Origin of the sequence: Bacillus sp. FSL R5-0434, assembly GCF_038004745.1 — a bacterium.
GTDB classification, from domain to species: domain Bacteria; phylum Bacillota; class Bacilli; order Bacillales; family Bacillaceae; genus Bacillus; species Bacillus halotolerans.
Window position 1 is genome coordinate 2,308,583 of the sequence record NZ_JBBORV010000001.1, and the last position, 227,897, is coordinate 2,536,479.

At 43.1% G+C, this 227,897-nt stretch carries 251 protein-coding genes, 1 tRNA gene, 12 pseudogenes, 1 riboswitch and 1 other annotated feature (1 of these 266 cut by a window edge); of the genes and pseudogenes, 62 read left to right on the forward strand and 202 right to left on the reverse strand.

Going from position 1 to position 227,897, the window contains the following annotated elements:
• The 9 genes from xerD to ansA all read right to left on the reverse strand — a co-directional run.
• On the reverse strand, positions 1-587 hold the 5' portion of the coding sequence (gene xerD, locus NYE43_RS11720) for a site-specific tyrosine recombinase XerD (protein ID WP_095713215.1). 304 nt of this gene lie to the left of the window's left edge; the window shows 587 of its 891 coding nt (coding positions 1-587); the start codon lies at positions 585-587; its stop codon lies off the left edge, out of view.
• A gap of 7 nt (positions 588-594) precedes the next feature.
• On the reverse strand, positions 595-822 hold the full coding sequence (locus NYE43_RS11725) for a YqzK family protein (RefSeq protein WP_010334808.1): 228 nt from the start codon (positions 820-822) through the stop codon (positions 595-597).
• 124 nt (positions 823-946) lie between these two features.
• Positions 947-1,396, reverse strand: coding sequence for a ferric iron uptake transcriptional regulator (gene fur / locus NYE43_RS11730; RefSeq protein WP_024121932.1), 450 nt, complete (start codon positions 1,394-1,396; stop codon positions 947-949).
• A 112-nt stretch (positions 1,397-1,508) separates the two neighbouring features.
• Positions 1,509-2,153 (reverse strand): stage II sporulation protein M, encoded by a 645-nt coding sequence (gene spoIIM, locus NYE43_RS11735; RefSeq protein WP_024121933.1) that lies wholly within the window; start codon positions 2,151-2,153, stop codon positions 1,509-1,511.
• A gap of 97 nt (positions 2,154-2,250) precedes the next feature.
• Positions 2,251-2,472, reverse strand: coding sequence for a hypothetical protein (locus NYE43_RS11740; RefSeq protein WP_268496625.1), 222 nt, complete (start codon positions 2,470-2,472; stop codon positions 2,251-2,253).
• A 113-nt stretch (positions 2,473-2,585) separates the two neighbouring features.
• Positions 2,586-3,908 (reverse strand): NAD-dependent malic enzyme, encoded by a 1,323-nt coding sequence (locus tag NYE43_RS11745; RefSeq protein ID WP_095713217.1) that lies wholly within the window; start codon positions 3,906-3,908, stop codon positions 2,586-2,588.
• A 15-nt stretch (positions 3,909-3,923) separates the two neighbouring features.
• Positions 3,924-5,330, reverse strand: a complete 1,407-nt coding sequence (gene mleN, locus NYE43_RS11750) for a malate-H+/Na+-lactate antiporter MleN (protein WP_024121936.1) — start codon at positions 5,328-5,330, stop codon at positions 3,924-3,926.
• A gap of 140 nt (positions 5,331-5,470) precedes the next feature.
• Complete coding sequence (gene aspA, locus NYE43_RS11755; protein WP_010334814.1) at positions 5,471-6,898, reverse strand: aspartate ammonia-lyase; 1,428 nt, start codon at positions 6,896-6,898, stop codon at positions 5,471-5,473.
• Positions 6,899-6,943: 45 nt separating this feature from the next.
• The gene (gene ansA / locus NYE43_RS11760; RefSeq protein WP_024121938.1) at positions 6,944-7,933 is read right to left on the reverse strand and encodes an asparaginase; all 990 of its coding nucleotides are present in this window, start codon (positions 7,931-7,933) and stop codon (positions 6,944-6,946) included.
• 182 nt (positions 7,934-8,115) lie between these two features.
• Here ansA and NYE43_RS11765 point away from each other — a divergent pair, with 182 nt between their 5' ends.
• Positions 8,116-8,466 carry a helix-turn-helix domain-containing protein gene (locus NYE43_RS11765; RefSeq protein WP_024121939.1) on the forward strand — a complete coding sequence of 117 codons (351 nt, stop codon included), beginning with the start codon at positions 8,116-8,118 and terminating at the stop codon, positions 8,464-8,466.
• Positions 8,467-8,473: 7 nt separating this feature from the next.
• Here NYE43_RS11765 and NYE43_RS11770 read toward each other — a convergent pair whose 3' ends face one another.
• Together NYE43_RS11770 and nudF are read right to left on the reverse strand one after the other, a co-directional pair.
• Positions 8,474-9,637, reverse strand: coding sequence for a TIGR00375 family protein (locus NYE43_RS11770; protein ID WP_255003375.1), 1,164 nt, complete (start codon positions 9,635-9,637; stop codon positions 8,474-8,476).
• Between the two features lie 2 nt (positions 9,638-9,639).
• On the reverse strand, positions 9,640-10,191 hold the full coding sequence (gene nudF, locus NYE43_RS11775) for an ADP-ribose pyrophosphatase (RefSeq protein ID WP_188323115.1): 552 nt from the start codon (positions 10,189-10,191) through the stop codon (positions 9,640-9,642).
• Between the two features lie 73 nt (positions 10,192-10,264).
• Here nudF and mciZ point away from each other — a divergent pair, with 73 nt between their 5' ends.
• Together mciZ and NYE43_RS11785 are read left to right on the forward strand one after the other, a co-directional pair.
• Positions 10,265-10,387 carry a Z-ring formation inhibitor MciZ gene (gene mciZ / locus NYE43_RS11780; protein ID WP_010334819.1) on the forward strand — a complete coding sequence of 41 codons (123 nt, stop codon included), beginning with the start codon at positions 10,265-10,267 and terminating at the stop codon, positions 10,385-10,387.
• Between the two features lie 62 nt (positions 10,388-10,449).
• Positions 10,450-11,370: an aldo/keto reductase gene (locus NYE43_RS11785; protein ID WP_216394041.1), complete on the forward strand. Its 921-nt coding sequence runs from the start codon at positions 10,450-10,452 to the stop codon at positions 11,368-11,370.
• 29 nt (positions 11,371-11,399) lie between these two features.
• Here NYE43_RS11785 and NYE43_RS11790 read toward each other — a convergent pair whose 3' ends face one another.
• Positions 11,400-11,624, reverse strand: coding sequence for a YqkE family protein (locus tag NYE43_RS11790; RefSeq protein ID WP_101860570.1), 225 nt, complete (start codon positions 11,622-11,624; stop codon positions 11,400-11,402).
• A 170-nt stretch (positions 11,625-11,794) separates the two neighbouring features.
• Here NYE43_RS11790 and NYE43_RS11795 point away from each other — a divergent pair, with 170 nt between their 5' ends.
• Complete coding sequence (locus NYE43_RS11795) at positions 11,795-12,700, forward strand: alpha/beta hydrolase (protein WP_151175122.1); 906 nt, start codon at positions 11,795-11,797, stop codon at positions 12,698-12,700.
• Between the two features lie 36 nt (positions 12,701-12,736).
• Here the strand turns inward: NYE43_RS11795 and NYE43_RS11800 are convergent, their stop codons facing one another.
• The 7 genes and pseudogenes from NYE43_RS11800 to NYE43_RS11830 form a co-directional block, all read right to left on the reverse strand.
• Entirely contained in the window at positions 12,737-12,976 is a 240-nt protein-coding gene (locus tag NYE43_RS11800; protein ID WP_024121944.1) for a DUF2552 family protein, read from the reverse strand.
• Positions 12,977-12,989: 13 nt separating this feature from the next.
• Positions 12,990-13,313 (reverse strand): iron-sulfur cluster biosynthesis family protein, encoded by a 324-nt coding sequence (locus tag NYE43_RS11805; protein ID WP_024121945.1) that lies wholly within the window; start codon positions 13,311-13,313, stop codon positions 12,990-12,992.
• Positions 13,310-14,341, reverse strand: coding sequence for a bifunctional GNAT family N-acetyltransferase/GrpB family protein (locus tag NYE43_RS11810; RefSeq protein WP_095713223.1), 1,032 nt, complete (start codon positions 14,339-14,341; stop codon positions 13,310-13,312). Before NYE43_RS11810 ends, NYE43_RS11805 begins: the two co-directional genes overlap by 4 nt.
• A pseudogene (locus tag NYE43_RS11815) lies at positions 14,319-14,676 on the reverse strand (antibiotic biosynthesis monooxygenase family protein). The gene NYE43_RS11810 and the pseudogene NYE43_RS11815 overlap by 23 nt, the downstream one beginning before the upstream one ends.
• A 12-nt stretch (positions 14,677-14,688) precedes the next feature.
• Complete coding sequence (locus tag NYE43_RS11820; RefSeq protein WP_095713224.1) at positions 14,689-15,159, reverse strand: GNAT family N-acetyltransferase; 471 nt, start codon at positions 15,157-15,159, stop codon at positions 14,689-14,691.
• Between the two features lie 183 nt (positions 15,160-15,342).
• On the reverse strand, positions 15,343-15,681 hold the full coding sequence (locus NYE43_RS11825) for a YolD-like family protein (protein WP_095713225.1): 339 nt from the start codon (positions 15,679-15,681) through the stop codon (positions 15,343-15,345).
• Positions 15,678-16,916, reverse strand: a complete 1,239-nt coding sequence (locus NYE43_RS11830; protein WP_095713226.1) for a DNA polymerase IV — start codon at positions 16,914-16,916, stop codon at positions 15,678-15,680. The genes NYE43_RS11825 and NYE43_RS11830 overlap by 4 nt, the downstream gene beginning before the upstream one ends.
• Positions 16,917-17,083: 167 nt before the next feature.
• On the opposite strand from NYE43_RS11830, the gene NYE43_RS11835 reads away from it, so the two are divergent.
• Positions 17,084-17,290, forward strand: coding sequence for a YqzH family protein (locus NYE43_RS11835; RefSeq protein WP_010334838.1), 207 nt, complete (start codon positions 17,084-17,086; stop codon positions 17,288-17,290).
• Between the two features lie 12 nt (positions 17,291-17,302).
• On the opposite strand, the gene NYE43_RS11840 is transcribed toward NYE43_RS11835, so the two are convergent.
• Positions 17,303-17,677: a hypothetical protein gene (locus NYE43_RS11840; RefSeq protein WP_095713227.1), complete on the reverse strand. Its 375-nt coding sequence runs from the start codon at positions 17,675-17,677 to the stop codon at positions 17,303-17,305.
• Positions 17,678-17,813: 136 nt separating this feature from the next.
• Between NYE43_RS11840 and NYE43_RS11845 the strand changes: the two genes are divergently transcribed.
• On the forward strand, positions 17,814-19,043 hold the full coding sequence (locus NYE43_RS11845) for an MDR family MFS transporter (protein WP_216394036.1): 1,230 nt from the start codon (positions 17,814-17,816) through the stop codon (positions 19,041-19,043).
• Positions 19,044-19,096: 53 nt separating this feature from the next.
• On the forward strand, positions 19,097-19,258 hold the full coding sequence (locus NYE43_RS11850; protein ID WP_024121954.1) for a hypothetical protein: 162 nt from the start codon (positions 19,097-19,099) through the stop codon (positions 19,256-19,258).
• On the opposite strand, the gene NYE43_RS11855 is transcribed toward NYE43_RS11850, so the two are convergent.
• From NYE43_RS11855 to NYE43_RS11875, 5 genes are all read right to left on the reverse strand, one after another.
• Positions 19,255-19,641: a VOC family protein gene (locus NYE43_RS11855; RefSeq protein WP_216394035.1), complete on the reverse strand. Its 387-nt coding sequence runs from the start codon at positions 19,639-19,641 to the stop codon at positions 19,255-19,257. The genes NYE43_RS11850 and NYE43_RS11855 overlap by 4 nt on opposite strands.
• A gap of 5 nt (positions 19,642-19,646) precedes the next feature.
• Positions 19,647-20,606 carry a type I pantothenate kinase gene (coaA, locus tag NYE43_RS11860; RefSeq protein ID WP_024121956.1) on the reverse strand — a complete coding sequence of 320 codons (960 nt, stop codon included), beginning with the start codon at positions 20,604-20,606 and terminating at the stop codon, positions 19,647-19,649.
• Positions 20,607-20,681: 75 nt separating this feature from the next.
• Positions 20,682-22,040: a D-serine ammonia-lyase gene (gene dsdA / locus NYE43_RS11865; RefSeq protein ID WP_341062001.1), complete on the reverse strand. Its 1,359-nt coding sequence runs from the start codon at positions 22,038-22,040 to the stop codon at positions 20,682-20,684.
• A 92-nt stretch (positions 22,041-22,132) separates the two neighbouring features.
• On the reverse strand, positions 22,133-22,912 hold the full coding sequence (locus NYE43_RS11870) for an SDR family NAD(P)-dependent oxidoreductase (protein WP_059336663.1): 780 nt from the start codon (positions 22,910-22,912) through the stop codon (positions 22,133-22,135).
• A gap of 5 nt (positions 22,913-22,917) precedes the next feature.
• Entirely contained in the window at positions 22,918-23,877 is a 960-nt protein-coding gene (locus NYE43_RS11875; protein WP_024121959.1) for an MBL fold metallo-hydrolase, read from the reverse strand.
• Positions 23,878-24,279: 402 nt separating this feature from the next.
• On the opposite strand from NYE43_RS11875, the gene proC reads away from it, so the two are divergent.
• The gene (gene proC, locus NYE43_RS11880) at positions 24,280-25,116 is read left to right on the forward strand and encodes a pyrroline-5-carboxylate reductase (protein WP_339233290.1); all 837 of its coding nucleotides are present in this window, start codon (positions 24,280-24,282) and stop codon (positions 25,114-25,116) included.
• Positions 25,117-25,163: 47 nt separating this feature from the next.
• Here the strand turns inward: proC and NYE43_RS11885 are convergent, their stop codons facing one another.
• Positions 25,164-26,795 (reverse strand): M20/M25/M40 family metallo-hydrolase, encoded by a 1,632-nt coding sequence (locus tag NYE43_RS11885; RefSeq protein WP_326366165.1) that lies wholly within the window; start codon positions 26,793-26,795, stop codon positions 25,164-25,166.
• Between the two features lie 170 nt (positions 26,796-26,965).
• On the opposite strand from NYE43_RS11885, the gene namA reads away from it, so the two are divergent.
• The 3 genes from namA to NYE43_RS11900 all read left to right on the forward strand — a co-directional run bounded on the left by namA (position 26,966) and on the right by NYE43_RS11900 (position 30,137).
• Positions 26,966-27,982: an NADPH dehydrogenase NamA gene (namA, locus tag NYE43_RS11890; protein WP_024121962.1), complete on the forward strand. Its 1,017-nt coding sequence runs from the start codon at positions 26,966-26,968 to the stop codon at positions 27,980-27,982.
• Between the two features lie 117 nt (positions 27,983-28,099).
• Entirely contained in the window at positions 28,100-28,870 is a 771-nt protein-coding gene (locus tag NYE43_RS11895; protein WP_024121963.1) for an alpha/beta fold hydrolase, read from the forward strand.
• 116 nt (positions 28,871-28,986) lie between these two features.
• Positions 28,987-30,137, forward strand: a protein-coding gene (locus tag NYE43_RS11900; protein ID WP_341062007.1) for an IS3 family transposase whose coding sequence is annotated in 2 segments (ribosomal slippage) — positions 28,987-29,260 and positions 29,260-30,137 — 1,152 coding nt in all. Because the reading frame shifts where the segments join, the coding sequence is not laid out codon by codon here.
• A gap of 58 nt (positions 30,138-30,195) precedes the next feature.
• On the opposite strand, the gene rpmG (NYE43_RS11905) is transcribed toward NYE43_RS11900, so the two are convergent.
• Both rpmG (NYE43_RS11905) and rnz read right to left on the reverse strand, forming a co-directional pair.
• Entirely contained in the window at positions 30,196-30,345 is a 150-nt protein-coding gene (gene rpmG / locus NYE43_RS11905; RefSeq protein ID WP_003226511.1) for a 50S ribosomal protein L33, read from the reverse strand.
• Positions 30,346-30,424: 79 nt separating this feature from the next.
• Positions 30,425-31,348, reverse strand: coding sequence for a ribonuclease Z (gene rnz / locus NYE43_RS11910; protein WP_101861000.1), 924 nt, complete (start codon positions 31,346-31,348; stop codon positions 30,425-30,427).
• A 223-nt stretch (positions 31,349-31,571) separates the two neighbouring features.
• Between rnz and zwf the strand changes: the two genes are divergently transcribed.
• Positions 31,572-33,041 (forward strand): glucose-6-phosphate dehydrogenase, encoded by a 1,470-nt coding sequence (zwf, locus tag NYE43_RS11915; RefSeq protein WP_010334843.1) that lies wholly within the window; start codon positions 31,572-31,574, stop codon positions 33,039-33,041.
• A 40-nt stretch (positions 33,042-33,081) separates the two neighbouring features.
• On the opposite strand, the gene NYE43_RS11920 is transcribed toward zwf, so the two are convergent.
• The 3 genes from NYE43_RS11920 to NYE43_RS11930 all read right to left on the reverse strand — a co-directional run bounded on the left by NYE43_RS11920 (position 33,082) and on the right by NYE43_RS11930 (position 36,575).
• Positions 33,082-33,744 carry a DUF3885 domain-containing protein gene (locus NYE43_RS11920; protein WP_341062013.1) on the reverse strand — a complete coding sequence of 221 codons (663 nt, stop codon included), beginning with the start codon at positions 33,742-33,744 and terminating at the stop codon, positions 33,082-33,084.
• A 67-nt stretch (positions 33,745-33,811) separates the two neighbouring features.
• Positions 33,812-35,221, reverse strand: a complete 1,410-nt coding sequence (gndA, locus tag NYE43_RS11925; RefSeq protein ID WP_024121966.1) for an NADP-dependent phosphogluconate dehydrogenase — start codon at positions 35,219-35,221, stop codon at positions 33,812-33,814.
• Between the two features lie 109 nt (positions 35,222-35,330).
• The gene (locus NYE43_RS11930; protein ID WP_024121967.1) at positions 35,331-36,575 is read right to left on the reverse strand and encodes a DNA polymerase IV; all 1,245 of its coding nucleotides are present in this window, start codon (positions 36,573-36,575) and stop codon (positions 35,331-35,333) included.
• Positions 36,576-36,647: 72 nt separating this feature from the next.
• On the opposite strand from NYE43_RS11930, the gene mifM reads away from it, so the two are divergent.
• The 3 genes from mifM (at position 36,648) to NYE43_RS11945 (ending at position 38,648) form a co-directional block, all read left to right on the forward strand.
• Complete coding sequence (gene mifM, locus NYE43_RS11935; RefSeq protein WP_081638334.1) at positions 36,648-36,935, forward strand: membrane protein insertion/folding monitor MifM; 288 nt, start codon at positions 36,648-36,650, stop codon at positions 36,933-36,935.
• A 29-nt stretch (positions 36,936-36,964) separates the two neighbouring features.
• Complete coding sequence (locus tag NYE43_RS11940) at positions 36,965-37,792, forward strand: membrane protein insertase YidC (RefSeq protein WP_024121969.1); 828 nt, start codon at positions 36,965-36,967, stop codon at positions 37,790-37,792.
• Positions 37,793-37,919: 127 nt separating this feature from the next.
• On the forward strand, positions 37,920-38,648 hold the full coding sequence (locus NYE43_RS11945) for a YqjF family protein (protein WP_024121971.1): 729 nt from the start codon (positions 37,920-37,922) through the stop codon (positions 38,646-38,648).
• 48 nt (positions 38,649-38,696) lie between these two features.
• On the opposite strand, the gene NYE43_RS11950 is transcribed toward NYE43_RS11945, so the two are convergent.
• The 3 genes from NYE43_RS11950 to mce are packed head-to-tail and all read right to left on the reverse strand — an operon-like array spanning position 38,697 to position 41,769.
• Entirely contained in the window at positions 38,697-39,812 is a 1,116-nt protein-coding gene (locus tag NYE43_RS11950) for a tripeptidase T (protein ID WP_024121972.1), read from the reverse strand.
• An 18-nt stretch (positions 39,813-39,830) separates the two neighbouring features.
• Positions 39,831-41,354, reverse strand: coding sequence for an acyl-CoA carboxylase subunit beta (locus NYE43_RS11955; protein ID WP_103672294.1), 1,524 nt, complete (start codon positions 41,352-41,354; stop codon positions 39,831-39,833).
• Positions 41,347-41,769 carry a methylmalonyl-CoA epimerase gene (gene mce, locus NYE43_RS11960; RefSeq protein WP_105955620.1) on the reverse strand — a complete coding sequence of 141 codons (423 nt, stop codon included), beginning with the start codon at positions 41,767-41,769 and terminating at the stop codon, positions 41,347-41,349. The genes NYE43_RS11955 and mce overlap by 8 nt, the downstream gene beginning before the upstream one ends.
• 89 nt (positions 41,770-41,858) lie before the next feature.
• Between mce and prli42 the strand changes: the two genes are divergently transcribed.
• Positions 41,859-41,951 carry a stressosome-associated protein Prli42 gene (gene prli42, locus NYE43_RS11965; protein ID WP_003226489.1) on the forward strand — a complete coding sequence of 31 codons (93 nt, stop codon included), beginning with the start codon at positions 41,859-41,861 and terminating at the stop codon, positions 41,949-41,951.
• A gap of 20 nt (positions 41,952-41,971) precedes the next feature.
• Here the strand turns inward: prli42 and NYE43_RS11970 are convergent, their stop codons facing one another.
• The 6 genes from NYE43_RS11970 to brxB form a co-directional block, all read right to left on the reverse strand.
• Entirely contained in the window at positions 41,972-42,502 is a 531-nt protein-coding gene (locus NYE43_RS11970) for a L,D-transpeptidase (protein WP_024121974.1), read from the reverse strand.
• Positions 42,503-42,553: 51 nt separating this feature from the next.
• Positions 42,554-43,522, reverse strand: a complete 969-nt coding sequence (locus NYE43_RS11975) for an aromatic acid exporter family protein (RefSeq protein WP_024121975.1) — start codon at positions 43,520-43,522, stop codon at positions 42,554-42,556.
• Between the two features lie 71 nt (positions 43,523-43,593).
• The gene (gene artR, locus NYE43_RS11980) at positions 43,594-44,316 is read right to left on the reverse strand and encodes an arginine ABC transporter ATP-binding protein ArtR (RefSeq protein ID WP_024121976.1); all 723 of its coding nucleotides are present in this window, start codon (positions 44,314-44,316) and stop codon (positions 43,594-43,596) included.
• Positions 44,309-44,968, reverse strand: a complete 660-nt coding sequence (gene artQ, locus NYE43_RS11985) for an arginine ABC transporter permease ArtQ (RefSeq protein ID WP_014664528.1) — start codon at positions 44,966-44,968, stop codon at positions 44,309-44,311. Before artQ ends, artR begins: the two co-directional genes overlap by 8 nt.
• Before the next feature lie 80 nt (positions 44,969-45,048).
• A complete protein-coding gene (gene artP, locus NYE43_RS11990) occupies positions 45,049-45,816 on the reverse strand; it encodes an arginine ABC transporter substrate-binding protein ArtP (protein ID WP_095713240.1) in 768 nt (255 codons plus the stop codon).
• Between the two features lie 266 nt (positions 45,817-46,082).
• Entirely contained in the window at positions 46,083-46,520 is a 438-nt protein-coding gene (gene brxB, locus NYE43_RS11995) for a bacilliredoxin BrxB (RefSeq protein ID WP_024121978.1), read from the reverse strand.
• A 161-nt stretch (positions 46,521-46,681) separates the two neighbouring features.
• On the opposite strand from brxB, the gene NYE43_RS12000 reads away from it, so the two are divergent.
• The 3 genes from NYE43_RS12000 to NYE43_RS12010 all read left to right on the forward strand — a co-directional run bounded on the left by NYE43_RS12000 (position 46,682) and on the right by NYE43_RS12010 (position 49,776).
• Positions 46,682-47,575, forward strand: a complete 894-nt coding sequence (locus NYE43_RS12000; RefSeq protein WP_341062022.1) for a YegS/Rv2252/BmrU family lipid kinase — start codon at positions 46,682-46,684, stop codon at positions 47,573-47,575.
• Positions 47,576-47,698: 123 nt separating this feature from the next.
• Positions 47,699-48,868, forward strand: coding sequence for a multidrug efflux MFS transporter Bmr (bmr, locus tag NYE43_RS12005; RefSeq protein ID WP_024121980.1), 1,170 nt, complete (start codon positions 47,699-47,701; stop codon positions 48,866-48,868).
• A 71-nt stretch (positions 48,869-48,939) separates the two neighbouring features.
• Positions 48,940-49,776: a MerR family transcriptional regulator gene (locus NYE43_RS12010; RefSeq protein ID WP_024121981.1), complete on the forward strand. Its 837-nt coding sequence runs from the start codon at positions 48,940-48,942 to the stop codon at positions 49,774-49,776.
• A gap of 61 nt (positions 49,777-49,837) precedes the next feature.
• On the opposite strand, the gene NYE43_RS12015 is transcribed toward NYE43_RS12010, so the two are convergent.
• The 8 genes from NYE43_RS12015 to NYE43_RS12050 form a co-directional block, all read right to left on the reverse strand.
• Positions 49,838-51,103, reverse strand: coding sequence for a dihydrolipoamide acetyltransferase family protein (locus tag NYE43_RS12015; protein ID WP_341062023.1), 1,266 nt, complete (start codon positions 51,101-51,103; stop codon positions 49,838-49,840).
• Positions 51,104-51,124: 21 nt separating this feature from the next.
• Complete coding sequence (gene bfmBAB, locus NYE43_RS12020; protein ID WP_024121983.1) at positions 51,125-52,108, reverse strand: 3-methyl-2-oxobutanoate dehydrogenase subunit beta; 984 nt, start codon at positions 52,106-52,108, stop codon at positions 51,125-51,127.
• A 13-nt stretch (positions 52,109-52,121) separates the two neighbouring features.
• On the reverse strand, positions 52,122-53,114 hold the full coding sequence (gene bfmBAA / locus NYE43_RS12025; RefSeq protein ID WP_024121984.1) for a 3-methyl-2-oxobutanoate dehydrogenase subunit alpha: 993 nt from the start codon (positions 53,112-53,114) through the stop codon (positions 52,122-52,124).
• Positions 53,115-53,135: 21 nt separating this feature from the next.
• Positions 53,136-54,560, reverse strand: coding sequence for a dihydrolipoyl dehydrogenase (gene lpdA / locus NYE43_RS12030; protein WP_103672250.1), 1,425 nt, complete (start codon positions 54,558-54,560; stop codon positions 53,136-53,138).
• A 19-nt stretch (positions 54,561-54,579) separates the two neighbouring features.
• The gene (buk, locus tag NYE43_RS12035; protein WP_024121986.1) at positions 54,580-55,665 is read right to left on the reverse strand and encodes a butyrate kinase; all 1,086 of its coding nucleotides are present in this window, start codon (positions 55,663-55,665) and stop codon (positions 54,580-54,582) included.
• A gap of 23 nt (positions 55,666-55,688) precedes the next feature.
• Complete coding sequence (gene bcd / locus NYE43_RS12040; RefSeq protein ID WP_024121987.1) at positions 55,689-56,783, reverse strand: branched-chain amino acid dehydrogenase; 1,095 nt, start codon at positions 56,781-56,783, stop codon at positions 55,689-55,691.
• A gap of 11 nt (positions 56,784-56,794) precedes the next feature.
• Positions 56,795-57,694, reverse strand: a complete 900-nt coding sequence (yqiS, locus tag NYE43_RS12045; RefSeq protein ID WP_341062025.1) for a phosphate butyryltransferase — start codon at positions 57,692-57,694, stop codon at positions 56,795-56,797.
• Positions 57,695-57,818: 124 nt separating this feature from the next.
• Entirely contained in the window at positions 57,819-59,897 is a 2,079-nt protein-coding gene (locus NYE43_RS12050) for a sigma-54 interaction domain-containing protein (protein ID WP_185848843.1), read from the reverse strand.
• 151 nt (positions 59,898-60,048) lie between these two features.
• Here NYE43_RS12050 and NYE43_RS12055 point away from each other — a divergent pair, with 151 nt between their 5' ends.
• On the forward strand, positions 60,049-60,291 hold the full coding sequence (locus NYE43_RS12055; RefSeq protein WP_024121990.1) for a DUF2627 domain-containing protein: 243 nt from the start codon (positions 60,049-60,051) through the stop codon (positions 60,289-60,291).
• A 35-nt stretch (positions 60,292-60,326) separates the two neighbouring features.
• Here NYE43_RS12055 and prpB read toward each other — a convergent pair whose 3' ends face one another.
• The 9 genes from prpB to NYE43_RS12100 form a co-directional block, all read right to left on the reverse strand.
• Positions 60,327-61,232 (reverse strand): methylisocitrate lyase, encoded by a 906-nt coding sequence (gene prpB, locus NYE43_RS12060; protein WP_326323946.1) that lies wholly within the window; start codon positions 61,230-61,232, stop codon positions 60,327-60,329.
• A 16-nt stretch (positions 61,233-61,248) separates the two neighbouring features.
• Positions 61,249-62,667 carry a bifunctional 2-methylcitrate dehydratase/aconitate hydratase gene (locus tag NYE43_RS12065; protein WP_216394026.1) on the reverse strand — a complete coding sequence of 473 codons (1,419 nt, stop codon included), beginning with the start codon at positions 62,665-62,667 and terminating at the stop codon, positions 61,249-61,251.
• 14 nt (positions 62,668-62,681) lie between these two features.
• Positions 62,682-63,806 carry a citrate synthase gene (gene mmgD / locus NYE43_RS12070; protein WP_216394025.1) on the reverse strand — a complete coding sequence of 375 codons (1,125 nt, stop codon included), beginning with the start codon at positions 63,804-63,806 and terminating at the stop codon, positions 62,682-62,684.
• A gap of 31 nt (positions 63,807-63,837) precedes the next feature.
• A complete protein-coding gene (locus NYE43_RS12075) occupies positions 63,838-64,977 on the reverse strand; it encodes an acyl-CoA dehydrogenase (RefSeq protein ID WP_024121994.1) in 1,140 nt (379 codons plus the stop codon).
• Positions 64,978-65,005: 28 nt separating this feature from the next.
• Complete coding sequence (locus NYE43_RS12080) at positions 65,006-65,872, reverse strand: 3-hydroxybutyryl-CoA dehydrogenase (RefSeq protein ID WP_216394024.1); 867 nt, start codon at positions 65,870-65,872, stop codon at positions 65,006-65,008.
• Positions 65,873-65,897: 25 nt separating this feature from the next.
• A complete protein-coding gene (locus NYE43_RS12085; protein WP_216394023.1) occupies positions 65,898-67,079 on the reverse strand; it encodes an acetyl-CoA C-acetyltransferase in 1,182 nt (393 codons plus the stop codon).
• A gap of 123 nt (positions 67,080-67,202) precedes the next feature.
• A complete protein-coding gene (locus NYE43_RS12090) occupies positions 67,203-67,946 on the reverse strand; it encodes a glycerophosphodiester phosphodiesterase (RefSeq protein WP_216394022.1) in 744 nt (247 codons plus the stop codon).
• Positions 67,947-68,035: 89 nt separating this feature from the next.
• The gene (locus tag NYE43_RS12095) at positions 68,036-68,656 is read right to left on the reverse strand and encodes an N-acetylmuramoyl-L-alanine amidase family protein (RefSeq protein WP_024121998.1); all 621 of its coding nucleotides are present in this window, start codon (positions 68,654-68,656) and stop codon (positions 68,036-68,038) included.
• A gap of 22 nt (positions 68,657-68,678) precedes the next feature.
• Positions 68,679-68,969: a hypothetical protein gene (locus tag NYE43_RS12100; protein ID WP_024121999.1), complete on the reverse strand. Its 291-nt coding sequence runs from the start codon at positions 68,967-68,969 to the stop codon at positions 68,679-68,681.
• Positions 68,970-69,297: 328 nt separating this feature from the next.
• On the opposite strand from NYE43_RS12100, the gene NYE43_RS12105 reads away from it, so the two are divergent.
• Together NYE43_RS12105 and NYE43_RS12110 are read left to right on the forward strand one after the other, a co-directional pair.
• Positions 69,298-69,432, forward strand: coding sequence for a hypothetical protein (locus NYE43_RS12105; protein WP_024122000.1), 135 nt, complete (start codon positions 69,298-69,300; stop codon positions 69,430-69,432).
• Positions 69,433-69,504: 72 nt separating this feature from the next.
• Positions 69,505-70,623 carry an NADH-dependent flavin oxidoreductase gene (locus NYE43_RS12110; protein ID WP_103672295.1) on the forward strand — a complete coding sequence of 373 codons (1,119 nt, stop codon included), beginning with the start codon at positions 69,505-69,507 and terminating at the stop codon, positions 70,621-70,623.
• Positions 70,624-71,186: 563 nt separating this feature from the next.
• Here NYE43_RS12110 and spo0A read toward each other — a convergent pair.
• From spo0A to NYE43_RS12245, 27 genes are all read right to left on the reverse strand, one after another.
• A complete protein-coding gene (gene spo0A, locus NYE43_RS12115) occupies positions 71,187-71,990 on the reverse strand; it encodes a sporulation transcription factor Spo0A (RefSeq protein ID WP_010334880.1) in 804 nt (267 codons plus the stop codon).
• 275 nt (positions 71,991-72,265) lie between these two features.
• Positions 72,266-73,543, reverse strand: coding sequence for a SpoIVB peptidase (spoIVB, locus tag NYE43_RS12120; protein WP_341062032.1), 1,278 nt, complete (start codon positions 73,541-73,543; stop codon positions 72,266-72,268).
• Positions 73,544-73,717: 174 nt separating this feature from the next.
• Positions 73,718-75,448, reverse strand: coding sequence for a DNA repair protein RecN (recN, locus tag NYE43_RS12125; RefSeq protein ID WP_101861022.1), 1,731 nt, complete (start codon positions 75,446-75,448; stop codon positions 73,718-73,720).
• Between the two features lie 35 nt (positions 75,449-75,483).
• A complete protein-coding gene (gene argR, locus NYE43_RS12130; RefSeq protein ID WP_010334883.1) occupies positions 75,484-75,933 on the reverse strand; it encodes an arginine repressor ArgR in 450 nt (149 codons plus the stop codon).
• A gap of 96 nt (positions 75,934-76,029) precedes the next feature.
• Positions 76,030-76,875 (reverse strand): TlyA family RNA methyltransferase, encoded by an 846-nt coding sequence (locus NYE43_RS12135; protein ID WP_024122006.1) that lies wholly within the window; start codon positions 76,873-76,875, stop codon positions 76,030-76,032.
• Positions 76,872-78,773, reverse strand: a complete 1,902-nt coding sequence (gene dxs, locus NYE43_RS12140; RefSeq protein ID WP_227597729.1) for a 1-deoxy-D-xylulose-5-phosphate synthase — start codon at positions 78,771-78,773, stop codon at positions 76,872-76,874. Before dxs ends, NYE43_RS12135 begins: the two co-directional genes overlap by 4 nt.
• 177 nt (positions 78,774-78,950) lie before the next feature.
• Positions 78,951-79,841 (reverse strand): polyprenyl synthetase family protein, encoded by an 891-nt coding sequence (locus tag NYE43_RS12145; RefSeq protein WP_095713259.1) that lies wholly within the window; start codon positions 79,839-79,841, stop codon positions 78,951-78,953.
• Positions 79,831-80,085, reverse strand: coding sequence for an exodeoxyribonuclease VII small subunit (locus NYE43_RS12150; protein WP_213417730.1), 255 nt, complete (start codon positions 80,083-80,085; stop codon positions 79,831-79,833). Before NYE43_RS12150 ends, NYE43_RS12145 begins: the two co-directional genes overlap by 11 nt.
• Positions 80,082-81,428 carry an exodeoxyribonuclease VII large subunit gene (gene xseA, locus NYE43_RS12155; protein WP_341062039.1) on the reverse strand — a complete coding sequence of 449 codons (1,347 nt, stop codon included), beginning with the start codon at positions 81,426-81,428 and terminating at the stop codon, positions 80,082-80,084. Before xseA ends, NYE43_RS12150 begins: the two co-directional genes overlap by 4 nt.
• 138 nt (positions 81,429-81,566) lie before the next feature.
• On the reverse strand, positions 81,567-82,418 hold the full coding sequence (gene folD / locus NYE43_RS12160) for a bifunctional methylenetetrahydrofolate dehydrogenase/methenyltetrahydrofolate cyclohydrolase FolD (protein WP_024122012.1): 852 nt from the start codon (positions 82,416-82,418) through the stop codon (positions 81,567-81,569).
• A gap of 11 nt (positions 82,419-82,429) precedes the next feature.
• Positions 82,430-82,825: a transcription antitermination factor NusB gene (gene nusB, locus NYE43_RS12165; RefSeq protein ID WP_024122013.1), complete on the reverse strand. Its 396-nt coding sequence runs from the start codon at positions 82,823-82,825 to the stop codon at positions 82,430-82,432.
• A gap of 264 nt (positions 82,826-83,089) precedes the next feature.
• The gene (yqhY, locus tag NYE43_RS12170) at positions 83,090-83,497 is read right to left on the reverse strand and encodes a fatty acid biosynthesis protein YqhY (protein ID WP_024122014.1); all 408 of its coding nucleotides are present in this window, start codon (positions 83,495-83,497) and stop codon (positions 83,090-83,092) included.
• A 20-nt stretch (positions 83,498-83,517) separates the two neighbouring features.
• A complete protein-coding gene (gene accC / locus NYE43_RS12175; protein ID WP_044154640.1) occupies positions 83,518-84,870 on the reverse strand; it encodes an acetyl-CoA carboxylase biotin carboxylase subunit in 1,353 nt (450 codons plus the stop codon).
• Positions 84,871-84,881: 11 nt separating this feature from the next.
• Positions 84,882-85,364, reverse strand: a complete 483-nt coding sequence (gene accB / locus NYE43_RS12180) for an acetyl-CoA carboxylase biotin carboxyl carrier protein (RefSeq protein WP_024122015.1) — start codon at positions 85,362-85,364, stop codon at positions 84,882-84,884.
• 152 nt (positions 85,365-85,516) lie between these two features.
• On the reverse strand, positions 85,517-86,167 hold the full coding sequence (spoIIIAH, locus tag NYE43_RS12185; protein ID WP_024122016.1) for a stage III sporulation ratchet engulfment protein SpoIIIAH: 651 nt from the start codon (positions 86,165-86,167) through the stop codon (positions 85,517-85,519).
• Positions 86,168-86,857, reverse strand: coding sequence for a stage III sporulation protein AG (spoIIIAG, locus tag NYE43_RS12190; protein ID WP_010334895.1), 690 nt, complete (start codon positions 86,855-86,857; stop codon positions 86,168-86,170).
• Entirely contained in the window at positions 86,850-87,470 is a 621-nt protein-coding gene (gene spoIIIAF / locus NYE43_RS12195) for a stage III sporulation protein AF (protein ID WP_268496696.1), read from the reverse strand. Before spoIIIAF ends, spoIIIAG begins: the two co-directional genes overlap by 8 nt.
• A gap of 13 nt (positions 87,471-87,483) precedes the next feature.
• Positions 87,484-88,683 (reverse strand): stage III sporulation protein AE, encoded by a 1,200-nt coding sequence (spoIIIAE, locus tag NYE43_RS12200; RefSeq protein ID WP_069487194.1) that lies wholly within the window; start codon positions 88,681-88,683, stop codon positions 87,484-87,486.
• An 18-nt stretch (positions 88,684-88,701) separates the two neighbouring features.
• Positions 88,702-89,097, reverse strand: coding sequence for a stage III sporulation protein AD (spoIIIAD, locus tag NYE43_RS12205; protein ID WP_081638335.1), 396 nt, complete (start codon positions 89,095-89,097; stop codon positions 88,702-88,704).
• Between the two features lie 12 nt (positions 89,098-89,109).
• Complete coding sequence (gene spoIIIAC, locus NYE43_RS12210; protein ID WP_003153142.1) at positions 89,110-89,316, reverse strand: stage III sporulation protein AC; 207 nt, start codon at positions 89,314-89,316, stop codon at positions 89,110-89,112.
• 22 nt (positions 89,317-89,338) lie between these two features.
• The gene (gene spoIIIAB / locus NYE43_RS12215; protein ID WP_024122020.1) at positions 89,339-89,854 is read right to left on the reverse strand and encodes a stage III sporulation protein SpoIIIAB; all 516 of its coding nucleotides are present in this window, start codon (positions 89,852-89,854) and stop codon (positions 89,339-89,341) included.
• A complete protein-coding gene (spoIIIAA, locus tag NYE43_RS12220) occupies positions 89,848-90,771 on the reverse strand; it encodes a stage III sporulation protein AA (protein ID WP_044154635.1) in 924 nt (307 codons plus the stop codon). The genes spoIIIAB and spoIIIAA overlap by 7 nt, the downstream gene beginning before the upstream one ends.
• 75 nt (positions 90,772-90,846) lie before the next feature.
• On the reverse strand, positions 90,847-91,128 hold the full coding sequence (locus NYE43_RS12225; RefSeq protein WP_010334901.1) for a YqhV family protein: 282 nt from the start codon (positions 91,126-91,128) through the stop codon (positions 90,847-90,849).
• A 143-nt stretch (positions 91,129-91,271) separates the two neighbouring features.
• Entirely contained in the window at positions 91,272-91,829 is a 558-nt protein-coding gene (gene efp, locus NYE43_RS12230) for an elongation factor P (protein WP_024122022.1), read from the reverse strand.
• 24 nt (positions 91,830-91,853) lie between these two features.
• On the reverse strand, positions 91,854-92,915 hold the full coding sequence (gene papA, locus NYE43_RS12235; protein WP_151175138.1) for an aminopeptidase PapA: 1,062 nt from the start codon (positions 92,913-92,915) through the stop codon (positions 91,854-91,856).
• A 2-nt stretch (positions 92,916-92,917) separates the two neighbouring features.
• A complete protein-coding gene (gene aroQ, locus NYE43_RS12240; RefSeq protein WP_341062049.1) occupies positions 92,918-93,358 on the reverse strand; it encodes a type II 3-dehydroquinate dehydratase in 441 nt (146 codons plus the stop codon).
• 87 nt (positions 93,359-93,445) lie between these two features.
• Positions 93,446-93,979: a YqhR family membrane protein gene (locus NYE43_RS12245; protein ID WP_024122025.1), complete on the reverse strand. Its 534-nt coding sequence runs from the start codon at positions 93,977-93,979 to the stop codon at positions 93,446-93,448.
• 231 nt (positions 93,980-94,210) lie between these two features.
• Between NYE43_RS12245 and NYE43_RS12250 the strand changes: the two genes are divergently transcribed.
• A complete protein-coding gene (locus NYE43_RS12250; protein WP_095713264.1) occupies positions 94,211-95,164 on the forward strand; it encodes a DUF1385 domain-containing protein in 954 nt (317 codons plus the stop codon).
• 39 nt (positions 95,165-95,203) lie between these two features.
• On the forward strand, positions 95,204-95,599 hold the full coding sequence (locus NYE43_RS12255; protein ID WP_044154629.1) for an SA1362 family protein: 396 nt from the start codon (positions 95,204-95,206) through the stop codon (positions 95,597-95,599).
• Here the strand turns inward: NYE43_RS12255 and NYE43_RS12260 are convergent.
• The 3 genes from NYE43_RS12260 to lipM form a co-directional block, all read right to left on the reverse strand.
• Entirely contained in the window at positions 95,596-96,471 is an 876-nt protein-coding gene (locus tag NYE43_RS12260; protein WP_024122028.1) for a patatin-like phospholipase family protein, read from the reverse strand. The two genes, NYE43_RS12255 and NYE43_RS12260, sit on opposite strands and share 4 nt — an antisense overlap.
• Positions 96,472-96,597: 126 nt before the next feature.
• Positions 96,598-97,026: a transcriptional regulator MntR gene (mntR, locus tag NYE43_RS12265; protein WP_010334908.1), complete on the reverse strand. Its 429-nt coding sequence runs from the start codon at positions 97,024-97,026 to the stop codon at positions 96,598-96,600.
• Positions 97,027-97,126: 100 nt separating this feature from the next.
• Positions 97,127-97,963 carry an octanoyltransferase LipM gene (lipM, locus tag NYE43_RS12270; protein WP_059335404.1) on the reverse strand — a complete coding sequence of 279 codons (837 nt, stop codon included), beginning with the start codon at positions 97,961-97,963 and terminating at the stop codon, positions 97,127-97,129.
• 190 nt (positions 97,964-98,153) lie between these two features.
• Between lipM and NYE43_RS12275 the strand changes: the two genes are divergently transcribed.
• Positions 98,154-98,534 (forward strand): rhodanese-like domain-containing protein, encoded by a 381-nt coding sequence (locus tag NYE43_RS12275; protein ID WP_095713265.1) that lies wholly within the window; start codon positions 98,154-98,156, stop codon positions 98,532-98,534.
• Positions 98,535-98,568: 34 nt separating this feature from the next.
• On the opposite strand, the gene gcvPB is transcribed toward NYE43_RS12275, so the two are convergent.
• The 3 genes from gcvPB to gcvT are packed head-to-tail and all read right to left on the reverse strand — an operon-like array spanning position 98,569 to position 102,506.
• Positions 98,569-100,050 carry an aminomethyl-transferring glycine dehydrogenase subunit GcvPB gene (gene gcvPB, locus NYE43_RS12280; RefSeq protein ID WP_095713266.1) on the reverse strand — a complete coding sequence of 494 codons (1,482 nt, stop codon included), beginning with the start codon at positions 100,048-100,050 and terminating at the stop codon, positions 98,569-98,571.
• Positions 100,043-101,389 carry an aminomethyl-transferring glycine dehydrogenase subunit GcvPA gene (gene gcvPA / locus NYE43_RS12285; RefSeq protein ID WP_095713267.1) on the reverse strand — a complete coding sequence of 449 codons (1,347 nt, stop codon included), beginning with the start codon at positions 101,387-101,389 and terminating at the stop codon, positions 100,043-100,045. Before gcvPA ends, gcvPB begins: the two co-directional genes overlap by 8 nt.
• Positions 101,390-101,417: 28 nt before the next feature.
• Positions 101,418-102,506, reverse strand: coding sequence for a glycine cleavage system aminomethyltransferase GcvT (gene gcvT, locus NYE43_RS12290; protein WP_326374311.1), 1,089 nt, complete (start codon positions 102,504-102,506; stop codon positions 101,418-101,420).
• 173 nt (positions 102,507-102,679) lie between these two features.
• A riboswitch (glycine riboswitch) is annotated at positions 102,680-102,781 on the reverse strand.
• A 168-nt stretch (positions 102,782-102,949) separates the two neighbouring features.
• Between gcvT and NYE43_RS12295 the strand changes: the two genes are divergently transcribed.
• The 4 genes from NYE43_RS12295 (at position 102,950) to sinR (ending at position 106,163) form a co-directional block, all read left to right on the forward strand.
• Entirely contained in the window at positions 102,950-104,623 is a 1,674-nt protein-coding gene (locus NYE43_RS12295) for a DEAD/DEAH box helicase (RefSeq protein WP_341062058.1), read from the forward strand.
• Between the two features lie 19 nt (positions 104,624-104,642).
• On the forward strand, positions 104,643-105,437 hold the full coding sequence (locus NYE43_RS12300) for a YqhG family protein (RefSeq protein WP_101861032.1): 795 nt from the start codon (positions 104,643-104,645) through the stop codon (positions 105,435-105,437).
• A 183-nt stretch (positions 105,438-105,620) separates the two neighbouring features.
• The gene (sinI, locus tag NYE43_RS12305) at positions 105,621-105,794 is read left to right on the forward strand and encodes an anti-repressor SinI (protein WP_024122036.1); all 174 of its coding nucleotides are present in this window, start codon (positions 105,621-105,623) and stop codon (positions 105,792-105,794) included.
• Between the two features lie 33 nt (positions 105,795-105,827).
• The gene (sinR, locus tag NYE43_RS12310) at positions 105,828-106,163 is read left to right on the forward strand and encodes a transcriptional regulator SinR (protein WP_003226345.1); all 336 of its coding nucleotides are present in this window, start codon (positions 105,828-105,830) and stop codon (positions 106,161-106,163) included.
• A gap of 86 nt (positions 106,164-106,249) precedes the next feature.
• On the opposite strand, the gene tasA is transcribed toward sinR, so the two are convergent.
• The 3 genes from tasA to tapA form a co-directional block, all read right to left on the reverse strand.
• Positions 106,250-107,035: a biofilm matrix protein TasA gene (gene tasA, locus NYE43_RS12315; protein WP_024122037.1), complete on the reverse strand. Its 786-nt coding sequence runs from the start codon at positions 107,033-107,035 to the stop codon at positions 106,250-106,252.
• A 64-nt stretch (positions 107,036-107,099) separates the two neighbouring features.
• Positions 107,100-107,684, reverse strand: a complete 585-nt coding sequence (gene sipW, locus NYE43_RS12320) for a signal peptidase I SipW (RefSeq protein ID WP_024122038.1) — start codon at positions 107,682-107,684, stop codon at positions 107,100-107,102.
• Positions 107,656-108,417 carry an amyloid fiber anchoring/assembly protein TapA gene (tapA, locus tag NYE43_RS12325; RefSeq protein ID WP_216394014.1) on the reverse strand — a complete coding sequence of 254 codons (762 nt, stop codon included), beginning with the start codon at positions 108,415-108,417 and terminating at the stop codon, positions 107,656-107,658. Before tapA ends, sipW begins: the two co-directional genes overlap by 29 nt.
• Before the next feature lie 276 nt (positions 108,418-108,693).
• On the opposite strand from tapA, the gene NYE43_RS12330 reads away from it, so the two are divergent.
• Complete coding sequence (locus NYE43_RS12330) at positions 108,694-109,017, forward strand: YqzG/YhdC family protein (protein WP_024122040.1); 324 nt, start codon at positions 108,694-108,696, stop codon at positions 109,015-109,017.
• 42 nt (positions 109,018-109,059) lie between these two features.
• Here NYE43_RS12330 and NYE43_RS12335 read toward each other — a convergent pair whose 3' ends face one another.
• The 10 genes from NYE43_RS12335 to NYE43_RS12380 form a co-directional block, all read right to left on the reverse strand.
• Positions 109,060-109,239: a YqzE family protein gene (locus NYE43_RS12335; RefSeq protein WP_003236949.1), complete on the reverse strand. Its 180-nt coding sequence runs from the start codon at positions 109,237-109,239 to the stop codon at positions 109,060-109,062.
• A 71-nt stretch (positions 109,240-109,310) separates the two neighbouring features.
• Positions 109,311-109,685, reverse strand: a complete 375-nt coding sequence (comGG, locus tag NYE43_RS12340) for a competence type IV pilus minor pilin ComGG (protein ID WP_106020094.1) — start codon at positions 109,683-109,685, stop codon at positions 109,311-109,313.
• On the reverse strand, positions 109,686-110,069 hold the full coding sequence (comGF, locus tag NYE43_RS12345; RefSeq protein WP_038954226.1) for a competence type IV pilus minor pilin ComGF: 384 nt from the start codon (positions 110,067-110,069) through the stop codon (positions 109,686-109,688).
• A 25-nt stretch (positions 110,070-110,094) separates the two neighbouring features.
• Positions 110,095-110,442 carry a competence type IV pilus minor pilin ComGE gene (comGE, locus tag NYE43_RS12350; protein ID WP_103672267.1) on the reverse strand — a complete coding sequence of 116 codons (348 nt, stop codon included), beginning with the start codon at positions 110,440-110,442 and terminating at the stop codon, positions 110,095-110,097.
• Complete coding sequence (gene comGD / locus NYE43_RS12355) at positions 110,426-110,857, reverse strand: competence type IV pilus minor pilin ComGD (RefSeq protein ID WP_341062064.1); 432 nt, start codon at positions 110,855-110,857, stop codon at positions 110,426-110,428. Before comGD ends, comGE begins: the two co-directional genes overlap by 17 nt.
• Positions 110,847-111,143 carry a competence type IV pilus major pilin ComGC gene (gene comGC / locus NYE43_RS12360; RefSeq protein ID WP_010334925.1) on the reverse strand — a complete coding sequence of 99 codons (297 nt, stop codon included), beginning with the start codon at positions 111,141-111,143 and terminating at the stop codon, positions 110,847-110,849. Before comGC ends, comGD begins: the two co-directional genes overlap by 11 nt.
• Positions 111,144-111,156: 13 nt before the next feature.
• Positions 111,157-112,194, reverse strand: coding sequence for a competence type IV pilus assembly protein ComGB (comGB, locus tag NYE43_RS12365; RefSeq protein ID WP_216394012.1), 1,038 nt, complete (start codon positions 112,192-112,194; stop codon positions 111,157-111,159).
• Complete coding sequence (comGA, locus tag NYE43_RS12370) at positions 112,181-113,251, reverse strand: competence protein ComGA (RefSeq protein ID WP_095713275.1); 1,071 nt, start codon at positions 113,249-113,251, stop codon at positions 112,181-112,183. The genes comGB and comGA overlap by 14 nt, the downstream gene beginning before the upstream one ends.
• A 321-nt stretch (positions 113,252-113,572) precedes the next feature.
• Positions 113,573-113,983 (reverse strand): CBS domain-containing protein, encoded by a 411-nt coding sequence (locus tag NYE43_RS12375; RefSeq protein ID WP_185848827.1) that lies wholly within the window; start codon positions 113,981-113,983, stop codon positions 113,573-113,575.
• Positions 113,984-114,045: 62 nt separating this feature from the next.
• On the reverse strand, positions 114,046-114,999 hold the full coding sequence (locus NYE43_RS12380) for a magnesium transporter CorA family protein (RefSeq protein ID WP_095713277.1): 954 nt from the start codon (positions 114,997-114,999) through the stop codon (positions 114,046-114,048).
• A gap of 143 nt (positions 115,000-115,142) precedes the next feature.
• On the opposite strand from NYE43_RS12380, the pseudogene NYE43_RS12385 reads away from it, so the two are divergent.
• A pseudogene (locus NYE43_RS12385) lies at positions 115,143-116,472 on the forward strand (hemolysin family protein).
• Between the two features lie 79 nt (positions 116,473-116,551).
• On the opposite strand, the gene NYE43_RS12390 reads toward NYE43_RS12385, so the two are convergent.
• Positions 116,552-117,391: an STAS domain-containing protein gene (locus tag NYE43_RS12390; RefSeq protein ID WP_024122051.1), complete on the reverse strand. Its 840-nt coding sequence runs from the start codon at positions 117,389-117,391 to the stop codon at positions 116,552-116,554.
• A 96-nt stretch (positions 117,392-117,487) separates the two neighbouring features.
• Here NYE43_RS12390 and NYE43_RS12395 point away from each other — a divergent pair.
• Positions 117,488-117,558: transfer RNA gene (locus NYE43_RS12395), tRNA-Gln, on the forward strand.
• Between the two features lie 65 nt (positions 117,559-117,623).
• On the opposite strand, the gene mgsR is transcribed toward NYE43_RS12395, so the two are convergent.
• Positions 117,624-118,004, reverse strand: coding sequence for a transcriptional regulator MgsR (gene mgsR / locus NYE43_RS12400; protein ID WP_026014741.1), 381 nt, complete (start codon positions 118,002-118,004; stop codon positions 117,624-117,626).
• 233 nt (positions 118,005-118,237) lie between these two features.
• On the opposite strand from mgsR, the gene NYE43_RS12405 reads away from it, so the two are divergent.
• Positions 118,238-118,483 carry a DUF2626 domain-containing protein gene (locus tag NYE43_RS12405; protein WP_003226300.1) on the forward strand — a complete coding sequence of 82 codons (246 nt, stop codon included), beginning with the start codon at positions 118,238-118,240 and terminating at the stop codon, positions 118,481-118,483.
• A 39-nt stretch (positions 118,484-118,522) separates the two neighbouring features.
• Here the strand turns inward: NYE43_RS12405 and NYE43_RS12410 are convergent, their stop codons facing one another.
• Positions 118,523-119,158 carry an MBL fold metallo-hydrolase gene (locus NYE43_RS12410; protein WP_024122052.1) on the reverse strand — a complete coding sequence of 212 codons (636 nt, stop codon included), beginning with the start codon at positions 119,156-119,158 and terminating at the stop codon, positions 118,523-118,525.
• A gap of 156 nt (positions 119,159-119,314) precedes the next feature.
• Between NYE43_RS12410 and NYE43_RS12415 the strand changes: the two genes are divergently transcribed.
• On the forward strand, positions 119,315-119,488 hold the full coding sequence (locus NYE43_RS12415; RefSeq protein ID WP_010334935.1) for a DUF2759 domain-containing protein: 174 nt from the start codon (positions 119,315-119,317) through the stop codon (positions 119,486-119,488).
• 32 nt (positions 119,489-119,520) lie between these two features.
• Here the strand turns inward: NYE43_RS12415 and NYE43_RS12420 are convergent, their stop codons facing one another.
• From NYE43_RS12420 to NYE43_RS12475, 12 genes and pseudogenes are all read right to left on the reverse strand, one after another.
• Positions 119,521-119,835: an MTH1187 family thiamine-binding protein gene (locus tag NYE43_RS12420; RefSeq protein ID WP_010334936.1), complete on the reverse strand. Its 315-nt coding sequence runs from the start codon at positions 119,833-119,835 to the stop codon at positions 119,521-119,523.
• 3 nt (positions 119,836-119,838) lie between these two features.
• Positions 119,839-120,897, reverse strand: a complete 1,059-nt coding sequence (locus NYE43_RS12425) for a YqgU-like beta propeller domain-containing protein (RefSeq protein ID WP_341062071.1) — start codon at positions 120,895-120,897, stop codon at positions 119,839-119,841.
• Between the two features lie 67 nt (positions 120,898-120,964).
• Positions 120,965-122,095, reverse strand: coding sequence for a M14 family metallopeptidase (locus tag NYE43_RS12430; protein WP_213418749.1), 1,131 nt, complete (start codon positions 122,093-122,095; stop codon positions 120,965-120,967).
• 81 nt (positions 122,096-122,176) lie between these two features.
• Positions 122,177-124,093, reverse strand: a complete 1,917-nt coding sequence (locus NYE43_RS12435; protein ID WP_341062072.1) for an LTA synthase family protein — start codon at positions 124,091-124,093, stop codon at positions 122,177-122,179.
• Positions 124,094-124,210: 117 nt separating this feature from the next.
• Positions 124,211-125,176 (reverse strand): glucose kinase GlcK, encoded by a 966-nt coding sequence (glcK, locus tag NYE43_RS12440; RefSeq protein ID WP_044154564.1) that lies wholly within the window; start codon positions 125,174-125,176, stop codon positions 124,211-124,213.
• 10 nt (positions 125,177-125,186) lie between these two features.
• Positions 125,187-125,403 (reverse strand): annotated as a pseudogene (locus tag NYE43_RS12445) (YqgQ family protein).
• A gap of 126 nt (positions 125,404-125,529) precedes the next feature.
• Positions 125,530-127,053 carry a rhomboid protease YqgP gene (gene yqgP, locus NYE43_RS12450; protein ID WP_341062075.1) on the reverse strand — a complete coding sequence of 508 codons (1,524 nt, stop codon included), beginning with the start codon at positions 127,051-127,053 and terminating at the stop codon, positions 125,530-125,532.
• An 88-nt stretch (positions 127,054-127,141) separates the two neighbouring features.
• Positions 127,142-127,315 carry a hypothetical protein gene (locus NYE43_RS12455; RefSeq protein WP_024122059.1) on the reverse strand — a complete coding sequence of 58 codons (174 nt, stop codon included), beginning with the start codon at positions 127,313-127,315 and terminating at the stop codon, positions 127,142-127,144.
• A 66-nt stretch (positions 127,316-127,381) separates the two neighbouring features.
• Complete coding sequence (locus NYE43_RS12460) at positions 127,382-127,945, reverse strand: 5-formyltetrahydrofolate cyclo-ligase (RefSeq protein WP_341062076.1); 564 nt, start codon at positions 127,943-127,945, stop codon at positions 127,382-127,384.
• Between the two features lie 82 nt (positions 127,946-128,027).
• Positions 128,028-128,177 carry a 50S ribosomal protein L33 gene (gene rpmG / locus NYE43_RS12465; protein WP_003153056.1) on the reverse strand — a complete coding sequence of 50 codons (150 nt, stop codon included), beginning with the start codon at positions 128,175-128,177 and terminating at the stop codon, positions 128,028-128,030.
• Between the two features lie 84 nt (positions 128,178-128,261).
• Positions 128,262-129,347: a glycosyltransferase family 4 protein gene (locus NYE43_RS12470; protein ID WP_106020103.1), complete on the reverse strand. Its 1,086-nt coding sequence runs from the start codon at positions 129,345-129,347 to the stop codon at positions 128,262-128,264.
• On the reverse strand, positions 129,344-129,814 hold the full coding sequence (locus NYE43_RS12475; RefSeq protein WP_341062080.1) for a hypothetical protein: 471 nt from the start codon (positions 129,812-129,814) through the stop codon (positions 129,344-129,346). Before NYE43_RS12475 ends, NYE43_RS12470 begins: the two co-directional genes overlap by 4 nt.
• Before the next feature lie 179 nt (positions 129,815-129,993).
• On the opposite strand from NYE43_RS12475, the gene NYE43_RS12480 reads away from it, so the two are divergent.
• On the forward strand, positions 129,994-130,347 hold the full coding sequence (locus tag NYE43_RS12480; RefSeq protein WP_255003496.1) for a hypothetical protein: 354 nt from the start codon (positions 129,994-129,996) through the stop codon (positions 130,345-130,347).
• Positions 130,344-130,805 carry an endolytic transglycosylase MltG gene (locus NYE43_RS12485; RefSeq protein WP_024122063.1) on the forward strand — a complete coding sequence of 154 codons (462 nt, stop codon included), beginning with the start codon at positions 130,344-130,346 and terminating at the stop codon, positions 130,803-130,805. Before NYE43_RS12480 ends, NYE43_RS12485 begins: the two co-directional genes overlap by 4 nt.
• 31 nt (positions 130,806-130,836) lie before the next feature.
• Here NYE43_RS12485 and pstB (NYE43_RS12490) read toward each other — a convergent pair whose 3' ends face one another.
• The 9 genes from pstB (NYE43_RS12490) to NYE43_RS12530 form a co-directional block, all read right to left on the reverse strand.
• Positions 130,837-131,619 (reverse strand): phosphate ABC transporter ATP-binding protein PstB, encoded by a 783-nt coding sequence (gene pstB, locus NYE43_RS12490; RefSeq protein WP_024122064.1) that lies wholly within the window; start codon positions 131,617-131,619, stop codon positions 130,837-130,839.
• Positions 131,620-131,629: 10 nt separating this feature from the next.
• Entirely contained in the window at positions 131,630-132,439 is an 810-nt protein-coding gene (gene pstB, locus NYE43_RS12495; protein ID WP_341062084.1) for a phosphate ABC transporter ATP-binding protein PstB, read from the reverse strand.
• Between the two features lie 20 nt (positions 132,440-132,459).
• The gene (gene pstA, locus NYE43_RS12500) at positions 132,460-133,344 is read right to left on the reverse strand and encodes a phosphate ABC transporter permease PstA (protein WP_024122066.1); all 885 of its coding nucleotides are present in this window, start codon (positions 133,342-133,344) and stop codon (positions 132,460-132,462) included.
• The gene (pstC, locus tag NYE43_RS12505; protein WP_024122067.1) at positions 133,344-134,273 is read right to left on the reverse strand and encodes a phosphate ABC transporter permease subunit PstC; all 930 of its coding nucleotides are present in this window, start codon (positions 134,271-134,273) and stop codon (positions 133,344-133,346) included. The genes pstA and pstC overlap by 1 nt, the downstream gene beginning before the upstream one ends.
• A 68-nt stretch (positions 134,274-134,341) precedes the next feature.
• Entirely contained in the window at positions 134,342-135,244 is a 903-nt protein-coding gene (locus NYE43_RS12510; RefSeq protein WP_103672279.1) for a phosphate ABC transporter substrate-binding protein, read from the reverse strand.
• A 153-nt stretch (positions 135,245-135,397) separates the two neighbouring features.
• Complete coding sequence (gene pbpA / locus NYE43_RS12515; protein ID WP_339233359.1) at positions 135,398-137,548, reverse strand: penicillin-binding protein 2A; 2,151 nt, start codon at positions 137,546-137,548, stop codon at positions 135,398-135,400.
• 113 nt (positions 137,549-137,661) lie between these two features.
• The gene (locus NYE43_RS12520; protein ID WP_024122070.1) at positions 137,662-138,954 is read right to left on the reverse strand and encodes an MFS transporter; all 1,293 of its coding nucleotides are present in this window, start codon (positions 138,952-138,954) and stop codon (positions 137,662-137,664) included.
• Positions 138,955-139,061: 107 nt separating this feature from the next.
• Positions 139,062-139,670 (reverse strand): superoxide dismutase SodA, encoded by a 609-nt coding sequence (gene sodA, locus NYE43_RS12525; protein ID WP_024122071.1) that lies wholly within the window; start codon positions 139,668-139,670, stop codon positions 139,062-139,064.
• Between the two features lie 177 nt (positions 139,671-139,847).
• Entirely contained in the window at positions 139,848-140,330 is a 483-nt protein-coding gene (locus NYE43_RS12530; RefSeq protein WP_010334953.1) for a DUF456 domain-containing protein, read from the reverse strand.
• 129 nt (positions 140,331-140,459) lie between these two features.
• Between NYE43_RS12530 and NYE43_RS12535 the strand changes: the two genes are divergently transcribed.
• The 3 genes from NYE43_RS12535 to ispG all read left to right on the forward strand — a co-directional run bounded on the left by NYE43_RS12535 (position 140,460) and on the right by ispG (position 142,874).
• Positions 140,460-141,221: a DUF1189 domain-containing protein gene (locus NYE43_RS12535; RefSeq protein ID WP_024122072.1), complete on the forward strand. Its 762-nt coding sequence runs from the start codon at positions 140,460-140,462 to the stop codon at positions 141,219-141,221.
• Between the two features lie 97 nt (positions 141,222-141,318).
• Positions 141,319-141,618, forward strand: a complete 300-nt coding sequence (locus NYE43_RS12540; protein ID WP_024122073.1) for a LysM peptidoglycan-binding domain-containing protein — start codon at positions 141,319-141,321, stop codon at positions 141,616-141,618.
• 137 nt (positions 141,619-141,755) lie between these two features.
• Complete coding sequence (gene ispG / locus NYE43_RS12545; protein WP_173400513.1) at positions 141,756-142,874, forward strand: flavodoxin-dependent (E)-4-hydroxy-3-methylbut-2-enyl-diphosphate synthase; 1,119 nt, start codon at positions 141,756-141,758, stop codon at positions 142,872-142,874.
• A gap of 25 nt (positions 142,875-142,899) precedes the next feature.
• Here ispG and NYE43_RS12550 read toward each other — a convergent pair whose 3' ends face one another.
• On the reverse strand, positions 142,900-143,289 hold the full coding sequence (locus tag NYE43_RS12550) for a DUF308 domain-containing protein (RefSeq protein WP_082687864.1): 390 nt from the start codon (positions 143,287-143,289) through the stop codon (positions 142,900-142,902).
• A gap of 132 nt (positions 143,290-143,421) precedes the next feature.
• Between NYE43_RS12550 and NYE43_RS12555 the strand changes: the two genes are divergently transcribed.
• Positions 143,422-144,003, forward strand: coding sequence for a nucleotidase (locus NYE43_RS12555; protein WP_024122075.1), 582 nt, complete (start codon positions 143,422-143,424; stop codon positions 144,001-144,003).
• Between the two features lie 42 nt (positions 144,004-144,045).
• On the opposite strand, the gene NYE43_RS12560 is transcribed toward NYE43_RS12555, so the two are convergent.
• Positions 144,046-144,483, reverse strand: a complete 438-nt coding sequence (locus NYE43_RS12560) for a Fur family transcriptional regulator (RefSeq protein ID WP_010334964.1) — start codon at positions 144,481-144,483, stop codon at positions 144,046-144,048.
• A 141-nt stretch (positions 144,484-144,624) separates the two neighbouring features.
• Entirely contained in the window at positions 144,625-145,506 is an 882-nt protein-coding gene (locus tag NYE43_RS12565) for a YitT family protein (RefSeq protein WP_010334965.1), read from the reverse strand.
• Positions 145,507-145,622: 116 nt separating this feature from the next.
• Between NYE43_RS12565 and NYE43_RS12570 the strand changes: the two genes are divergently transcribed.
• A complete protein-coding gene (locus tag NYE43_RS12570; protein ID WP_024122076.1) occupies positions 145,623-145,877 on the forward strand; it encodes a DUF2624 domain-containing protein in 255 nt (84 codons plus the stop codon).
• Positions 145,878-145,910: 33 nt separating this feature from the next.
• On the opposite strand, the gene NYE43_RS12575 is transcribed toward NYE43_RS12570, so the two are convergent.
• A complete protein-coding gene (locus NYE43_RS12575) occupies positions 145,911-146,804 on the reverse strand; it encodes a deoxyribonuclease IV (protein ID WP_024122077.1) in 894 nt (297 codons plus the stop codon).
• 9 nt (positions 146,805-146,813) lie between these two features.
• The gene (gene cshB, locus NYE43_RS12580; RefSeq protein WP_341062091.1) at positions 146,814-148,130 is read right to left on the reverse strand and encodes a DEAD-box ATP-dependent RNA helicase CshB; all 1,317 of its coding nucleotides are present in this window, start codon (positions 148,128-148,130) and stop codon (positions 146,814-146,816) included.
• 168 nt (positions 148,131-148,298) lie between these two features.
• On the opposite strand from cshB, the gene vrrA reads away from it, so the two are divergent.
• Positions 148,299-149,006, forward strand: a complete 708-nt coding sequence (vrrA, locus tag NYE43_RS12585) for a VrrA/YqfQ family protein (RefSeq protein ID WP_326366128.1) — start codon at positions 148,299-148,301, stop codon at positions 149,004-149,006.
• Positions 149,007-149,129: 123 nt separating this feature from the next.
• Positions 149,130-150,074, forward strand: a complete 945-nt coding sequence (locus NYE43_RS12590; protein ID WP_101864539.1) for a 4-hydroxy-3-methylbut-2-enyl diphosphate reductase — start codon at positions 149,130-149,132, stop codon at positions 150,072-150,074.
• Between the two features lie 23 nt (positions 150,075-150,097).
• Here NYE43_RS12590 and NYE43_RS12595 read toward each other — a convergent pair whose 3' ends face one another.
• From NYE43_RS12595 to rpsU, 25 genes are all read right to left on the reverse strand, one after another.
• The gene (locus NYE43_RS12595; protein WP_341062095.1) at positions 150,098-151,219 is read right to left on the reverse strand and encodes a Nif3-like dinuclear metal center hexameric protein; all 1,122 of its coding nucleotides are present in this window, start codon (positions 151,217-151,219) and stop codon (positions 150,098-150,100) included.
• Positions 151,212-151,880, reverse strand: a complete 669-nt coding sequence (trmK, locus tag NYE43_RS12600) for a tRNA (adenine(22)-N(1))-methyltransferase TrmK (protein ID WP_340928147.1) — start codon at positions 151,878-151,880, stop codon at positions 151,212-151,214. Before trmK ends, NYE43_RS12595 begins: the two co-directional genes overlap by 8 nt.
• A gap of 226 nt (positions 151,881-152,106) precedes the next feature.
• Complete coding sequence (gene cccA / locus NYE43_RS12605) at positions 152,107-152,469, reverse strand: cytochrome c550 (protein ID WP_003237051.1); 363 nt, start codon at positions 152,467-152,469, stop codon at positions 152,107-152,109.
• 328 nt (positions 152,470-152,797) lie between these two features.
• Positions 152,798-153,913 carry an RNA polymerase sigma factor RpoD gene (rpoD, locus tag NYE43_RS12610; RefSeq protein ID WP_003226225.1) on the reverse strand — a complete coding sequence of 372 codons (1,116 nt, stop codon included), beginning with the start codon at positions 153,911-153,913 and terminating at the stop codon, positions 152,798-152,800.
• Between the two features lie 199 nt (positions 153,914-154,112).
• Complete coding sequence (gene dnaG / locus NYE43_RS12615; protein ID WP_198098335.1) at positions 154,113-155,924, reverse strand: DNA primase; 1,812 nt, start codon at positions 155,922-155,924, stop codon at positions 154,113-154,115.
• A 33-nt stretch (positions 155,925-155,957) separates the two neighbouring features.
• Positions 155,958-156,452, reverse strand: coding sequence for a YaiI/YqxD family protein (locus NYE43_RS12620; RefSeq protein ID WP_103672283.1), 495 nt, complete (start codon positions 156,450-156,452; stop codon positions 155,958-155,960).
• Between the two features lie 253 nt (positions 156,453-156,705).
• A complete protein-coding gene (locus NYE43_RS12625) occupies positions 156,706-157,518 on the reverse strand; it encodes a pyruvate, water dikinase regulatory protein (RefSeq protein WP_003237056.1) in 813 nt (270 codons plus the stop codon).
• Positions 157,519-157,543: 25 nt separating this feature from the next.
• Positions 157,544-158,182 (reverse strand): transcriptional regulator CcpN, encoded by a 639-nt coding sequence (ccpN, locus tag NYE43_RS12630; protein ID WP_341062100.1) that lies wholly within the window; start codon positions 158,180-158,182, stop codon positions 157,544-157,546.
• Between the two features lie 133 nt (positions 158,183-158,315).
• Positions 158,316-160,355 carry a glycine--tRNA ligase subunit beta gene (gene glyS, locus NYE43_RS12635; protein WP_341062103.1) on the reverse strand — a complete coding sequence of 680 codons (2,040 nt, stop codon included), beginning with the start codon at positions 160,353-160,355 and terminating at the stop codon, positions 158,316-158,318.
• Positions 160,348-161,235 carry a glycine--tRNA ligase subunit alpha gene (gene glyQ, locus NYE43_RS12640; protein ID WP_103672297.1) on the reverse strand — a complete coding sequence of 296 codons (888 nt, stop codon included), beginning with the start codon at positions 161,233-161,235 and terminating at the stop codon, positions 160,348-160,350. The genes glyS and glyQ overlap by 8 nt, the downstream gene beginning before the upstream one ends.
• A gap of 82 nt (positions 161,236-161,317) precedes the next feature.
• Positions 161,318-161,492: a binding site (T-box leader), on the reverse strand.
• A gap of 39 nt (positions 161,493-161,531) precedes the next feature.
• Positions 161,532-162,299: a DNA repair protein RecO gene (recO, locus tag NYE43_RS12645; RefSeq protein WP_024122086.1), complete on the reverse strand. Its 768-nt coding sequence runs from the start codon at positions 162,297-162,299 to the stop codon at positions 161,532-161,534.
• A gap of 36 nt (positions 162,300-162,335) precedes the next feature.
• The gene (locus NYE43_RS12650; RefSeq protein ID WP_024122087.1) at positions 162,336-162,479 is read right to left on the reverse strand and encodes a YqzL family protein; all 144 of its coding nucleotides are present in this window, start codon (positions 162,477-162,479) and stop codon (positions 162,336-162,338) included.
• Between the two features lie 143 nt (positions 162,480-162,622).
• A complete protein-coding gene (gene era, locus NYE43_RS12655; RefSeq protein ID WP_010334979.1) occupies positions 162,623-163,528 on the reverse strand; it encodes a GTPase Era in 906 nt (301 codons plus the stop codon).
• Positions 163,509-163,919, reverse strand: a complete 411-nt coding sequence (gene cdd / locus NYE43_RS12660; protein ID WP_024122088.1) for a cytidine deaminase — start codon at positions 163,917-163,919, stop codon at positions 163,509-163,511. Before cdd ends, era begins: the two co-directional genes overlap by 20 nt.
• A 113-nt stretch (positions 163,920-164,032) precedes the next feature.
• Positions 164,033-164,410, reverse strand: coding sequence for a diacylglycerol kinase family protein (locus NYE43_RS12665; RefSeq protein WP_024122089.1), 378 nt, complete (start codon positions 164,408-164,410; stop codon positions 164,033-164,035).
• Positions 164,391-164,864 carry an rRNA maturation RNase YbeY gene (gene ybeY, locus NYE43_RS12670; RefSeq protein ID WP_010334982.1) on the reverse strand — a complete coding sequence of 158 codons (474 nt, stop codon included), beginning with the start codon at positions 164,862-164,864 and terminating at the stop codon, positions 164,391-164,393. Before ybeY ends, NYE43_RS12665 begins: the two co-directional genes overlap by 20 nt.
• Positions 164,865-167,000 (reverse strand): cyclic-di-AMP phosphodiesterase PgpH, encoded by a 2,136-nt coding sequence (gene pgpH / locus NYE43_RS12675; protein WP_081638339.1) that lies wholly within the window; start codon positions 166,998-167,000, stop codon positions 164,865-164,867.
• Positions 167,001-167,071: 71 nt separating this feature from the next.
• Positions 167,072-168,031 (reverse strand): PhoH family protein, encoded by a 960-nt coding sequence (locus NYE43_RS12680; protein WP_095713296.1) that lies wholly within the window; start codon positions 168,029-168,031, stop codon positions 167,072-167,074.
• Positions 168,028-169,221, reverse strand: a complete 1,194-nt coding sequence (yqfD, locus tag NYE43_RS12685; RefSeq protein ID WP_185848814.1) for a sporulation protein YqfD — start codon at positions 169,219-169,221, stop codon at positions 168,028-168,030. Before yqfD ends, NYE43_RS12680 begins: the two co-directional genes overlap by 4 nt.
• An 18-nt stretch (positions 169,222-169,239) precedes the next feature.
• Positions 169,240-169,521, reverse strand: a complete 282-nt coding sequence (yqfC, locus tag NYE43_RS12690; RefSeq protein ID WP_024122093.1) for a sporulation protein YqfC — start codon at positions 169,519-169,521, stop codon at positions 169,240-169,242.
• A gap of 55 nt (positions 169,522-169,576) precedes the next feature.
• Positions 169,577-170,002 (reverse strand): hypothetical protein, encoded by a 426-nt coding sequence (locus tag NYE43_RS12695; RefSeq protein WP_185848813.1) that lies wholly within the window; start codon positions 170,000-170,002, stop codon positions 169,577-169,579.
• 27 nt (positions 170,003-170,029) lie between these two features.
• Positions 170,030-171,025 (reverse strand): flotillin-like protein FloA, encoded by a 996-nt coding sequence (gene floA, locus NYE43_RS12700; protein ID WP_024122095.1) that lies wholly within the window; start codon positions 171,023-171,025, stop codon positions 170,030-170,032.
• 21 nt (positions 171,026-171,046) lie between these two features.
• Positions 171,047-172,360, reverse strand: coding sequence for an NfeD family protein (locus tag NYE43_RS12705; RefSeq protein WP_341062107.1), 1,314 nt, complete (start codon positions 172,358-172,360; stop codon positions 171,047-171,049).
• A 130-nt stretch (positions 172,361-172,490) separates the two neighbouring features.
• Positions 172,491-172,937 (reverse strand): GatB/YqeY domain-containing protein, encoded by a 447-nt coding sequence (locus tag NYE43_RS12710; RefSeq protein WP_010334989.1) that lies wholly within the window; start codon positions 172,935-172,937, stop codon positions 172,491-172,493.
• A 14-nt stretch (positions 172,938-172,951) separates the two neighbouring features.
• Positions 172,952-173,125 carry a 30S ribosomal protein S21 gene (gene rpsU, locus NYE43_RS12715; RefSeq protein WP_003152957.1) on the reverse strand — a complete coding sequence of 58 codons (174 nt, stop codon included), beginning with the start codon at positions 173,123-173,125 and terminating at the stop codon, positions 172,952-172,954.
• A 172-nt stretch (positions 173,126-173,297) separates the two neighbouring features.
• On the opposite strand from rpsU, the gene NYE43_RS12720 reads away from it, so the two are divergent.
• Positions 173,298-174,224, forward strand: coding sequence for a Na/Pi symporter (locus tag NYE43_RS12720; protein ID WP_024122097.1), 927 nt, complete (start codon positions 173,298-173,300; stop codon positions 174,222-174,224).
• A gap of 41 nt (positions 174,225-174,265) precedes the next feature.
• Here NYE43_RS12720 and mtaB read toward each other — a convergent pair whose 3' ends face one another.
• From mtaB to gpr, 12 genes are all read right to left on the reverse strand, one after another.
• The gene (gene mtaB / locus NYE43_RS12725) at positions 174,266-175,621 is read right to left on the reverse strand and encodes a tRNA (N(6)-L-threonylcarbamoyladenosine(37)-C(2))-methylthiotransferase MtaB (RefSeq protein WP_024122098.1); all 1,356 of its coding nucleotides are present in this window, start codon (positions 175,619-175,621) and stop codon (positions 174,266-174,268) included.
• Positions 175,621-176,391: a 16S rRNA (uracil(1498)-N(3))-methyltransferase gene (locus NYE43_RS12730; protein ID WP_103672287.1), complete on the reverse strand. Its 771-nt coding sequence runs from the start codon at positions 176,389-176,391 to the stop codon at positions 175,621-175,623. Before NYE43_RS12730 ends, mtaB begins: the two co-directional genes overlap by 1 nt.
• Before the next feature lie 22 nt (positions 176,392-176,413).
• Entirely contained in the window at positions 176,414-177,349 is a 936-nt protein-coding gene (prmA, locus tag NYE43_RS12735) for a 50S ribosomal protein L11 methyltransferase (RefSeq protein ID WP_101861060.1), read from the reverse strand.
• Positions 177,350-177,373: 24 nt separating this feature from the next.
• Complete coding sequence (dnaJ, locus tag NYE43_RS12740; protein ID WP_024122101.1) at positions 177,374-178,501, reverse strand: molecular chaperone DnaJ; 1,128 nt, start codon at positions 178,499-178,501, stop codon at positions 177,374-177,376.
• A 196-nt stretch (positions 178,502-178,697) separates the two neighbouring features.
• Positions 178,698-180,533, reverse strand: coding sequence for a molecular chaperone DnaK (dnaK, locus tag NYE43_RS12745; protein ID WP_024122102.1), 1,836 nt, complete (start codon positions 180,531-180,533; stop codon positions 178,698-178,700).
• Positions 180,534-180,556: 23 nt separating this feature from the next.
• Entirely contained in the window at positions 180,557-181,120 is a 564-nt protein-coding gene (grpE, locus tag NYE43_RS12750; protein ID WP_185848811.1) for a nucleotide exchange factor GrpE, read from the reverse strand.
• Positions 181,121-181,192: 72 nt separating this feature from the next.
• Complete coding sequence (gene hrcA, locus NYE43_RS12755; RefSeq protein WP_095713313.1) at positions 181,193-182,224, reverse strand: heat-inducible transcriptional repressor HrcA; 1,032 nt, start codon at positions 182,222-182,224, stop codon at positions 181,193-181,195.
• Between the two features lie 80 nt (positions 182,225-182,304).
• Complete coding sequence (hemW, locus tag NYE43_RS12760; RefSeq protein WP_185848810.1) at positions 182,305-183,444, reverse strand: radical SAM family heme chaperone HemW; 1,140 nt, start codon at positions 183,442-183,444, stop codon at positions 182,305-182,307.
• A gap of 55 nt (positions 183,445-183,499) precedes the next feature.
• Positions 183,500-185,335: a translation elongation factor 4 gene (lepA, locus tag NYE43_RS12765; protein ID WP_044154493.1), complete on the reverse strand. Its 1,836-nt coding sequence runs from the start codon at positions 185,333-185,335 to the stop codon at positions 183,500-183,502.
• Between the two features lie 133 nt (positions 185,336-185,468).
• Positions 185,469-185,807, reverse strand: a complete 339-nt coding sequence (locus tag NYE43_RS12770) for a YqxA family protein (RefSeq protein WP_024122107.1) — start codon at positions 185,805-185,807, stop codon at positions 185,469-185,471.
• Positions 185,808-185,823: 16 nt separating this feature from the next.
• Positions 185,824-187,029 carry a spore autolysin SpoIIP gene (gene spoIIP / locus NYE43_RS12775; RefSeq protein ID WP_095713315.1) on the reverse strand — a complete coding sequence of 402 codons (1,206 nt, stop codon included), beginning with the start codon at positions 187,027-187,029 and terminating at the stop codon, positions 185,824-185,826.
• Between the two features lie 62 nt (positions 187,030-187,091).
• Positions 187,092-188,198, reverse strand: coding sequence for a GPR endopeptidase (gene gpr, locus NYE43_RS12780; protein WP_044154490.1), 1,107 nt, complete (start codon positions 188,196-188,198; stop codon positions 187,092-187,094).
• 203 nt (positions 188,199-188,401) lie between these two features.
• On the opposite strand from gpr, the gene rpsT reads away from it, so the two are divergent.
• Entirely contained in the window at positions 188,402-188,668 is a 267-nt protein-coding gene (gene rpsT / locus NYE43_RS12785; protein WP_010335003.1) for a 30S ribosomal protein S20, read from the forward strand.
• Between the two features lie 14 nt (positions 188,669-188,682).
• Here rpsT and holA read toward each other — a convergent pair whose 3' ends face one another.
• Together holA and NYE43_RS12795 are read right to left on the reverse strand one after the other, a co-directional pair.
• Positions 188,683-189,726: a DNA polymerase III subunit delta gene (holA, locus tag NYE43_RS12790; RefSeq protein WP_024122110.1), complete on the reverse strand. Its 1,044-nt coding sequence runs from the start codon at positions 189,724-189,726 to the stop codon at positions 188,683-188,685.
• 39 nt (positions 189,727-189,765) lie between these two features.
• Entirely contained in the window at positions 189,766-189,915 is a 150-nt protein-coding gene (locus NYE43_RS12795) for a hypothetical protein (protein WP_003229985.1), read from the reverse strand.
• Positions 189,916-189,955: 40 nt separating this feature from the next.
• Here NYE43_RS12795 and NYE43_RS12800 point away from each other — a divergent pair, with 40 nt between their 5' ends.
• Entirely contained in the window at positions 189,956-190,090 is a 135-nt protein-coding gene (locus NYE43_RS12800) for a YqzM family protein (RefSeq protein ID WP_010335005.1), read from the forward strand.
• 38 nt (positions 190,091-190,128) lie between these two features.
• On the opposite strand, the gene NYE43_RS12805 is transcribed toward NYE43_RS12800, so the two are convergent.
• From NYE43_RS12805 to NYE43_RS12815, 3 genes are all read right to left on the reverse strand, one after another.
• Positions 190,129-192,459: a DNA internalization-related competence protein ComEC/Rec2 gene (locus tag NYE43_RS12805; RefSeq protein WP_341062735.1), complete on the reverse strand. Its 2,331-nt coding sequence runs from the start codon at positions 192,457-192,459 to the stop codon at positions 190,129-190,131.
• Positions 192,460-192,462: 3 nt separating this feature from the next.
• Positions 192,463-193,032, reverse strand: coding sequence for a ComE operon protein 2 (locus NYE43_RS12810; protein ID WP_010335007.1), 570 nt, complete (start codon positions 193,030-193,032; stop codon positions 192,463-192,465).
• A 66-nt stretch (positions 193,033-193,098) separates the two neighbouring features.
• A complete protein-coding gene (locus NYE43_RS12815) occupies positions 193,099-193,716 on the reverse strand; it encodes a helix-hairpin-helix domain-containing protein (protein ID WP_127696752.1) in 618 nt (205 codons plus the stop codon).
• 83 nt (positions 193,717-193,799) lie between these two features.
• Here NYE43_RS12815 and comER point away from each other — a divergent pair, with 83 nt between their 5' ends.
• Complete coding sequence (gene comER / locus NYE43_RS12820; protein ID WP_024122113.1) at positions 193,800-194,621, forward strand: late competence protein ComER; 822 nt, start codon at positions 193,800-193,802, stop codon at positions 194,619-194,621.
• 64 nt (positions 194,622-194,685) lie between these two features.
• Here the strand turns inward: comER and NYE43_RS12825 are convergent, their stop codons facing one another.
• The 8 genes from NYE43_RS12825 to NYE43_RS12860 are packed head-to-tail and all read right to left on the reverse strand — an operon-like array spanning position 194,686 to position 199,696.
• Positions 194,686-195,429 (reverse strand): class I SAM-dependent DNA methyltransferase, encoded by a 744-nt coding sequence (locus NYE43_RS12825; protein WP_024122114.1) that lies wholly within the window; start codon positions 195,427-195,429, stop codon positions 194,686-194,688.
• Positions 195,426-195,782, reverse strand: coding sequence for a ribosome silencing factor (gene rsfS / locus NYE43_RS12830; protein WP_044154484.1), 357 nt, complete (start codon positions 195,780-195,782; stop codon positions 195,426-195,428). The genes NYE43_RS12825 and rsfS overlap by 4 nt, the downstream gene beginning before the upstream one ends.
• Before the next feature lie 17 nt (positions 195,783-195,799).
• Positions 195,800-196,360 (reverse strand): bis(5'-nucleosyl)-tetraphosphatase (symmetrical) YqeK, encoded by a 561-nt coding sequence (yqeK, locus tag NYE43_RS12835; protein WP_185848808.1) that lies wholly within the window; start codon positions 196,358-196,360, stop codon positions 195,800-195,802.
• Positions 196,350-196,919 (reverse strand): nicotinate-nucleotide adenylyltransferase, encoded by a 570-nt coding sequence (locus tag NYE43_RS12840; protein WP_010335014.1) that lies wholly within the window; start codon positions 196,917-196,919, stop codon positions 196,350-196,352. Before NYE43_RS12840 ends, yqeK begins: the two co-directional genes overlap by 11 nt.
• A gap of 10 nt (positions 196,920-196,929) precedes the next feature.
• Positions 196,930-197,220 carry a ribosome assembly RNA-binding protein YhbY gene (yhbY, locus tag NYE43_RS12845; protein ID WP_024122118.1) on the reverse strand — a complete coding sequence of 97 codons (291 nt, stop codon included), beginning with the start codon at positions 197,218-197,220 and terminating at the stop codon, positions 196,930-196,932.
• Positions 197,220-198,056, reverse strand: coding sequence for a shikimate dehydrogenase (gene aroE / locus NYE43_RS12850; RefSeq protein ID WP_038954228.1), 837 nt, complete (start codon positions 198,054-198,056; stop codon positions 197,220-197,222). The genes yhbY and aroE overlap by 1 nt, the downstream gene beginning before the upstream one ends.
• Before the next feature lie 18 nt (positions 198,057-198,074).
• A complete protein-coding gene (yqeH, locus tag NYE43_RS12855) occupies positions 198,075-199,175 on the reverse strand; it encodes a ribosome biogenesis GTPase YqeH (RefSeq protein WP_185848807.1) in 1,101 nt (366 codons plus the stop codon).
• A 2-nt stretch (positions 199,176-199,177) separates the two neighbouring features.
• On the reverse strand, positions 199,178-199,696 hold the full coding sequence (locus NYE43_RS12860) for a YqeG family HAD IIIA-type phosphatase (RefSeq protein ID WP_003226126.1): 519 nt from the start codon (positions 199,694-199,696) through the stop codon (positions 199,178-199,180).
• 361 nt (positions 199,697-200,057) lie between these two features.
• On the opposite strand from NYE43_RS12860, the gene NYE43_RS12865 reads away from it, so the two are divergent.
• Positions 200,058-200,198, forward strand: a complete 141-nt coding sequence (locus tag NYE43_RS12865; protein ID WP_003226124.1) for a sporulation histidine kinase inhibitor Sda — start codon at positions 200,058-200,060, stop codon at positions 200,196-200,198.
• 137 nt (positions 200,199-200,335) lie between these two features.
• On the opposite strand, the gene NYE43_RS12870 is transcribed toward NYE43_RS12865, so the two are convergent.
• The 3 genes from NYE43_RS12870 to NYE43_RS12880 form a co-directional block, all read right to left on the reverse strand.
• The gene (locus NYE43_RS12870; RefSeq protein WP_010335019.1) at positions 200,336-200,470 is read right to left on the reverse strand and encodes a hypothetical protein; all 135 of its coding nucleotides are present in this window, start codon (positions 200,468-200,470) and stop codon (positions 200,336-200,338) included.
• 77 nt (positions 200,471-200,547) lie between these two features.
• Entirely contained in the window at positions 200,548-201,279 is a 732-nt protein-coding gene (locus NYE43_RS12875) for an SGNH/GDSL hydrolase family protein (protein WP_024122120.1), read from the reverse strand.
• A gap of 246 nt (positions 201,280-201,525) precedes the next feature.
• Positions 201,526-202,278 (reverse strand): peptidoglycan recognition protein family protein, encoded by a 753-nt coding sequence (locus tag NYE43_RS12880; protein ID WP_185848806.1) that lies wholly within the window; start codon positions 202,276-202,278, stop codon positions 201,526-201,528.
• A gap of 194 nt (positions 202,279-202,472) precedes the next feature.
• Here NYE43_RS12880 and NYE43_RS12885 point away from each other — a divergent pair, with 194 nt between their 5' ends.
• Positions 202,473-203,099 carry a TVP38/TMEM64 family protein gene (locus NYE43_RS12885; protein ID WP_024122122.1) on the forward strand — a complete coding sequence of 209 codons (627 nt, stop codon included), beginning with the start codon at positions 202,473-202,475 and terminating at the stop codon, positions 203,097-203,099.
• A 21-nt stretch (positions 203,100-203,120) separates the two neighbouring features.
• Here the strand turns inward: NYE43_RS12885 and gnd are convergent, their stop codons facing one another.
• The gene (gnd, locus tag NYE43_RS12890) at positions 203,121-204,014 is read right to left on the reverse strand and encodes a phosphogluconate dehydrogenase (NAD(+)-dependent, decarboxylating) (RefSeq protein ID WP_101861066.1); all 894 of its coding nucleotides are present in this window, start codon (positions 204,012-204,014) and stop codon (positions 203,121-203,123) included.
• 320 nt (positions 204,015-204,334) lie between these two features.
• Between gnd and NYE43_RS12895 the strand changes: the two genes are divergently transcribed.
• Complete coding sequence (locus tag NYE43_RS12895; protein ID WP_185848805.1) at positions 204,335-205,063, forward strand: YqeB family protein; 729 nt, start codon at positions 204,335-204,337, stop codon at positions 205,061-205,063.
• Between the two features lie 33 nt (positions 205,064-205,096).
• Here NYE43_RS12895 and NYE43_RS12900 read toward each other — a convergent pair whose 3' ends face one another.
• Positions 205,097-205,522, reverse strand: a complete 426-nt coding sequence (locus NYE43_RS12900; RefSeq protein ID WP_101861068.1) for a NucA/NucB deoxyribonuclease domain-containing protein — start codon at positions 205,520-205,522, stop codon at positions 205,097-205,099.
• 176 nt (positions 205,523-205,698) lie between these two features.
• On the opposite strand from NYE43_RS12900, the gene sigK reads away from it, so the two are divergent.
• Complete coding sequence (gene sigK, locus NYE43_RS12905; protein WP_174754429.1) at positions 205,699-206,427, forward strand: RNA polymerase sporulation sigma factor SigK; 729 nt, start codon at positions 205,699-205,701, stop codon at positions 206,425-206,427.
• A gap of 242 nt (positions 206,428-206,669) precedes the next feature.
• On the opposite strand, the pseudogene NYE43_RS21730 reads toward sigK, so the two are convergent.
• Both NYE43_RS21730 and NYE43_RS12920 read right to left on the reverse strand, forming a co-directional pair.
• Positions 206,670-206,829 (reverse strand): annotated as a pseudogene (locus NYE43_RS21730) (recombinase family protein); the annotation flags it as partial.
• A 624-nt stretch (positions 206,830-207,453) separates the two neighbouring features.
• A complete protein-coding gene (locus tag NYE43_RS12920) occupies positions 207,454-208,011 on the reverse strand; it encodes a helix-turn-helix domain-containing protein (RefSeq protein ID WP_101861070.1) in 558 nt (185 codons plus the stop codon).
• A 143-nt stretch (positions 208,012-208,154) separates the two neighbouring features.
• Between NYE43_RS12920 and NYE43_RS12925 the strand changes: the two genes are divergently transcribed.
• Positions 208,155-209,372, forward strand: a complete 1,218-nt coding sequence (locus NYE43_RS12925) for an MFS transporter (protein ID WP_106020130.1) — start codon at positions 208,155-208,157, stop codon at positions 209,370-209,372.
• 142 nt (positions 209,373-209,514) lie between these two features.
• On the opposite strand, the pseudogene NYE43_RS12930 reads toward NYE43_RS12925, so the two are convergent.
• Positions 209,515-209,687: pseudogene (locus tag NYE43_RS12930) on the reverse strand (recombinase family protein); the annotation flags it as partial.
• 40 nt (positions 209,688-209,727) lie between these two features.
• Positions 209,728-211,110 (reverse strand): MocR-like pyridoxine biosynthesis transcription factor PdxR, encoded by a 1,383-nt coding sequence (gene pdxR / locus NYE43_RS12935; RefSeq protein WP_024122193.1) that lies wholly within the window; start codon positions 211,108-211,110, stop codon positions 209,728-209,730.
• Between the two features lie 348 nt (positions 211,111-211,458).
• On the opposite strand from pdxR, the gene NYE43_RS12940 reads away from it, so the two are divergent.
• Positions 211,459-212,157, forward strand: coding sequence for a GNAT family N-acetyltransferase (locus tag NYE43_RS12940; protein ID WP_219620031.1), 699 nt, complete (start codon positions 211,459-211,461; stop codon positions 212,155-212,157).
• A 99-nt stretch (positions 212,158-212,256) separates the two neighbouring features.
• A pseudogene (locus NYE43_RS12945) lies at positions 212,257-212,601 on the forward strand (GNAT family N-acetyltransferase); the annotation flags it as partial.
• Between the two features lie 250 nt (positions 212,602-212,851).
• On the opposite strand, the gene NYE43_RS12950 reads toward NYE43_RS12945, so the two are convergent.
• The 4 genes from NYE43_RS12950 to czcD form a co-directional block, all read right to left on the reverse strand.
• On the reverse strand, positions 212,852-214,021 hold the full coding sequence (locus NYE43_RS12950) for an MFS transporter (protein ID WP_127696745.1): 1,170 nt from the start codon (positions 214,019-214,021) through the stop codon (positions 212,852-212,854).
• Between the two features lie 723 nt (positions 214,022-214,744).
• The gene (locus NYE43_RS12955; RefSeq protein ID WP_185848804.1) at positions 214,745-215,872 is read right to left on the reverse strand and encodes a Rap family tetratricopeptide repeat protein; all 1,128 of its coding nucleotides are present in this window, start codon (positions 215,870-215,872) and stop codon (positions 214,745-214,747) included.
• A gap of 293 nt (positions 215,873-216,165) precedes the next feature.
• Positions 216,166-217,203: a flavin-containing monooxygenase gene (locus NYE43_RS12960; protein ID WP_185848803.1), complete on the reverse strand. Its 1,038-nt coding sequence runs from the start codon at positions 217,201-217,203 to the stop codon at positions 216,166-216,168.
• Positions 217,204-217,271: 68 nt separating this feature from the next.
• Positions 217,272-218,207, reverse strand: coding sequence for a CDF family zinc transporter CzcD (gene czcD / locus NYE43_RS12965; RefSeq protein ID WP_101861076.1), 936 nt, complete (start codon positions 218,205-218,207; stop codon positions 217,272-217,274).
• Positions 218,208-218,685: 478 nt separating this feature from the next.
• Here czcD and rapE point away from each other — a divergent pair.
• From rapE to NYE43_RS12995, 6 genes and pseudogenes are all read left to right on the forward strand, one after another.
• A pseudogene (gene rapE, locus NYE43_RS12970) lies at positions 218,686-219,813 on the forward strand (response regulator aspartate phosphatase RapE).
• Positions 219,803-219,937, forward strand: a complete 135-nt coding sequence (gene phrE / locus NYE43_RS12975; protein ID WP_341062109.1) for a phosphatase RapE inhibitor PhrE — start codon at positions 219,803-219,805, stop codon at positions 219,935-219,937. Before rapE ends, phrE begins: the two are co-directional and overlap by 11 nt.
• A 111-nt stretch (positions 219,938-220,048) precedes the next feature.
• A complete protein-coding gene (locus NYE43_RS21735) occupies positions 220,049-220,462 on the forward strand; it encodes a CDI toxin immunity protein (RefSeq protein ID WP_024122201.1) in 414 nt (137 codons plus the stop codon).
• 114 nt (positions 220,463-220,576) lie between these two features.
• Positions 220,577-222,457 carry a ribonuclease YeeF family protein gene (locus tag NYE43_RS12985; RefSeq protein WP_341062110.1) on the forward strand — a complete coding sequence of 627 codons (1,881 nt, stop codon included), beginning with the start codon at positions 220,577-220,579 and terminating at the stop codon, positions 222,455-222,457.
• An 18-nt stretch (positions 222,458-222,475) separates the two neighbouring features.
• A complete protein-coding gene (locus tag NYE43_RS12990) occupies positions 222,476-222,766 on the forward strand; it encodes a contact-dependent growth inhibition system immunity protein (RefSeq protein ID WP_024122203.1) in 291 nt (96 codons plus the stop codon).
• A gap of 10 nt (positions 222,767-222,776) precedes the next feature.
• Entirely contained in the window at positions 222,777-223,076 is a 300-nt protein-coding gene (locus tag NYE43_RS12995) for a contact-dependent growth inhibition system immunity protein (protein WP_103672601.1), read from the forward strand.
• Positions 223,077-223,116: 40 nt separating this feature from the next.
• On the opposite strand, the pseudogene NYE43_RS21740 reads toward NYE43_RS12995, so the two are convergent.
• A pseudogene (locus NYE43_RS21740) lies at positions 223,117-223,373 on the reverse strand (peptidoglycan-binding domain-containing protein); the annotation flags it as partial.
• 162 nt (positions 223,374-223,535) lie between these two features.
• Between NYE43_RS21740 and NYE43_RS13005 the strand changes: the two are divergent.
• Both NYE43_RS13005 and NYE43_RS13010 read left to right on the forward strand, forming a co-directional pair.
• A pseudogene (locus NYE43_RS13005) lies at positions 223,536-223,746 on the forward strand (hypothetical protein); the annotation flags it as partial.
• Positions 223,744-223,920 (forward strand): annotated as a pseudogene (locus NYE43_RS13010) (IS3 family transposase); the annotation flags it as partial. The pseudogenes NYE43_RS13005 and NYE43_RS13010, both read left to right, overlap by 3 nt.
• A gap of 71 nt (positions 223,921-223,991) precedes the next feature.
• On the opposite strand, the pseudogene NYE43_RS13015 reads toward NYE43_RS13010, so the two are convergent.
• From NYE43_RS13015 to NYE43_RS13040, 6 genes and pseudogenes are all read right to left on the reverse strand, one after another.
• Positions 223,992-224,546 (reverse strand): annotated as a pseudogene (locus NYE43_RS13015) (MFS transporter); the annotation flags it as partial.
• Between the two features lie 80 nt (positions 224,547-224,626).
• Positions 224,627-225,403 (reverse strand): sulfite exporter TauE/SafE family protein, encoded by a 777-nt coding sequence (locus NYE43_RS13020; RefSeq protein WP_151175163.1) that lies wholly within the window; start codon positions 225,401-225,403, stop codon positions 224,627-224,629.
• Positions 225,404-225,464: 61 nt separating this feature from the next.
• Complete coding sequence (locus tag NYE43_RS13025) at positions 225,465-225,692, reverse strand: sulfurtransferase TusA family protein (protein ID WP_151175164.1); 228 nt, start codon at positions 225,690-225,692, stop codon at positions 225,465-225,467.
• Positions 225,693-225,729: 37 nt separating this feature from the next.
• Positions 225,730-226,864: pseudogene (locus NYE43_RS13030) on the reverse strand (MBL fold metallo-hydrolase).
• A 33-nt stretch (positions 226,865-226,897) separates the two neighbouring features.
• Positions 226,898-227,293, reverse strand: a complete 396-nt coding sequence (locus NYE43_RS13035) for a DsrE/DsrF/DrsH-like family protein (RefSeq protein WP_216394288.1) — start codon at positions 227,291-227,293, stop codon at positions 226,898-226,900.
• A 20-nt stretch (positions 227,294-227,313) separates the two neighbouring features.
• On the reverse strand, positions 227,314-227,871 hold the full coding sequence (locus NYE43_RS13040; RefSeq protein ID WP_185848798.1) for a sulfurtransferase TusA family protein: 558 nt from the start codon (positions 227,869-227,871) through the stop codon (positions 227,314-227,316).
• Between the last annotated feature and the right edge of the window lie 26 nt (positions 227,872-227,897).

Here is a 227,897-nt window from a genome sequence, read left to right on the forward strand (position 1 = left end):
CTGGCTTTCATCATATATTCTTCAATAGCAGAAGCAGCGGTTTCACCGATCGGCACAATCCGCTCTTTCCTTCCTTTTCCGAAGCAGCGGACAAATCCCATTGACAAATGGACATCTGTCGTTTTCAATTCAATCATTTCACTGACTCGGATACCTGTGGCATAGAGCAGCTCCAGCATCGCTTTATCCCGATAGCCAAAAGGACTCGTAAGCTTAGGCGTGTCCAACAGCCGCTCAACCTCGTTCAGCGCCAGCACCTTCGGAAGCGTCCGTTCTGTTTTTTGTGTTTCGATATGTACGGAAGGGTCTTTGTCCGTCACCTTTTCCCTAAGCAGAAATTGATGAAAAGAGCGAATCGATGCCAAATGCCGCGCTGATGTCTTTCCGGATTTCCCCGAGTCCTTCAAGTGCTTCAAATATTGGATAATATGTATACGGGTCACATCGTTCCAATTGTTGATATGAAGGGTTTCTGTTAAATAAAGAGAATAGCTTTTCAAGTCACGCTCATAGGAGACCACCGTATTTTGAGAAAGCCCTCTCTCTACCATGACGTAGTGGATGAAATCCTTTATTTGATCTTTCACTCTAGATCTACTCCCCATTTTGGTAAAAAAAGATTAACCGGTCAAACCATCCGCCTTTTTCTTCCGCATCCATTTCAACAACTTTTACGGCAGAGCCTTCCGGTTTATCGTACCGATGATAGTTTTCATACTCTTGATTTACCCATATCATAGCATAATAGAAGAGAGCGGTAAAACCTGTGAACAGAATAAAAACCTTCAATGTATCAACAGCCGTTTTCAGGAATCTTCCCATGTCCCAATCGATCCTTTCTCTATGGTTCCAGTTATTTAAACCATATGCCAAATCAGAAAGGAATTATACGTCGAAACAGCAAAAAACCCTTTCCCCAAGAGAAAAGGTTCGAGCCCGGCATCGTCTATTCAGTTTCTTTTCCGTTACAGCGGTGGCAAATGCCGTGAAACGTCAATCTATGATCTTTGATCTTAAATTTCCAATCACGTTCAATGACTTCTTCTACGTCTTCAAGCAAATCTTCTTCAATTTCATCAACGGCTCCGCACTCCATGCACACCAAGTGGTGATGAAAGTGAGCTGCCCCCTCCTTACGAAGATCGTAACGGGACACGCCGTCTCCAAAGTTAATTTTATCAACGACTTTTAATTCAGTTAGTAATTCAAGCGTACGGTATACTGTTGCGAGACCGATCTCAGGAGATTTCTCTTTTACGAGGAGGTATACATCTTCTGCGCTTAAATGGTCTTCTTCGTTTTCAAGCAGCACTCTTACTGTCGCTTCACGCTGAGGCGTAAGTTTGTAGCTGGATGAGTGCAGCTGTTTCTTAATTCGATCAATACGGTTTTCCATGTCTTTCCCTCCTACGCCGCATTCCATGACTCATTATAACAAAATAAGCGCGGAGTTCCAACTATAATTATTATAAACTGATAAATAAAATGATTTTCTTTTAATAATATTTTTAAAAAAGTCGCGATGTCAGCTTTTCCATCAAAACAGGCGACATGTATGCTTCAAAGAGAGACGAGATCAGCGCTAAAAATAAAATGATCAGGAGAACAACAGCATATCGCCCGAACCACTGGATCGGCGCATCATGCAGACTTCGTTTGACGAACAGCTGCCTGATCAGCTTTAAAGAAAATGCAATCGCACACGTGCCCATAATGAGGTAAGCCGGAATAAGCAGCACATTTTGCGGCAAAACCGAGACAAAGGATAAGAAAAAACCGCTGATTCCCATCTGGTTGACGAGAAATCCCACAGTAAATCCGACGACAATTCCTTTTAGAAAGATCATAATAAAAATGATCGGCATACCAATCACAGAAATGCCTAAAATCCACATCAGTCCTAAATACTTTACATTATGAAAAATGCTTTGCCAAAACATATCGGATGAGCTGGCCTGCTTTCCGTCTGATAGCTGTCCGAAAAATTGGCTTAAATAATAATATAAATCTTCTTTCTGACTGATCGTCATGCTGTTGACAATAATAGCGCCAAAAATCACACCCATGAAAAACAGGACAGACACAAATATATAAAGAGAGAGATGATCCTTTACATGCCCGAGAAACATGTCCTTATAAGAAATTTTCCGCATATCGTTTCCTCCCGCCCGCTCTATTGATTTGATTTAATAGATTGTATGAAAGAAACGAAAAAACATGCTCTTTTTCAAAAAGAAACGATAGAGATTGCTAGGCGGCTGTTTCGGGCATAAAAAAATCCCTATCATCAAAGGCATTATGATCATAAGGATTTTTGTGTTTATGCTTTCTTTTATTCAATATGTCTTTTTTGCTTTTTGTCATTCTTTCATGGGTGCTGAAGGATGGAGAAGTGCCTCTTGATAATAAGGCGTCCCGTCCGCTGTTTCTAAGCAGATGCTCCCGTTTTCTTTTCGCTCGGCTTTTTGCCATGCTGATCACTCCCTGTTTCATTTTGGTTCATGATAGCAAATGGAACTTGTTATTAAAATGTTTTGAACCCGTCAGAAAAACCAGCACCTGTCGTGCCAGGTGCTAGTTTCATTTTAATGTTTGACCGCTGTAAGAGCTGCGCGTTCAACGGCGGCTGTCACTTCGTGATGGACCTTTGAATCCAGCGGCTGCGGAACCACATCGCCTGGCTTTGTGCAGGCTGCAATGGCCTCTGCTGCCGCCACAAGCATATCGTGATTGATCTCCTTGCTTTTGGCATTCAGTGCTCCTCTGAATATACCCGGGAAGCCAAGCACATTATTCACAGACCGCCCGTCAGCTGCATACGCTGCGCCGGCCTGCAAAGCAGCCTCAGGCTCAATTTCCGGCTTCGGATTGGATAATGCCAATATGACCTGGCCAGATCGTACGAATTCAGGTTTAATTAAACCAGGAACTCCTGTTGTGGCAATGACAATATCACATGTTCCCATTAACTCTTCGATGCTGTCAGCTGTCTGTCCGCCGTATTGCTCAAGACGACTCATCGCCGCCTCTGATTTGTCTGTACCGCATACAGCTTTGACGCCGTAAGCCATAAACATCCGGCAGATGGCTACGCCCGCTGCGCCGAGGCCGATCTGCCCCACTTTTGCTTCTTTCAAGTCAACGCCCGCGCTTTCACATGCCGAAATGGCAGCTGCCAGCGTGACGACAGCTGTCCCATGCTGATCATCGTGCATGACAGGGATATTGAGCTCCTCTTTTAGGCGATCTTCAATTTCGAAGCAATGCGGTGACCCGATATCCTCAAGCAGGATGCCGTTAAATCCTGGTGAAATATGTTTTACTGTATTGATGATTTCTTCAGGATCACTTGTATCCAGCAAAATCGGGATACCGCTAATCCCTGCCAGCTGATCAAACAACGCTGCCTTTCCTTCCATAACAGGCATTCCCGCCACAGAGCCGATGTTACCAAGGCCGAGAATCGCTGTTCCATCGGTTACAATTGCGACCGAGTTGCTGATTGTTGTGTAGATATCAGCCTTCTGAGGTTCTTTCTCGATCAGTCTGCAGACGTCTGCTACACCTGGCGTATAGACACGCCCGAGCTCTGCCAGCGAACGGATTGGCATTTTGCTTTTCATTTGGATTTTTCCGCCTTCATGAGCAGACAGGACTTCATCAGATACCGTGTGAAGCCTGATCCCTTCGCCAAGAGCCTGAACAGCCATGATCACTTCCTGAAGCTGTTCTTCATTTTCCACTTGTACAGTAATATTGCGCATCGTGTAATTGGGTCCGACTTTTACCGTCTCCACATCACCAATGTCTCCGCCCAGAAGGCCGATTGCTGTAGCCACTCTTCCGAGATTTCCGGGAACCGAAGGCGTTTCTATCATCAGTGTCCGAATCATGTGTTTCGCTATCATTCAGTGATCCTCCCCTTAGCCTAGTTTTTCAGCTTGAGCTGTATCGTTTTTCGTATACCATATACATTTTCCTGTATAACCATAGATAATGGCAAGACCTATTGCGACAAAACTGAGCCACATAAATGGCAGATAAGAGAAGGTAGAAACTCCTAAAATCCCGGCCATGTAAATGCCGTTATCAGACCAAGGGACCATACCTGAAGTCAAAGTTCCCCCGACCTCTGAATTACGGGATAGAACTCTTCTGTCCAGATGCAAACGGTCATAGCTGTCTTCCATAATCTTCGGTGTCAAAATAAGAGATACATACATAGCACACCCGAAGATGTTCGCCAAAAATGCTACAATCAGCGTAGATAATGTCACATTGCCTGCTGATGTTAATTTCTTTTCAAAAGTAGAGACAATCACTTTTAATACACCGAGTTTTTCAAGCAATCCGCCAAAGCCGAGACCAAAGATAATCACGACGAGAGAGTCAAGCATACCGACGATGCCTCCGCGGTTTAAGAGGCCGTTTAAAAACTCAACATCTGTTTTAATAGAGAATCCGTTGTACGCAGTTGCAATCGCATCGGCAATATTCATGCCTTGGAAAATAGCAGCCCAAGCAGCCCCAAGCAATGCACCAATTACGATAACCGGCATAGACGGCTTTTTCATCGCTAATAAGACGATTACGACAACAGCCGGAATCAGCATCCAAATATGAATGTCAAATGTATTCTGCAATGAAGATTTCAAAAATTCAACTTTGTCGAGATCAATATTTTTCCCGCCGTACATAAATCCAACAGCTGTAAAGAGAATAGCCGTAATCACATATGCTGGTATTGATAAATAAAGCATCGCTCTGACGTGAGCCAATACATCCACTTTTGATAATGAAGAAGCCAGGACTGTACTGTCAGACAGAGGAGACAGCTTGTCCCCGAAGTAAGCTCCGGAAAGAATGGCTCCAGCTACAAGAGGAAGCGGGATTCCGAGGCCTTCACCAATTGCGATCATGGCAATGCCGGCTGTTCCTACTGTTCCCCATGATGTTCCTGTCGCCACAGACATAATAGAACAAATAATTAACGTTGCGAGTAAAAAGATACTAGGATGAATAAATTCTAATCCATAATAAATCAAGGTCGGCACGACGCCTCCGGCAATCCATGTTCCAATGAGCGCTCCGACTGAAACGAGAATCAGAACAGCTTCAAGACCATTAGATATCCCATGAACAATCGCGTTTTGCAGATCTTTATATGAATAACCCAGTCTGATTCCGAGAATCATTGCAATAAACCAAGAAACAAAAAGCGCTAGCTGTATTGGCAAGTCTAAAAAGACTGTAAACGACAGAACAAGTGCTAAAAATGCTCCTAGTACGATAATAATTTCAAATAGTGTTGGCAATCTTACATCCTTCAAAAGAAGTCCCCCTTAATGAAAAAGCTAAAACGCTTTCAATAAATAGTGCAACACGTATACTATACTTCCTCATCCCTATGCTTGTAAACAGCTTATTCACCGGCTATTCAGAGGTGAATAAGCTGCATTTTGTTTAAATTTTATTTTTCTAATAGCTCTTTTCCGGCAATCCCTGGCTTTGTCATCTCGTATGGATTTAAAATGATATCCAATTCTTCTTCTGTCAGCACATCATGCTGAAGGCAAAGATCACGGACGGATTGGCCTGTCATAATCGCTTCCCTGGCGATTCGGGCAGCCGCTTCATAGCCAAGATGCGGATTCACAGCGGTAATAACGCCAGCGCTTTTTTCTACGTATTGTTTCAAGCGTTTTTCATTAGCTTCGATGCCTTTTAAGCAATAGTCAGTGAAGGAACGGAAACCATTGTTCATAATGCTGATTGATTGCAGCAGATTAAAGACGAGCACTGGCTCCATAACGTTTAACTCAAGCTGACCTGCTTCTGAAGCTAGGCAGATGGTATTATCGTTTCCAATCACCTGGAACGCAATTTGGTTAATGAGCTCCGCCATAACCGGATTGACTTTACCCGGCATGATGGAAGATCCCGGCTGGCGGGCAGGCAGAGAAATCTCCGCAAGTCCGGCGCGCGGTCCCGATGCCATTAAACGAAGGTCGTTTGCGATCTTCGACATGTTCATCATGCAGACTTTTAATGATGCAGAAACTTCTGTGTAAGCGTCTGTATTTTGCGTTGCATCGACAAGATGGTCAGCGCCGACAAGAGGCAGTCCGCTAATATCAGCAAGGTGTTTAACGACTTGTTTGATATATTCCGGATCGGCGTTCAGGCCAGTGCCGACTGCTGTAGCGCCCATGTTGACTTCATACAGGTGCTGCCGGGATTGTTTAATGCGTTTAATGTCACGCTCAAGAACACGGCTGTATGCTTCAAATTCCTGGCCGAGACGAATCGGAACAGCGTCTTGAAGGTGAGTCCGTCCCATTTTAATGACAGAATCAAATTCCTGTGCTTTTTGTTTAAACACACCATGCATGTCTTCCATCGTCTTAAGCAGTTTTTCCAGCAGATTCAGTGTGGAAATATGAATGGCTGTCGGAAATACATCGTTTGTTGACTGAGACATATTAACGTGTGTGTTAGGACTTAAGTGGATGTATTCTCCCTTTTTATGACCCATGATTTCGAGCGCGCGGTTTCCGATGACCTCGTTCGCATTCATGTTCATGGATGTACCAGCGCCGCCTTGAATCGGATCGACGATAAACTGGTCGTGCCACTTGCCTTCCAGAATCTCGTCAGCGGCTTGTACGATAGCTTGGCCAATTCCTTCATACAGCCGTTTTACATCCATGTTTGCAAGAGCGGCAGCTTTTTTTACAATCGCCAGCGCGTTAATCATTTCTTCATGGATTTTATATCCCGTAATCGGAAAGTTTTCTGAAGCACGCAGCGTTTGGATGCCGTAATAGACATCTGCTTCAATTTGTTTTTCTCCAAGGAAATCTTTTTCCACGCGGTATTCTTTTTGGCCGTTTAACATAATCTTTAACCTACTTTCTCTATAATGGTTATAGTTTTAGCTTTTTTACAGGACAACGTCATCGGCAATCGGTGTTTCCATAATTCTTTTTACGACCGGCAGATCTGAGGATTGGCCGAGTGCCCACATTAATTTAGGAACGATTGCTTCAGTGTTCATGTTTCTTGAGCGGATAATCAAGTCCTGATTGACTCTGCGGCCGACTTCGTAAATACTCATATCTTCGCCTTCTTCCAAGCATTGAGTCGTAATGACGACAACGATGCCGCTTTCAATCAGCTCATTTACTTTGGACAAAATGTCTCTGCCTTCAAACGGAACGCCTCCGCTGCCATAACTTTCGATGACAATTCCTTTGTACATGCTTTTCAGAGCGTCCAGCATTTCCGGCTTTAAACCCGGATGCAGCTTAAGCAGACAAACATCTGTGCATAGTGACGTGTCAACCGTGAAGGAGTCGTTCTCAGGTTCCGTTACTTGTTTGTTGTATTCAATCCCGTCTTCTGTAATAAAAGCGATATATGGATAATTGATGCTTTCAAACGCGTCATAGCTTTTCGTTCTTAACTTGATCGCACGTGTTCCTTGAATGACTCTGCCGTCAAACACAACATAAACCCCACCTACGCCTTCACAGGCAAAGCGAATGGCATCTGTAATATTTTTTTTGGCATCTGTCTTTTGAAAGGTAATCGGAATTTGCGAGCCTGTAATCACAATCGGCTTTTTAGCATGCTGCAGCATATAAGATAATGCGGCAGATGTATAGGCCATTGTATCTGTACCATGGGTAATAACAAACCCGTCATAGGCATCATAATTTTCCTTAACGGCTTCCGCTATCTCTACCCAGTATTCAGGCTGCATATTGGTGCTGTCTATATTCATAAGCGATTGGGTTTCCATCGTGTAATCGTTATCAAGTTTTGATACGTAACTTAACAACTCGTCAGCCTTCACCCCCGGGGCAAGCCCGTTTTCCCCTTCAACTGAAGCGATCGTTCCCCCAGTTGTCAACATCAATAATTTTTTCATACCATACACCTCTTCACTATATCTAAAGATGGGTTTGCGAGAAGGCATTCGCTTTTCGCATACTTTTAATGCAATTATAGACACGGAAAATAAAATACGCAAGACATTATTATTCAATTCGCGTACACTTCCGAATACCTATATGATATAATCAGCTCAAGTTGAAAAAGGAGCGGAAGTCCATGAATTTAGATCGTTTAACTGAATTGAGAAAAAAGAAAAATTGGTCGCTTCAATATACGGCTGACCTCCTGGGCATTGCAAAAAGCACATACGCGGGATACGAGTCCGGCTACCGCCGCCCTTCACTTGAGGCGCTGGCAATGCTGGCAGACCTTTTTGACACAACCTGCGATGACCTCTTAGGCCGCCCAAAGCAAAAGCAGACTGCTCCTCAGACCATTGAATTGACCACGTGGAGCAGCCTTGACATTGATATTGCTGTTGACGGCAAGCCGCTGTCTGAAGACGAAATTATACAGCTGATCACCTTTATCCGGACAAAGAGAAAAGTCCAGGAGGAACTGAGTTAATTTTCACTCACGACTTAACTTTCCCGTAGGTTCCTCCTCCTCCGGCTTTCAGTTCAAGCTTTCCTGACCTCGCTTTCACAATAAGAGCGGCGGTTTTCGGCGGAACAACCCGAGCCAGATCCTCCTCTGAAGTCTCATGGAGAACAGCCATTTCTGTGCCAAAGGCAGTCTTCAGCTTGTCCAAGGTTTTCGGTCCGACACCCGGAACAAATTGCAGCGGTATCTGATGGACATATCTAGGACGCGTTATGCTTTTTCCAGACTGATCACTCAGTTCGCGCAGTCTTTCGCTGACACCCTTTGTCAATCTGGCACTTCCGCATTCCGCGCACGCCGTTGCCCCGCTCACTGTACGCTCCCCGCATACTTCACAAGCCGTTTGATAATACTTCCCCAACAGCGGATCTAATCCGTAATTTGCAGTAATTTTCCTGTTGTCCTGCCCCTTTAATGCAAGAGCAAACTCAGAAAAATCAGCTGACTGCACATATAATTCATTATATTCTCTGCCGATCTTCCCTAAGGAATGCGCATCAGAATTTGTTAAAAATGAATATTTATTCAATTCGGATACCCGTGAAGCCATAGGTGTGTCACAGCTTAAACCAAGCTCGACCGCATCTATCATAGAAGGATCAAAAACCTCAGTTAAACTTGACTTAACCCCTTTTCCGTACAAGCTTTTGTGGGGCGTGAAAATATGGGCGGGGATAAACAATCCGCCCATTTCCTTTACTTTTTTTTGAAGGTTCAAGCCTGTTTCGTATATCCGCTGCGAGCTTAAGTGAATATTTTTCATCCGCGCTGAAAGCCAGGCTGAAAATTGTTTCATATTAGCGAGTGTCGGCATAAAAGCGAGCACATGAATCGGCCCGCTGCAGGCTTCATCGTAAATCTCCAGCTCGCTTCCCAATAAAAGAGTTGTGCTGCGATAACGGATTCCGCCGCCCTCAAGCTCGTGATACCTGCCTGAAGCAATGCCTTCCTCAAGCTCTATTATGACTTCCGGGGAATGGCAGTCAATAATCCCGAGAAGTTCAATCCCTTTATATTCACTGGCCTCAACCAAAATCCGGTCCAGCGTCAGGGTTTTTGCACCTGTTATTTTGACAGCCCTTCCTGTATAGGTCCGGCCGATATGAATGTGTAAATCCGCGTAAATCTTTTTCATTTTTATGCTTGCAGCGCTTCTTTCAGCTGAAGATATTGAATCGCATAGGCTGTCTTTGCGTCGTATACCTCACGCGACTCAACCAGCTTCAGTGCGTCTTCAAGCGCCACCTCCATCACTTCAACAAACTCGTCCTCATCAAGCTCCCGTTTTTCTTCAAGCACAGACAGCTCTTCCGCAAGAAAAACGTGAACAATTTCATCGGCAAAACCGGGCGATGTATAGAATGCTGTGATTTTAGTCAGCTTTTTCGCTGTGTATCCTGTTTCTTCTTCCAGCTCCCGAAGCGCCGTATACTCCGGCTCTTCTCCTTTTTCCAGCTTTCCGGCCGGTATTTCAACGATCGTCCGCTCCAGCGGCTTCCGGAATTGTTTCACCATTATGATTTTCCCTTCGTCTGTGACAGCCAGCACCGCTACCGCACCCGGGTGTTTTACAATTTCGCGTTTACTAGTTTTTCCGTTTGGGAGCTCGACGTCCTCTACATAAAGATCAATAACTTTACCCGAAAAAATCTGTTCTTTAGCAATTGTTTTTTCTTCTAAGTGTTTCATTTCTTCATCTCCCGTTCTGTCTCTATATCATGCCCCATACATTTTATCATACTAGAGAAAAGGGGGCTTCTTTATGAAAGTGTACCGTATGCAAAAGGGCGTCGTTTTAGTGGGAAAAGCGTGGGAGGTGCGGGCGAAGCTCAAGGAATACGGGCGCACATTCCGGTATGTGAAAGATTGGATTTCCGAGCCGTAAAAGTTGAAAACTCCGCTCCTTTATATTACGGTCATTACAAAGCCTAAAAAAGGAGTGTGCACATGAAAAAGCGCAAACTAGGTTCATCTGATATAGAAATAAGCGAAGTCGGACTTGGCTGTATGTCCCTTGGAACCGAAAAAAATAAAGCGCTGTCGATCCTTGATGAAGCCATTGAGCTTGGCATCAACTATCTGGACACAGCTGATTTGTATGACCGCGGCCGCAATGAAGAAATCGTCGGCGAAGCGATTCAAAACAGACGCCAGGATATCATTTTGGCCACAAAAGCCGGAAACCGCTGGAGTGACGAAAGTGAAGGCTGGTATTGGGACCCTTCAAAAGCTTACATAAAAGAAGCTGTGAAAAAGAGCTTGTCACGTCTGAAAACGGATTATATCGACCTGTATCAGCTTCACGGCGGCACAATAGAAGACAACATTGACGAAACGATTGAAGCATTTGAAGAATTAAAACAAGAAGGTGTCATTCGTTATTATGGAATTTCTTCTATTCGCCCGAACGTCATTAAAGAATATGTGAAAAAGTCAAACATCGTCAGCATTATGATGCAATTCAGCCTGTTTGACAGACGGCCGGAGGAATGGCTCCCTCTTTTAGAGGAACATCAGATCAGTGTCGTTGCCAGGGGCCCGGTCGCTAAAGGGCTGCTGACTGAGAAACCGCTTGAACAAGCGGCTGACAGTATCAAACAAAACGGGTACTTATCCTATTCGTTCGAGACACTGACAAATGCCCGCAAAGCGATGGAGAATGTCGCGTCAGATCTCTCCATGACAGAAAAGTCGCTGCAGTATCTGTTAGCACAGCCTGCTGTCGCCTCAGTGATTACAGGCGCCAGTAAGATTGAGCAGTTACGGGAAAACGTTCATGCTGCAAACGCACGGCGTTTAAGTGAAGAGGAAATCAAAGCGCTCCAATCTCATACGAAACAAGACGTTTACGAAGCGCACCGTTCATAAAGAAAACCAGCACCTGACCGGGTGCTGGTTTATTTGTATTGATGCCAATCAAGCTGGCTTTCATCGAGGAGCTGTTCAAAGCTTTTGTTTTTTTCGATCTCCTTTTTCTTTCTGATCTGTTCTGCTTTTTCTCTTTTCTGTCTCTCCTGATCCTCTTCCTTCAATTGGCTTTTCATCTGCATCAGCTTTTCTTTTATATCGGATTGAAGATCGTCTTTTAACTGGTGTTTGTCAGCGGATTTTTGTTTTTTCATGCTCGCTTCCCCCGTGTTTTGTTTTGAAGCCAGTTTATCATGGAGATTCAGGCTGAACAAGCAGACTCTCTTCGGAAAAACGCTGTCATATTTTTCTGCCGGCTCAGCAGCGTTTAGGTATAATGGTTTTAGAAGGTTATCCATAATAGAGTTGAAAGGTGCTGTGTCTTTTGAAAAGATTCCTTTTAGCCGTCGGCGCTGTCTTGGCAGCTGTAGCTGCTATCGGTATTTGTTTCACAAATATCATTATGTTCATAAAGAAAAAAACCGACGAAGAGATTATGAAAAGAGAAACAGATGACGGGCATGATGTATTTGAATCGTTTGAACGCATGGAGAAAACGGCTTTTGTGATTCCATCGGCTTACGGATATGATATAAAAGGCTACTATGTTGCACCACACGATACATCAAATACAATGGTCATCTGCCACGGTGTGACCGTGAATGTATTGAATTCTGTCAAATATATGGATTTATTTCTTGATCTCGGCTGGAATGTGCTGATTTACGATCATCGCCGGCACGGACAAAGCGGCGGAAAGACTACAAGCTATGGTTTTTATGAAAAGGATGATTTAAACGAGGTCGTCAAATGGGTCAAAGACAAAACCTGTAACCGCGGATTGGTCGGAATTCATGGTGAATCAATGGGAGCAGTGACTGCTCTGCTGTATGCAGGCGCACATCCTGACGATGGCGCTGATTTTTATATTGCCGATTGCCCGTTTGCAAGCTTCGAGGAACAGCTTGCGTATCGTCTGAAAGCGGAATACCGGCTGCCTTCCTGGCCGATTCTTCCCATTGCCGACTCCTTTTTGCGGTTCAGGGACGGCTACCGCGCACGCGATGTATCTCCGCTTGCCGTCATCGAAACGATCGAAAAGCCGGTCCTCTTTATTCACAGCAGGCACGATGATTATATTCCTGTTTCTGCAACCGAGCGGCTTTATAAAAAAAAGCCCGGTCCAAAGGAACTCTATATTGCTGAAGCTGGAGAACACGCCATGTCGTATACAAAAAATCGGGACACGTATCGAAAAACCGTGCAAGCCTTTTTAGACAAAATAACGTAAAAAGCGAAAGGCCCCTTTCGGCCTTTCGCTTTTCCATCATAAAACGTCGGTGATGCCATCCATATTTTCACTGATCCATTCAATCGCAAGGTCTATCGTAGTAAACTCCTGCGCTTCAAATGTCATTTCATCCTGCAAAAGCCAAACATCCTTCTCGACGGATTGCGCTCCTCCGATTGACCAATGCAGCAGGGTGTAGGGATGGTTTTTGTTCAGAAAGGATACCCACGTTTTATTCTGTGCTGTATTCTTAATTGACTTCAGCTTTTGTTCCACGTTTCGTGTCTCCCTACTTTACTAATATGCTCATTCTTGGACTGAGCATTTGAGCCGGACTTTTCAGCGCCAGCGTTTTGGCTTTTTCATTGTAATCGATTGTCATTTGATCGTCAAAAAACACTTTTTGCGACGACTGGATATATAGCGGAATGCCGTTCGTTTCCAGCTGCTCACACTGTCCCGCTAATTCCTCTGTCACCCAGATGGTCGGTACACCGCTTACTGCGCAGCCGCATCCTTCAGCGTCATAACGGAGCTGTGCCTTTTTTCCCGGGTTGGCGTCAAGCGCCTGCTGCAGTGCCTGTTTTGCTGCATCTGTCACATGAATGTTCATAAGGTGAAACCCCCGTTTTTTTCATTTTCGCTATTGTAGCACACCACGCGTCCGTTCGCATTGTTTCTGCCTTTTTTCCACCGCTTCGCTTTTTCTTCTGCAGCCTTGATCCAATCGGTTTTTCCCTGTATGTACGGCTTGATATTGTCCGGGTACTGGGCCGCCAGCTGTTTTTTGAGCGCGGCGTATTCATTCGCTATTTCCGGATGAGCTGTGAGATAATCTCTGAACACCAAATGCCTTTCAATAGCAGGATGCCCTCCCTCATAAATATGGACATGATGGGTACGCTTATTTCCGCCCTTTTGAAAATAGCGTCTGCCAATCATGCCGTTTTCTCCTTTCGGCATATAGCCGAGCTCCGCCATTTTCGAATCATATTGGTTCACGGCCGCGATATCCTTTACTGCAATCAGGATATCAATGACCGGCTTTGCCGCCATATTTGGTATCGATGTGCTTCCGACATGATGCACGTCAATGATCTCCGGGCCGAGCACAAGCTTCAGACGATCTTTTTCCTCACTGAACAGCCTTACCCATTCTTCATTGTAGTGAACGACTTCAACCTTTCTTTTCGGATAGAGATGAAAGACTGACAGCAAAAGCCCCTCTGACGCTTTGACGGTTTTCGTCTTTACAAATCCTGCCTGCGTATACAGCGATACGGCAGGGTTGTTTTTCTCGGCTGTTACTACCTCGATTTTCTCAGCGTCTTCGTTCTGATCAATAACAAATTGCACGAGTGCTCGTCCGATGCCTTTTCTGAAACCGTCGGGATGCACAACAAGCCTGCAAATGGTCAGCTCATGCATAAACTTCTCGTATGAAATGACACCGAGCAGTTTCCCGTCTTCCCGGTATCCCGCAAATCGCTCCTGAGAGGCTCTGATATCCTCAGCTTTTTCGTGTAAAGCAGGGATTCCGTCAAAACCGATAAGCTCCGCTTCTTTTACATAAGCTGGCTTTTGAACGTCAATAATCTCACGCGATACATCCTCTTCCTTATGCTGAAGAAATGCAATCATTTGTTTTCTCCTGAAAACAGCCGCTGCTTCTCGACTTTGGCGACGCGGACCGCATACGATTCATACCATACGCTTTTTCCTTTTTCTTTCGCTGCCTGGTGTTCGGTGTGATGCTTCCAATGATTGATTGCGTTCATACTCTCCCAATAGGAAACTGTGATGCCAGTTCCATCCGCTTCGCGAACGCTTTCCACACCTAAAAATCCGGGCTGGCTCGCCGCAAGCGAAACCATCCGCTCTGCTGTTTCTCCATATGCTTCGTCATTTTCACTTTTGACAGAAGAAAAGATAACAGCATAATAAGGAGGCTCAGGTGTTTTTGACAAAAAATCCATAGCGGTTCCTCCTCATATGTTTTTCACAAAAAGAACCCTGTCCTGGCCCGTTCCATCGTAATTTGCAAATACTGAGATGCCATTCACTGTTTTGCTGCCTTTTTCAATTTCAAAACCCAGTCTTGTATGATACGCGATTGACACCTTATTTACCGGGGACGTGACGCACTTTACCCGGGTGCATCCCCTCTTCTTAACTGCTTCAATAAACACATCGTATAATTGTTTTCCAATTTGCATTTTTCTGAAATCCGGATGCACACCGGAAAAATGGATGTATGCCGTTACAGGATCTGATTGCGATTGAAATCCGATTAAAAATCCAGTCATGCTGTTATGTTCATGTGTGATAAAGCTGGTGTCCTGAAAATGTTCAAAAAATAATCGCGGGAGCTTTTCTTTCAGCTGCCTGCCGCCCCACCATTCATTCATTACAGACGTTACCATTTCATAATCTGAAGACGTGATTGTTCGAATATCCATTACGATTTGATCTCCCTCCGTCTGGCAAAACGAATGTCTCTTTTTTCTCACAATATAAAAATTATATTTTGCCTGACTGGAATTGTAAATGCCTTCTTTTCTGTATCATACGTTTCCAGACTGCTGACGGAACAATGTTTGCTATTTTCACATCTAGTTCTCCCCCTCCAGGAGGGGGAACATTTACAGAAAAATATCAAGCACCTGATCAAGTCTCAGCTTACAGAGCTTGCCGGCGTCCCCTTTTATCCACACTGTTTTTTCAAATTCTTCATAGCGGCAGATTTTCCCGCTGCAGGTGACAATTTCGCCATCTTGAAAGCAGCTGACAGTAATATCCTGAGCAAATTCCATTGCCATGCAAAACGTTTGGTTCATCTCCTCCAGCTTATCCGAATCAAGGATTGGCCTTTGCAGCTTCTGTTTATGGTGTTTTCTCTCAAGCAGGCTTTGTTTATGTTCAGGCAGAAACATTCGGCTTCCTTCCCACAGCAGATTGCCTCTTTTTAAATGCTCATTCATTTATAATGCCCTCCTATTTTAGCCGCTCGTTCAAACGCCTGGCCTGCCGCTGTCAGTGAGGCCGCCCTGATGATCGCCGTGTCGCCGAACCGGTTTTTAATCCCGTCCATCACATAGCCGAGGCTCATCTTCTTTGCATAATCCTGAAATAAATTAAGCTGCCATACTTCATCAGATGAGAGCTGAGAGAGATTGACCCCGAGGCGGCGGACAGGCTTCCCGTCCCAAAACTTGAGAAACAGTCTGCATACAGCCTGGTACACATCCTGCGTAGAATTGGTCGGTTCCGCCAGCTTCACTTGCCGGTTGAAGCCGGTCGGCAAATCAAAGTCAGCCCCCCTGCAGCTCACCGAAACCGTCTGCCCCATCATCCCGGCGTTTCGGCTTCGCCTGCATACCTCTTCACTCAGCTCCAGCAGAACGACCTTTATTTCTTTGTCAAAGTGTTCATAGTCTTTCGGGAGTGTCATTCCGTGGCCAATCGCTTTTTGTCCGTCCAGCGATGCCGTTGACACAGGAGAATAGTCGATTCCGTTCGCCGTCATCCACAGCACGTGTCCGTTAATGCCCCATTTCTTTTTTAAAAGCTCGAGCGGAAAAACCGCAAGCCCGCCGATCGTGCTGATGCCCATTCGATTTAAATGATGTTTCATCCGGCTCCCGACGCCAAACATACTCCCCACCGGAAGCGGCCACATCTCGGTTTTCATATTTTCTTTCGTTAACGTGAAAATACCGTTCTTATTCTTTTTGGCAAAATTGTCACACGCAATTTTGGCAAGCGCTTTATTAGGGCCGATTCCGACCCGGGCATAAATGCCGACCTCCCGCATGATTCTGTCCTGAATGCTTTTAGCAATCTCCTCGGGCGCCCCAAACAGCTTCTGGCTGCCTGTGATATCCATGAACTGCTCGTCAATGGAATAGGGTTCCACAAGATCTGTATATTCCTCTAAAATGGCGGTGATTTGCAGCGATACATCAATATACCGCTGCATACGAGGCCGGAGCACAACAGCTTCAGGGCACTTTTCCTGCGCTTCCCACAGGCGTGAGGCATTGGCTACCCCTTTTCGTTTCGCCAGCGGGCATGCAGCCAATACGACTCCGCCCCGCCTTTCCGGATCACCCGAAACAATCACCGGCTGATTTTTTAAATGTGGATTTTCCGCTTTCTCTACAGATGCATAAAACGATTGCATGTCAACGAGAAAAATCACTTTTTCTTTCATCATACACACCTCTAAAAAGAACTTATGTTCGCTTTCACTATTATATGCGAAAATAAGTTCGATTTATACTGGTAAATGATTCTTGTCTGACAGAAAATATGATGCAAGGGTTTGAGAGAAGGAAAACATTTAGTAGAATGAAAGCGAACCATAAAGATAGGAGAGTCAAAATGGAGAAATTTGTCGAAAAAATGCTGGGACAGGCATTGCGCCAATACGGCCGAAATGTTGCCATTGATCCGTTAAGCCCGTATGAAAAACAAAGCCTGAAAGCTGCTTTAGAGGAAAGACAAAATGAAGATCCAGACGAGGACCTGCATGCGCATATAGAGGATATCATTTATGACTACGTCACAAACCAAGGGCTGTTTTCTTAGTGACATGCACCTTCATTGTTGGAGAAATTTCGTATATCTGTTTTCGTATGGCCAGAAGGGACGCGGCTGATATCGACGGGAAGCGCCCCTTCTCATATACGGGCGCTCAAGCCCGTCAGCATAAACTTTAATCTGATGCCCGGTCTCACTCAGCATTTCAGGAACCCCGCCGATATGATCTACAGCCTGATGGGTCAACGTCTTCGAACGGAAATCCGTTTGCTTCTCCCGCCTTCCTAATGTCTTTAAACTGACCGGGCATTTCCTGCTCAATGAGAATTGCACTTTCATGATATAAGCGCCGAACAAAAATCCGTGTACTTCACCCTCCACTTCAACGGCGTAAACGCCATCGTCAACGTGAAACATGAACCATTCAAAAAACAAAGGTCATCCTGCGCACACATAGTGTAATACAATCCCATATAAACCAGTAAGTAAAAAAATTTAATCCCCCGTTGGATAAGGAAATTTTTTCATGTATGATAGAAAAAGATCTTACTAACAGGAGAGAACAATAAACATGAAGACATGGAAAGATATCCACCCAATCAGCTGGACAATTATTATCGGAACCATTTTTGGCAGGATGGCAACATCGATGAGCATTCCGTTTTTAGCGATTTATTTAACAGCTGTCCAAGGCGCTTCAGCGTCCTATGCGGGGCTTGTCATTGCGGCGAGCTCATCAGTCGGTATCATTGCAAGCTTTTATGGCGGATATATCTCGGACAAATTCGGCAGAAAGAACATGATGCTTGTATCCATTTTCGGCTGGATGCTGGTGTTTGCAGGGTTTGCGGCCGCTTCTCACCTCTGGGTATTTTTTGTGGTAAATGCGTTAAACGGACTTTGTAAATCACTGTTTGAACCTGCTTCAAAAGCTTTGCTGTCAGATATGACAGAAGAAAAAACAAGATTGCTGGTTTTTAATTTACGGTATGCAGCCATTAATATCGGCGTTGTCTTCGGCCCTGTGCTCGGTCTGTACTTTGGTTCATCACAATCTACCGCTCCTTTTTTGGTGCCCGCGGTGATTTATGGGATGTACGGTGTCATCCTTGCTATCCAATTTAAAAAGCATCCACCCGCGACATTAGAACAATCCAGAAATCTGAACGTTCGGGAAGCGTTTATGGTAACGCAAAAGGATCGTCTTTTTACAGTTGCTCTTATCGGCATTACACTATGCAGCTTCGGCTATTCGCAGTTCAGCTCTACATTTCCGCAATATATGGCGCAAAATCCCTTTATCGAAAATGGGACAAAATTGTACGGCTTGATGCTGACATTAAACGCAATTGTTGTTTTGGCAACACAGTTTCCCATCGTCCACCTTGGTAAACGGTTTTCGCCGCTTTGCTCCCTGATGCTCGGCAATATCATGATCAGCGCCAGCATGATGATCCTTACCATGTCACACGGGGTTTCTTCACTTGTTCTCATTGTGGTTGCATTTACAATTGGAGAAGTGCTCTTATTCTGTATGATGGATTTGTTTGTAGACCAGATTGCAAAACCCGGATTAAAAGGAACGTATTTCGGAGCGATCGGCTTTTCGCAGTTTGGGAATGTGATTGGCCCTTGGGCCGGCGGCTTATGTATAGATGCATTTGGTGCCGGGCATCCAAGTTCCATTTTTTCTGTCCTTAGCGGCATCACCCTGCTTGGCCTGCCGTTTTTAGTGTTTGCCTATCGGAGGATGAAAGCGGAAATCACTGAGCAGCAACCCGGACTGGGGAAGCCGCTTTAACACAAGAAGAGGGGAGAGAATCGCTCTCTCCCGCAAAAACGAGGTGATGAAATATGAATATAGGTGATATCATGTTTCAGCTGATCGTATTTTTTATGTTTGCCGCTGTTATCTCGGCGGCTGTGATCGGCTCTACATATGCGAAAAACCGTAAAGCACAGCTGGACCGAATCGAAAAAAAGCTTAACAGCATGTCCGAAGACCAAAACGATTAACCGCTTGGGGCAACGAGCTCTACCTTGATCCGGTCAGGGTCCTCACAATAGACTGCATAATGCCAGTCTCCTCCGGCAAAAGGATGCCGGTCTCGGTACAGCACACGATAGCCTTTCGCCATCAATTTTTCAGTCATCAGGTCGACTTGAAGCTTGGATTCAGCATGAAACGCGAGATGGTTCAGCCCGACACGGCACCTGTGATATTTCGGCTCTAGACATTCTTCTTTTGCCTGAACAATCACAAGGTAAAAGTGATCTTTCTTCCAGCTGATGCCGGAACTCCATTTTTGAAACTCATTATAGCCAATCTCTGCTAAAAACCATCCCCAAAACCGCTTAGACGCTTTCAAATCGGAGACATACAGTTCAATATGATGCATAATGGTCACACCCTTCGCACTAACACTTCTTCTACCTTATGCCGGTCTCCCTTTCGCAATATTAAATCTGACCTGAATTTAGTCGGCAAAATATTTTCATATAAATTAGGGCGGTTGACACTCTCCCAAATCGAGGTTGCCATCTCGTCAGCCTCCTGGTCAGACAGGTCTTTAAATTTATGAAAATACGAGTCCGGATTTTGAAAGGCTGTTTCCCGAAGAAGTCGGAAACGCTCTAAATACCAGGTAAGAATCCGGCTTTCGTCCGCATCTACGTAAATTGAAAAATCAAAGAAATCGGAAACAAAGATGCGGGGATTTTCCCGGTCATCCTCCAAGGTCGGCGATTGAAGAACATTAATCCCTTCGATGATCACGATATCAGCCTGTTCTACAACCTCGAACACACCTTCCTCGCGGTCATAGGTTAAATGAGAATATACAGGGGCCTTCACTCTTTCTTTTCCTGACTTTACGTCATTCAAAAATTCAAGGAGCGCTTTCACATCATAGCTTTCAGGAAATCCTTTTCTTGACAGCAAGTTTTTCTTCTTCAGCTCAGCTGTAGGAAATAAAAAGCCGTCTGTCGTGATCAGGCTGACCTTGGGGCGATCCGGCAAACGCGAAAGCAGCTTCTGCAAAATCCGCGCTGTCGTGCTTTTCCCGACTGCGACACTGCCGGCAATGCCGATGATAAACGGAATTTTGGCTGAATGAGGATGCTTCAAAAAAACATTCACATGCTTATTTCGTTCGGCAGCGGACTTGACATGCAAATGAAGCAGGCGAACAAGCGGAATATAGATCGTCTCCACTTCCTCTACGGATAGATGATCATTCAGCCCTTCAACAGCTTTTGCCTCTTCTTCAGAAACAGCAATCGACAAATGGCCCCCGAATCCTGACCAAGACTGCCGGCTGTGCTGTGTATATAAAGTATGTAAATTAAGCTCTTTATTTTTCACTGTTTACACCTGACTCTCTGTAGCTTTAAACAAACGCTTACAAAGATTGTAACGGAAAACATTCCTACTGTCTGCTTATTTTTTCAATTTACCTTTTAACAAGTCAGCACCGATTCGGTTATATGCAGCCATTTCTTCTTTCGGAACCATACTGCCTCCCGTTCCCCAGACAACATGTACGGCATTTTTCATGCTGTGACGCAGATCATTTTCAGACATGTCGTGTTTCCCGGTATCCGATAAAAACAGCTGAACAGGCCCGAACATGCCGGCAAGCGCAGACGGCTCTAAATGCTTATTTTCAGATAAAGCCAGCAAATGAAGCAAGGTATACAGCGTTTCGTCTTCAATTGTATAACAGCCGCTCAGCAAAGGTTCTATCAGATTGCCGACAAATCCTGACGGACGCCCTACGGCAAGCCCGTCAGCAGCCGTTACATTATCCAAGCCGATATCCTGCACAGAGATCTGGTCATGCAGGCCGGAATATAGACCTAAGAGCATAGACGGTGAATGGGTAGGCTCCCCGAAAAATACATGGACATGGTTTCCGTACAATAGCTTCAGTCCAAATGCCACACCGCCCGGCCCTCCGCCGACTCCGCAAGGCAAATACACAAACAGCGGTGTTTCAGGACCAGGCTCGATATCCATAAAGCTGAGCTGTGTTTTTAAACGACTGGCCGCTACCGCATATCCTAGGAACAGCTGGCGGGAATGTTCATCATCAATAAAATAACAGAATGGATCTTGTTCCGCCTGCCGCCGTCCTTCTTTAACCGCTTCACTGTAATCTGATTCGTACTCGATTACGGTGACACCCTTTTTGCGAAGTAAATCCTTCTTCCACTGTTTAGCGTCGGAGGACATATGCACCGTCACTCGAAAACCTAGTTTGGCGCCAATGATGCCGATACTTAAACCAAGATTGCCTGTTGAGCCGACAGCAATGGAATAGCGTGAAAAAAATGAAGTGAACCGCTCTTCGTGCAAGATGCTGTAATGATCTGTTTCCTTAAGCATTCCTTCTTGAAGCGCAAGCTCCTCCGCATGTTTCAGCACTTCATAAATACCGCCGCGTGCTTTAATCGATCCCGAAATCGGAAGCTCATGATCGCACTTTAAAAGCCATCTCCCCGGAAACGTTTCGCCATACACTTCCTCCAGCTTCTTTTTCATATGGCATATTTCAAAAAGCGGCGATTCAATCATCCCTTCGGCAGCTTTTGTTTCCGGAAACGCCTCGGCAATATAAGGAGCAAACCGCCGAAGTCTTTTGTCCGCCTCGGCTATCTCGCTTTCCCACTCAGCCGCTTGTAATACCATCCCCTCTTTCTTGCCGGGATTAGCCCAGAATACCGGTCGTGCATCAATCAATTTCTGAATAAATGGATCTTTTATCAGATTACGCAAAGTTTCTTGATTTATCGACATCAGCCATTTCTCCTTCCTTTAACAAATGTATATCTTTATAAAAAACTGCCTGCAAACACACCAAAAGGCGCCTCACACAGGCAGTTCCATGCTTATTTTTTCATGAACACCCGTCCAGCCAGCTTTTCCACAAGGGCTGGAAACAGCTGATATAGCTTTGTGCCGGCATTCATCAAACGAGGAAGGTTGATTTCACGTTTGTTCGTCATAATGGCAGACGCGATTTGTGCTGCCACATCATCTGGGTCAAGCATCCAGCGTTCGACATTTTTGGCATAGTCTCCGCCTTTATCAGCAATAGAAAAAAAGTCAGTCTGAATCGGCCCTGGATTGACTGTCGTCACATAGACGCCTGTGCCCGCCAGCTCCATACGCAAAGCGTTTGAATAGCCGAGCACAGCGTGTTTTGTCGCTGAATAAAGGCTGGATTTCGGTGTGGCAATTTTCCCTGCTTGAGAGGCAATATTGATGATATGGCCGCTTTTTTGCTCAAGCATATGCGGAAGAACAGCTTTTGTACAGGCAATCAGACCGAAAACATTGACATCAAACATTGATTTCATCTCATCAAGTGTAGAGTCTAAAACCGTTTCAAAAATACCGAAACCTGCATTATTGATCAGCACATCAACCGGACCGATCTGATCACGGACGAGGGTGATATCTTCAAGACGGGAGACATCCAGAGGGAAAATATCACATTGTCCGCTCCATTCCTCGGTCATTTTTCTTTTGATTTCCTTCAAACGATCCTCACGTCTTGCCGACAGCAAAACATGGGCTCCTTCAGCCGCACATAAATAAGCGATTCTTTCACCAAGCCCTCCTGAAGCACCTGTAATCCAAATACGCTTGCCAGCTATATTTTTCAACCTGTTCACCTCTCTATTGCTCTAAAGTATGCGGTATTTCCATCCCAATATGACGTGATGCCTGCTTCGGCTGCCAATATATCAAGATGCCCAACCGTTTCTGACATCGTTAAAAACAACTCTTTTTCATAAACGGCAGGAAAGAGCTGCTGACAGACCTGAAAAGCGGTAAGCGGTTTTTCCGACAGCATATGACGCACATCCTCGGTTCGGCTGCTCTGCTTGTCAAACCGCTTCTTGATCAGTGCTCGTACATTGCCAATCGTCTCGCCATGACCGGGAAACACTGTGTTCGGGGCAAGTTCAGACAGCCTCCGCAACGACCGCTGATAATCCAGTAAAGGCTCCGATCTTTTTTCTCCCGTTTTTGGCGCTTCAAGAATCGGGTTAGACGAGCTGTTCGCCAGCAGCAAATCACCGCCAAGCATTCTTCCGGTCTTTTCATGAAAGAGAACAATATGCGACTCTGCATGTCCGGGCATTTCCAGAACAGTCCAGTCACCCATCCCGTCAATTTTCATCCCTTCCGTAACCGTTTGGGTCAAGGATCTTGTACAGGAAAATGCGTACGCCGACCGGATGAGCCTTTCTGCTTTCACATCATCAAATGGAACGCCTAACTCAGGCAGCAGCTTTTGAAAAAAATGTTTTTGCCACTCCATAAATGCCTTGTCTCTGCTGATATATGGTTCGTTAAACGGATGTCCAATCACTTTAATATCATCAGAAAAAACATCAAGCAACCCCGCATGATCCGCGTGATGGTGAGTCAGCACGATCTGCTCAATATCTGACATTTCTATATGTATACTAGCAAGCTGCTCTTTTAGGACTTCAGCTGCTTCTTTAGTGTTCGGTCCGGCATCGATCAGTGTCAGCGCGTCACCTTTCACTAAGTAAACGATGACATCACCGACGGCAAACGGTGTCGGGACGCGAATCGGAATGATATCTGCAGTTGTCATTCTTTTGCTCCTTGTCTTCATTCATTACTCATATTTTAGCTTTTTCTCGGTCCTGTGTCATTATTGCCGTATGAGAATGTCCCTTTTTGAAAAAGCTATTGACATTAGCTTATCCCCCATTGCATAATGAACAACAACTAAAATGAGAACCATTGGAACGCTATGACGAGGAATAGTATACAGGCAATGGCCAGAGAGAGCGATATCCCCAGGCTGAAAGGTATCGCGGCCCGCTTGTTTGTAGAACCTGCCCTCAAGTCGCGGTTAGGAAAACCTAAACGTTTCCCGCGTTACGGGATTTGAGCTGAGCACAAGTTGTGCTAATGAGGGTGGTACCGCGAACCTTTTCGTCCTTTACGTGATGAAAAGGTTTTTTGTTGTTCTGATAGAAGGAGGATATCCATGAAAAAGATAGGATTTGTCGGCGCCGGGTCCATGGCTGAAGCAATGATCAACGGCTTTTTGCAAAGCGGCATTACAAAACCTGAAAATATTTATATCACAAACAGGTCAAACGAAGAGAGACTCAATGAATTAAAGGAAATGTACGGCGTGCGTCCATGCAGGGATAAGAGCGAGTTTTTCACACAAACAGATATCGTCGTTCTCGCTTTTAAGCCTAAGGATGCGGCAGAGAGCATTGACAGCATTCGTTCTTACATGAAGGATCAGCTTGTCATTTCTGTGCTTGCAGGCCTTACCATCGAAACCATTCAGCATTATTTCGGCAGAAAGCTTGCTGTCATACGGGTGATGCCGAATACTTCAGCTGCCATCAGAAAATCAGCAACCGGATTTTCCGTAAGCGCTGAAGCAAGCCAAGACGATATCACGGCGGCTACAGCATTGCTAGAAACAATCGGTGACGCCACATTGGTTGAGGAGCAGCACCTTGATGCCGTTACCGCGATAGCAGGCAGCGGTCCCGCTTACCTGTATCGCTATATCGAAGCGATGGAAAAAGCGGCGCAAACGGTCGGTTTAGAGGAGGAAACGGCTCAAAAATTGATCCTGCAGACAATGGCAGGCGCAACAGACATGCTTCGTCAAAGCGGAAAACAGCCCGCACAGCTGCGCAGGGAGATTACGAGCCCAGGGGGAACAACAGAGGCAGGCCTTCGCGCTTTAACGGAAGCCCGCTTTGAAGAAGCGATCATTCATTGTATTGAAGAAACAGCCAAACGAAGCGCTGAAATCAAAGAGCAATTTGCCGGAGCCGCCTTAGAGAAGCATTTATAGAAAAAAACACAAGACAGAAGGCAAAGCGCTTTCTGTCTTCTTTTATCTTAAGGCTGGCTGGCAGCTTCTGATTGTTTTAATAATGCAGAGATTGTAAAGGACAGCAAGTCGGGAAGCACCTCAAAGGAATAAGGCACATACAGTCTTTCTGTCCATTTGTGCGGGTCTTTTCCAGCCGGGCCGACATTTAATACCGGGACATACAGCGCCTTGTCTTTACTGCTGGGAAGTGAATATCCTCTGTTAAAGAGCGGCATATTGCTTGTGTATGCACCAACCTCCTGTTTTTCCAGCTGAAGATAGCTCAAATCCGAGAGTCCTGGGAAATACTGAACCTCCCGTAAAGCAATGCCGTACCTGTCAGCTGCATATTGAATGAGCTTGCCAGCAGTATTCTTGATTACCTGATCGTTCTTTGATGACACTGCCGGATAAAATGGAGGGCTGTAAAAGAGAACAATGAGCGGCGCATCTTCCTTACACAGCGCTGCGAGCTCAGATACAATTCTAGTCGAAAAATCCCTGTCTCCAAGATCTCCCCTGTTTGCATAAGTGAAATTCAGCACCCGTTCTGTTTCTGAGCTTCCGACACGCCTTTTCGCACGTGCAAGCAGCTCATCAAATGTAAAAACAGAGACAGTTCGTTCAATTGGATGAAATGGCTCAAACTTCTGGAAATCACGTGTTTTTTGCTGAATATGGTTTGAAATCTTCTCTGCCGCCTGCTCTGCGGTTCTCCGCAGCATGTTATGCAGCTCACTCGCAGAGCGCTTCATTGTCAGTACATTAAATAACGTAACGGCCGTATGCGGTGTTTGGACGGAATATGCCTCCTTCAAGTCCTTTTGCATTAAGTTTACCGGTGGCGGGGTGACTTCCCCGTCAGCCATTTCGCAGTAATTCACGTTCAGCTCCAGCAGACGATTGATCTCGGAAACCATTAAATTTGCATTTAAACCGGAAAACGGCTCTCCGACATGCGTCTCTATCCCTTTGCAGAAAAACCCTGCGAGAACCTTGCCGATGCTTCCTGAATACACATATTGCCGCTGGTCGCCCGGAAACTTTTCAAACATCGGTTCGCTATTCAAACAAGCAGTGTATGTAAGATGATATTTTTTCTCCATTTCTTTCAGCGCAGGAACGGCTTCGATCATTCCCCTTGAATTCACTTCCTCGTCAGGAACCGTAATCAAAAGCACATTCCCATCAAAATGACCATTCATTGCCCGCTCAAGCATCGACAGCTGAACAGCCAGCCCCGCTTTCATATCCATCGTGCCTCTCCCGAACAGCCAGTCGCCGCTTTCCGCGTCTGTTCTCACACGTTCAGGAAGCAACTCTTTTTTCTCTAAAAAGGAGTTCAAAAGCTCAGCCGGCTTACAAGCCATATGTTTGAATTCTCCGTAGTCCTCTATGTCCACGACGTCAAAATGGCTCAGCAAGAGCACCGTCTGTTTGACATCTTTCTTTTTGACAAGCGCTGTCAAAAACGTTCTGCCGTCTTCCATCGGATGGAGTGTTACATGATCAGGGTTATTTTGAAAATAAGGCTTGTCCTTTAAAAGATAATAAAGATATTCCGCAAGTGCGGCCTCCCCTTTTGAACCGGTGACACTTTCATACTGGACAAGAGAAGTTAAAAGGGTAAGCAAATCATCCTTAGTCTGCCAATTCATCATTTCCGCCCTCCTATGTATAAAAACGATTTGATCCTAAAAAATAAAATGATTCCCTGTCTATTATACAGAAATGTTTGACAAATTCGGATCGTTTGAGCAGTTTATATGACGTGAAAGAAATGACTTGTTATAATCAATCTCTAAAAACCTTACGGGAGGCGAAAGAAATGGCCAGAAAATTATTCACACCTATTACGATTAAAGATGTAACGTTAAAAAACCGCATTGTGATGTCACCAATGTGCATGTACTCTTCTCACGAAAAGGACGGAAAATTACAGCCGTTCCACATGGCTCACTACATAACGCGCGCAGTCGGCCAGGTCGGATTGATTATTGTGGAAGCATCAGCGGTAAATCCTCAAGGACGAATCACAGACCAAGATTTAGGGATATGGAGCGACGAGCATATCGAAGGTTTCGCAAAGCTGACTGAGCAGGTAAAAGCGCAAGGCTCAAAAATCGGAATTCAGCTTGCCCACGCAGGACGTAAAGCAGAGCTTGAAGGAGATATTTTCGCTCCGTCTGCGATCGCGTTTGACGAGCAATCAAGCACGCCGGTTGAAATGACAACTGAAAAAGTGAAAGAAACCGTGCAGGAGTTCAAACAAGCGGCTGCCCGTGCAAAAGAAGCAGGTTTTGATGTGATTGAGATTCATGCAGCACACGGTTACTTAATTCATGAATTTTTATCTCCGCTTTCTAACCATCGCACAGATGAATACGGCGGCTCACCAGAAAACCGCTACCGTTTCTTAAGAGAAATCATTGATGAAGTCAAACAAGTGTGGGACGGTCCATTATTTGTCCGTGTATCGGCTTCTGACTATACAGACAAAGGCTTAGATATCGCTGATCATATCGGTTTTGCAAAATGGATGAAGGAGCAGGGCGTTGACTTAATTGACTGCAGCTCAGGTGCCCTTGTTCAGGCAGACATTAACGTATTCCCTGGCTATCAGGTCAGCTTCGCCGAGAAAATCCGCGAACAGGCTGACATGGCGACTGGAGCTGTCGGGATGATTACAAATGGTTCAATGGCTGAAGAAATTCTTCAAAATAACCGTGCAGACCTCATCTTTATCGGCAGAGAGCTATTACGCGATCCTTACTTTGCAAGAACTGCTGCAAAACAGCTGAATACAGACATTCAAGCCCCTGTTCAATACGAAAGAGGCTGGTAATCTTGATCCGAGATATCCGCGGCTCCGCCGCCGGATATCTCTTTTTTTATTTTTGGAGAAACGATCAGCTGACGTTCTCCGTCTCCCTAGTAGAACCAATTAGAGGAGATGACTCCAATGAATGCAGCATGGATCGAAAGGACCTATACGGTTGACGGTTGTGAATTTCATACAAAACACCGAAAAGGATTTAGCGGTGTAACCATTGTCTTTGAAGCCGGCTATGGCACTTCTTCAGAGACGTGGAAACCACTAACAGCGGACATTGATGACGAATTTGGCATATTCACATATGATAGAGCGGGCATTGGGAAAAGCGGACAAAGCAAGGCAGAACGAACAGCCGACCAAAAGGTGAGAGAATTAGAAAGCTTGCTTAAGGCAGCAGGTATAAGACCGCCTTATCTGGCTGTTTCACATTCATACGGATCGGTTATCAGCAGTTTATGGGCCTGTAAAAACCGACAGGATATTATCGGCATGGTGCTCCTTGATCCCGCTTTAGGAGATTACGGCAATGGCGGCTTTACATTTATTCCTGAAGAAATGCATACAGCATACAGAAAGCAGATGATGCTCGAGGAGACACATGCAGACTTTTCGAAAAGTCTGCGGCAGTTCAAACAGCAGCAAGTCCATTTAGGGAACATGCCGCTTATTGTCCTGTCATCAGGTGAACGCACTGAGAAATTCGCCTCCGGTGAAGAGGACTGGAGAAACCTGCATAGCAGCATTTTGTCTCTATCCGATCAAAGCGGCTGGATACAAGCTAAAAACAGCTCACATAACATTCATCATGATGAACCTCATATCGTCCATCTGGCGATTTATGATGTTTGGTGCGCGGCCTGCAAGCAGGCCGCCCCGATATACCAGGCAGTCAATTAAACAAAAACCCCGGCTAAAGCAGGGACTGACCCCATAAGATGAGACAAATAAAAAACACCTTCAAGTTTGAAAACGGATAGTTGTTATCCGAAATAAGACTTGGAGGTGTTTTTTGTATGGGAACAAGAATGAGTTATCCGATTGAAGTCAAACAGAAGGCTGTAGAAATGAGATTGGCAGGCGTGCCTATGAAAGAGATCATGCAGGAATTGAATATCAAGAATAAGACGCAGGTTCAGACATGGGCTAGATGGCATAAGGCTGGGGATACACATCGATTTGAACAGCCTGTTGGTAAGCAATACACTTACGGAAAAGGTCCGGAGTATTCTTCCGAATTAGAGAAACTGCAGGCAGAGAACCGTTATCTGAGACAACAAAATGAAGTTTTAAAAAAGTACAACGAATTGGAAAGGAAGTTGATAGCCAAACGTCAGTCGAACTTGTAGAAGTATTGCACGGCACAATGACCGTACAGAATATCTGTGTTCATTTAGGTATCTCACGAGCGTCTTATTATCGTTGGAAGAAGAACCTGATGAAAGATCATCCCAAGTGCCATTTGGAAAAACAAATCGGCACGTTGTGCCGAGAGCACAAGTATCGATATGGATATCGAAAAATTACAGCTATATTAAAAAAGGGAATGCGTATTAACCATAAAACGGTTCAGCGTATCATGCAGAAAAATCAGTGGCAGTGCCGGGTTAAGGTGAAAAAACGCAAGAAGAATGGGCAGCCATATGCCGTGGCCGATAATGTGTTGGATCAGAACTTTCAGTCTGATCGCCCTCTTGAAAAACTAGTAACGGACATCACATATTTGCCTTATGGACAGAAACAATTGTACCTTTCCAGTATATTGGATGTATACAATGGAGAAGTGATTGCTTTCACGATTGGAGATAAGCAGGACACAGACTTTGTCTTAAACACACTTGATCAGCTGCCAACACTGCCTCAGAACTGCGTGTTACATAGTGACCAAGGATCTGTGTATACATCTTATGAGTATCAGAAAGCTGTTAAAACAAAAGGCATTACCATGAGCATGTCCCGCAAAGGGACGCCCGCTGATAATGCCTCCATCGAATCGTTTCATTCCTCACTAAAGTCTGAAACGTTCTATCTTAACAGCATTGATCGAACCACGACCGCCATCGTAGAACGCACTGTCAAAGAATACATTTATTATTATAACAACATTCGTATTCAAACCAAACTAAACAGCCAATCACCGATAAGCTATCGGCAATTGGCTGTATAAAAGGTGTTTTGATCCCTGTCTCAAAAACAGGGGTCAGTCCCAGCAGCCGGGGGTTTTATTATTTTGTTTCGCGATGAAGGGTATATTTCTTTAACCGCGGTGAGTATTTTTTCAGCTCTAAACGATCAGGATTTGTGCGTTTATTTTTGGTTGTGATGTAGTTTCTGTCCCCTGTTTCAGTGCAAGCCAAAGTAACATTTACTCTCATGTTAACATCTCCTTATAAAACGTAATGGTTACGTTTTATTATACAGCTTAACAACAGATTGTCAAACACCATCTCTTTCTCAGCCTCTCGGAACTTGAACCTCTAAGAAATCATACGCTGTGATGCTGTTTGGAAAAACGGCTGCCGCTTCTTTTTGGAGCTCTAAAGAAGCCTCTCCCTGATATCTCGCGCTGATATGAGTTAAAATGAGCTGCTTTGCCCCAGCTTCTTTGGCAGTAATAGCTGCTTGTTCTGTTGTACTGTGAAAATAATCAAATGCAAGCTTCACATCATCCTTAGCAAAGGTGGCTTCATGCACAAGCACATCACAGTCCTGCGCAAGCTCTTTTATCTTATCGCTCATTCTCGTATCCCCGGAAAACACGACAGCTCTTCCCTTTTTAGGAGGCTCCAGAAAATCCTCCCCATTTATGGTGCGTCCGTCTTCAAGCGTCACGATTTCACCTTTTTTTATTTTCGAATATACAGGTCCAGGCGGAATATTCATTCCCTTTAATAACGCCGCCTTTAAAGAACCAGGCACATCTTTTTCCTGTACGCGGTACCCGAAGGCCTCTACACCATGAATCGCGGATACAGCTGTGACGATAAACTGGTCGTCCTCAAATACGGCTCCCTCTTCAATCTCTTGTATCACAAGCGGATATGTTAGGTGGGTTTTCGTGACGGCAAGACTTGTTTCAATAAACGCCTTGATGCCTTTCGGTCCGTAGACCGTCAGCTCGTCCTCACCGCCCTGAAAAGAACGGCTGCCAAGAAGCCCTGGAAGACCGTATACATGATCGCCGTGCATGTGAGTAATGAAGATTTTTTCTATTTTTCGAGGTTTAATCGATGTATGTAAAATTTGATGCTGTGTGGCTTCCCCGCAGTCAAACAGCCATACAGATCGCCTTTCTTCAAGCAGCTTTAATGCGATCGACGTCACGTTTCTCGACTTAGCGGGAATTCCGGCTCCCGTCCCTAAAAAAAGTAATTCCACATTTCCTTCCTCCTACTAGAACTAGTTACCTACAAGAATACAGGATCATGCGTAAAATGTGAATCTTGCCTCTGATTCGGGCAATCCTTTCGTTCTAGAAATATTTTTGCGCCATTCTGCAAAAAAAGGTCTTAAATGTTTGCTTTCGTTGAATTTTAGATTTAAAATGAAGGAAATATGCGGGGTACTAAAATAAAGCTTCGAATAAAGTGAGGTACTTTTAGTGAAAACAAACCAACAACCAAAAGCAGTAATTGTCATATTCGGTGCAACGGGAGATTTAGCAAAACGAAAACTCTATCCGTCCATTCACCGTTTATATAAAAACGGGCAAATCGGAGAAGAGTTTGCAGTTGTAGGAGTCGGAAGAAGACCTTGGTCCAATGAGGATCTTCGCCAAACCGTCAAAACATCTATTTCCTCAGCTGCTGATAAACATATAGATGATTTCACGTCTCATTTCTATTATCACCCGTTTGACGTGACAAACCCTGGTTCTTATCAAGAGCTTAACGTACTGCTCAACCAGCTGGAAGATACATATCAAATCCCGAACAACAGAATGTTCTACTTGGCAATGGCCCCAGAATTCTTTGGGACAATTGCAAAGACATTAAAATCAGAAGGTGTTACAGCAACTACAGGCTGGTCCCGCCTTGTGATTGAAAAGCCGTTCGGCCATGACTTGCCGAGCGCGCAAGCATTAAATCAAGAAATTCGCGAAGCATTTACAGAAGATCAAATTTACAGAATCGATCACTATTTAGGAAAACAAATGGTGCAGAATATTGAGGTCATTCGATTTGCCAATGCGATTTTCGAACCGCTATGGACAAACCGCTACATCTCAAATATCCAGATCACATCAAGCGAATCACTTGGTGTTGAAGACCGTGCTAGATATTACGAAAAATCAGGCGCCCTTCGCGACATGGTGCAAAACCATATTATGCAAATGGTTGCGCTTCTCGCAATGGAGCCGCCGATTAAACTGAACACAGAAGAAATCCGCAGCGAAAAAGTGAAGGTGCTGAGAGCCCTCCGCCCTATTGCAAAAGACGAAGTGGATGAGTATTTTGTGCGCGGACAATATCAAGCCGGTGAAATTGACGGTTTGCCAGTCCCTGCTTATACAGATGAAGATAACGTCGCTCCTGACTCAAATACAGAAACCTTTGTTTCTGGAAAGCTTCTGATCGACAACTTCAGATGGGCTGGTGTTCCATTCTACATTCGTACCGGAAAACGAATGAAAGAAAAGTCTACAAAAATTGTCGTTCAATTTAAGGACATTCCGATGAACCTGTACTACGGCAATGAAAACAACATGAATCCGAACTTACTCGTCATTCATATTCAGCCTGACGAAGGCATTACACTTTACTTAAACGCTAAAAAACTCGGAGGAGCAGCACACGCGCAGCCAATCAAACTGGATTACTGCAGCAATTGCAATGACGAGCTGAACACTCCTGAAGCATATGAAAAATTGATTCACGACTGTCTTCTCGGCGATGCGACGAACTTCGCACACTGGGATGAAGTTGCCCTTTCTTGGAGCTTTGTCGATTCCATTTCTGAAACATGGGCAGCCAACAAAACCCTATCGCCAAACTACGAAGCAGGTTCTATGGGTCCAAAAGAATCAGATGATCTTTTGGCGAAAGACGGCTTGCATTGGTGGAATATATAAAGAAAAAGGCTGAAAGTGCTTATAAAGCATTTTCAGCCTTTTATTTATGTTGTATATCAAGCTTTCTGCCTCTAAGCGGCTCAAAAAGACGATTGATTCTCTCTCTGTCGTAATCTAATATCCAACTGTTATATGTTTCATACATATCCTGTATTGTTTCAGCTGCAGCAGCTAAAATATCGCAGCCTCGATCATCATAAAGATAAAAAATGGTTCTCTTTTTTATATTGATAAAGTGAATTTTTTGAGAAATGCTTGGTTTTATCCCCATATCTTGATTACATATTGCTCTCAGCATTGGGATATATCTTATATCACCAGCTTTGCATCTAAGAAAAAATCTATGCGTTTTATCATCATAATCATCAGAACAAGTATAAGGAACAGCAATGTGCTGCAGTTTTTTCAACACAGCTTTTTCTCGAATGTACCGTGAGAAAATATGCAATTTGCTCTTATATCTCCTTCCCCCTTCAGCTATAACAAATATATCATCATCATCGGCATGTAAAGACTTAAATAAAGTGACAGCTCTCTTGTATGCGTTATCTATATAAGGGCTGTGTAGATAAGCAGCATTCACATTATATCCTACGCCTATTTCAAACCGGATGCCGATCTGCCAGTTATAAAACAAAGGAGGTGTAAGTCGTAAACCAGGAAAATTTTCAAGTACATACTCATTTACAGGCAAAACATACATCCTTTCGTTCCCCGCACTCTATTTCAAAAAAATCCCGCAGCTGTCAGGCTGCGGGATTTCCACATCATTATTTCATCCATTCAGTATGGAAGACACCGTCTTTGTCTGTGCGCTCATAAGTATGGGCGCCGAAGTAGTCACGCTGCGCTTGGATCAAGTTTGCAGGCAGCACGGCTGTGCGATAGCTGTCATAATAAGCTAGTGCGCTTGAGAATGAAGGTACCGGCACACCTTGGGCAACTGCAAGTGAAATCACTTGGCGAAGCGCTCCTTGGTAGCTTTCTGCAATGTTCTTGAAGTGGCTGTCAAGCAGTAGGTTATCAAGCTCAGGATCACGGTCGTAAGCTTCTTTGATTTTCTGCAGGAATGCCGCACGGATGATGCAGCCGCCGCGGAAGATCATAGCGATTTCACCGTAATTGAGATCCCAGTTGTATTCTTCAGAAGCTGCTTTCATTTGGGCAAATCCTTGGGCGTAAGAACAGATTTTGCTCATGAACAGCGCTTTTCTGACTGCTTCGATCAGCTCTTCTTTATTTTCTGTAACAGGCTTCACTTCAGGCCCTGAAAGAAGGCCGCTTGCTTTCACACGCTCATCCTTCATCGCTGAAATAAAACGTGCGAATACAGATTCAGTGATAATCGGAAGCGGAACACCTAAGTCAAGTGCACTTTGGCTTGTCCATTTTCCTGTTCCTTTTTGACCCGCTTTATCAAGAATTACATCAACAAGCGGTTTACCTGTTTCTTCATCTTTTTTCGTGAAGATATCAGCAGTAATCTCGATCAGATAGCTGTCAAGCTCGCCTTTATTCCATTCAGCAAATACTTCATGAAGCTCATCAGCTGAAAGACCGAGTACCTGCTTCAGGATGAAATAAGATTCAGAGATCAGCTGCATATCCCCGTATTCAATACCGTTGTGCACCATTTTTACATAATGGCCGGCACCGTCCGGACCGATATATGTCGTACACGCTTCACCGTCAACTTTTGCAGAAATTGCTTCAAGAATTGGCTTCACAAGTTCATGAGCTTCTTTTTGTCCGCCAGGCATGATAGAAGGCCCTTTAAGCGCTCCTTCTTCTCCGCCTGAAACGCCTGTGCCGATAAAATGAATGCCGCTTTCAGCAAGCTCTTTGTTTCGGCGCTGTGTATCTTTATAATATGTATTTCCGCCGTCAATTAAAATATCGTCCTTCTCTAAGTGAGGAAGAAGAGATTGAATTGTCGCATCTGTAGCAGTTCCCGCTTTAACCATTAACAAAATTTTGCGCGGTGTTTCCAAGGATTGAACAAATTCTTCAATGCTGTAGGTGCCGACAACGTTTTTGCCTTCAGCCTCCTGCAAAAATTCCTCGGTTTTGCTGCTTGATCTGTTGTAAACAGAAACAGAAAATCCTCGGCTTTCAATATTTAAAGCCAGATTTTTACCCATTACCGCAAGTCCGATAACTCCGATTTGTTGTTTTGACATATTCTAACGTCCCTTCTGAAAACGTTTAACCATTTTAAAATTTACATTAAAATAAAATGATATTTATACTATTGAAATTACCATACTTCACCCCCTTATTTCAAGACATTCAGCTTTTCTTTTCATCTTGAAAAAAATCTTTATTAAAGCTTGTCCCGCTTGTTTTGCTCTCGTCTTTTTTAACCTTTGCACCTTTTCTGATCAGCTTGGAGCCGTACTTTTCATTCAGTTTTTCCATCATCTGCTGAATCGGTTCATCCTTCGCATCCTCTGTAAAGCTGAACAAATCGAGCTGCTTATAGGCCTGCTCTTTTTCTACCAAATCCGTTCCGGTAATGCCGAGCAGCCTGATGGGGTTTTTGTTCCAATGCTTAAAGAAGAGATGTTCTGCTTCATTATATATTTCGTTTTTTTGATCTATCGGATTCTTCAGTGTGATGCTTCTCGTAATGGTTTTCCAGTCCGCATATCTGATCATAATAAACAGCTTTGAAGCCATTACTTCCTTACGCTGCAAACGGTCGCTAACTGATGCGGACAGTTTGCGAAAAACAGCTAACAGCTCATCCTCATCGGCAGAATCATGAGAAAGTGTGGATGAATTACCTACGCTTTTAAATTCATAAATGCGCTCCGGATCAACAGGAGCATGGTGAATGCCGTTCGCTTTATTTTTTAGACGGGGCCCGTTGATGCCGAGCAGCCGTTTTAGCGAGTGTTCGTCAGCTGCTGCTAAATCTCCAATCGTATCAATACTGAGCCCGTTCAGTTTTTCCGCCGTCTTTTTACCTACGCCATGCATTTCTCCAACTGGGAGAGGCCAAAGGATATCAGGCACTTCTCTTTTTCTCAGGATGGTGATCCCAAGCGGTTTTTTCATATCGGATGCCATTTTAGCGAGAAATTTATTAGGGGCAATTCCGATGCTTGACGGAAGCAGCAGCTCTTTCTGCAGTCTGCTTTGTATTTCTTTTGCCGTCTCATAGGCATTGCGGCTGTATGGTGTATCCGTCATATCCATATAGCCTTCGTCGATGGATACAGGCTCCACCAAATCTGTATATTCACGGAGGATGCTAAACATCGCTCTTGAAGAGCTTCTGTAGCGGTCGAAGTTCGGCGGAAGGACGATGAGCTCAGGACAGTTACGCTTTGCTTCCCAAACCGGCATGGTTGTTTTCACGCCGTGCGCCCTTGCTTCGTAGCTGCATGTGACAACGATGCCTTTGCGTTCTTTGACGTTTCCGGCAACTGCAACCGGCTTTCCTCGGAGAGCCGGGTCATATGCCATTTCCACCGATGCATAGAAACTGTTCATATCAATATGGAAAATAATTCGGCCCTTCCCCGGCATAAACATATCTCCTTTCCGTTCATTAGACAACGGCTTGTACATATAGTAAAATGAAGGTATTGAATGGATGTGATTACAATGTTTGTGGAATCGATAAATGACGTTTTATTCTTAGTCGATTTTTTCACAATTATTCTTCCGGCTCTGACCGCCATCGGGATTGCTTTTCTCTTGCGAGAGTGCCGTGCCGGCGAGCAGTGGAAATCAAAACGAACAGATGAACATCAGACGGTCTTTCGAATAAACCGAACAGACTTTCTTATTATTATATATCATCGCATTACAACTTGGATACGTAAAGTCTTCCGCATGAATTCACCTGTGAATGATGATGAAGACGTCAGTTCCCTTCTTTTATAAACCGCATTTATAAAAAGGAGGAGAACAAATTGTTAAAAACATATCAGAAACTTTTGGCTTTAGGGGCCTTTTTGATCGTATTATGCTCGGGCAACGCAGCTTTTGCTGCAACAAATCAGGTGGGAGGTCTCGGTAACGTCGGTTTTTTCCACGACTATTTAATTGAGCCTTTTTCCTCGCTGCTGAAAGGCGTTGCCGGACTGTTTCACGGAGAGTACGGGTTGTCTATCATTCTTGTAACCGTTATTGTGCGCGTTGTGGTACTGCCTTTGTTTGTCAATCAGTTTAAAAAACAGCGTGTGTTCCAAGAGAAAATGGCAGTCATTAAACCGCAAGTAGACAGCATTCAAGCCAAAATCAAAAAGACAAAGGACCCGGAAAAGCAGAAAGAACTTCAAATGGAAATGATGAAGCTGTATCAGGAGCATAATATCAACCCGCTTGCGATGGGCTGTCTTCCAATGCTGATTCAGTTTCCGATTATGATTGGGTTTTATTACGCAATTCGTTCAACACCTGAAATTGCGTCGCACTCGTTTCTATGGTTCAGTTTAGGACAATCTGATATTCTCGTGTCCCTTAGTGCAGGGATTATGTATTTTGTCCAAGCCTATGTCGCTCAAAAGCTGAGTGCGAAATATTCCGCTGTCCCGCAAAATCCGGCAGCGCAGCAATCTGCAAAGCTAATGGTGTTTATCTTCCCTGTGATGATGACGATTTTCTCGCTTAATGTACCTGCGGCCCTTCCGCTGTACTGGTTCACCAGCGGCCTGTTCTTGACAGTGCAAAACGTCGTACTTCAGATGACACACCATAAACATAAAAAAACAGCCGCTCTTACAGAGCCGGTGAAATAAAAAAACAACTCCGACTTTTGTTCGGAGTTGTTTTTTTATTTCCATCACTTTTTAGAACCTGCATCCGTTTAAAAAGAAGAAAATCGGGAATACCTTTACTCACATCCAAAGGAAAGGAGCTGGTGTCGTGACGGAACAGTCTCAACAAAAAAATATTTCTGTGCCTGAGGGAATTTGGATCATGAAACAAACATGGAATGATGTCTTATTTGCTCATTGGCCGGTTAATTACTCTACCCTTCGAGCTAAGATTCCGCCGCTATTGGACATAGATACATATAACGGACAAGCTTGGGTCAGCGTGCTTCCCTTTATGCTCACAAACCTTCGCGCGCGTTTTCTCCCTCCTATTCCCGGAGCCCAGTCCTTTCCAGAGCTTAACCTGCGCACTTATGTCACCTATAAAGGCAAGCCGGGCATTTATTTCTTCAGCTTAGATGCTGATCATCGGCTGGCAGTTCAAGGTGCACGGACTTTCTTTCATTTGCCTTATTTTTACGCCGATATGAAAGCCGAAAAAAATGGGGCTGATATGGAATATAGAAGCAAACGGAGAGACGCCGGAAAAGCAGAATTCGGCGCCAAGTACCGGCCACTCTCTGCGCCTTTTACAGCGCAAGAGGATTCGCTTGATTACTGGCTGACGGAGCGCTACAGACTCTACACCGCCCATCATGACAAGCTCTATTATGAGGACATTCACCATCATCCTTGGCTTCTTCAAAGAGCCGAGGCCCAGTTTTCAATCAATACAGTGGCTGATGCTCACGAAATCACTTTACCAGACTCAGAACCGCTGCTTCATTTTGCCAAAAGACAAGACGTGTTATTTTGGCCGCTTCGACAATGGCACTGACTGTCAGAAAAAACCCGAATGCCAGATCCGCACTCGGGTTTTTCTTCATTATTTTGCTGCTTCTTCAATAATGGCAACAACCATTTCTGCTGTTTTCACCAGCTCTTCAATCGGCATTTTTTCGTTCTTCGTATGAATTTGCTCATACCCGACAGCAAGATTGACCGTTGGGATGCCATGGCCTGCGATTACGTTTGCGTCGCTTCCGCCGCCGCTCGTTTGCAGCTCGCTTGTGCGTCCGATTTTCGCAGCTGCTTTTTTCGCGATTTCAACGACTTGGTCGCCATCTTGATATTTAAACCCTGGATACATGACTTCGATTTCGACTTCTGCACGTCCGCCCATATCAGCCGCTGCCTCTTCAAAAGCAGCTTTCATTTTTTGAACCTGCGCTTCCATTTTTTCTGGAACTAAAGAACGGGCTTCAGCGAGAATGTGAACTTCGTCGCACACAATGTTTGTTTGTGTGCCGCCTTCAAATCGGCCGATGTTTGCTGTTGTTTCTTCATCGATGCGGCCCAAAGGCATTTTTGAAATGGCCTTGCTTGCGATTGTAATCGCTGATATACCTTTTTCTGGTTCAACTCCAGCGTGTGCAGTTTTACCATAAATCGCCGCTCTTACCTTCGCCTGAGTCGGTGCCGCAACAATGATATTGCCGACTTTTCCGTCTGAATCAAGAGCATAACCGTAGGATGCTGTTATCATGGAACGGTCCAGCGCCTTTGCCCCGATAAGACCTGATTCTTCACCTACTGTGATGATGAATTCAATCGTGCCGTGCTCAATGTTTTCTTCTTTGAGCACTTTAATTGCTTCAAACATGGCAGCCAATCCCGCTTTGTCATCGGCGCCTAAAATTGTTGTGCCGTCTGTTTTAACATACCCGTCCTCAACAACCGGTTTTACGCCGTTTCCGGGTACGACTGTGTCCATATGAGATGTAAAATAAATTGTATCTGTCTTTTTCGTTCCTTTTAATGTGCAGATTAGGTTTCCTGCTCCGTGGCCAGTGATACCCATCGTATCGTCTTCTTTTACATCTACACCTAAATCAGAAAATTTTTGTTTCAGCACTTTGCAGATTTCAGCTTCGTGCTTCGTTTCTGAATCGATTTGAACAAGCTCTAAAAATTCTTCCAGCAGGCGTTTTTCATTCACCATTTGTAAGTCCCCTCCATGTTAAAGCGGTATGTTACCGTGCTTTTTTTTCGGTCTCTCTTCTGTCTTATGTGCAAGCATGTGAAAAGCTTGGATGAGTCTTTTCCTTGATTCTTCCGGCAAAATGATGTCATCGACCATTCCGCATGCCGCCGCTTTGTAAGGGCTGGCGTTTTGTTTTTTGTATTCAGCTGTTTTTTCGCGTTTTGTCTTTTGCGGGTCAGCTGACGCTTCAATATCCTTATCATACAAAATAGATGCCGCACCTTCAGCACCCATCACTGCGATTTCGGCATTTGGCCAAGCAAACACGAGATCCGCTCCGATGGATTTGCTGTTCATGGCGACATACGACCCGCCATACGCTTTTCTTATAATGAGCGTTACTTTTGGGACCGTCGCTTCTGCATAAGCAAACAGCAATTTGGCTCCGTGTCTGATAATGCCGTTATGCTCCTGCTGAATGCCGGGCAAAAACCCCGGAACATCTTCGACAGTTAACAGCGGGATGTCAAAGGCGTCACAAAACCGGATAAATCTCGCTGCTTTATCAGCCGCGTCAATCGTCAGGCTTCCTGCTAAATGTTTCGGCTGGTTTGCCACAATTCCGATCGTTTTTTGGCCAAGCTTTGCAAATCCAATGACTATATTTTTCGCAAAATACGGCTGAATCTCAAAAAAAGACTGCGGATCAGCCAATTCCTGAATCACCGCCCGAACATCATACGGCTTTGTGCTGTCAGCCGGCACGAGGCGGTTTATTAACGAGCTGGAGGCCTCATCCACAGATGAAGGTAGTGATATCTGTTTGTCGAGCGGCAAATAAGACAGCAGCTTCTTCACTCCTGCCAGAACCTCCTCTTCCGTTTTTCCGGAAAAGTGGGCATTTCCGCTGACGGCATTATGTATTCCCGCTCCTCCTAAGCTCTCCGCATCAACCTGTTCTCCTGTTACTTTTTCAATGACCTTCGGACCGGTAATAAACATTCGGCCCGTCTGTTCTGCCATAAAGATAAAATCAGTAAGTGCCGGAGAGTACACAGCGCCTCCAGCGCACGGTCCTAATATAACCGAGATTTGCGGAATGACTCCGGAATATAAGACGTTTCGGTAAAATATGTGACCGTATCCATCTAATGATACCACACCCTCTTGAATTCTCGCACCACCTGAGTCGTTCAGCCCGATAATCGGGGCTTTATTTTTTGCTGCAAGATCCATAAGAGAGGTAATCTTTTTCGCATGGGTTTCGCCAAGCGCCCCGCCGAATACGGTAAAATCCTGCGCAAACACATATACAGAGCGGCCGTCAATCGTACCGTAACCCGTCACGACTCCATCTCCCAATATACGCTGCTCCCTCGTTAAGCTTCGGCTCTCCATGAAAGGATATAATTCGATAAAACTATCCTCATCCAGGAGATAGGCGATCCTTTCCCGCGCTGTGAGCTTTCCCTTTTTCCGCTGTTCAGCCTGCTTTGCATGTCCCCCGCCTTCTTCCGCCTGCCTGCGCCTGTTGTATAGATGACCGATATGTTCATTCATGTTCAATGTCTTGATCTCCTTTCGGTTCACAGAGCTCGACAAGCACGCCATTTGTTTCCCGCGGAGAAATAAACGCGATCTGTTTCCCGTTTGCTCCCTGTCTCGGCTGCCTGTTTATTACATCAATTTGCCGGTTTGATAATGCTTGAAGCTGATCTGTTAAGCCGCTACATAAAAACGCAACATGGTGCAGCCCCTCTCCTTTTTTATCTAAAAATGTACGGACAGGGCTGTCAGGCGTTAACGGCTCGATCAGCTCCAAATAAACGCCTCCCGCTTGGAACAGAGCAATGATCACCTTTTGCTCTTCAACCGTTTCTTGATGAAGAAACGTTAATCCCAATACATCTTCATAAAAAGCTCTGGCCTTTTTTATGGAATAAACGGCAATCCCAATATGGTCAAGTCCGGTCATTTTCATCCCTGCTTTCCGGCAATATATATCGCTTGTCCGCCCATACAAAACACGTTAAAATATAATCAGATTGTCTAAGGAGTGAAACCATGTCTCAAAAACTGATGAAAAGCGTTTTAATCGTGATTTTGGGAGTTTTTATTCTTTCAACAGTACTCTCAGGAATCGTTATGTTTTTATAATGATAAAAAAGCAGGCGGCCTTATTGAACGGGAACATCCTGCTTTTTTATCAGGGCTTTATGCTCAATGGCAATCTCCTCAAAAGCCCGGGAGTCTTTCGTGATCAGCACTCTCGTCCCCACCGGAATCTCTTGAAACAGATGGACAACTTCATCGTTATGCATACGTATACAGCCGTTAGATACAAATTGACCGATAGATTCTTCCCGGTTTGTCCCGTGAATTCCGTAGATCCGGCCGTCTGTCCCTCTCGCATCAAACCCAATCCATCTTGCCCCAAGCGGATTCTCAGAAGCTCCGCCTTCAATATTTTTCTTTCTGTAATAAGGATTCGCCGCTTTTACTGTAATCGAAAATTCTCCCTCAGGCGTCAGATCATCCGACTTTCCGGTTGCCACACGATAAACGCCTTCAATTTTGTTGTCGATGATGACAGCAAGCTCATTTGTTTTCTTGTTGACAATAACATACGGGTCACCTGGAAGCGGATTTTCGCCAAGAGGCCATATCGGAGAAATAATCATCAATATTGAACATAAGAAAAAACGCATAAGCTCCTCCTTTTCCATTAGGTTGACCAATGGAGGATGAGCTCATGCGAGTTAAGCGAGCGATTTTTCTGCTTTGATTCCTTTGAAATAACTTTTGATCACTAAATATTGCTCCATTTCCCCAAGAAGATGAAAGAGTGCGGCTCTCGCTTCAAATTCTTCTCTTGTCGCAGGAAGCGGCATCTCTTCGAATTCTTTTCTCATGTCAGCAAGTCTTTTCAAAAATTTGTAGGCTGTATTCCCCGGGTGAATTGCTTCCCGCAGATCGCGAAGAAACTCAGCAATCATTTTACCTTGGTCCACCGTAATGGAGATGGATGTCACTTTAGGAAGAAGGCGCTCGATGATTTCAAATTGTTTTTCTCTCATTTTAAAATAATGATAGTGCTGATTTTCGTGGCGAAGAATGTGATTTTGTACATCTCGGTACGCCAGGTTTTTGGCTTCAGTGATTAACTGGTGTGTTTCCGGAATTTCTTTTCCTGTCCAATCTTGCTCACCAGTTAACAAATACCGTTCGATTTCTGCGAAAATGACAGCAAAATTGTCCTCTATCTTTTTTCGATAGGCGATCAGCTTCCGGTCAAGGCTCGGCATATACAGATTCATTAAAAGAGCAACGCCGATTCCGACCGTAATTAACTGGACTTCATTCCAGATGAATTGCGGCGTAATGCCGCCGGACATATACAGATGAAGGATAATAACAGAGCTGGTGACGATACCTTCGTTGATTTTTAATACAACTGTTGTCGGGATGAAAATCAGCAAAAGCAATCCAATGACAAACGGATGATAACCAATCAGTTCGAAAAAGAGATAGGAAAAGAGAATTGCCAGACAGCATGCTGCAAATCGGGCCCATGACGCTTGAAGCGACCGTTTTTGTGTGATTTGTATGCACAAAATGGTGATGATTCCTGCTGATGCGAAGTTTTGCAAATGCAATAGCTGGCTTATATAAATAGCCAGAGCTGTTCCAAGTGCGGTCTTTATTGTGCGGTAACCAATTTTAAACATGTCGGACTCCATTCTATTTGTTTCTTCAACAAAAAAGAAGAAGCACAAGCCTTCTCCTTTTTCCCTATATTCTATAATATTTTTTCTAAAAAGTCCTGCGCTCTTTTGGATTTTGGCGAAAGAAAAAATTCTTTCGGGTTGCCGTCCTCGACAATCATTCCTTCATCCATAAATAACACGCGGTCGGCCACTTCTTTTGCAAAGCCCATTTCGTGTGTAACGATTACCATGGTCATACCGGTTTCGACCAGTTCTTTCATGACCTGGAGCACTTCTTTGACCATTTCAGGGTCAAGCGCGGATGTCGGCTCGTCGAACAGCATGATTTCAGGATTCATTGCCAAAGCACGAGCGATGGCGACACGCTGCTTTTGTCCGCCTGATAAACGGTTTGGATAGTCATTTCGCTTTTCAAACAATCCGACTTTGCGCAGCAGCTCTTCGGCTTTTCCCTGTGCAGTCTGCTTGGATTCTTTTTTGACATTTACAGGTGCGTACATGATATTTTCGAGAACCGTTTTGTGCGGAAAAAGATGAAAATGCTGAAATACCATTCCGATGTTTTCCCGTACCTTTAATGTATTGGTTTTCGGCTGCGTAATCTCTTTGTCTTTAATTGTGATGGTTCCGCCGTTAGGTTTCTCCAAGAGATTCAAACAGCGAAGAAATGTTGATTTGCCTGAGCCTGAAGGGCCGATGACGGCAACAACCTCACCTTCAGCGATGTTTGTTGAAATGTTTTTTAATACTTCATGTTTCCCAAATGATTTTGACAGCTTTTCAACCTTAATCATTGGATTTCAGCTTCCTTTCTACAGCCTTGCCGATAAACGTTAAAATAAGGACAAGCACATAATAAATCAATCCGGCGATAATCAGCGGCTCAAGGTAATTGTAAGTGGCGGCGCCAGCTTGATACGCGCGTCTCATAACATCGCCAAGACCAATAACTGTAACGATCGCTGATTCTTTTGTTAACGTAATTAATTCATTTACAATGGCAGGTGATATATTTTTGAAGGCCTGCGGCAAAAGCAGATCCTTCATCATTTTGCCGTACGGAACACCCAGTGCGACAGCAGCCTCTTTTTGCCCTTTATCAATTGCGTTGATTCCCGCTCTGATAATTTCCGATACATAAGCAGCGGAATTCAGTGACAATGCGACAACCGCCGCCCAAAACTGGTCAATTTGAAAGCCGAGCAGCTGCGGGAGCCCGAAATAAACAATCATAAGCTGCAGCACTAAAGGCGTGCCGCGAAATACTGATGTGTAAAAATCAGCAATCCAGATCAGCGGGCGGAATGTGCTGATCTTGCATAAGCTTAGCACAATCCCTAATATAAGTCCGATAATAGCAGATACAACAACAATTTTTAATGTGATTGCTAAGCCTTCTAATATAAAAGGAATTTGGGGGATCGTTGCTGAAAAATCCAAATTCATAGCCTTTGTCTCCTTTTCTTACAGGAAAAAAGATTTCCTATTCAATAAAAAGGCTCAACGAAAAAGTTGAGCCGCTTTTTTTACTTCTCGCCAGTGAACCATTTTTTCTTCAATTTATCGAGCTCTCCGTTATCTTGCATTTCTTTGAGCGCTTTATTGAATTTGTCCGTCAGTTCACTGTCTTTTCTGAAAGCAATCGCAGAACCGGCTTCTTCCGCTTTCGCATCAGGAATCACGAAGCCCTGCAGGTCATCATTTGATTTGAAATACCCTTCTGCCACCATGTCTTCAATAATCGCAGCATCAAAGCGGTCAGATTTGATTTCCTGCACCAAATCAGAAATTCTGTTGCGGTCTTCTGTTTTAAAATCATATTCCGGAGAAAGCTCTTTCCCCTTCTCTTCCTGAATGGAGCCAAGCTGAACGCCGACTGTTTTTCCTTTGAGATCTTTTAAAGACTTAATGCCGCTGTCTTTTTTGCTGACAATCATATGATTCGCTGTGTAATATACATCGGAAAAATCAACTTGTTTTTTACGATCAGGCGTCGGTGTCATTCCTGACAAAACCAAATCAACTTGTTTTGATTTCAGTGCTGTAATTAAGCTGTTAAAGTCCATATCCTGCACTTCAATTTCGTAGCCGGTTTTCTTCGCAAGGGCCTTTGCCAAATCTACATCAAAACCGACAATGTTATCGCCATCTTTATATTCAAACGGTTTGTAATCCGCCGAAGTTCCCATAACTAATTTTTTCTTGCCGCTTTCTGAACCTGAACTGCTTGAGCCGCAAGCAGATAATGCAAAGGTGATGCACGCAGCTATCAGTAATAAGAGCCATTTTTTCATGATCCATTTCCCCCATATTCATTACTTTTATCACATTTGAATATTTATTCGTTAATTTGTATTTTAAACACTTTCTTATTTTTATGCAATACTATTTTTAAAAATTATCTCAAAGCTTATTTTTCCAGCAATCTCTTTTCATATTACTAGATAAAAGGACATCTTCTGTAGCGTAGCCATTGAATAAACTCTAATATTTATTCATTATAACTTGGAATTTTATGCACAAAAAAACCCCGTGCCGCTCGGGCTTCCGGGGTTTTATCTTATACTTCTTCGCAATATTCTTCGAAGGCTTCCTGCAGTTTTGAGACAACTGCCATCGGCTCATGGCCTTCAATTTCATGACGCTCCACCATTTTCATGATTTTCCCGTCTTTTAGAATAGCAAATGACGGAGAAGATGGCGGGTATCCTTCGAAATATTCGCGTGCTCTTGCCGTCGCTTCTTTATCCTGTCCCGCAAACACAGTCACGAGCTGGTCAGGTCTTTTGTCATAATGAACGGAATGGTATGCAGCCGGTCTTGCGATCCCGCCCGCGCATCCGCAGACAGAGTTGACCATGACAAGCGTCGTTCCTTTTTTCGTAAGTGCCTCGTCCACCTCTTCAGCTGTTTTCAGTTCGGTATATCCGGCAGCTGTAATTTCTTGTCTCGCTTGGCGGACAACATCATTCATAAATAAATTAAAGTCCATGTTCAATGAAGACCTCTCCTTTTTCATCATCTGTTCTTATGATAGCAAGGAAACCGCCTTATCGGCAAATGCTACCGCTTATATCGGAGGATTTTTTGCTTTCCGTTTACTCCTTACAAGATAAGGGAATTATATAATCAGATGTATAAATAAAGGAGCAGTTTTGTATGAGCCACCGGAAAGCTTTACTTATTCATAACGGAAACGCCGGCAACAAAAATATAGAAAAAGCATTAGGAGCTGTTGTGCCGGTTTTATCACAATCGTTAGATGAGGTGATCATTAAACAGACAAAGAAAAAAGACGATGCCTATCATTTTTGCCGTTCAATAGATGATTCTATCGAGACTGTCTTTATTCTCGGCGGCGACGGTACAGTCCATCAATGCATCAATGGCATCAGTACTTTAGAAAGAAGGCCAGCTGTCGGTATTTTGCCCGGCGGAACGTGCAATGACTTTTCAAGAGTGCTGGGCATTCCTCAACATCTTGCAAAGGCAGCCGAAGCACTCGTGTCAGGAAAAAAATCCAAGGTTGATGTATGCCAGATGAACGATCGTTATTTTTTGAATTTCTGGGGGATCGGCCTGATCGCAGAAACATCGAATCAAATCAACGAAACGGAAAAAGCGTTATTAGGAAAAATCAGCTATTTTACAAGCGCGTTACGTACCGTCTCATCCGCTGAGTCCTTTCCTATTTCATTGACAATCGATGGGCAAGAGATAAAAGATGAAGCCGTTATGCTGCTTGTCATGAACGGACAATACATTGGAACGAATCGAATTCCCCTGCCAGATGCCAGTATAAGTGACGGATTACTTGATATCCTCATTTGCCGCAGCACCAATCTCTCCGCTTTGCGCGAGCTGATGAATATGGAACAGGGCACAATAGAGCGGTTCACCGGTGAGCTGTCCTATGTTCAGGCCTCTCGCGTCGAAATTGAAACGGATACCGTCAAAAAGGCTGATACAGATGGAGAAGTGTACACACATACACCCGCTGTGATTCAAGTCCTTCCGCAGCACATTGACATGCTTATTCCCCGCAATGAATAACTGTCCGCTGGTAAAGGACGTTTATAAAGAGCGAACAGCTTCATAGAAAGAAATCCGTTGACTCTCCCCTAAGAGGAGGTCTTACAGTATAAGGGATACACTTTCGTAAAAAGGGGAAGTCACATGAAGAAACAGAACATCACATTAGCTATATTATTAACCAATTTATTCATTGCTTTTTTAGGGATCGGGCTTGTGATTCCGGTAACGCCCGCGATTATGAATGAATTGCATTTATCCGGTACCGCGGTCGGCTATATGGTTGCATGCTTCGCTGTTACGCAGCTTATTGTGTCACCAATCGCCGGACGCTGGGTTGACCGCTTCGGACGCAAAATTATGATCGTGATTGGCCTGTTGTTTTTTAGTGTTTCAGAGTTTTTATTCGGCATCGGAAAAACAGTTGACATTTTATTTATATCCCGTATGCTTGGCGGCATCAGTGCTGCTTTCATTATGCCCGGGGTCACGGCTTTTATCGCCGATATCACTACTGTTAAAACACGGCCGAAAGCGCTCGGCTATATGTCAGCCGCTATTTCAACAGGTTTTATTATCGGTCCCGGCATTGGCGGATTTTTAGCGGAAATCCATTCCCGTCTGCCTTTCTTCTTTGCGGCAGCCTTTGCGTTAATAGCAGCCATTTTATCGATGCTAACGCTTCGGGAACCGGAGCGAAATCCTGAGAATGAGAAAATAGAGGGCCAAAAGACAGGATTCAAGCGGATTTTTGCACCTATGTATTTCATTGCTTTTCTCATCATTTTAATATCGTCTTTTGGATTAGCATCGTTTGAATCTTTATTTGCGTTATTCGTTGATCATAAATTCGGATTTACGGCCAGTGACATTGCCATTTTGATAACTGGGGGAGCAATTGTCGGAGCCATCACGCAAGTCGTCTTATTCGACCGCTTCACAAGGTGGTTTGGGGAAATCCGTTTAATCCGCTACAGCTTAATTCTCTCAACAAGTCTTGTGTTTTTGCTGACCATCGTAAATTCATATGCTGCGATTTTATTAGTTACCTTCACCGTATTTGTCGGATTCGATCTTATGCGGCCGGCCGTAACAACCTATCTGTCAAAAATTGCGGGAAATGAACAGGGGTTTGCCGGCGGGATGAATTCAATGTTTACGAGTATCGGCAATGTGTTCGGCCCTATTATCGGGGGAATGCTATTCGATATTGACTTAAACTATCCATTCTATTTTGCAACAGTAGCTTTAGCCATAGGCATTGCGCTGACTATTGCCTGGAAAGCCCCTGCCCATATAAAAGCCAGCATGTAAAAAAAGCGTATTCTTTGTGTACTGCAAAGGATGCGCTTTTTTATTATACTGATCTTAAGGGGGGTGATGGCATGAAGGACTCGTTTTACTCAATTGGACAAGTTTCAAAACTGGCAAATGTGTCGATTAAAGCGCTTCGTTACTACGATAAGATTGATTTATTCAAACCCGCCTACGTCGACCCGGATACGAACTACCGCTATTATACTGACTCCCAGCTCTATCATCTTGATTTGATCAAATCATTAAAATATATTGGCACACCTTTAGAAGAGATGAAAAAGGCACAGGAATTAGAGATGGAGGAACTGTTTGCTTTTTATACAGAGCAGGAAAAGCAAATCAGGGAGAAATTAGATTTTTTATCAACATTGGAGCAGACCATTTCTCTGGTGAAAAAGCGAATGAAACGGCAGATGGAATATCCTGCGCTCGGTGAGGTGTTTGTTCTAGATGAAGCAGAAATACGGATTATACAGACAGAGGCAGAGGGAATCGGGCCTGAAAACGTGCTCAACGCCTCATACAGCAAACTAAAAACATTTATCGAATCAGCTGATGGTTTTTCGAACAATAGCTACGGTGCTACTTTCTCGTTTCAGCCGTACAACAACATTGATGAAATGACTTACCGTCATATTTTTACGCCTGTCTTAACGAATAAACAAATTTCTGCGATTACGCCGGATATGGAAATCACAACAATACCAAAAGGCAAATATGTTTGTATCGCTTATAATTTCTCGCCAGAGCATTATTTTCTCAACTTACAAAAGCTGATCAAGTATATCACGGACCGTCAATTAACGGTTATCAGTGATGTTTACGAGTTAATCATACCGATTCATTATTCTCCGAAAAAACAAGAAGAATATCGGGTTGAAATGAAAATCCGAATCGCAGAATAATGGTACATAGAAAAAGAGCATTTTTTGAAGTTATCGTTCAAAAAATGCTCTTTCTGTTTGTTTAGTAGACAGAGGTCTTCTCATCTATCGATTCTAAAATTTCTTTGACACGTGCCAGGAATCTTCCGCACACGAGGCCATCAAGCACTCTGTGATCTAAAGACAGGCACAGATTGACCATATCTCTGACCGCAATCATGCCATGATCCATGACAACCGGGCGTTTGACGATCGATTCCACTTGAAGAATCGCAGCCTGAGGATAATTGATGATTCCCATCGACTGAACAGATCCGAATGAACCTGTATTGTTGACGGTAAACGTTCCTCCCTGCATATCGTCTGCTGACAGTTTTCCGTCTCTTACCTTTTTGGCAAGGTCGGTAATTTCTCTCGCAATGCCTTTAATCGTTTTTTCATCAGCGTTTTTGATCACCGGAACAAATAAAGAATCTTCCGTGGCAACCGCGATTGAAATGTTGATATCTTTTTTCTGAATGATTTTGTCCCCCGCCCACATGCTGTTCATTTGCGGGAATTCCTTTAACGCCTGAGCGACCGCTTTTACGAAAAAGGCGAAAAAAGTTAAATTAAAGCCTTCTGTTTTCTTGAAGGAATCTTTTATACTGTTTCGGTATGCCACCATGTTTGTGACATCGACTTCCATCATCGTCCAAGCGTGAGGAATTTCTGTTTTGCTTCGTTTCATATTTGAAGCGATTGCTTTTCTAACAGCTGTGACAGGAATTTCTTTATCCCCGGCTGCTGAAGCAGGATGAGAAACGTTTTCTTTCGTCTCCTGTTTTTGCGCTGGTGCAGGAGCTGCTGCTTTTGGCTCTTCAGTCTGTTCTGAAACGCCGCCTGAATCAATGATACGCTGAATATCTTTTCTCGTGATCCTTCCGCCGGCGCCCGTTCCTTTCACTTGCTCAAGGTCAATGCCATGCTCTCCGGCCAAACGAAGTACGGCTGGAGAAAAACGTTTCTTATTGGCCTGACTGGCTGCTTCAGTGCGGCTTTCAGGAGCAGCTTGCCCGGCAGTTGGCGCTTCCGCCTGATCTTGTTTTTGTTCAGCCGGCTTTGCGCCTTCTGTTTCGATTTTGCAAATCACTTCTCCGACTTGCAGGGTCTGGCTTTCTTCTCCCACAAGCTCTGTTATTGTACCGGTAAAAGAGGACGGAACCTCCGCGTTTACCTTATCTGTCATGACTTCCGCAATCGGATCGTATTTGTTCACCTTATCTCCAGGGGCGACAAGCCATTTGCTGATCGTGCCCTCTGTTACGCTTTCGCCAAGCTGCGGCATCGTCATTTGTTCTATTGCCATGATCGTATCCTCCTTACGTCTTTAAAACTCCGCTAATTCTCTCATCGCCGCTTCTACTTTATCAGGGTTGAGCATAAAGTATTTTTCCATTGTCGGCGCATAAGGCATAGCCGGAATATCAGGACCTGCAAGCCGTTTGATCGGCGCGTCTAAGTCGAACAGACAATGCTCGGATATAATGGCAGCCACCTCACTCATGATACTGCCCTCTTTTGTATCTTCTGTGACCAAAAGGACCTTTCCGGTTTTGGATGCCGCTTCGATGATCGCTTCTTGATCAAGCGGGTATACCGTTCTTAAATCCACCACATGTACAGAAATGCCGTCTTTTTCGAGACGTTCTGCAGCCTGTAAAGCAAAGTGGACACAAAGCCCGTATGTGATCACCGTGATGTCATCGCCTTCCCTTTTTACATCAGCCTTGCCGATAGGAAGTACATAATCATCTGCCGGAACCTCTCCTTTGATCAGACGATACGCGCGCTTGTGCTCAAAAAACAGCACCGGGTCTTCATCACGAACTGCGGCTTTTAAGAGTCCTTTCGCGTCATATGGCGTTGAAGGCATCACAATTTTCAGTCCGGGCTGATTGGCGAAAATCGCTTCGACTGATTGAGAATGATAAAGCGCTCCGTGCACGCCGCCACCGTACGGCGCTCTGACAACGATCGGGCAGCTCCAGTCATTGTTGCTGCGGTAGCGGATTTTAGCAGCCTCGGAAATAATCTGGTTTACCGCCGGCATAATAAAATCAGCAAACTGCATTTCGGCAATCGGCCTCATGCCGTACATAGCCGCTCCGATACCGACTCCGGCGATCGCTGATTCAGCAAGCGGCGTATCCATGACACGCTCTTCTCCAAATTGTTCGTACAGACCGGCTGTGGCTTTAAATACCCCGCCTTTTTTTCCTACATCTTCCCCAAGAACGAAGACACGTGAATCTCGTTCCATTTCTTCTTTCATTGCCAAATTGATCGCATCAATATATGACATTACTGACATTTGTACTTCCTCCCTACTTCGCATACACATAATCGAGCGCTGACTCAGGAGCTGCATAAGGAGCGTTCTCCGCTTCATCTGTCGCCTCGTTTATGATTGCCATGATTTCGTCCAGCATGGTTTGTTCTATCTCTTCGGTCAGCAGGCCTATTTCCTTTAAGTAGGCTTGATAAGTAAATAGGGGATCACTTTTTTTCGCTTCCTCTACTTCTTCACGGCCTCTGTAGCTGCTGTCGTCGTCATCGCTGGAATGCGGTGTCAGGCGGTAAGAAATCGTCTCAATTAAGGTAGGGCCTTCTCCTCTTCGCGCCCGTTCACGCGCTTCTTTCACCGCTTGATAAACTTCGAGCGGATCGTTTCCATTCACCGTTACGCCAGGCATTCCATAGCCTACGGCACGATCTGAAATATTTTCACATGCTACTTGCTTATCGTAAGGGACCGAAATCGCGTATTTGTTGTTTTCACACATAAAAATAACCGGAAGCTTATGAACAGCGGCAAAGTTTGCCCCTTCATGGAAATCGCCTTGGTTTGAAGATCCTTCTCCAAATGTGACAAAAGCCGCAATGTCTTTTTTCTCCATTCGTCCAGCCAGCGCAATGCCGACCGCATGCGGCACTTGCGTTGTTACCGGAGAAGACCCCGTCACGATCCGGTTTTCCTTTTGACCGAAATGCCCCGGCATTTGGCGGCCTCCTGAGTTTGGATCTGCTGCTTTGGCAAACCCGGACATCATTAAGTCCTTCGCAGTCATGCCAAACGCAAGCACGACACCCATGTCTCTATAGTAAGGCAGCACATAATCCGTTTCACGGTCAAGGGCGAAAGCTGCTCCTACTTGTGCTGCTTCCTGTCCTTGACAAGAGATAACAAACGGGATTTTACCAGAGCGGTTTAACAGCCACATTCTTTCATCGATTTTTCTAGCTAACAGCATCGTTCTATACATATCAACGGCTTCCTGATCAGTCAGCCCTAATGCTTGATGTCGGTTTGTACTCATTCGAGCGCCTCCTTTATGCTTTTAAAAATGAATGGCTTTGCCATCTGCAGCAAGCGCTGCTTCTCCAATCGCTTCAGACAGCGTCGGGTGCGGGTGGATCGTTTGTCCGATCTCCCATGGCGTCGCATCCAGCACTTTTGCAAGACCTGCCTCTGATATCATGTCAGTGACATGCGGGCCTATCATATGCACGCCGAGAATATCATCCGTTTCACGGTCCGCCACGATTTTTACAAATCCGTCGCTTTCTCCATATACAAGCGCTTTTCCAATTGCCATAAATGGGAACTTGCCGATCTTGACATTATGCCCATTCGCTTTTGCCTCATCTTCTGTTAAGCCGACACTGGCAGCTTCAGGGCTTGAGTAAATGCACTTCGGTACAAGTGTCGGATCAAGCGGATGCGGATTGAGACCCGCAAAATGCTCAACGGCAATGATTCCTTCATGCGATGCAACATGAGCTAACTGAAGGCCACCGATTACGTCTCCGATTGCATAAATATGAGATTCCTTCGTTTGGCAGCTTTCATTTACTGAAATGACGCCGTTTTCAGTGACGATATCGGTGTTTTCTATACCGATTCCTTCGATATTTGCCTGTCTGCCGATGGAAACGAGCATTTTTTCCGATGTATAAGTGACGGTTTCTCCGTCTTTTTCCGCCTGTATACTGATTTCGCCTGATGATTTTTTTAACGTATCAGGCAGCACTTTAGCTCCTGTGACAAACTGAATTCCTTTTTTCGTAAGAAGGCTTTGCATTTCTTTTGAAATGTCCTGGTCTTCAGTCGGCAATATCCGGTCCGCATATTCGATAACCGTTACGTTTACGCCAAAGTCATGAAGCATGGATGCCCATTCGATTCCAATGACCCCTCCGCCGACGATGATCATTGATTTTGGAAGCTCCTCCATTTGGAGCGCTTCATCCGAGGTCAAAACAAACTCTCCGTCCGCTTCCAGACCCGGAAGCATTCTCGGCCTTGAACCTGTAGCTATAATGACCTGCTTCGGGATCAGCATATCATTTTCTTCGCCATTTCCCCGTTCAACAGAAATCGTTCCCGGCAGCGGAGAAAAAATAGACGGTCCGAGGATGCGCCCATATCCGTCATACACGTCAATTTTTCCTTTTTTCATTAAATGATTGACGCCTGCTGCAAGCTTATCGACAACAGCCTGCTTACGGTGCTGTACCTTTTCAAAGTTGAGGGAAACGCCGGACGTTTCGACTCCGAATTGATCGGCTTCACGGGCTGTCCGGTACACTTCCGCGCTTCTCAGCAGCGCTTTACTCGGAATACAGCCTTTATGCAGGCATGTTCCGCCGAGCTTTTCTTTTTCTACAACGGCTGTTTTTAAGCCGAGCTGCGCCGCTCTGATCGCCGCGACATAACCGCCTGTACCGCCGCCCAGAATGACTACATCATACTCAGTTGCCATCTGACTCACTCCTGTCTGTCTATTCAATGCGATATTGTTTGGATTGCTCTTCGCCCTGCAATACCCTGAGCGCCCCTTGGGCCAGAGATTGCAGTTCGTTTTCTCCCGGATATACTAAAACGTCCGAAATCCAATCTATGTATGATCTGATGCTGGAAACAAAGCTTTTGCCGTAAGCCAGACCTCCTGTCAGAACAATGGCCTCGACTTCGCCTTTTAAAACGGCGCTTGCTGCTCCGATTTCTTTCGCTACCTGATACGCCATGGCGTCAAAAATTAAGCGGGCTTTTTCATCGCCCTCCTGAATCATTTGTTCTACTTTCACAGCGTCATTTGTACCTAGATAACCGGAGAGCCCGCCGGTTCCCACCAGTTTTTTCATCATTTCTTCTTTTGTATATTCTCCTGAAAAGCATAAATCGACGAGATCCCCCGCAGGCACTGTTCCTGCGCGTTCAGGACTGAACGGTCCCTCTCCGTGAAGGCCGTTGTTGACGTCCACCACCCGGCCCCGGTCATGTACACCTATTGTAATGCCGCCGCCCAAATGAGTAATGATCATTTTCATATTCTCATATCGTTTGCCAAGAGAGTCTGCCGCCTTACGGGCGACAGCTTTTTGGTTTAAAGCATGAAAAATGCTTTTCCGTTCAATTTCCGGCATGCCTGATATTTTAGCGAGCTCTGACATTTCGTCAACTACAACAGGGTCTACAATATAAGATGGAATGTTGAGGCCGTCAGCAATTTCTCTTGCGATAATGCCTCCTAAATTGGAGGCATGCTGTCCTGCATAACCGCTTTTCAAGTCCTCAATCATATCGTCATTCACTTCATATGTCCCGCCTTCTATCGGACGGAGAAGACCCCCTCTGGCACAGACAGCATCAAATTTTGAAATATTGATGCCCTGTTCATGAAGCGATTCGAGGATATGCTTTTTTCGAAACTCATACTGGTCAATAATATGGTCGAACTGCTGCAGCTCTTCTATGTCGTGTCTCAGTGTTTTTTCAAAAATACTGCGTTCATTATGAAAAACACCGATTTTCGTTGAAGTTGAGCCTGGATTAATGGTGAGAATGCGTTTTTCATCATGTAGCATTTCAAAACCTCCAGATCAATTTCTTAGCGTCTGCTTAATATATGGTGGCCGTTTTGCAAAAACTGGCTTCTTGAGCGGCGATTGCGTTCAATTCGTTCTTCAGCCAAGCGGTCAGCCGCTAAATACGTCGGAATGCCGTCACGCTGGGAAATGTCAAGGACACGTTCAATGTTAGCGTAAATGCCCTCAACCTTTTTCAGTGCACGTTCCGCATTATAGCCATAAAGCTCATCCGCAACGTTGATAACGCCACCCGCGTTGATGACGTAGTCCGGTGCGTAAACAATGCCCATTTCGTGAATTTGATCGCCGTGGCGAGTTTCTTTCAGCTGATTGTTAGCCGCGCCTGCAATCACTTTAGCTTTCAGCTGCTTAATAGTATCATCATTGATGGTTGCACCAAGAGCACACGGCGCATAAATATCGCAGTTTTGTGAATAAATATCTTCTGGATCAACCGCACGAGCGCCAAAATCTTGTACCGCACGTTCAACTGATTGCTTGTTGATATCCGTAACGATTAAGCTTGCTCCTTCTTCATGAAGGTGGCGGCATAGATTGTAAGCCACGTTGCCAACACCCTGTACAGCGATGGTTTTTCCTTCAAGAGAGTCCGTGCCGAATGCAGCTTTAGCGGCAGCCTTCATGCCTTTATACACCCCGTAAGCAGTAACAGGAGACGGATTTCCTGAAGAGCCGAATGCTGGGGAAATACCTGTGACAAAATCTGTTTCATCATGAATGATATCCATATCCTCAACCGTTGTGCCGACATCCTCAGCCGTAATATATCTGCCGTTAAGCCCTTGAATATAACGGCCGAACGCGCGGAACATTTCTTCATTTTTATCCTTGCGCGGATCGCCGATGATAACCGTTTTTCCGCCACCCAGGTTTAAGCCTGCCGCCGCGTTTTTATAGGTCATGCCTCTTGCAAGTCTCAGTGCGTCTTCAATCGCAGCTTCTTCATTTTCATACGTCCACATTCTCGTTCCGCCGAGCGCTGGTCCCAGCGTTGTATCATGAATTGCGATAATTGCCTTTAATCCTGATTGTTCGTCTTGGCAGAAAACCAATTGCTCATAATCGTATTGCTCCATATATTTAAAAAGTTCCATATCAGTTCCTCCTAAAGTGTGTATTCTTCAGATGCGCATAATGCCAGCGCGATCGAATACAGTTTGTTTTCAGCGGAATCCGCTCTGCTCGTTAATGCAATCGGCGCTTTGGCCCCCGTAATGACAGCCGCCACGTGTGCTTTCGCAAAATAAATCAGTGATTTATATAAAATATTTCCCGCTTCAATCGAAGGGACAAGAAGGATATCGGCGCTGCCCGCTACGTCTCCCGAAATCTTTTTCTGAGCCGCGGCGATTTGCGATACTGCGTTATCCAAGGCAAGCGGTCCATCTACAATGCACCCTTTAATCTGCCCTCTTTTACACATTTGGGCGAGAGCAGCTGCATTGACCGTCGCTTCCATCTTCGGATTTACCGTTTCTACCGCTGCAAGGGCAGCCGCTTTTGGCATATTGTTCCCTACTGCACGCGCGACATGAACAGCATTTTGAAGAATCTGCTGAAGCTCCTCCAGCGAAGGGGCAATATTCATAGCCGAATCTGTCACAAACATCAGTCTCTCAAAGTCAGGAATATCAAACACGGCCACATGAGAAAGGACACGGGATTTCCGCAGCCCTTCCTGTTTGTTTAATACCGCTTTAAGCAAAACAGAAGTCGGCACATTCCCTTTCATTAAGACGTCTGCTTTTTTTTGATGAACTGCGCGAACCGCTAGCTTCGCCGATTCCTCCGGCGTATTGGCATGAATGATTTCCACTTGATTCCCTTGCATGGAGGATGTCAGGTCGTTCAGTTTTTTGCTGTCGCCCACTAATAAAAAACGGACGGACAAATGCTCGGCTGCCAGTTTCACAGCCCGGATCACTTCCTCATCCTCAGCATGAGCAACCGCAATGGTCTTGTTTTTGTACATCGACGCTTTGCCGATCAAATCTTTCAGCTTCATCAGTTACCACCTTTCTTGTCTCGACTCCGCTTTTTATTATGCAAGTTCTATGCCAGCTCGGTGCGATGCTGTCATGATGGATGCGAAGAAAGATTCGTGCAGACGTTTGCGCTTATTCTGCAAATTATTGCATGCCTTCATTTGCAAGGCCGTATTTATCCATTTTGTAATATAAATTTCGAATGCTGACGCCGAGGGCTTTCGCTGTTTTCGTACGGTTAAAATGATGCTTTTCCAGCGTTTGCTGAATCAAGTGCGCTTCAAATTTTTCAACGGCCTTAGACAGCTTTTCGCCTTCGATGTCAGGAAAGTCAAACCCGGCTCCCTGTTCTGCGCTGCTTTCTTTTTGTTCTATTTCAAATACAGGCAAATGCTCTTTTTCAATCCATTCCATGTGCGGCTTCAGAAAAATCATTGCTCGTCCAAGGACATTTTCCAGCTCGCGGACATTTCCCGGCCAATGGTAAGCCGACAATGCCCGCAAAGCCTGCTGGGTCAGTCCCTTTACATTCCGGCCGTAATCGCGGTTAATTTTTTGAATGAGCCTTTCACTGAGCGCTTCAATGTCTTCAATCCGCTGACGCAAAGGAGGGATAGAGATGGGATAGCGATTGATGCGGTAATACAGATCTTCACGGAACGTCCCATCCGCCATTGCTTTTTCGATATTTACATTTGTGGCTGCAATAATTCTCACATTAACAGGGATTGCCTTCGTGCCTCCCACTCTGACGATCTCTTTTTCTTGAAGGACGCGCAGCAGTTTCGCCTGCATATTTTGCGTCAGCTCGCCGATTTCGTCTAAGAAAATGCTGCCGTTATTGGCTTCTTCAAATAAGCCCTTCTTGCCGCCGCGCTTCGCTCCCGAAAACGCGCCTTCCTCGTAGCCAAACAGTTCTGATTCCAGAAGATTTTCTGAAAGAGCGGCGCAATTTACGCGGATGAATTTATTGTATTTCCTGTCGCTTTCGTTATGGATGGCATGGGCAAACAGCTCTTTGCCCGTGCCCGATTCTCCGCGCAGCAAAATCGTTGCCGGCGTTTTCGCTCCAAGCTTCGCCTGCTCAAGCGCAACCAGCATTTGCTCACTTTTGCCGATAATATCGTCAAAGGTATATTTCGCTTCGAGCGTGCGGATAATCTGCCTGGCCCTGTTAAGCTCCGCGGTCAGCATTTTAATTTCTGACACGTCATGGATCACGCCGACACTGCCTTTTAAAATGCCATCCACAATCACCGGCGCTACATTGACGATGACCTCTTTTTCATTCGGGCCGACCTTCATTCTGACGCCGCGCACTGGGCGTCTTGTCTCAAGCACCTTTAAATGCATGCTTTCCCCTTCAGAAATATCAGTGCTCGCCGGCTTGCCGATGACTTCTTTTTCAGAAAGCCCAGTCATTTTTGTGTATGCTTTATTGATCAACAGGCCAATGCCGTTTTCATCAACGACAGAAATCGCCTCGTCGGAGGATTGTATAATCGCCTCCAGCATCGTGCGCACCTGTTTTAAATTTGTCACTTCCTCCGCCAGCTCGACCGCATCTGTAATATCCTTAAATACACTGAGTGCTCCGAGCAGACGTCCGCCTTCATCAATGATTGGCAGCCTTGTTGTTACAATTTGCAAATTTTCTCCCAAGAGCTGTTTTTGATTGTATTCAGGCTCTCTCGTTTTTAAAATCCGAGGCATCTTTGTGCTCGGGATGACTTCTTTGATCGGGCGTCCAATGACTTCCTCACGTTGTTTTCCCACCATATTTTCAGCCATATGATTAAACAGAATGATCTCTTCATTGATATCAATAAAAATCATTCCGTCGTGGGTGGAATTAAAGATTCGGTCATGTTTGTATGTTTGTTCTTTTAGCATTTGAATCAGCTGCTGTTTTTCTTCCATAAGCTGAAACACAATGTAAGCCATCTTTCCCGGCATAACAATGGTCTGCTCATGTTTTTCCTGAAGGAGTTCGTCAAGTACAGCTTGATCACCCGTTGTATGAATGACGATATCCGGCTTTTGTTGTATGTATGGTTTCCAATCAGATGAAACGGCAATTCCATAATGTTTTGCTTCTTTTAATCCCGGCGCTTCGGGGTTTTTGTCAACCACGGCAATAATGTCTATGATGGCTGTTTTAATGAGAATTTGTAATAACGCCGTTCCCCTTTTACCGGCACCTACGATCAGTACCTTCTGCATCCCGATACCCCTTTGTATGAAAAAATTTGCATACCTGTTTTTTTCGTTGCAATAATTTGCACAACCCTATGTTACCACGTTTTCTTCTCTTGACAAAATATTTTTTCCGCTGGACAATAAAGGAAATGAAAAATAAAGGGGTTTTCTGAACATGAGCCGACTTCTTGCGCTTTTGATTTTAGTGCTCCCCGGCGCCATTTCTGCTTTAGGCATTAAACTGATGAGAGATATGCTTTTCGGCCATACGGTAAAGCCATTTTCTTCTCTTTGGCTCCAAGGTTTATCAGGATTAATCTTTTTCGTTTTCGGCCTGTATGTGCTGGCCGGGTTCATCTTGTACAGAGACAGAAAACGCAATCAAGTCAGTCCGCGATTCAGAAAACAAAAGATGTAAAAAAGCCGGAGAATGCTCCGGCTTTTTTGTTCGCATTATTTATCAGGCAAGACGGTCTTGGCAATCGTTTTGTCCAGCGCTTCATAATCATAATAAGAAATCGTTTCATACAGCTCCTTACGCGTCTGCATATCATCAAGCCCTTCTTTTTGCGATCCGCGCTCCCTTATCAAGCTAAACATCCGTTCATAAGCCTTTGCCGCAGCTCTGAGCGAGGTGACCGGATAGATCACCATCTGAAACCCCATAGCAGCAAATTCATCTGCATGATAATACGGGGTTTTCCCAAACTCAGTCATATTGGCAAGAAGCGGGACAGGGATCTGTTCAGCAAACTGGCGAAATTCGTTTTCCGTTTGAAGCGCTTCAGGGAAAATTGCGTCCGCTCCCGCCTCAATGTATGCCAAAGCGCGTTTTATTGCGGATTCAAGTCCTTCTTGCGCTCTTGCATCTGTACGGCCGACAATCACAAGTGATGGTGCCGCTTGTTTAATGGCTTTTATTTTTTGCGCCAATTCCTGAGCCGGGACAAGCTGTTTGCCATTCAAATGCCCGCATTTTTTCGGAAGCTGCTGGTCCTCTATTTGCACAGCTGCCACCCTTGCTTCCAGCATCTCGCGGGCGGTGCGGGCAGCGTTTAATACCCCGCCAAAACCCGTATCGATATCAACAAGCAAAGGCATGTCTGCTGCGCGGACAAGATCTTTTGCCCGTTCGGCCATTTCTGCCGACGTAACAATTCCGAGATCAGGCAGCCCCCTGCTGGCCGTATAAGCCGCACCCGATAAGTATAAGGCAGAAAAACCGGCCTCCTGCGCAAGCAAGGCGGCCATCCCGTCATGAACGCCGGGAATTTGCAATATTTCCGGCGCACACATCAGCTTGCGGAAGCGTTCAGCAAGCTCTTCTTGTGACGATTGCTTATTGACGATCCAAGACATGATACAAATCCTCCTTTTACATACAGAACATATCGACAAAATCGTTTACACGCATCGTTTGTAATGTTTCAGAGCTGGTGCAGCGCTTGTAAATATGTTTTTGCTGCTTCTCAGAAAAATGGGTTTTGAGATTCGCAGAAAACTTTTCTAACAATTTTGGCACAGCCTCGCCTCTTCGAAAACGATGGCCCAGCGGAAATTCACATTCAACCATCTCTGTACTCGTTCCGTCTTTAAAATGAATCTGAACGGCATTTGAAATGGAGCGTTTATCTGGTTTGAGATAATCTTCCGTATATGCTTTGTTTTCAGTCACTTCCATTTTTTCTCGAAGTTTATCTATTCTTGGATCACTTGCCGTATCAGCCTCATAATGCTGTGCAGTGATATCACCGAATATTAAACCAATCGCTGTGATGTATTGCAGACAATGATCGCGATCCGCGGGATTATGCAGCGGACCTTTTTTATCAATGATGCGGATAGCTGATTCATGCGTTCTGATAACAACACGGTCAATTTCATCGATACGGTCTTTGACATGCGGATGAAGAATGACGGCACACTCTGCCGCTGTCTGGGCGTGGAATTCCGCAGGATAAGAGACTTTGAACAACACATTTTCCATGACATACGCGTCAAGCGGGCGGGCGAGCTTGATCTCTTTCTTGTTGAATAATACGTCTTGAAACCCCCAGCCCGGAGCTGTCAAAGCTGTCGGGTAACCCATTTCCCCTTTTAATGCCATCAGTGCGAGATGAACACCCCTGCTGGTCGCATCTCCTGCGGCCCACGATTTGCGCGAGCCTGTATTAGGTGCATGCCGGTATGTCCTCAAGGCTGCATTGTCAATCCAAGCATTCGAAAGCGCATGATTGATTTCTTCCCTTCCGCCGCCCAGCAGCTTTGCGGCTACAGCCGTCGTTGCCACCTTGACAAACAACACATGATCAAGCCCGACTCGGTTTAAGCTGTTTTCTAAAGCCAGCACACCTTGAATTTCGTGAGCCTTGATCATCGCTTCAAGGACGTCGCGAACCGTTAATGGCTCTTTTCCTTCAGACAGCCTCACTCTTGATACATAATCAGCCGCCGCAAGAATGCCCCCCAAGTTATCTGACGGATGCCCCCACTCCGCCGCAAGCCATGTATCGTTGTAATCAAGCCAGCGGATCATACACCCTATGTTAAATGCTGCCCGTACAGGATCAAGAACATATGACGTTCCCGGCACTCTGCTTCCGTTTGGCACACTGGTTCCTGGCACAATCGGGCCGAGCAGCTTGGTGCATTCGGGATAGCGGAGCGCTAAAATCCCGCAGCCGAGTGTATCCAGCAAAACGTGACCTGCCGTTGTAAACGCTTCTGAACTCGTAATCTCTTTCTCAAGCACATAGTCTGTTATTTCTTCAATGACATGATCCGTTTTCAGCATTCGACCCATTCCTTTCATGATTTGAATTTGTTCTCATATCGCGGGCCGGTATAGCGGACACGCGGGCGGAACAAGCGGTTATTGGTATGCTGTTCAATCACATGTGCGCATAAGCCTGCCGTTCTCGCACTGAAAAAGACAGGTGTATACAACGGAATTGGTATGCCAAGCATCCAATACACCGGGGCGGCGTAATAATCCAAATTCGGATAAAGCCCTTTTTCCCGCTCCATCAGCTGCTCCCCTGCTTCACACATTTCGTATAAACGGTGATCTCCGGCTCGATCGCATAATTGCTGAAGCGCTTCTTTCATCATTAGCGCTCTCGGGTCCATTTTTTTCATGTACACTCGGTGGCCGAAGCCCATGATTTTTTCTTTTTTTCTCAGTTTTGATAACAGGATTTGTTCAAAATCAGGCTTTGTTTTAGCCTCCAAAAGCATATACATGACCGCTTCGTTTGCGCCTCCATGAAGATTCCCCTTCAAAGAAGCTACAGCTCCTGTCAATGCGCCATAAAGATCCGATTGTGTTGAAGCAATCACCCTGGCCGTAAAGGTTGAATTCGGCATCTCATGCTCACTGTACAGAATGAGTGAACGGTCAAAGATCCGCTCTTCCAATGCGGACGGTATTTTCCCTGTCATCATGTATAAGAAATTCGCGCTGTAGGAAAGGTGCTGAAGCGGGGGAATCGGTTTTCCTTTATTTATCTTTCTATAGCTGCTTGCTGTGAGCGCAGGCATTTTCCCTAAAAGCTGATAGGCGCGCTCCTTGTTTGCAGAAGGCGACCGATCGTCAATTTGGCGGTCGTAGCCGGCAAGAGCCGATACCCCGGTTCGCAGACAATCCATCGGATGAGTATATTCAGGCAGCAGCTCAAGAAGACGGACAATGTCAGCAGGCAGGTTTGAAGCGCTGTTGACCTTCCTTTTGACCGTTTCCGTTTCATTTTCATCCGGCAGCCTCCCCTCCAGCAATAGATGCACCAGTTCTAGATAGCTTTTGGTTTTTGAAAGATCAATTAAATCATAGCCTCGAATCAATATCTGGCTGTACTGTGTGTCAAGATAAGAAATATCCGTTTCTGCCGCGACGACCCCGTCCAGACCTGGAGAAAAATGCTGTTTACCATCCATATTCTCAACCTCCGCTTTGCGTTATTATCTGTCAGATTGCGCCAAGCAGGTGCTTGGAAATAATGAGTCTTTGAATTTCATTTGTACCTTCATAAATTTGTGTTACCTTTGCATCCCTAAGCAGCCGTTCGACCGGGTAATCCTTCATATAACCATATCCTCCATAAATCTGGACTGCCTCAAGGGCAGCCTTCACCGCTGAATCGGAAGCAAATTGTTTAGCCATGGACGCTTCCTTTCCGCAGGCCAGGCCGCGGTTATGGAGATCTGCCGCATGATAGACAAGGTGCCTTGCCGCCTCTGCTCTTGTCGCCATATCGGCGAGCTTAAACGATATGCCTTGATTGGCTGCGATAGGCCTGTTGAATTGGACACGCTGTTTCGCGTAAGCAACCGCATATTCTAGGGCAGCCTCTGCGATTCCCAGCGCTTGTGCTGCAATGCCGATGCGCCCCACATTCAGATTCGCCATCGCAATTTTAAATCCATCGCCCTCTTCGCCCAGCAAATTCTCTTCCGGCACTTCCGCATTTTCAAATATCAGCTCTGTTGTATTGGACCCGTGAAGCCCCAGCTTTCTTTCTTTTTTGCCGACTGTAAAACCCGGTGTGTTCTTTTCAACGATAAAAGCCGAAATCCCGCTCCTGTTTTGGCCTGGAGCAGTTAAAGCAAACGTAATATAGAGGTCAGCGGCACCGCCGTTTGTTATGAAAATTTTCGATCCGTTTAAAATATATTTGCCGTTCTTTTTGATTGCTGTGGTGCGAAGGCTCCCGGCATCCGATCCAGAGTAAGGCTCAGTCAGCGCAAATGCACCCAAGTAGTTGCCTGAGGCGAGTTTCGGTATATATTTCACTTTTTGCTCTTCGTTTCCGAAGTACAAAATCGGATTTGTGCCCACTGAGGAATGAACCGAAAGAATGACACCGACCGCCGCGCTGATTTTAGAAATCTCATGAATGGCCAAAATATAAGAAACAACGTCCGCTCCAGCGCCGCCATACTGTTCCGGCACTGGTATTCCCATCAAGCCGTGTTCACCCATTTTCTTCATTAGCTGAAATGGAAATTCATCTGTTTTCTCCATGACCTCCGCAGCAGGAGCAATTTCTTTTCGGGCAAAATCACGCACCATCTTTCGCATCATGACTTGCTCTTGGGTTAAATGCAACTCGGCCACCCCCGGATTGGAATTGACTTCAGGTATTCTTCTCCTCGCCGTAATGATAAAAGCCGCGTCCGCTCTTTTTGCCGAGCCACCCTGCTTTGACGTACTTACGAAGCAGCGGGCAAGGACGGTACTTGGAGTCTCCAAGCCCGGAGTGAAGGACTTCCATTATCGACAAACACGTGTCCAGTCCGATAAAATCAGCTAATTTAAGCGGACCCATCGGGTGATTCATGCCAAGTTTCATAACCTGGTCTATTGCGTTTGGCTCAGCTACCCCCTCATAAAGACAATAGATGGCTTCATTAATCATTGGGAGAAGCACACGGTTGGAGACAAATCCGGGAAAATCATTGACTTCGACCGGTGTTTTCCCCATTTTTTCCGCTAATGCCGTAATGGTTAATGCCGTTTCATCTGATGTCGCCAGGCCGCGAATGACTTCAACCAGTTTCATAACAGGGACGGGGTTCATAAAATGCATGCCAATGACATGTTCTGGACGATTTGTGACAGCCGCAATTTCTGTTATAGGCAAGGAAGATGTATTGCTGGCCAAAAGCGTATGAGCCGGGCAAATATGATCAAGGTTTTTGAACAATTTAGTTTTTGCCGTCATGCTTTCTGCAATTGCTTCAATCACAACATCCGCATGCTGCGCCTCCTCCAGCGCGGTGGAAAGCGAAATACGGCTGATAACAGCCTTCACTTCAGCTTCCGTCTTTTTTCCTTTTTCAGCAGCGCGGTTCAAATGCTTTTTTATGTGCTGAAACCCAGTTTCCACTGCCTCCGGATTCAAATCATACAGCCGCACATAAAAGCCGACTTCAGCCGCTGTTTGGGCAATTCCGCTTCCCATCTGTCCGGCGCCGGCTACCATGATATGTTTGATTTCCATTCAAATCCCCTTCTCCGTCAATGTTTTAATGAACTTGAACCAAGACAGCGTCTCCCTGAGCCGCCCCGCTGCAAATAGCAGCAATACCCAGTCCGCCTCCCCGGCGCTTTAATTCGTACACAAGTGTCATCAAAATTCTCGCACCGCTAGCGCCGATCGGGTGGCCCAGCGCAATCGCTCCGCCATTCACGTTTACTTTTTCAAGATCAAACCCGACGATTTTTTCACCTGTTAATACAACAGATGCAAATGCTTCATTGACTTCAAAAAGATCAATATCCTGTAATGTAAAACCGGTCTTTTTCAGCAGCTTGTTTATTGCATATCCCGGAGCAGCCGCAAGCTCATGCGCTTGCATTCCGGCTGTTGAAAAACCAAGAATGGTTGCAAGAGGAGGCTTTCCAAGTTCAGCGGCTCTTTCCTCAGACATTAATACAAATGCACCCGCTCCGTCGTTGACTCCCGGCGCATTGCCGGCTGTAATGGATCCGTCACTCGAATAAATCGGGGAAAGTTTCGCAAGCTGATCGAGAGTGGTATCGCGGCGAATCGCTTCATCTTTGTCAACAATGTTTGTTTTTCCTTTCCGGCCAAGCCAGCTGACAGGAACAATTTCTTCATCAAACTTTCCTTCATCGGCCGCCTCGGCCGACCGCTTGTGGCTTCGAAGGGCCCATTCATCCTGCTCTTTACGTGAAATTCCATATTCCTTGGCCGCCGTATTTCCGTGAACGGCCATGTGCACTTCATCAAAAGCGCACATTAATCCGTCATAAACCATTAAATCCCTTAGCTCACCGTTACCCATCCGCGCGCCCCAGCGGCCAGCGGGAACAGCATACGGAATATTGCTCATGCTCTCCATGCCTCCGGCAACAAGAATGTCCGCATCATGCGCCCGAATCATTTGGTCACATAGAGTGACAGCGCGGAGGCCGGAGGCGCAAACTTTATTCAGCGTTTCCGATGGCACACTCCAAGGCAATCCGGCTATACGGGCAGCTTGCCGGGAAGGTATCTGGCCCGCACCGGCTTGGACAACCATACCCATGACCGCGCCTTCCGCCTGATCTCCAGAGACTCCGGCACGTTTTAACGCCTCTTTCATAGCAGCGCCCCCGAGTTCAGCAGCTTTTACTTCTTTTAATGCCCCGCCAAATTTACCAAACGGGGTTCTCGCAGCACTTACAATAACTGTTTTCCTCATAGTGTCACCTCAAATCAGAAGATAGACAGCGCTTACATTTCTTGATGTCTTCTATGAATGTATGCTTTGAAACAGGTATGAATGAATGAAAAAAGAAGGCTGCTCCGGCAGCCTTCTTGAAAACTAATTTCTTCTATTCAATTTCTTAGCGATGGCAGCAGCCCGCTCAGGAAAATCTGTGAAAAGGCCGTCTGCTCCCATTTTCATCAAATGCTCCATATCGTCTGGCCGATTGACTGTAAAAGGCCTTACCTTAATCGAACTGTTCCGCATTTGCTCCAGCATTTCATCCGTTACCGCCGGACTATGCAGCTTTGGGTGGTAGCCGGCTGCCGGAATAGATTTTACATATTGATCAGCCTGATAAAGCACATCTGAGGTTAGTACCGCCCGCTCAATATGGGGTGCCAGCCGGCCGCATAACGCTAAGCTTTCATGATTAAATGCGGACAGAATCGTTCTTTCTTCTATTTTAAATCGCTTTACTGCCTCAAGCACTTTTTCTTCCATTCCTTCATAGCGGATCACGCTATTTTTCAATTCAATGTTAATCAGAAAATCCTTTTTTTCAGCCCACGAGAGCACGTCTTCAAGCAGCGGCACCCTTACATCGCCGACTGTTTGATGATGACCGGCAGCCGCATCCGCGGATTTCAAGACATCGTACACCGTGTCCTTTACGAAACCTTTTAAGGATGTCGTCCGGTCGAGCCTTTCATCATGAATAACGGCAATACGTCCGTCTTTTGTCAGCTGAACATCAAGCTCTATTCCGTCTGCTCCGTCTTCAATCCCTTTTTCAAATGCAATCATTGTATTTTCGGGATAATGACCTGATGCCCCCCGATGGGCAAAAATCTTTGTCATTGTTTCACCTCAAGCCTAAAGTTGCCCGTTTTCTTCATTATACTGATTTTGGCCTTGTCACTCTAGAATTAAGGTTTCTTGTACTCAGACTATTGTGCGTAATAAGAATCGATCCCCGCGACAATCGCGTCTGCAGCTTTTTCCTGATATTCTTCACTCCCAAGCTTGTCTGCATCAGAGCTGTTTGTAATAAATCCAAGCTCAGCCAGCACGCTCGGCATTTGTGAATATGTAATGACATAAAAATCTGATTCTTTCACACCCCTGTCTCTTGTTTGCAAGGATGATACCAGCTCTGACTGAATATCCGATGCCAGCCGCTGACTGTTTTCCGCTTCATAATCAGACTGAAAGTACGTTTCCGTGCCTGAAGCGGAGGAAACGCCCGAATTCACATGAATGCTGACAAAAAGATCGGCATGGTTTGCACTTGCTTTTGCCACTCTTTCCTCCAAGGTCAGAAAATGATCATCTGTCCTTGTAGCGATAGGATTCGCTCCTTCCGCTTTCAGCTTGTCCACAACATGACGGGAGACAGCCAAATTAATATTTTTCTCTAAGAGCCCGTTTCCGACTGCCCCGCTGTCTTTGCCGCCATGGCCGGCATCAATATATACCGTCTTCCCTGCTACCGGCTCTGCCGCTTGCGCACAGGGTGCGAGCATAAAAGCCAATCCGCATATCGCTAAACTCCTCCATAACATTCTCAACGTTTCTCCCTCCGGTCTGTCATTACGAATTCTTTTGCTGAATATCTTCCAGCTGTAAGGTTCCGTTCTCTTTTTTTATATATTTCACCTGGACATTTGTGTGATCTGGCAGATCCTCACAATCATCGCGCTTGTCTCTTGGAACTTGTATCATGGTTTCTTCTCCGTTAAGGGAAACAGCGATTGTATGAGGATCGGCCGAGCCGATGTATTTGCCCTCTTCTGTAAACCTCGGGGCTGATTCATCCGCGCTTGCAATACTGCATCCGGAAAGCAGCAGTACAGTAAACAGAAATAGACCAGCTTGTTTCACATGATCACCTCTTCCTGATGTTTGGCTTTTATCTTTGACCAGAATGGCGGATTTGTAAAGCTTGCACAAAAGCCGGCACAACATTTCCATGATTTTCAAAAGGGCTATCTGACCTGCTGATTTCCTGTTGTTAGAAAGAAAGCAAGCGGATCTGTCTATGAGGATGTCTCTAAAAGAGCAGCATTTTAGAAAAAATTAGCTGAAAGAAGCAACTTTATATTCATTTTTAAAAAAATTGATGAATACGATGAGCAGATGGTTTGACGGAAGGGTTGGGCAGGCGTAAGCTTTTAAAGAATATTTACTTTACAGAAAGAAGTTACAGCTCATGAAAAAATTCGTTCTGCTGCTAGCCGCGGCGGTCATCACTTGCTCCATTGGCCATCAAATCAAAGGCGGCTACAAAAGCCCCGAAAAAGAGCGAAGAAAACCACATTCGGCACTCAAGATATTCAGCCGGTGAAGCAGATTGATTGCATCAAATTTTACATATAGGCTAGAATATGTGCGAATCCAAACGAAAGAAGATGATCTTATGAATCCAAAGTACAAACCGCTCTTTGAATCATTTACATTTCGAAGCGGCGTTACGATTGACAACCGGATCGCGGTTGCTCCAATGACCCATTATTCTTCCAATGAGGATGGCACGATTTCTGAAGCGGAGCTGGACTATATCATCCCCCGTTCAAAAGAAATGGGAATGGTGATTACAGCATGCGCAAACGTCACGCCTGATGGAAAAGCGTTTTCCGGACAGCCGGCCATCCATGACGATTCAAATATTGCCGGGCTAAAAAGATTAGCCCAAGCCATTCAAGCACAAGGGTCAAAAGCGATTGTGCAAATTCATCACGGCGGAATTGAATGCCCTGCTGAGCTCGTTCCGAATCAGGACGTTGTCGCGCCAAGTGACGTGTCTGATAACGGCAAACAAATGGCCCGCGCCTTGACAGAAGCAGAGGTTGAAAACATTGTGAAGGCTTTTGGAGAAGCGACAAGACGCGCTATTGAAGCCGGCTTTGACGGTGTCGAAATTCACGGTGCAAACGGCTACTTAATTCAGCAGTTTTATTCCCCAAAAACAAATCAGCGCACAGACCGCTGGGGAGGAAGCGATGAGAAACGATTAGCCTTCCCGCTTGCTATTGTGGATGAGGTGAAACAAGCAATTGCCGATCACGCGAAAGATGAATTTTTAGTCGGCTACCGCCTGTCTCCGGAAGAGCCAGATACACCGGGACTGACAATGACAGAAACCTTCACGCTTGTTGATGCCTTAGTAGAAAAAGAACTGGATTACCTCCATATTTCATTGATGGACGTCAACTCCAAAGCGCGCCGCGGGGCAGACCCGACACGTACGCGCATGGACTTATTGAATGAACGTGTCGGACACAAGGTGCCTCTGATTGCTGTTGGTTCCATCCATTCTGCTGATGACGCGCTTGCTGTGATTGAAAACGGTATTCCGCTAGTGGCGATGGGGCGTGAAATTTTAGTTGATCCTGATTGGGCTGTAAAAGTAAAAGAAGGACGCGAAAAACAAATTGAAACTGTGATAAAAGGGACAGACAAAGAAAAATATCACTTGCCTGAGCCGCTATGGCAAGCGATTGTGAACACACCTGGATGGGTTCCTTATAAAGATTAATTTGATGTGACTGCCGAAATGTTTCGGCAGTCTTTTTTATAAAAAAAGACCCTTAGGAAAGGGCCTTTTCGTCAATCGAATAGTTTGTGCACATATTTAAGTGGCAAAATGAGAAGCTGACCAATTCCTTCGGTTAGAAAATCGAACAGCAGTCCGTCACGTTTTCTCTTTTTCATGATATGTCTTCTTTATACCTCAATTGCTCTTTTTGCTACGAACATACAGCGGAAAAGGTTTCAATCCGTTTTTGACTTTCTGTTTCTCATGGTCCAACCAACGAATATACATACGACCATTGCAGCAAATGAAATGAAGTCAATCAGCATACCTATTTTGTGTGACTCCACGATGATGTTTGAATTGACACAAAGCGAAAGGATAAATATAGCCATCAGCAGCCCGTACTTTTCACACATTTTCGATCACTCCAAGCGTATAAACAAATATTCACCCATCTACCGCATTCATTATAACAGATTTATCCAAAAACAAAACGCCTCCTATTTATCAGCGGAAACCAATAAATAAAAGACGTTTGATTTAAGTGCTTTTGCTGATCATGCTTAAGAAGCCTTATGCTCTAATCTCAGCTTATCTGCAACCATCGCAATGAACTCTGAATTTGTAGGTTTTGCCTTCGTCATGCTGACTGTATAGCCGAACAATGAGGAAATGGAATCAATATTCCCTCTGCTCCATGCCACTTCAATCGCGTGGCGGATCGCTCTTTCTACACGGCTAGCGGTTGTGTTGAATTTTTTGGCGATGTCCGGATAGAGGACTTTTGTAATACTGCCGAGCAGTTCGATGTCGTTGTACACCATTGAGATCGCTTCACGCAGATAGAGATAGCCTTTAATATGTGCAGGGACGCCGATTTCATGGATAATGCTTGTGATGCTCGCGTCGAGATTTTTCCTTTTTGGTTCAGGCTGGCTGCTGCGTATAATGCTGCTTTGTGATGACGGCGCGCGATGCGTCACACTGCTGGCATTTCCGCTGACCTGGCGAATATGGCCGACAAGGTTTTCCATATCAAACGGTTTGAGAATAAAGTAGGACGCTCCTAAATCGACGGCCTTTTTCGTGACATCTTCCTGCCCGAAGGCTGTCAGCATGATGACGTTTGGCTGTTTTTTCAGATCGGATTCTCTCAGTCGCTCTAAAACAGCAAGTCCGTCCAAATGAGGCATAATAATATCCAAGACGAGCACATCAGGATCTTTTTCTTTAAATAGCGACAGGCATTCCTGTCCGTTATACGCAACTCCGATGACTTCCATGTCTTCCTGTCCTTCTATATATTCACTCAACAGGCTTACCAGCTCTCGATTATCGTCAGCAACACAAACTTTAATTTTCTCCACGTTTCTTCCTCCCCAAATGTAGTTAACAGGATTCCACCTTGCTACATGTTTACATTCGACAAAACCGCTATATACCCTCTAAAAAAAATCATAACTAACAATAATAGTGGCATATCTTCGTTATTCTATGTTTTTCTCTATTTTTCGACTAAAAATGAAATTTGACAAATAAGGAAACGTGAATTTGTCGAAAAATCTTCTTTTGTTCATTTTAACGTATGTATGATGAGAAGTGAAGAGGGAGAAAAGCAAAAAAACTGCCGGAGATCCGGCAGTCAGCTTGCTTTTTCTTTTCCGTAAATATCGATTCCTGCTTCAGACAGCATCCATTCAATATGCACACCGTAACCGCTTGTCGGGTCGTTGACAAACACATGGGTGACAGCGCCGACGACCTTTCCATTTTGAATGATTGGGCTCCCGCTCATGCCTTGTACAATGCCGCCTGTTTCCTTCAGCAGTCTCGGATCGGTAATTTTTAAGACCATTCCTTTTGTAGCCGGAAATTTTTGCGGTGTCGTGCTGACGATTTCGATATCAAATTTTTCTACTTTATCATCATCAATGACCGTTAAGATTTCCGCAGGCCCTTTTTTCACTTCATTTGAAAAGGCAACCGGCAGCGCCTTATCTGATATTTTGTTTTTAATCGGCTGATGTAACGTGCCGAAGATTCCAAATGGGCTGTTTCTGTTAATGTTCCCGATCGTTTTGCGTTCAGAGGAAAATCGCGCCAGTTTTTCTCCAGGATTTCCGCCTGTCCCTTTTTCAATTGATGTCACAGTCGATTTGACAATTTCTCCATCTTCCACGACGATTGGTTTTTTCGTATCCATATCGGAGATCACGTGGCCAAGCGCTCCGTATTTTTTTGTTTTCGGCTCATAAAAAGTCATCGTGCCGATGCCCGCGGCAGAATCCCTGATATATAAACCGATTCGGTATTTGCCTTCAGCTTCATCCTTTTGAGGAATCAGCTTTGTTTTGATCTTCTGTTTATCACGTTTGATCAGCAAATCAAGTGACTCTCCGGTGTTTCCCGCCTTTTGAATAAACGGGGCAACATCATTCATTTTTTCAATTTTCTGCCCATTCATCTCGATAATAATGTCGCCTGCTGTAATACCTGCCGATTCACCAGGGGATTTTTTCCCTTCGCTTGTGTTAACTTGATGAAATCCGACGACAAGGACTCCCACGGAATGAAGTTTGACACCGATGGATTGCCCGCCCGGTATGACTTTTAAATCCGGAAGAACTTGCACTTTTGTTTTTTTGATTGGAAATCCGGCAAGATCATATACTAATTCTGACTGGCCTGATTTTTTGCCTGTGACTTTGATTTCATGCGGGTCTTTCTCAACTGTAAACGCTTCTGATGATTTTTCCTGGGCGTTTACCGATAAACTCGTTTCAATGGCTTGTGTTTGGGTTTCAAATACTCTCATTTGCGTTGGAATCAGTAAATACTCTTTTAATGGTTTGCATAAACCTACACTTAATAACGAAACAAGGAGAATTAAACCTATTGCTTTTCTGATGTTATCCGGCATTCACTACTTCACTCTCCTCGCTCCTACCCCACACCTTCTTTATGAATTGCTGCTACATCATTACTTTTGCCTTCTCAGCCCTTATTTATAACTGTCTTATAAAGAAAAACATTGGATATACTGATGAACGAATGGATGTGTATACAAAAAAATAGGCTGCGCATATCGCGCAGCTTACCCAGTTGTTTTGACTTGATCCGCTTGTTTTAACAGCTCTTTCGCATGGCGTTTCGTCAAGTCTGTGACTTCGACTCCTGCTATCATGCGTCCGATTTCCGTCACCTTCTCTTGTTTAGTCAGCGGCTTTACACGCGTCGTCGTTCTTCCGTCTTTTAATTCTTTCGCAATGTAAAGATGGGTATCGGCCATGGCTGCTACCTGAGGCAGGTGCGTAATGCATAGCACTTGTGATCCCATCGATACTTTGTGAATCTTTTCAGCAATAGCCTGAGCGACCCTGCCGCTTACACCTGTATCTACCTCGTCAAATATAATCGAGGTAACGTCCTGCTGTGAGGAAAAGATGCTTTTAATGGCAAGCATGACCCTCGACAGCTCTCCGCCGGAAGCAACTTTAGAAAGAGATTTCAGCGGCTCGCCCGTATTGGTGGAAATTAAAAACTTCACCAGATCAATCCCTTGTTCAGTGAGCTGAACAGGCTGTCCGTTTACGACCGGTGCTTCCTCATCGCGGGTCGCCGTTCTGACCTTAAACTCCGTATCGAAAGTCGACTTTTCCATATATAAGCTTTTCAGTTCACGATGGATTTCCTCAGCCAGCTTTTTCGCCCACGTTTTTCGGATTCGGGAAACGTTTGCCGCTTCTACTGCAACATCTTTACCAACCGAATCCAGCTCCTGCTTCAGGCTTTGCAGATGGCTGTCTCTGTTTTCAATTTGATCAATCTCTTCTTCAATTTTAGAAGCATATTCTAAAATATCCTCAACGGTTGCCCCGTATTTCCGCTTCAGCTGCTTGATCTCATTAAGACGCGTCTCAATAAAATTCAAGCGCTCGGGGTCATATTCAAGCTCATCCAGCATATTTCTCATCTGAAATGTAGCGTCCTCTAAAAGGTAGTAGGAGTTCGAAACACTCTCAGAAAGTTTTTGCAGCGGTTCGTTAATATCGGATAAATCTTCAAGCTGAGACGAGGCCATTCCGACCCAGTCCAGACCGCCCTGCTCGCTGCGCAGCGCGTTATAAGCATTTTGCAGTGATTCAAATATTTTCTCGAAATTTGAAATTTGCTGGCGCTCTTCTTGCAGCTGCTCATCTTCGTTCAGTTCAAGCTTTGCTGATTCGATTTCTTCCAGCTGAAATTGAATCAGATCAAGCCGGTGTGCCATTTCCTGCTCACTTTCAGAAAGCTGCTTCAACTTTTTAAGCAGCTTCATATATCGCTGATAGCCTTCCTGATACGCTTGAAGTGCGCTTTCCACTTCGGCTCCCGCAAACTTGTCCAAAAGCTGAAGATGGTTTTCGTCCTCCATTAACAGCTGGTTATCGTGCTGCCCGTGAATATCTAATAAAAGCCTGCCGATTTCTCTAAGCGACGCAATCGTTACAAGTTTGCCATTAACCCGGCATACGCTTTTTCCGTTCGTGCTGATATCCCTTCTCATGACGATCATTTCATCTGAAACGTCAATCCCCTGTTCAGCACAAACGTCAAAAACGGGATGGCCGCTATCTAACAGAAACAGCCCTTCAAGCTCGGCTTTTGTTTCTCCATATCTGACAAATTCAGATGAACCGCGGCCACCGACCAAAAGTGAAATGGCATCTATGATGATGGATTTGCCGGCTCCGGTTTCTCCTGTTAAAACCGTAAGCCCGCGTTCAAAAGAAACCGTCAGTTCCTCAATAATGGCAAAGTTTTTAATCGATAATTCAGCTAACAAACAGCATTACACCTCTTATCTTTGTTAGATTTCCTTTACAGCAGCTCTAGGAGCCGGCTTTTTACGCCATCGGTATCTTCAGGAGTCCGGCAAATAATTAAAATGGTGTCATCTCCGCAAATGGTCCCCATAATTTCGTCCCAATCCAGATTGTCCATAAGCGCTCCGATTGCCTGGGCATTGCCCGGCATGGTTTTCAGCACAATCATATGGCTTGCTGAGTCTATTTTCACAAAAGCATCCATCAGTGACCGTTTCAGCTTAGACAGCGGATTGAAACGCTGGTCCGCCGGTAGGCTGTATTTATATGAGCCGTTATTTGTCGGCACCTTCACAAGGTGAAGCTCTTTAATATCACGTGAAACCGTGGCTTGTGTCACCTTGTATCCATCCTGCTTCAGCATGTCGACCAATTCATCTTGGGTTTCGATTTCATTGCTTGTAATGATTTCTCTGATTTTGATATGCCTCTGGCCTTTGTTCATGTAAGCACCTCTATTTCCAGCTTATCTGTTCTTATATGGTATATGATTCTCCGCAAAAAGTACATGAATGCAGAAAAAAGGAATAATAGCGCCCTATTATTCCGGTACATCTGCTTTTTTTTCTTTTAACGTCTTATGTGCTTCTTCCACTATACGGCTGATTTCCTCCTCAGGCAAACCTGCACCTTCTTGACCTTCTCCCAGCCAGTGCAAATGAAGGAGAAATTCAATATTTCCGTCTCCTCCCGTAATTGGAGAAAATGACAGGCCTTTGCAGATATAGCCCTCGCCAGCCGAAAAACTGATCATACGCCGCAGAACATCCGCATGCACCTTCGGATCTCTGACAATGCCTTTTTTGCCGACAGATTCCCGGCCTGCTTCAAACTGAGGCTTGACAAGCGCAATACAATCGCTGCCCGGTACAAGCAATGTTTTTAAAACGGGCAGGATCAGCCGAAGTGAAATAAAGGATACATCAATCGTAGCAAACTCCGGCATGCCTTTTGTGAAGTCTGCCGGAGTCGCATAACGGAAATTCGTGCGTTCCATCACGACGACGCGTTCGTCCTGTCTTAGCTTCCACGCAAGCTGATTATAGCCTACATCCACCGCGTACGACTGTTTTGCACCGTTTTGCAGAGCACAGTCTGTAAAGCCGCCGGTGGAGGAACCGATATCAATCATAATTTTGTCCTGAACAGAGACAGGAAATTCTTTCAGCGCTTTTTCAAGCTTTAAGCCGCCTCTGCTCACATATTTCAGCGGGTTTCCTTTGATCGTCAACGGAAGCTCGCGGTCAATTTTTTCTCCAGGCTTGTCCAAGCGGTTTTCATTCGAATACACGATCCCTGCCATAATGGCCCGTTTCGCTTTTTCCCGCGTTTCCGCAAGCCCTCTTTCCACTAGTAATACATCTAATCGTTCTTTCTTAGCCGTCATGATCCAATTCCTTTATGTGTCTTCGGCGGTGCCAGCAATCGAATTCGGTCTGCCACCTGCTGTTTCGTTAATCCTATTTCTTCAAGAAGCGCCGTTACGCTACCATGTTCTATAAATCGATCCGGTATGCCCATTCTGTCGATCGGCGTATGATACATTCCCTGATCATGAGCGAATTCTAAAACCGCGCTTCCGAATCCGCCTTCTAAGACCGCTTCTTCAATCGTTAGAATCGGCAAGCCTTCATTTAGTATATCCTTCATCATCTTTTCATCAATCGGCTTAATGAATCGCGCGTTGACGACGCGTACGGAAAGGCCTTCTTTTTGCAGCTCTTCAGCAGCTTCAAGCGCCATTTCAATTGTTGTTCCAAATGTTAAGATGACCGCGTCGCTACCCGGACGCAGCACCTCCCACGTGCCGATTGGGATCGTTTTAAGCTGTTCATCCATTTTGACGCCGAGGCCGTTTCCGCGCGGAAAACGCATGGCGATTGGACCGTCGTCATAGCTGAGCGCTGTATGAACCATATGCTGCCCTTCATTTTCATCCTTTGGCATCATTAAGACCACATTTGGAATGTGGCGCATAAACGCGATATCAAATACGCCTTGATGCGTCTCGCCATCTGCACCGACTAATCCGGCACGGTCAATTCCGATAAACACATTGGCGTTTTGACGGCAGATGTCATGAACAACCTGGTCATATGCACGCTGCAGGAACGTTGAATAGATAGCCAGAAACGGCTTCATCCCTTGTAATGCCATAGCGGCGGCCATTGTAGCGGCATGCTGCTCTGCAATTCCGACATCGAACATTCGGTCAGGAAATTCCTGCGCAAAGCCTTCAAGCTTCGAACCGACAGGCATTGCCGGTGTTATCGCCACGATTCGCCCGTCCTCACGTGCCATTCGCTGTACTGTGCCGCTGACAAGGCTGCTCCATGCAGGCGCTGCGGCTTTTGGTTTTACAAAGTCACCTGTATTAATTTTATATGGGCCGGTTCCGTGCCACGTACCGGTCGTATCGGTTTCAGCAGGTTTGTACCCTTTTCCTTTTTTGGTGATCACATGCAGAAGGACAGGGCCTTTTGTTTTTTTAGCGTATTGAAGATTCTCAATCAGCTCATGATAAGAGTGTCCGTCCACAGGGCCTAAATAAGTAAATCCGAGTTCCTCGAAAAACATGCCTGAGACAAGCATATACTTCAGGCTGTCTTTGACACGTTCTGCCGTGGCGGCAAGCTTGCCCCCAACAGCCGGAATCTTCTTAAACAGGTATTCAAGCTCATCTTTAACCCATTGGTATTTCCCGGCTGTTCGCAGCCGTCCGAGCATGGAATGAATAGCACCGACATTCGGAGCGATACTCATTTCATTATCATTGAGGATAACAATCATGTCTTTTTTCTCGTCACCGATATGGTTCAGCGCTTCAAGCGCCATTCCGCCGGTCAGCGCACCATCACCGATAATCGGAATGATAAACTCATCCGTTCCTTTAATATCGCGAGCGGCCGCCATCCCCATCGCACCTGACAAGGAAGTTGAGCTGTGACCGGTTTCCCATACGTCATGTTCGCTTTCGCTCCGCTTCGGGAATCCGCAAAGCCCTTTATACTGACGAAGGGTCTCAAATTCTTTTCCCCGGCCCGTCAGCAGCTTATGGACATAAGACTGATGGCCTACATCCCACAAAAACTTGTCTTTCGGGCTGTTAAATTCCTTATGCAATGCAACGGTAAGCTCAACGACACCCAAATTAGGGCCAATGTGACCGCCAGAAGCCGATAAAGTCGTAATCAGAAACTGACGGATTTCATCACTTAATTTCTCTAATTCATCAATGGACATGTTTTTTAAAAACGACGGGTCCTGTATTGATAAAAGATCCAAAGCGGATCAACTCACTTTCAGCATGAATTTCTGCATTGATATATGTCTTAAATGCCGAGCTGAACTCAGATCATTTCTCAGGCATAAAAAAAGACAAACGCGCTCTTCCTTTTGATTTTCATCGAAACTGCTTACATTTTACCATATGTCGTGCAGCCGCTTCAAATAAGGATCGTTTTAGTGGTCTCTAGCCGCAATTAAATCACAAAGCTCATGCAAAAGGTCTTTTTGAAGGGAGAGCCCGTCGATCAAGCGCTTTGCTTCTTTTATGTGACCGTCCAATTTCTTTTTGGCCCCTTCCAGTGACAGAAGTGACGGATAAGTCGATTTGTCGTTCGTTGTATCCGAGCCGACACGTTTGCCGATTTTCTCTTCACTGCCTTCTACATCTAAAATGTCGTCTCTGATTTGAAAACCGATTCCAATGTGGCTGCTGAAGACGCGCAATGTTTCAATTTCTTCCTCAGGCGCATCCGCCAAAATAGCGCCGGCGATGACGCCAAAACCGAGCAGTTTGGCTGTTTTTCGTTCATGAATGGATTCAAGTTCTTCAAGCGTGACCTGACGGTTTTCTGCTTCCATATCGGCGATCTGCCCCCCGACCATGCCCTCGGTTCCCGCTGCTGAAATCAGTTCATTCACAAGACGAAGCCGCTTTTCTGCGGATACTTCGTCTGACACATGGGATGTAATCAGCTTAAAGCTTTCCGTAAGCAGCCCGTCTCCCGCTAAAACAGCCGTGGCTTCACCAAATACTTTATGGTTTGTCGGCTTTCCGCGGCGCAGATCATCATCATCCATGCAAGGCAGATCATCATGAATTAATGAATACGTGTGAATCATTTCAACAGCGCACCCGACTGGGATACCGTCTTTTTCACTTTTTCCGTACGCATTCAAAACCGCCAGCACGATGAGAGGCCGCAGCCGTTTCCCTCCGGCCTCAAGGGAATACAGCATAGATTTTTTTAATGAATCCGGGATATTAAGGTTTTCTGTATATACAAAGAGCTGTTTTTCAACCGCTTTTTTACGCTCCGCCAGAAAGCTAGCTAATTTATTTGTCACCTTCGTCTTCCTCCTGAACACTAAAAGGTGCCAGTTCGCCGTCTTCTTTTAAAATGAAGTCCATTTGCTTTTCTACTTTTTGAAGCTTTTCATGGCACATTTTTGAAAGAGCCATTCCTTCTTGAAAGTAGTTAATTGCTTGCTCCAGAGGCACATCGCCTTCTTCAAGCTTTGATACAATGCTTTCTAAGCCTTTCATCGCTTCTTCAAACGTCATGCTTTCATTTTTTTTCGTGTCTGTCATTTTTCTTCCCCTCTCTTATTTAATACTTCACAGGTCAGCACGCCATCCTTCAGATTTACCTCAAGCTGGTCTTTCTCTTCTATCTGACTGACGCTTTTTATGAGTTCATCTTCTTTATAAGCCAAGCTGTATCCTCTTTCCATAATTTGAAGGGGACTTAGCGCGTTCAGCTTGCCAAGAACGGTTTGAAACTGAGAATGCAGCTGCTTCATTTGGATATTCATATTTTTTTTCAGCTGATTCGTCTGATCCTCATACCGTTTTCTCGCCTGTTTCAGCTGTTCATGGGGATGCAGCGCCTCTAATCTGTATGTTTCGCGCTCAAGCTGTCTGCTTTTCCGGTCCAACAGCGCGGTAAGCTGAGCTTGAAACTGCTGGTATGCAAGGTCAAACTGCTGCTCTTTTTGCTCAAACAGCCGCTTAGGAAAGCGAAATGCATATGAGGATTGAAGTGTTTGAACCCGTTCTTTTTTTTGGATGAGATGCTGCTGCATCGCTCTTGTCATTCTGACTTCCGCCGTTTTCGTCCGTTCAATTAAATCAGTGGTATGGGGCACTGCAATCTCAGCTGCTCCTGTAGGTGTCGCCGCTCTGATATCCGCAACAAAATCACTGATGGTAAAATCCGTCTCATGCCCGACTGCCGAAATGATCGGTATGTTGGAAGCAAAGATCGCACGCGCTACGATTTCTTCGTTAAACGCCCACAGTTCCTCAATCGATCCGCCGCCTCTTCCGACAATTAATACGTCGCACGCCTGTTTTTCATTCGCCTCTTCAATGCGCCTAACGATTGATCTGCTCGCATTTTCACCCTGAACGAGCGCTGGAAGAACAATGACTTTTACAAGGGGATATCTTCTTTTTAGAGTTGTAATGACATCTCTGACAGCAGCACCTGTGGGTGATGTCACAACCCCGATTGTGGCTGGAAATGCGGGGATTTGTTTTTTGTAGCGTTCGTCAAATAAACCTTCTCCGGCTAGCTTCTTTTTTAATTCTTCATACGCTAAATAAAGCGCTCCGACCCCGTCAGGCTGCATTTCTTTTGCATATAATTGATAGTTTCCGCTCGGTTCGTATACGGAAATTCCGCCTCTCACCAGCACTTTCATACCGTTTTCAGGTTTAAAAGGAAGACGCTCGCTCTGTCTGGCGAACATGACCGACTGCATCCGGGCGTTTTCGTCTTTTAACGTGAAGTAAATATGGCCTCTCGTGTGTATCTTTACATTCGATAATTCGCCTTTAATCCAAATATTTTCAAGGTGAGGATCTACATCGAATTTTCGTTTTATATACTTTGTCAGCGCTGAGACAGTAACATACGCTGTTTCACCCATGTCTCAAACTCCTCTCGTAAGCATTCCTGCACCATAACTAAAGAAAACCCGCTCTGGCTTAAGGAGCCTGAAGAAGCGGGTATCGTGCTCATTATCCAGAGGCAGGGTTTTAGCCTGTCTCTGAATATCTCCAAAGATCTATGATAACGTACGTTTCGCAGATTTAACAGTATTATGCGCAAGCATCGTGATGGTCATAGGACCGACTCCGCCCGGAACAGGTGTAATAAAGGATGCTTTTTCCTTCGCACCTTCAAACTCAACGTCTCCGCAAAGCTTTCCGCTTTCCAAACGGTTAACGCCGACGTCAATAACGATGGCGCCTTCTTTCATCTGGTCAGCAGTGATGAAGTTGGCTTTACCGACCGCCACCACCAGGATGTCCGCTTTTTTCGTATGTTCAGATATATCTTTTGTTCTTGAATGACAGTATGTCACTGTCGCGTTTTCATTTAATAAAAGCTGGCCGACAGGTTTACCGACAATATTGCTTCGGCCGACTACAACAACCTCTTTACCGGAAAGGTCAATATTGGTTTTCTTCAAAAGCTCAACAATTCCGTGCGGCGTGCAAGGAAGAAATGTATCTTCGCCTAGCAGCATTTTCCCTACATTTAACGGATGAAAACCGTCTACATCCTTATCAGGAGAAATACGTTCAATCACCGCTTTTTCAGAAATATGGTCTGGAAGCGGAAGCTGAACGAGAATTCCGTGAAACTCAGGGTCTTCATTGTATTTGTCAATAATCGAAAGCAGTTCAGCTTCTGTGAGGCTGCTGTCGAATTGATCAAGCTTAAAATTCATGCCCATTGTTTCTGCTGCTTTTTTCTTTCCCCGCACGTAAGAATGAGAAGCTGGGTCATCTCCAATCAAAATAACCGCCAGGCCGGGAGTGACGCCTTGCTTTTTAAGCTCTTCTACCTCTTTTGCCAATTGTTCGCGTTTTTCTTTTGCCGTTTCTTTTCCGTCGATGATTGTTGCAGTCATTTTCTTTCCTCCTATGATTGTTCAATATCAGATTTAATGTTAGAAAGAACCCCGTTTACAAATTTTGTCGCTTTGTCATCACCAAACCGTTTCGCCAGCTCAATCGCTTCGTTCATGGAGACATTTACCGGAATGTCTTCGGCATATGCCATTTCGTATGCTGCCAGACGCAAAATAGCACGGTCAACATTGGCAATCCGGTCAAGCTTCCAATTCACCAGATGTTTCGAAATCATTTCATCCAGCTGAACCTGGTGTTCAAGTACACCGTATACAAGCTTTTCAAAGAAAGGATCTGTCTTTTCTTCATCTAATGCGTGTTCAATGGCTTCATTCACTGCAATATCGCTGACATCAATTTGAAATAGTGCCTGCAAAGCTTTTTCTCTTGCTGTTCTTCTTTTCATTTTCTTTCTCCTTTGATCCTCTTTATCCGCTTGTCGTTAAGCCATAAAGAGATCATAACATATTTTTTTCGTATCCGCATATTGAAATCAAGGTTTTTCGACCCTATTACCGAATATTTTTACACACCTACATATGATCATTCGGATTTCACGATCATGAAGAAACTCGGCTGCCTCGAGCCGGCTTTCTTCATGCTTTGAAATAAAGGGTAACGTGTAAAAAAACCAAAGGGCCGCCCTCCCCTTGGTTTTCTGTTAAGCCATTTACATTTCTTCGTCGATTTCGACTTCCTGGGCTTTTGTGTCAAATTGAATGCCGACGATGTGAATATTGATCTCGTTAATTGAAAGAGACGTCATATTTAATAAGGTTTGACGAATGTTTTCCTGAACGGCCGCTGCGACTTTCGGAATGGAAACGCCGAATGCGACAACACAGTAGACATCAATCGTAATTCCGTCATCCGCCAAGTCGACTTTTACGCCTTTGCCGTGGTTTACTTTGCCGAAGCGCTCGACGACGCCTGTCGCAAAGTTCCCGCGCATTTCAGCAATGCCGTCAACTTCTGAAGCTGCGATACCGGCAATCACCTCAATGACTTCCGGTGCGATCTCAACCTTACCTAAATGCGTGTCTTCATGATCCATTTTAAGCAAGCTGTTGTCTTTCATTCAATTCACCTCCGTAAAAATTATGAGCCCATTACATCATATGTTTCTAAAAACTTCGTATTAAACTCTCCGCTGACAAATGTTTCGTGTTCAAGCAGTTTGATGTGGAACGGGATTGTTGTTTCTATGCCTTCGATGACGAATTCGCTTAATGCGCGCTTCATGCGGGCAACCGCTTCATCTCTCGTTTTTCCGTATGTGATTACTTTCGCAATCATGCTGTCGTAGTACGGAGGGATGGTATAGCCCGGATACGCGGCTGAATCTACACGGACACCTAAACCGCCCGGCGGCAGATACATTTTTATTTCACCAGGTGACGGCATGAAATTTTTGCTTGGGTTTTCCGCATTAATTCGGCATTCGATGGCCCAGCCTTCAAATAGAACATCTTCTTGTTTGAGGCTGAGTTCCATTCCTGATGCGACTCTGATTTGTTCCTTAATCAGGTCTGTTCCTGTCACCATTTCTGTGACTGGGTGCTCTACTTGAATTCTTGTGTTCATTTCCATGAAGTAGTAGCGCTGTTCTCTGTAGTCATAAATAAATTCAACTGTGCCCGCGCCTGTGTAGCCAACTGCTTTTGCAGCCTTAACCGCTGCTTCACCCATCTGCTCTCTGATTTCTGAATCAAGCGCAGGAGATGGTGATTCTTCCAAAAGCTTTTGAAGGCGTCTTTGAATCGAGCAGTCGCGTTCGCCCAAATGAATGGTATTTCCATAATTATCGGCAAGCACTTGGATCTCAACATGACGAAAATCCTCTATGTATTTTTCGATGTAAACTCCAGGATTTCCAAATGCAGTTGCAGCTTCCTGCTGAGTAATCTTAATGCCGTTAATCAATTCCTCTTCGGTGCGCGCAACCCTGATTCCTTTTCCGCCTCCGCCTGCGGTGGCTTTTATAATTACAGGATACCCAATTTCATTAGCCAGCGAAACCGCTTCTTCCACATTTTCTATAATTCCTTGTGAACCTGGAACGATCGGCACGCCCGCCTGTTTCATCGTCTCCCGCGCAACGTCTTTTGTTCCCATTTTTGAAATGGCCTCAGCGCTAGGTCCGACAAACGTGACATTCACTTCTTCACATAATTCCGCGAAGTCGGCGTTTTCAGCTAAAAATCCGTATCCCGGATGGATAGCATCTGTGCCGGTAAGCTTGGCGACACTTACGATATTTGTAACGTTTAGATAGCTGTCTTTTGATGCTTTCGGTCCGATACAAAAAGCCTCATCAGCCATTTGCACATGCAGGGCATCTTTATCAGCTTCTGAATAAACAGCGACAGTCTCAATGCCGAGCTCTTTGCAGGCTCTGATGATTCTGACAGCAATTTCTCCTCTGTTGGCGATCAATAGCTTTTTTATCATGTTAAGTCTCCTTACTCTGCTTTTACAAGAAATAGAGGTTGTCCATACTCAACCAGCTGGCCGTTTTCAACTAATACTTCAACGATTTCGCCTTTTACTTCCGCTTCGATTTCGTTGAATAGCTTCATTGCTTCCACAATGCAGACAACTGTGTTTTCATTTACTTTAGAGCCTGCAGTTACATAAGGACCGGCTTCCGGTGATGAAGAAGCATAAAATGTTCCCACCATCGGCGATTTGATTTGATGCAGGTTTTCATCTTGTTTCGGCGCCTCTTGTGCAGGTGCCGGCGCTGCTTGCTGCGCTTGAGGCTGTGCCGTTTGCGGAGCCGCTGCTTGTACAGGTGCTGCCGGTGCTTGCTGCATCACTTGCACAGTACCCGCTTCGTGTTTTTTCAGTTTTAGGGAAACACCTTCATTTTCATATACGAATTCATCAATTGAAGATTCGTCAATTGTTTTAATCAGCTCATGGATTTCTTTAATGTTTAACATTCCATCGCACTCCTATGTATTGAAATTTCTTTTTTATAGGTTACTACTAAAAGTACATACTATGTTTATCTTACAGGAGCGGACTTTTGAATTCAACTCTAATATGATTGGCATGCAAAAAGCCCGCGTTTCGGCGGGCGGTTGTTCATTAACTATTTGGAAGGCTCAAATGTGACAGCAACGTCTTTCATCGTTTTAATTTCTTTGGCAACAAGGTCTATGATGGCTGTAGCTTTAGATTTGGAGTGTTTGTCAGACTTGACCGTGATGTTGATTTTGTCTCCTTCCGCATTTACGAGGGCATCTTCATAGCCTTGTGTTTTAATCAGTGTTTCAAGCTGTTTTTCTGTTCCTTCCGCTTCACTGAGGGCTGTCATTTTATCATATGCTTCGCTCTTTTCCTTTGCTGTTGCATCGTCGCTGGATACGATCGCATTCAGTTCTTCCCTTTCCTTGCTTCTGGCATCCTCTAAATCAAGGCGGTACGTTGTGAAGAGATCATCATCGGCGGTTTCGGTCACAACTGTTCCTTTTTCACTCGCTTCAGCGGAAGTTTCTTTGTCTGATGAAGAATCTTTCGTACCCTTTGTTCCGTCTTCTTTCTCTGTTTCAGCACCGTTTTTTTCCTTTGTGTCTTCCTTGGCAGGTGTTTTTTCAGTTGCTACCTCACCGCTGTCTGACGGGCTTTTTTCACTTTGCATCTGCACCGCGTTTTTACTTTCCGGTGACATGATATAATAAACACTTAACACCACAACAAGACTGAGCATTGTTAACAGCCAAACGGTTTGTTTTTTGAGCATTTATGAATCCTCCTTTATTTTTTTAGGGGCAACCGCAACCCGGTGGCTTGGAACATCCAGGACCCGTGTCACCGCTTCAATAATGGTTTGTTTTATTTGAACGTTGTCCACTCCTTGAGCAACAACGAGTACACCGCGTATATCAGGTTTTTTCGTTTGAACGACAACAGGGGTTTCTTTATCCCCATTCCTGATCATGACGATTTCTTCCTCTGATGTTTGATCCGTCACACTTCTAGTTCCGCCTTCTTTGTCTGTTTCCTCAGTTGTTGTATTTTTGCTTGATTTGTTTTTTTCATAAACCTTCAGTGACGTTGCGTCTACATTGACCACAACCGAGACATCCTCCACGCCGATAATGGTTTCAAGAATTTCCTTCAGCTGGTTTTCATATTCTTTTTCATAATCGCCAATAGAGTTTTTAGGATCATCAGATTTAGAGGCTTTAAACACTTCAGCTGTTTTCTCTTTGCTGTCCGCCGAATCAGCTGATGCCGGTGCTGTTATGGTCTGGGCGTTTTCCGTTTTCTCCGGTGAAGAAAAGAGCTGGCTGACAAGCATAAAGGAGACGCCGAGAACAAAAACGAACAGAAAGTAATGATATTTGGTCAGCTTCGGTTTTTCGCCGTCCTTCGATTGCCCCGGAAGAAACTGCTTTTTCAATACGTTCCATAATCCGTTTTTATTCATTGCCGATCCTCTCCCCGCCTTCCATATGAACCGTAATTTTCTCACTGCCGATTTCCCAAATGTCCGCAAGCTTTGTCTCAATCTGTTTAGCTTCTTTTTGTTCCGCTTTTTCTTTCGTGACGTATACATGATCCGTATTAATGTCGATCGGCGCGACCGTTTGGACCGTTTTTTCAGAAGACGGGGCCATATACACGCTGATTGTTTTGATATCCTCTTCTGAATCTACTTTTTCTCCTGCCGTGATCTTGATTTGGTCTACTTTATATTCGTCATGACTGAACATCTCCTCCGCTTTCTTTTTTAGTTGGACAGCCATTTCTTCTAAAATATATGCGCGCTGGGAAGCTTGTATTTCTATTTTTTTTGAATTGATCTGATTTTTTATTTCGGCAGATTCCGATTGCCCGTTTTTTGTGAGGTATTCAAAGATGACTTCGGGGTCTGTTTTGAAAAGCTTAAAGATTGGAGTAAGCATGACGACGATCAGCAGCAGGCTGACTACCATTTTTGCGTACTTTTGCATGCTGGAGCTCGGCAGCAGCATATCAATAACGATTGCAAATAGGATAAATAAGACGATGCTGGTAAGCCATTCAGTTAAAAAACTCATCCGTCAGCCTCCTTTATTTCATCATCATCGTGAGGTTTCCGGCAGTAATAATGACGGTAAGGCTTAAAAAAAACATGAGAGACACAATAGCGAGAGCCGCAAAAATATAAATGACGCTTTTGCTGATGACATCGAGACAGGTAATGACCGGACCGCCGCCGAGCGGCTGGAGAATCGCGGCTGCCAGCTTGTAAATAAAAGCGAGAGAAAGCACTTTGATTGCCGGGAAAGCCGCAATACAAATCAAAATGGCGACACCTAGGATTCCTACCGTATTTTTCAGCAATAAGGAAGCGCTGATCACCGTATCCGTTGCGTCAGTAAACATTCTTCCAAGAACAGGAATGAAGTTGCCGGTAATAAACTTAGCCGTCCTGAGCGTAATGCCGTCTGTCACTGCCGCCGAGGCACCCTGCACAGAAATGACGCCGAGAAACACAGTGAGAAAGACTGCCAGCGCTCCGATGGCAATATTTCTGAGAAGATTGGACAGCTGCGTTACTTTGTATTGTTCAGTCATTGTACTGACGATGCTCAGAATTGCTGATAAGAAAATCAGCGGCATGACGATATTTTGAATCAGCAGACCGCTCGTATTCATTAGAAAAAGAATAACAGGATGAAAGAAGGCCGCAGATACAGCTCCTCCAGAGGAAGCCAAAAGCGCCAGCAGGAGAGGAATGAGAGCCAAAATAAAACTGGTCATCGTCTGAATCGCCTCTGTCGCATAATTGATCGCTACATGAAAGCTGTTCAGTGCAAGGATAATCAGCACCATATAAACAATTGCGTAGGCAACCTTGCTGACTGTGCTTTGCTGAAATGCATTTTGCAGAAGCTGAAGAATGACGCAAAAAATCGTTAGCAAAATCAACGTGCCGAGAAGCTTTCCATTGGCAAGCACTTCATGAAACAAATAAGAAAAGAGAGCCTTCAGCCATTCTTGCGGTGAAAAAGATTTATCGCCGTTTATAAACTCAAGCAAACTTCCTTTTTGACTTTCCGGCAGAAGCCCGCCGTACTCCGTCATTATGTCATTCCAAAATTCACCGATCTTGTCTGTTTCAAGCGACTCTGCCGTTTTTTCAGCCAATTGCTCCGGTGTTTCGGTATGTTCTTCTGTTTGGACCGAGTCGTCTGCTGCTTGTACAATTTCTGTGCAGCCGAATACGAGCAGCACCGCAAGAACTAACGCCCATCGAAAACGCTTCAATCTGCCGCCTCCTTTCGGTTATGACATGGAAGGTATAAGTCCGAGAATCGTTTCAATAATCACGGTTAAAATAGGAACAGCCATAACGAGAATCAGAATTTTCCCCGCCAATTCTATTTTCGAGGCGATGGCCCCTTGACCGGCATCCTTGGTGAGCTGCGCCCCGAATTCAGCAATATAGGCGATTCCGATAATCTTTAAAATCGTTTCAACATATACCATGTTGACATTGGCGTTAACGGCTATTTTTTCAATCATTCTGATAATGTCGTAGATTTGATCTACCAAATAGAGAAAAATAACACATCCGGCAAATACGACAATTAAAAAGGCAAATGTCGGCTTTTGTTCTTTTACGATCAAAGAAAGGAAGGTGGCGATCAGCCCTAAACCTACAATTTGAACAATGTCAATCTGTAAGCCCCCCTATCCTTGAAATAAAAACACAGCTTTTATCTTTTTAAAGAGGTCATCCACAATGGTGGCGACCATAAATAAAATATAGATAAAACCTAACAGCGTCACCCACTGGGCGTATTCTTTTTTTCCCATCTGATCCAAAATCGTGTGTAAAAAAGCGACCACGATTCCCACTCCGGCGATTTGAAAAATGACATTAACGTCTACTCCCATTTTATTTTTGCTCCCCTCACGTTTACATCAATAGAAGAATGAGTAACAAGCCCGCTAAAAAGCCTAAACTTTTTATCATCTTTTCATTTTTCGCTTGTGCCTGCTCAGCATCCGCTTCCGATGCCTCTAAGTGTGTAAGTGCCAGCTTGATATGTTTTTGCTGTGAGATTCGATCGTGAATCCCAAGCGTCTCGCCGAACTGCTTCAGCACATCATATTCGGCTTTTTTCAGTGACATGTTGTCCCACACTTTTTTTAAGCTTTGCTCCCATGCCGTTTTAGCGGAATCACTGCCTTTCTCCAGCTGTTCGCTAAAACTGAGAAACAGAGCCGAAACAGGCTGTGCAAGCTGTTTTGCGATCTGCTGCGAAGCGGTGTGAAGCGGTGTATGGCCGTACATAATTTCTGCCTCAAGGGATTGGAGCGCCGCGCGCAGCTGACGAATTTGCCTTGGCCGTTCTGTATAAATTTTCGCCGTCTCGAAACCTGTCCATGTTGTCGCAGCTACAATGAATACAGCGCCTAACAGCTTCAGCATGTTTTCACGTCCCTCGTTCCAGAAAGCACGTTTCCGTCTTTGTCATAAATACGGCTTACCGTGCCCGGCCCCTTCGTTCTGGATAATTCCAAATAGCGGTCAAAGGCTTTTTCTTCCCACAGACGCTTTAATGAAGGCCGCTTCATCAGATCAGAAATACTCCAGCCATGCGCGGATACGATGACCGAAACACCGGCATGCAGCGCCTCGAGAAGTGCTTCTGTATCCTCCGTTCTTCCGATTTCATCAACAATTATCACCTCGGGACTCATTGACCGGATCATCATCATCAGCCCTTCTGCCTTCGGACAGGCATCTAACACGTCAATTCTCTGTCCGAATTGATGCTGCGGAATGCCGCGCAGGCACCCGGCAATTTCCGACCGTTCATCGACAATGCCTGTCTTTACGGGCGGAATGCGGTTCTTGCCGCTGCTCGCAAGTCTGGCAAGATCACGAAGCAGCGTTGTTTTACCGGTTTGCGGCGGACCGATAATCAATGTATTCAGCCAGCCGTTTTGATGCAGATAAGGCAGCAGCGGTTCTGCAATTCCAAGCTTTTGCCGGGCAATTCGTATATTAAAAGACGCAATGTCGCGGAGGCCCTTCACCCCTCCGTTTTCTGTAATGACTCTGCCTGCAAGTCCGACTCTGTGGCCGCCCCTGATGGTGACATACCCTTTCTTCAGCTCTTCTTCGAGCGTATACATACTATAATTGCTCAGCCGGCTGAGGATCAGGTGGGCATCCTCGGCCGTGCCCGCATAGGACAAAAAAAGAGGTTGTCCTTTTCGTATCAGTTCAACAGGGCGGTTAACCCGAATTCTGATTTCTTCGATTTCCAGCCATTGATGTTCCGGTATTTCAGAAAGGGCGTTTTTCATGGATTCAGGGAGAACGTCAGCAATTTCATTCAACAGAGTCTCCTCCTTTCTACCGATCGGCTTCTTTAAAATGTATGATGTGAGGCAGACTTTATGACAAGCCTCTCTTTATTTGTGGACACCCGCTAAAATCAACACGACACCCGTAAAAATCAAGATCAGTTTTGCATATGACAGCTGCCCGGCAATTTGGTAGATTCCCACAGTCATGGTGATGATAAAAATCAGCGGACCGACAATAGCAAGAATGCTGTTGACCACAACCGCTTTGCGGACATCATTTGTCACAAGCATCACAATCGCGGCCGTCAGCTCAATCATGGAGGATAAAACTCGCAATCCGGCCATTGTCAAAACAGTAGAATTGATATTTCCAAGAAAAAATTTCATAGCACTCTCCCAACCTCCCATTTTTTTATATGATATGCTCTAGCTGTCGGAAGTAGTCTTGCCATTTTCGTATAAAAGAAAGATTCTGTTTTTGCGCACAAAAAAAGCCTGCTCCCAATTGGGAACAGGCCTCTTTTTTCTCCTTACGCTCTTGAAACGTAAGAACCATCTGATGTGTTGACTACAAGAGTGTCGCCTTCATTGACAAAGAACGGCACGTTTACAACAAGACCAGTTTCGGTTTTCGCAGGTTTTGTACCGCCTGATGCCGTATCACCTTTAATACCAGGTTCAGTCTCTACCACTTTCAGCTCAACCGTGTTCGGAAGTTCGATACCGAGTGTTTCATCTTGGTACATCATGATGTGTACAGACATATTTTCAAGCAGATATTTTAATTCCTCTTCAATTTGAGTTTCACTCAGTTCAAGCTGTTCATAAGAACTTGTATCCATGAATACGTGCTGGTCTCCGTTTGCATATAAGTATTGCATTGTTTTTGTTTCGATTTGCGCTTTTGCCACTTTTTCACCAGCACGGAATGTTTTTTCCTGAATCGCGCCAGTACGCAGGTTGCGAAGTTTAGAACGAACAAATGCCGCACCTTTACCCGGTTTTACGTGCTGGAAGTCAACGACGCGCCAAATGCCGCCATCCACTTCGATTGTTAATCCTGTACGGAAATCGTTTACTGAAATCATGTTTAATGTCCTCCTATATTCCAATCACAAAATAATGAGTTCTTTTGGGGAATGGGTAATTGTCCGGTTGCCGTTTTCTGTAATCACGATGTCATCTTCAATTCGGACACCGCCTGTTTCTGGTATGTAAATGCCCGGCTCCACTGTAACCACCATGCCCGGTTCAAGAATAGCTGAAGATCTGACTGACAGCCCCGGCGACTCATGAACTTCCATGCCGAGCCCATGCCCGGTTGAATGGCCGAAGTACTCGCCGTAGCCTTTTGCAGCGATATGATCCCTAGTCAGGGCGTCAGCCTCTTTGCCTGTCATGCCCGGCTTAATATGTTCGACGCCGAGTGCCTGAGCATCAAATACGACCTGATAAATTTCTTTCAATTGATCACTAGGCTGGCCTACAGCGACCGTTCGGGTAATGTCAGAACAATATCCTTTATAGTAAGCGCCAAAATCCAGCGTAACAAGATCCCCGCTTTCAATCAGTTTGTCACTTGCCACTCCATGGGGAAGGCTTGACCGAAGGCCCGAGGCGACAATCATATCAAAAGAAGAGCTGTCCGCTCCTTGGCTTCTCATATAAAACTCCAATTCATTGGCAACAGCTATTTCAGAAATGCCGGGTTTCATAAACGTCAAGATATGGCTGAAAGCATCATCTGCAATCTTCGCAGCTTCCTCTAATATCTTAATCTCTTCATTAGACTTAATCAAGCGCAACTTTTCCACGGATTCAGCCACAGGCACTAATTCAGCCTCACTGACAACCGCGTTGTAGGACGCGTATGTGCCGTAGGTCATACTGTTTTGTTCAAAACCGAGGCGTTTGATGCCGAACTTTTCAATTGTGTCGGCAGTGGTTTGAATCAGGCTGCCGCCGTGCTCAATGATTTCAAAGCCCTTTACCTGAACCTTCGCCTGCTCCGTATAACGGAAATCTGTAATAAACGCAGCCCTGTCTCCGGATATGACAGCTAAGCCCGCTGACCCTGTAAAACCGGTCATATAGCGCAAATTGATGCTGCTTGTAATCAGCATTCCGTCTATCCCCAGCTGTTCGAACAAGTTTCTTAATTTCTCAAGTTTCATCTTTATTCTCCCCCTTGCCGGCTTAATAAATAGCGAACAGCAAGCTTGTAGCCTTCAGATCCGAGGCCGACAATCTGCCCTTTCGCAACAGGAGCGATCACTGACTGATGCCTGAATTCTTCTCTGGCGTATAAATTTGATAAATGCACCTCAACCACAGGAGGGCTGATGCTTGAAACAGCATCCCTGATTGCATAGCTGTAATGGCTCAGCGCGCCCGGATTCAAAACAATTCCGTCATATTGTTCCTCAGCCTCGTGTATGGCGTCTATCAAATCGCCTTCATGATTAGACTGGAAAAAAGTAAGCTGAATATGTAAGGCTTCAGCAAATTGAAAAATATCTGTTTCAATATCTGTCAGTGTGTGACGCCCAAATACATCCGGCTCACGCTTCCCCAGCCGATTGACATTCGGGCCATTCAAAATCAAAAAATGAGGCACATGGCTCTCTCCTTTTCGCGAGGGTTTCTCATGTAAAAAATGTTCACTTCTCGTGAACATTTTATCATAACAAAAAAGGATAATACACTATTCTCTCTGTGTTCCCAGCGCACGTGCCAGCTTTTCCGAGTTCAGCTCATTATATTCAAATGAAATTGAATATCCGACAAACAGCCCGTAAAGCAGATAGATGCAAATTGTTGTAATAATCGTATCTGATTTCAATTCAGTTACAGCGCGCACATCCTGGAAAATCGGATTAAACACAAAAAACACGAGCAGCCAAAGCAGCAAGCCGTATAACATACCAGGCCACATCGTTTTCAAGCGTTTCAAGAGAAGATAATAAAGAAACGCCCCGCCAATCGAAATGATGCCAATCACAATGATGCTGATAATCGTTCCTAAACCATGTTTCTTCCACTCTCCGAGTACAAACGGCTGCAATATCATATTGGGGCTGATTTCGGAAAAATGAAATAAGTAGGCGATATAACCGACGAAACTCCATAATACGCCTCCGCAAAAACCCGTCGCCGCTACCCTGGCGCCCATTGGCACAGGCGGTCCCTGATCCTCTTTTGTTTGTTCGTTTTGATCTGTATTTTTTTCACTTGTCATAACGGCCACCTCCTTGTTAAAGTGTGCCCAAAAAATGAAATGTCAATAAAAAAGCTCACACATTTTGACAGCAGCGAGTAAAATTTGAAAATAACGGGTATACTGCATGTAGAAAAAGCAAGGCTCTGGCAAATTTTCAGCCCGTCAATCTAGAGGTTTCGCGCTGTTTCCTGTACAATAGAGTGAAAGGAAATAGTTAGCAATCCTAAAGAAATAGGCAGGTTGATGAATATGTCAAAACATAAAATTCCGCCCGCTTACGGCGGGCAGGCGGTTGTGGAAGGCGTTATGTTTGGCGGAAAACACAATTACGTTACGGCCATACGAAGAACAGACGGAAGCATTGATTTCTTCAAGCTTCCCCGGAAACACAATCCGAAGCTGAACAGGGTAAAAAAAATACCATTTATAAGAGGGATCGCGGCTATTATTGAAGCGAGCGCTAACGGCACAAAGCATTTGAATTTCTCGAGTGAACGCTACGGACTTGATCCGTCTGAGGACGAGACGCTTAAGGAAGAAAAAAAAGCCTCGGGGCTGTCAATGTATCTCAGCCTTGCAGTGATCGGCGTCTTATCATTTTTGTTCAGTAAATTCGTATTTACATTGGTTCCTGTTTTCTTAGCTGAACTGACAAGACCGGTTTTTCCATCGGACACAGCGCAAATCGCAGTTGAAAGTCTATTCAAATTGATTTTGCTGCTCGGTTATATTTATTTTTTATCCATGACGCCGCTGATTAAAAGAGTGTTTCAATATCATGGAGCCGAACATAAGGTCATAAACTGTTATGAACAGAATTTGCCAATTACTGTAGAGAACGTTCAAAATCAATCACGGCTTCATTACCGCTGCGGGTCCAGCTTTATTCTATTTACCATTATTGTCGGTATGTTTGTATACTTGCTTGTTCCGACAGATCCGCTTTGGTTGCGTGTTATAGATCGTGTCGCTCTCATACCGGTTGTACTTGGGATTTCCTTTGAAGTGCTGCAGCTGACAAATAAAGTGCGTGATATTCCCGGTTTGAAATGTCTCGGGTACCCGGGCCTCTGGCTTCAGCTGTTAACGACGAAAGAACCTAAGGATGACCAAGTTGAAGTTGCAATCGAAAGCTTTAACGAGCTTCTCAGACTCGAAGAAAGATCTGAACAAAAAGAGCAGCCTTCTCACAACGTCATCTAATATCCGTTGCCCTGCTATTACTTTCGGAGGTGGACAGTTATGAATCATCGTGTACAACCTATTATTGCTGTATTAATTGCGCTGGGAGCGTTCGGTTTCCTCTATGTGCTGGTAACCAATCCCGGAGAAATGGCAAAAATGGCGATAACCGTCATCTTGGCAGGTATCATTATTTATTTTATTGTGAAATATGTAATGAAGCGAAATACTGGAAGTGAAGGAGCGGCTTTTAAAAAAGCGGCCAAACAATCGCGGCGCCGGCTGAAAGAACAAAAAGCAAAGCACCGCGCCGGGCATAAAGGACGGGTGAGCCATCTGCGAAGCGTTCCGAGCGCCAGCAAACCTAAGCCGATGATTCTCAAGAAAAAAAGCCAGACGCAGCTGACTGTCATAGAAGGAAAAAAAAATAAAAAGAAAAACAGAGCGCTTTTTTAATAGGTCCACTGCTTTAAAAACTGCTCTGTCCGACTTTTACCTAGCTCAATCAGGGCTAGTTTTTTTTGTTGTGTTAAATGAAATTCGGTCGCCATCACGTTGTCAACCGGAAGAAAAATGATATTTTGCTCATAGCGTGACGCGATATGTCTTGCGTCATGCGCATCCTTCATCGTTTCAAACAGAGCGCCAAACAGTTCGAAAGCGTTTCCGATATTTTTTTTCGGCCGCTCCCTTTCATTCGGCGCAAGCGTCACCCCGATAACAGGTCGTTTTCTTTCTTTAGAAAACAGCCATATGGGAAAATTGCTTAAAACGCCCCCATCCACTACGGTGGCAGTTCCTGTATCTGTTTTTAATTTTATTGGTTCAAAAAAATAGGGAATGCTGCAGCTCATTCTTACCGCTCTGGCAACCGGAAACATATCCGGATTTAACCCGTAGCGGACCAAGTCGTCCGGCAGCACGATCATTGTACCGTTTGTCAGATCCGAAGCGATGAGCCGCAAAGAGCCTTTTTTCAAATCGCCAAAGACGCGTACGCCTTTCGCTCTTAAAAGGTCGGCGATCCACTTTTCTAATGTGTCTCCTTTAAACAAGCCCAAACGCCAGTAAATGGACACCCATTGGAGCATTTTTAAGGGGAGAAATGAGTATCGCTGGTCCAGCAGCCTCTCTCCGTCCACTTCTTCAATCAAAGCGTGAATTTCCTTGCTCGAATAACCTGATGCAATAAAAGCGGCAATAACGGCGCCGGCGCTTGTGCCGGCAAGCCGTGCAAAGCGGAAGCCTTTTTCCTCAAGCGCTTCATAAGCGCCGGCAAGCGCCACGCCTTTTACCCCTCCGCCAGAAAACACACCGTCAATATACATCCCATACCCTCCCCCTCCATCCAATGGCTTACTATCATTTTAAGAAAAAACGCGAAGAAATAGACCAATGAATGAAGCAGGGCGCATTTCATCAAAAAAAGGCGGCCTCCTTTGAGACCCGCCTTTTTACTGATTATGATGTTCTGTTTTCTTTTGGATTGATTTCAGCTCTTTTTTACGCGCATCGTCTTCTTCAAAATATTGAACAAGATCACCGATGCGATCAATGCTGTTCCAGCTTAAATGATGCTCGATTCCTTCGACATCGTTATATATTTTCTCTTCATCAACACCAATGATTCTTAAAAACTGCTCAAGCAATTCATGTCTGTATACTAGCCGTTTGCCTATTTTCTTTCCTTTAGACGTTAGCACGAGACCGCGATATTTTTCATAAATTAAATATTCGTCTTTATCTAGTTTTTGAACCATTTTTGTTACAGAGGAGGGGTGGACTGCCAATGCTTCCGCGATATCAGAAACCCTTGCATATCCTTTTTCTTCAATCAGCATATAAATCTGTTCAATATAATCTTCCATACTTGGTGTCGTCATCGAAACCCTCCCAAAAAGCACCTTAACTTTATAAATCATTACAAGTTTACACTAATGAACTTGAAAAAACAAGGATGCTCTGCAGGCCAAAAAGCCCTTTTTACCGCTTATAATTCCATTCATCAGAAGCATATTTTGTTTCTGCCAAGTCCTGAACAAAATCAAGCTCTTCCTGGGATAATTCGTACGGCTCCAAGTGAATATTCAAGCCGGTTTCAAATCCGGATTTAAAAGCCTTGCGTGCATCGTCCATCGTCACCGGGTGATCGGTGAGTTCATTAATCGCAACCGCTTTATTTTTAAAATTGCGCTGCATCCGCTCTCTGACTCTTTCACTCGGATACAAAAACAGATCAAACAGCTTGTCCTCATCCAAATCAAGCAGAATGGAGCCGTGCTGAAGGATGACGCCTTTTTGTCTCGTTTGCGCGCTTCCCGCCACCTTGCGCCCCTCCACAACAAGCTCATACCAGGACGGCGCGTCAAAACAAACGGATGACCGCGGGTTCTTTAAGCTTTCTTTTTCTTTTTCGGTTCTCGGAATGGCAAAATAAGCGTCCAGACCAAGATTTCTAAAGCCTTGAAGTATGCCTTCTGAAATAACCCGATATGCCTCGGTTACAGTCGCCGGCATTTCCGGATGATCCTCAGAAACGATTACGCTGTATGTCAATTCCTGATCGTGGAGCACCCCTCTTCCTCCGGTCGGGCGTCTGACAAATCCAAGATTATACTTATGTACTGCTTCAAAATTGATTTCCTTTTTAATATTTTGAAAATAACCTACAGAAAGCGTCGCCGGATTCCAGCCGTAAAAACGGATGACCGGAGGAATTTTCTTTTCACTGTGCCAATATAAAAGCGCTTCATCAAGCGCCATATTGAAAGCCGGGCTTGCATTTCCTGAGTCTATAAACCGCCAAGTTTCTTTTTCCATTTTGAGACCTTCCTTACCGTTTTAATAGAATCAGTTTAACAAACTGCCGGGAAAATGAAAAATATTTTAGTTCCATTATGGATGACAATCACGCCGTGCTTTACTATAATAGTATTTGTCGAAAACGTCTCTATGCCCTTGTTTAAAGAAGCAGGGTTTTGATTTTATACGTTAAAGGAGTAGAATCACATTGTCTAATATGATCGTTTTAATTATTTTTGCTGCGTTTATCGTCTATATGATTGCTTCATATGTCTATCAGCAGCGAATTATGAAAACACTTTCGGAAGAAGAATTCCGCGCTGGTTACCGCAAAGCGCAGCTTATCGACGTTCGTGAACCGAATGAATTTGATGGCGGACATATTTTAGGCGCCCGCAACATTCCGCTTTCTCAGCTGAAACAGAGAAAAAATGAAATCCGGCCGGACAAGCCTGTCTATCTGTACTGCCAGAACAGTGTCCGCAGCGGACGCGCGGCACAAACCCTGCGCAAAAACGGCTGCACTGAGATTTATAACCTTAAGGGCGGCTTTAAAAAATGGGGCGGAAAAATTAAAGCCAAAAAATAAAAAAACAGCTGTCTGATATCAGACAGCTGTTTTTTTATTTTACAAGTTCGCTGCTTACGTTTTTCTCGTATCTAAGTACAGGCTGTCTGGCTGCTTTTGTTTCATCCATTCTTTTGACGATTGTTGTATGCGGAGCCTCCTGTACGAGCTCCGGAGTTTCCTCTGCTTCTTTCGCAATTTGGATCATAGCATCAATAAATGCATCCAGTGTTTCCTTGGATTCTGTCTCTGTCGGCTCAATCATGATGCACTCCTCAACATTAAGCGGAAAATAAATTGTAGGCGGATGATAGCCGAAATCGAGCAGCCGTTTTGCAATATCCAGCGTACGCACCCCAAGCTTTTTCTGGCGTTTCCCTGACAATACAAATTCGTGCTTGCAATGGCGGTCAAACGGCAGATCGTAATAAGGGGCAAGCTTTCTCATCATATAGTTGGCGTTCAGCACCGCGTTTTCAGTAACGGCCTTTAACCCGTCCGGGCCCATAGAGCGGATATACGTATATGCTCTGACATTGATGCCGAAGTTGCCGTAATAAGGCTTAACACGGCCGATCGCGTGAGGGCGGTCATAGTCAAAAGTAAATCGACCTTCTTTTTTGATTAAAACGGGTTTTGGCAGATAAGGAATCAGATCTTCTTTTACGCCAACCGGACCTGAACCCGGACCGCCTCCGCCGTGAGGCCCTGTGAAGGTTTTATGCAAATTAAGATGCACCACATCAAATCCCATATCACCGGGTCTCGCTTTACTTAACACGGCATTTAAATTAGCGCCGTCATAATACAGCTTTCCTCCGGCTTGGTGAACGATTTCCGCCATCTCGGTGATCTGTTCCTCAAATAATCCGAGTGTATTCGGATTCGTCAGCATAAGAGCTGCGGTTTCTTCATTCACCGCTCTTTTTAAATCCTCTAAATCAACAAGCCCGTTTTCATTCGATTTCACCGTCACCGTTTCAAAACCGGCAACTGTTGCAGACGCAGGATTTGTCCCATGAGCTGAATCGGGGACAATGACCTTTGTCCGTTTCATATCTCCGCGCGCCTCATGATAAGCGCGGATCATCATCAGTCCCGTCCATTCGCCATGCGCCCCCGCCGCGGGCTGAAGCGTGACCTCATCCATTCCCGTAATTTCTTCGAGATGCTTGCTTAAGTCATATAAAAGCTCCAAAGCGCCTTGCACTGTGTCTTCGTCCTGAAGAGGATGAATCGCGGCAAAACCGGGAATCCGCGCGATTTTTTCATTCAATTTCGGATTGTATTTCATTGTACAGGAACCGAGCGGGTAAAAGCCCGAATCAACCCCGTGGTTCCGTCTGGACAATGCTGTGTAATGCCGCATAATATCCAGCTCAGAAACCTCCGGCAGCTCTGCGTCCTCATCACGGATATAGCTGTCTGACAAGAGGTCCTCCACTTCCATTTCCGGTATGTCAAGCTCCGGCAGACTGTAGCCGACACGGCCTTCTCTTGAAAGCTCAAAAATAAGTGCCTGATCCTGATTATTCATGGCGATCCCCCAATTCCTGAATGAGTGCGTCAATTTCTTCTTTTGTTCTCAGCTCTGTTACGGCAATAAGCATATGGCGGTCAAGCTCCGGGTACGTCAGACCCAAATCGTAGCCGCCGATGATTCCATTTGTCAGCAATCTTTTGTTTACCGATTTCACAGGTTCATCTAGTTTGATAACGAATTCGTTAAACATCGGCCCGTCAAACATTACGGTGAGCCCCGCTTTTTTCGCTTCTTGCTTAGCATAATTGGCTTTTAAGAGATTTTGGCGGGCGATTTCTTTTACGCCGTTTTTCCCGAGAGCCGTCATGGCGACGGAAGCGGCCAGTGCGTTTAAAGCCTGGTTCGAGCAGATGTTTGACGTCGCCTTATCCCTGCGAATATGCTGCTCTCTGGCTTGCAAGGTAAGCACAAAACCTCTTTTTCCGTTTTCATCCTCCGTTTGTCCAACGAGGCGGCCCGGCACCTTTCTCATTAATTTTTTCGTGACGGCAAAAAATCCGCAATGGGGTCCGCCGTATGCGGAAGGAATCCCGAATGGCTGTGCGTCGCCAACCACAATATCGGCCTGAAAAGCGCCCGGCGGGGTCAGAAGTCCCAATGCAAGCGGATTGGCTGAGACAATAAACATGGATTTTCCCTGATGAGCGATCGGCTCAATATCCTTCAATGGCTCAACCAGACCAAAAAAGTTCGGGTACTGCACAATGACTGCCGCCGTATCGTCACAAACGGTTTCGCGCAAAGCATCAAGATCAGTCACTCCATTTGCGGCAGGGACTTCAACAACTTCAATATACTGTCCTTTTGCATATGTTTTCAGCACTTCTCTCGATTCAGGGTGCACGGTTGTTGACACCACAATTTTTTTCTTTTTCGTATGTCCGGAGGCAAGCATCGCAGCTTCCGCCAAGGCTGTTCCGCCATCATACATAGAAGAGTTGCTGATATCCATGCCAGTTAATTCACAAATCATCGTTTGAAACTCGAAAATCGCCTGAAGCTCCCCTTGAGAAATTTCCGGCTGATATGGTGTATAAGCTGTATAAAACTCAGACCTTGAAATGACATGATCCACAATAACCGGCTGATAATGATCATATACACCGGCGCCTAAGAAAGATGCGTATTGAACGGTATCACAGTTTTTAGACGCCAGCTTTGTCAGTTCTTTTGTTAATTCTGTTTCTGATTTTGCCTTTTTGAATTGATACTCTTTTTTGAATCTGACGTTCTCAGGTATATCGGCGAATAAATCATCGATCGTGTTTGCGCCGATGGCATCAAGCATTTCCTGTTTATCCTTTTCTGTCGCGGGCAAATAGCGGTGCTTCATGTGTTGACCCCTCTCCAAAGAAAAATTTTTAGCGTTTATAAAATGGTGTTTTAACTACCTTTGCTTTCACTAATTTTTTGCGAATCTCCACTTCTACAACAGTTCCGATCTCACTCGCTCCAGCATCAACCAAGGCAAGGCCCACGTTTTTCCCCAATGTCGGTGACTGGGTGCCTGTTGTCACCTTTCCGACGGACTTGCCGCTTTGAAACACTTCATATCCGTGTCTCGGTATTCCTTTTTCAATCATTTCAAGACCGACGAGCTTTCGTTTCGCCCCGTTTTCTTTCTGTTCACTCAATACAGACTTCCCGAAAAAATCAGATTCTTTTTTGTGTTTTACGGCAAAGCCTATACCTGCTTCAACCGGCGTGATATCCCGAGTCAGCTCCTGGCCATAGAGCGGGAGCTTCGCTTCAAATCTGAGCGTATCACGCGCCCCTAGCCCGCATGGCATAAGCCCATGTTCTTCACCCGCTTCAATGATTTGTTTCCAAATTCGGACTGCGTCATCAGTACGGCAGTAAATTTCGAACCCGTCTTCACCCGTATAGCCGGTGCGCGAAATGAGTGCTTTGCAGCCGCTGATATCAGCTTCATCAATAAATGCAAATGGTTTTAAAGCAGACACATCTGAAGCTGTCAGATTTTTTAAGATTGTTTCTGCCTTCGGGCCCTGCACGGCCAAAAGCGCAATCTGATCTGACAAATTGTCAATCTGGACATCTCCTGCTGCGTGTTCTTTGAGCCAAGCAAGATCTTTATCTATATTTGAAGCATTTATGACAAGCAAATAGCGGTTTTCAGCTTTTTGATAGATGAGTAAATCATCAACGGTGCCGCCATCCGGATAGCACATCGCGGTATATTGCGCACGGCCGGTTTTTAACGCGGATACATCATTTGTCATCAGCTTTTGTAAAAAAGACAGACTGTCATCCCCCGTGATTTCGACTTCCCCCATATGAGATACATCAAACAGCCCGGCTGCTGTTCGGACAGCCTCATGCTCTTTTTTGATTGAAGAAAATTGAACAGGAAGCTCCCAGCCTCCGAAATCAATCGTTTTCCCTCCATATTCCTTATACAATTCAAATAACGGTGTTCTTTTCAGCATCAAATTCCTCCCCTTTTTCAACGGCGCAGCTAAAAAAACATACAAAAAAGGACAGAGAAACACCTCATATTAAATGAAGGTTCTCTGTCCTGGCACCTGAAAGTTTACTTTGCAATAGCAAAGACGTCCCCTTTGGTGGCTTGCGCATTTCACACAAACACTCTCCAGAGTTGCGTCGAGCAAGAGTTCTTTTGCCTGAGAGATTCACTCCGCAGTTTGCTCCTTCGGCGCCTGTATCCCGGTTTTCTCGGTCAGGTCTCTCCCCTTGCTGTCATTCGCTCATATTTTCATGCTGTTATGGACATACTATAGCAATATCTTACATCAAATACATACTCATATCCTACCATCATCACTATATGCGGGGCAACAGCAATTTGGGCGGATTTTTCTTATATTGTTCATTTAAAAAATTGAAGAATATGAAAGGCGGTTTCACAGCAATGAATGCAGAAATCACATATGACACAAAATGGCCTGAAGAATTTGCCGAAAGACTGAAAAACGACGGTCCGTGGTCAAACTGGGAGCTGTACAAGCTTTCATCAGAAATCCAGAAAACATTGGCGATTCCTGAATTTGAAGGCTTGCGGGCCCCATTATATCTCCCTTCCTTCACTCCGCTTCCCCATCAGCTTGAGGTTGCGCAGAAGGTTGTTGAAAAAATGAACGGAAAAGCGATTTTAGCAGATGAAGTGGGGCTCGGCAAAACTGTTGAAGCCGGACTGATTCTAAAAGAATATATGATTCGCGGGTTAGCCAAAAAAATTCTGATCCTTGTGCCAGCTTCTCTTGTTTCGCAGTGGGTGAAAGAGCTTCAGGAAAAATTTTTGATTCCGGCTGTTGAGCAAAAGAAAAGCTATGTGTGGGAGCAGTGCGATATCGTCGTGTCCTCCATCGATACGGCAAAGCGCTCGCCCCACCGGGAAATTGTGCTGTCAATCCCATATGATCTCGTCATTATTGATGAGGCCCACAAGCTGAAAAATAGCAAAACAAAGAACTATGAATTTGTGCGGAATCTTGTGAAAAAATACTGCCTGCTGCTGACTGCGACGCCAATCCAAAACCGGGTTGAAGAAATATTCAATTTGGTTTCATTATTAAAGCCTGGTCATTTAGGCAATCAGAATCACTTTCAAGAAATGTTTTCTAAAAAGAAATCCAGCTTAGAAGCACATGATCATTTAAAAGATCTAGTGAATAAAGTCATGATTCGCAACAGGCGGCATGACACCGGGCTGAATTGGAAGCAGCGCCGCGTCGAAACAGTGCCGATTGAATTTTCTCCATCAGAGCAGGCGCTTTACGATGAGATTTCCCGCCTGAAAGAAAGCATTAACAAACCGACCAGCATGTTCTCCATTATGACACTCCAAAGAGAATGCTGTTCAAGCAGGGAAGCTGTGTACATGACACTGAAAAAAATGCTCGACCAAAAAGAAAAACAGACACCAGCCATTGATGAACACACCATTTCTATATTAATGGACCGCATCAATCAAGTGACGCAAAATTCTAAAGCGAATCAAGTCGTCGATCTGATTAAAAAGATAGACGATAAAGTCATTATTTTTACAGAATACCGTGCCACTCAAATTTATCTGCAGTGGTTTCTTCAGCAACACGGCATCAGCTCTGTGCCGTTCAGAGGCGGATTTAAACGCGGGAAAAAAGACTGGATGAAGGACCTTTTCCGCGGGAAGGTTCAAGTGCTGATTGCAACTGAAGCAGGCGGCGAAGGGATCAACCTGCAGTTTTGCAATCACATGATCAACTATGATTTGCCATGGAATCCGATGCGGCTTGAACAAAGAATCGGAAGAATCCACAGGCTCGGGCAGGAGCGTGACGTCCATATTTATAACATGGCTACCAAACATACAGTGGAAGAGCATATTTTAAAGCTTTTATATGAAAAAATTCATTTATTTGAAAAAGTGGTCGGCGAGCTTGATGACATTTTAACAAAAATTCAAGTCAACAAATTTGAAGAGCACCTGCACGATATTTTGTATCATTCGGCAACCGAAGAAGAAATGAAAATTAAAATGGACAACTTAACCTCATTTTTGTCTTATAAAAAACAGCAGCCCGCTGAAAAAAAAGGTTCTTAGCCGCAAGGAGGTTTTACAAGTGAGACAGCAAGAGGTTCACCAATTTCTGCTTCGTTTTTTCCAGGCAAACAGCTGTCCGATCATCGACCAAGGCCCCGGTTACATAACGGTTCAGCTTACAGTTGAAATGGACAAACAGATCATGAATCGGCCTTTTTACTGGCACTGGCGCGAGAAGACCGGCGGCGACCCGAATCCGATGAAAATGACGTTCATTACAGATAAGGAATCTGCTCCAAAAGACCTAGACGGCGAATTTATTTATTTCGGGGCGCCACGCCTTTTTCAAATATTCAAAGCAGTTAAACAAAATGGGAGATTTACCAGAATGTATGAGAAAATTGAATCAGCCGGAGCGAAAATTCCGCTTCAGCCTTGGCTTGGTATAAATGTCATGATTTCATACCAGTCCGACATGAAAAAGGATAAGCTATTGTCACTAGGTCTTCACCTTGTCTCTGGAACCATGATTGAAGATTTTCAAAGTAAGCTCGTACAGCTTTCATTGACATCACAAATATGTGACTATTGTTTCACCATATCGCCTATGATCAAACCTGAAAGCGGTCTTAAGCGGATGGAGAGCTACATTACCCAAGCCGCTATGCAAGAACCGTCAGACTGGGCAGAGCAGGCGGTAAACAGGTGGCAAAACGATATGAAATTGCTTGATCAGTTTTATGAGCATACAGAAGAAAAACCAGAAGAGTACCATCTTGAAAAACAGGCGTTAAAAGCCTTGTATCAACCAAAGATATCAGTTCAGATCGAGAATGGCGGATTATTTTTTCTGCAAAATAATATTTCGAGCTAACTTTTTTCAGATTCGACATCGTTCTCGTTTTTTTTGGAAAAATGCTATTATAATAAAGGTATATTGGAAAAAAATTCTGGCTATTCAATTGGCAAATGACTTCCAGAGACCACAGAAGGCGTACAATGGTCATGGCCGGACTGGCTGAAATACATAAACAAGTATTTTAGGAGGAGAAACTGCATGAAAAATGCAAAACAAGAGCACTTCGAATTAGATCAAGAATGGGTTGAATTAATGATGGAAGCCAGAGAAGCAAATATCAGCCCTGAGGAAATACGCAAATATTTACTTTTAAACAAAAAGTCTGCTCATCCTGGTCCGGCAGCCAGAAGTCATACCATAAATCCTTTCTGAATGTGCTATAATATCACAAGGAAGGTGATGACATTGATTGGCCAGCGTATTAAACAATACCGTAAAGAAAAAGGCTACTCACTATCAGAACTAGCAGAAAAAGCTGGGGTAGCGAAGTCTTATTTAAGCTCAATAGAACGAAATCTACAAACGAACCCCTCCATTCAATTTCTCGAAAAAGTCTCCGCTGTTCTGGACGTCTCGGTTCATACTTTGCTTGATGAAAAACATGAAACCGAATACGATGGTCAATTAGATAGTGAATGGGAGAAATTGGTTCGCGATGCGATGACATCTGGGGTATCGAAAAAACAATTTCGTGAATTTTTAGATTATCAAAAATGGAGAAAATCCCAAAAAGAGGAGTAGTGCCTGAGCAGAGGCACTTACTCCTCTTTTGTCAATGAACATAAGAATGGCTCAGTACGCATGTACTGAGCCACCTCTTTTTTCTATTAATGTTTATCCTCGCTATGCGCTTTTTCATTTTCTTTAATATAACCGTCTTTATCAGTATGTTCCTTTTTGATTGTCAAGCCATTCCACTGTGTTGCTTCAAATGAGAATTGAAGCTGTAATGAGTTGCCTTGATATTTATTTTGAACCATTTGTCCCTTTTCATCTTTTGTTTTATCGTCTTTAAATTGAATTTCCATTTTAACCTGGTCAAAATCAGTTGGTGTTTTTGGAACACCGTCATATTCAGGAGCGGTTTTACCGTCAATTGTCGCTATATTGACTTTTCCGCTTGCGTTTAAGAATTTAGGATCAATTTGTTTTTTAATTTTTTCAGTCGCCGCAGCATCATTCTTAGAGGACATTAAATATAAGTCTTTAAGGTTGGCATCATCTAAAATGATGTTTTTCGGATAGCCGTTGCCTCCCTCTTTGCCGACTGTCAATAATGTAACCTCAAATTGGCTGAGAAAATCTTCTGGGGATGTATTACTTCCCCCGTTTGCTTTAAATTCTCCATAATTCAGCGCCATTAATACCTCTTTGATCGCAAGTGAGCCGTTATTTTCGAATTGGAAATCTTTCGTCAATTTATCTCCCGGCTTTAGATTTGATAAGTTGACACTGGCTGAATTTTCTTTCGCTGCTAAATCAAGCGTACCTGATGCAAAAGTAGCATCCGTTGATTTAATGTCGTTAAATGCTGCCCATGTTCCTCCTCCTACTAAAGCTAACCCTAGTGCTGCTGATGCAACTCCTAAACTCAATTTCTTTTTCATACCCATGGTAAACTCCCCTTTTATTGAATGATTATATTATCGAAACCTGTTGCCAGGTTTACAACTGATGTTAAGTGGACATCGTATTGTCCTTTGTCTCTGTTTCCAAGGCTTTCGTCTTTCTTTCAATCTCCCTGATCGCACTGCTGATCGTCACAAAGGAGTAGATCAGCAGCATAACGCCGGGAACAATCAGTAAAATAGCTGTGCCGATCGGCTGACTGGCAAAATGAAGCATGTAGCCGGCATAAGGAAGCTGAAAACCTGTATATTGCGCGCGGACATTTTCATCCGACACAGGCGCAGAATCAGCTGCGGTGTTATTATCCCCTTTTGTTTGGAATAACAAATGATCGCCTTGCTTTTTCATATCAATAATTCTATGAGTCACCGCTGTGTCTGCATCCTGCATAAATGTGATCACGTCGCCCTTTTGGAGCTCTTTCACATCTGTGATTTCTTTAACGAGAATTAATGAGCCCGTTTTAAATTCAGGGTCCATTGAGCCAGACAGTACTGATTTCAGCGTGTATCCGAACACTGCCGGCTCTCCCCCTGATGAACGTGTTGATATGACAACTAGCGTTAACACAATAATCAGAGTAAAGATGATTACGTAAAGGATATTACTGATCAGCTTTAATGCTTTCTTCATCCTCTTCCCCGCTTTCCTTCTGAACTGGTTGATTTTCTTTGTCTTCAGTTACGGCTTTGTCAGCTGTTTTTTCTTTATCTGTTTTGTCTTTTCTGTCACTGTCTGCTTGATTGTGCTGTTTTTTCACAGCCGGCTGACTTTCCTTTTTCGGTGTCGTCGGTTTTTCGTCACACTTCACAATTGTCATTGGATCCGACCACTCAGACTTGCTTCCGTCCGCCGGATAGCCGGCCGGTTTATATACTTTAAACACATAAATGCCGGATTTCACTTTTTTATTTGTTTCAATTTTGTAAAGTGATTCGCCTATTTGGTTGGAAACGTATCCTTTATCTATTACGTTCCCGTCTTTTAGCGGTTTGCGGGTGTTTGCCAGTTTATGAAGCTCCCACTTCCATTTCGATTTCTTAAGTTTCTCGCCTCTGTTTTCCAGCTCGGCAAATAGACGAACAGGGGAACAGACAGTACCTTTTGTATCTGTTTGATTCACCACGTGTAAATCACTTTGGTCCCACCGTTTATCGTAATGACAGTTTTTATCTGTATGCTGAAAGTTCTCACACGTTTGAAGCGAAACATCAAAGTTTTCAATATCATAAAAAGCAGCGCTTGTATCTCCGGTAAATTGTAAGCATATGGCGGCTGTCAGACTGAATATGGCTGAAAGCTGAAAAACAAGCAACACTCTTAATTTTGTCTTAGCCTTATGCTGATTGCGGAACAATCGAAACATACCTTACCCCCTGTAAAACACTGTAACTTGATGTGATAATCGTTCTCTTTTAAGAACCACACAAACTGAGTATAATCAACGATTGAAGGATTTAAAAACACCAAAATCCGTCATTTTGTTCGTTTAAAAGAATGTTTTCATCATATTGCATAGCCTTACTCAATATTGCTCACCTTTTTAAGTTTTTAGAATTTTTTGGGATTGTTATGTGAGAAATTAAACGCATATCCGGTTAACATTTGGCAATAATAAACAACAAAGAAAGGGTGACGGCTTATGATCAAACAATGTGTGATTTGTCTGTCTCTTCTCGGTTTCGGCACCAGTGCCGCTCAAGCAGAAGAAGGGCCGCTTGTAACCGCCCGCCACATGTCAAAATGGGAAGAGCTTGCTGTAAAAGAAGCAAAAAAAAGGTACCCGCTCGCACAGGTACTGGTTAAACAAAAAGTTTGGGACCGCAAAAGAAAAGACGAAGCTGTGAAGCAATATCATTTAACCCTGAGAGAAGGCTCAAAGGAATTCGGCGTGTTTGTCACAATTTCTTTCGATCCTCATAGTCAAAAGGTGAATAAAATTGCAATTTTAGAAGAATATCAATAAGGTCCTCCATGTGAAGGACCTTGTTCGTTATATTGGTACAATTTATTTTTTTCTTTTCAGCCATAACCTAAAACCATAAGGTAAAATACCGAACCAATGCTGAGAAGCAGGCGTTTTTGTTTCTTTTCGAACCTCTTTTCGTTCTTTTCGCTCATCTTTTGGAGTGTCTATATATTTCACAAATTGCTGAGTCATATATTTGACATAATCATTCGTTTTCACGTGATCACCTCATCATTCAGTTATTATGAAGTGTTGGCTCACACGACTTTTTTTATACACATACCGCTGGTTTATTCTGTCCAGCTCAGCAGTTTTTTCTGATTTTGATCGAACAGCAGCTGAGCGCTTTTTTCTGTTCCCGACTCTGTGATGGCTTTAAGAGTGATTTCTTGCTGTTCTTTTATGGTTGTTTTGCGAATGTCATAAGATACATGTCCATATTGAAACTGCTGTGAACCCTTTCGGCCTGGTCTGTGCTCAAGTATATGCCTGATGGATAGAAGCGCGCCATTTTGCAGCAGATTTTCTCCTGTGTAATACTCTTTTGTTTCCTGCTCAAACATATGGCGTGAAACAAATTGAGGGGCGGTGAAATTCACAATCAGCATCACAAGGGCAAATGTAAAAAGAACGGCCGGATAGATAAACCCTTTTGAGTAGTACATTCACCCACCTCCTAACGACGTATATACCGGAAAAGCGGTTTGATACTCTTTATCATTCTCATTCTTGACTTTCAGCCAAAGCATCCCATTTTTAACCCCGGCTTTCATTGTTTTAATATGGTCAAGAATCGGAACATGCCCTTTTCCGTCTACTCTTTTCCTGATCATTGAATGGTAGATTTCAAAACGGACCTCTTGCCCTGACAGATTTCTGCAGATTAAGACGCTGCCATGCTCATCTGTCTGCACTGTCTGCGACTGCTTGCACTCATTCATGATCTGCTCTACCGAAATGACCCATTCCCGCTGCATGAAGCCCTCATTCTCCTGTTGACGTGACAAAAATAGATGAAAGAATATCGCTAACGATCCTGATATGAGCAAATAAGCAGAGAGCGAAAATAATACATTAAGAAGCGTATAGCCAGTCTGTCCGCAAAATGCTGAGGCAAAATGGCTTGTCTTTATAGGCGTCTGATGTGATGCATACGTTTTGATACTTTCCCTCCTCCTCCCATGTCATCGAGTATTTGCTATTGTTCATCGAAACAGTTTGTGACGAATTTCCTTTTCCTGTCAGCATATATTTGCCTATGCTTTCATTAACAAGCTGATAACCCATTTCTCTCGACTCCGCTATATGTTCATCAGCTATCAGCTTGTTCCACAACGGCACGATCGTCAGAAGCATAAACAGCCATATGCTGAGGGCAGCCATTGTTTCAATTGTAGAAAAGCCTTTATTTTCTCTCCACATTCACTCTTCCGCTCCCTAAATAAACTGTTATGTCATAGGCGGCACGCCCTTTTATACGGATTTTCCCGCCTATATTCGGGTGCCCTTTCTCGTTAAATTCCAAGCGGTCTTTTAATGTCAGTAACTCTGCCGAAAGCCCGTTATGATAAGTACGGTCTATAACAGTGTCACCTATGATTAATTGATATTTTTTCTCTTGAAAAAGAATTTTTGTTCTTTGATGATTGGAAATTGCGGTCTGCTGCGCAAGTAAAATATCGTTTTTCAGCTGGGATACTGTCTGCCGTAATGCTGTATTTTCATAAACAGGAGGAAGCGTGGTAAACACCGCAATCAGCATAATAGAGGCGAGGCTTAAAACAAGCAGGCTTTCTAAAAGGTTGAATCCAGCTTCCCCTTTTAATTTAATGTTCAACCTTAACCTCCCCGCCGGTAATGATAATTTGCTTTCCATTTGGACAAACCGCATCTTTTTTCACATAACCTTCTGCCTGTAAATCGCCGAGGCTTGGTGTCTTCCCGTCATGATCGAGTTCATATGCTGTTACCTGCGCCTTTATCATGTTTTGCAGGCCTTCACAGCCCTTTTTCTGAATGGTTTGATTATGTTTTGTTACATTCGGTATGGTGATCAATAGCAAAATAGAAATAATAAAGAGCACGATCAGCATTTCCACAAGTGTAAACCCTTTCTCATTCATCCGCCTCTTCCTTTCACATTTGATTCATCATCTGATACATAGGCAGGAGCATCGATAGATAAACAATTAAAATCATCCCTGCGACAAATCCGTAAATAATGGGCTGAAGAATGCCTGTCCATTTTTGTGACTTGTCCTCAAGCCGCTGCAATATAAACTGGCTGTATGTGAAGAGTTCCCGATCCAAGCGGCCGCTTAGCTGGCCATGAGATATCACTTTTGAAAAATCATTTTCGTAAAAAGGCCGTTTGCATAAAGCAGCTTCAATGGTTTCACCGGCTTTTAACCGTTCAATCATTTGTTCAGCTTCATGGCGGTAAAAAGGGAGAAACGTTTGATGCCTAAATGCTTTCAAACTGTCATAAATAGAAAGACCTGATGCTAGCAGACTGCTCAGCTGTAAAGAAAAAAAGTAGCTGTTAAACAGCCTGACCAGCTTTCCAAACAAAGGAATGCTTACGCAAATGAGCATTTGATGGTCAGGGGATTTTTTCTTGAACACAAACCAATAATAAAGACCTATTCCTGCAGCCAAAATGGCCATTAATATGAACACAGCATCAAGGTGCTGAAAAAATGCAAAAATGATGTCTGTTGTGCGTGACGTTTCTACATTCATCGATTGATAAATACCGGAAAACTGAGGGATGATGATGTTTTGCAGCATATAAAGCATGACACCAACGGTAAAGATGAGGAAAAGAGGATATCGCAACACCCTTTTTATCTGTTCTGCCTGCGCTGCTTTTCGTTCCAGCAGCTCTCCGCTCTGAATCATGGAAGCCGGCAATTCCCCATGTGTTTCAGCAAAATAACAAATACCGACGGCTTCCTTATGAAATGACAAGCTCTTTAATACATGGTAAAACGATTCCCCTTCTCTCAACCGTCTTATTGCGTTAGCCAAGTCCGCCAGCTGCCTTTTATTCATTTGCAGCTGCATCACGCGCAATCCGTCTAAAAGACTGTATCCGCCCGCTGTCATTTCACCCAGCCTTTTCAGTAAATAGGCTTGATCCTTTAACGGCCAAACTTTTCTAATCTGTTTCATGATAAACCCACCGGTCATAGTTGTTTGTCGTTAAATAGCCGAGCGCAATCCCTTTTCTTATAATTTGACGCAGCGTTTGATATTGGTAATTTGCATTGTCCCCTTTCGCTTCCTGGATACACTGCTGAAGGTTTTTCCCGTAAAGCAGCTCGTATACGCTTGCTCTCCTGACATTTCGTGACAGGCGGCAATACACTGATGAACATCCGTCTTCACAAAACGGGCAAGCCAAATCAACTAAACGCTGAGCCGCTATCGCAATAACCGTTTGCTCGATTTCATTCATATTAATGCCAAATTCAAGCAGCCTGTAAATCGCGCCCTTCGCATCTCTCGTATGAAGGCTCGTCAGCACTAAATGACCAGTCATCGCTGCCCGCACCGCAATTTGGGCTGTTTCAGCGTCTCTAATCTCACCTAAGATGATCATATCGGGGTCATGGCGCAAAATAGCCTTCAGCCCTGTGGAATATGTGACACCGGCTTTTTCATTCACCTGCACTTGAAGAACATCTTCATCCCTCGTTTCCACTGGATCTTCAAGTGTGACAATGTTTCGATTAAAATGTTTTTTTGCATATTGGATCAGAGAATATAATGTTGTTGTTTTCCCAGAGCCTGTTGGTCCGGTAAAAATCAGCATGCCGTGGGAGTGTTTTAAAAATGAAAGCAAGGTGGCTCCTGTCTTTGGGAATAAAGACAGTTTGTCAATCGAAGGGATATTATACTGAGGCATCACTCTGATGACGAGGCTTTCTTCGTTAATTGTCGGGAGCGTTGACATCCTTAAGTGAACGTCACCCTCTTTTAATTTTAGAGTAAGAGATCCATTTTGCGGCTTTCTTCTTTCCCCTATGTCCATAGCTGAGAGAAACTTAAAATGAGAAATGAGTCTTACACACTCTTCTTTTTTCATGTTTCGCTTTTTCAGCAATGCATGGTCAACCCGAAAATGAATGATTGCGTCCCGTTCCCTCGGCACAATGTGAATGTCAGAGGCCTTCGTCCTATATGCCTCTTCAATTAAAGTTTTGCTTATTTTTTCTATCGAATCCAATTTGATTCCCTCTCCTTTCAAAGCGTATTGTAGAAAAAGAAGACATGGTAATCAAACAAAGAAAATGTGTTTTTCTGATGTATTTACAACCTAAAAAAACATTTCGCTCCTACCAAAAATAGAAATTCAGCTATATGTATCACATCATTTTCAATTTTAATAAGGATTTGAAAAGAGATTGATGGACAGATGTACGCAGTCCGGCTCTGGCACCCAAAGAGGGATTTATAAATCGGAGTTTGATGCTTTCTAAAATTGGCGAATCAGTTTATTGTATACAAAATAAAAAGGAAGAGGCAGTTACCTCTTCCAAACTGTTTGTTATGCTGATTTAGAAATTTCACTTAATGCTTTTCCGGCTTTCTGGTCTGTGTCTTTCTTAACGGAAAGGTCGCCTAACGCAACAATACCCGTTAAACGTTCATTTTCAAGAATCGGTAAACGGCGGATTTGATGCTCTGCCATGAGCTGACTCGCTTCATCAGCAGACATATCAGGATGACCGGAAACGATTTCGGTGCTCATGATATCACTTGCTTTCGCTTCTATTTGATCTTCAGCTAAGCTTCTGGTGACAATGTCCCGATCAGAAACGATGCCTTGAAGTCTGCCGCTTTCACAAATTGGAATAGAACCGACATTGGAGTCTTTCATCTTTTTGGCTAGTTCAGTGACTGATGCGGTTGGCTCACAGCATTCTACATTCGCAGTCATGATATCTCTTACTTTCATTTCAATTCCTCCTTTACCGTGTTCTATTTATTCTTTATCCGCTGCACAAAAAATGAAACATTCTACAGGATCCGCCGTTTTCGAGATTTCTTTTTATCCTTCCGTTCCTGCAGCATATCTCCCGTCCAGCCTTTCTTCTTCAAATATAGGTAGATTAAGACTGTAGAAGTGATAATCAATAAGAGAGAAAAGACATAACCGTATTTCCAATTCAGCTCAGGCATCACGGAAAAGTTCATCCCCCAGAGGGCACCGAGTGCTGTAACCGGCGTAAAAAGCGTCGTGAAAATGGTCAGCGCTTTGAATATTTCATTTCCCCTGTGAGAGGTAATGACTTCCTCTGAATGCAACAGACTATTAAGCTCCCCTTCAAATTCGCTGATGTATGTAAACCCCCTGTCAATTTTGAGTTGTATCCGCTGATAAACCTTTTTACTATCATTTTGGAGCAAAAAGGTTTCTTTCAATGCCATTTCAATTTTTTTAGCGCTTAGGATTAAGTTTTTCCAGACCATCAGCTCATGGTGCAGGAGATGAACACGGTTTAAAATGCTTTTGCTATTGTCGTCTTTGATTTGCCATCTGAGCTTTCTCAGCTTTACTTCAAATTCATCTACACCGATTAGATACGCATTCATTAACTCGCCGAGAAGGATCAAAAATCCCTCCATGGTACTATCCGCTCTCTCCATTTGCTGGACAACTTGTTTTCCCTTAATCCCCTCCAAAATCGCAAAATCAAAGTTAATTGTGAAAAAATATTGCCTAGTAATATAGAAATGAAAAACGGTATGGTCTTTTTCCTCGCCAAGCCCCTGATCATATACGATCGAGCCAAATACCGCTTCATTCTCAGCTTCTGTTGTATCCACGCGCAAAAAGTTAATATGATGATTATTTTCAAACCACTTTTCACATTGCGGCCAATGAGAAAAATGGATCAGATCTCTTGCCTTATCTCTTTCCTGAGGCCCCATTTGGTACCAAAACCAATCCCCACCTGTATGTACTTTCATGTTACGATCCTCCAGACTTTTATTCTTTTGTTCTTTAATTGCCCAAGGAGAAGCATTCCTAAACCATTTAGGCACTTCATCACATGTTTTGTGAGCTTTTGCCGGTGGTATGGAATGTAGAAAGACATCGGAAAGGGAGGTGCATGCCTTCCTTGGAGAAGGCAGTTTATTTTGGAATTTATCAATTTATTAGCAGTCGCGTTTTTAATTTTGTTAACGGGATTTTTTGTCGCCGTAGAATTTTCGATCGTAAAAGTCAGGCGATCCAGAATTGATCAGCTTGTTGCAAAAGGCAAAAAAGGCGCTAAAGCGGCAAAACATGTGGTCACACATCTTGACGAATATTTATCAGCCTGCCAGCTGGGCATCACGGTCGCAGCTTTAGGACTCGGCTGGCTGGGTGAACCGACTGTACAGACTCTGCTTCGTCCGCTCTTTCATAAGGCAGGTTTAAACGAGTCGCTTACCCATCTTCTTTCCCTTATTATCGCCTTTTTAGTGGTAACGTATTTAAATGTCGTCATCGGGGAACTGGCACCGAAGAGCTTCGCGATTCAAAAAGCAGAAAGCATTACGCTGATGCTCGCGAAACCATTAATCTGGTTTTATAAAATCATGTTTCCGTTCATTTGGCTCCTTAACCAGTCTGCCAGAATGATCACAGGACTTTTTGGGCTGAAGCCGGCATCAGAGCATGAACTGGCTTATACGGAGGAAGAGCTTAGAGTACTGTTGACCGAAAGCTATAAAAGCGGAGAAATCAGAAAAAGCGAATTAAAATATATGAATAATATCTTTACATTTGATAAACGAATGGCAAAGGAGATCATGGTCCCGCGAAACGAAATGGTCAGTTTGTCTATTGAGGATGACTCGATTCCAAGCATGCGGGAAACGGTTAAGCAGACCAAATATACCCGTTACCCGGTTGTAAAAGAAGATAAAGATAACGTCATCGGCGTGATCAATATGAAAGAAGTGCTGTTTTCATTGCTGACGAAAGATTTTTCTTTTCAGAAGCACAAAATTGAACCCTTCATACAGCCCGTCATTCATGTCATTGAGACCATTCCGATTTACAAATTACTCATCAAAATGCAAAAGGAACGCACTCATATGGCGATTCTTATTGATGAGTATGGCGGAACTTCAGGATTGATCACCGTCGAGGATATTATTGAAGAAATTGTAGGAGAAATACGCGATGAATTTGATGCAGATGAAGTGCCTCATGTTCGTGAGCTGGGAAAAGATCATTATTTATTAAATGCGAAGTTATTAATCAGTGACGTGAATAACCTGCTTGGAACTGATTTATCAGATGCTGAAGTCGATACGCTCGGAGGCTGGTTTCTCACACAAAACATAGACGCCGAGCCTGAAAGTGTCATTGAATATGACGGCTACTCATTCAAGGTAAAAGACATCGACAGTCACCATATTTTGTTTATCGAAGTAAAAAAAGCTGAATAGCCCTAGCACAGGCTGTTCAGCTGTTGCTTCTCTTCATTGTTGAACGTGCTTCAAAAAAATACATCCCTTAAGGGACATCTTAAGATTCTTCTATCTTAAATCCTTTGTTGGCTAAAGCTTTAGCAAGACTTTGCTCTGTTTTCACATTCGAAAAATCTAATCCGAGCTTCACAACAGTCTGGGCGATTTCAGGCCTGATTCCTGAAATAATCGTCTCAATGCCCAGCAGTTTGGTGCTGTCAATCACTTTAAAGATTTGATAGGCAACCATCGTATCGACGATGGGAACACCGGATATATCTAAAAATAAATATGAAAGCTTTAACGCCGAGCATTGGGCCAAAACGGATTCCAAAATGGTTCTCGCTCTGTACGTGTCAATTTCACCAACAAGGGGAAGAATCCCAATCTCTTTAGAAATCGGCATAATCGGTGCGCTCAATTCATTGATCATTTCTTTTTGCGCATTTAATTGGATCACCGTGACCTGATGATATTCTTCTGTAAATACCTCGATAATCTCATCAATCGTTTGATTCAAAATCTTGCTCCACTCAAATATCTCCTGAATGCCGATTTCTTGGGAAGAAGCGGCTTCGCTGAAGTCTTGAATCCATTGCCACATGATGTGCCTGAAAGCGTTAAACTGACTGACACTTTCCGTCACGGTCACTTCATGAACAGCACGGTCTCTGGCACATTGAAGTGACCATTGGTTAAGCTGATCCTTCACCTCTTCTTTTCTAATGGATTTTGCTACAATGGCTACCAATGATTCATGCTGCTCTTTTAATTTTCGTTCTAATTTTTGCTGATCTTTTGCAGAATACAGCAAACTTCCTTTTAACGTGCATGTTTCCAGCCATTGGAGTGTAATGTCTTCTTTGTGCTCTGTTAAATACTGTTCTAGAGCTTTCATTTCAATCGGTTACCTCCTGTGAAGTTTATCTTTCAAAAAGTGTATGATTGATATGTATAACTTGTCTCACGTTACACATACTATTTTTATATTCAATGGGCTATAGCCAAGCGGTAAGGCAATGGACTTTGACTCCGTGATCGTTGGTTCGAATCCAGCTAGCCCAGTTTCTGAACCGTGAAAAACCGAAGATAAGCTGATTCAAGCAAATCAGCGGATCTTCGGTTTTTCATCATGCAGATTGATGAACCGTTTTCTTTTTCGATAACTTTAACAGTTCTCCCGGATTGTATCCGATAACAAGCTTCCTGTTGTCCACGAGAATCGGACGGCGCAAAAGCTTCGGTTTCTCAATTAAAAGTTCCAGCACTTCGTTTACAGTCATATCTTCAATGTTTAAATTTAAATTTTTGAAGGTTTGGCTTCTTGTTGCTAAAATTTCGTCAATTCCTTCTGTCGTTAAAGATAAAATATACTTTAATTCATCCATCGTTGGAGTTTCTCTGAATAAGTGCCGTTCGTTAAATTCAATCTGGTGCGCTTTGAGCCAATGTTTTGTTTTTCGGCATGACGTGCAGCTTGGGTATGAGTAAAAAGTTAATTGTTCCATTATGTTTTTTCCTCCTCCAGTTAACCATCTCTTTGTAGAATAACTACCCGTAACAATTTTTCTTTAAACCATTTATTGAACTTTTTTTCGGGTTATTTCTAAAAAACCGCACATATAATAGAAAACGCAATCAAAGGGTTAAATACCATTTTTTATATTAATAATGAAAATGTTTACATTTTTGTCCGTGATCTATTATAATAACAATCAGAGGGACTCTCGGGAGGGGATAAAAAATGAATCGCATGTTCCGGGTGTTAGGATTTTGGACGGGAATATTTGCAGTCATGTTTTATTTAGGTGATATGAAAGATGCTTCCCTTTTATTTTTTGGACAGACGATCTTATTTGTGTTTCTATCGTATTTGAATTTAACAGAACGGATGTACATTTATATCTTTGGCGCTTATTTAACCATCTTCTTTGCCGGCTTCACATACTATTCCATTTTTATTATGGTACCAGGCGGCGGAGGACATTAAAGGCAAAAAGAGACAAACCTCATCGGTTTGTCTCTTTTTCTATAATGAAAAACCATTTAAAAACGGATTTTGATCCTGCTCAGTCTGCACGTCAGTTTCAGGGCCATGTCCGCTTAACACCAATGTGTGCTCCGGCAGCGTAAGCAATTTTTCATGGATAGACGTCAGCAGCGTTTCTTGGTCGCCTCCATGTAAATCTGTACGGCCTATCCCGCCTTGAAACAGGACATCACCGGAAATCACCAGGTCGGCATCCTTCACGTAATATGAAACGCTTCCCGGGGAATGTCCCGGTGTAAATAGCGTCTCCAGATGGAAAGGCCCAATATTCAGCTCACCGTCCCCTTCAATCAAATGATCTGCCGGCTTAGCTGTCACTTCTATCCCTCTCAGCATTCCTGAGCCGTTTAATGAGGCATCTGTAAGCCAATTCTTTTCATTTTGATGCAGATAGACAGGAATATCCCATCTGTCTCTCACGTCATCCAGCGCCCCAATATGATCAAAATGGGCGTGTGTCAGTAAAATGGCTAAAGGCGTTAATCCTTTTTCTTTTATGTATTGGTTGATTTTATCTCCTTCGCCGCCCGGATCAAAAATCAGGCATTGATCATCACTGATTAAAAAATATGCATTCGCTTGAATCGGTCCTACAGGCATTCTTCTCCATTTCACTTTTCTCACCTCTTTCCTTTTTATGCTCCTATTATGAGGGTTTTTGAAAAAAGATTCAAACAATCGCTATGAAAACGCTATCGACAAACACACTGAAAACGGGTAGAATAAAAATGGAAAGAATTGCAGGTTTTTCAATGTAAAGGGGGCTGCGTAATGTTACTTGTCGTGATTTTCGGCCTTGTCGCTCTTTTCGCTTTATGGGGAGTCTTGCGTTCTGTGAAAAACAAAAATATACTTGGATTTTTATTAGCCGGAGCCACCTTGTGTGTGTTTGGCTGGTTTACAGTGATGACGGTGATAAACAGCGGTTATCCTACTGCACATTAAAACCTGTATCCAATGGGATACAGGTTTATTTTTTATTGCTGTAAATGTTTATTCACGCTTTCTATTTTACTTTCAAGCGTCGTTTTTTTGTCCCGTCTGTCATCGATGCGAATGTTGGTCGCCACTCTGTGAAGCCCTTTTTGGAACGGCGCTTCGTGAATCGCCTGAATCACAGTAAAAAGGTCGCTGAGTTCGCCTTCAATCAGTGTGTTCATTGGTGTCAGCTGATATTTGATTTTCCCTTCTGCCTTGTAGCCCTCTAAAATTTTCTGCACATCCGCCACGTAGGCGCTCACACTAGGTGTTTCTGTTCCGATTGGGATAATGGTTACATCTGCGATAGCCATTAATTATTCCATCTCCTTTTTATCAATGATGATTGGCTTCATTTCATGTGATATTAATGAAATTATGCGCTCAAAATGAAAACCGTACAACGCATATTTTCCGTTCGGGGATACTTGGATCGGCTCCATTTCAGGCAAAGTAAGAATATCCTGCGCCTTTCCCGATTTCATATCGATCGCTGACAGCTTATATGCGTCCCCGCTTTCTTTAAACGTGTAAAACAGACCGCCAGCCTCATCATAATCATACTCCATCGGAGCCAGACTTGTATATTTGGTTTGGAGCGGCCATTCTGCTGTAACTGCTTCACCATTCAATTGCGGTGATGTAAATTTATACAAGCCGTTCTCTCCGGAATCTGCTTTGACGGTAAAGCTCATATTATGAAAAGAATCAAAGTAAAGGACATCCTCCTCCAGCTTTTTCTCCTTTTCAGAAGCAATATCATACGTATACAAAGGGCCTTCTTTATCGTTTCTTCCCTCTTTTAGATAGTCAAATGTGTCTTTTGAGGCCCAATGGACAAACGGTACCTGTATTCGACTTAAAGCAGACTTGTCTTTTTTGGCATCCACGTGATATGTATTGAAGTCCCAGTTTTCAGTGAATACCGTGACCATCATTTGATACGGATCATACTGATTCCATGCTGCCTCCAGCTCGTACGTTTCGTATTCTTTCTGGTACAGCTTCTCCCCTTTTTGATTCAGCAAAACTACTGCTGTCTGTTGGCTATGCGTGATCTGCAGCAGAATCATCTGTTTCTTGGGATTGATTTGAACATCAACGATTTGACCATCCGTCTGATAGAGCTTTTTCGTTTTGCCATTAAAGATTTGATATGCAAGAAGCTCTGTTTTTGTCGGATCTGAGGCTGTATACAGAATGGTGTTGTTATTGAGCCAGCCTTCCGCTCCGTCCGCTTTTCCTGCTGGCAGCGGAACAATCTCTTTTTCCTCACTTTTTGCCGTCGCTGCCTGTTTTTGCTGCTGATGAGATGGTTCGCATGCCGATAAACAAACTAGCAATGCTGACAGCAGAATCAAACAAACTGATCTCATCAGCCTCCCCCTCCGATCATATTTATTGTCCCATATTTGATACGGCACGAAAAAGAAAAAGTTTCAGTTATTCAGGAAAAAATAACGACCTCCATAAGATCCCGCTTGTCGCCTTGTAAATATGTGAAAACTGCTCAAACGGCAAGGGATTTTGACCTTTTCCAAGCTCCACCGTATAACCTTCCTTAAAATAGTGATGAATAAACCAGTCGCGGAATCCCGCATAGCTGTCAATATCCTTGACTCCTTTATAAATGTTTCCGCTTATCGTCTCAAAATCCTTTATTACAGCAGCCGATTCTTCGGGCTCAAGGCCTTTATATCCCCAATAGATTTCTTCTCCTTGAGTGTGAAGGGCCACCAGCCTGTCAGGCGGATCCGCTGTTATCAGCTGCTGCATCGCAATGGATTCCGGCTCTGTGAGCGGAGAAGTTCCGGGAAAATCTCGGTAGCTGGGCGTTTTTGGTTTGCGGTATTTTTCAATTTCCCATAAAGACGGGAATTGTTTATTTAAATCAACGCCGTTAATATTTGCTTTCCATTCATTAAAATTCGGACGATGGCAGTTTAGTCTATCAAGTTCATCTCTCCTGTCTCCCATGCCCGCTGATCCGTGTAAGACAAGATCAACGCCATCCGGATTCACAAGAGGAACAAGAGACAGAGAGGTTCGGCTGAACAGCTCCAAAGGAGTAAAACCAAAGAAATTCGTATTATGACATAAAGAAAGGCAATATTCCTTCAGCCACTTCAGCAATACAGACGTGGTAATCCACTCATTTGCATGAAACGATGCATTCATGTGAACTTTTTTGGAGGTATGCTCTCCCCCAACTGCCAGCTCCCAGATCGGCCTGCCCAAAACGGAACGTCCGATTTCCCGGCACGAAACAAACGGAAACACATTGATTATTTTTTTAATTTCCTCTTCGGCAGCTAGAAAGTCATAGATTTTTTCTTGCTCCAGCCAGTCATCAGCAGGCTGCAGCTGCAGCGGGTGTAAAAAGCGCTTTACTTCCTGAATGGATTGAAGCTCCTTATCAGTACTTTCTTCAATCTTATAACCCGGACAGTACAATTGATGTTTCTGTGCTGTTTGATTGGCACTTCTAAGCAATGTCTCATCTATCTTCAGTTCTCTTGCCAATAAAGCCAAATTGTATTTGATCTCAGGTTTTATCGTAATAAACGCCATCATCATCCCCCTTTTTGTTACTATATGACGGCGTTTTTTAAAAAAGAAAGCCTCCCGCATTTTTTGATACGGGAGACTTTGTGATCATGAGGCCTGATCAAGAATTTGTTTTTCTTTTCTTTTTGACGAATTGTCCAGTCTTTCCTGATCATAAAATCGTAACAAATCTCCGTAAATGATTTCATCGGAAAGTGAAAGCTCCTGTTTCGCTTTATCTGCAAATGTTTCACATTGTTTTGCCTCTTTCAAAGGCTTTCCAGTCGCTTTGTCATAACATAGACCGTCAGTATACACGATCTGGTCTGTGATAAAGCTTCCGTCCCGCAGCACTGTAAAGTCCAGTTTGTCGTCAGAAAGCAGATCGTTGCCGAATTGAATGAAGTTCTTTGTATCAATACCTAACAGATTCATCAGCGTCGGCCGGATATCGATTTGTCCGCCTACCTTATCAATCGTTTTCGGCTTCTTGTCTGTAATTCCAGGAATGTGAACGACAAACGGCACTTTTTGGAGCTGCACTTCTTCAAATGGTGTAATTTCTTTCCCTAAAAACTGCCCCATCGCTTCATTATGGTTTTCCGATATCCCGTAATGGTCACCGTATAAAACAATAATGGAGTTATCATATAACCCGTCTTCCTTCAGCTTTTTGATAAATCGTTTCAGCGCCTCATCCTGATAGCGAACAGTTGGGAAATACTTGTTTAACGTTTGGCTGCTTGAATCATATTCCTCAATCAATTTGTCCTCTTCATCAAGGTCAAACGGAAAGTGGTTCGTGAGTGTGATCAGCCTGGAGTAAAACGGCTGAGGCAGGTTTTTCATCAGCTCTGAAGACTGTTCAAAAAATTCTTTATCCTTCAGCCCCCAGCCGACTGAATTATCGTCATTGACATCATACGATTCAATATCAAAAAATGAATCATACCCAAATGAATCGTACATTAAGTCGCGATTCCAAAAGCTTTTATTATTGGCATGGAGCACCGCTGAATAATATCCGTTATTTTTGAGTATCTCCGGGGCGGCCATGTATTGATTGCCCGCATTTGTAAAGAACACAGCGCCTCGTCCAAGCGGATAAAGTGAATTGTCAACGATAAATTCAGAATCAGAGGTTTTCCCCTGCCCGGTTTGGTGGTAAACATTACTAAAGTTATAGCTTTCTTTTATAAAATCATTCAAAAACGGGGTGATTTCTTTTCCGTTCACCTTTTCATTGATCACAAAGCTTTGTGTCGACTCCAGAGATACGAGTATGACGTTTCTGCCTTTTGCGGCGCCAAATAAGTTCTTATTGGCATCTTTCGCATTGGCTGTGACATAGTTTTCAATTTCCGTCAGGCTGTTGCTGTCAGCCAGCGCTCTTTGTGCGGATTGCTTCGACTGAAGTACTCCGTCATAAATATGAAAATTAAAAAGGCTGATATTTTTAACGAGCATTTCTCTGTCAAATGAGCGTGTCAATAACTGCGGCCGTTCTGCCTCAGACAGACCTAAGTTGAAAAAATAAACGGAAGCCACAAACAAAAAATATGCCGCCCGTTCATTTTTCGTGGAGGGGATGTCTGATTGAAAGGCTTTTTGACGCATATAAAGCCATATTAAAATCACGATATCTACAGCCAATAGGAGGTCTGTCGGCTCAAGAAGCGTTCCGATGCTGCTTCCCAGATCGCCCATATTGCTTGTTTGAAAAAGAACCGGAATCGTTAGGAAATCATTGTAAAAACGATAAAAAACCATATTCGCCAGCAAAACAAATGTGACAATACAACTCATGGCAATAATGTAACGATTTCTGTTTCTTCCCTTTAAAAACAGGCTGAAGCCAAAAATAAGCAACAAAAAGCTCAATGGGTTGATAAACAGAATAAATTCCTGCGTAAGATTGTCAATTTTAATATGAAAACTGGTTTTGTAAACAACATACGTTTTCAGCCACATCATTAAAATGGCAATCAGCATAAATGAAATCATCGAAAAAAACGTTTTTCGCATTTCAACCTCCTATGCAAGCACGCTCAAATAAATCAGTCTATTCACAACATTCTCATCAACACATCAAATTAAATCTTAACCTGAACATAACAAAAAATCAATTTCATTTTCACAAATTTAACAATTTTGGTGTTTCAGCCATTCATTCTTAGCAATCCAAGCCCCTCCGATAACGCCCGCATCATTTCCAAGCGCCGCAATAGATATATCAGCCGCTTCCGCAGCGCGCGGAAAGGCACATATACGGAATGTTTTCTCGACTTTGGATCTCAGCAATTCTCCGGCTCTTGAAACGCCGCCGCCGAGAACAATTTTTGACGGATTAAGCGAGCTGGCCAGATTGCCAAGCACCAGGCCGAGATGCTTAGCTACATAATCGACAACTTCAAGAGCTAATTCATCATTTTCATTTGCTGCTTCAAATACATCTCGTGCCGTTAAATGATCAGATGCTTTTAATTGAGTCGGCTTTTTAGCTTTTGCAATTTTCTCTTTTGCAATTCTAACAATGCCAGTTGCTGACGCGATGGTTTCAATACAGCCTGTTTTACCGCAGTTGCACGGCGCCCCGCCTTCAGGGATGCTGCAAATATGGCCGATTTCTCCGCCAGCGCCATTTATCCCGTGCACAATCTCCCCATTCACAATAATACCGCCGCCAACTCCTGTGCCTAGAGTAACGAGAATGACGTCTTTTGCGCCATCACCCGCACCCTTCCACATTTCTCCGAGCGCGGCAATATTCGCATCATTTTCTATAACCGCAGGGATGCCTGTTTCCGTTTCCAGATGATTTTTTAAAGCATAGTTTTTCCAGCCCAGATTTACCGTTTCATAAACGACCCCAGTTGCCATATCTACTGGCCCCGGTGCGCCCATTCCTATATATTTGACGATGTGCTTCGGTTTATGAAGCTCATCCAGCTTGCTGTCAATCGCTTTTGCTATTGTCACGGTAATGGTGTCACCGGACTTATCGGTCGGCACTTCCCATTTATGCTGAATCTCTCCATATTGATTAATAAATGCGAGTTTTATCGTCGTTCCTCCAAGATCGATTCCCGCAAACCATATCTCATCCATTTTTATCACCTTAACCTTTACGTAAATCTCTTCCGTTTTTTTGTTTGTTCCAGCTCTTTATGAAGGACAGCTGCCGCTTTAGCCCACTGCTCCTTCTCAATCATATGATTTATATATAGTTCCTTTAATTCATCAAGCATAAACTCAATTTCAAGCTCTCTGTCACCAAAGTAAACAATGTGTCCAAAAGTTTTTAACAGCTGCTGTACATCATAAAATGTATTCATATTCCTCACCATTCTTGATCTTAACTATAAATAGCGTAGTCATAAAGAACCGGCCAGTCAAGAAGAAAACGCTGACAAAAATACCCGGGATTCATTCCTTGGCAAATTCAACGTTTTCTCATCCAGTCATTTATTTTTATTATTTTCAATTTGCTGCTGCAGTTCTATGTAACGCTTCTCCTTCGGCTTCAGCTTTACAGCGGTCCTGATTGCCTCGTCAGCTTGACCAAGTTCATTTTTTTCCGCATACAGCAATGCCAAATAGTAATAGGACGCATGGTCTTTAGGCTCTTTTTGCACAGCTCTTTCCAAAAGAGAAATCGCCTGATCATATTCACTGATTTGAATATCAGAAACGGCCAGGATTTTCAGAAGATCAGCTGAAGCGTCTTTCTGCTCTGCTTCACCGTTCAGCAATTCGGTTACTTCTTTATATTTCCCTTCCTGGTAAAGCTCATTTGCCTGCCGGATCAGCGCTGTCTCCTGGTGGGACGGTGAATGCAATCCGTAAGAGAGAAACCCGCCGGCCAGGGCAGCCAGCAGAATCGCTGACACCAGTTTTTTGCCCCAGTCTTTTGCTTTTGGCAAACCCAGTGCTGCCGCAGCAAGAAAACCGCCGGCCAAGCCGCCAATATGCCCCGAATTATCAATATTTGAGACCGCAAAGCCAAAACCCAGATTTATCAGGATAATAACAATAATATTTGTGCCTATCGTTTTTAGAAACATTTTTCGGTTTGACACAGCTACATACAGCAATGCGCCTAAGCATCCGAATATGGCGCCTGAAGCACCGGCTGACGGATACGGACTGAACACGAAGCTGGCGATCGATCCCGTGATACCCGCCGCCAAATAAATCAGCAAAAATCTGCCTGATCCATACATGCGTTCAACAGCGGTTCCAACCGACCATAAAGCCAGCGTGTTAAAGGCTAAATGCGCAAGGCCGATGTGAAGCACAATCGGCGTCAGCAGGCGCCACCATTCTCCGGCTGCAATCAGGCCGTTTTCCTTAGCACCGAAAGCAACAAGCGTCTCCGTATTGGTGCTGCCTCCGTTTATTTCGAGCAGGAAAAACATCACGAGCTGCAACGCGATGAACAAATATGTAAAGATCGGTTTTCCGTTCTGGAAAAACGCCGCTTCTTTTTTTCGCTGTTCCTCTTGTTTCTGCACTAGTGAAAAAAAGCGTTCTTTCGCCATTTGCGCGTGTTCCAATGAGTCTCGGTCTTCCGTCCATTCAACAGCATCAAGTGAGGGAAAAACTGCCTGCAGATCTTCATGAAGCGAAGTGCCAGTCACAAGTGCCGTTTCAACGGATACCTGTCCCTTTTCAAAAGGCTTTTCAGCGATTTCCTCCCAGTCATCGACAGGGGCTTCCGCTGAAATCAGCACATTCAGCAGCTTCAAATGCCGCTGGCCGATAGACTTTCTGACATGCTCTACTCGCTCCGCCTGCACTTCTATGTCCCTTGCAATTTCTTGGCGAAAATCAATATTCTGTTTTAAGAGGCGAATCAGATCATGAGAGGATTTGTCCGGTGCTTCCAGCCATATTTCATCAGATTCACCGGATTGTATGACGCCATACCCTCTTCTTACTAAATGCGCCGCGACCTTCCAATATGTATACTCCAACAAATACATGTTTACCGCTCCAATGGTTTTTTTTCATTATAACAGCTGGTGCTCTTGACGCCTACTAAAAGCAAAAAATCCCGTGAAAACGGGATTTTTAAAAAGCTTGCTGTATAAACTTATTGCGGATAAACGGGATTCTTAAAAAAAGATGAATAAAGGACCGTCTGATCCCGGGCTGGCTGAGCACGGTATTCATGAGACGGTAACGGTTTTGGTAAAACATCACGGCAGAAACAGCACAAATGGCATAGATCATAAATTTTTTCATTATATCCCTCCTGCCATTAGGGTTTGTTATTCTTTCTTATTTATTCTTGACGGAGGGACGAGAAAGCTATGAAAAGCAAGAAATGATTCGATCCTCAGTAACCAGCATTTGAACCGGGATATCATGTGACAGATGCGGCACGTGATCATACAGCTGGCATTCTAAAAGCAAAGAAACTGTGTTCCCTTTATAATCACTTAAATAACGATCATAATAACCGCCGCCAAAGCCAATCCTATAGCCGTTGACATCGAAACATACGCCAGGCACGATCATCAAATCAATCTGTGATTGGATCACTTCATTCGTTTTCTCAATCATTGGCTCCTGAAGTCCGGCGTAAACCGTTTCAAGCTGATCATCCGCTTGGAAAGTGCGGAGCTGCATTCTTTTCGTGTCGGGATCACACTTTGGAATACAAACTTCTTTCCCTTCGCCCCAGGCTTTTTCGATGATCGGCCGTGTCGGTACCTCCAGCCCTCTTGAAATGGTGACGGCTATGGTGCTGGCATTTTGCCACTCTTGGAGTGAAAATAAATGCTTGTTGATACGCGCAGTTTTCTTAGACAGTTCTTCACTCGATATCGCTGATAACGTTTCTATTGTTTTTTTTCTTAATTGTGATTTCATTTCCATCCCCCTCGGAATAGAAAAAAGCCAGAACCTTTTTCAAAGCTCTGGCTTTTTTCTTACACCTCAAACAGCTATGCTGTTATTTTGTTTCACGGTGTAACGTAGATTTTTTATCACGTGGGCAATATTTTTTAAATTCAACGCGGTCTGGATTGTTGCGTTTGTTCTTTTTAGAAATATAGTTACGCTCACCACATTCTGTGCAAGCCAAAGTAATATTAACGCGCATTGTTTTCCCTCCAAACTAAATATCATTTACTTATTCAGACTTATATATAATACCACTATAATGCACGGAATGCTAGGATGTTTTTCAATGAAATGATGAATTATTGGATAGACGCTGATAAAGCTGCAAATATGATGCTTGGATGATCCGTGGATGATGCAGTTTCATCACCTGTTCTCTGCCCGCTTCTTTTATCCGGCGGGCCTTTTCTTCATCTATTAATATGTTGTGAAGCCTATCAGCCGCTTCCCGTTCTTGCGAAAAATCAGCAGCAATTGCAGTTTTGTCATGAACGGCAAAGTCACAAAAACCGCCCGACTGTGAAACAGCTGTCAGCACGCCTTGTTCCATGCTTTCTTGTGCAGCGAGCCCAAAGGGTTCATAAAAGCTTGGGAAAACAGCCATTTCACATTGAGACAGTAACGTCACGATCTCTCTTCTATTTAAAAAAGGATAAAACATTACACTTTCCTTTATGCTCAATTGCTCAGCCAGTTTCTTATAGGCAGCCAGAAACGGCCCTTGTCCAGCTAGCACCAACTGAAGGTCAGGCCGGCATTTGTTCAGAATAGAAAATACCTTCAACAGCTGTGAAAACCCTTTTTCCGGAACAAACCTTCCAAACGAAAACAAGTATCTTTTATGAATAATCCTTTCAGCTAGGCCACTTTTTGCCTGCAGAGACAGAGGGCTTGGGATGACGGTTATTTTTTCACGAAACGGATACGCCTTATTCATCGATCTCTTCATAAAACTGCTTAACACAATCAGTTCGTCGGAAATTTCAAGGAGGAGCCTCTCCGTCAGCAGCCTGTACGGATGAGGCGTTTCTTTGCATGCACGCTTCCTTCTGCTTTCAAGCCCGTGGATCGTTGCAGCAAGCGGAATGCCAAGCTGCTTTTTCAAATAATGAGCGGCAGGAGCCGTCATGTCATCATGGGCATGAATCAGATCAAAGCGTTCATTGCATGACAACACTTGTTGAACCATTCTGACATTGACATCAGCTATAAAGTCTTCAACATTCGCATTGGAACATAGCTTACCGCTTGGAACGCATACCGTTATTTTGATATGCGGATTTAAATAAGAAATAAGACGGCTCAAATGAACACCAAGCCCGCTTTTCGGTTTATTAGGATGCTCGAATGAAAGCATAAGGATGTTCATTTCCCTTTTCCCTCAGTGCGATAGCAGGTATAAGCAGAAAATTGCTCCTCCCACCTGGTATGTATTTCTGCATTGCGGAAACTGTTTATGTCGCTGACACCGTTTTCTGCAAGAAAGATGTCCTCTGTTTCAGCTAGTTTGAGAGAAACATTCATTGAATTCAGTATTCTGCATTCTGCGCGATATAAAGCATTACCAGGCACCTGAACAATGATCCATTTCCCTTTGCCCCGTTTTATGCGTTTCGTCCTGACAGCTTCTATACCGTTTCTTTTCACGAAAATACGGATTTCTTTTATCATGTCCGGCGTTTTTTCGAAAAGCACGGTTTCCGCCAGTTTCATCGTCTCAACTGAAAGATTCCATCGGACTGTCAATGTGTAAGAGTTTTGGATGTTCATGTCGAATATGTCCCTAAAAAAAGGAATCCCGCTTCGAATGTTATGGGGAAATGAGTGTTTGTCCATAGGCTTCTCACATTCTCCTTTCCTTCCATTGGCTCGGTGATCCTATTAAACCATTACCCATAAAGGAAGAAAAGAAAGATTTCTCGACAAAAACTCGTTTTTTTCGCGAATTCCTTTAGAATCCACTTGTTTTATGGTATAAAAAAGAAGGATAAAAAAAGAATAGAAGGTGATGAAACGTGGAAATTGCTATTATTGCGTTGTTTATCGTCAGTATAGCGCTAATTGCATTCTCATATTCTCAACGAGATCCGATGAAAGATGTCGAGCAGGAGCTTGAAACATTGCAGCTTTCTGCTATGCAGGAAATTTATAAGCTCAAAAAGAAAATGACAGTGCTTGAGGAAGAATTACTTGAAACAAACCTTGTGATCCGCAAAGCAAAGAACAGCGGCATCAATCAAAAGATCGCCAAACAAATACTTTCTAAATATAATAACGGCATGTCAGCTGAAGCAATTGCTAAAGCTGAGCATGTATCAGTAGAAGACGTGAATATGATTATAAAAGATAATGAGAAGGTGCTCGTATGACAAAACGAGGCATTCAGGCATTTGCCGGCGGTATCATATTAGCGACAGCCGTTCTCGCAAGTGTTTTTTATCTGACAGATGAAGATCAAGCCGCTGCTGTAAAAGAACAAAAAACAGTAACCGAGCAGGACGTGAACAATTATCTCGATTCTAAAAAAATGGTTTCTGTTAACCGTGATGAATATCAAAAGCTTCTCGACTCAAAAGAGAAATCTCTGAGCGATGACAGCAGCTCAGACTCGAAAAACAAAGTAAAAACGTACAAGCTCATCATTAAAGACGGCATGAGCACCGCAGATGTATCAGCTATTCTTGAAAAAGAAGGCATTATTTCTTCAGCTAAGGACTTTAATGACTACGTGATCGACGCTGGGTATCACAAGGAGATTCGTGCCGGAGAATTTAAAGTTAAATCAGATATGAGCTTCAAAAAGATCGTTAAAACATTAACACGATAAAAAAAACAGGCTATGTAATAGCCTGTTTTTTTTATCCGAATTTCCCTGTAATATAATCGAGTGTTCTTTGATCTCTCGGCTGAGAGAACATTTTATTTGTATTGTCGCATTCAACAAGCTCACCCATGTAGAAAAATGCAGTTTGATCAGAAACCCTCGCTGCCTGCTGCATGTTGTGCGTCACGATAACGATGGTGTATTTATTTTTCAGCTGAAGAATGAGCTCTTCAATTTTTCTCGTCGAAATTGGATCTAGCGCAGATGTCGGCTCATCCATCAGCAAAATATCAGGATTTGTCGCAAGAGCTCTGGCGATACAGAGACGCTGCTGCTGGCCGCCTGATAATGAGAGTGCAGATGAATGCAAACGATCCTTCACCTCATCCCACAGCGCCACGTCTTTTAATGACTTTTCTACAATGTCTTGCAGCTTCTTTTTATTTTTGATGCCGTGAACTCTCGGTCCGTAAGCAACATTATCAAAAATTGATTGCGGAAACGGGTTTCCTTTCTGAAATACCATGCCGATATTTTTGCGTAGATCTACGATATCGACTTTATCCTTTAAAATGTTGCTGCCATTATAGTTCAGCTCACCCGCAAGCTTTACATTCGGCGTCATTTGAATCATTAAATTCAATGTTTTAATAAATGTCGATTTGCCGCATCCTGACGGCCCGATAATCGCCGTGACTTCGTTTTGATTAATGCTCAAATTGATATTTTTCAAAGCATGGTTTTCCCCATACCATAAATTCATTCCGTTGACTTGATATACTTCCTGTTTCTTTACAGCTTCGGTAGCAATACTCATTGCCAGCCTCCTATCCGAATTTCCCGTTAATGTAATCCTCTGTTTTTTGCTGCTTCGGACTTGTGAAAATTTGTTCGGTCTGTCCGTATTCAACGATCTCGCCGTTTAAAAAGAAAGCCGTCCGGTCAGACACCCGCAGAGCCTGCTGCATATTGTGAGTGACAATAATAATTGAGTATTCGCTTTTCAATTCCGTAATCAATTCTTCTATTTTCGCATTTGAAATCGGATCTAGCGCTGAAGCAGGTTCATCAAGAAGCAGAACGGCCGGCTTCATCGCGAGCGTTCTGGCAATACATAAACGCTGCTGCTGACCGCCTGATAACGAAAGTGCGGATGAATGCAAACGGTCCTTTACTTCATCCCAGAGCGCCGCTTTTGTTAAGCTTTCTTCCACGATGTCGTCGAGCACTGATTTGTTCCGCTCTCCGGCATATTTTAATGCATGCGTGATATTATGGTAGATCGATTTTGGAAATGGATTCGGCTTTTGGAAGACCATGCCGATTTCTCTTCTTAAGCTGACAACGTTAATATTGCTTCCCAGTATATTTAATCCTTCATACAAAATTTCACCTTCGCTTCTTGCAGAAGGAATTAAGTCATTCATGCGGTTAATATTTCTAAGAAAAGTAGATTTGCCGCATCCTGACGGCCCGATCAAAGCGGTCACCGCATTTTTTTCAATCTCCATATTCACGTGACGAACGGCCTGTTTGTTTCCGTAGAAAATAGACAGATCCTTCATCTCGAGCACATTTTGCTGCTGAGGAAGCATAACCGCACTCTCAGGCTTTTCTTTTACCATTTGTTCAGACATTGTTTTCGCCTCTTTCCGGTCTAATTTGCCGTAAGCTTTTTATAGATTATTGTTCCAAGCCATCTCGCCGCGAGATTGAAGACTAGGACTGAAATCACCAGCACTGCAGAACCGCCGTTGGCAATCGCTTCAGCATCCGGAATCATCCCTTGCGTATTTACGTTCCAAATGTGGACCGCAAGTGTTTCAGCGGGTCTGAAAATATTAAGCGGCGATGTTTCAGAAAACGGATTCCACTCTGCAAAATTGAGGCGCGGCGTTGTAAGCCCTGCTGTAAATAATAAAGCCGCCGCTTCCCCGAACACCCTTCCTGACGCTAAAATGGCACCTGTGATGATGGAAGGGATCGCACTTGGTATTAAAACGGTTTTTACGGTATGCCAGCGAGAAACACCTAAAGCGAGCGATGCTTCCTTCAAATCTTTAGGGACTGAACGGACCGCGTCTTCTGTCACACGCACCATAACAGGAAGATTAAAGACCGTTAATGCCAGCGCCCCGCCTATGATCGTATATCCCCAGCCTGTCAGGTTAACAAACATCAGTAAGCCGAACATCCCAATGACAATTGATGGAAGAGATGAAAGGACCTCAATACACGTTCTGATAAAATCTGTCACTTTGTTGTTAGGCGCGTATTCCGCCATGAACACTCCGCCGCCCACTCCGAGCGGGATGGTAATCAGCATCGTGATAAACAGAATATAAAAGGAGTTAAACAGCTGGTCTCGTATCCCGCCTCCTGCGGCAATGGCGCTTGATTTTGTCGTAATAAAATCAAAGCTGAGCTGAGAAACACCGTTAATAATAATATAGGAAAACAGACCGACTAGAATCGCGGCGATAATGGCTGCGCATAAACCGAACATTCCAGTCGCCAGTTTATCTGTTAATTTGCGGTTCATTACACTTTCCTCCTAGATGACAAGTAGCGAATAAGCAGGATGAATAAGAATGACATCACCAGCAGAACAAGTCCCATTGACCACAGCGTATTATTTTCAACGCTTCCGTATGTGGTATGGCCCATATTCAGCGTAATAATGGTTGTCAATGTTCCTGCGGTGTCAAACAGACTTTCAGGCAATACTCTTGTATTTCCAATGACCATTTGGACAGCCAGAGCCTCACCAAACGCACGCGCCATACCTAGGACAACGGCAGTCATTAATGTCGGAAAAGCTGCAGGAATGAGCACTTTTCTAATGGTCTGCCATCTTGTCGCACCGAGAGCGTAAGAACCTTCTCTTAAGCTTTTCGGAAGTGATGCCATCGCATCAGCTGAGATAGATGTAATCGTCGGCAGAATCATAATAGAAAGTACAATCGTTCCCGCCAATAAACTGTGTCCTGTTCCGCTCGTTTTGAACTGAGCAATAAAAGGCACCAATACTGTAAGACCTATGAATCCATAAACAACAGATGGGATGCCGACCAATAATTCGATCACCGGCTGCAGCACTTTCTTCCCCCAATTCGGCGCAATTTCTGTCATAAAGATCGCACCTGCTATGCCGAGCGGCGCAGCAATGAGAGCGGAGAGAATCGTTACTGCAAATGAGCCAAAGATAAAAGGCAGCACTCCGTATTTCGGATCAGAATCTGTTGGGTTCCAATTCAGACTCGTTAAGAATTCAATTGGGCTTACACCATTTACAAGAAAAGATTGCAGCCCCTTAATGCCGAGGAAAATGGTGATCGCCACAGATGCCGCTATCATTATAAGCGCGCAGGCTGTCACGATCATTCTTCCCCGAACTTCATCCAATTGCCTATTTTGCCTTGAGCTGATTAAACGTTCGCTCACAGACATATTTTCTCTATTGTTTATCATTGTTTTACACTCCTATGAATGTGTTAAGAGGAGAAACGGAAGTCTCCGCACTCCTCTTTTTATTTAGATCAGCTTTGCTTCCCTTTGGCATCGCGAGTCACTTTCATATCAGTCACCGGAATGTACCCTTGGTCAGTTACAATGCTTTTTTGAATGTCTTCACTCTTTAGATAATCAAGAAATTCTTTCGCTAGATCTTTCGCTTCGCCTTTTGTATAAGAATGCTGATAAGCCCAGATTGGATATTCTCCAGTTGTAACGTTTTTCGCTTCTGGCTTCACACCGTCAATAGATAAAGCTGTTACCTTGTCATCTGTTAAATATGAGAATGCAAGATATCCAATCGCTCCCGGAGTATCAGCAATAATTTTTTTCACAGTGTTGGAAGAATCCTCAGTAATGCCTTCTGCTGGTTCTTCTCCGTCAAGCGCGTATTTTACAAATGTAGCACGTGTACCTGAAGAATCAGGACGGTTTACAAGCGTAATTTTTTGGTCCTTTCCGCCAAGCTCTTTCCAGTTTTTGATTTTGCCAGTGAAGATTTTTTTCAATTCATCTTTTGAGATATCTTTTACACCTGTATCAGGGTTTACAGCCGCTGCCATACCGACTACTGCAACTTGATGGTCTACAAGCGCTTTTGCGTTGATACCTTCTTTTTCTTCAGCGAAAACATCTGAATTTCCGATTTGAACAGCTCCTTCAGATACTTGAGAAAGCCCTGTTCCAGACCCCCCTGCTTGTACCTGTATATCAGCATCAGGGTTTTCTTCCATAAATTTTTCTGCAGCTGCAAGTACTAATGGCTGCATGGCCGATGAACCAGAAATGGTTAAAGAACCTGATGCCTTTTCTTCTCCTTTTGCAGAGCCGCTATTTGTTTTTTCACTTTCTCCTGCGTTTCCGCATGCAGCTGCAATCATCATAAAAGCAGCCATCAGAAGCATAAGCACCAATTTGTTTTTTTTCATTTCCTGAATTCCCCCTGCGTATAATGTGTAATTTGTCCTACACGTATAGAGTAAAGGTTCTATGTAAAATAGGTTTAAATCGAATGTTAAGGTTTTGTAAATCCGTGCATTTTTTTGTATAAAAAAACGCCCACATGATGTGGGCGTTTCTGTTTAGTTAGCAGAAGACGAGGTGTTTTCTGCTTTTTCTTCGATTTTGTCTTTATTCTTTTGCTGAGTATCTTCTTTGTCCTGCTTCGATTTCAGCTCAAAATATTTATCCAATACTTCTCTGCCGATTTCGTTCGTAATGGTATATTTAGCGCTGTAATCTACATAAGCCCAAGGAACTACAACAGAGATGGCAACCTCAGGGTTATCAGCAGGCGCATAAGCAACAAGTGTTGTATTATAAGTACTTTCACCTGTTTTTGATTTATTTGGTCCGTCATAGAACGATTGTGCTGTTCCTGTTTTAGCAGCAGGTTTATAAGATGCTGAAGCAAATTGACTTGCCGCAGTTCCTTTAGTCGCGACTCGTCTAAACCCGGCTTGAACCTCTTTAATATAATCGCTTTTCATGTCCACTTTATTCAGCACTTCAGGCTGAACAGATTGTACGACCGCCCCGATTCCTTTTTCTGCATCAGGTTCCCTTACTTCTTTTACAAGCTGAGGTTTCAAGCGGTAGCCACCATTTGCGATTGTTGATACATATTGTGCTAGTTCGAGCGGTGTATACGTATCATATTGGCCGATAGCATAGTCTAGCAAGAATCCCGTCAATCTGCTTGTTCCTTTATAGCCTGTCATTTCATTTGGAAGGTCAATCCCAGTTTTTACACCAAGTCCAAATTGACTGAAATAATTCCGGAACGTATCAAAAGCCGTCGTATCAATCGGTAAAGCTTGATGCGGTTTATATTCACCTTTTCCAAGTGCGATTGCAGTTTTAAACATGAATACGTTTGAAGACTGCTCTAAGGCTCTTTGAATATTAACAGGTCCCAAAGTAGTCCACGATTTTTTGCCGTTTTTATCCTGGCCAATATATAATGGTTCATCCTGAAAAACTGTATTCAGATTGATGGCACCGGTTTGAAGACCTGTCAGTACAGTTGCGCCTTTGACAGCTGATCCCATAGCATAAGATGACGTCATATTCCCTAGTGCGTAATCATCAATTTTATATTTCCCGTTTTCTGTTTTAATCTGCTTACCCGCCATCGTCAGCACTTCGCCGTTTCTCGGGTCCATCATGACGACAAATGCCCGGTCTAACAATTCAGTACTTGGTCTTGCTTTAGCAGACTTGAGGTTTTTCTCAATGATTTTTTCAACTGATTTTTGCAAGTCAATGTCAATCGTAAGCACGAGATCTTTACCGGCTTTCCCTTCAGAAACGGTCTTTGTTCCCGTTACATTGCCATTTGAATCTGTGATATTTTCCACCTTAGCTTTTTGGCCTTGCAAAAGGCTTTCGTATTGATATTCTAAGTAGCTTTTTCCGACCCTGTCATTTCGGCTGTAGCCAAGCGACAGATAATGGTCGAGCAAGTTGGATGGCAATCCTTCATCAGAGCTTGATACACTTCCGAGCACTGAGCGGAGAAGATTTTTATACGGATATTCACGTTCCCAGTCTGACGTGACATCAACACCCGGGAGTTCATCTAAATGTTCACTTACAACTGCCATTTCTTTCGCTGATACATCTTCATTTTTGATGTATTGCGGCGTTAACGCATATCCGGAGTCCATCTGTCTTTTAATGGCGAGAATCTGCATGTCTTTATCAGTCAATTCATTCAGCTGCTTATCGGTAATCCGTTTTAGCTGGAGCTGGTATAAATCATCATCTGATAATTTTTTATTTTCCACTTGCTGTCTTTCCTTAGAAGTAATCAGCTTTTTCGCTTCTTTTGGTCTAGTCAAAATCCAATAATCTTTTTTATCCCGTTCTGTTACTTTTTTTGTATCGACTTTAATCATATCCGCCAGCTTTTTTGCGATTTTCAAACGCTGTTCTTGCGTTGTAGATTTAGATCTGGTGTATGTAATCGCATTTAAAGCCTTATTTGTTACAATGGCATTAAAATTCCGATCATAAATTTTCCCGCGCGGCACCGCCGAGCTGACTTCACTTTGTTCCTGCTGATTGGCTTGATTTTTGTAATCATCGCCTTGAACGATCTGCTTAATGCCAAGCTCCACAATAATCCAGGTGAATATAACAAAAGCGGCCAAAAATAAAATATTCAGCCGGATCGGAAGCGACTTCTTTTTCTCTTTATGATTTTGCTTTTTTTGTTTATTTCTCCTCATAACATCACCTTTTTCTATTTACAGAAAGAAAAGACACTCACGTAAGAGTGCCATTTTTCATTTTAAAGGTTTTTTCGACTTTTTTCTACAGATAACCCCTTATTGCCAAAAAATTATCTTTCGCCTTTTAAAAGGTTCGGTTCAGTCACCCGTTTGTGGCCGTCTTCTTCCATAGTTTCATTTTCCTCTTCTTTCTCTTTAAAACGAATATCCTTGACAAAGTAATAAATGAGCGGATGCCCGATGCCCAAGATGGCAAGCGACAACGGTATACCCATATCTTCTTTAAAAAGGGCCACGATAAGGAGAAAGCATAAAATCGAAACAATTCTGCCGGCGTTTAAAAACATTTCTCTCAGCACGATATATTCAATTCTCGCTTTTCTGGCATGTCTGGCCCGTCCTATGACATCATATGTAAGCGATACATAAGGCACGAGCAAAAGAGGATAGCCGATCGCAATAAACACGCCGTACGTCAATAATGTCGTAAAGCTCATATGAAAGAGTATCAAAAACAGCGCGCCATAGAGAATAAGGCCGCCCAGCAAAATTGATTTTTTACGGGCCTTCTTCTTGATCAGCCTTGAAGCAAAATAATAGGCAAAAAAGGAAACAGCAGAGTTGACGAGACCAAAGGTTCCGAGGGCCAGTTCGCTGTTTGTCTCAATAAACACAAAAACACTGATTAAAAAGACGAAAATCCCTTCTCTCAAGCCCTGAAAAAAATGCGCATTTGTAATTCGCCGCCAGTTCATATTAGTGTGGCGTTCTCCAAATACCTTACTCAGCATAAATTGGCCCTTTGATTCTCTCCGTTTTAGGAAGAAGCTCATCACGACAGCCAGTGCAAATAAACTGAGGGAGAGACTGAAAATGACAGTGTAACCCGTATTATTTTCAAGCCTTGAGATGACAAATCCTGCAACAATCGGACCAATCATTCCTGCAGATGAGGACAGGATGCCCATAAAGCCGTTGAAAAAATCCCGCGTATCAGGCTCTGTTATTTCAAAGGTGAGCACATTAAACGCGAGCCAGTAAAATCCATAGCCTACTCCGAGCACCGCTCCGATGAGAACAAGACGTGATGCTGCAGTTTCTCCAGCCAGCAGCACACTTAAATAAAATGCTGCTAAAAAAATCACTCCAAATCTAAGAATGAAAACCCGGTCTATTTTTTTGGCTAATCGGCCAGCTAAATAAAATGTTATCGGCTGCATCGTCACAATCGATAAGTTGTATATCGCCAAATCAATAAATTTTCCTGACTGCTTCCAGAGATACACATTCACAAATGTATTGGAAAGCGCAATTCCTAACGAGTAAAGACCGCCAACGGTCAGCAGAAGAAGTAATCCTTTATTTACATTTACATCTCCAATTACCTTTTTTAGTTTGCTCATTACTGACTCCCCTTTACTACCCCTTAGTCTGTCTCACTGAAACCGAGATATGTAAAGAGAAGACATAAAAAAACAAGGCCCTTTTATGAGGGCCTTGTTTTGCGTTATTATTTTGCTGCGCTGTAAAGACGAGCAACTTCGTCCCAGTTTACCACATTCCAGAAAGCTGAAATGTAATCAGGACGGCGGTTTTGATAGTTAAGGTAGTAAGCATGCTCCCAAACATCAAGACCTAGGATAGGCGTTTTGCCTTCAGAAAGCGGAGAATCTTGGTTTGGCGTGCTTGTGATTTCAAGTTTGCCGTTATTTACAACAAGCCATGCCCAGCCTGAACCGAAACGTCCAGCTGCTGCTGCAGCGAATTGTTCTTTGAATTTGTCCAAGCTTCCAAATACACTGTTGATCTCTTCAGCAAGCTCGCCAGTTGGCTCGCCACCGCCGTTTGGAGATAAAAGTGTCCAGAATAATTTGTGGTTCGCGTGTCCGCCGCCATTGTTGCGGACTGCTGTGCGGATGTTTTCAGGAACAGAATCTAGATCTGCAACAAGCTCTTCAACTGATTTGTTTGCAAGAGCAGTGTTTCCTTCAACCGCTTTGTTTAAATTTGTAACGTATGTGTTATGGTGCTTCGTATGGTGAATATTCATAGTTTCCTTGTCGATATGCGGTTCTAAAGCATCGTACGCATAAGGTAATTCTGGAAGTTCGTAAGCCATGATAATTCCTCCTTAATATATATGTACTGAAATGCCGCTTCACAGCGAGCCTTTCTTCATTCAATGTAACAAAAGAACGCCGTGTAATCAATGAAAAAGCTCACAATTTGGCTATTTCAGCAGACATATTTCACTTTAACCGTTACTTTGCCCCCTTAAACCTCCTGACAGCAATTCTTACAGGACAGTCCATAAAAAATATCCGATCATTAAAAGCTGAATAATTCCCTTTGCAATGACCCCCGTTAAAAAGCCGATCAATGAGCCTAGCCCAATTTTAAACGCTGATTTTACATCTTTTTGATGTACGATAAGCTCTGCGCAAACAGCTCCGATAAACGGCCCTAAAATAATCCCCGCAACCGGAATCACAAAGGGACCGATCAACAACCCGATCGTACTCCCCCAAATAGCAGCTTTGCTTCCGCCGAACCTCTTTACACCAAGCAGATTGGAAACGTAATCTGCGGCGAATAATACTGCGGCGAATACAGCTTCAACCAGCCAGAACATATAGGAATACGGACTGAAAGAAAACAAAAATCCGTATAATACAAAACCGGCAACGATAAATACAACACTTGGAATAACAGGATACACAAGCCCGATAAAAGCGATGATAAATAGTGCCGCGATCAACAGCCAATACAAAATATCCATAGAATCCATCCTCCTCATTATGCTTACATCTCTTATCTTACACTTCTGCCAATGCAGGTCTTCCTTGTATTCATACGCAGGCAACGATACAATAAGCAACATATATTGTATAGCTAGGAAGTGAAGACAGTGAATGTATTTCAGCTTTTCATCAAAAGTACATACTCTCCACGGGATATTGCAAAAACAAGATTTCAAGGAATCGGAAAAGCGATTCTTTATGTATTTTTGCTTTCTGTCCTTTTTGCGATCCCCACTGCTTATTATGTAAGCTCAGGGACCGTCCAATCTATGAACGGCTTTAAATCCGTTTTAAACAAAGATTTCCCTGATTTCACAATTTCAAACGGCAAACTTCAGACGGATGAAAAAAAAGCCACAGAATCAAAGGCAAACGGCTTTGTCATTGTGTTTGATCCGACGGATGCATATGGCACTGAACAAATCAAAGCAAAGCAAAACGCAATAGGTATACTTCAGGATAAGTTTGTTTTGGCCATTGACGGACAGGCCCAAGAGATGGCTTACTCAATGATGCCGTCAGATTTAACCAAAAAAGATGTCACTGCAGGGTTAAACCAAAATAAAACAATGATCGTGACTGTTCTCTCGGTACTCATTTTTCTCGTGACAGCGGCGGGAAAATTTATTGAGGTATCATTCTTGGCGCTTATCGGGCTAATCATAAAGAACGCTCAGCAAAAGCAGCTGTCCTACCAGCAGCTATGGAAGCTTTCTGCTTACTCCATTACCCTTTCAACAATATTTTTTACGATTATGCGTGCGTTAGAAACAACGGTGCCAAGTGAATTTTTAGTCAACTGGTTTGTTAACTTTGTCATCCTGTTTCTCGTATTAAAAGAGCTCCCGTCCAAAAAAGCTGTTGCTTAATTCGGAGACTGCCTTCGCAGTCTCTTTTCTTTTGTCATGAATCAACACGGACAAGCATACAATGTTATAAAAATTTTGTATGCGGGAGGCAAAATCAATGAAACGTCTCACTTTTGTATTCAGCATTCTCTTTATCCTTTTTATTATTTTTTATGATCTTAAAATTGGAACGATCCCCATTCAGAACCTCCCTGTCTATAAAGCATCGGCAAAAACAACTGTACAGGAAACAGCGTATAAAACGGTGACGGTAAAACCGGGTGACACGGTCATGTCAATTGTCGGGTCTGCAAGTTCCCCTGACGATATTGTAAAGGATTTTGAAACGCTTAATCCAAGTGTAAAAGCCAATACGATTCAAGCAGGAACAGCATACAAATTCCCGGTCTACCCATAATTAACGTTAATTTCTTGTCAGTTCGGCGAATACACTGTTACAATATAATTTGTAAAATACATTGACATACACCATACTAGGTTTATTCTATCTAGAAGCGGCAACTACAATTAAGGAGCGATTGACAAGTGAGTGAAATCACCCATCGTACAAAAACGCGTCCCGTTAAAGTGGGACCTTTAACAATAGGCGGTAACAATGAAGTCGTTATCCAAAGCATGACAACAACCAAAACACATGATGTAGAAGCAACGGTTGCGGAAATTAACCGGCTGGCTGAAGCCGGATGCCAAATCGTGCGGGTGGCTTGTCCGGATGAACGGGCGGCAAACGCCATTGCGGATATTAAAAAACGCATCTCCATTCCGCTCGTCGTTGACATTCATTTTGATTATAAGCTTGCGTTAAAAGCCATTGAAGGCGGCGCAGATAAAATACGAATCAACCCTGGCAACATCGGCCGCCGTGAAAAAGTCGAAGCGGTCGTTAAAGCGGCAAAAGAAAAAGGGATTCCAATCCGAATTGGTGTAAACGCAGGTTCATTGGAAAAACGGATTTTAGAAAAATACGGATATCCGACAGCAGACGGCATGGTAGAAAGCGCTCTTCATCACATTAAGATTCTTGAAGATCTAGATTTTCACGATATTATCGTCAGCATGAAGGCTTCTGACGTAAACCTTGCCATCGAGGCTTACGAAAAAGCGTCAAAAGCATTTGATTACCCGCTTCACCTCGGAATCACCGAGTCAGGAACGCTGTTTGCCGGTACAGTAAAAAGCGCAGCAGGACTTGGCGCGATTTTAAGCAAGGGCATCGGTAACACCCTGCGTATCTCATTAAGCGCAGACCCGGTTGAAGAGGTTAAAGTAGCGAGAGAGCTATTGAAATCCTTTGGTTTGGCCTCTAACGCTGCAACCCTCATCTCTTGCCCGACTTGCGGCCGTATCGAGATTGATTTGATCAGTATCGCCAACGAAGTGGAAGAATACATTTCTAAAGTGAAAGCGCCGATTAAAGTTGCCGTTCTCGGATGTGCGGTAAACGGCCCGGGTGAAGCGAGAGAAGCTGATATCGGCATCGCTGGAGCACGCGGCGAAGGTCTTCTGTTCCGAAAAGGTAAAATTGTCCGTAAGGTTCCAGAAGAAACAATGGTTGAAGAACTGAAAAAAGAAATCGACATACTTGCTGAAGAGCACTACGCAAAACTTGAGGCTGAAAAAGCGAAATTAGATGAAGAAACACAAAAAGCTTGACGGAAACCCGTCAAGCTTTTTTGTATTAGAAAAATGGAATAATAAATATTCCAAGCACTAATGAAACAACACCAATCCCCATAGCCCATGCACCCAGGCTTTGGGCTCCTCTTCTTCTTGCGATATAGCCGACAATAATACCGGCAGCTCCCAACAAAACAGGAAGAACAAACAATGAAATAATGGACAAGGCTAAAGCGATATACCCTATCCCCCGTCCTTCATTGACATTTCCGCCGCTGCGGTCATTCTCTTGGTCACCGCTTCGGTCAGAAGCACGGAAAGGCTCTGCAATTTCAGCAGCCGTTTCCTCAAAAAAACCATCATTGTCGCGGGTAATATTTGTTCCTTCAGAACCATGATCTACATAGTAACTGTTGTTATCACGTTTTTCGTAATCGTTTGCCACCTTCAATTCCCCCTTCTGTTTTATTAAAGGAGCTTTTATAGTTTGATCCATTTTTGCTGATTCATGTTTGCTAAACTTTTCTGGTAATGTTAATTGTTTATGTTACACTTGAAAGGATGAAACTGAAGGAGTGTGGGCATGTTACGGTTAGGAATAGATATTGACGGCACAATCACGGCTCAGGATACATTCGTCCCTTATTTAAACCGCTCGTTTAATCTTTCCATTTCATTAAACGATATGACGGATTATGATTTAACAAAACTGTTACATATTACACAGGAAGAATTTTGGGATTGGATGAATCAAAATGAAGCAATCATATATAAAGAAGCACTTCTTGCGCAGCATGCAAAACAGTCCCTTGACCTCCTCAAAGAGGAGCACCGGCTGATTTATATTACGGCGAGAAGGACTCATTTAAGCGATGTTACGTTCGAATGGTTTGACAGACAAAACATCCATTATGATCACATAGAGCTCGTGGGCGGGCATCATAAAGTCGAAGCGGTCAAAAAACATGACATCGACTTGTTTTTTGAGGATCATCACGGAAACGCAATGATGATTGCAAAAGAAGCCGGTATACCGGTGATTTTATTCAATTCGCCTTATAACCAGCTTCCGATCGATTCAAATATCATTAGAGTTAACAACTGGCTCGAAGCGGTTCAATGGATAAATGAAAATAAACATTATTTCATACGTGTGAAAAATTAAAAAAGGAGCCTGATCAGGCTCCTTTTTCTCTATCCTTAACTCTTACGCAGAAGGTTGATCTTGCTTTTCCTGTTCACAGCTTGGACATGTCCCGTAAATCTCAAATTTATGCCCGCTGATCTGATAGCCATCTAGATCATCATAGAGCTTATCCATCGGACAAGACTCAATTTCCTTTGTTTTGCCGCAAGCCAAGCAAATAAAGTGATGGTGATGATGAGTAAATGAGCATTTAAATCGGAACAGCTTTTCACCGGAGAGCTCAGTCGTTTCCAAAATACCTAGCTCTTCATATAAAGAAAGGTTTCTGTAAATCGTATCAAAGCTTAAACCGGGATAATCATCATTTAGTGCAGACAGTACATTTTTAGCGGTCAGATACCTGTCCGAATCAGCAAAAAGCTGAAGCATATCTTCCCGTTTGCTTGTATATTTATATCCGTTTTCTTTCAGTAAGTTCAGCGCTTCTTGTACGTTCATGAAGGGCCCCCCTTTTCGCTTTGCTTAAGAACGAACGTATCTTATATATCAAAAAGAAAATGGCAGCTGTCTGACCAGCAAGCCATTTTCTTTACTACTGATAAAATTATACCCATAAAATGAATAAAAGTAAATGAAAGCCTAGTGGATTGCGGTTTTGAATTTACCGCCTCTTGTTTCATGAGTATTCATAATTGTAATAAATGCATTATCATCGACTTCAAACACAATGGATTTGAGCTTGGTCACTTCCAGCCTTGTGACAACTGCATAAATCACATCTTTTTCCTCGTCTGTATAGCCGCCTTTTCCCTTCAGCTTCGTTGTTCCGCGTCCGAGACGGTGTAATATAGCGTCGGAAATCTCATCATACTGGTCCGAGACAATAATCACAGCTTTTGTTTCATCCAGCCCTTGGATGACCGCATCAATGGTTTTCATGGCAATGTAGTAAGTCATGAAAGAATACATAGCTTGCTCAGGACCGAACACAAAACCGGCCCAAATAAAGATAAATACATTGATGAGCATCACAAACTCACCAACTGAAAACGGCAGTTTTTTCGTTAGAAGGATACCGAGAATTTCTGTGCCGTCCATTGAACCACCGTTTCGAATTACCAGCCCGACACCAAAGCCGAGCAAAAGACCTCCGAATACTGTAGCCAGAATAGGCTGTGTCGTAATGGCTTCTACGTGGTGAAGCGAGGATTCGATTAAGGCAAGGCCGACAATCCCGATAACAGTAGAAACGAGGAAGGTCTTACCGATATATTTATATCCGAAGATCATAAAAGGAATGTTTAAGATGACAACGAATACAGCGAAATTCAGAAAGGGGTTTGACATAAAGAGGTGGTCTAAAATAAGTGATACACCGATAATGCCTCCATCAATAAAATCATTGGGGACTAAAAATAATTCAATACTTACCGCCGCAGACGCAGCTCCAATCAGAATCATGATGACCCTGAATATAAAATGGGTAAATGATTCTCTTTTGTGTTGTTTTGTTGGGGTCATAAAATCTCCTTTCCTGCAATAACTATTTTAAATAGACTATGACTCTATTTTACCATGAAATGCTGACACATTTTACTGATTTGCCCATACATTATGTCTGAGAGGTGGAATGTTCGATGATATTATTTCAAAGAATTATTTTGCAGAGGCTCAATCAAGCCACTGCTGAAGATTTATTGAAGTACTCTAAGCAATACGGAATCAGTCTGTCAAAACCGCAGGCAGTTGAAGTAGCAAACCTGTTATACGGGAAAAATGTGAATATTTTTAATGAGCAGGAACGTACGCGGCTGCTGAAACAAGTAGAATCCATTACTTCAAAAGAAACAGCTCAAACCGTTCATGAACTTTTCAAACAGTTCACAAGCTGAAAAAAGGGGGGGGAATTCAATCCCCCCCTTTTTTTATTGCTGTAAAATCTTTTCGAGTAATGTGTTGTCAAATTGCTTTTCTTTCAGCATTTGAATTTCAAAACGGTACGGCGGTTTTTTGTTCTTTTTATCTTCACCGACATACGGCGTTTCAAGGATTTTCGGAATGTCTTTTAACTGCTCATGATGAACGACATATTGCAATGCGTCAAACCCGATTTCCCCGAAGCCAATATTTTCATGACGGTCTTTTCTCGCGCCTTTGATATTTTTGCTGTCATTGATATGGAGCACTTTGATTCTGTCAATACCGACAATTTTATCGAACTCATTCAGCACTCCGTCAAAATCTTCGACAATATTGTAGCCGGCATCATGTGTATGGCATGTGTCAAAGCATACAGACAAATGCTCATTGTGTGTCACGCCATCAATAATTTGCGCAAGCTCTTCAAAGCTTCTGCCGCATTCAGATCCTTTGCCTGCCATTGTTTCTAATGCAATCTGCACATTTTGATTCGGATCAATGACTTCATTTAAGCCTTCAATGATTTTTTTAATGCCTTCTTCGGCTCCCGCCCCAACATGAGCACCCGGGTGAAGGACGATTTGCTTTGCGCCGATAGCAGCTGTCCGCTCAATTTCTGAGCGGAGAAAATCAACACCAAGCTCAAACGTAGCCGGATTGACCGTATTGCCAATATTAATAATATAAGGCGCGTGTACGATAATTTCGTCGATCCCGTTTTCCTGCATGTGAGCGCGGCCGGCTTCTATATTTAAGTCTTCAATTTTTTTTCGGCGCGTATTTTGCGGCGCACCTGTATAAATCATAAACGTGTTCGCCCCGTAAGAGACTGCTTCCTGACTCGCAGCCAGAAGCATATGTTTCCCGCTCATAGAGACGTGTGAACCTATTCTCAACAACCGGTTCCCCTACTTTCTTTTTTTAGATTGATTTCTTCGCTGTTTTTTCTTAATTTTCTCCATCTCGTAGCTCATTTTCTTTTTATATCCCGGCTTAACCTTCTTCGGCTTTTTCACGAGACGATGGGCGATTTCATCTGCTTCGTTTGGCGTCTTTTTACGCTTTTGGCGGCGCTGGCGGTCATCGCCTTTTTTCCATTCGCCTTTTTCAATCTCCAGGTAATCAAACTCAATACCCATTTTCTCAAGCTTCACCAATGCATCCTCATCAGAAAGCTCATAAATTGTCATGGCCTGTCCTGAAGAACCCGCGCGCGCTGTTCTGCCCACACGGTGAACATAGAAATCAAGATCATCCGGCAGCTCATAGTTGATGACATGGCTGACACCTTTAATATCAATACCTCTTGCGGCGAGGTCAGTTGCAATTACATAAGTGAATTCCAAATCATTAATCTGCTTCATGACTTTTTTCCGCTCACGAGGCGTTAAGCCGCCGTGCAGAAGTCCGATTTTCATACCTTTGCCCATCAAATATTTGGCAATATGGTCGGCAGTGTTTTTCGTATTGGCAAACACAATGCCTAAGTATGGGTTCAGATTAGTCATGATATCGAAAAGGAGCTTGTCCTTATCACGGTGCTTTGAAGGAATAAGAATATGCTCAATTTTTGCAGCAGTGACCTGTTTCGGCTCCACGTGGGCATATTTCGGATTTTCCATATATTTTTTCAAAAACGGTTTCAGCTTTTCCGGAATAGTTGCAGAGAACACAAGCATCTGCAGATTCTCCGGCATGCGTGAACCAATGTAATCAACGTCTGCAAGGAACCCCATATCCAGCATTAAATCCGCTTCATCAATAACAAGAGACTCAGCTTTATGAACACTTAATGCCTGTTCTTTGATTAAATCCGCAATCCGTCCCGGCGTTCCGACGACTAGATGCGGCTGCGTTTTCAGTTTATCAATGGCTTTCTGCTTATCTGTTCCTCCGATAAAACATTTCGAACGGATCGAATCGCCTTCTGCACCCTGCGTGATTTTCAGCGCTTCCTGATAAATTTGGTTGGCAAGCTCGCGCGTCGGAGCCGTGATGACCACCTGAACGACATCCTTAGCAGGATCAATTTTATTTAACAAAGGAAGTAAGTAAGCGTGAGTCTTTCCGGTTCCCGTCTGAGACTGTCCGATGACGCTTTCTTTTTTTAATACAGCAGGAATCAGCCTTTTTTGAATATCAGTCGGTTCATAAAAACCAAGGCGATGTACTGCATCTATAATAAACGGTTTCAATTCATACACATCAAATTTAGTTTCTTTCATTTTTCCCAGCTCCTTAAAGCGGCACATTATGTGTCCATCATCACATTATACCCGATTTACGTTAAAAACACCACGTTTGGAAGGCGTTTGTTTTATTCAGATAAGGAAAGCAAATACCGAAACCCATGCATATTGTAATAGCAGAGAGAACTGAAAGGAGGTACAAGTATGTTTTCACAGCAGCAGCCAATGAGAAACTATCCGCAGCCCGGTCCGCCCCGCCCTATGCAAAACCAGCGCATGATGGGAAGAACAGCGCCTGAAATGCGAAGACCTTCATTTGGTCCGCCGCAGCAAGGTTTCCAGCAATCAGGGCAGCAATTTCTTCCTCAGCCAAACGCTGGAGCAAGAAATGGGGCGGGCACAGGCTTAAAAGGGATGCTGTCCAAATTTTTGCCCGGCGCAGGAGGCACAGGGGCACCCGGAGCAGCCGCAGGCGGAGGAGCAGGTCTGCAAGGCATTCAAAATCTCGCCAATCCGGCATCGTTATCCAGTATGCTCAACAATGTGCAAAAAGTGCTCGGCATGGCGCAGCAAGTCACCCCTATGATCCAGCAGTACGGACCCTTAGTCCGCAATCTGCCGGCAATGATAAAGCTTTACAGTCAATTAAGCAAAAACGATGATACAGAGGGCACTGAAGAAGAAACGAAGACAGAATCGGAAGAAAGTGCAGAAACAGAAAAGAAAACTGCGTCCAACGACTCTGCCGAAAAGAAAAAATCAAAAGCAAGCAGTTCATCACCTGCAAAAAAAACAGAAGCACCGGACTTGAAGGAACAAGAATCAAAAACATCTGTCTCAAAGAAAAAGGAAACGCCCTCTCCTTCCCCGAAAAAAACATCAGGCAGTTCAAAGCCGAGATTATATATTTAACATTCTTTGATATCTGGAGTGAGTTTGGCTATAATGGAGATCAGAAGAATGCAAGATTAGAGCCGTTTGATTACGGCTTTTTATATTGCCTTTACTCACTTCTGTATTGGAGGACAACCGAAAATGGACGTAATTAAAATTTCGCCGCGCGGCTATTGCTATGGTGTTGTTGACGCTATGGTAATCGCTAAAAACGCGGCACTGGATAAAAGCTTGCCAAGACCCATTTATATACTCGGGATGATTGTTCATAATAAACACGTCACTGATGCGTTTGAGGAAGATGGCATTTATACATTGGACGGCGCTAATCGACTGGACATCCTGAAGCAGGTTGACAAAGGAACTGTCATTTTCACAGCTCACGGCGTTTCTCCCGAGGTTAGACGAATCGCCGAAGAAAAAGGATTAGTCGCAATAGATGCTACATGTCCGGATGTAACGAAAACACACAATTTAATCTTAGAAATGAAAGAAAAAGGATACCACGTAATCTATATCGGCAAAAAAGGCCATCCGGAGCCGGAAGGAGCGGTTGGCGTTGCGCCTGATATCGTTCACTTGGTTGAAACGCCGGAAGATGTCAAAAATCTCGATATCCAAGCTGAAAAATTGATCGTAACAAACCAAACGACAATGTCTCAATGGGATGTTCACGATATTATGGAGCTTGTGAAGGAAAAATATCCTCACGTTGAATATCACCAAGAGATTTGCCTGGCTACTCAGGTACGGCAGGAAGCTGTATCGGAACAGGCGAAAAAAGCGGACTTAACGATCGTTGTCGGCGACCCGAAAAGCAACAATTCAAACCGGCTCGCTCAAGTGTCAGAGGAAATAGCCGGAACAAAAGCGTACCGAATCGGCGATCTAAGCGAATTAAAATTGGAATGGCTTAAAGGCGTAAATACCGTTGCCGTTACTGCCGGAGCTTCAACACCGACACCGATCACCAAAGAAGTAATTCGCTTTTTAGAACAGTTCGATCATGAAGACCCATCAACTTGGACAATCGAACACAATGTTCCGCTCAAAAAAATCCTTCCGAAAGTGAAAGCAAAAAACTGAGGCCCTCACAGCCTCAGTTTTTTTTATAGAAAAGTAAATGGATTTGTATCCGTTTCAGAAATAAAGATATTGACGTTTACTTTTTTATCCTTACACATTGACGTCAGTTTTTTTGTGACGCCTTCTTTCATGATTTTTTCAGCGTAATGGCCTGGATCAATGACATTCAGACCAAGCATCATCGCATCATGGGCAACATGGAAATATAGATCACCTGTAACGTAAACATCTGCGCCTTTTCGTTTTGCCTGGTGAATATACTTGTTCCCGTCTCCTCCGAGAACAGCTACTTTCTTCACCATGCTGTCAGCCTGTCCCACCATTCTGACGCCGTTCACTTGAAGCTTGTCTTTCACAAACAAAGCGAATTCCTGAAGCGTCATTTCATTTTTAAGTGTTCCGACACGGCCTAGCCCTTTTTCAGCTGGTGACTGTTCGACAGGATAAACATCATAAGCCACTTCTTCATATGGATGGCTTTTTATCATTGCGTTTATAACGGCTTTTTCTATGCTTTTAGGAAACACAGTCTCCAGTCTGACTTCATGAACGAGCTCAAGCTCTCCTACCTCTCCGATAAAAGGCTGTGCGCCGTCCAGTGGCTTAAAGCTGCCAATGCCCTCAGATGAAAACGCACAATGGCTGTAGTCACCGATATGGCCTGCCCCCGCATTTCCCAGCGCTCCTCTGACCTGCTCCTCATATTCTTTCGGCACGTATACGACCAGCTTTTTAAGAGGATCGGTATAAGTAGGGGCCAATACTTCAGTTTCACTCAGCTCCAAGGCCTCAGCAAGCAGATCATTTACGCCGCCATCAGCAACATCTAAGTTAGTATGCGCCGCATAGACAGCGATATCATGCTTCAAACACTTTTCAATCAGCCTTCCGCCGGGCTGATCAGTTGAAATATGCTTTAGCGGCCGGAAAATAGGAGGATGGTGCGCAATGATTAAATCAACATCTTTTTCAATCGCTTCATCGACAACGCTTTCCAATACATCCAGCGTAACCATCACATTTTTAACCGGTTTATTTAAACTGCCGATTTGCAGACCGATTTTATCGCCCTCAACTGCATAGGCTTTCGGAGAAAATTGTTCAAACAGCTGGATGACTTGCTGTCCGTTTACCGTTTTAGCCATGATCGATAACCTCCTTTAATAGCTTCATTCGATCGGTTAGTTCCTTCAATTTCTGTTTGTTATCTTCAGATGTTGCAGCACGGCTGATCTGTTCATATATATTTTGAGTATGCTGAAGCTCTTGTGTCCATTTTTTCAAAAATACAGCATTCTTTTCTTTTGCCAAAAATGGGCCTACGAGCATTCCGGCCGGCAAAGAAATTCCTGCATAAGCTGCATCTCTGTCTCCGGATTCGGCGACAAGTACCTCATAGCACTTTCCGTCTTCCTCAAGAATCACTTCATCAATAAGTGCGTATCCTTCTTTATACAGCCACTCTCTAATATGAACGGCATGAATATTCGGCTGTAAAATAAGCCGTTCTTTACCTGTCAGTTTTTCTTTGCCTGCTTCTAAAATATGAGCGATCAGTGACCCGCCCATTCCGGCAATTGTTATGGCGTCAGCCTCACCTTTCTGAAGCACTTCCAGGCCGTCTCCTTGCCTTACCGTTATGTGTGCGCTTAAGCCCGATTTTTCGATCTGCCGTTTGGCAGATAAGAATGGACCGTCTGTTATTTCTCCAGCAATAGCTTTGCTGGCTTTATGATTCAGCACCGCATAACAGGGAAGGTAAGCATGGTCAGAACCAATATCCGCTACTACTGCTCCATCCGGTATGTACTCCGCTACTGTTTGTAATCGTTTTGATAATTTTAATTCGTTCACTAGTCATCACAACTTTTCTCAATCATTTTTTCCTTTTCTATCATATAAAAAATCAGCCCAGAATCCAAGCTGAGTGAATGATTTTCAGTTTATTTCTTTGCAGGATGACGGACAAAAATAAAAGGCTGTCGAGAACATCTCGGCGGCCTGAGAACGTATAAGGAGAAAGATACATCCTTTATTTAATTTTAGACACCCATTCTGCCATGTCATCAAGCTTATCAGCCGGAACAAGACCGGAAGGCATTCCGTTACCGCCTTTTTCAATCTTTGTTTTGATTTCAGCGACATCCTTCTTATCTCCTACACCTTTTAAACTCGGACCCGAAACTCCTTCATAATTTTCCCCGTGACACGCGATACAATTTGCCTTGTAAATGTCTTCCGGTGAAGCGTTCGCATCATCTTTTTCAGCAGACTTGCTTTCTCCCCCGCTCGCAATCTCGCGAGAGTCATCAAGCCCCTTTACTGATAAAAAGAAAGTCAGACCAATTCCTAAAACAGCGATCAGTAAAAATGGAATAAGCGGATTCCATTTCATTTCCCTTCCCCCTTTATGATCCTTCCCCCTATGTAAACACTTCTAATTCTAACTTATTTTTACAAAAAGTAAATGGATTGGCATACAAAAGTTTTTTATTCACACTTTATACAAAATTGAATCAAAACATGCCTATTTCTCTAACATTCCTTTTATTCTATTGTATAATGTATTGTATACGCTTACAATAGAAAATATGGATTGGTATATTGAAATTTTTCATTACAATGTTCATTTGCAAATGACATCATTTTTCAGTAAAATAAAGGCATATTATCCATATATCTTTTTAAAAAAAGAAGAACGGATCTGCAAGACCCGTTCCATCTTATTCTAGAAAATCTTTCAAACGTTTACTTCTGCTAGGATGTCTTAGTTTCCGCAGCGCTTTCGCTTCGATTTGTCGAATACGCTCTCTCGTAACTCCAAATACCTTGCCGACCTCTTCCAATGTTCTTGTACGTCCGTCATCAAGACCGAATCGAAGCCGCAATACATTTTCTTCACGATCTGTTAACGTATCAAGCACGTCTTCAAGCTGCTCTTTCAATAGCTCGTATGCCGCGTGATCTGAAGGTGAAGTAGCCTCTTGATCTTCGATGAAATCACCAAGATGGGAATCATCCTCTTCACCGATCGGTGTTTCAAGGGACACTGGCTCTTGTGCTATTTTTAAGATTTCACGTACTTTTTCAGGTGTTAAATCCATGTCTTCCGCAATTTCTTCAGGTGTTGGCTCTCTGCCTAAGTCTTGCAATAGCTGACGCTGTACGCGGATTAATTTATTAATGGTTTCAACCATATGAACGGGGATCCGGATCGTTCTCGCCTGATCGGCAATGGCGCGTGTAATCGCCTGTCTGATCCACCACGTAGCATACGTACTGAATTTATAACCCTTACGGTAATCAAATTTCTCAACGGCTTTCATCAGACCCATGTTACCTTCTTGGATCAGGTCAAGGAACAGCATTCCGCGTCCGACGTACCGTTTGGCGATGCTGACAACAAGCCGCAGGTTCGCTTCAGCCAATCTGCGTTTGGATTCTTCATCACCTTCTTCAATTTTTTGCGCATAGGCGATTTCTTCCTTTGCAGAAAGAAGGTTAACCCGGCCGATTTCCTTTAAATACATACGAACTGGGTCATTGATTTTGACACCAGGCGGTACACTTAGGTCATTAAGGTCAAATTCTTCTTCGGCTTTGGCAAGCTGCTGAATATTAGGATCTTCTGTTTCTTCATTCTCACTAATTAATTCAACACCTTGTTCACCTAAAAATTCATAATACTCATCCATTTGGTCTGATTCAATCTCAAAGCTGGACATACGCTCAGCAATTTCTTCATATGTCAAAACGCCACGTTTTTTACCAGACTCGGTTAATTGTTCTTTCACTTGGTCGAATGTTAATTCAGTTTCGTGGGTTTGTTTATCAGCCATTATGGATCCCTCCTTCCAAAGCTTGCAACGAATTCTAAAAGCGGTATGATTCTTATTCGGTCCATTCAGGCGTTTTCTATGTGAACTGCCTTTAACAATGTGCGAATAATGAAATGACAATTCATGATGAGGTCAAGCGATCTATTTGCTCCTCCGCAAGGAATCATTGCCAATGAAAGCTCCTCATCAGTTGTCCCGGTTATTTTAAAGATCGGTTCAAAGTAACGATTTCTTGAGCCAGAGATGCCGCTCTCAAAAAATCTTTTTGCCTTTCGGCTTCGGCTCTTTCCGCCTCTTTTTCTTTTATCATTGACCATTTTCTGTGATTCAACACTTTTTTCACATAATCTGATAACTCGGCCTCGCTGAGTTCTTGATTAATCTGAAGCATTAAAATATCAGACAGTACCTGGCTTATATGATCATCCGTCACCCTGGCCATAAGGTGCTGAGGCGTCAGCTCGGCACCCTCTTCATAAAAAGCATACAGATAGGCGGCCAAAGCGCGGTGTTCATCAATATTAAATTCAAACCCAACCCGGTCAATCACTTTTTTTATGACGCCCCTGTCACGAAGCATATGCGCCAGTAAAAGCCTTTCTGCATTTTCATACGCCGGGCGCAGCCGTTTTTGCCTTGCCTTAGTTGTCAAATGCGCTCTTCTTGTTTTCGTTTCACTGCTGCTGTCAGCAGGTTTGTTTTGCCTGCCGAATACAGTCAGCTGCTCAGTTAATGACTCCTGGGAAATCGAAAATTCGGAAGCAAGCTGTTTCACATACACTTCCTGTTCAAGTGATCCTGACAGCGCGCTGATTTCTTTAAGCACTTCTTTAATGTAGGCTAATCGATCGCCTTCATCGGACAGGTTCTTTCCTTTCCGGAAATATTGCATTTTAAACGCCATTACCGTAACGCTTGCATCGACAATGTCGTTTTTGAATTTTTCTCCGCCGTACTGTTTAATGTAATCGTCAGGGTCCAATCCGTCAGGGATCATTGCGACTCTGACTTTACAATCTTTTTTCTGAAGAAGCTCTGCAGCTTTCAAGGTGGCTTCATATCCGGCTTTATCAGAGTCATAGCAAAGAATGATCTCCTCCACGTTTCTTCTCAGAATCTTTACATGATCATCTGTCAGAGACGTGCCCATCGTCGCTATACTCTCTTTTACGCCTGAGTTTACCGCTGATATGACATCGGCGAATCCCTCGAATAAGACAGCTCTTTCCTGCTTTCTGATATGAAGCCGGGCCTTGTGAAAATGATAAAGCAGCTTACTTTTATGAAAAAGCGGCGTTTCCGGACTGTTCATATATTTTGGCTGCTGGCTGCCAAGCGCTCGGCCTGAGAAAGCCACAACAGCTCCATGATGGTCATGGATCGGAAACATGATCCGGTTTCTGAAACGGTCAAAATATCCGCTTCCGTCTTCGCGTCTGATTAGCAGACCCGCTTTTTCCATTTGCGTTTCACTGAAGCCCCGCTTGACGAGAAATTTTGTTATGAAATCCCAAGAATCAAGAGCATAGCCGATCTGAAATTCATCAATCAGCTCTTTTGTAAACCCTCTTGCAAGCAAATAATCCAGCGCTTCTTGACCTTCTTTTGTATTTATTAACAAATGATGGTAAAATTTCTTCAGAAGCTCATGAGCCTCCGCCATTTTTTGTTCTCCGGAGGATTCTGGCCGGACTGCGGTGTGAACCGTTATATCATCTGGAAAATCAATGTGGTATTTGTCCGCAAGGTGGGAAACCGACTCAGCAAACGAATAGCCCTCCATCTGCCTCAAAAAGGAGAAAACATTGCCGCCCGCTCCGCAGCCGAAGCAATGAAAAATCTGTTTGTCTGGCGATACGGAAAACGAAGGTGTGCTTTCTCCGTGAAAAGGACAGAGTCCAAAGTAGTTTCGGCCTTGCTTCTTTAATTGAACATAATCACCTATGACTTCAACGATATCTGCCGACTTTTGCACCTTGTCTACAATTTCATCTGGTATCCGATTTCCCATCTTATAACACTCCGTCGTACATTATTCGATGTTTTAGTGCAAAATCCCTTCATCGTTCGACAGGATTTTTTGCAGCAGTGTAACAAATCGTTCTCGATCTTCATGATTCAATTTTTTAGGCCCTTTGGCATATATGCCTTTTCTCCTTTGTTTGCCGGAAACATGACGGCCTTCAAGGGCAAAATCAATCGTATCTTCCTTGTAAAGACGCCCTCTCTCCGACATGACGGTGACATTCCTGTTCACAAGCAGGGATGCTAAACCAATATCCTGCGTCACCACGACATCTCCCGGTTTTACATGATTTGCGATATATAAATCAGCAGCTTCTTTATGAGGATCAACATACTTCCATTTTTCTTCCTGACTTCTGGAAAGCTGGTAATGTTCAAATGAAGCGACAAAAAGAACTTGAACTTCATAATCGGATGCTATTTGTAAAATTTCGTCTTTTACGGGGCAAGCATCAGCATCGACAAAAATCGTCTTTTCTTTTTCATTAAGAAGAGTAATTCTCCATCCCTCCATTAAACTCCTGCATAAAAGCAAGCAAAATCGCACACCCTGCAAAAATGCGGGTGTATATGAATTTGTCGAAAAATTTCCGGGAGAAATTCTTGACATCTTACCCATAATAGTTTATTCGTATCACACTAACCTTAAACCTAAAATTAATCATTTTATCACAATTTTTTATTATAATACAAACTTCACAAAGATGCTATTGTTTTTCATTATTCCCTTTTGGCAAAGTCAAAAACCCAGGATAGAGCGTCCTGAGTTACATGTTTTTCGTTTTGAGATGATGGATAATATTTGCTGTTTCTTCTACTGCTTTATTTGAAACATCTACAACCTGGCAGCCGATTCGATCCACGATCTTTTCGAAATATTCCAGTTCCTCTTTAATTCTGTTGATATTTGCATAGATGGCCTTGTCATTGAGGCCAAGCGATTTTAACCGTTCTTTTCTGATATGATTCAGTTTATCCGGACTAATCTTCAGGCCGATGCATTTTTTCGGGTCAACATTAAAGAGCTCTTCCGGCGGGTCAACCTCCGGAACAATCGGAACATTGGCAACCTTCAGCCGCTTGTGGGCAAGATATTGAGATAACGGTGTTTTAGAGGTTCTCGATACACCGATCAAAACGATATCAGCTTTTAAAATGCCTCGTGGGTCACGCCCATCATCGTATTTAACAGCAAATTCAATCGCTTCGACCTTTTTGAAATAATCTTCATCAAGCTGGCGGACCCGTCCCGGTTCATATTTCGCCGTTAAACCGTAGGCTGTTTCCATTTTATCAATTAACGGGCCGATAATATCATAATATAAAACATTTGCTTTTTCCGCTTCGGCAATCAAATATTCTCTTATTTCCGGCACCACAAGTGTAAAACAGATAATACCTCCATCTGCTTTTGCAAGTGAAATCACTTCATTGATAGTGCCAATGTCTTCAACATAAGGAATTCTTCTTACATGTGTATCATCCGCTGATCCGTTAAATTGGCTTAATGCAGCTTTGACTACCAATTCGGCCGTTTCACCGACGGAATCCGATACAACATAGATGATGCGGTTATTCATATTATCCCCCCGTTAGTCTGCGCTCTTATAGGATTTCATTTTCTGATAAACTGACAAGTATTTTGGTCATATTCGTTTTCGTCACTCTGCCGATCACTTCATATCCTTTCTCGGTATCTTTGATGACAGGCAGCGCATCGATTTGTTTTTCAATTAAGTGCTTTGCAATGTCCATCACATAATCCTCGCGTCTGCACACTGTAATATTCGGCATTCTAGTCATAATAATGTGCACAGGGACAGAAGTAAGCTCCTGCTGGCCGATGCTGGCTCGTAGTAAATCCTTTCGTGAAAGCACTCCGACTAAAACAGCATCACGGTCCACTACAAACAGAGTACCTACATCTTCTAAAAACATGGTGCAAATCGCATCATATACAGAAACGTTCTCGTGAATAACGACGGGGATAGATTGAAAGTCTTTCACCTGAAGCTTTTTCAGTTTATCTGCCAAAAGCTGCGTGCCGGTTTTTCCAGTATAGAAATAACCGACTCTCGGGCGCGCCTCAAGGAAACCTGACATGGTGAGTATGGCTAAATCCGGACGCAGTGTTGCTCTTGTTAAATTCAGCTGTTCGGCAATATGCTCCCCTGTAATCGGTCCGTTTTCTTTTACAATCTGCAAAATATGTTCTTGCCGTTTATTTAGTTCGATCGTACTCACCACCTTTTCACTTCGTATCTATGTAAAGAAATAATAAACCATATTATAACGTAAATGCTTTGTAATCAAACAAAAAAACTTTCAAATGGGGAAAAGACGATTACCGATCACACAGCAACCGCCTTTTCTTTCTTTATTTTACAATAAGGGCATTCATATTAGCAAAGGACTTGATCTGATCCGCCAAGCTTACCATTTGCGCTAATCGGTTTGCCTTTAATGTCTCGTTATCAGCAATAACCATCGTATGGTCGAAATAAGCATCAATCGGTTCCTTCAAGGCCGCAAGGGAAGTAAGTGCCGCCTCATAATCCTTTTTGCTGAAGCTTTCCTGCAGATTTTGTTTAGCAGTTTGATAAGCTTCGTACAGCTTCGCTTCGTATTCATTTTCGAATAAATCAGGCTGAATTTCCGCGCGAACTCCTTTTTTGCTGATAGAAATCACTCGGCCTAAAGCTTCTGCTGTTTCCTTAAAGCCTGGCGCACCCAGTTTTTGTTCCAGCACTTGCGCTTTGTGGAGCGCCGAATATGGCTCAAGCTCAGAGCTTTCCAGCACGGCATCTATTACATCATGTCTGATCTGCTCCGCATTTAAGACGTATTTTAGACGCTGAGTGAAGAAATCTAACAGTTCGGTTTCTTTTTCGGTTTGTACGAAAGTCAGCAGCTCTTCAAACGAAATGCCCCAGTTCCGGTCAAGCAGAATAGCGACAATCCCGCTCGCTTGGCGGCGCAAACCGTAAGGATCCTGTGAACCAGTCGGAATGACGCCAATAGAGAAGAAGGATGCGATTGTATCCAGCTTATCCGCCATGGCAACTACCGCCCCAGTAAAAGTGGAAGGCGTTTCTCCGCCTGCAGATATAGGCATATAGTGTTCGTTGACAGCTGCGGCTACAGCATCATGTTCGCCAAGCATTTTCGCATACTTTTCACCCATAATTCCTTGAAGCTCAGGGAACTCATATATCATGTGTGTCACAAGGTCGAATTTAGAAATTTCAGCAGCACGTTTCACATGTTTTAATGTATCTTCATCAGCTTGAAGACGGACAGCAAGCTTCTCTGCGATCGCTGTTACTCTTCTTACCTTATCAGCGAGAGAGCCAAGCTCTTCATGGAACACAATGTTTTCAAGCTTCTTCACATTTTCATCAATGTTCAGTTTCTGGTCTTCCTTGTAGAAGAAGGAAGCATCTGACAAACGAGCACGCAGCACTTTTTCATTGCCTCGCGCGACATTTTCGATCGCGTGGCTGTTTCCGTTACGGACTGTGATAAAGTAAGGCAGCAAATCTCCGTTTTTGTCTTTAACAGGGAAATAGCGCTGATGCTCTTTCATTGTCGTTACAAGCACTTCCTCAGGAATGGACAGAAACTCAGATTCAAATGACCCGTAAAGAGCCGTCGGATATTCTACTAAATGATTGACCTCATCAAGGAGGTCCTCGTCAACCGGAATACTCCAATTGTTTTCTTCGGCCATTGCTTCCAGCTGCGATTGAATCATCTGTTTGCGAACATTTGGATCAGCAATAACATGCTGCTGTTTCAGCTGTTCTTCATAACTTGAAGGCGATTCAATAGACACTTCATGCCCCAGGAACCGGTGCCCCTGTGTCGTCCGGCCTGACTCAACATTTGTGATTGCAAACGGAATGACATCCTGGCCAAATAAAGCGACAATCCATTTAATCGGACGGATATAACGCAGATCTTCATTTCCCCATCTCATGTTTTTCGGGAAATGGAGGCTTGTAATTAAGCTGTTCAGTTCAGGCAGAAGCGTTTTGGTTTCTTGTCCTGCTTGAAATTTTTGCACAAAAACATATTCGGTGCCTTTTATTTCTTTCATGTACAAGTCTTCCACGCTGGCACCTTGGCCTTTTGAAAACCCAATCGCCGCTTTTGTCCAGTTGCCGTCAGCATCAAGGGCGATTTTTTTTGCAGGCCCTCTTGCTTCTTCTTTTATATCATCCTGCTTTTCTGCTACACCCTTTACTAAAACAGCAAGGCGTCTCGGTGTATTAAAAAGCTTCACTTCACCGTGTGCAATATTTTTTTCTGCAAGCCAGCCTGTCAGCTTTTCGCCCAGCTGAACCATGCTTTCATTCAAAAAGCGCGCCGGCATTTCCTCTAATCCGATCTCTAAAAGTAAATCCTGTTTACTCATGAGAAGAACCCTCCCCTTTAAGCATTGGGAACCCTAGTTTTTCTCGTTCCTCATAATAGGTTTTTGCGACTTTTCTTGCTAAATTCCGCACTCTTCCGATATAGCCTGTCCGCTCTGTAACAGAGATTGCCCCTTTGGCGTCAAGAAGGTTGAATGTGTGCGAGCATTTAAGCACGTAGTCATATGCGGGATGCACAAGACCGTTATCCATTTGCTTGATCGCTTCTTTTTCATACGTGCTGAATAATTGGAACAGCATATCAACGTCAGATGTTTCAAATGTATAAACGGAATGCTCGTACTCAGCCATCATAAATAAATCTTTCACAGTAAACCCTGACGTCCACTCAAGTTCAAATACATTTTCTTTATCCTGTATATAAGAGGCCAGACGCTCAATTCCATATGTAATTTCCACGGAAACAGGCTTACACTCAAGTCCCCCAACCTGCTGGAAATACGTGAATTGTGTAATTTCCATTCCGTCAAGCCAGACTTCCCAGCCAAGACCCGCACAGCCTAAAGACGGATTCTCCCAGTTGTCCTCAACAAAACGGATGTCATGCTCAAGCGGATCAATTCCGAGAGCACGCAAAGAGTCTAAATACAGCTCTTGAATGTTATCAGGTGATGGTTTAATGATGACCTGAAATTGATGATGCTGATAGAGTCTGTTCGGGTTTTCTCCGTATCGGCCGTCAGCTGGGCGTCTTGACGGCTCAACGTAAGCCACTTTCCACGGCTCAGGACCGATACTGCGCAAAAATGTATACGGGCTCATCGTGCCGGCCCCTTTTTCTACATCGTATGCCTGCATGAGCACACAGCCTTCATTAGACCAATGCTTCTGCAGGGTTAGAATCATGTCTTGAATATTCATTTCAAGCACCTCCACTTTTCTTTCATAAAATTGCTGCGGCAGCAACCAAAAAACTCCCGTCTCTATGCTTGCCAGCCGCAAACATAGGGACGAGAGTTCTCCCGCGGTTCCACCCTAGTTGCTGAGAACAAAATCCCAGCCTCTTTTTTAAAATTGCTCAAGAATGCCTTTCGTTGCGAGCTCATCCTTAGCTTACACCGTCCTAAGGTCGCTTTTATGAGGTAAACGCAAGTACTTCTTTCTCTCACTGCAACATATTTTATAATAAATGATCATATAAAAAGATGGGCCATATGTCAACTTTTGTTTTCACCCATAAGATGTTTCATGCTCTCCATTTGATCTAAAAAACGCTTCGATTTCAGATAAACCCCTGAATATTCTTCGTAGTACAAGTCAATAACTTGCTTTAATTCATTTTTCGTTTCCTGCTTTAAAGACACATTGCCAATCCTTGAAAGATCGAAGTAATAAAACAGTCTCAAAAGCCTTGCCGTTTGCGGCTTAATCGGCACCTTGTAAGGGTCTTTGTCAAAGCAGCGGTGGCAAATAAAACCGTTATCGCGAACAGAAAAATGGAATGTCCCATCCTGGCTTTTACAATGCACACAGTGATTAAGCTCAGGATACAGTCCCATCACAGCAAGCATCTTCATTTGAACAATGAAGGTAATAACATCCGGGTCTGTTCCTTCGTCAAGCTGTTTAAAGGATTCTAAAATAAATTCAAACAAATAGGGATTTGGTTTTTTTTCTTCTGTGCCTTTGTCAACGAGCTCAGCAATAAAAGCTGCATATGCAGTTAAAAACAAATCCTCTCTGATGCCTCTCATGCTGAGGATCATTTCACCCTGCTGAAGGGTTCCGAGGCCTGTTGTTTTCTGCATTAAGAATGAACCATACAAAAAGGGCTGGCTGACTGCTGATAAACGGCTGTTCGGTTTTTTGGCTCCTCTGGCCATAACACCTATTTTTCCGTGTTCTCTTGTCAGTAAAGTAACAATTTTATTCGTCTCTCCGTAATCATTGGTACGAAGAACGATTCCTTCACATTTTGTCAGCATTTCCGCACCTTCCTAAAACAGGAGCGGTCAAGAGGTCTATAAAATTGGAAAATCAAATCGGGCTAGCTCATCTTCTAGTTCTTCGGGTCTTTCCATGTTCTCTTTTTCCAGTTCTTTAAAAAGAAGATACGTATCAACATTTCCTGTTTGAGAAAATACGTTCCAGGTAAAATTCAACACAAGAAACCCACCTTTCTGTAGTTAAACTAGCTTACCTAAACTCCAAATTCTTACCTTTATCTTGACCAGATGTCCTCCATTTCATGTTAAACAAAATTTGCTAATGTATCCCTGTTCATGTGAGATAATGACACAGCAAGAGATTAATATTCATCCTCTTTAAAGCCGAAGTCGCGAAGCTGGGACATTTTGTTACGCCAGTCTTTCTGCACTTTTACCCACAATTCAAGATAGACGCGAGAACCTAAGAGGGCCTCGATATCCGCTCTCGCTCTTTTTCCGACTTCTTTCAGCAGGCTGCCTTTTTTCCCGATGACAATTCCTTTTTGAGAATCCCGTTCGACCACAATTGTTGCCGCCACGTGCACGGATCCGTTGTCCTGCCCTTTAATCGATTCGATGCTTACCGCAATGCTGTGCGGGATCTCTTCCCTTGTCAGATGCAGCACCTTTTCCCTTATCAACTCAGAAATGATAAAGCGCTCCGGATGATCGGTCACCTGGTCACTCGGATAAAACTGCGGACCTTCAGGCAAATATGCTTCAATCTGGGCCAGCAATGTTTCAATGTTATTTCCCTCTAATGCAGAGATCGGAACAATTTCCTTAAAAGGATATCGCCCGCGGTATTCGTCAATTAGCAGAAGCAATTGATCTGGATGGATCTTGTCAATTTTGTTTACGATTAAGAAAACAGGTGTCGAGGTATTCTGCAGTTTCTCAATAATGAACTCGTCACCCTTGCCGTAGCCTTCCTCAGCATTGATCATAAATAAGATCAAATCGACTTCTTTTAATGTATTTTGCGCCACTTTCATCATAAAGTCTCCAAGCTTATGCTTAGGCTTATGAATTCCTGGTGTGTCAATAAAAATCGTTTGTGATGTGCCTGTCGTTAATACCCCTTGCACCTTATTTCTTGTTGTTTGGGGTTTATCACTCATGATCGCGATTTTTTGGCCGATCACTCTGTTCAAAAAAGTAGACTTTCCTACGTTTGGTCTTCCGATAATGGATACAAATCCTGATTTAAAGCTTTCGTTCGTCATGTAAATCCTCCGATGAAAATGCGCCTGGCAATAATTCTTCTGCAGTCATTTCTTGTATTTGTCCTTGTAAATTGGTCAGCACGATAATAACGTCCTTTGTGCAGAGCTCAGAAATCACCTGCCGGCAGGCTCCGCACGGTGATACTGGGCCCGGGGTGTCAGCAGCTACTGCCAGCATCTGAAACTCAGTATCGCCTTCAGAAACAGCTTTAAACAAAGCGGTACGCTCAGCGCAATTGCACATGCTGTATGCCGCATTCTCTATATTGCAGCCTCTGTACACTTTTCCATCTTTGGTAAGAAGAGCGGCTCCTACTTTAAACTTGGAATACGGTGCATATGCCATGTCACGCGCTTTTAAAGCTTCTGTTATCAATTTCTGTCTGTTCATGTGTACATGTTCCTCTCTTACCTATAATGGTACCGCTATCACTTTATATTTTACATAATGGCGCTCCTTTTTTCACGCCCATTTCTAAAAATGTAAAATAAATGTAAGAATTTTCAGCCAGACAGCTTTGGCAAAAAAATAAGTAAACCAATAATACACGAAATCACGGCAAAAACGCAAACAGCCCCGGCAGCAGCGTCCTTAGCCGCCTTAGCAAGCGGGTGGTGTTTATCTGTTACTAAATCAACCGTGTGTTCAATAGCTGTATTTAAAAGCTCCAGTGAAAGCATTCCGCCAATCAAAAGAAAAATAATAGCCCACTCTGTCAGGCTGAGATTAACGAGAAAACCGCAAATGATAACGGCGCAGGCAGCCGCGGCATGAAATTGAAAATTCCGCTCCGTCCGCGCCGTTCTCCATATGCCCCGCCCTGCGTGCACGAAGCTCATTAGGAATCGCTTCAGCTCATTTCTATGATCTCTTGAGTCCATAGGCGTCCAGCAAATCCTTTTGCTTAGTAAACATCTCCTCTTCTTCCTCTTTCGTCATATGGTCATATCCTAAAAGATGCAGGAATCCATGCACCGCTAGAAAGCCAAGCTCTCTCTTGAAAGAATGGTTATATTCTTCAGCCTGCTCTCTTGTACGATCTGCACTGATGATAATGTCACCTAGAACCGGCGGCATTTCAGCACCGACAATTTCAACTTCGTCTTCTCCCTCTTCTTCAAGAGCAAAAGAGATGACGTCTGTCGGCGTATCCTTTCCCCGATACTCTTTATTGATCTGCTGAATGTCTTCATTGGTAACGATCGTGACAGAAACCTCAGCCTGGTCCTGAACTCCTTCGCGCTCAGCGGCAAATTGAAGCAGATTTTCTACTTCTTTAAGCATCTCTTCAGAGACACTTCCGGTTTCATCTACGATATCAATCAATAAACTCATCTATTTCACCTTCTTAGTAGCCTCCGGATATTCAATCCGGGAGTGGAAAATTCCTTTTAATGTTGCACAAAGCGTTTTTGCGATTGTATCTAGCTCTTTAAATGTCAAATCGCATTCACTAAACTGTCCGTCCTGAAGCTTATCGGATATAATGCCCCGGACAAGCTTTTCAATTCGTTCAGGATTTGGATTATGCATCGATCTGACAGCCGCTTCGACACTGTCTGCCACTGATATAATCGCGGCTTCTTTTGACTGCGGCTTCGGTCCCGGGTAACGGAATTCTTCCTCTGTAATCTGATCGCCTTTTTCTTTCGCTTTATAATAAAAGAATTTCAAAAGAGAGGTCCCGTGGTGCTGCTCAGCAATATCCACAAGCTCCTTTGGAAATTTATAGCTCCTCAGCATATTCGCCCCGTCAGTGGTATGCGAAATAATGATATTTTTACTGAGTTGCGGAGAAAGCTTATCATGCGGATTGTCAATATTCATTTGATTTTCAATAAAATATTGCGGCCGCTTTGTTTTTCCGAGGTCGTGATAATACGCACCGACTCTTGCAAGCAAACCATTTGCCCCTACCGCCTCGCAGGCGGCCTCTGACAAATTGGCGACCATGACGCTGTGGTGATATGTACCTGGTGTTTCTGTCAGTATTTTTCGAAGCAGCGGATGGTTAGGGTTGGACAGCTCGATCAGCCTCATTGTGGACAAAATGCCGAAACCTGTCTCAAAAAACGGCATAAGCCCGATAATTAATACGGAGGAAGCAAATCCCGACACAACCCCCATCAGCATTAGCGTCCCGATTTCCAAGCCTGACAGCGCGGTGTTTTGAATCAATAATAGAGATAGAACCACAATCATATTGATAAACGCCACAAAAAGCCCGGTCTGCAAAATTTTTGATCTGCCATTGTGTTTTCCTAAAAACAAAACACCGGAAATACCGCTGATCAAATAATAAATACCAATGACATAATTAAATGTTCCTGTCACACCTTGATTAAACATCATACTTCCGCAAATCGCAAGAATGATACTTCCTAAAATAGCGATCCGTTCATTCATCAGCAGCTTGATTAAGATTGCTCCGGCCGCAATGGGAACAAGATAGCCAATATTGTTATATTCCATCTTTTGAAATAAACTGACAACCTCCATAATAACAAGCAAAAGCGTTGTAATAATGGAGAATAATAGGATCGACTTGTTTTTGAATTTCAGATTTTGATTCTGTTTTTCGAAATAGTAAACGAGTGTAGCAATGAAAAGCCCGATCATAATCAAAAGGCCGCTAATCGGTTTGAACAAATTGGAGTTATTTAACAATCCGGTCAGCTCAAGTTTTCTGTACACTTCCCGATCAATGAGGTCATTTTCTTCCACGAGCACCTGCCCCTGTTTGATCTGAACCTGCTGAACATTATCTGACGCTTCCTGGCGTTTTGCCTCTGTTGCTTTTGGATCGAAGACGTAATTCGGAATAATGGCGTAACGCCCGATTTCCGTGGCGGCTCCTAAATATTTAGACGGGATAGAATTACTCTTCAGTTCTTTTTGCACTTTATCTTTTGCTTCAGATAATTTATCCGACGGGATTTCACTGCTCATCACTGAGTTTACTGCTGTTATGACAGTATCTCTGACAAATGAAAAATCTTCATGGTCCGCCTTCAGCAAAGTCTTGATGGCATCCTCTGATATAGAATCATTCACATCTGACGTCAGCTTATTTTTCACCGACTTAATCATTGTTTTTTCTGATGGTGAACTGCTGTCTTCTTCTGCTGATTTTTTCACTTCACTGATACTGTCGAATATCGATGACACAAGATCAATTCGATTGTCTGTATAATCTTTCTTTAAGGTATATTGATCTTCGACCGCATCCTCAGCAGCTTGCTTTTTTTCCTCTGTCGCTTTTTGATCTTCCACGGTTGCCGGAGCATAAATGGTCTTGTCGCTGACTGAAAACAGGTCTAAATCAAGCGTTTCCGGCTTCACATGTACAAAAAGCAATGCGAACATAATCGCAGCCAGCAGAAGATACAGCAGTACATGCATGGAACGGGCATTTTTAAAGCCGCGCCACTTTTTTGAGCCGCTTTTGGTCTTCCCCTTCTTTTTCAACACAAGAACCTCCTCTAGAAAATCAAGCTCATAAGCAAAAATGACCCGATAACGCGCGATCGGGTCATTCAGGATTAATTTTGCTTATCGTATGCTTCAATAATTTTCGCAACAAGCGGATGTCTGACCACGTCTGTCTGGTCCAGTTCAATCACAGAAATGCCGTTGATTTCTTTCAGCATCTCTCTCGCTACTGCAAGTCCCGATTTGACGCCTTTCGGCAGATCAATTTGGCTAACGTCACCTGTAATGATCATTTTAGAGCCAAAACCCAGTCTCGTCAAAAACATTTTCATCTGGGCAGGCGTAGTGTTCTGTGCTTCATCAAGTATAACATAGGCATCATCAAGCGTCCGGCCTCTCATATAAGCGAGCGGAGCGATTTCAATGACTCCTCTTTCCAGCAGCCGTTCTGTATGATCTGTTCCAAGCACATCATGAAGAGCGTCATACAGCGGGCGCAGATAAGGATCTACTTTCTCTTTCAGGTCACCTGGTAAAAAACCGAGGCTTTCACCGGCTTCTACCGCAGGTCTTGTTAAAATGATTTTTTTAATATGTCCGTTTTTCAATGCGTGGACTGCTTTTACGACAGCAAGGTACGTTTTTCCAGTTCCTGCCGGGCCGATGCCAAATACAAGATCATCTCGTTTCATGGCGGCTACGTATTCCCGCTGTCCCATGGTTTTCACACGGATCGATTTGCCTTTTGCGTTTTTTGTAATTTCTTCTTCGTACATGCTTTCAAAATATTCAAGTTCATTCTTTTTTGCCATCTTGATGGCGGAAATCACATCACGTTCAGAGATCTCTATCCCCTTGCGAATTAATGCGAGAAGTGATCCCAGCAGCCTGTCGGCAATCTGAAACGATTCTTCATCGCCTGAAATATAAATCGTTTCGCCTCGCGTAATGATATTTACATCCAGATCTTTCTCCATCAGTGTCAAAAAAGAATCTTGATTCCCGAACAGTGAAAGCGCTTCGTCCGGGCTTTTCAGTTTTTGATTCATCGCAAGTAAATGTTCTGTCATTCTTCAGTCTCCCTGACAATAGGTGTGGTTTGAACGATATCTTCTATAACTTGGTAGAGAATAATCAACTTTACTTTACCATTCTCGACTGTCTGGTGCAAAACTTTTTCACTTTTCACCTCGCCGTCCTCGCCTATTTTACTCTCTACATCCCGTTTACCCATTTTGATTCCTTCTTGAACTGCTTCTTCTTTCGTATATTTTCGCAAAGCCTCTTCACTTTCTCTCGTTTGCTCTTTGATATAAGAAACAGGGAGCTCCAAACCGAGAAAATGAAGCGAATGCTTCTCTTGTTCTGTTTTTGGATGTTTTAATTCTTCTTTTTTAAGCGTCCCCCAGATTGGGAAAGCCCATGAGCCAAAAGAAAGCTTGTGCTTTGTCCTTACTTTGCCCGTATAGACGTTAAATAATGTTTCAAGGGGCACCGTTACTTCAGATCTGTACCAGGTCTCGCCGTAAATTTCAGCTTTAGAGGCGACTTCCTGCTGCTCATCTTCGCTTCCGATTAAGCCGGAGACAAGCATTTGCCCCTTTTCCACATGATCATGGATTGCGGCCATGGGCTGGCCTTTCTGGACAAACATTCTTGTAATGGTTGCTTTCTTTTTGGCGACAATGTGGCGCGGACTGACATACTTTTCTTTTTCAGGCTCATTTTTCTCCACAACTTTCATGTGGATGGTCGTGCCTTTCAAATCGACTCCGACCCAAGTAATATTGTCTATTCCGTTGGTTAACGATTTTTGTATTTTTTCGGGAGACTGCATTAAAAATTGCAATCGCCCTTTTTTGACGCCGATTTCCTTCAAATGCTGCATCATTTGGTGCTCCGTTTCAGGCTTTGCACCAGTCACTTCAATTTTCCACACCATATTGGAGAGCAAAAACAATAGGATAAAAAAAAGCGCAAAACCAATGGTAAAACCTAAATTCAGTTTGGATTTCAGCAATAAGAACGGGAACCCTTTTCGATTGATAAAACGGGCTTTACAGTCAAATTCTCTTCTGACACGCCGAAAGGCATGTACATCCTGAAGCTGTATATATAACAAGACGGCTTCTTTCTTTTTTTTCAGATGAAAGATCGGAATCCCTCTTCTTGTGCATTCATTAAGGAGCCGTTCAATGCCTCGTCCCGTCACTTCAAGCTGGACCTTACCACCAAAAAAAGACAGCCATTTATTTTTCACAACATTTCCCCCTCGGCTTTATGACTCAACATATCGAACGACATCAATCGTACCCTCCAAAAGTATTTCTTCCGGAAGAATCGCTTTGATAACAAAGTTTTTTCCTGATATGATGCACTGGCCCTGCTTCAGCATCAGCCTCACTTCATTCTCACTGAACAGCAGAAGGCCTCTGTGGTTTTCTATGTAGATATGAAGTCTGCCGACCATTGTGATCCGCGGCAGATCCATCATAACGTCCGGGGGAATTTCCAATGCTCTTGTCAGCCAAGCTTTTAAACGATTCTTTCTTTGCCCCATACAAAAAGAACCCCCTTTCATCTCATATGTATGATTTGAAAGAGGGTTCTAACACTTAATTTTTGCGGGCTGCTCGCATTGTGTGATGAGGTTTTTTTGCCCTTGGCGGACCGAATACCTCGCCTAAGACAATACCTTGCACCACAGTGTCTTTATTGACCTGAAACAGTTTTTGCTTGGTATACACAGATTTATGTTTGGCGGCAGTAAGATCCCCCTCAAGCCCTTTCAGGTTTCTTTCCGTTTCCTTCCGTCTGTCTTCAGCTTCTTGTCTCATCTGTTCCAAGCGGTTTGGAATAGGAGCAGGCGTTTCTTCAGCTGATTGTTTAGTTTGAACAGAAGCAGGTTTCATTGTCTGCGGCTTTTTTCTTTTTTGATTTTGATTGTTTTTTTCTTCTTCTTTTTTCACTTTGCCGAAAATCGTGGAAATAATTCCGATAATCGCTGCAATAACAAGCGGATTCGTCAGTATATCTTCCATCACTATTCTCCCTTCTGCATAGAGAGATTATGATTTGCGGTCTTCATCCGATTGGTCTTTCGTTAATTTACCGAATGAATCACGCATATCTGTGTCTGCATCAATGTTTTTAATATTCATGTAGTCCATGACGCCGATATTTCCTTCGCGCAAAGCTTCGGCCATCGCAAGCGGCACTTCCGCTTCGGCTTCAACCACTTTAGCTCGCATTTCTTCTACACGTGCGCGCATTTCCTGTTCTTGAGCAACAGCCATTGCACGGCGTTCTTCGGCTTTGGCCTGTGCAATATTTTTGTCGGCCTCTGCCTGATCCGTCTGCAAGATCGCCCCGATGTTTTTACCAATGTCAACATCAGCAATATCAATCGAAAGAATTTCAAAGGCGGTTCCTGAATCCAGGCCTTTACCGAGAACCGTTTGAGAAATCATATCAGGGTTCTCCAGCACTTTTTTGTGATTTTCGGATGAACCGATTGTAGAGACGATCCCTTCGCCTACACGGGCTACAATCGTTTCCTCACCCGCCCCCCCGACGAGGCGGTCGATATTGGCTCTTACTGTAATTCTCGCTTTCGCCTTCACTTCAATTCCGTCCATGGCAACACCTGCAATAAACGGTGTTTCAATGACCTTCGGATTAACGCTCATTTGCACGGCTTCCAATACATCACGTCCGGCAAGGTCGATGGCTGCACAGCGTTCAAATGTAAGCTCAATATTAGCACGCTGAGCTGCGATAAGTGCGTTAACGACTCTATCTACATTCCCTCCGGCAAGATAGTGGCTTTCAAGCTGGTTTGTTCCAACGTCGAGTCCCGCTTTATGCGCTTTAATCAGCGGATTAACCACCCGGTTCGGTATGACGCGGCGAAGCCTCATCCCTATTAGAGTGAAAATGCTGATTTTAACTCCGGCTGCTAAAGCTGAAATCCAGAGCATAACAGGTACAAATGTAAAAAATACAGCTAAAACAATGATCCCTACTACGACAATAGCCAGTATCATTAATGTTGATGGGTCCATGCTACTTCTCCTCGTTTCTGTTTAAATTTCTCTCACGACAATGCGCGAGCCTTCCACTTTGATTACTTTTACTTTTTTATCTTTCTCTGTAAATAATCCTTCAGATACCACATCAAGACGTTCATCATCGATAATGACGGTTCCCGCGGGACGCAGCGGCGTAAAGGTCACGCCCTCCTTGCCGATTAAGTCCGTGCGCGTTTGGTTTGATACATAACCGCTCTCTGTATTTGTAGAATCATTTAATATAAATTTCTTAAAGAATTTCATACGCTTTCCCAACACCCTTGTCAGTAAAATGAAAGCTGTAATGGAAACAGCTGAGGCGATCAAGAGAGAAACCGCCATGACTGTGAAGCTTCCCGCGGCCAAAAATAAGCTCGCAACAATTGCTCCCAAGCCAAGTAAACCAATAATTCCTCCGGGGAGGAATATCTCCATCAGGATCAGAATCACCCCTGCTATGAAGAGGAGAACCGTTTCATATCCGGCAAAACCCGTTGCAAGATGTCCGTAAAAAAACAGGATCAAAGCGATAAATCCTGCTGTTCCAGGCAGACCGACACCAGGAGAAAAAAGCTCAACAGTAAGGCCTAAAAAGGCAATTGTCAATAAAATAGGAACAACAATCGGACTGGTCAGCCACCTTGCTGCCTTTTCTGCAAAGCTTTCCTCAGCATAGCTGATATGTGCATTTTCGTATCCAAGCTTCTTCACAAGCGCGGAAAGATTGTTAACAGTTCCTTCTGAATAGCCTACGTCAACAGCTTTTTCCGCATTCAGCGTAAGCAGATCTCCCTTCGGCGCGCCCGCTTCTCTTGCATCTACATCAGGGTCTGCCATGGCACGCGCATATTTTGGATCACGGTTGTTTTTTGCTGCGGCATCTTCCAGCTCCGCAAGCCAGAATGATTCAGCTTTTTTGTCAGCAGCATTGCCTTTACCGTCTATGATCGCCGAGGCTCCCATCTTTCCTCCGGGCGCCATATAAATGGCGTCAGCCTGTAACGCGATATATGCACCAGCAGACAATGCCCGTTTGTTTACATAAGCAGTTATCGGGATATCCGTTTCGTTGATCGTGTCCGCTATATCAATAGCTGATTTCACCAGTCCTCCCGGTGTGTTAATATCAAGAATAATATGGTTTGCATGCTGAGCCTCTGCATCTTGTAGCGAACGTGACAAAAACGAGGCGAGACCCTGTTCGACATTTTTTTCAACGGGAATGACGTAGACGGTTTGTTTTTCTGCTTTTGTGTGCAGCTGAACTCCTAATAATGATAGTAGAAATATGCTCAAAAGAGCCGCTCGGAATCCTTTTGTTTGAAGCAAGGGCGATGTATCCCTCCTTCCTCGTATAGTAAGTGCCTTCTCTTCATACGTAACAAATGTATCAAAGGTTTCATTTTTTTATGTATAAAAAAAGACATCTCTCTTAGAAAGATGTCCTTTTCTTCGCCATTTAAGACAGTTGACTGCTCACAAGCTTATTAATTAAACTTCCGTCAGCTTTACCTTTTACTTTAGGCATAATTGCCCCCATCACTTTGCCCATGTCCGCTTTTGAGCTCGCACCGACCTCCGCGATGGTTTCATTTACGATTGTACGCAGCTCTTCTTCTGATAGCTGCTGTGGTAAATAAACTTCTAAAATGTCCAGCTCTTTTTGAACTTTATCTACTAAATCTAAACGATTAGCGTTTGAAAATTCCTGGAGGGAGTCTTTACGTTGCTTAAGTTCACGAGAAAGGACAGTGAGTTCCTCATCCTCGGTCAAACTGTCTTTCTTAAGCTTAATTGCTTCGTTTTGAAGTGAAGCCTTAACCATTCGAACGACAGTCAGTTTGTCTTTCTCACGGCTTTTCATATATAGCTTCATATCTTGGTTAAGTCGCTCAAGAAGACTCATAAATCCACCCTCTTTTAGAATTTGCGTTTTCTAGCAGCTTCAGACTTTTTCTTGCGCTTTACGCTAGGTTTTTCATAAAATTCGCGCTTTCTTGCTTCTTGCAAAGTACCTGTCTTTGATACACTGCGTTTGAAGCGACGAAGAGCATCTTCAAGCGATTCGTTTTTTCTAACGACCGTTTTTGACATTCTCTTTCCCTCCCTCCGAATACACCAATCGACTACCTTTAAGTTACACATATAAACATGTACTTTGACATTATAATATAAGCCTTCAGTCAGGTCAACTAAGTGAGTTCACTTTTCCGTCATGAGCGGGACTGCCTGTCTATATAATGATAGAAAGGGGTTGGTGAATAAAATGTTGCTTCTGATTAGTTTTACTGCTCTTATATTATTCTTTCTCGCAGGAATGAACATGCTTCGGAAAGGTTTAATTTCGCTGACGTATTCAAAAATTGAAGAGCAGCTGCTGATTTTTACGGATCATCCATTAAAAGCATTCCTCATCAGTATTGTTTTTACAGGATTTCTCCAAAGCAGCTCCGCCTTTATGGTAATTGTCATCGGATTTGTAAGTGCGGGAGCCCTTTCTTTCAAACGGACAATACCGATGATCCTTGGAACAAATGTCGGATCTACCTTTACAACCGAATTTCTTGCAATCAAAATGGATGTGTTGATTTGGATTCTATTGATTGGCGGTGTGCTGTTTTTTTTGACGGGCAGGTATCCATTCAAGCAGCTGGGAACAAGCTTTCTCGGACTCGGAATTATCTTTTTTTGCATCAGCGGCTTCAGCCGTCTTGCAGAACCGCTTACTCAGCTGAAAACAGGTGCAGGGATTCTTCATCATGTAAACGACTCAAACTGGTCTGCTTTGCTTATCGGCATGGTGTTAACTGCAATCATTCACTCAAGTTCTGTCTGCATCGGCATTTTAATGAGCTTTATGAATGAAGGCGTTATTGGACTGACACAGGCAATGAGCGTTGTGCTTGGGTCAAACATCGGGACATGCATTACAGCTGTCATGGCTGCTGTATCCGGCGGATATGCCGCAAAACAGACAGCGTGCGCCCATGTTTTGTTTAACATAATCGGCGTAGCAATTGTATTCCCGTTTTTGGCGGCAGCGACCGGATTTGTTGAACAGCTCTCGGCAGACCCTGCCCAAAGAATCGCCCATTTCAGTCTGCTATTTAATGTCGTATCAGCTCTTTTGTTTTTACCGCTTACCAACTTGTTCTACAGCTTTATTAAACTGCTTATCCCAGCTAAAAACTGAACATAAAAAACCGGCACATTCAGATGCACCGGTTTTTCAGATTAAGAAGACATACGCATTTGTTCTGTTATGTCATCCTCAACAATACGGACAAACTGTCCTTCATTGTATGGATAGCCTGCTTTTAGTATTTTTACTTTCACGATTTTGCCGATCATGTCTTCCGTACCTTTGAAAACAACTTTCATGTAGTTGTCTGTGTAGCCGACATACATGTTTTCTTCATCTGATTCTTTAAATGCTTCCTCAGGAATAATTTCAAGGACTTCATTTTCATAATCAGAGGCATATTCCTTCGCAAGCTGGTCAGAAAGTGCAATCAGGCGGTGTACACGTTCGTTTTTGACGTTTTCATCCACTTGGTCTTCCATCCGCGCAGCTGGCGTTCCCGTACGTTTGCTGTAAGGGAAAACATGCAGTTCAGAGAATCTGTTTTCTTTGATAAAGTTATAGGTTTCCATAAATTCTTCTTCTGTTTCACCAGGGAAGCCTACAATGACATCGGAGGTTACGGCTAAGCCCGGAAGTGCTTTTTTCAGCTTATTTAAACGGTCAGCGAAAAATTCCATAGTGTATTTGCGTCTCATCCGTTTAAGCACTGTGTTTGATCCGGATTGAATCGGAATGTGCAAATGGCGCACAATCTTATCTGAACGGTCTAAAACTTCAATCACTTCGTCTGTGATCTGGCTTGCCTCAATGGACGAAATTCTGATCCGTTTCACACCTTGAACACGGGCGTCAAGTTCTCTCAAAAGCTTGGCAAAGTTGTAATCTTTCATATCTTCACCGTAGCCGCCTGTATGAATACCAGTAAGTACGATTTCTTTATAACCCGCATCAACAAGCTGCTGTGCTTGTTTAATAACTTCCTCCGGGTCACGTGAACGGAGAAGTCCGCGCGCCCACGGAATGATACAGAACGTGCAGAAGTTATTGCAGCCTTCCTGTATTTTTAATGACGCTCTTGTCCGGTCTGTGAAAGCAGGTACATCAAGCTCTTCATATACTCTAGCTTTCATAATGTTGCTGACGCCATTGATCGGCTGACGCTCTTCACGATATTGATCGATGTAGCCGAGCATTTTTTCACGATCCTGAGTTCCGACTACAATGTCAACACCCGGGATTGCCATAATCTCCGCTGGCGAGGTTTGCGCATAACAGCCTGTGACGCAGATGACGCCGTCAGGATTTTGACGAATGGCGCGTCTGATCACTTGTCGGCTTTTTTTATCTCCCGTATTTGTTACCGTACATGTATTAATGACATATACGTCAGCTGTTTGTTCAAAGTCTCTTCTTTCATAGCCCGCATCTTTGAAAAGCTGCCAGATTGCTTCTGTTTCATAATGATTGACTTTGCAGCCAAGCGTATGGAACGCAACAGTTGCCATTATTGATCACCTCTTAATAACTCTGTATGATAAGAAATTGCGCTCAGCGCGTATAGCGGAGCGGTTTCTGTCCTTAAAATTCTCGGTCCGAGGCCGCACGGAACAGCGTTTTTCGCCGTGAGCCGCTCAACCTCCGCTTCTGTTAAACCGCCTTCGGGACCGAATACGATCAAAAGGGATGATCCTTTCGGAAGGCTGCTTACAACTGCGCTGAACGAGCTTGTTTCTCCTTGCTTCGATGACTCTTCGTATGCAACGACACATTTATCGAAATTCTGCACCTTTTCAAGAAGCTGCTGAAAGGAATGGATATCCAGCACTTGCGGCACTTCGTTTCGGTACGATTGCTCCGCCGCTTCCTTCGCAATTTTTGTCCATCTTTCCCGCTTTTTCTTCGCTTTCTTGTCATCCAGCTTGACAACAGAGCGTGCGGCTTGCAGAGGAATAAAGGCATGAGCTCCCAGCTCAGTCCCCTTTTGGATAATCCATTCAAGTTTATCCCCTTTCGGGAGGCCGCTTGCAATATAAACCTTTATCGGAAGCTCTCTGTTTTCATTCGTCCATTCTATCATAAGACAGGACACTTTTTCTTTGGTAACAGATTGAAGTTCACATTTTGCTTCGAAGCCATCCTGAGAACAGCAGATAATCTCGTCTCCCTCGTTCATTCTCATGACATTTACAATATGATGAACATCTTCTCCGGTAATTGAAATAGCCGGCGCTTCCTCCATTTGCTGCTTCGTGAGCTCGATAAAATATCGTTGCATACGCTGTGACACCTACTAACTGTTATTTTTTCGCAATAATGCTGACCCAATCTTCCATTGAGAGGATTTCCACAATGGTAAAGCCAGCCTGTTCCAATGCTTCTTTTACCTCTTGCTTTTTTTGGCCGATAATTCCTGAAGTAATAAAGTGCCCGCCGTCTTTCAGCAGATGATAAGCCTGTGAAGTAAAACGAAGGATGACTTCAGCCAAAATGTTGGCAACGATCACATCATGTTCTCCTGAAATCCCGTCTAACAAATTATTTTGTTTGACTTGAGCTATATCGCTAACCTTGTTTAACTTCAAATTGAGACGTGCGCTTTCTACAGCAACGGGATCAAGATCATAGGCATGAACCGATTCAGCCTCAAGCATTGCAGCCGCAATACTTAAAATTCCGGAGCCTGTGCCTACATCAATCACCTTATCACCCTTTTGCACAAAGCGTTCAAGCGCCTGAATACAAAGTACGGTTGTAGGGTGTGTGCCTGTTCCGAATGCCATTCCCGGGTCCATTTCAATAATCAGCTCATCCGTATGTACCGGCGTATAGTCCTCCCACGTCGGCACAATCGTAAACTTTTCAGAAATTTTCACAGGGTGGTAATACTTTTTCCAGGCAGTCGCCCATTCCTCTTCGTTCACTTCGGAAATGGTGATATGGTTTCTGCCCAAATCAATATCATAAAGAAGCAGATTATTAATTGTTTCTTTTATGCCCTCTACCGTTTCTCCAAGAAAGCTGTTGACCGGCAGATACGCTTTGACAATGACACCCTCGTTCGGATAATCATTGGGGTCGAGCTGGTAGATTTCCCCGTACACATTCTCACGTTCTTTAATTAAATCAAGCGGGTCCTCTATCACAACCCCACTCGCACCAGCTTCATGCAAAATATTTGAGATAGGTTCGACCGCTTCATGTGTTGTGTGAATGCTTAATTCGGACCATTTCAAAACTACCAACTCCTCATCCAATAATTAATCGCCTTTAAACGCGCGTTTTACCTTATCAAAGAAACTCATTTCCTGTTCATCAGGCAGGTTTCCGCTGACTTCGGCAAATTCGCGGATAATATCTTTTTGTTTATCTGTCAAGTTTGTCGGAGTGACAACGCGGACGACGATATGCTGGTCACCCTGTCCATAGCCTCTGACATTTTGAACGCCTTTGCCTCTTAATCTGAATTTTGTTCCTGTTTGTGTACCGGCAGGGATTTTCAATTTCACTTTCCCGTGAAGCGTCGGAACTTCCACTTCATCTCCAAGCGCGGCTTGAGCAAACGTTAACGGCATTTCACAGTAAATATCATCTCCGTCGCGCTCAAAGAATTCGTGGGCGCGCACGTGGAATACGACAAATAAATCCCCGGCAGGGCCGCCGTTTACGCCTGGTTCACCCTGTCCTGAGAGACGCAGCTGCTGCCCGTCATCTACACCGGCAGGAATTGTGACGTTGATTTTTTTGCGTTTTTTGATTTTTCCTTTGCCGCCGCAATCCGCACATTTGTTTTTAATGATTTTACCTGTACCTTCGCAGTGGTGGCAGACTCGTCTGTTGACAACTTTACCAAACGGCGTGTTTTGCTCCACATTTAGCTGACCGGAGCCTCCGCAGTGTGAGCACGTTTCCGGATTTGTACCAGGTTTCGCCCCTGAGCCTTTACATGTATCGCATGTTTCCTCACGCGGAATCTCGATGGTCGTTTCTTTTCCGAAAACGGCATCCTCAAATGACAAAGTCATCGTATATTGCAGATCCGCCCCTTGACGCGGTGCATTCGGATCTCTTCGTCTAGTGCCGCCGCCGAAAATACTTGAGAAAATATCATCGAAACCAAAACCGCCGAAGTCGCCGCCGCCAAAACCGCCGCCGCCGAAGCCTTGGTTAGGATCAGTATGGCCAAATTGGTCGTAATGAGACCGTTTTTGGTCATCAGACAGCGTTTCGTATGCTTCTTTGACTTCTTTAAACTTTTCATCTGATCCGGCTTCTTTGTTAATGTCAGGATGATATTTTTTTGACAGCTTTCGATAAGCCTTTTTTATTTCATCCTTTGAAGCGCTCTTACTTACACCCAGCACTTCATAGTAATCACGCTTACTCATCTACTTCACTCTCCCGAATTTCTCACATAAATTAGATTGTATCATTTTGAATTATGATTTTTCAATTCCTTTTATCCCGGGCAAGAAAAAAAGTCAAAGCCAAGAGATGCCTGACTTTGACTTTCTAACCATTGAATCAGATTATGAAATATGTTCTTTTCAGCCAGCCCAAAAGCGAGCTGACTCAGAAAGAAACTTATTTTTTGTTTTGGTCGTCGTTTACTTCTTCGTATTCAGCGTCGACAACGTTGTCATCAGCTTTGCCTTCAGCGTTTGCTCCGTCTTGAGCTTGCTGTGCTTTAGCAGCTTCTTCATAAAGCTTCATAGAAAGCTCTTGAACGATTGCTTGAAGCTCATCTTTTTTCGCTTTGATCTCTTCAAATTCGTTTTTCTCAATCGCTGCTTTTAAAGCGTCTTTGGCATCGTTGGCTTTTTTCACTTGTTCTTCGTCCACTTTGCCTTCAAGATCTTTTAATGTTTTCTCAGTTTGGAAAACAAGCTGATCTGCTTCGTTGCGGACTTCGATTTCTTCTTTTTTCTTCGCATCAGCGTCAGCATTTTCTTCCGCTTCTTTTACCATGCGTTCGATCTCATCATCAGAAAGACCTGAAGAAGATTTGATTGTGATGTTTTGTTCTTTTCCTGTGCCTAAGTCTTTTGCTCTTACATTTACGATACCGTTTTTGTCAATATCGAAAGAAACTTCGATTTGAGGCACGCCGCGCGGTGCTGGCGGGATATCAGTAAGCTGGAAGCGGCCGAGTGTTTTGTTGTCGGCAGACATTGGGCGCTCACCTTGAAGAACATGGATATCAACAGCTGTTTGGTTATCAGCAGCAGTTGAGAACACTTGTGATTTGCTTGTCGGAATTGTTGTGTTGCGGTCGATCAGTTTTGTGAACACGCCGCCCATTGTTTCAATACCGAGAGAAAGCGGTGTAACGTCAAGAAGAACAACGTCTTTTACGTCACCAGTGATAACGCCGCCCTGAATTGCAGCACCAAGCGCTACAACTTCATCCGGGTTTACGCCTTTATGCGCTTCTTTTCCAGTTTCTTTTTTGATTGCTTCTTGTACGGCAGGAATACGAGTTGATCCGCCGACAAGGATGACTTTGTCGATTTCGCTTGCAGAAAGTCCTGCATCTTGAAGCGCTTGACGGACAGGGCCCATTGTGCGCTCTACTAAATGAGAAGAAAGCTCTTCGAATTTAGCGCGAGTTAATGTAAGTTCAAGGTGAAGCGGTCCTGCTTCTCCAGCTGTGATAAACGGTAAAGAAATTTGCGTAGAAGATACGCCGGAAAGATCTTTTTTCGCTTTCTCAGCTGCGTCTTTCAAACGCTGAAGCGCCATTTTGTCTTTTGACAGATCAATGCCGTTTTCTTTTTTGAATTCAGACACAAGATGATCGATGATGACTTGGTCAAAATCGTCTCCGCCCAGACGGTTGTCACCGGCAGTTGAACGAACTTCGAATACACCGTCGCCAAGTTCAAGGATGGAAACGTCGAATGTACCGCCGCCAAGGTCGTATACCAGGATCGTTTGATCTTCATCTGTTTTATCAAGTCCGTATGCAAGCGCTGCTGCAGTCGGCTCGTTGATGATACGTTCTACTTCAAGACCTGCGATTTTACCAGCGTCTTTTGTCGCTTGACGCTCAGCATCGTTAAAGTATGCAGGAACTGTGATAACTGCTTTTGAAACTGTTTCGCCAAGATAGCTTTCAGCGTATGATTTAAGGTGTTGAAGGATGATAGCAGACACTTCTTGAGGAGTGTAATCTTTTCCTTCAATTTCAACTTTGTAATCTGTACCCATATGGCGTTTGACAGACATAATTGTGTTAGGGTTTGTGATAGATTGGCGTTTAGCCACTTCCCCTACTTGGCGTTCGCCGTTTTTGAATGCGACAACTGATGGAGTTGTGCGGTTTCCTTCAGCGTTAGCAATAACTTTAGGCTCGCCGCCTTCAAGCACTGCCACACATGAGTTTGTTGTACCTAAGTCGATTCCGATAACTTTACTCACTTGAATAACCTCCTGCTATGTAATTATTGATTCACTTTTACCATGGAAGGGCGAATGACGCGATCCTTCAGCTTGTAGCCTTTTTGCATTTCCTCAACGACAATGTTGGAGCCGTAGTTTTCATCTTCAGCCTGCATAACGGCTTGGTGAAGGTTCGGATCAAATTCCTGTCCTACAGCCTCGATTGCTTCTACGCCTTCTTTATTCAAGGCTTCTACGAGCTGGCGGTGGACCATTTCCATTCCTTGGAGCAAACTTTTCGTCTGTTCATTGTCGGCTTCAACCTGAAGCGCTCTTTCAAAGCTGTCAAGAGCCGGCAGCAATTCAGTAACGATGTTTTGAGAACGGTATTTCTGTGACGCTTCCATTTCTAAGCGGCTGCGTCGTTTATAGTTTTCAAAGTCTGCTTGAACACGCAAAAGTTTGTTTTCCTTTTCCTCAAGCAAACCTTGCAATTCGTTAATTTGATTTTGAAGAAGTTCGCTTTCGTTTGTTTCTTCCTGCTGTTCTTCAGCGGCAACTTGTTCTTCGATTACTTCTTGCTCTTCTGTTTCGTTTTGTTCCGCGGTTTGTTTTTCTTCTGACATTGTGTTCACCTCCCTCAAAAGTGTAAGGAGAAGGGCGGGTGATGCCCTTCGATAAAATTTGCCAAATTTCCCTTACTCATCATACAAACTTGTTAATGCTTTTGACAAGTCTGAAGTCACATGCTGAAGCAGACTGACGACCCGTGAATAATTCATACGGGTTGGTCCGATGATCGCAATTGAGCCTATTTGCTTCTTATCTACTGAATAAGAGGCTGTAATCAGGCTGCAGTTTTCCATCTCTTCATAGTCATTTTCTTTTCCGATTTTAATCGAAATGCCTGTATCTGAAGATTGGACGAGCTTCAAGACGTCCTGCTCCTTTTCGATTAGAGAAAGCAGCGACCGCACTCTGCCGATATCATGGAACTCGGGCTGGTTCAGCATATTGATTTTCCCGCCGAAAAACAATTTTTCAACGTGACTTGTCGAATGAAATGTTGAACGCAGCGCTTCAAGGATGTTGTCGTAGTTCTTAATGTGCTGCCTTAAGTACATGACAACTTCTTTAAAAATGCGTTCATTCAGTTCATCCATCGGAACACCGGTTAAACGGTCGTTCAATATATTTACCAGCTTTTCAATATCAGACAGATCCATTTTGGTTGGAAAATTAATCGTTTTATTTTCCACATGCCCCGTATTGGTTACGAGAATGGCTACCGCTTTATCGGGCTGAATCGGTATGATTTGAATCTGTTTAAGATAATTCTCGCTCAACTTCGGCCCGAGTACGATAGACGTATAATTCGTAAGATCGGACAAAATTTGTGCTGATTTTTGAACTGTCTTTTCCAGCTCGAATATTTTTTCTTTGAAGATCGAGTGGATTTGGTCTAGGTCGGTTTTTGTCAGTTTGACGGGCGACAGCAAATGATCAACATAATACCGGTACCCTTTTTCCGACGGAACACGTCCTGAGGAAGAGTGGGTTTTCTCAATAAAGCCCAGCTCCTCCAAGTCAGCCATCTCGTTTCTTATTGTTGCAGAGCTAAATGTGATTTCATCTTTTTTCGAAAGAGTTCTAGATCCGACCGGCTGCGCCGATTTAATAAAATCGTTGATTATGACCTGAAGGATCAGCAGCTGACGATTTGTTAACATCATCATCACCTCTGTTAGCACTCTCAACAAGCGAGTGCTAAATCTATAACAAAAGTATCAAACCACAAGAAAAATGTCAATTATAACTCACCCAAAAAAGCGCCAAAAACTTCATTACCCAATAATTTTCCCTGATGAGTCAAACAAACGGCAGACTCTGTGTTAAGAATCAGTCCCTTTTCAGAAAGCTCTTTTAAAACGCCGGGAAAAAGTTTATCAAGAGAACGACCGTATTTCTCTTCAAACCGTTTTTTGCTGACTCCGGATGTTTTTCTTAATCCTAAAAACATCTCTTCTTCAATTTGTTCTTCCATCGTCACTTCATGTGTATCCCGGTAAGGAAAACCTTTTTCAGCTATCAGGTCAATGTAATGCTTAACAGGTCCGACGTTTACTGTTCGAATTCCGCCGATATACCCGTGGGCTCCTGCTCCGAAACCGAAATATTCCTCATTGCTCCAGTACGTCAGATTGTGCTGAGATTCCATGCCTTGTTTTGCAAAATTGCTGATTTCATATTGATGAATACCGGCAGCTTCCATCCGGCTCATCACCGTTTCGTACATTTCGGCTTCCTGTTCCTGCGCCGGCAGATGAAGCCGCCCTTTTTGCATCAAATTATAAAATACCGTTTTCGGTTCTACAATGAGAGAGTAAACGGAATAATGCTCTGCATTCAGGGATAAAGCAGTTTTTAAAGAATGATCCAGATGTTTAAGCGTTTGTCCGGGAAGACCGAACATCAAATCGAGACTAATATTTTCAAAACCAATTTCCCTTGCACGTTCAAAAGAGGCAAATACGTCTTTTTGTTTATGCACCCGTCCGATTTTTTCTAGAAGGTCGTCTTCGAATGTTTGCACACCGAAGCTTAAACGATTAACGCCCGCTTCCTTGAGTATTTTCAGTTTTTCTGCCGATAGGTCGTCCGGGTTCGCCTCAACAGCGAATTCTTTTAAAGTGTCTGCAGGCTTCAGCACACGGCTGACCATGTCCATCAATTTTTTGAGCTGGTCCTCTGAGAGGGATGTCGGCGTGCCTCCTCCGATAAAAATCGTATCCAAATCAGGCTGCCCCGTTTTTTCTATCGTATTTATCATTTCCTTCTCGAGTGCGTTTAAATACTCGCCGACGGGCTGGCTTTGAATAAAATATTTATTGAAATCGCAGTAGTGGCAAATATGCTCACAAAATGGAATATGGATATAAGCTGATTTCAATGTATTCACCTTCTTTACAGAAAGAAGCCGCAGTACAGGACTGCGGCGGCTTCTATTATTTTTTCGGACTGTCGTCCATTTTCAGGACCGCCATAAATGCTTCTTGCGGCACTTCAACTGAGCCAACCTGCTTCATTCGGCGTTTTCCTTCTTTTTGTTTTTCAAGAAGCTTCCGTTTCCGCGAGATGTCTCCGCCGTAACATTTAGCCAATACGTTTTTACGCATCGCTTTAATGGTAGAGCGGGCCACGATTTTTTGGCCGATCGCCGCTTGAATCGGTACTTCAAAGTGCTGGCGCGGAATGAGCTCTTTCAGTTTTTCTACAATTACTTTTCCGCGTTCGTACGCGTAATCGCGATGCACGATAAATGAAAGGGCGTCGATTTTTTCTCCGTTCAGCATAATGTCCATCTTGACAAGTTTAGACGGTTTGTAGCCGATCAGTTCGTAATCAAAGGACGCGTAGCCTTTTGTGCTTGATTTCAGCTGATCAAAAAACTCATAGACGATTTCCGCTAATGGCATGTCATAGACAATGCTGACACGATTTGCGTCTAAATATTGCATGTCGATAAAATTGCCGCGTTTTCCTTGGCAAAGCTCCATCACCGCACCGACATAATCGTTCGGCACCATCATTGTCGCTTTTACATACGGCTCCTCGATTCTTTCGATCTTTTGTGGGTCAGGCATGTTGGACGGGTTGTCGACAACAACCTTTTCGCCGTCTGTCATATACACATCATAGATAACACTCGGTGCTGTTGTGATCAGGTCGATTTTAAACTCACGCTCAATCCGCTCCTGGATGATTTCCATGTGAAGCATACCTAAAAATCCGCAGCGGAAACCGAATCCGAGCGCTTGGGATGTCTCTGCTTCATATTGAAGCGATGAGTCATTCAGTTCAAGCTTTTCAAGAGCTTCCCTTAAATCGTTGTATTTGGCCGTATCGATCGGATACAAACCGCAATACACCATCGGGTTCAGCTTGCGATATCCAGGCAATGCTTCGGCAGCCTGATTGGCCGCGCTTGTGATCGTGTCACCGACGCGTGTGTCACCGACATTTTTGATCGCAGCAGTTAAAAAGCCTACATCGCCGACGGTCAGTTCATCTGTCGGAGTTGCTTTCGGCGTGAACACACCGACTTCTGTCACTTCAAACTCTTTGCCAGTTGCCATCATTTTGATTTTTTGCCCCGGCTTTACCGTTCCTTCAACGACTCTGATATAAGCCACGACACCGCGGTAAGCGTCATAAAGCGAGTCGAAGATCAGCGCTTTAAGCGGCGCCTCTGGATCTCCGGTCGGAGCAGGCACCTTTTCCACGATCTGCTCTAATATCTCCTCAATCCCGATCCCGGCTTTTGCTGAAGCGAGCACGGCTTCCGATGCGTCAAGGCCGATGACGTCCTCCACCTCTTGGCGAACACGTTCCGGCTCTGCGCTTGGCAGATCGATTTTATTAATAACCGGAAGAATTTCAAGGTCATTATCAAGCGCCAAGTAAACGTTCGCAAGCGTCTGCGCTTCAATTCCTTGCGCCGCATCCACAACAAGTATTGCTCCTTCGCAGGCAGCAAGGCTTCGGGATACTTCATATGTGAAATCGACGTGTCCCGGTGTGTCAATCAGGTGGAAAATATATTCCTCTCCGTCTTTCGCTTTGTATTTAAGCTGAACAGAGTTTAATTTAATGGTGATGCCCCGTTCGCGTTCAAGATCCATAGAATCAAGCAATTGTTCTTTCATTTCTCGTTGAGTGATTGCCGACGTTTTTTCTAAAATACGATCCGCTAAGGTCGATTTTCCGTGGTCAATATGGGCGATGATGGAGAAATTCCGAATTCTCGACTGCCTCTCTAAACGCTTTTCTTTATCTGTCACAATCTATCACTCCTACTATTAAACGCAAAATACACTAGCTTAGATTATATCAATAGGATTGTAAAGATTCAATGTAAAACAAGAAAGAGAAAAGTTCCCTCTCATACTGGGGCTGCTTTTCTCTTTCAAGCACTTATTTTCTCATATCCCGTATCCATTCATACATCGATTGGGCTGTGTTTGTCACTGTGTCAGAAAGCGTTTTTCCGGCTTTAGAGAAAACGTTAAAGGTTTCCACCTGTTCCAGCTCTTTTTGTTTTTCTTCTAAATCTTTCGAGGTTACTGTTTCCCCTAAAACGGTCGCTTCTTTTTCATTATTTTCTCCGTCTGTGAGCGTAAACGCGCCTTTCAGTGAAGGATCATGATAGCCTTTCATGCTCAGCATGCCGTTATTCGCCTGCTGCATGCCGAACAGGACGCCTATAAACATCATCGCCACAAGAAGCAAGCATTTGCCAAGATATGCAATCAACTCGACCACCTATTTCTTATTGTTTTTTCGTCTCGCCGCTTTCAGCGTTAACCTTTTCAGCATCCCAGTACATTTCGCTGAATACGTCAGCGGTTGCGTCAGCCGCCCGCTGCAGCTCTTCGAGATTGTTATCCACTCCGCCGAATTCAAGCAAAAGCGCTCTGTCGTTTAAGTCTTGGTTGTAAACTCCGTTATCGCCTGGTGAGCCTTTAGAAAAGACCCCTGTGCTGAGTCCCGGGTATTTTTTCTCCATCAGCTTGTGAAGCTCACTTGCAATTTTGTAGTTTTCTTCGAAATTCTTGCTTTTTTTGCCGACCACAAACGCCACCCGGGCATAGCTTTTCCCTTTAATGGTTGCCGTCGTATTTTTCTTGCGCCTGGAGTCTCTATGGATGTCAATGATATATTGCAGATTTTTATTTGACGCAAGGGCTTCCTGCACGACCGGCCTTGATTCATCATAGGATCTGGCATAATTCAACCCTTTTTTGCTCAGTTTTGCCTGTATATCCGTTTTATTAACTGTGGCTCCGATACCTTGAGATTGCAGCGCTTTTCCGAACATGTCTCCCACGAGGGTGACGTTTGCTTTAGAATGACGCGCCATATCGGGGTCGGTCTCACCTTTTAATAACGGGAGATAAGATTCTGTATTGTGCGTGTGATAGATAAAGACAACCTTCTTATCGCCGGTTGTTTGTTTTGGCGGGTCTTTTTTCGTATTGTCTGTTTGCGTCTGCTGTTTTTCAATCTCCGCCAAATTCGCTTCTCTTTCTTCCTGCATCACCTTTGAAGGCGGCGGGGATTCCGACGGCATGTTTGTATAATCGGTGCCTTGTCCCGCTAAAAGAATCTCTGTGTCAAATTGCGCAAACCCAGGCAGCTCGCGTCCAAGAAAACTTCGCGGATCTTCGAGATTAATACTTGTCGCCAACTTTAAAGAAAGACGTGATAGATGAAATGAGCTGTCGGTTTGAGAAAGGTCAGAAGCGAAATAATGGTTTTCCATCCGCAGCAAGTGTGCAAATACGTCACCCGGCAGTTCGTCGGCAATCCCGTAAAAAGAGTCAGACGAAGGCCTGAGTTCCGGCCGGAGAGACGTCAGCACACCAGATAAAACAAAAATCACTACTAGGCTTGCGATAAATAGAAAGATCGCCTTTATCGCTTTCCCGCCATTCACCGCAACAACAATTTGTCTGTTTCTGCGTTTATTTCTCATTGAATCCCTCCAGCGCTTGTCTAGTAATTACTCTATGAACAAGCTAGAGGAAGTAGAACCGTTTAGTGATTATAGGAGCCTTTGTTTTCTTGAGACACCTTTTCATGAAGCGCTGTATTTAATCCGTTTGCCAGCACATTTGCCATATCGTCAATAAATGAATCGACTTCCTTCGGCGTGACCATCAAATTATGGCCCAGAGGCGCCAGCACCTCATGAATGAGCTGCCGCTTTTCGTTTTCTTCAAGAGTCCCGACAATGCCGAGAAACGATTGACGCTGTTTTGGGTCGGGAAGATCCTCTTCAGTAAGCACTTTCTTTTTCCCAAACGTCATCCCCGCCGGAACAAGCGATCTCGACGGACTGTCATCTCTCATTTCTCTGCCAAAATGTTTTAATATGTAGTCAACCGTATCGCTGGCAATTGTTACCGCGTCAACGACTGTCGGTACACCGATTGCAATGACAGGTACGCCCAGGGTGTCCTTGCTCAAGTCTTTGCGTTTATTTCCAACGCCTGACCCCGGGTGAATTCCTGTATCTGATATTTGAATGGTTGTGTTGACCCTTTCTACCGCACGCGCCGCAAGTGCATCAATGGCAATCACAAAATCAGGTTTTGACTGTTCGATTACCCCTTTAATAATGTCGCTTGTTTCGATGCCTGTAATTCCCATGACACCAGGAGCAAATGCGCTGACAGGCCTGTAGCCCTCCTGCACATTTTCAGGCTGGAGTTTAAATAAATGTCTTGTCACCAATAGATTTTCTACAGCCATCGGACCGAGCGCATCAGGTGTCACGTTCCAGTTGCCGAGGCCGACAATTAAACAGCTCGCATCCTTTGAGATCTTAAGGCTTTCCAGAAAGGCTGAGAATTCTTCCGCAAATACAGCAGAGACTTTCTCTTGCATTTCCGAGTCATTTTCTCTGATCCCTTGGGCCTCAATTGTTAAATAACGTCCTTCTTTTTTTCCTGAAAGCTCAGCGCCTTCCTTCGTGATATCAACAGTGCGGATTTTTATTCCGCCATGATCGCGTTCTTTTTCGATAAAACCTTTTATCTCTTTTGCAGGCACAGCCTGCTGATTAGCCATGGCTTCCTTCGTTTCAACCGCTAAATCCGTACGTACCAAATACTGATTTACATCCAGCTCACTCTTTTTCATACAGGGCCTCCTTCGATATTCAGTATCCATATTGTTTCCATTTATAAAATGAATCATGCTTAAAAGCATTCCTTCAATGAAAAATACTTTACATTTATATTGCAATCTAAAGGTGTGTTTGATAGAATACAATTTGTTCTATTGTGAAGAAGATTTAACCTTAAGACACTGTGCTACAGGTTGTATCTTAGGAGGTGAAACACATGCCAAACATTAAATCAGCGATTAAACGTACAAAAACTAATAACGAACGCCGCGCTCATAACGCGACAATCAAATCTGCTATGCGTACTGCAATCAAACAAGTTGAAGCTTCTGTTGCAAACAACGAAGCTGACAAAGCGAAAACTGCTCTTACTGAAGCAGCTAAACGTATTGATAAAGCAGTGAAAACAGGTCTTGTACACAAAAATGCCGCAGCTCGATACAAATCAAGACTAGCGAAAAAAGTGAACGGACTTTCTGCATAAAACAAAAACGATCCTCATAATTGAGGATCGTTTTTTTCATTTCTTTTTAACAGCTGCAAGAGAAAAAGCTCTAGTAAAAGCTGCTTGTCCTTTTTCCCGGTTTTCATCTCATAGTCCATAACGGCAAGCTGTTCAATAATAGACCGGAGCTCGGCTTCTGAAAAAAGCCTTGCTTGATCCATCGCCAGCTTTACCCGGAATGGATGCACCTTTAAATTAGAAGCAATCTGTTTTTGTCCGTACCCTTGTTCCGCGAAATATTTCGTCTGCAGGATCAGCCGGAACTGGTTCGATATAAGAGCCATAATTTTGATCGGTTCTTCATTTTGTTTGAGCAAGTCATAAAAAATTTGCAGACTCTCAGTTCGTTTCCGATTGACGATTTTATTAATCAGTTCAAAGATATTTTGTTCCAGGCTTCTCGCTACAAGCATTTTTACATCATCCAGCGTAATTTCTTCACGGTCTCCAATAAACGTGCAGAGTTTCTGAATCTCCTGAAAAAGGGATGACAGATGCCCGTTTACAAGCAAAACCAAATGCTCTGCCGCCTCGGTGCCGATCGTTTTCTGCTCGGTTCTCGCCAGATTGATCGTAAAGTCTGTCGTTTCCTTCGCGTTTAATTCCTTTGCCTCCATCATGAACGCCTGCTTTTTTAGCGCTTTGGTCAGTTTTTTCCGCTCATCCAGTTTTTCATAAGGCGCAAGCAGAACAAAGACCGTGTATGGTGCCGGTGATTGTATATACGATTCAAGCGCGCTGACGTTGTGCTCAACTTTTTCTTTCTTTTTCTCACCCGTTAAAAAATATGGATTTTTCACAATGACAAGGCGCCGCTCCCCCATAAACGGGAACGTTTCAGCGTCGGCAATCGCCTGATCAAGCGGGTCTTCCTCCAAATCAAAAACAGACAGGTTGAAATCTTTCGTCTCTTGATCAATCACCGTCTGTCTGATCCTGCTGACGGTTTCCTGGAGCAGATACGTCTCTTTTCCGTATAAACAATAAACCGGATGGACTTCTCCTTTTTTCAGGCTTTTCCACACATCAAATACCATTGTTGTACGACTTCCTCTCTTTCATCATCCCCTTCTATCCTAAATTGAGTTTGCAAAATAGTAAAGAGGAAGCCTGACAGCTGCTTCCCCATTTATATTAAACGCCTGTTCGCAAGCCCCCGGGACAGCTTGTAAAAAGGCGATAATCACCAGAACAGAAAACGTTACCTTAGCTTCTAGATTTTTCAAAACGATTCCATTATACTTAAGTCAGTCAGGGGGGATGAAATTGAATGATTTTGAAAAAAACGTTCAAAGCAAACGAAATGATGCTGTAGATTCAGCGGTTGGTTTTGTTGTGTCCTTCGGATTTTTCGCCTTATTGTTTGTCATGGCAACGGTTATTCACCTGGTTGGTTCATAACACGACTGCCCGGGCTGCTGATTTCTCGGCAGTCTTTTTTAATTCGTCTCTGTCATATCTGATGTATCATATGGAGGATAAACAGAAAAGGTTCCAGATCCGCTTTTGTACGTGTATTGGATCGTGCCGCTTTGATCAGTGCGCAGCACACGAATGGATCGGCTCTTTAACAATTGAAGAACTTCTTGATGCGGATGATGGTACCTATTGTTTTCACCCGCTGAGATGACCGCCGTTTTGGGCTGAAGCTGTTTGATGAATTCTTCACCGGTCGAGCCCTTGCTTCCATGATGCCCCACCTTTAACACATCCGCTTTTATATTTGGGAACACATCGATAACCTCCTGTTCCCCCTCTTTTTCCAGATCACCCGTCAGGAGCCAGCTGAGCCTGCCTGTTTTCATCCATAGAACGAGAGAAGAATTATTTTTACTTGCCGGATCAGGCGTTTCCGGTGACAGCACATGAAACTGTAAGTCCTTTATTTGTAATACATCACCTCTCTTCACCTCTTCAATTTCCACACCCTCCTGTCTGGCAGTCCGCAGCACTTTCTCATCATGAGGTTCAGAAACAAACCCTTTCGGAATGATGAGACGCTTCACTTTATGATGCTTCAGCAAAACCTCTGCCTCTCCGATATGATCTTGATCTGCGTGCGTCAGTATCAGCGCATCAAGCTGCTTGATGCCCTTTGCCGTTAAAAAAGGGATCAGCACCTTTTCCCCCAGTGAAAAAGGATGCTGTTTTTCCCGCCAAGGCTCTGACGAATAAGACAAAGTGCCTCTCGTATCAATTAAAACACGGCCTTTCTGATACGGTGCACTGACAAACATACTGTCACCTTGTCCGATATCAATCATATCTACTTCTCCCTCGGAACTAACATAAGGGAAAACAAAGAGCAGGATAAGTGTTGCACAAAAAAGGCCTGTGGACACTGTCAGCCGGAGAAATGAGGGTTTCTCAATACTCATAAGCAATATGATGACAGTGAGCGTGAATAAGAGAAGAAGAGCAGGTGCAGGGCGAGAGATGATGATTGTGAATATTTCTATATCAGCGATTTTAGTGATCAGTCTGTTGGTCCAGGTCATCATTACATCAAACCAATAGAACAGAAATTGACCGACGGACGCTGAAAAAAATAATAGAATAACTCCTATAATAGCAGCCGGTAAAATACAGAATGTATAAAAAGGCACCAACACCATATTCATTGGAATGCTAATGATAGAAAACTGCTGAAAATGATACAGAAGAATGGGTAGTGAGCCTAGCTGGGCAATAACAGATACAATCGTCAGCTGTCCCAGACTCGTTTTGATATGCTGAAAAATAGACGATGAGAGAATTAAAGAAAAACTGACCGCAAATGAAAGCTGAAATCCAGCTTCAAAAAGGTAGTAGGGATTAAAAAGCAAGAGGACAATATACGAAAGACAGATTACCCCGGCAGAATTCACCCGCTGCTGAAAAAGGCTTCCCGCTAAGCAGATGCCGGACATCAGAGCGGCTCGGAGAACAGAAGGCGCTGCACCTGTCAAAATAACATAGATCGGCAGAAACAAAAGCAATAGGATTGACGCATTTTCTCTTGTTATGCCCAGACGGATCATTGCGTAAAATAGGCCTGCTGTCAAAATCCCGATATGGAGTCCTGAGATGGCTAACAGATGGACAACACCTAGACTTTGGTAAGCATTAAGCACATCGTCATCTAAATAAGATCTTTCACCTACTGTAAGCGCCTGTACGATTCCTGCTGAATCTGGCGGAAGCTGCGTGTTCGTAAATGATACGATGTATTTTCTCAAACTGAGAAGCTTATATCGGACACCTGAAGGCTCGCTGCAATTTCCAATAGATGTGACAGAATAGCTCCAATGAATATGCTGCCGGTAAAGATACTGTTGATAATCAAATGTTCCCGGCACTGTTGCTTGTTTTGGCTTCTCCAAAGCACCAGTCAATTCGCATGGCATACCCGGCTCTAGATGTGACAGTTTGTCTTTTTCAGCTAAAGACTGGATCCGATAAGAGGCAGCCCATTTTTCGCCATCAGGCGTCTTGATCAGCATAGACATCCGATCCCCGTCAATTTTAGGAATACTGTGAATAACCGCCTTGAAGTGATAGCTGCCCTGCTGATACGAAGAAGTATTTTGAGAATCTGTGATCTTAAACAGGGCAAAATTGAGTACAAAAGAGAATAAACAAACAAAAATGAGTGGAGCGTTCCTTGTTTTGATTGACACAATAAGAAGAAAGAGGAAGAAGAGAAAGACAGCGGAGAAATAAGAGGCGGCAGCAATTCCAGCCGTTGCTGAAGCTGCCGCCAAAGGCAATAATAGACGCGAATTCCGCATCAATCACACATAACTCGTAAAAAGTTTATTAGCCTGCTCATGTATTTTCTTCAAATCTTCCTCTGCAAGACCGGCATCCGCTAATTTTTCTAAAAGTCCTGCTACAAATGAAAGCTTTTCTCTGTTTTTCAGATCAACGATCATTTCATCGAGTTCAACCTGTTCAACCGTAACGCCTGATTGCTCAAATAGCTCCTGGGCATACGGATGTGTTTTATAATCCTCAGCGTAATATACTGTTTTGATACCGGCTTGAATGATAGACTTACAGCATTGAATACACGGATAGTGCGTGACATATATCTCCGCTCCATCTGTCGGCACTCCAAATTTAGAGCATTGAAGTATCGCATTCATTTCCGCGTGAATCGTTCTCGCGCAATGATCGTCTATCATTAAGCATCCTTCGTCCGCGCAATGTACGCCGCCTGCGATTGATCCGTTATAGCCTCCTGCAATCATGCGTTTATCTCTGACAATGGTAGCGCCGACAGACAATCTCGGGCAGGTGCTGCGCAGTGCCAGTAAATGGCTTTGAGCCATAAAATATTGGTTCCATGAAATTCGTTCCACGTTGTTCCCTCCAAATGTTGTGTTGCCTGTTCTTTAGTTTACCTATCCTCATGCATGACCGTCAATTCACTTTACTGTAATGGAAGACTTTATTTTTTCAAAAGATTTTTCGCCAATTCCCGAAACCTTTGTGATATCTTCGATTGTCTGGAAACGCCCGTTCTCTTCCCGATACGCAATAATCGCTTCGGCTTTTGAAGGCCCTACTCCCGAAATGTTTTGTAAATCCTCTAATGTTGCTGTGTTGATATTGACCAAAGTCTCCTTCCCCGTACTGCTTTGTACAGCACCGCCGGCCGCTTGCTGTGCCGCCTCTTCTCCCTTACTCGGTATATACACCACTGTACCGTCCTGTAAAAGTTCCGCCAAATTCACTTGCGTTTCATCTGCTTTTTCACCAATGCCGCCTGCTTTCTCAATAGCCTGCGATACTCTGTCTCCCGTATGCATTTCATAAACGCCGGGATGCTTAACAGCGCCTTTTATATCGATTACAATATTTTCTTCCGCTTTGTCTTTTGTTGCTTCCTGCTTGACCTCCTCATTTTCCTTTTCACTAGATACAACTTGTTTTACAGGCTCTTTGTTATTTCCGCTGAAAAAAAAGAGGCAAAGAACTGCAATGAGAACAGCAGCAGAGCCAACTGACATGATTATCGTTTTATGTTGATTCAACCAATTCAACTTGCATGCGCCCCGCTTTCGTCATATTTTGTTTCTTTATCACATATGGTTTAGAGGATAATAGCTCAAAGGAGGGGAAATTATTGAAGATTGGCTTTATCGGCACTGGAAATATGGGTACGATCCTTATAGAATCATTTATTGAATCACAAGCAGCCGATCCCTCAAACATCACAATCACAAACCGCACAATTGAAAAAGCGTTGAAGATAAAAAACCGCTACAACAGCTTAAACGTAACAGAGAGCCTTGAAAAGCTTGTTGCAGAAAATGAGATCATTTTCATCTGTGTAAAGCCGCTTGATATATATCCATTATTGTCAAGGGCAGTCCCTTATTTAACAAAGGATCACATTCTCATTTCAATTACAAGCCCGCTTCAAACTGATCAGCTGGAACAGTATGTGCCATGTCAAGTGGCACGAGTTATCCCGAGTATTACAAACCGGGCGCTTGCTGGCGTTTCTCTTGTCACCTTCGGTAAAAGCTGCGGGGAGGCAGCAAAAACAAAAATCAACGAGCTGATGAAGCACATTTCTAATCCGCTGCAAATTGAAAGTGACATCACAAGAGTAGCGTCAGATATCGTAAGCTGCGGACCCGCTTTTATGAGCTATCTGGTTCAGCGGTTTATAGATGCAGCCGTTACGGAAACGTCAGTGTCTAAACAAGACGCTATACTCATGTGTAAAGAAATGCTTGTCGGGCTGGGAAAACTGTTAGAAACCGAATTGTATACCCTTCCTGCATTACAGGAAAAGGTTTGCGTAAAAGGCGGCGTGACAGGAGAAGGCATTAAAGCACTCGAAAGCGGTGTACAGGATATGTTTCATCGGGTGTTTCAAAATACGCATTTGAAGTACGAAGAGGATATTTCCGCGGTGAAGAAGCAGTTTCATGTGTAAACGAGTATGTCATAGCCGTCTGTTGTATGCAAAAGGGTAAAAAGGCATTTTAAAAACCATCGTCTTAGTAAACGATGGTTTTTGATTTCTGTGCTTTAAAGAACAGGCGCTCAGATTGTGGTGACGGCGCTGAATCGGTAAAATCAGCGGTAACCTTATGAAGCTGAAAGCCGCAGCTTGCCAGCATTTCCTCGTATTCATCCACTCGGAACGTTCTTTGCTCATGTGTTTCGTCGAAGCGGTCGTACGCCTCTCCGTTCCAAACAAAAAACGACATATCATGAATGGCGGAAAGCTCTTCACTTCCGGCAAAGCTTTGCCAAATATAGCTGATATCTTCGTCCTGATCAGCAAACGTGCTCCCAGGAAAAACCTCGGTTATTTTATATGGTGAATGAACATCAAACAGCAATATGCCGTCCGGCTTCAGCACCTGAAATACACTTTTAAAGGTATTCATTACGTCATTTTTCGTTTTTAAATAGTTCAAGGAGTCACAGCAGATCACAACCGCGTCAAACTGGCCTTCAAATCCGGTAATCTCTCTCATGTCCTGCTGAAGGAAAAGAATCGGCTGTTTAGCTGGTACTTTTTGCTGGGCGTAAGAAAGCATTTCTTCACTGAGATCAATCCCGGTGACTTCAAAGCCTTTTTCGGCAAGCCGGATTGAAATTTCTCCGGTGCCGCATGCCAAATCGAGAATACGGCCTTTTTCCGGTAGAGATGCTTCAATCCACTTTGTCCATTTGTCGTAAGGTGCGTGAGACATTAACTCGTCATACACGCTTGCAAAGCCTTGGTAAATCATTGGTTCAATCCAAGTTCCAGGTCTGCGAGCGGAGCGTCTCCCCACAGTTTTTCTAGGTTGTAATAGCTTCTTTCATCCTTATGAAACACATGGGCAATGACATCCCCAAGGTCAACTAATACCCATCTTGCTTCATCGAAGCCTTCCATCTTTTTGACTTCAATGCCGTTTTCTTCAGCCTGGTCCTTGATTTCACGCGCAATGGCCTGCACTTGTTTGTCTGAATTACCGTGGCAGATCAGAAAATAATCCGCAACCAGAGAAATTCCTTCCATATCCAGTGCTAAAATATCCTCTGCCCGCTTATCGTCGCAAGCCGCAGCTGCAATCTTTAAAATGGACGTTTGATTCATTCACATATTCCTCCTGTTCATTTGCCAGACACAAGCCAGTTATAAGTTAAACATGTATCTGGGAAAACCTGTTGATTTTTTTTCATTAGAAAAATCATTGTATTTTTGATCGACTGAATCAACGCTTGATTCAAATCCGTTTCTGCAAGTTCACGCACCTCATCGACACCGGGAAATTTACGGCCTGGTTCAATATAATCAGCAACGTAAATGACTTTTTCCAAAAGCGTCATGCCCGGACGCCCAGAGGTATGATATCTGATCGCGTCAAGAATATCTTCGTCATGAATTCCCGCTTCTCTCTGGACTAGGTAAGCGCCGACCGGAGCATGCCACAGCTCCGGGTTGTGATCCAACAGATGCGCGGACATTTTTTCTCTGGCTATAATTTGTTTCATTTCTTCTTTCGGGCGGAATTTGGCGTAATCATGAAAGATAGCCGCCGTTTCCGCTTTTTTGGAGTCGGCGCCAAAGCGCTCCGCAAGTTCAATCGCCGTGTTCATTACGCCAATTGTATGGATATATCGATGCTCGGTCAATTGCTGCTTGACGCAGGCAAGTGCCTCCTCACGATTCATATAAACCATTCTCCTCTACATACTTCTTCACTTTATCAGGGATTAAGTAGTCAGTGGGCTTCTTGCTTTTAAACCGTTCCCTTATCATAGTCGATGATACCTCAAACTCCGGAACGTCTGCAAAGAGAAGCGGATAAGGGGTTTCAACATGAAAACCGGGGCGCTTTACTCCGATAAATTGAATAAGGTTCAGCAGCTCGTCCAGCTTATACCATTTCGGCAGGTATTCAATCATGTCAGCACCGATAATAAAGAAAAGCTGATCATTCGGATATCGCTGCTTTAGTAAAGAAACGGTATCAAAGGTATATGACGGTCCTTCTCTTTCCATTTCAGCCAGCTGCAGCTTAAAGGATGGATTAGACTGAATAGCAAGCTTCAGCATTTCCACCCGATGAGTGCTGTCTGTATAGTCTTCATCCTGTTTATGCGGAGGAATTTGATTGGGCATAAACCAAATTTCGTCGAGCTCCGCCTGATACAGCACCTCATTCGCCATTAAAAGGTGACCGTTATGCGGAGGATCAAACGTGCCTCCGAAAATTCCGATTTTCTTCATTTCAACCACCTTAAGGAAGCTCGATTTGTTTATTTTCCTTTGATTCCTTATATAAAACAATCGTATTGCCGATCGTCTGAACCAACTGTGCGCGGCTTCCTTTTACAAGAGCTTCCGCAACATCATTTTTATCGTCTTCGCAGTTTTGAAGAACGCTGATTTTAATCAGCTCTCTCGCTTCAAGCGCTTCAGAAATTTGTTTAATCATGTTGTCATTGACTCCGCCCTTTCCTACTTGAAAAATCGGGCTTAAATGGTGCGCTTTTGAACGCAAGAAACGTTTTTGTTTTCCTGTTAACATTATTTTCCTCCTAATTTCCCTACTACAATAGATCTCATTTTTTCAACATCAGGCTCATGTCCCGTCCACAAGCGGAAAGACAATGCCGCCTGCTCAACAAACATGCCGACTCCATCCAGTGTTTTCAGACCTTTTTGCTTTGCTTCTTTTAATAGTGAAGTCTGAATCGGATTATACACGATATCGCAAACAACCGCACTGCTTGCAGCACGCTGCAATGAAAGCGGAATATCTTCCACGTTTGGATACATGCCTACAGATGTTGTATGGATAATTACATCATACTGCTCAAGCCGTTCTTCTGCTTCTTTTATGCTTAACACTTCTACATTGCGGAACGAGGGAGCAGATTCTGCGAGCTGTTTGGCTTTTTCTATCGTTCGGTTGCAAATATCAAACTTTTCCGGATTGTCGCGGACGATCGTTGTAAAAATCGCTCTGGCTGCCCCGCCCGCGCCGATCATTAAGAAAGACAGTTCGGAGACTGGTTTGTCCAAAATTCTCATTAAAGATTTCACAAAGCCTTCTCCGTCTGTATTATATCCGACAAGCTTGTCTCCTTCTCTTCTGACAGTGTTAACGGCACCAAGCACTTTTGCGCTCTCATCAATATGATCGAGATGATCCATGATGGAAACCTTGTGCGGAACAGTCACATTGATGCCTTGTACACCAAGAGCTCTTATCCCTTTTACCGCATCTTCCAGACGATTCTCTTCCACCTTAAATGCATGGTAGTGTCCGTCCAAACCAAGATCCTTCAAAGCCGCGTTATGGATATCCGGCGACATGGAATGCGCAATCGGATTTCCGATAACCCCGTACAGCTTCTTCATACTCCTCTCCCCTTTTTGTTAAATTAATGAGCGCCGAACAAATACGTGAACGCCTTTTGGCGCATAAGCCGTTATTTTTTTATTCGCGTCATGCACCGTTACCCAGCCTAACCCAGAGAAAACGATATCTGTCTTTTGCTCTTTCATCGTAAACGTATGGGCAACCAGCTCTGGAAACTCATCCATATCATCTTTTCCCGGCGGTATGAGCAATTCTCCTGCGTGCTTTTCATAAAGCGCGTCTGCATTTTCCAGTTTCGTTCTGTGAATCATTAATTCATTTGGCATATAGCAGACAAAGGCAGCTCTTTCACCTGAAACATAATCAAACCTTGCCAGTCCGCCGAAATACAGCGTTTGCTGATCGTTTAGCTGGAATGTGCGCGGCTTCAGTTCCTTTTTGGGCGAAAGCACTTTTAAATCCTTTTTGTTTACATAGTGCGCCATTTGATGGTGATTGATGATTCCCGGTGTATCATAAAGCGCAGAGCCGTCATCTAACGGAATTTCAATAGCATCAAGAGTTGTGCCCGGGAATTGGGATGTCGTGATAATGTTGTCTTCACCCGACACTTCCTTGATAATCCGGTTAATGAACGTTGATTTCCCTACATTGGTACAGCCGACAACGTAAACATCCTTGCCGTTACGGTAATGCTCAATCGCATCAATGACTTCTCTGATTCCCTGGCCGCGTCCCGCACTGACCAAAAATACGTCAATCGGTTTTAAGCCAAGCTCTTTCGCCTCGCGCTTCATCCACTGGATCAGCCGTTCTCTTTTGAGCGATTTAGGCAGAATATCCGCCTTGTTTCCGACTAACAATATAGGATTGCCTCCGACTAAGCGCTGCAATCCATTAATCCAGCTGCCGTTAAAATCGAAAATATCAACAATTTTAACAACGAGAGAATCCGTTTCTCCAATTCCATGAAGGATGTTTAAAAAGTCATCATCCGTTAAGGAAACGTCTTGTATTTCATTGTAGTTTTTCAGTCTGAAGCAGCGCTGGCAAATCACACTTTCTTTAGAAAGCGAAGCCGGCGGCGCGTATCCCAGACCATTTTTGTCTTCGGTTTGGATTGTGACTCCGCAGCCGATACAAACAACCTTTTCCATTCTTACTCCTCCCACTGAATGTGCCCTTTTCGTTTGAGAGCACTCAGTATTCTGCGTTCGACCTGGCGGTTAAAGCGCGTAATAAAGCCATCCGAGGAAGCGACAGGCACGACCAGGATCGTATGGTAGCCGTTACGGTTCCCGCCGAGTACATCAGTCAGCAGCTGGTCTCCGATGACAACACAGTCCTCTTTTTTCAGCTCCATATTGCGCACTGCTCTATTAAAGGCTTTGCCCATCGGTTTTCTTGCTTTATAGATGAATGGTATGCCGAGCGGTTCCGAGAAAAGTTTTACTCTTCGCTCATTATTATTAGAGACAATCGTCACTTTAATGCCGTGCTCTTTCATTTCTTCAAACCACTCGATCAATCGCGGTGTTGCGTTTGGTCTGTCCCATTCAACAAGTGTATTATCCAGGTCAGTGATAATTCCTTTTACATTTCGTTCCTTTAATTTTTCAGGTGTAATATGAAAAATATTTTTAACAAACTCGTCAGGTAAAAAAAACTTTTTTAACAAAACCCGCACCCTTCCCTTTTCTTTCTCTTAAAATTCATGTCGAAAAAAATCGAACTTGCGCTTAAAGAAAAACTGAGCAAAAAAATTTCGACAAAAATTGGGTTTCTTCACCAGGTGTGGATAAATTTACACACACTATCCACTCTTATTACATCACTCTTTAGACAAATTATAAACACGATACTCACAAGTTATCCACTTTTTGGTGTGGATAACAGAACGATTGTTCTTATATGCAATTCATGGTAGATTAAAGATAATCTTCAGCTTCAGATGAACGCAACCTATAAATGTATGTCACAAAGTCATGAATGATTCCAACTATGAAGGAGGTGTCTCTCCCATTAATTGGGTTCCTAGCATGAGAAAATTGTCTGATGAATTATTAATAGAATCTTATTTCAAAGCCACCGAAATGAATTTAAACCGTGACTTTATCGAGTTAATCGAAAACGAAATAAAAAGAAGATCGCTCGGACATATTATTTCCGTATCTTCTTAATAGGAATTTGTCTATTTTTTCCGGGCGTATTTCCTTTTTTTACTCAGATGACTGATATTATATCACTTCAGTTACGCGCTTTACTACTGTTTTCAGCAAAAAACACCCCTAAAAAGAGGTGTTTCCAGGGCTGGATTTCATGTGAACCAATACACTCCGCCCACAATCAGGAGAACAACAATCAAAACAACGATAAAAGCGTATCCGTATGCTCTGCTTGCGCCATATGGCCAGCCGCCGAAAGGATACGTGTATAAATAACCGCTGTACATGTGAAGCGCGCCTCCTTAAAAATGTTTCTATAACAGCCTATGTAGGAGAAATAAAACATTTTAGGCCTTTGTCCGGTTCAGCGCTTCAGGACCTGCCCATCTTGTATTCCTTCATAAACAACCCTTGCCCCTTTAGGTGTCATATGATTGCCAGAAGGATCTATCAAGCCGGATTGGATAAGTGCTTCATCAGTAGCTTTTCCGCCGTCTGCTTCTATAAAGTGCTTCCAGTTGTCTACGAGAGGCACATTCATATGTTTCGCGACATCTCTTGTAATATCATTGTATGAGTTATGCCACTTTCTCGCCCCGCCTTTTGATTCAAAAGCAGCCGCTTTATACCTGGAATAGTAAAAGAGGTGATGCTTCCCGTTTCCTTCAATAATAGGGATACACGTCATTAAAACAGGCTTGATGCCGTGTTTTCTGCTTTCTTTTATAAAGTACACCAGATTCTCTCTGAAACGCAGCTTTGACACTCTTGGCTTTCCTTCAGCCAGAATCCCAGCGTCATTAGTGCCAAACATAATAAAAAGATGCTTAGGTTTTTGATCGAGTACATCTGTTTGAAACCGTAAACGGGCATCTTCAGTCGTTTGTCCTCCAATTCCTGCGTTGAGGATATCAAGATTCCCGCGTTCAGCTGTTTTTAATATATTGACCCACTGCTGCGCTTTTGGATAGTCACGATAATCCCAATTAGAGCCGCGTGTATTGCTGTCACCAAATGCTACCACGTCTTCGTATCCCTTTCCTTCACATCCTGCTGTAACGAACAGCAGAAGGAAAAGGATGAATATATACTTCATCTTTACACCCCCAAAAGCTTCATCTTTATGTTATACCTCTGTTCTGTTTCATTCAACGCAGAGTTTTTTCGTTATAGCGTTCTCTCTATTGTTAACGTGTCCCTCTCGACTAAAATCATTCTGTTTCCAGTAAGGGGTGAGATATCTATTTCAGTTCCCGTCTTTTTCTGCGAAAAAACACTTCAGAGAGTTGAATGCAATAACCTGTTTCCGCCAGAGGAAACAGGCTACTGATTACCTCTGCATTTATTTTAATTTCGCTTTAAGCTTGGCCTTTGTTTTTGGTCCGTATATACCATCAGCTTTTAATCCATTCATCAGCTGAAAACGTTTCACGGCATTTGCTGTTTTCGGTCCATAAATGCCGTCAATACCGTTATTCTTCGCGCCTTTATCGGGGTAAAAATGAAAGGCGGCTAAAGCCTTTTGCAGCTGAAGAACTTTAGTGCCTTTTCTATAAGGCGCAGTGAGTTTTATTACTCCTGAAGGCAGAGGATAAGATTTGGGTGATTCTTCAAATGGCGTATCAGAGGAAGAAATTCCGTTTTTGAAAGCACTCCATTGATGTAAGAGTTTGCGGGGACATTCTTTTCCAGACCATTTTTTGTGGGGAACAACACGATCCAGCGAAATATTGTGATCCTTCATTAATTTTTTGATCAGCCACTGCGCATTAGCTACTGCTTTGTCAAAATCGCCGTCTGCATTTTCACAGATTTCAATCCCGATTGATTTGCGATTCCCTGTCCCATTGGTGCCGTCGCCAGCATGCCACCCGTTTTCAGTAAGAGGAAGATGCTGATAGATGTCTGAATCGTCTACTGTAAAATGCCAGCTGACAGATGTACTTGGGTTTTTCACATAATCAGCGTGCATTTTCGCATCGGCACCTTTGGCGGTATTTGCTGTATTGTGCACCGTAATATAGGCAGGTGTCATCGCATAGCCGGGACGGTTATCGTTTGATTTTGGTATAAAATCCTTTTTTATCGCTACCATTTCTATCCCTCCCTACTATTAAAGAATGCAGCAACAAGAGAAATGGACAGCCTATTTTACTAGATAAAAAAGAATTGTATTTCCCCCCACTCGTATGACAGTTGAACCACCGAAACGGTACAAGTTATACTAACGTAGATGCCGGAGATTCTGCCTCCTGACATCGCCACAAGTGTTGGGAGTGGATAATTGATATGTTAAAAAAGACTTTAGGTATAATCTTGATCATCGCCGTTATTGCAGTCGGATTCTATCAGAAAGAAGCTTGGCTTGATGCTATAAAAGCAGGCGGATTGATCTCCGTTTTATGTAGTATGCTGCTGATAGCCGCCGACGTCTTTTTCCCGATTGTGCCGTTTGCAATCATTGCAGCTTTAAATGGCGCTGTGTTCGGAATTGCAAATGGTGTTTGGATTACACTGGCCGGTTCAATGCTCGGTACGATATTGCTGTTTTTTCTCGCGAGGTACAGCTTTCGAGATTGGGCCAGAAAAAAAATAAAAGCTTATCCTGCTATACAAGGCTACGAGGCTTCATTCGATAAAAATGCGTTTACTGCAGTTTTATTGGGAAGGCTTATCCCTGTTATCCCTTCTCTAGTCATGAACGTTGTATGCGGACTAAGCAGTGTTCGGTGGCATGTTTTTTTCTTCGCCTCTTTAATAGGAAAAATTCCGAACATTTTAGTTGTTACCATTGCCGGCGCCAATTTCTCCAGCAACAAATTATTATCTTTCAGTATTTACGGGGCCTACGTTCTGATCCTGATGCTAATCATATATATAAAGTTTCCTCATCTGGTGAAAGCGTCAAAAAAATAAGGGCGTCCCGCTTTGCCCCCCTTACTTTTTTTCTGTTGCATGTCCTCCAAATTCATTACGGAGCGCAGCAACGACCTTTCCTGTAAACGTATCGTCTGTTAAAGAACGGTATCTCATCAAGAGCGACATCGCGATCACCGGAGCTGCTGTCTGCAGATCTAGTGCCGTTTCCACTGTCCATTTCCCTTCCCCTGAGGAATGCATGACGCCTTTGATCTGATCGAGCCTCGCGTCTTTAGAAAAAGCTCGCTCAGTCAGCCCCATAAGCCACGACCTTATGACAGAGCCATGATTCCATACCCTTGCGACTTTCTCATAGTCAAATTCAAACGGACTGTTTTCCAGCACTTCAAATCCTTCACCAATGGCAGCCATCATTCCGTACTCAATGCCATTATGAATCATTTTCAAAAAGTGGCCGCTGCCCGCTTCTCCGGCATATAAATATCCATTTTCAACAGCAGTATCCCGAAACAGCGGCTCCGCGATACGCCATGCTTCCGGGTCTCCTCCAACCATATAACAAGCCCCGTGACGCGCTCCCTCCATACCGCCGGAAGTTCCGGCGTCGAGATAATGAAGACCGGCTTCTTTCATTTGATTGTACCGCCGGATCGATTCTTTATAATGAGAATTTCCAGCCTCAATGATAATATCCCCTTCGTTTAATAACGGTGCCACATCACTCAGTACAGCATCCACAACGTCATGCGGCACCATCACCCACAAAATTCGCGGCGTATCTAATAATGAAATCAATTCTTTTATATTTGTTGTCCCCTCAGCCCCATAAGATATCAGTTCATCAACAGCCGCTTGATTCACGTCATAACCGATTGCTTGATGATTGCGGTCGATCAATTGCTTTCCTATGTTTATGCCCATTTTCCCTAAGCCGATCAATCCTATTTTCATGTGAGTTCCTCCTGGTTGTCTAAACTCTAAAGCCATTACTCTTTATGTTCCCTGTGAACTGCTATGTGATACGTCCTGTTTTCTCAAATAAAAAACAAAAGCGGGCCGCGATCAGCAAGGGTAATTCCTTTTATCCCCAGTAACTTACTGCTCCGTGTCATATTGTTTCTGTATGATCTTTATCATAAAGAAGGCTTGATAATCATTTGGCGGCTTCATGCATGACAGCAAAAATAGCGGAAACATTCTTGATTTCCTCTCTATTTAAGTTAAAATATGGAAAGGGAATTCAACTTATTTCTAGCTAAGAAGGTGACAACTTGCCGGATCAAACACAAACTATAATTGGAATTACGAAAACCGCGAAATGTTTATTATACGGTACACTTGCAATCATCGGTCTTCTCATTGGTTATTTTTTTCATCAGCTTGCGAAATGGGCATTATCCCTGCCGTGGACTCCATTAGAAGGCCCTCTTCGGCTTGTTGCCTCTTTTCACGGATCACCGGTTAAGTTTATCACCGCGCTGCTTGGCCTGATTGCCGGTATATGGTTCGCTCATTCAATCATGAAATTGCTATTAACTGTACAGATTACAGACGACTCCGTGGAATTAATGAAAGGCAAGCATGTTCAAACGATCAACTCCGGAGACATTGCTCTGGTATTTATTGATCATAAACGGCTTGTCCTCTTAGGAACAGACGGATATGAACTGGCACGTGAAGAAATAGATGAAAAACCTAAAATCATTGAACAGGCCTTTAAAAAGCACCATTACGTGTGGTCGGCTGAAGGAGACCCGTTTAAAGATAAATTTAGACGATGGGTACCTGAATCACCCGATCTCTCTCCAAGCGCTCATGCTATATTGAAGGCTCGTCAGAAAGCACTGAAAGAAGAGGAAACAGACGACATTGAAGATTTCCGTCTTGAACTCGCAAAGATCGGAATTGTTGTACGTGAAGAAGGAACACGCCAGTATTGGCGAGAAACAGAATCGTATCCTCCTCAGGAGAATCAGCCTAGCGGCAAAATAGGATCATAGCAAAAGAGGCTCAGAATTGAGCCTCTTCTTTTATCACTGAACAATAAACAACACTTTGGTGCCATCTGGATAACTGCTCATTTGATTTCCTACCCATGAACCGGCGCCGCGATTATCAGAAGGCGTTACATATCGGACATCGGCTCCGGCGCCTCCTTCTTCACAAACTGCCATCGGCCATTCATCCCGATCGTAGCCAGGCTTCGTTGGAATTCCTTTTAATGATTCCTCCCGCCTTTTGTCCGCTCCACCACGATCAATTGTACATATATCAGAATGTCCTTCGGCAATTGCATCTCTTATATGATCCCCGGTTTCCGGATAACGAGACAACGGAAAGTATAAAATTTTGTCATATAAAGCAGCCCCCTTGGCCTGTTGCGGAGCCGTCATATCCTTTCCCAACAAACAAAGAAAAACTGCTGCCGCCAGAAGAAGCATTGCCATCCATCTTTTCATCCTCATCCCCCCATACAGTTTCGTTCATTTAAATGTATGGGGGCAGCGTAAAGATTATTTTAAAAAACAAAACCTAAGCTCCCCATTGAGAAATTTCCCGGTACAGACACAGACAGCCTTCCGATCACATACATTGACATATAGGCTTTTGCCTACATAATCATGTGGAGGTGACGATGGTGACAGGTGTTTTCGCAGCGCTCGGTTTTGTAGTTAAAGAGCTTGTCTTTTTAGTATCTTACGTGAAAAACAATGCCTTTCCACAACCGCTCTCAAGCAGCGACGAAAAAAAATACTTAGAGCTCATGGCTAAAGGGGATGAACATGCCAGAAACATGCTGATTGAGCATAATCTTCGCTTGGTCGCCCATATTGTAAAAAAGTTTGAAAATACAGGTGAAGACGCAGAGGACTTAATCTCCATCGGAACAATCGGGCTGATCAAAGGAATTGAAAGCTATTCCGCCGGAAAAGGGACAAAACTGGCGACGTATGCTGCGCGGTGTATTGAAAATGAAATCCTCATGCATTTGCGAGCATTGAAAAAAACAAAAAAAGATGTGTCCCTTCATGATCCGATCGGGCAGGATAAAGAAGGGAATGAAATAAGCCTGATCGATGTCCTGAAATCAGAAAATGAAGACGTGATTGATACGATCCAGCTCAATATGGAGCTTGAAAAAGTGAAGCAATACATTGACATTTTAGATGACCGTGAGAAAGAAGTGATTGTCGGGCGGTTTGGGCTTGATTTAAAGAAGGAAAAAACGCAGCGTGAGATTGCCAAAGAACTCGGTATTTCGCGCAGCTATGTATCACGGATTGAGAAACGGGCGCTGATGAAGATGTTCCATGAGTTCTACCGGGCGGAAAAGGAAAAGCGGAAGAAAGCGAAGGGGAAATAATGCAGAAGAAGCCGGATCTAATATGCCGGCTTTCTCTTATTCATTTACATGCTTCTTTTAAAACTTTCGAAACTAATGGAGACAGAATATACGATAGAGGTATGAAAATGCTTCCAGCTAACCGCTTGTCTCACTCTCTCAACTCGTCAGCACTGATAAGCTCAATTATCATTTCCGAGAAAGACGGTCAGGACCTTAGCAAACTTTAGTCCTTTACTCGCATTCTCCCTCAAGCGATTCTAAGTCGGACGTTCTAAAAGCTCGTCAGAAAATCGTTCATGCCTCAGCACATCCTTAGTCCCTGCTTTCTTATGCAGTCCTCGATCTGGCTGTCAATACTCGATTCCTCGATCCCTTGATCGCTTGTTCCTCGGTTGATACCCTTACATATATTGCTATCACCCTGGATCTTCTTCCTATAACGTTTTATTAAATATTGATAGCAATCGTTAATGCATTTGTCAGCTTGCGGTCCCTCGATGATTATTACCTTCATAAAATGCATCACCCCTTGGGTAATGCTATGTAACAGCTGTTTGTCCAAATGAGGAGATTTTAAATTAAACTACAGTGTTATTAAACGTTTCAATGTATATGCAGAAAATAAAAAACACCGATAATTTGAAACAATCGATGTTTTGTTGAGACATTTCTACACTCCTTAGATCCTCAATAGGAGAGATTTTATTTTCTAATCAAAGCCTTAAATCAAAATTAGCTTATTATCGTTTACAAAGATTTATTCTCATTTTAAAAATGAAGTAGCGTTTTTATTGCCAGTTATTAATGCAATTTCAACAATACAAATTTTTGTTGAGGGGACTATTTAAGAAAACAGAAGTAGGGCAAAAATTAGAAGAAACCCTGGTATATAACAGAATACTGCCCCTATAGTAAATAAAAAAGCTACCACATTGGTAGCCTGATCTTAAAGTAACTTGCTTTTCGAATTAAGATTATCCTCATACGGTAGGTATTAAAATAACCAGTGATAAACAAAAAATTCCTCTCTTGAAAAGTTTGAGCTTAAGGGCTTGTATAGGTTAAAGAAATCATTAAGTACACTTTTTCGTCTGAACGGTTTATGTACGTATGAATCTCTTCACCTTTAAATTTAATGACATCCCACTTGTTGAGTTGGTGTTTTTCCTCTCCAACTTTCATTTCCAATTGACCATTTAATACAAGTACGATTTCTTCAGATCCAGCCAAATGTGACTCACTGTACTCACTGTTTGGATCGATACATGCTCTATACCATTCAACCGTGCCAAGTGCCTTAAACAATGGGTTGATAAACCAATCATTATTTTGTCCCGCAAAGTGATGGGGAGGCACAAATCGGTGTACTTCAATTTCCTCTTCAAAAGTTAGTAAAGATGCTAATGGAATATTTAATCCTCTACATATTTTCCATAAGACATTTATTGTTGGGTTCGCTTCGCCTCTTTCAATTTTACCTAGAGTTAATTTACTGACATTGCTTAAGTTAGATAACTCTTCCAAGCTAATTTTTTTACTTCTTCGAATTCCTCTAAGTTTAATCCCTACCTGATTGGATAAGTCAATATTTTCTTCCTTCACTTTTTCACACCTTTCGCATTGATTCTATCTACAAAATATATTATAGTATACCAAAGATGTAACTATAGTATACATCCAAACAAAAAAGTTAACTATATTATATCAAATAATCATCTAAAATCATAAAAGGAGCGTTTATAATTATGAAAAAAAAGGGAAACATTTATATAATTTGGAGCATCTTTTCTTTGTTTGTTATATCCATGAGCTTACGTGCTTCCATTACATCAATCTCTCCAGTTTTAAAAACTATTCAGGCAGACTTACAAATGTCTAATGTTTCGGTTAGTTTACTTACAGCCCTCCCAGTTTTTTGTATGGGGGTATTTGCTCCTGTGGCTGCAAAGCTTAGTCAACGATGGGGAATTGAATTGACCATTGCATTTTCAGTCTTATTAATTGGACTAGCAACAGCGTTGCGCTTTATGGCAACCTTCCCTTTTCTATTATTAATGACGGCTGTACTTACCGGAATTGGAATTGCAATAGCCGGTCCACTTATCTCTGGATATATAAAAAAACAATTTCCTAAATATTCATCTTCAATGATTGGTGTTTATTCAGCTGGCATGGGCGTTGGAGCATCCTTAAGTTCTGGGTTGGTAGTGCCCGCTATGCATTCTTTTAATAATTCTTGGAACATCGCTTTAGCAATATGGGCTTTATTCGCTGGAATTGGAATAATTGTTTGGATGCCAATCATTAAAAAATCTAAACTAAAGAAAAGTGTAGAAGGGGAGTCTGTAAAACAAAAAAACCAATTACCTTGGAGAAATCGATATGTATGGCTGCTAATGGTGATTTTTGGCCTACAGTCTGGCATGTATTATTCTTTTGCAACATGGCTAGCTCCAAAAGTACAAGAAGTAGGTTTTAGTGCCACATATGCAGCAACAACTGCTACTGTTTTTTCAATCATACAGATGATTTTCAGCTTCATCATCCCTATTTTAATTAATAATAATCCAAATAGAAAACCTTGGATTATTCTATGTGCTTTATGTTATTTTATCGGGATAATCACGTTAATAGCTGGAAGTATTTCACCCATTATTAGTGCTATTTTGACTGGGATTGGTGCCGGAGGGTTATTTCCAATAGCGATGATCCTTCCTTTAGACGCAACAACTACACCAAGAGATGCTAGTCAATGGACTGCTATGATTCAATTCGGTGGTTACATTATAAGTGGCGCTGTCCCTATACTTGTTGGGGCTGCAAAAGATATAACAAACTCTTATAATTTTGCATTCTTTTTATTACTTTTTATTTCAATCATATTAATGCTATTAACTTTAAAAGTTAGAAAGAAGAAAGAATCTAATTTTCAAATAAATGAGTTGAAAACAACAAGCACGTAATATTTTTAACACTTTAAAAACTACCTGAAATAATAAACCCAGCTTCTATTGTAAAGATGAAGGTGGGTTTATTATTTGGAAAATTACTCAAAACTATGTTATGCACCAACTCGATATGCGGCAATTTTGAATCCATCCTTATCCTTAAGCAATTCAAAGCCGGACGTTCTAAAAGCTCCCCAAAGCTTCATCGGCATACTTCAGCACATCCTTAGTCCCTGCTTTCTTTATACAGGCCAGGCCTCTATCTGGCTGTCGATGCTTGACCCCTTGATCGCTTGTTTCTCGGTCGATACCTACATATATCGCCATCATTCTTTAAGCCAATATGTTTATTACTTACTGTTCTCCCTCTTCATGGGATGCAGCTAGCGAGTAATCTTACTCCATTTTCAATTTCTTCAATTGATAATCCACCAAATCCCAACATGATATAGGAATCATTTTCGGGGTTTGGATTAAGCCAAAACCTTGACGGAGAATATACTTTGACACCTTTTTGGAAACCAGCTTCGATCAACTCGAAGGCTGTTACGCCTTTTAGTTTCAATAAGATATGTAAGCCTGACTTTTCTCCAACAATTTTTACTTGATTGCCCATATACTGTTCAATGCTCCTTAACAGAGTCTGATGTTTTCTTTGATAAATCTTGCGCATTCTTCGTATATGCCTCTCAAATTCCCCGGATTGCATAAACATGGCCATAGCCCTCTGAATAATAGGAGAAGCAGATTGCTTGTAAGCTGCGAACTTTCGTGAATATTGAACCATTAGAGAGGATGGAAATACAATATAACTTAATCGAGCTGAAGGTAGAAATGATTTAGAAAATGTACCTAAATAAATAACCCTTTCCTCTTCATCCAATGATTTCAGTGAAGGAATCGGCTGTCCCCTGTATCGAAACTCGCTGTCATAATCATCCTCAATAATGTATCCCCCAGTTTGATAAGCCCATTTTAGTAAACGCATTCTTTTCGATATGGACATAATCATACCAAATGGAAATTGGTGAGAAGGCGTTAAATACACTGCTTTTGCCTTGCTCATTTGAATATGCTCCATTGACAATCCGTCCTTCTCAAGAGGCACTGGTTCAATTTGGCATCCTTGGTCTTTTAAGACTGATCGAACTCCACTGTAACCGGGTTCTTCCATGGCCACGGTTTTTTCCTGAAGTGCTAAAAGACGGCAGATTAACGCCATGGAGGCTTGTGTTCCGGCCGTTACAAGAATCTGTTCCGGTGTAGAGCGTACACCTCTGGATTGAAGCAGATAGTTTGAAATCTCTCTCCTCAATGCAAAGTCACCCTGATTTTCTCCATAATGAAATACTTGATCAACTGCGTCTGACAGACATTTTTTCCACTGCTTCAAGGGAAACTTCTCCAGATCGATGTTTCCATATTTAAAATCCACAAGGACCTCGCTTGATTGTTTACTTTCCAACCTAATAGGATGTTCCACAACAATCGGATGTAGTAAAGGTTTCTCAATCTCAGCTACCCATATTCCACTTTTAGGGACACTTTCTAGGTATCCCTCTGATTGTAGCTGCTGATATGCTGTCTCAACCGTGTTTCGGCTAACCTTTAAATGAGCCGTTAGCTGACGAATTGATGGCATCTTCATTCCTGGCAAGAGCCTACCTTCCTCAATTTCATTCTTAATCCAATGATACAATTGACTATATAACGGCTCAGACGACTCCCTATGTAAAAATGGGGTAATTTCCACTGTTAACCCTCCATCTGTCCCTATTGTTTTTTTAAATTCTGTCACTTTTATTAGGTACAGAAATTCTCTAAAATGATTTTATCATTTATAAAGAAAGTTGGGATAAAAAAAATGCATAATATCCGCCAATAAAATTAGTATGTACAGATAATAAGAGGATTGATTTTACTCAGATACGATCGGTTAAATTGTTTGGATTATTCTTGAACTAGGTACTTTATTGGGAGAATTCTTACGCTGATGGAATCCCCAAAAGTAGAGAAATCAATCTTATTAAACATTCAATGTAATATTAACAAGCATAAGTTCCCTACTTCGTGGGTTGATCTAAGAAAGGATATGTTAAGTATGCAAATTAACCAATTTGGACAAAAAATCGGTGAGCCAGTTGAGGGCTATCAACATCCACTAGTTCCAACAAGAAACACAATAGCAGGAAAATACTGTACGTTAGAAAAGGTATCAATGAAGCATTTTGATGATCTGTACAAAAATGTTTATGGACCCGAGAGTGACGATAAACAATGGACCTATCTGCCAACCGAAAAATTTACAAGTGAAAAGGAATTCGAAATTTTCTTATCAAAATTAATAAAATCAGAAGATCCTTTTTACTATGCAATAGTTGACAATGACACTAACGTAGCACTGGGCTCTTTTTCACTAATGAGGATCAATATCGAAAATAGTTCAGTGGAAGTTGGACATGTAATATACTCTGAAAGACTAAAAAAAACTAGAATTGCTACTGAAGCACAGTTTCTACTGGCGCGTTACGTATTCGAAGAGCTGCACTATAGACGTTATGAATGGAAATGTGATAGTTTAAACGATCCTTCTAGAAAGGCAGCTCTAAGATTGGGATTTCAATATGAAGGAACTTTTAGGCAAGCACTTGTATACAAACAAAGAAATAGAGATACAGCTTGGTTTTCGATAATTGATAAAGAATGGCCCAATATAAAAAATCGGTTCGAAAAGTGGCTTTTGGAGAGCAATTTTGATGAATATGGAAATCAAATTTCAAAACTAGACAACCAGTTTTGAAACGAGAAATTACTTTATCCATTTTTATGATGTTTCAAAACAGATCCGCGGCTTTTTGCTCTCGAAGTTTTTTCATGGCCACCGGGCGTTGCAAGTGGGACTTCCCCTACAGATTTGACTCCACCAACCGTGGCAGAAATCGGTAGCACCTGGTATGGAGCTCCATTTCAACGTACTGGTGTTAATACAGAGTGCAAGCTTCTGATGCTTGCACATGCATTTGATTCGTGGAATACTATCAGAGTCACACTGAAAACTGACGCTCGTAACATACGTTCACGTTCTGCTATACAAAGGCTTGGTGCTACTTTTGAAGGCATTCGCAGGGCACATCTCCCTGCAAGTAATGGTAGCATTAGGGATACAGCTTACTTTTCAATCATTGCCAAGGAATGGCCTGCTGTCCGCACAAATCTCAAAGATCGGCTTGAAAAATATAACTGAGTAAAGCGAACGAGAATCAGAGTGTAATGAACATAAGCCTGAGCCTCTAGTTGAACAGGAATCCGGCTTTAATGAAAAGTGGCTTAGCGTGACAGGAAATTTGACTTTTTTAGTTTGAAGTTAAGCTTTGTGCAAAAAATCCATGTTTCCTAATGTCACTTTTGATATTTTAGGATTTGGAAATAAAAACAATCCTATGACCCCTTATACATGTATCTCGGCTGAACCCCAAATAGACTTTGTTCCGTGGTCATGTATCTGTTGAAAAAGCTGAATCTTTTTTGGCTTCTTGTACCTTTTGGGTACTAAGCACAAAACTTACGATTGCTGCAACGCTACAAACATATGGAAGTGAAGAATATCCCCAATTAGATATGACATAACCCCCAATCATTGAACCAATGGTAATACCAATATACAGAGCTGTATTATTCCATGCCATAACAATTCCTCGTTCTTTTGGATATTCCACTGCTAATCTTGCTTGGTATGATGTAAATCCTGCATACCCAACTAAAGCCCATATAAAAAGAAAGAAATAAATCCAATCACCAGATGAGAAGAATATCCCTAAACAAATGAGTATTAAAATTAACAAAATTAGCGTAACCTTCGAAATTTTCTCTTCTCCAAATTTATCTGTTAATTGCCCACTTGTAAGGCTCCCTAAAACAGCACCGACACCATAAAAAGCAACAGCTAATGCGATTTCTGATGACGAGAATTTATTTTTAGAGTAAAGAGCTGCACCTAAATAAACATAAAGGGTATACATTGAAATCGCCCAAATGGTAGTAACACTTACAGAACCAAGTATTCTTAGCAGATTTCCTTCTAACAGGTTTCTTGTTAAACCATTTTTAGGAATAGATTCCCATGTTTTAAAATTCACTGCCGCCAATACGGCTCCTATGATTGCCATTACAACAAATACTGAGCGCCATCCAAGAAAATGCTCTAATAACGTACCGATTGGCGCTCCTGCCCAAAGAGCCGTCAAGTGTCCTGAGACAACAATCGAAAGCCATGTTCCTCTTCGGTTAGGCGGGGCAGTATCTCCAATGATTGCGTATATCAAAGGAGTGATTGAAGCAACGGATAAACCAGCTAAAATACGGCTAACAATCAACCATAAAAATGAAGGAGAAAATGCAGTTAGCATATTAGAAATAGCGAACAGCAATAAGCCAAATGTAATCAATGTTCTCCGTTCTTTGATATCTGAAAGCCAACCGAAGCAAGGAGCCGAAAAAGCATATGTAACTGCAAAAACAGTTACCATCCATCCAGTGGTTGATGCACTAACTTTATATACTTCCGAAATAAACGGTAATAATGGGGATACCACAAATAAATCAGTACCCATTAGAAACAAAGTTATCCAACCAACGCTTAAACTTATCCTCCCTTGCAACTTCATATAATCCCCCATATGAAAAAATATTTTTACATGTATATTCTCTAGGGGGCATAAAAGAACTTTATGTAAGTGGTACACCCCCATAAAATGAGACAAATAAAAACACCGATAGTTTGAAACAACCAGTGTTTTCTCGGACAATTACTTCGGCCATTAGGTCCTAAGTAATTTTGAAGTCATTCATTACATCTTTTTACACAGTTTTATATTTTATGCACAAAAATGGGTACAAGTTCAGCAATCATCCAAAATAGAAATAAAAGGTCTGATCACCTTTCTCTTTATGCATAACTTGTTCTGCAGCAATTTTAAAATCACTTTTGAAGCACTGTCTTCATCTACGAAGTGAGTTTTTAATGAGCTAATCCTCAAAACCACTTAATTCACCATCGAGAGATTTTCCATGAGAACTAAAAAGTTATTGCGGTCTCACCGAAAATTTAAATTGCGGTGCCCTATTGCCTTTTTCTCTCCCCAAAAGTAAAGGTTATTCCTCAAGGATTTAAAGGGGGGATACTAATTATATCGCATTTGATTCCATTGTTTCTGTTGATATCAAATAAAAAAACCTCCATTTCTGAAGGAGGTTGAATGTAATATTATCAAGTTTGAAAACGATCTGAGGCAATATGAAATGTGTTTTGAGTTTGATTTTCTGTTAAGTTGGATCCGAAACCACACACTAAAACAAGTGACAAACCCAGGATTAGGCATACCTTCTTTTTAAAAGTCATACAGGCATTCTCCCCTTTGAATTTGTGTTTGAGTCTCAAGCATTTTCCGATGATATAAATAAGATGTTTCAAATTCTTTTGAGTTTGCGTAAGCAGCTGCGGTCTCACAGGCAATGTCTTCAATATATGAATAGTTCTTATTTTTTTCTAAGTATTCTATTGTTTTATTAACACCTTGTTGGTCCACTGCATCGACATAAAGAGCTTTTAAATATCCCTGTAATTTTGCGAAAAGCTCATCACCTTGATAAAGAGCTGCTGACAAACCTTTCTTACTTACTTGGATAGCCTCATTCATTTTTCCTTGTTTAAAAAGGATTTTTGCATAAGAAAATAAAGAATGTGGCAAGTTTGTGAGCTTTTCTTTTTCTGTAATCTCCACTGCTTGCTTTATGTATACTTCCGCCTGCTCGTAATCACCACTATCAGCAAAATTAGTGCCTAAATTATATAGTGCAGAACTAATCAACCTTTTGTTATTCAATTCCCTAGATAACTCTAATGCCTTTTCAAGATGCGGCTGACTTTTTTCATAATGTTTAAAATCAGTATAATTCCCTGAGATAACAAACATACATTGAACTTTTCGCACCTTATAAAGTTCATATTGATTATAAATATCCAATGCTTGTTTAACGTGATGCATAGACACATGACTTTGCTTCATACCATAATATGCTTCAGCTAACTTAAAATGAAACTCTGCCCTTTCGATCTCATCAGGGACATGTATAAGCTGCTTTTCAGCTTCTCTATAATAGTAAATAGCTTTCATGTATTGCTTCTTATCAAACTCGTACATCCCTCTGAAAAACAGAGAATAATACGACAAAAGACCAGATATGCCTTTATTTGAAGTCTCAATTTTTTCAAGAAGTTCGTCAATAGTTGGTCTTATACGTGTTGTTACGGGTTCCAAATAATCTAACATGAGTTGATGACGGAATTTCATTAGGGAGAAGTAAATGAGTAAATACTCATCTTCCTCCATCCGTTGGATTTCTTGCTCCACCTCTGCCTTTAAAATCTCTGCATCCGGGACACTAAATTGACGTATCATTTTATACCATTCATTGATCTTTACGCCAACTTCTGACGATGATAAAACCGGATTCACAGGACCCCTCCTTTTATGTCTTTTTATGTAATATTCTAACATTTCCAAAAAGTGTTTGGACCGCAAAAAAACCGCAATTTTTTTATTCGGTATCGTATCTTTGATATGATTAACCAAGATAATTTTAGGCTCGTTTCTCCCCTCTTACATTATTGAACATAAAAATATGAGTATGTCTTGAAGAGATTTCTTTCTAATTTCTTAAATATAAAAGAGAAGGGACATCTCTGCTTCCTAAACTTATTCCCACAAAAAATAGAGCAGTTCACATGTTAGTTACTGCTCTACATAGTTTATTCCCCGTTAATTTGTTTTACAATGTATTCAGCATCATTTCCTACGCCTTGAAGCAATGCTGAACCTCGCCTATGCTGCCAAGGCAAACCTATAAAGTACAATCCCTCTACAGGTGAAACACCTCTATGATGTATGATTCGGCCTTCTTTATTCAAAACACCTTTTATATTTATCCATTTAAGAGGATTCCTAAAACCTGTAGCCCAAATAATATTGTTTACTTCTAACGAAGATGAATCTTTAAAAATGATTTCATTTTGCTTTCCAGCTACGACTCTTGTTTTTAACATAATCTCCCTCTGTTTTATTGCGTGTTTTAGTTCATACCTAAATATTGGATCATCTTTCTTTTGAATGAATTTGCCTAATATCGATGTATGACTTGCATGTAAAACTCCTAATTTATCAAACCACCAAAAGATGCTTCTTTTTCCGATCATTAAAGGCAAATAAACAAGTTTATTACTACAGGCTAAATATGTAACTCTTTCTTTGGATAATTCAACAGCTATCTGCGCACCACTATTCCCCCCACCAACTACTAGTACATTTCCATGTACCAATTGTTTTGAATTCTTATATTGTGACGAGTGTAGTTGATTAATATTATCAGCTAAACCTTTTGATATTGATGGAATATTAGGGGTATGAAAAGGACCTGTAGCAATGACAAGATTCTTTGATTGATATTCTCCCTGATTTGTTTTTATTAAGAAATAATTCTTTGATTTTAGAACACTTATTACATCTGTCTGTAATTGGATTGGAATATCAAATCTTTCAACATATTTCTTTAGATAAGCTACAATTTCATCTTTTGAAGGAAATCCGTTTTTTTCTCCTTCAAGATGCATCCCAGGCAAAGAGCTATACATTCGAGTAGTAAATAAAACCAATGAGTCATACCGTTCTTTCCAGCTCTCCCCAACCCCCTGACTTTTATCCAAAATGATAAGCTTTTGGTCGGTCTGCTTAAGATAATATCCTATTGAGATTCCTGCTTGACCAGCTCCAATTACTATCGTGTCATACATATTAAGCCTCCCACTAATTTTATTCATACGAGAGATAGACTAAAACTGAACCTCATCAGATAAAAATTTTAATGATGATGGTGGTCATGCGGCTTCTCAATTGTGGCCTGACAAAGGATCGCATTGTCATGATTATGTGCTTCTGTTTCCATTTGAATGGTTACATGCGTAATGCCTTTATGCTCAAGCTCATGTTCAATTTTGCGTAAAATATTTTCACTTTCTGAAATGGTCAGCTGATCGTCAACCACAGCGTGGCAAGAAAGAGCATTTAATCCACTTGTGATAGACCATATGTGTAAATCATGAATGTTTTGAATTCCCTCTGTCTCTTCAATTGCACGAATGATGTCAGTGACATCGATATGTTCTGGAGTTCCTTCCATTAATATGTGAATGGAACTTTTAGTCACATTGTAACCACTTCTTAGAACAAGAATAGCCACAATCATACTAGCCAATGGGTCTGCCCAGCCCCATCCAAAGAAGATGATAAGTATGGCAGCTAGAATGGCACCTACAGAGCCGAGCATATCGCTTATCACATGCAAATAAGCTCCTCTTATGTTCAGATTATTCTTTGTATCTCCGCCACTCATCATAATCCATGCGACTAATATATTCACAACTAACCCGATAATACTAATCGTAAGCATGCCAGTTGTTGCTACTTCTGGTGGGTTAGAGAAACGTTCGATTGCTTCATAAATGATATAAAGAGAAATAAGAATTAATGCAACACCGTTTATCACAGCAGCAAGAATCTCAAATCGTTTATAGCCGAATGTCTTATTGTGATTTGCCTTTTTTTCAGCTAATGTAAAAGCAATCAAGGCAACCATTAATGAAATTGAATCACTCAGCATATGGCCTGCATCTGATAAAAGCGCCAGACTATTTGTTAAAAATCCACCTATGGCTTCTATCATCATATAACCTGTAATCATGATAAAAGAGATCAATAAAACCTTTTTATTAGCTCCCGTAGTATGATTGTGACCCATAAAAATCTCCTCCTTAACGAAAGTTTCTTGATTCATATGCTTTATTATTTCTTATCTTTTATTGAGCATTCTAACCTGACACTAGAAATATCAATATATGATTACATGCTCATATAAGAATATATATGCTCTTTACTGAAATGTCAAAATATTTATTATAAAAATTCCAATACAGGTTCTTTTGTATTCAAATAAAATCAATTGATGCTTTTCTTAAAAATACTATTGCAACTTGATAACAACACCACGACGACTATCTGATAAGCAAAAAAAAGAGGAGCAAACACAAGGTTTACTCCTCTAACAGTCCCAACCCGTCACTTTCTACGTAGCATATAATCAAGATTCTTAATACCAAGACAAAAAGTTATTGCGGTCTCACCGAAAATTTAAATTGCGGTGCCCTATTGCCTTTTTCCGCGAAGGAAAACTTGTTAATATTTACATTACTAGTAGAGTTAAGGGAAGGGTGAATATCTTGATATCAATCACATCAGCTGAAGTGGGAATGAAGATTAATGAATGGCATAGGCATATTCAAAAATTCAACGTAACTGATGCTGAAATGTTAAAAGCTGAAATCGAACGTGATATAGAGGTGATGGAAGAAGATCAAGATTTGCTTATTTATTATCAATTAATGGCCTTTCGCCATAAAATTATGTTGGAATACACGCTGCATCTGATGAAAATCGAATGGAACTTTCAGAATATTTAAAGAAAATCGAGGGGCATAAGAAGAAGCTAGACAATATGCGAGCGTATTATTATAACTTCTTCCGCGGGATGTATGAGTTTAGAAACGGTGAATACACAAAGGCCATTACATATTACAAAAAAGCTGAACGCAAAATTCCAACGATCTCCGACAAGATTGAAAAAGCTGAGTTTTATTTTAAGTTATCCGAAGTCTATTATCATATGAAGATGACTCACATCTCAATGCACTACGCTGAACTTTCATACAACATCTATAAAAAACATGAACTTTATTCTGGTCGGCTTATTCAGTGCCATTTTGTTATTGCTGGCAACTACGATGACCTTGAAAATCATGAAAAAGCTCTCCCCCACCTTCAAGAAGCTTTAAAAGGTGCTGAGCTGCTTAAAAGTAAAAATACTCACATCTATGCCACCGCATTTTTCAATCTCGGTAACTGCTATCACAAAATGGACAACCTAAATAAGGCTGCACGTTACATCGAACAAGCTTTGGTTCAATACAGAAAAATAAACTCTGACGTACTTCCGCAAGCTTATCATGACCTAGCGTTGATTTATTTTAAACAAGGCAAAAAAGAACAAGCAATGGATTGCTTCCGCAAAGGAATCAGAAGGCGCTGTAGATTTTAAAGACGAACTTTTTATGAACTTATTTGAAGCATTAGACGTTCTTTATATAAGAAATGGCGATACACCTAAACTCCTCAACATTTTTTCTCGTTTAGAGAACGGCAAAGGATACCCTTATCTGGAAGAGCTGGCATTATTAGGAGGAAACCTTTTCGATTATAATGGAAAAATAGAGGATAGTATCATCTGTTTCAAGAAGATGGTATATGCTCAAAAGCAAATATCGAAAGGGGAATGCATGTATGAAATCTAAATTGTTTATCAGTTTATCCGCTGTTTTAATTGGACTTGCCTTTTTAGGATCTATGTCTAATGGCGAAATGAAGGAAGCATCCCGGAATGTAACTCTCGCACCTACTCATGAATTCCTTGTTTGATTCGATAAACAACATTAGTTCTAATTCCCTTTAGCCGTTTCATAACGGCTTTTTCTTATTTCTAATACTGAAAAAATCCATCATATACATAAAGCTTTTGAGGTGAAAATTTTGGACTTATTTGATGAATGCTTAGAAGCTCTAGAGAAAAACAAAGAAATCTTATCAGAAGAATTAACGGCAAAATATTATGAACTGCTTTCAAACAGTTTTCCCTTTACATCTTGGGGACGAATCAAGTGGGAAGAAGTTTGTTGTCACCAATCTATAGATTACGAGGAAGAGATTGACGAGTGGCTAGCTGAACACCATTTTAAAGATAGAAACATTATCATTCTTTGGGGTTACGGAGAACAACCAGCATTAAAAACCAGTCTTGAACATGCATTAAACGTAATTGATGATGTAACTGCCGTTGGTTCAGATACTTTTATGTTTAGTGAATCCGGCTACGTTATCGAATTTTTTCATGATGGCGATGTTACAATTGGAAAGTCCCCTTTCATTGAAAGGATTAGCAAATAGGTAAAATGACACAGATCGAATGATTCATTTCCACCATTTGATCCACATAACAGTTAGTTTCATCATTCTTCCATGGTAATATTTTGTTATATGATTAAATGAGAGGGTATGATTATGAAAGTCTTTGAAGCTAAAACACTTATGTCTGAAGCTACAGACCGCGCCAAAGAATATAAAGAACTAAGGACGCAAATGGTCAACTTGAGAAAAGCTTTACAAAGCGTCGCTGAACTGGACGACAGCGAATTCTCAGGTAAAGGCGCTAATAACATTAAAGCATTCTATCACGATCATGTTGGTGTCACTGATCAATGGATTGACTACATTGACATGAAAATCGCATTCTTTAACAGCATTGCCGGAGCTGTCGAAGACAAAGGTCTCTCTGATGCTTATATTGAAGAATCTTTTTTAGAACATGAACTGGCTAACGCCCATAAAAAATCAAAATCAATCATGTCTGAACAGAAAAAAGCCATGAAAGATATCCTAAACGACATTGACGACATCCTTCCGCTCGACCTATTTTCAACAGAAACCTTCAAGGATGAGCTTGCGGATGCTAATGACAAACGAAAAAAAACAATTGAAAAACTAGGTGACCTTGACGAAGATTTACTGACAGAATATGCCCTGTCAGAACCTAATGAACAATTCATCAAGTCAGACTTCCAAAAGCTCCAAGAAGCAACGGGCAAAGGCAAAAACGCTACACCCATTCACTACAACTCCAAGGCGTACCGTGAGAGTGATATACATAAGAAAAAAGGCGATATCGAAAAGCGTACTGATGCTTATTTGACGATTAAGAAAGAGGAAGCTAAAAAGCGAGATATCAAAGAGCTGAAGAAGAAGCTAGCTGACGGAGTGACGGATCCGGATGAATACTTAGAAATTGCCAAGAAGGTCGGCTATGAGAATCTCACCCCTGAACAGCTCCAGTATGTGGTCCAGCTTGAACAAGCAAAACAGCTGGAGGCCGTCGGTGAAAGTGTCATCAATGTCGGTAAGACAGCATTTGATATCATCGATGGTGTTAATGATGGGATTAACGATACGATTGACGATACGATATATGGCATCAAAGACTTGGTTGTAGGAGCCTGGGAATATTCACAGCTTCCTATGGAATTAAAACTTACAAAAACAATTACAACAGTCTTAAGCGTTCCCTCTTATCCAAAAATAATCTGGACATACATCTCCGATTCATGGAATGATAAAATGATAAATGGTGATGCATACACAAGAGCACATTATATCAGTTATGCCATCGGCAATATTGTTGGACCAAAAGGTGCGGGTGCCGCAGTGCAAACCACTACCAAGCTTTCTAAAGTAGGTAAAGTGGCTGAAGGTGGAACAGCCGCTGCTCATGTGAATAATGGGATTAAAAAGGGAACAGCCTATATTCATTCTATTGTTAGAAATAAGAATGATCTTGCACTTGTCGGGATTGCTCAAGACATCGATAATACGTATAACGCAAAAAATACTCCTCTATTAAAAAGGATTGTTGAAGATCAAAAAGAGAGTGTACTTAGAAAATCTGAGACGTCTAACAACATGGCTATAGGTAATGTCAAACAAGGTGATAGTACCCCTCTCGCACCTGGCGGAGGATTAGCTGCTCATGAAGCAAAAGGCGGGCATCTTATAGAAAGACATGTTGGGAAGACTGATGGCGAATTATTTCAACGTTTAATAAAAGATACAAAAATCTCTGGGTCTTCTTCATTTAAAGATAGAGCTACTGCAGAAAAAGTCGCCAGTTCAGTTCTAAGTGATCCAAAAAACATTAGTAAAATAAAAAAATGGCTCTCTAATCCTAACAGTAGACCTACTCTTCCTTTAAGATACAAAGGTGATGGAGAAGTTCTCGGCAGAAGGGTACAAAAAGGTTCAAATGTTGCTAAGGATGCTACCAACGCCACAATAGTATTGAAAAAGAGTAAAAATGGGGAGTTTATTTTAACTGGCTATCCTACAAAATAAAAGGAGTTCTGAATAACAATGTACGAGAATTATGATACTCTGGAAGAATTAAGTGATTTTTTAGAAGGAACATTTCATCAGGACATGGGTTCACCAGAACAAGCTCTGAAAGAATTTATAGCTGAATCAAGTAAAGAATGCTTAGTTTTCACAATAAAATTTTGTGAAGAGTTTTTAAATGAAAACATATCTGATCAAGAGAAAGAAAGTTTTATAAAATCAAATACGGAGATTTATTTTCCGGCAATCGATTTAACCCCTTTACAATGGTTGAAAAAAGTAATTACAGAAATAAAAGAGGCTATTTAGTATATAAGCAATGATTGAAATTAAAGTTTCTGATCCTGTATTTAGATTTCTCGGTGGACATTTCCACCAAGATATAGAGTCTCCGAAAAAGGCCCTTGATGAATATTTAAATGAAGCATCACAAAAACTAAAAGAAAGAGATTTAATAGCACTAACTGAGTTTGTAAATAGTGATTATTCAGAAGAAGACAAGATTGAATTTATAGAAGAAGCAGCTGATGGTATATACTTTCCTGAAGATGATATAACTCCATTAGAATGGCTTAAGCAGGTCATTGAACAAATTAAAGAACACCTTAAAACAATATAGTTAGAAAAGGAGCCCCTCTTTTTAAGAAGGGCTTCTTTTATTATTTCAAGAACTCTTTAAGTTTTGCTTTAGTATTAGGTCCATAAATACCATCAGCAGAAAGGCCATGCATTAACTGGAATCGTCTAACTGCATCTGCTGTTTTCGGACCATACACTCCGTCAATGCCGTTATTCTTTGCCCCTTTATATCCGGGTAGAAATAAAGCGCCGCCAGCGCTTTTTGAATCTGCTTTACGTCATCACCTTTTCGCATAGGGCTTGTCACTTTATAGATGCCAGATGGCAGCGCACATGACGTTTTTTTGTTGCTTGATTTAGTGCTGGAAGTGCTTGGGCCTTCAATCTTTAAATTTTGGCCAACTGTAATTTTATTCGGATCTTTAATGTTATTCCAGCTCTGAAGATTTGCCACACTAACACCATTCTCTTTTGCAATTGCAGAAAGAGAATCGCTTTAATTAATAACGAAATCCTCATGCATTTACGCGCATTGAAAAAAAAACAAAAAAAGACGTGTCCCTTCATGATCCGATGGACAGGATAAGGAAGGGAATGAAATAAGCCTGATCGATGTCCTGTAATCAGAAAATAAAGACGTAATTGATACAATCCAGCTCAAGATGGAGCTTGAAAAAGTGAAGCAATACATTGACATTTTAGACGAACGATCGTTTCATTCCTCACTAAAGTCTGAAACGTTCTATCTTTACAGCATTGATCGAACCACGACCACCATCGTAGAACGCACTGTCAAAGAATACATTTATTATTATAACAACATTCGTATTCAAACGAAACGAAACAGCCAATCACCAATAAGCTATCGGCAATTAGCTGTATAAAAGGTGTTTTGATCCCTGTCTCAAAAACAGGGGTCAGTCCCTTAAATCATCGGTTTTTTTTACTATCCCCACTAGGACCTCAAGTTTTTCGCTAAGCTTTCTCCCAACCGGTTTTCTTTCCACATAATTGTAATACCGAAGCCAATGACCATAATGACAGCAGCGAAAAGATAAGGATAGTGGATGTTTACGTCAAATAATATTCCACCCATGGCTGGCCCACCGATATTACCTAAGCTCGTATAGGTTGAGTTCATTCCAGCAGCAAATCCTTGCTCTTTCCCGGCAGCTTTTGATAAAAAAGTCGTTAACGCCGGGCGAAGCAAGTCAAATGCGAGGAAGATGAAGCAAGTTACTGCCAGTACTGCTAAAAAGCTAGAGATTACAGTAGATGCCACCGCCAATATTGCACCTATAATTAACAATAATTGAATTAGTTTCTTTTCACCAAGTTTATCTACCATTTTTCCAAACATAAATAATTGAATAACAACTCCGAAGATTGAGCTGATTGTAATAATAGTTGCAATCTCCTTCGGCGTGAAGCCAAATTTATGATCAGAAAATAGGCTGAAAACTGTTTCATATGCTGATAATCCGAAAGCAAGTACAAATATAATGATAAATGTCTTACATAAAAAAGAAAGGCCAACATTTGAAACACTCTGTTGGTCTTTCTTTTAATCATACGTAAGAAAGTGATCTGTTACAGAATATCCAACCAAATTTTAACGGTCGTCACCAAAATCAGTAAAGCTAAGATCCACCGCAGGATTTTTTCATTTACTTTTTGTCCCAGTTTTGCTCCTAGAGGCGAAGCGATTAAACTTGAGATAATAAGAATCAAAGAAGGTAAAAAAAGTACCTGACCTGTGATCACCTTTCCAACTGTTGCTCCAATAGATGAAAGAAATGTAATCGCAAGAGATGAAGCGACGGTGATTCTTACAGGAATATTTAAAATCGATAACATAATGGGGACTAGGATAAAGGCGCCACCAGCTCCTAAAATACCTGATACGCCACCAATGATAAACGCTAGGGACGACGCCAACCATTTATTAAATATCACTTCTTTTCTTTCTCTATGTTCTTGTCTTCTTTTAGGTATAAACATTAAAATAACAGCTATAATGGCCATAATTCCGTATATAAAGTTAATTCCTTTTTCAGATATGAGTTTAGAAAAGTAACTCCCCAATACACTCCCTATAAGAATATTGCTTCCCATGTAAATGATTAATTTTTTATTTAAAAACCCACTCTTACGATAAGCCCAAACACCGCCAAGTGTTGCAAAGAAAACTTGAATAGCTCCTATCCCTGAAACTTCATGGGCTGTTAATGACATCACTCCCACTAAAGAAGGAACGTATAATAACAGTGGGTAATTAATAACAGATCCTCCAATACCAATCATTCCAGAAATAAAGGAACCAATAAACCCTATGATGAAAAGAGTTATAATAAAGGCAATATCCATTCGGAATTCCTCCTTTTCAAAGGAAAAGGGTATCTTTTTATTCGATACCCTTTCACAGTGATTAGCCTTTTTTAATCCAGAATTTCAGTACATCGCCTTCTTCAACATGTTCTAGAAGTTCATGACCACCTGACTTAGACCAAGCCGCTAGGTCACTTTTGAATCCTTTATCTGTTGCATGTACTTCTAAAATTTGGCCCAATTCTAACTCATTCATAGCTTTCTTTGTTCTCACAATTGGCATTGGGCATGCTAGTCCTGTTGCATCTAATACTTTATCTGACTTCATGTTCGTCTCTCCTCTGTTTTAGTAATATCATCTTGTGTTATCGAATTGCACAACGATTTGGCCCAATCTCCATTTCACGCTGTTTTTGTTCATCTGGGTTGATTTTTCCCATATTTGTTTCTCGAATCTCTTGATATGCATTGGGTTGTGGAGGCAGACTGTCTGTCACTAGGTGTCTAAATTCTGTTTCATCCTCAATGTTCAAACCATGATTCTTAATAAATAATGTACTTAGTTTTTTACCAACACTTCCGTCTTCATTTAACTCATCAATAATCATGAAGTGTGCCGGTAATACAATTAAATTCTTTGATAACGCTTTGTAACGTTTATAAAGGGTTTCTCTTAAATCTCCTACCCAATCTTCTGCCATACCGGCTAAATCAGGTCTGCCGATTGAATCGATAAACAAGATATCACCTGAAAGGAGATACTGATCATCGACAATGAAAGAAGTGGAGCCAATGGTATGTCCAGGTGAATAAATTGGTTGAATTTTAATCGTCGTTTTTCCAATGATAATGTCATTTCCTTCTTCCAACGGCTGATAATCGAATAACACTTCTTCAGCATCTTTAGGCGGTAACCAGTAGGTTGCTCTTGTTTTTTCAGCAATCACTCTCCCCCCTGAAATATGGTCTGCATGGAGATGGGTATCAAATACGTGAGTAATTGTTGCACCCTTCTCTTTAGCAAAATCTAAAAAGACATCCGCCATACGTGTAGCATCTACTATGGCTGCTTCTCCATTGGATAATATCATGTATGATAGGCAGCCTTTCCCAATTCGAACAAACTGATAAATTTCCCCACCATCTTTTAAATCCCCGACTTTTACTGGCTCTAAATGTTCACTCCATGCTTTCATTCCGCCTTTAAGATAGGATACAGAAAGACCTGCTTCTGAAAGCATCTCGGATACCATTGCGGATGAACCTTCTTTTGCGCAAACGACTAGTACTTCTTTATCAGAAGGAATTTTCTCCAATATATCTTCTACTCCATCTAAAAGATCGAAATAAGGAACATTCAAATGGTCAAAGTCATGCCCTTCAATCTTCCAATTGCTAAAATCATTTTCATTACGTACATCTAGAATAAATAAAGGTTCTTTGTTAAAGATTTTTTGTGTGACTTCTTTTGCGGTAAGTGCTTGCACGGTCATGTTTAATTTCCTCCTATATCAAAATCTTTTTAAAGCAGGACTAAAATGTTAAAGATACATCCGCATCTTTTGCAAAATCTAAAAAGGTAACAGCTCCGCCTACTTCAATTCCTTCTACAAAGTCCTCTTTTGTTAAACCCATAACGTCCATCGTCATTTGACAACCAATAAATGTAACTCCCATTTCTTGTGCCATTTCAATCAGTTCAGGAATAGAAGGCACATTTGCTTTCTTAAATCCTTCCGTGAAGTGTTCTTTTCCTTTCGGCATTTCTAAATGTTGATGGGCTTGCTTATGGATCAGATTTAATCCCTCGAATGTAAAGAAGATAGATACTTCTTGATCACTTGCTGCTGCCGCAGTCGCAATATTAAATACCTTATAAGCATCAAATAGACCACCATTTGCCGCAATAATCGCTACTCTTGTACTCATTGGTTCATCATCCTTTTTATTTATTCTGTTTTACCTGTCCAATCACGCATACCAGGGACAACATTAATTACCTTTTTAAAACCTTGTTTTTTCATCGTTTGGGCTGCCATTTCACTTCTTCTTCCAGAATGGCAAATGATATAAATTTCATCATCTTTGTTTAACTCGTTAGAGCGCTTTTCCACTTCCCCAAGAGGGATATGCATAACTCCCGGGATATGAGCTTCTTCATACTCATCTAGCTCCCGGACATCTAAAATGTTAAGAGACTCCTCACTTTCCACTTTCTGTTTGAAAGCTTCTAGTGGAACCTCAGGAATAGAAGGTGCGCTTTCTGATGAATGCACTCCTCCTTTACGAAGAAAATGATGAAGTATTTCTCCCTCTGTTTCAGTACCTAGATATTCGTGACCTGTGCTATTTGCCCATGCTTGCAAATCTGCCGTAGAGCCTTTATCTGTTGCTTCAATTTCTAGTATCTCACCAGCATTTAAATCCTTCATTTTCTTCTTCGTTTTTACAATGGGCATTGGACACGTCAAACCTTTAGCGTCTAACACAATATTTGCCTTCACCATTTTTTCCTCCTTTTCAAATACGGGTG

Excerpts from the sequence above, each read along its gene's own strand:
- NYE43_RS11725 (WP_010334808.1), bottom strand. The coding sequence starts at position 822 with ATGGGAAGATTCCTGAAAACGGCTGTTGATACATTGAAGGTTTTTATT.
- fur (WP_024121932.1), bottom strand. The coding sequence starts at position 1,396 with ATGGAAAACCGTATTGATCGAATTAAGAAACAGCTGCACTCATCCAGC.
- spoIIM (WP_024121933.1), bottom strand. The coding sequence starts at position 2,153 with ATGCGGAAAATTTCTTATAAGGACATGTTTCTCGGGCATGTAAAGGAT.
- NYE43_RS11740 (WP_268496625.1), bottom strand. The coding sequence starts at position 2,472 with ATGGCAAAAAGCCGAGCGAAAAGAAAACGGGAGCATCTGCTTAGAAAC.
- NYE43_RS11745 (WP_095713217.1), bottom strand. The coding sequence starts at position 3,908 with ATGATAGCGAAACACATGATTCGGACACTGATGATAGAAACGCCTTCG.
- aspA (WP_010334814.1), bottom strand. The coding sequence starts at position 6,898 with ATGTTAAACGGCCAAAAAGAATACCGCGTGGAAAAAGATTTCCTTGGA.
- ansA (WP_024121938.1), bottom strand. The coding sequence starts at position 7,933 with ATGAAAAAATTATTGATGTTGACAACTGGGGGAACGATCGCTTCAGTT.
- NYE43_RS11765 (WP_024121939.1), top strand. The coding sequence starts at position 8,116 with ATGAATTTAGATCGTTTAACTGAATTGAGAAAAAAGAAAAATTGGTCG.
- NYE43_RS11770 (WP_255003375.1), bottom strand. The coding sequence starts at position 9,637 with ATGAAAAAGATTTACGCGGATTTACACATTCATATCGGCCGGACCTAT.
- nudF (WP_188323115.1), bottom strand. The coding sequence starts at position 10,191 with ATGAAACACTTAGAAGAAAAAACAATTGCTAAAGAACAGATTTTTTCG.
- mciZ (WP_010334819.1), top strand. The coding sequence starts at position 10,265 with ATGAAAGTGTACCGTATGCAAAAGGGCGTCGTTTTAGTGGGAAAAGCG.
- NYE43_RS11785 (WP_216394041.1), top strand. The coding sequence starts at position 10,450 with ATGAAAAAGCGCAAACTAGGTTCATCTGATATAGAAATAAGCGAAGTC.
- NYE43_RS11790 (WP_101860570.1), bottom strand. The coding sequence starts at position 11,624 with ATGAAAAAACAAAAATCCGCTGACAAACACCAGTTAAAAGACGATCTT.
- NYE43_RS11805 (WP_024121945.1), bottom strand. The coding sequence starts at position 13,313 with ATGAACATTCATGTGACAGATGCAGCAAAACAGGCACTGCAGCAGGCG.
- NYE43_RS11810 (WP_095713223.1), bottom strand. The coding sequence starts at position 14,341 with ATGATTGCATTTCTTCAGCATAAGGAAGAGGATGTATCGCGTGAGATT.
- NYE43_RS11820 (WP_095713224.1), bottom strand. The coding sequence starts at position 15,159 with ATGGATATTCGAACAATCACGTCTTCAGATTATGAAATGGTAACGTCT.
- NYE43_RS11825 (WP_095713225.1), bottom strand. The coding sequence starts at position 15,681 with ATGAATGAGCATTTAAAAAGAGGCAATCTGCTGTGGGAAGGAAGCCGA.
- NYE43_RS11830 (WP_095713226.1), bottom strand. The coding sequence starts at position 16,916 with ATGATGAAAGAAAAAGTGATTTTTCTCGTTGACATGCAATCGTTTTAT.
- NYE43_RS11835 (WP_010334838.1), top strand. The coding sequence starts at position 17,084 with ATGGAGAAATTTGTCGAAAAAATGCTGGGACAGGCATTGCGCCAATAC.
- NYE43_RS11845 (WP_216394036.1), top strand. The coding sequence starts at position 17,814 with ATGAAGACATGGAAAGATATCCACCCAATCAGCTGGACAATTATTATC.
- NYE43_RS11850 (WP_024121954.1), top strand. The coding sequence starts at position 19,097 with ATGAATATAGGTGATATCATGTTTCAGCTGATCGTATTTTTTATGTTT.
- NYE43_RS11855 (WP_216394035.1), bottom strand. The coding sequence starts at position 19,641 with ATGCATCATATTGAACTGTATGTCTCCGATTTGAAAGCGTCTAAGCGG.
- dsdA (WP_341062001.1), bottom strand. The coding sequence starts at position 22,040 with ATGTCGATAAATCAAGAAACTTTGCGTAATCTGATAAAAGATCCATTT.
- NYE43_RS11875 (WP_024121959.1), bottom strand. The coding sequence starts at position 23,877 with ATGACAACTGCAGATATCATTCCGATTCGCGTCCCGACACCGTTTGCC.
- proC (WP_339233290.1), top strand. The coding sequence starts at position 24,280 with ATGAAAAAGATAGGATTTGTCGGCGCCGGGTCCATGGCTGAAGCAATG.
- NYE43_RS11885 (WP_326366165.1), bottom strand. The coding sequence starts at position 26,795 with ATGAATTGGCAGACTAAGGATGATTTGCTTACCCTTTTAACTTCTCTT.
- namA (WP_024121962.1), top strand. The coding sequence starts at position 26,966 with ATGGCCAGAAAATTATTCACACCTATTACGATTAAAGATGTAACGTTA.
- NYE43_RS11895 (WP_024121963.1), top strand. The coding sequence starts at position 28,100 with ATGAATGCAGCATGGATCGAAAGGACCTATACGGTTGACGGTTGTGAA.
- rpmG (WP_003226511.1), bottom strand. The coding sequence starts at position 30,345 with ATGAGAGTAAATGTTACTTTGGCTTGCACTGAAACAGGGGACAGAAAC.
- NYE43_RS11920 (WP_341062013.1), bottom strand. The coding sequence starts at position 33,744 with ATGTATGTTTTGCCTGTAAATGAGTATGTACTTGAAAATTTTCCTGGT.
- gndA (WP_024121966.1), bottom strand. The coding sequence starts at position 35,221 with ATGTCAAAACAACAAATCGGAGTTATCGGACTTGCGGTAATGGGTAAA.
- NYE43_RS11930 (WP_024121967.1), bottom strand. The coding sequence starts at position 36,575 with ATGCCGGGGAAGGGCCGAATTATTTTCCATATTGATATGAACAGTTTC.
- NYE43_RS11950 (WP_024121972.1), bottom strand. The coding sequence starts at position 39,812 with ATGGTGAATGAAAAACGCCTGCTGGAAGAATTTTTAGAGCTTGTTCAA.
- NYE43_RS11955 (WP_103672294.1), bottom strand. The coding sequence starts at position 41,354 with ATGAATGAACATATCGGTCATCTATACAACAGGCGCAGGCAGGCGGAA.
- mce (WP_105955620.1), bottom strand. The coding sequence starts at position 41,769 with ATGACCGGACTTGACCATATTGGGATTGCCGTTTATTCCATAAAAAAG.
- prli42 (WP_003226489.1), top strand. The coding sequence starts at position 41,859 with ATGTCTCAAAAACTGATGAAAAGCGTTTTAATCGTGATTTTGGGAGTT.
- NYE43_RS11970 (WP_024121974.1), bottom strand. The coding sequence starts at position 42,502 with ATGCGTTTTTTCTTATGTTCAATATTGATGATTATTTCTCCGATATGG.
- NYE43_RS11975 (WP_024121975.1), bottom strand. The coding sequence starts at position 43,522 with ATGTTTAAAATTGGTTACCGCACAATAAAGACCGCACTTGGAACAGCT.
- artR (WP_024121976.1), bottom strand. The coding sequence starts at position 44,316 with ATGATTAAGGTTGAAAAGCTGTCAAAATCATTTGGGAAACATGAAGTA.
- artQ (WP_014664528.1), bottom strand. The coding sequence starts at position 44,968 with ATGAATTTGGATTTTTCAGCAACGATCCCCCAAATTCCTTTTATATTA.
- artP (WP_095713240.1), bottom strand. The coding sequence starts at position 45,816 with ATGAAAAAATGGCTCTTATTACTGATAGCTGCGTGCATCACCTTTGCA.
- NYE43_RS12000 (WP_341062022.1), top strand. The coding sequence starts at position 46,682 with ATGAGCCACCGGAAAGCTTTACTTATTCATAACGGAAACGCCGGCAAC.
- bmr (WP_024121980.1), top strand. The coding sequence starts at position 47,699 with ATGAAGAAACAGAACATCACATTAGCTATATTATTAACCAATTTATTC.
- NYE43_RS12010 (WP_024121981.1), top strand. The coding sequence starts at position 48,940 with ATGAAGGACTCGTTTTACTCAATTGGACAAGTTTCAAAACTGGCAAAT.
- NYE43_RS12015 (WP_341062023.1), bottom strand. The coding sequence starts at position 51,103 with ATGGCAATAGAACAAATGACGATGCCGCAGCTTGGCGAAAGCGTAACA.
- bfmBAB (WP_024121983.1), bottom strand. The coding sequence starts at position 52,108 with ATGTCAGTAATGTCATATATTGATGCGATCAATTTGGCAATGAAAGAA.
- bfmBAA (WP_024121984.1), bottom strand. The coding sequence starts at position 53,114 with ATGAGTACAAACCGACATCAAGCATTAGGGCTGACTGATCAGGAAGCC.
- lpdA (WP_103672250.1), bottom strand. The coding sequence starts at position 54,560 with ATGGCAACTGAGTATGATGTAGTCATTCTGGGCGGCGGTACAGGCGGT.
- buk (WP_024121986.1), bottom strand. The coding sequence starts at position 55,665 with ATGCTACATGATGAAAAACGCATTCTCACCATTAATCCAGGCTCAACT.
- bcd (WP_024121987.1), bottom strand. The coding sequence starts at position 56,783 with ATGGAACTTTTTAAATATATGGAGCAATACGATTATGAGCAATTGGTT.
- yqiS (WP_341062025.1), bottom strand. The coding sequence starts at position 57,694 with ATGAAGCTGAAAGATTTGATCGGCAAAGCGTCGATGTACAAAAACAAG.
- NYE43_RS12050 (WP_185848843.1), bottom strand. The coding sequence starts at position 59,897 with ATGCAGAAGGTACTGATCGTAGGTGCCGGTAAAAGGGGAACGGCGTTA.
- NYE43_RS12055 (WP_024121990.1), top strand. The coding sequence starts at position 60,049 with ATGAGCCGACTTCTTGCGCTTTTGATTTTAGTGCTCCCCGGCGCCATT.
- prpB (WP_326323946.1), bottom strand. The coding sequence starts at position 61,232 with ATGTCTTGGATCGTCAATAAGCAATCGTCACAAGAAGAGCTTGCTGAA.
- NYE43_RS12065 (WP_216394026.1), bottom strand. The coding sequence starts at position 62,667 with ATGCTGAAAACGGATCATGTCATTGAAGAAATAACAGACTATGTGCTT.
- mmgD (WP_216394025.1), bottom strand. The coding sequence starts at position 63,806 with ATGGATGGTAAACAGCATTTTTCTCCAGGTCTGGACGGGGTCGTCGCG.
- NYE43_RS12080 (WP_216394024.1), bottom strand. The coding sequence starts at position 65,872 with ATGGAAATCAAACATATCATGGTAGCCGGCGCCGGACAGATGGGAAGC.
- NYE43_RS12085 (WP_216394023.1), bottom strand. The coding sequence starts at position 67,079 with ATGAGGAAAACAGTTATTGTAAGTGCTGCGAGAACCCCGTTTGGTAAA.
- NYE43_RS12090 (WP_216394022.1), bottom strand. The coding sequence starts at position 67,946 with ATGACAAAGATTTTTGCCCATCGGGGGGCATCAGGTCATTATCCCGAA.
- NYE43_RS12105 (WP_024122000.1), top strand. The coding sequence starts at position 69,298 with ATGAAAAAATTCGTTCTGCTGCTAGCCGCGGCGGTCATCACTTGCTCC.
- NYE43_RS12110 (WP_103672295.1), top strand. The coding sequence starts at position 69,505 with ATGAATCCAAAGTACAAACCGCTCTTTGAATCATTTACATTTCGAAGC.
- spoIVB (WP_341062032.1), bottom strand. The coding sequence starts at position 73,543 with ATGCCGGATAACATCAGAAAAGCAATAGGTTTAATTCTCCTTGTTTCG.
- argR (WP_010334883.1), bottom strand. The coding sequence starts at position 75,933 with ATGAACAAAGGCCAGAGGCATATCAAAATCAGAGAAATCATTACAAGC.
- NYE43_RS12135 (WP_024122006.1), bottom strand. The coding sequence starts at position 76,875 with ATGACGGCTAAGAAAGAACGATTAGATGTATTACTAGTGGAAAGAGGG.
- NYE43_RS12150 (WP_213417730.1), bottom strand. The coding sequence starts at position 80,085 with ATGACAGACACGAAAAAAAATGAAAGCATGACGTTTGAAGAAGCGATG.
- xseA (WP_341062039.1), bottom strand. The coding sequence starts at position 81,428 with ATGGGTGAAACAGCGTATGTTACTGTCTCAGCGCTGACAAAGTATATA.
- folD (WP_024122012.1), bottom strand. The coding sequence starts at position 82,418 with ATGACTGCAACAATCATCGACGGAAAAGAAACGGCAAAAGAAAAACGC.
- nusB (WP_024122013.1), bottom strand. The coding sequence starts at position 82,825 with ATGAAAAGAAGAACAGCAAGAGAAAAAGCTTTGCAGGCACTATTTCAA.
- yqhY (WP_024122014.1), bottom strand. The coding sequence starts at position 83,497 with ATGAAAGACAACAGCTTGCTTAAAATGGATCATGAAGACACGCATTTA.
- accC (WP_044154640.1), bottom strand. The coding sequence starts at position 84,870 with ATGATAAAAAAGCTATTGATCGCCAACAGAGGAGAAATTGCTGTCAGA.
- accB (WP_024122015.1), bottom strand. The coding sequence starts at position 85,364 with ATGTTAAACATTAAAGAAATCCATGAGCTGATTAAAACAATTGACGAA.
- spoIIIAH (WP_024122016.1), bottom strand. The coding sequence starts at position 86,167 with ATGCTCAAAAAACAAACCGTTTGGCTGTTAACAATGCTCAGTCTTGTT.
- spoIIIAG (WP_010334895.1), bottom strand. The coding sequence starts at position 86,857 with ATGAATAAAAACGGATTATGGAACGTATTGAAAAAGCAGTTTCTTCCG.
- spoIIIAF (WP_268496696.1), bottom strand. The coding sequence starts at position 87,470 with ATGAGTTTTTTAACTGAATGGCTTACCAGCATCGTCTTATTTATCCTA.
- spoIIIAC (WP_003153142.1), bottom strand. The coding sequence starts at position 89,316 with ATGGGAGTAGACGTTAATGTCATTTTTCAAATCGCCGGAGTGGGAATC.
- spoIIIAB (WP_024122020.1), bottom strand. The coding sequence starts at position 89,854 with ATGCTGAAGCTGTTAGGCGCTGTATTCATTGTAGCTGCGACAACATGG.
- NYE43_RS12225 (WP_010334901.1), bottom strand. The coding sequence starts at position 91,128 with ATGAAATTTTTTCTTGGAAATATCAATTCTACTGTTTTGACAATGGCC.
- efp (WP_024122022.1), bottom strand. The coding sequence starts at position 91,829 with ATGATTTCAGTAAACGATTTCCGTACAGGATTAACAATCGAAGTGGAT.
- papA (WP_151175138.1), bottom strand. The coding sequence starts at position 92,915 with ATGAAACTTGAGAAATTAAGAAACTTGTTCGAACAGCTGGGGATAGAC.
- NYE43_RS12245 (WP_024122025.1), bottom strand. The coding sequence starts at position 93,979 with ATGACAAGTGAAAAAAATACAGATCAAAACGAACAAACAAAAGAGGAT.
- NYE43_RS12250 (WP_095713264.1), top strand. The coding sequence starts at position 94,211 with ATGTCAAAACATAAAATTCCGCCCGCTTACGGCGGGCAGGCGGTTGTG.
- NYE43_RS12255 (WP_044154629.1), top strand. The coding sequence starts at position 95,204 with ATGAATCATCGTGTACAACCTATTATTGCTGTATTAATTGCGCTGGGA.
- NYE43_RS12260 (WP_024122028.1), bottom strand. The coding sequence starts at position 96,471 with ATGTATATTGACGGTGTGTTTTCTGGCGGAGGGGTAAAAGGCGTGGCG.
- mntR (WP_010334908.1), bottom strand. The coding sequence starts at position 97,026 with ATGACGACACCAAGTATGGAAGATTATATTGAACAGATTTATATGCTG.
- lipM (WP_059335404.1), bottom strand. The coding sequence starts at position 97,963 with ATGGAAAAAGAAACTTGGCGGTTTATAGACTCAGGAAATGCAAGCCCG.
- gcvPB (WP_095713266.1), bottom strand. The coding sequence starts at position 100,050 with ATGAATAATCAGGATCAGGCACTTATTTTTGAGCTTTCAAGAGAAGGC.
- gcvPA (WP_095713267.1), bottom strand. The coding sequence starts at position 101,389 with ATGAAGCACCGCTATTTGCCCGCGACAGAAAAGGATAAACAGGAAATG.
- gcvT (WP_326374311.1), bottom strand. The coding sequence starts at position 102,506 with ATGCTGAAAAGAACACCGTTATTTGAATTGTATAAGGAATATGGAGGG.
- NYE43_RS12295 (WP_341062058.1), top strand. The coding sequence starts at position 102,950 with ATGAATGCAGAAATCACATATGACACAAAATGGCCTGAAGAATTTGCC.
- sinI (WP_024122036.1), top strand. The coding sequence starts at position 105,621 with ATGAAAAATGCAAAACAAGAGCACTTCGAATTAGATCAAGAATGGGTT.
- tasA (WP_024122037.1), bottom strand. The coding sequence starts at position 107,035 with ATGGGTATGAAAAAGAAATTGAGTTTAGGAGTTGCATCAGCAGCACTA.
- sipW (WP_024122038.1), bottom strand. The coding sequence starts at position 107,684 with ATGAAGAAAGCATTAAAGCTGATCAGTAATATCCTTTACGTAATCATC.
- tapA (WP_216394014.1), bottom strand. The coding sequence starts at position 108,417 with ATGTTTCGATTGTTCCGCAATCAGCATAAGGCTAAGACAAAATTAAGA.
- NYE43_RS12330 (WP_024122040.1), top strand. The coding sequence starts at position 108,694 with ATGATCAAACAATGTGTGATTTGTCTGTCTCTTCTCGGTTTCGGCACC.
- comGG (WP_106020094.1), bottom strand. The coding sequence starts at position 109,685 with ATGTACTACTCAAAAGGGTTTATCTATCCGGCCGTTCTTTTTACATTT.
- comGE (WP_103672267.1), bottom strand. The coding sequence starts at position 110,442 with ATGTGGAGAGAAAATAAAGGCTTTTCTACAATTGAAACAATGGCTGCC.
- comGC (WP_010334925.1), bottom strand. The coding sequence starts at position 111,143 with ATGAATGAGAAAGGGTTTACACTTGTGGAAATGCTGATCGTGCTCTTT.
- comGB (WP_216394012.1), bottom strand. The coding sequence starts at position 112,194 with ATGAAACAGATTAGAAAAGTTTGGCCGTTAAAGGATCAAGCCTATTTA.
- NYE43_RS12375 (WP_185848827.1), bottom strand. The coding sequence starts at position 113,983 with ATGAAAGTAAGAGATATCATGACTGCGAATGTAGAATGCTGTGAGCCA.
- NYE43_RS12380 (WP_095713277.1), bottom strand. The coding sequence starts at position 114,999 with ATGAAAGTACATACAGGTGGGGATTGGTTTTGGTACCAAATGGGGCCT.
- NYE43_RS12390 (WP_024122051.1), bottom strand. The coding sequence starts at position 117,391 with ATGAAAGCTCTAGAACAGTATTTAACAGAGCACAAAGAAGACATTACA.
- NYE43_RS12405 (WP_003226300.1), top strand. The coding sequence starts at position 118,238 with ATGAATCGCATGTTCCGGGTGTTAGGATTTTGGACGGGAATATTTGCA.
- NYE43_RS12415 (WP_010334935.1), top strand. The coding sequence starts at position 119,315 with ATGTTACTTGTCGTGATTTTCGGCCTTGTCGCTCTTTTCGCTTTATGG.
- NYE43_RS12420 (WP_010334936.1), bottom strand. The coding sequence starts at position 119,835 with ATGGCTATCGCAGATGTAACCATTATCCCAATCGGAACAGAAACACCT.
- NYE43_RS12425 (WP_341062071.1), bottom strand. The coding sequence starts at position 120,897 with ATGAGATCAGTTTGTTTGATTCTGCTGTCAGCATTGCTAGTTTGTTTA.
- NYE43_RS12430 (WP_213418749.1), bottom strand. The coding sequence starts at position 122,095 with ATGATGGCGTTTATTACGATAAAACCTGAGATCAAATACAATTTGGCT.
- NYE43_RS12435 (WP_341062072.1), bottom strand. The coding sequence starts at position 124,093 with ATGCGAAAAACGTTTTTTTCGATGATTTCATTTATGCTGATTGCCATT.
- glcK (WP_044154564.1), bottom strand. The coding sequence starts at position 125,176 with ATGGATGAGATATGGTTTGCGGGAATCGATCTTGGAGGAACGACGATA.
- yqgP (WP_341062075.1), bottom strand. The coding sequence starts at position 127,053 with ATGTATTTGTTGGAGTATACATATTGGAAGGTCGCGGCGCATTTAGTA.
- NYE43_RS12455 (WP_024122059.1), bottom strand. The coding sequence starts at position 127,315 with ATGAAAAAATTTATGATCTATGCCATTTGTGCTGTTTCTGCCGTGATG.
- NYE43_RS12460 (WP_341062076.1), bottom strand. The coding sequence starts at position 127,945 with ATGAAATCACAATTAAGAAAAAAAACAATAGAAACGTTATCAGCGATA.
- rpmG (WP_003153056.1), bottom strand. The coding sequence starts at position 128,177 with ATGCGCGTTAATATTACTTTGGCTTGCACAGAATGTGGTGAGCGTAAC.
- NYE43_RS12470 (WP_106020103.1), bottom strand. The coding sequence starts at position 129,347 with ATGAACATCCTTATGCTTTCATTCGAGCATCCTAATAAACCGAAAAGC.
- NYE43_RS12475 (WP_341062080.1), bottom strand. The coding sequence starts at position 129,814 with ATGGACAAACACTCATTTCCCCATAACATTCGAAGCGGGATTCCTTTT.
- NYE43_RS12485 (WP_024122063.1), top strand. The coding sequence starts at position 130,344 with ATGACAAAACGAGGCATTCAGGCATTTGCCGGCGGTATCATATTAGCG.
- pstB (WP_024122064.1), bottom strand. The coding sequence starts at position 131,619 with ATGAGTATTGCTACCGAAGCTGTAAAGAAACAGGAAGTATATCAAGTC.
- pstB (WP_341062084.1), bottom strand. The coding sequence starts at position 132,439 with ATGTCTGAACAAATGGTAAAAGAAAAGCCTGAGAGTGCGGTTATGCTT.
- pstA (WP_024122066.1), bottom strand. The coding sequence starts at position 133,344 with ATGAACCGCAAATTAACAGATAAACTGGCGACTGGAATGTTCGGTTTA.
- pstC (WP_024122067.1), bottom strand. The coding sequence starts at position 134,273 with ATGATAAACAATAGAGAAAATATGTCTGTGAGCGAACGTTTAATCAGC.
- NYE43_RS12510 (WP_103672279.1), bottom strand. The coding sequence starts at position 135,244 with ATGAAAAAAAACAAATTGGTGCTTATGCTTCTGATGGCTGCTTTTATG.
- pbpA (WP_339233359.1), bottom strand. The coding sequence starts at position 137,548 with ATGAGGAGAAATAAACAAAAAAAGCAAAATCATAAAGAGAAAAAGAAG.
- NYE43_RS12520 (WP_024122070.1), bottom strand. The coding sequence starts at position 138,954 with ATGAGCAAACTAAAAAAGGTAATTGGAGATGTAAATGTAAATAAAGGA.
- sodA (WP_024122071.1), bottom strand. The coding sequence starts at position 139,670 with ATGGCTTACGAACTTCCAGAATTACCTTATGCGTACGATGCTTTAGAA.
- NYE43_RS12530 (WP_010334953.1), bottom strand. The coding sequence starts at position 140,330 with ATGGATATTTTGTATTGGCTGTTGATCGCGGCACTATTTATCATCGCT.
- NYE43_RS12540 (WP_024122073.1), top strand. The coding sequence starts at position 141,319 with ATGAAACGTCTCACTTTTGTATTCAGCATTCTCTTTATCCTTTTTATT.
- NYE43_RS12555 (WP_024122075.1), top strand. The coding sequence starts at position 143,422 with ATGTTACGGTTAGGAATAGATATTGACGGCACAATCACGGCTCAGGAT.
- NYE43_RS12560 (WP_010334964.1), bottom strand. The coding sequence starts at position 144,483 with ATGAACGTACAAGAAGCGCTGAACTTACTGAAAGAAAACGGATATAAA.
- NYE43_RS12565 (WP_010334965.1), bottom strand. The coding sequence starts at position 145,506 with ATGACCCCAACAAAACAACACAAAAGAGAATCATTTACCCATTTTATA.
- NYE43_RS12570 (WP_024122076.1), top strand. The coding sequence starts at position 145,623 with ATGATATTATTTCAAAGAATTATTTTGCAGAGGCTCAATCAAGCCACT.
- cshB (WP_341062091.1), bottom strand. The coding sequence starts at position 148,130 with ATGAAAGAAACTAAATTTGATGTGTATGAATTGAAACCGTTTATTATA.
- vrrA (WP_326366128.1), top strand. The coding sequence starts at position 148,299 with ATGTTTTCACAGCAGCAGCCAATGAGAAACTATCCGCAGCCCGGTCCG.
- NYE43_RS12590 (WP_101864539.1), top strand. The coding sequence starts at position 149,130 with ATGGACGTAATTAAAATTTCGCCGCGCGGCTATTGCTATGGTGTTGTT.
- NYE43_RS12595 (WP_341062095.1), bottom strand. The coding sequence starts at position 151,219 with ATGGCTAAAACGGTAAACGGACAGCAAGTCATCCAGCTGTTTGAACAA.
- cccA (WP_003237051.1), bottom strand. The coding sequence starts at position 152,469 with ATGAAATGGAATCCGCTTATTCCATTTTTACTGATCGCTGTTTTAGGA.
- rpoD (WP_003226225.1), bottom strand. The coding sequence starts at position 153,913 with ATGGCTGATAAACAAACCCACGAAACTGAATTAACATTCGACCAAGTG.
- dnaG (WP_198098335.1), bottom strand. The coding sequence starts at position 155,924 with ATGGGAAATCGGATACCAGATGAAATTGTAGACAAGGTGCAAAAGTCG.
- NYE43_RS12620 (WP_103672283.1), bottom strand. The coding sequence starts at position 156,452 with ATGGAGGGATGGAGAATTACTCTTCTTAATGAAAAAGAAAAGACGATT.
- NYE43_RS12625 (WP_003237056.1), bottom strand. The coding sequence starts at position 157,518 with ATGAATAACCGCATCATCTATGTTGTATCGGATTCCGTCGGTGAAACG.
- glyS (WP_341062103.1), bottom strand. The coding sequence starts at position 160,355 with ATGAGTAAACAGGATTTACTTTTAGAGATCGGATTAGAGGAAATGCCG.
- glyQ (WP_103672297.1), bottom strand. The coding sequence starts at position 161,235 with ATGAATATTCAAGACATGATTCTAACCCTGCAGAAGCATTGGTCTAAT.
- recO (WP_024122086.1), bottom strand. The coding sequence starts at position 162,299 with ATGCTGACAAAATGTGAAGGAATCGTTCTTCGTACCAATGATTACGGA.
- era (WP_010334979.1), bottom strand. The coding sequence starts at position 163,528 with ATGACGAACGAAAGCTTTAAATCAGGATTTGTATCCATTATCGGAAGA.
- cdd (WP_024122088.1), bottom strand. The coding sequence starts at position 163,919 with ATGAACAGACAGAAATTGATAACAGAAGCTTTAAAAGCGCGTGACATG.
- NYE43_RS12665 (WP_024122089.1), bottom strand. The coding sequence starts at position 164,410 with ATGGACTCAAGAGATCATAGAAATGAGCTGAAGCGATTCCTAATGAGC.
- ybeY (WP_010334982.1), bottom strand. The coding sequence starts at position 164,864 with ATGAGTTTATTGATTGATATCGTAGATGAAACCGGAAGTGTCTCTGAA.
- NYE43_RS12680 (WP_095713296.1), bottom strand. The coding sequence starts at position 168,031 with ATGACAGAACATTTACTTGCGATGAATCAAAAACTGAAAAGCCCGGAC.
- yqfC (WP_024122093.1), bottom strand. The coding sequence starts at position 169,521 with ATGGGGCAAAGAAAGAATCGTTTAAAAGCTTGGCTGACAAGAGCATTG.
- NYE43_RS12695 (WP_185848813.1), bottom strand. The coding sequence starts at position 170,002 with ATGGAAGATATACTGACGAATCCGCTTGTTATTGCAGCGATTATCGGA.
- floA (WP_024122095.1), bottom strand. The coding sequence starts at position 171,025 with ATGGACCCATCAACATTAATGATACTGGCTATTGTCGTAGTAGGGATC.
- NYE43_RS12710 (WP_010334989.1), bottom strand. The coding sequence starts at position 172,937 with ATGAGTCTTCTTGAGCGACTTAACCAAGATATGAAGCTATATATGAAA.
- rpsU (WP_003152957.1), bottom strand. The coding sequence starts at position 173,125 with ATGTCAAAAACGGTCGTTAGAAAAAACGAATCGCTTGAAGATGCTCTT.
- NYE43_RS12720 (WP_024122097.1), top strand. The coding sequence starts at position 173,298 with ATGTTGCTTCTGATTAGTTTTACTGCTCTTATATTATTCTTTCTCGCA.
- mtaB (WP_024122098.1), bottom strand. The coding sequence starts at position 175,621 with ATGGCAACTGTTGCGTTCCATACGCTTGGCTGCAAAGTCAATCATTAT.
- NYE43_RS12730 (WP_103672287.1), bottom strand. The coding sequence starts at position 176,391 with ATGCAACGATATTTTATCGAGCTCACGAAGCAGCAAATGGAGGAAGCG.
- dnaJ (WP_024122101.1), bottom strand. The coding sequence starts at position 178,501 with ATGAGTAAGCGTGATTACTATGAAGTGCTGGGTGTAAGTAAGAGCGCT.
- grpE (WP_185848811.1), bottom strand. The coding sequence starts at position 181,120 with ATGTCAGAAGAAAAACAAACCGCGGAACAAAACGAAACAGAAGAGCAA.
- hrcA (WP_095713313.1), bottom strand. The coding sequence starts at position 182,224 with ATGTTAACAAATCGTCAGCTGCTGATCCTTCAGGTCATAATCAACGAT.
- spoIIP (WP_095713315.1), bottom strand. The coding sequence starts at position 187,029 with ATGAGAAATAAACGCAGAAACAGACAAATTGTTGTTGCGGTGAATGGC.
- gpr (WP_044154490.1), bottom strand. The coding sequence starts at position 188,198 with ATGAAAAAGAGTGAGCTGGATGTAAATCAGTATTTGGTACGTACGGAT.
- rpsT (WP_010335003.1), top strand. The coding sequence starts at position 188,402 with ATGCCAAACATTAAATCAGCGATTAAACGTACAAAAACTAATAACGAA.
- holA (WP_024122110.1), bottom strand. The coding sequence starts at position 189,726 with ATGGTATTTGATGTGTGGAAAAGCCTGAAAAAAGGAGAAGTCCATCCG.
- NYE43_RS12805 (WP_341062735.1), bottom strand. The coding sequence starts at position 192,459 with ATGCGGAATTCGCGTCTATTATTGCCTTTGGCGGCAGCTTCAGCAACG.
- NYE43_RS12825 (WP_024122114.1), bottom strand. The coding sequence starts at position 195,429 with ATGATTTACCAAGGCTTTGCAAGCGTGTATGACGAGTTAATGTCTCAC.
- rsfS (WP_044154484.1), bottom strand. The coding sequence starts at position 195,782 with ATGAATCAAACGTCCATTTTAAAGATTGCAGCTGCGGCTTGCGACGAT.
- yqeK (WP_185848808.1), bottom strand. The coding sequence starts at position 196,360 with ATGAATCGTGAGGAGGCACTTGCCTGCGTCAAGCAGCAATTGACCGAG.
- NYE43_RS12840 (WP_010335014.1), bottom strand. The coding sequence starts at position 196,919 with ATGAAGAAAATCGGAATTTTCGGAGGCACGTTTGATCCTCCGCATAAC.
- yhbY (WP_024122118.1), bottom strand. The coding sequence starts at position 197,220 with ATGTTAACAGGAAAACAAAAACGTTTCTTGCGTTCAAAAGCGCACCAT.
- aroE (WP_038954228.1), bottom strand. The coding sequence starts at position 198,056 with ATGAAGAAGCTGTACGGGGTTATCGGAAATCCGATTGCGCATTCCATG.
- yqeH (WP_185848807.1), bottom strand. The coding sequence starts at position 199,175 with ATGGAAAAGGTTGTTTGTATCGGCTGCGGAGTCACAATCCAAACCGAA.
- NYE43_RS12865 (WP_003226124.1), top strand. The coding sequence starts at position 200,058 with ATGAGAAAATTGTCTGATGAATTATTAATAGAATCTTATTTCAAAGCC.
- NYE43_RS12870 (WP_010335019.1), bottom strand. The coding sequence starts at position 200,470 with ATGTACAGCGGTTATTTATACACGTATCCTTTCGGCGGCTGGCCATAT.
- NYE43_RS12875 (WP_024122120.1), bottom strand. The coding sequence starts at position 201,279 with ATGAAGTATATATTCATCCTTTTCCTTCTGCTGTTCGTTACAGCAGGA.
- NYE43_RS12880 (WP_185848806.1), bottom strand. The coding sequence starts at position 202,278 with ATGGTAGCGATAAAAAAGGATTTTATACCAAAATCAAACGATAACCGT.
- NYE43_RS12885 (WP_024122122.1), top strand. The coding sequence starts at position 202,473 with ATGTTAAAAAAGACTTTAGGTATAATCTTGATCATCGCCGTTATTGCA.
- gnd (WP_101861066.1), bottom strand. The coding sequence starts at position 204,014 with ATGAAAATAGGATTGATCGGCTTAGGGAAAATGGGCATAAACATAGGA.
- NYE43_RS12900 (WP_101861068.1), bottom strand. The coding sequence starts at position 205,522 with ATGAAAAGATGGATGGCAATGCTTCTTCTGGCGGCAGCAGTTTTTCTT.
- sigK (WP_174754429.1), top strand. The coding sequence starts at position 205,699 with ATGGTGACAGGTGTTTTCGCAGCGCTCGGTTTTGTAGTTAAAGAGCTT.
- NYE43_RS12925 (WP_106020130.1), top strand. The coding sequence starts at position 208,155 with ATGAAAAAAAAGGGAAACATTTATATAATTTGGAGCATCTTTTCTTTG.
- NYE43_RS12940 (WP_219620031.1), top strand. The coding sequence starts at position 211,459 with ATGCAAATTAACCAATTTGGACAAAAAATCGGTGAGCCAGTTGAGGGC.
- NYE43_RS12950 (WP_127696745.1), bottom strand. The coding sequence starts at position 214,021 with ATGAAGTTGCAAGGGAGGATAAGTTTAAGCGTTGGTTGGATAACTTTG.
- NYE43_RS12960 (WP_185848803.1), bottom strand. The coding sequence starts at position 217,203 with ATGTATGACACGATAGTAATTGGAGCTGGTCAAGCAGGAATCTCAATA.
- czcD (WP_101861076.1), bottom strand. The coding sequence starts at position 218,207 with ATGGGTCACAATCATACTACGGGAGCTAATAAAAAGGTTTTATTGATC.
- phrE (WP_341062109.1), top strand. The coding sequence starts at position 219,803 with ATGAAATCTAAATTGTTTATCAGTTTATCCGCTGTTTTAATTGGACTT.
- NYE43_RS12985 (WP_341062110.1), top strand. The coding sequence starts at position 220,577 with ATGAAAGTCTTTGAAGCTAAAACACTTATGTCTGAAGCTACAGACCGC.
- NYE43_RS12990 (WP_024122203.1), top strand. The coding sequence starts at position 222,476 with ATGTACGAGAATTATGATACTCTGGAAGAATTAAGTGATTTTTTAGAA.
- NYE43_RS12995 (WP_103672601.1), top strand. The coding sequence starts at position 222,777 with ATGATTGAAATTAAAGTTTCTGATCCTGTATTTAGATTTCTCGGTGGA.
- NYE43_RS13020 (WP_151175163.1), bottom strand. The coding sequence starts at position 225,403 with ATGGATATTGCCTTTATTATAACTCTTTTCATCATAGGGTTTATTGGT.
- NYE43_RS13025 (WP_151175164.1), bottom strand. The coding sequence starts at position 225,692 with ATGAAGTCAGATAAAGTATTAGATGCAACAGGACTAGCATGCCCAATG.
- NYE43_RS13035 (WP_216394288.1), bottom strand. The coding sequence starts at position 227,293 with ATGAGTACAAGAGTAGCGATTATTGCGGCAAATGGTGGTCTATTTGAT.
- NYE43_RS13040 (WP_185848798.1), bottom strand. The coding sequence starts at position 227,871 with ATGGTGAAGGCAAATATTGTGTTAGACGCTAAAGGTTTGACGTGTCCA.